This is a genomic window from Nocardia sp. NPDC046473 (assembly GCF_040645995.1).
Classification (GTDB): Bacteria; Actinomycetota; Actinomycetes; order Mycobacteriales; family Mycobacteriaceae; genus Nocardia.
Genome location: NZ_JBEYZJ010000010.1, coordinates 56,403 through 287,088, shown reverse-complemented (window position 1 = coordinate 287,088; position 230,686 = coordinate 56,403). Strand labels below are relative to the sequence as shown.

Genomic DNA, 230,686 nt, shown 5'->3' with positions numbered 1-230,686 from the left:
GCCATCTACCGCTCCGGTTTCGATATGCAGAGCCTGCGGGTGCGCATCGTCGAGATCGGCGACCAGCCGTGTCAACTGGTCGATCCGAGGGTGCCGCTCGGAGTTCTGCACGTGGATCTGCGGAGCGCCGAGAACCCGCGCGCGGCGGCGCTGCAATGGATCGAACGCGATGTGACGGTGCCGATGGATGTCGCCGGTACCCCGCTCGCGCGCAACGTCGTGCTGCAAACCGGTGTCGCCGAATACTTCTGGTACGGGAAGATGCACCACATCGCCATCGACGGGTATGGCGGCATGCTGCTGTTCCTGCGGATCGCGGAGCGGTACAACGCGCTGCGCAACGGCGTCGAGGCGAGCCGGACCATGGCCGAGTCGGTGCACACGATCTACCGGATGGAGCGGGACTACCGCGCGTCCGCGGACTTCATCGAGGACAAGCGGTTCTGGCAGGAGCAGGTGTCGCACCTGCCAGAGGTGTTCACGCTGAGTGGCCGGGCGGCGCCCGCGAACCGGCAGCGGCTGGTCGAGGAGGGCGTCCTCACCGACGACGCGGCCACCCTGCTCGACGCCGCGCGGACGGCGCTGCGGGTGTCGCGGCCCGCGTTGTTCGTTGCCGGGCTGGCCGGGTATCTGGCCGCCGCCAGCGGGAATCGCGATGTCGTGCTGAGTCTTCCGGTGACGGCACGCACCACCGTCGGGCTGCGCTGTTCCGCGGGTTTCGTCTCGAATGTGGTGCCGCTGTACATCCCGGTCGCCGAGGGCGTGCGGATCGACGAGCTTGCCGAGCAGACCCATCGGCAGATCACGGCCGTGCTTGCGCATCAGCGTTATCGCCATGAGGACATCCGGCGCGACCATGACGCTACCCGTGGCTCGCGTGGCCTGTTCGGACCGAGTATCAACATCATGTTGTTCCATAACGAGATTCGACTCGGCGATACCGCGGGATCGGTTCATGTGGTGTCCACCGGGCCCGTCGAGGATCTGTCGATCAACATCTACAACGGGCCGCGTAATGCCGGTCTGCATGTCGACTTCGTCGCCAATCCGGACCGGTATGCGGTCGATGAGCTCCGCGATCATCATCGGCGTTTTCTCGACTATCTCGCCGAATTCCTCGCCGCGGCACCGGAAACCGCGGTGTCCGAGCTGGCCTTGATGAGTGCGACCGAACGCAGCTTGGTCGAGGCGGAAGATGCCGCGATCGGAGTCGCGGCGCCCGAGGTGACCTTGGTCGAGCTGTTCGAAGCTGCCGCGAAGGCGCATGCCGGGGCGACGGCGGTGAAGTTTCTCGACGAGTCGCTCAGCTATGGCCAGCTCGATGCTCGCGCGAATCAGCTGGGGCGCAGGCTGATCGAGGCCGGGGTGGGGCCGGAATCGCTGGTGGCCGTTGTCGTGCCGAGGTCGCTCGATCTTGTTGTCGCGTTGCTCGCGGTGCTCAAGGCGGGCGGTGGGTATCTGCCGATCGATCCGAGCTCTCCGGCGGATCGGGTCCAGTACCTGCTCGGCGATGCGCGTCCGGTGTGTGTCGTTGTTTCCGCTACTGACGGTGTCGAACTGCCTGCCGGATTGCCCGTCATCGAGGTGGATTGGGAAGCGCTGTCCCGGTTCGGCACCGCGGCGATCACCGACACCGATCGACGTGCCCGGTTGGTGCCACGCAATGTCGCGTACGTGATCTATACGTCCGGCTCGACGGGGCGGCCGAAGGGCGTGCAGATCCCGCATTGCAATGTGGCACAGCTGTTTACCCGAACCGAGGAGTTCTTCGGATTCGACGAGCGCGACGTGTGGACGATGTTCCATTCGGCGGCCTTCGACTTCTCGGTGTGGGAGTTGTGGGGCGCGCTGCTGCACGGCGGTTCGCTGGTGGTGGTCGACTATTACACCTCGCGTTCGCCTGCCCAGTTCCTGGACCTGCTGCGGCGCGAGCGGGTCACCGTGCTTAATCAGACGCCGTCGGCGTTCTATCAACTGGCCGAGGCGGATCGGGTCGAGAGCGTCGGTGTGCCGCCGCTGGCGTTGCGGTATCTGGTGTTCGGTGGCGAGGCGCTCGAACTGCGTCGGCTGACGGACTGGTATGCACGGCATGATGATTCACTGCCACGGCTGGTGAATATGTACGGCATCACCGAGACCACGGTGCATGTGACGTTCGGCGGGTTGGACCGGGCCGCCGTTGCCGCACCGAACGCCGGTGGCGTCGGCCGGGCGATCCCCGGGCTGCGGATTCTGTTGCTGGACAGCAGGTTGCGGCTGGTACCGCCCGGTGTGGCGGGTGAGATCTATGTGGCGGGCGATCAACTCGCCCGCGGCTATCTCGGTCGGCCCGCGTTGACGGCGAGCCGGTTCGTGGCGAATCGGTTCGGCGGTCCGGGGGCACGGTTGTATCGGTCCGGTGATCTCGGCCGGTGGCGTCCCGATCGGGGGCTCGAATATCTGGGTCGCGCCGACCACCAGGTGAAGATCCGCGGTTTCCGGATCGAACTCGGTGAGATCGAGGCGGCGCTGCTCGAGCACGATGCGGTGCGGCAGGCGGCCGTGATCGTGCGTGAGGATGAACCGGGTGATCGGCGGATAGTGGCGTATGTGGTCGGGCATCCCGATATCGCGGCGCTGCGGGACCACGTCGGATCGGGGTTGCCCGAATACATGATTCCGTCGGCCTTCGTGGTGATCGAGGCAATTCCGTTGACCGCCAACGGTAAGTTGGATCGCCGCGCATTGCCTGCGCCCGTGCCGGAGGTGACGGCGTACCGCGCGCCACGGACGCCGATCGAGCAGGGCGTGGCGCGCGTTTTCGCCGAGGTGCTCGGGGTGGACCGAATCGGCTTGGACGACAGCTTCTTTGCGCTCGGCGGGAATTCGCTGGCGGCGACCCGGGTCGCGTCCCGGCTCGGCGCCGCGTTGAACACCAAGGTGCCGGTTCGGTTGCTGCTCGAGCAGGCGACCGTCGCAACGCTGGCCGCGCGGCTGGCCGAGCAGACGGGGGCTGGTGCACGGATCGCGTTGCACGTTCGGCCTAGACCGGCCCGGATTCCGCTGTCACCACAGCAGCGACGGCTGTGGTTCATCAACCGATTCGATCCCGGATCCGGTACGTACAATATTCCGTTCGCCTTGCGGATGCGAGGCGAGCTCGATATCGAGGCGCTGCGCATGGCATTGGCGGATGTCATCGATCGGCACGAGGCCCTGCGGACGATCTTTCCCGACGGTCCGGACGGCCCGAGTCAGGTGATCCTGCCTGCGGCAGGTGTTGCGCCCGCGATGCCGCTCATCGACCTGTCCCCCGCCGAGGTCGAGGACCAGCTGCGGGCCTTGGCTCGGCGCGGATTCGACTTGACGATCGACACCGCGTTGCGGGTCGAGCTGCTGCGCACCGGCGATCACGATTATGTTCTTGCGGTCGTCATTCAACACATCGCGGCCGACGGCTGGTCACTGACGCCGCTGTGTGCCGATCTGGTGACGGCCTATCGCGCGCGTCGGGTCGGGGAGGCACCGCATTGGGCGCCTTTGCCGGTTCAGTACGCGGATTACAGTCTCTGGCAGCGGGATACGATCGGCGACGAGTCGGTGCCCGGCAGCACGGCGGCGATTCAATTGGCCTACTGGCGGTCTCAGCTGGCCGAGCTGCCTGACGAACTCTGCCTGCCTTACGACCGGCCGCGACCCGCGGTGCAGTCTTACCGTGGCGGTCGGGTCGGGTTCGCCATCGATGCCGAAACCCATCACGCCCTTGTCGAATTGGCGCGTTCGCACAATGCCACCTTGTTCATGGCGGTGCATGCTGCCCTGATGGTCTTGCTGGCTCGAATTTCGGGGGTACCGGATGTGGCGGTCGGTACGCCGATCGCCGGACGCGGCGAGGCCGAGTTGGACGAGGTGATCGGGATGTTCGTGAACACGGTGGTGTTGCGGACTCGGATCGATCCGAGCAAGTCGTTCGCGGATCTGCTTGCGCGGCAGCGTGATATCGATGTCGATGCGTTCGCCCATGCGGAGGTGCCGTTCGAGCGGCTGGTGGAGGTGCTCAACCCGGTTCGCTCGACGGCACGGCATCCGCTGTTCCAGATCATGCTGTCGGTGGACAGTTCGGTGCCGGTACACGTGGAACTGCCGGGCGTCGAGGTGGTCGCCGGAGAGATCGATGCCGGTATCGCCAAGTGGGACTTGCAGTTCGCACTGACCGAGTCCTATACCGCCGACCGTCGCGCGGGTGGGCTCGAGGTGAGTCTGACCTATGCGACGGACTTGTTCGACGACGCGACGGCCGAGCTGATCGGTCACCGGTTCGCCAGGGTGCTGTCGGCGGTGGCCGCGAGCCCGGCGGTCATCGTCGGGGATATCGAAATTCTCAGCGCGGCGGAGCGGGCAGCGTTGGCGGCTGTGCGCGGTCGGCCTGCGACTGCCCCGGTCACGTTGGCCGACTACTTCGCGGCGGTTGTCGAACAGTCGCCGAACCACGTTGCGGTGCAGGCCGGTTCGGTGCAGCTGACCTATCGCGAACTCGACGCGCGGGCGAACAGGCTCGCCCGGATGTTGATCGGCCGTGGTATCGGCGCGAATGATGTTGTCGCGCTGGGATACGCACGATCGGTGGACAATGTGATCGGCTGGCTCGGCGTCGCCAAGGCGGGCGCGGCGTTCCTGCCGATCGATCGCGGTCATCCTGCCGATCGGATTCGGTCGGTGCTGTCGGACTCCGGGGCCATGGTCGGTCTCACCACGGCGGACGGCGCGGCGAGCCTGCCCGATACCGTGCCGTGGCTGGCGCCTTCGGATCTGGACGCGTTCGACGCGGCACCCGTCACCGATGCGGATCGGGTGCGGGCGGTGCGCGTCGACGACCTCGCCTACGTCATCTACACCTCCGGCTCCACCGGGACACCCAAGGGTGTCGCGGTAACCCATCGTGGGCTGGCCAGTTTCGCGGCCGAGCAACGCGATCGGTATCGGGTGCACCAGGATTCGCGGACGCTGCACATCGGGTCGCCGAGCTTCGACATCTCGGTGCTGGAGCTGCTGATGGCGTTGTGTGCGGGCGCGACGATGGTGATCGCGCCGACCGACATCTTCGGCGGCGACGCGCTGGCCGAATTCCTGGCGCGGGAGCGAATCACGCACGCCGCCATCACGCCCGCGGCGCTGGCGAGCATCGACGCGATGCGCTGGCCGTTGCCGCGGTTGCGGCTGCTGGTGGTCGGCGGTGACGCGTGCGGCACGGAACTGGTCGAGCGCTGGGCGCCCGATCGGGACCTGCTCAACGCCTACGGGCCGACCGAAGCGACTGTCGCGGTGACCATTTCCGAGCCGATGCGGCCGGGTGGGCCGGTAGTGCTCGGCCGACCGATCCGTGGCGCCGGGGTCGCCGTGCTCGACGCGCGGTTGCATCCGGCGCCGCCCGGCGTGGCGGGTGAGCTCTATCTCGCCGGGGTCGGGCTGGCGCGCGGCTATCACCGGCGGCCGGGTCTGACCGCGGGGAGATTCATCGCGAATCCGCATGGCGGCGTGGGTGAACGGATGTATCGCACCGGCGATCTGGCGCGTTGGACGGCCGCCGGTGAGCTCGTGCTGCTCGGTCGGGCCGACCATCAGGTGAAGATCCGTGGGTTCCGGATCGAGCTCGGTGAGATCGACTCGGCGCTGGTGAGTCATCCCGAGGTCGCGTATGCCACCACCGCCGGGTACGAGATGCCGAACGGGACAACGATTCTGGCGTCCTACGTGCAGCTGACGTCCGCTGCCGCATGCGGGGCGAGCGAGCTGGCGGGTTATCTGTCGAACCGGGTGCCGAATTACATGGTGCCACAGTCGATCACCGTCTTGGACACGTTGCCGCGCACCGCCGCCGGGAAATTGGACCGGGCGGCGCTGCCGAAACCGGTGCTGCGAGCGGGTGCGGGTTATCGGGCGCCGCGATCGGCGGCGGAGTCGGCACTGTGTGAGGCCTTCGCCGAGGTCCTCGGTGTGGATGCGGTGGGCGCGGACGACAGTTTCTTCGAGCTCGGCGGAAGTTCGCTGCTGGCAACACGAGTGGTGTCGGTGGTGCGTGCGCGGCACGGGTTCGACGTGCCGGTGCAGGCGCTGTTCCTCGATCCCACGCCGGCCGGTGTCGCCGCTCGGCTCGAGCCGGGGGCTCATGACGTCGCGGGCACGATCGACGCGGCCTTCCAGACGATGCTGCCGATTCGGGCGCAGGGCACGGCGGCGCCGCTGTTCTGCGTGCATTCGGTGAGCGGCGAATCCTGGAGTTACGCAGGGCTACTCGCTCATCTCGGGCCCGAGCGGCCGGTGTACGGGTTGCAGATCACCGACCTGGTCGAGGCCGGCGCCGAGGTCGACACGGTCGAGCTGCTCGCCGAACACTATGTCGCGGAGATCAAGAAGGTACAGCCGCGCGGGCCCTACCATCTGCTCGGCTGGTCGCTGGGTGGTGTGATCGCCTATGAGATCGCCGGGTGCCTCGACGAGGCCGGTGATCGAGTGGCGCTGCTGTCCATGCTGGACACCCGACTCATCGAGGGTGACCTCGAGGTCGCCGATCCCACCGCCGGTGAGCTGCTCAGCGCGCTGCTCGGCGATGCGGCCCGGGTGCGGGACGAGGTCACCGCCGAGCAGGCCGCCGCGCTGCTGCGGGCGCATCAGGGGCGATTCGCGTCGCTGACCGCCGCGCACGTCGAGCGGCTGTATGCCAGCTATCTCGTGTGCTCGCGCATGGGGTTCCGGTTCAAGCCGCGCGGGTACAGCGGAGACCTGTTGTATTTCACCGCGGAGACGGATTCCGCGCCCGTCGACGAACACGGCCGGATCGTTTCGGCCAGGGGTGCGGCAGCCTGGTATCCCTTTGTCGACGGAGCGGTGCACGAGCACTTCGTCGCCTGCGCACACGGCGAGATGACCTCGCCCGAGGCGCTCGCGGAGATCGGGCCGGTGCTGAGCCGCTACCTCGAAGAGGGCGCGTCGGAGTTCCGGGCCGACGGGCAGGCCGCGTGCTGTTGCGAGCACTCGCCGCACTGTGCGAAATGCGCGAGTTGAACACGTGACATGCTGGGTCACATGAGCATTGATGGAACGGTGGCGCCCGGGTTCGAGGCGGTCCGGGCGGCCTTCGCCGCGAATTTCGCAGATCAGGGCGATATCGGGGCGGCCGTGTGCGTGTATCGGAACGGGCAGCCGGTGGTGGATCTGTGGGGTGGTCTGGCCGATCCCGACAGTGGGCGGCCGTGGGAGCGCGACACACTGCAGCTGGTCTACTCGGCGACCAAAGGTGTGGTCGCGGCGGCGACCCACCTGCTGGTCCAGCGCGGTCAGCTCGACCTCGACGCACCGGTCGCGCAGTACTGGCCGGAATTCGCGGCGGCCGGGAAAGCCGAGATTCCGGTGCGCTGGTTACTGACCCATCAGGCCGGTCTCGCGGCGATCGACAAGCCGGTACCGCTGGCCGAGGCATTGGCCTGGACACCGATGGTCGACGCGCTGGCCGCGCAGACGCCGAACTGGACGCCGGGCACCGATCACGGCTACCACGGACGGACCTACGGCTATCTGGTCGGTGAGGTGATCCGCCGCATCACCGGACGTACCGTCGGGCAGTTCCTGGCCGAGGAGATCGCCGGACCTTACGGCATCGATTTCTTCATCGGTTTGCCTGCCGCCGAACAGAATCGGGTCAGCCGGTTGGTGTTCGCACCGAAGCCCGACCTCGATTCGGTGCCGGACGAAATGATCCCCGAGGAGATCCGTCCGATGGTCGCGGCGATGCGCGATCCGGAATCGTTGACGAACCGGGCTTTCCAGATCACCGACCCGCCGGACATCGACTTCAACTCCCCCGCCGTGCAGGCCGCGGAGATGCCCGCCAGCAACGGCATCGGCACCGCCCGCGGCTTGGCCCGGCTGTATGCGTCGCTGGTCAGCGAAGTCGACGGCACACGGCTGCTCACCGCGGAGACCCTCACCGCCGCCATCCACGAGCAGACCAGCGGCATCGACCGAGTCATCATGCTGCCGGACCGCTACGCCACCGGCTTCATGCTCCCCATCGCCGACCTCGCCCTCGGCGGCCCGAACTCCTTCGGCCACCCCGGCCGCGGCGGCTCCCTCGGCTACGCCGACCCGAGCCGAGGCATAGCCTTCGCCTACGTCACCAACCACATCGTCGAAGGCGCCATCGACCTCCGCGCTCGCAGCCTGGTCGACGCATTGGAAACCACCCTCGGATAGCACCGCCGCGCACACCTCCTCATCCCGCACATCCCTTCGCCAGCAATGTCGTACACAGGCTCACAGAATGTGCGCGACACAAACCACACGCGCCGCAAACCAAGACACACTCGGCGCCACCACACACGCCACGACGCGCACGGTCTCGCGCCCCGCCCACGAATTAGCCCCCCGCGCACCAATTCGCCAGCAATATCGCCCGCGGGCGGCCAAGGCAGACGCAGCCCACCAAAGCAGACGCAGGCCGACACAACGTACGCGGCCGAACAAGACTCGCGCGGCACACCTCACGATTGGCCCCGCACACAAACCCGCACCCCGCGCACAAACCCGCACCCCGCGCACAAACTCGCATACCGCGCACAAACTCGCATGCCGCGCACAAACTCGCATGCCGCGCACGAGTTGGCGTGCTGCGCAGCGATTTGCTGGCAATATCGCGCGCGGGGTGACAACGCGTGCGCGGCACAACAGAGAACGCGCGGTCGGGCGAGACGTGCGCGGCGCAACAGCGTGCTTGCCGACGCGCACAGTGTTGAGTGCCGCGCGCGAATTGGCTTCCTGCGCAATGATTTGCCAGCGATACTGTGCGCGCGCTGATGAAACGTGCGCGGCATGGCGCTGCTGACGGGGCGTGCGCGGTGGGGTCAGCGGAGGGTGCGGATCCAGCGGCGGGTGTCGGCGGGGTCGATTACGTCGTCCAGTTCCAGCAAGGTGGCGGCGGTCAGGGCTTTGCCGGTGGTGTAGGCGAGGGTGACCAGGTTGTCGAAGGCTTCCTGGCGTTCGGTGGGGTCTTCGATGGCGGCGAGTTCCTTCGCGAAGCCGAGGCGGACAGCGCCTTCCAGGCCCATGCCGCCGATTTCGCCGGTGGGCCAGGCGATGACGAAGCGGGGGGCGACGAAGGAGCCTGCGGCCATGGCTTGGGCGCCTAGGCCGTAGCCCTTGCGCAGGATGATGGTGCCCCAGGGGACGGAGAGGGCGGCCGCATCGATGAAGAGGCGGCTGAATTTGGTGACGGTGGCGTCTTTCTCGGCGTCGGGGCCGACCATGAAACCTGGTGTGTCGCAGAGGGAGACGATCGGCAGGTGATGTGCTCCGCACAGGCGCAGGAAGGCGCTGAGTTTATCCGCGGCGGGGGCGTCGATGGCGCCGCCGAGGTGGTGGCAGTTGTTGGCGATGAGGCCGTAGGGGTGCCCCTCGACACGGATCAGCGCGGTGACGATGCCGACGGCCCAGTCGGCGCGTAACTCCAGGACGGAGTCGAGGTCGGCGACGGCGTCGATCGCGGCGCGGATATCGAACGCGTGCAGCCGGTTCTCCGGGATCACATGGCGGGCCAGGCGTGGGTCCGGCGCGGTCCAATCGTCCACTGGCCCTTGGAAATAGGCGAGGTAGCGCTTGGCGATGCGAACGGCCTCGGCTTCGTCGGCGGCGACGATGTGCACGACACCGTTGCGGCGCTGGACCTCGATGGGGCCGATGTCCTCGGGGGCGTAGACGCCGAGACCGCCACCTTCGATCATGGCGGGACCGCCCATGCCGATGTTCGCGTCGGGGGTGGCGATCACGACGTCGCACATGCCGAGCAGGGCGGCGTTGCCTGCGAAGCAGCGGCCGGACACGATGCCGATCAGCGGGACTCGGCCGGACAGCGCACCCATGGCGCGGAAGGTGGTGAAGTCGAGGCCGGAGATGCCGCCGGTGTCGGTGTCGCCGGGGCGACCGCCGCCGCCTTCGGTGAAAAAGACCACCGGAAGGCGTTGGGTGCTGGCCATTTCCAGCATGCGGTCGGATTTGGCGTGACCGCGGTAACCCTGGGTGCCCGCCAAAACGGTGTAGTCGTAGGACATCACGACCACCCGGGTGTGTTCGGTGCCGAAACGGTCGGCGTTGATGGTGGCGACTCCGCCGATCAAGCCGTCGGCGGGGGTGTTCGCGATCAGGTCTTCGGGACTGCGGCGCAGTCGTTGAGCGGCAACGGCGAGAGCACCGTATTCGACGAAACTGTCGTCGTCGACGAGGTCGGCGATGTTCTCGCGGGCGGTGCGCCTGCCGAGTCGGTGGCGTTTGGCGACGGCGGCGGGCCGGGCCTCGTCGAGGCCGACGCGGTGCCGTTCACGTACTTCGGCGAGGTCCGGGCGGACCGTGTCGAGGTCGATCGCCGCGATATCGGCGACGGTCCCGTCGTGCTCGGCCTCGGTCCAGATCAGCAGGGGCTCATGTGGATCCACCGTCGAACCGGGTGCAGCCACGTGCCGTCGAACGCGCAGTGGTTGCTCGGCGCGCAGCACGTGCTGCATCTTCATGGCTTCCAGGACGGCGACCTCCGCACCAGTCGCGACGACAGTGCCGGGCTCGACCAGGCTGACCACCGTGCCGCCCATGGGTGAGCGCAGTGTCTGTTCATCGTCTTGCAGGTCGATGGAACCCTGGACGACGGTGACGGTCGGCTCGAGGTGCGGCGCGGGCGCGTAATCGATTGCCCGAGCGACGAGTTCAGGCAGATTCCGCTCGAACCACTCGGTCGAGACGGTCGCTCCCTCGGACAGCTGATCCAGCACCGACCGCAACAGCGCCGCATTCGTATCGACGCCGACCACGACGGTTTCGGCCAATGCGTCCGAACAACGGCGCAACGCTGCGGAATACGACGGGCCGCGAGCGATCACCTTGGCCAGCAGCGAATCGAACTGCGCCCCTTGCCGCATACCGGCATATGCGGCCGTATCGACCCGCACACCGACGCCGGTCGGCGCGGCGAATTGTGCCACCGCGCCGGTGCTGGGCAGCACATCGCCACCGGCAGTGACGATTTCGGCGTTCACCCGCGCCTGCACGGCGTAGCCACGCGGCGCACCAGTGGATAGTTCGAGGTCCGCGAGGGTGCGCCCCTGCGCCAGATCCAGTTGTATCGCGACAAGATCGACCCCCATTACCTCCTCGGTCACGGTGTGCTCGACCTGCAGTCGCGGATTCACCTCGAGGAACCACGCCTCATCACCACGCACGAGGAACTCGACGGTGATCACCCCGCGACAGCCCACCGACTCGGCGAGCCGCACCGCATCGCCATGCAGCCTTTCCCTCAGCGCCACAGCGAGATTCGGCGCGGGCGCCACTTCGATCACCTTCTGCTGCCGCCGCTGCACACTGCAATCCCGGTCGCCGACGGCAACGGCACGCACACCGTCCGCCGCCACCTGAACTTCGATATGCCGGGCATCGGCCACCAGCGCTTCCGCGTACACCGCGTCATCTCCGAACCCCGCCAGCGCCTCCGCCCGACACCGCTCATACGCCTCCCCCAGCGACTCCAGCTCCCGCACAACCCGCATCCCGCGCCCGCCGCCCCCAGCCGCGGCCTTGACCATCACCCCATCCGGATGCCCAGCGAGCAGCGCGGCCATCTCACCGACTCCCGCAGCCGCCGACGTCGCCGCAAGCACCGGCACCCCGGCCTGCTCCGCCGCCGCCCGCGCGGCGACCTTGTCACCGAACGTGCGCAACACCTCAGGCCCCGGACCCACGAAGACCAGCTCGGCTGCCGCACAGGCGGAGGCGAGATCCGCACTCTCACTGAGGAATCCGTAACCCGGATGCACGAGCGCGCCCGGCCCCGCCTTACGGGCCGCCGCCACCACGGCATGCACATCCAGATAGGCGGCGGCACCCGTCCCGGGCAGCTGCACCGCATCATCCGCCAACCGGACATGCAGCGCGTCCCGCTCGTCGGCGGTATACACCGCCAACGTCGCGCACCCACGCTCCCGAGCGGCTCGCAAGACCCGAACCGCCACCTCACCCCGGTTGACCACCACAACGCGCATGCCGCCAGTCTCCCGCACGCCGATGGCACGGCGAACGGGACCTGGCCGAGTCGAATCGAGAGAGCGGTGCGGGCAGTACTTACACCCCGATCTCACCGGATGTACCGCGGCTGATCGGCCGCGCCGGCTAGCGATCTGATCACCCTGGTCGATCTACGCAACACATATCAACGCGTCAACGCTGCACACGAGCCGCCCGAAACTGTCAACACTGCAGGCGATGTCAGGTAGCGGGCGGCTACGGGTGAAGGTCAGGCGGCGTTGTGTTCGATCAGGCTGTTGGCGCAGTCGAGTACGGCCCGGTTGGCGGGGCGCGGTTGCCAGCCGAGGAGCCGCTTCGCCTTGTCGGTGCTGTGCCGGTTGCGCCGGCCGAGGGCGGGGATGACTTCGCCGAGCGGCGCGTCGCTGAGGCGGGCGGCGAGACGGACGGCGAAGTCGGGCAGCTGACGGGTCGAGACCTGCTTGCCGCGCGAGCCGAGGCCGTCGTGCAGGGTGCGGGCCATATCGCGCATCCACATGAATTCGCCGGTGGCGAGGAAGCGTTCGCCCGCGGCGGCAGGGTCGGTCATCGCCCTGAGGTGGATGTCGGCGAGGTCGCGGACGTCCACGATTTCCAGTCCGATCCGCGGGACGCCGGGCAGCTTGCCGGAGACCATGCGGGCCACGATGTCGACGGATCCGGTGGCGCCCGTGGTGAGGATGGGTCCGAAGACCGCGCCGGGCAGGATGGTGGTGAGCTCGGTCGGTCCGTCGTAGTCGGCCATGAAGTCCCAGGCCGCGCGCTCGGCGAGGGTCTTGGATCGGCGGTACGGGATCAGCGTCGGATCGTCGGGATCGGTCCACAACGTCTCGTCGGTGATGCCGTCGGTGGCGTAGGACGAGGGGCTCGACGCGTTCGCCGCGGAGGTGAGCACCACTCGTTTCACCCCGGCGGCGGTGGCCGCGCGCAGCACTCGTAGCGCGCCGCCGCGGGCCGCGTCGATCAGCGCGTCCACGTCGTCGGAGTTGCGGCCGAGCGGCGAGGCGACGTGCAGCACGTAGTCGACATCCTTGACCGCGGCCTCCCAGCCCTCGTCGTCGGTGAGGTCGGCGACGGCGAAGCTCAGCCGCCCGGCCGGGTCGACGGCGGTGGACACGGCCGCGCGGACGGCCTCCTCCTTGTCCTTGCCACGCACGGTGGTGCGCACGTCGAAGCCCCGTTCGAGCAGCTCGACGATGCACCACCCCGCGACGTAGCCACTACCCCCGGTAACCAGAACCAACTCACCCATCATCGTCCTCCATGTGTTCGGAACGCTGTGCGAGAATGAAACGGAGACCCCTCCACCTATGTTCATTACCATAACGGAGGGCCCTCCGTTTAGCAAAAGTCTGATGGATAGCACAGTGTGATGGATACGGAGCGCGAACATTGGTGAACACGCCGAAGCAGGCCAGAGCTGATGCCCGCACCAACCGCGAACGCGTCCTCGTCGCCGCCAGGGACGCGTTCTCTGTTTCCGGTGGCACGTCGCTGACGGCGATCGCCAAGCAGGCCGGCGTCGGCATCGGCACGCTGTATCGGCACTTCCCGAATAGGGAATCGCTCATCGTCGCGCTCTACCGCCATGACATCCAGGAACTCATCGACCTGGCTCCGGCCTTGCTCGCCGCGCATCCGCCGCTGACCGCGCTGCGACTGTGGTTCGACGAGGTCGCTCGCTACGGACAGCTCAAATACGGTGTCGCCGAGGTCATTCACGCGGCGACCAACGGCGGACTCGACGACGAGTACTACCGGCCCTTCGTCGGTGCGATCGCGCTGCTCCTCGAACCCGGCGTCGCGGAAGGCTCACTCAAGCCCGATCTCGACCCCGAGGATGTTCTGCTGCAGCTGAGCGTGCTGTGGCGGATCAATCCCGACAACGGGAGCGCCGAGCGGGCCTCGCGCATCCTCGACCTCATCGTCGACGGGCTCCGGGTGAACCCCCAGTCCGGCTAGCCGACTCCGCTGAATATCAAGTGGCAGTTCTTTTTTCACCGTGCCACGAGTGCCATAGGGCGGCGTAGGTGCCCTCGCGTGCGATCAAATCGTCGTGGGTGCCCAGTTCGATGATCCGACCGGCTGCCATCACGGCGACTCGATCCGCGTCGTGAGCCGTCTGCAGCCGGTGGGCGATCGCGATGACCGTGCGTCCTTCGAGCACTACGGCGAGTGCTCGCTCGGTGTTTCGTGCCGACGTCGGGTCCATTTGCGCGGTCGCCTCATCGAGGACCACGGTGTGCGGGTCGGCGAGGACCACGCGCGCCAGCGAAAGCTGTTGCGCCTGTGCGGCATCGAGACGGTGACCGGTGCCGTCCAGGTGGGTATCGAGGTCGTCTGGCAAATCGTCGACCCAGTCGGCACCGACGGCGGCCAGTGCGCTGCGGATCTGCGCGTCGGTGGCGTCCGGTCTGGCGATGAGTAGATTTCCGCGGACGGTGTCGTGAAATACGTGCTGGTCTTGGGTGACCAGAGCGACATGGTGGCGTAACCGGTCCGCGTCGAGTCCCGAGATCGGCACGCCGCCAACATGTATCGAGCCGGTACGCGGGGTGTCGATCCCCGCGAGGAGCCGGGCGAGGGTGGACTTGCCCGCGCCGGAGGTGCCGACGACGGCGAGGCGCTCCCCCGGTTCGATGTCGAGCTCGACGCCGTGCAGCACGTCGCGGCCGTGGTCGTAGGCGTAGCTCACATCGATGATGCGGATCCGGTTGTCCGCCGGTTCCGCCGAAATGGCCTGGCGCACTGTGGGCGTGGACGAGAGTCCCTCTAACCTCGCGTAGGACGCGATTGCGCTCTGCACCCCGTCGACCCACAACATGACCGTGTCCAGCGGCCCGACCAGTTGTCGCAAGTACACGGCCGCCGCGACGACGGTGCCGAGGCTGACGGCGTCGCGGTTGTGCAGCACACCGCCGATCAGTAGGACGGCGACCAGCGGTAGCACATACGAGACGTCCAGAGCCGGGAACAGCACTGAGCGCAGGCGCAAGGTCGCCAATCGGGCGCGGCGCGCGGTGTCGATCGAGGAAGCGGTTGTCATAGAATGCATTTCGGCCAGGCCGAGCGCCTCGATCGTCCGTGCTCCGGCCACGCTGGTCGCCAGGGCCTCGGCCAGCTGGGAACCGCTGGCCGCCTCGGTGCGATATGCGGCGCTGGATCGGCGTAGATACCACCGCACGGCGATAGTGGCGACGAGTAGACAGCTCAGACTCGATAGCCCGAGGACCGGATTGAGCACCACCACTGCGCCGATGATGAAGGTGGCCTGGATGACAGCGACGAAAACATCCGGCGCGGCGGTCCGCAGTGCGAAGGCGATGGTGGGTGCGTCGGTGGTGCCCCGAGCGATCAGGTCACCGGCGGAGGTGCGTTCGGCCACTGCCGCGGGCAGCGCGAGGACCCGATCGAGGAAACGTTCTCGAATGCGAGCCGCGGTGCGCTCGCCGAAGCGGTAGCCCACGTATCGAGCGCATCGGGTGAGCACGATTTGCGCGACCGTGCAGACCAGGATAACCAGGGCCAGTCGATCGACGGTGCCGACCGCGTCCCGCGCCGGTGACTTGCCGACCGCGTCCACGATCTTGCCGAGTAGCCAGGGACCGACCAGCCCGACACCCACCGCGAGCGCGTTGAGCACCAGCACCGCAGCGAATGCTTTTCTGTCCGTGCGGATCTCGTTCACCGCGGCCTGCCGGATCTGGGCCGCACCCGCGACCGGGAGCAGGGTTGTCATCGGGGCCCTTCCTCCTCGCCACGGGTTACCAGGGCACGGTAGCCGGGCTCGGTCGCCAGCAGGTCGTGGTGCGTGCCTGTCGCCGCGACGATGCCGTCGACCAGGTAGACCACGGTTTCCGCGTGGGCCAACAGGAGTGGGGAGGTCGTGGTCACCGCGGTTGTTCGGCCGCGTCGCGCGGCAAGCAACCGGTTCGCGATCGTGGCCTCGGTGTGCGCGTCCACGGCCGAGGTCGGTTCGACGGCCAGCAATACTTCCGGATCGGCGTAGACGGCGCGCGCGAGCCGGAGCCGTTGGCGTTGTCCGCCGGACAGATTGGCGCCGCGGGGATCGATCGTCGAGGCCAGACCGTCGGGCAGGGCGTCCACGATGTCCGCGGCCACCGCGATGTGCAGTGCGCGGTGCAGTCGATCGTCGTCGGCCTCGTGGCGGCCGCGGACAACCTCTCGGACGCTGCCGGTGAAGAGATAGGCGTCGTTGTCCGCCACCAGGATTCGCTGCCTGAGCTGGTCGGTGGCGACGACATCCAGGTCGATGCCTGCCCAGGTGACGTCGGATTTGGTGAACCCGCCGAGTCGATCGATGATCGCCGCGCTCTCCGCCGGGCGGTTGCTGACGATCGCGGTCGACATCCCCGACCGCAGTTCGACGCCGGAGGCAGGATCCCGCAGTGTCGACGGCACCGCAGGTGCGGCCACCTGGTCGGCGGGCAGATCCGGTGGCAGTGACAGCAACCGGGTCACGCGCCCGGCAGCGACCCGAGCGCGGGTCAGATCACCCGCACCCTCGATGAAGAACTCCACCGGAACGACGAGCATCGCGGTGTACCCGTACACCGCGACGAGACCGCCGACACTGATCGACCCCTCGGCCACCATCCGGGCACCCAGCCACGTGACGACCGCGAGGAAGGCCGCGGGCAGCCCCTTGGACAGCGCGTCGACCCAACTCGCGGCCACTCCGACGCGGTAGCCCTGCGCTACGAGATCATGCGAATCACGTTGATAGCGAGCGGCATACACTGATTTGCCGCCGAGGGCGTTCAGCACCCGAAGCCCGTTCAGCACATCCACCAACCGAGTGGTCAGTGCGCCCTGCCTCTCGCGATAACCGGCACTGGTCCGCTCGATCCGATGTAGCAGCGGCCCAACGGTCAGCACCAGCAACGGCACCCCCGCCAGCACCACCACCGCGAGCAGCGGTGAGATCGAAAACAGCACCACGGCAACAACGATGTAGGCGACCGCAGCGCCGAACCCGGGGCCGGTAACGGTCAACGACTGCGCGATCACCTGAACGTCGCCGCTGCCGATCGCCACCACCTCCCCCGCGGTCGTTCGACGAGAAAGACCGGCGCCCAGGCGAACACAATGCTCGACGGTCGCCGACACCGTCCGGAAAGCCGCCTCCATCCGTATTTTCGACATAGTTCGATGACGTGCAATGCCCAACGCCGCGTTGACAACCCCGACACCGAACAGCGCCACTACCCAACCGGTAAGCGACGCAAGGTTATCGGTGGCCAGACCATCATCGATCGCGCGAGACAACAAATACGGCGGCACCGCAAGCGTCACCATCCACGCACTCCCCAACGTCGCCCCGAGCGCGACCCGGCGCCGTTGACCGACCACCAACCACAACAGGAATCGACCAGGACTCGACCGCGCACCTGGACCAGGGCCATCGGGGAAGAGGGTCACACCACCCACGATAGTGAAACCCCCTTGCCATGCACCCGCGTTCATGAGCAGGCAAATGATCAAAAAATGAGGTCCGCGGGTAACGGGTCGGGCGAAGCTGTCGAGAGACCACGCGGGCCGTACGAGCGGACCGAAGACCCGTATTCGATGACGTTAGGCCGTGATGACAGAGCAAATGCGGTGGCCGGCGATCGTTCTGGTGGTGGTGTCGACCGTTGTTTGGGGGATGCTGTTCGGCCCCTTCCTGTGGACCGAACCGCTCGACCTACCGATGGGACTAGCCGTGTGCGGGCCCGCGCCACTGCTGATTCGAGAGGTCGTCCGCAGGCGTGGCGGTGGTTGGCCGGCCCTGATGATGTTCGGCGCCGGTTTCGGGGCGGCCCAGTACGCACTGGTGGGCGTGATCTCGCTGGCGGGACTGCAGAACGTTCCCGGCGGTCTCCACTACGGTGAGCCATTCTGCCTGACCTGGGTTTCCGCGCTCGGGTACATCGCGATGTACGCGGTTTGGGCGATCACCCTGCCGATTCTGTTGACCGAGTTGGTGTTCGGTGACCGACGCAGCCAACCATGGTTGCGGCGGACGGGCATAGTTGCCGCTGCGGCGGTACTGGTGGTGGTGGATTCCCTTGTGATCTGCGCGATTTGGGCACTCCCCTGGGCCATCGACCGTCAGCCACCAGCCTTCCCGCTACCCGTGCGTTCCCTCGGTGTGGCCGTGATGGCCGCAGTGCTGCTGGCGGCGGGCTGGTGGAGCACAACGGCGCTGCGCGGGCGCGGCGAATCGGTCACCGCGCCCGCGCCCGCCGCGGCGATGGTGGGACTGGTCGCACTGGCCGGTTCCTCGGCATGGTTGGGTATCAACCGGGTCGCGGACGGTGAGCTGCCGATTCCGGCGGTGTTGCTCTGCTATCTCTTGCTGCTCATGGGCGGTGCGCTGCTGATTCGAAGATGGCTGAGCCGCACCGGATTCGACGATCGCCATCGCCTCGCCTGTTATGCGGGCGCATTGGCAGGCTATGTCATCGACCAATCCCTGATGTTCCGGCCGACCGGTGTCGATCTGGCGTTCGACGTGGCCGTGTGTGTTGTCGCGGTCGTCCTGTTATGGCGGCTGGGCAAGATAGTCAGGTAGTGCCGTTGCTGATGTGCAGGATCGTGTCGGCGGTATCGAAGGTTGCGTGATCGAGGGGGAAGTAGCCCTTCTCGGGGGTGCTCCCGGTACGCGCGCGACCTGTGGCGATCGTGGTCGCCGGTGCCAGACCCCAGGTGCCTATTCGGCTCTGCAGCATGCCCTCGTAGGTATCCGGTTCCGGCGCAGGCAGTCCGAGACCTGCACTGCGCCCCAGGCTGCCTGCAATGAAGGTGTATTGCTCACCCCAGAGCGCCCCGACGATGGCGCCGACGCCGACCCAGTCGAGGACCATGCCCGCCACGCGCATGGTGCCTGGATGCCTGCGCAGATGGAGGTTGTGCGCGTGGGCCAAGGTCGCGCCGCGACCGGCCTCGATGCCGCGGATATCGAGCAGGTTCTGTGCCATGAGCGCATCCCGGGTGGACGACAGCAGGGATATCCGTGCGTCCAGTTCGATGGGCCGCGCTGCCTGCCGGTGGTAGCGGAGCAGACCGATTCCGGCGGTGAGATAGGTTCTGGCCCTCCGCCATTCGGCGAGCGACGTGGTCGCGATCAGTTCTGGTGCGCGTGCCTCCAGCGCGATGAGCATGTCGTTGGCAATCGATCGCAGCCGCTCGGCCTCGGGCGTGGCGCCGATCGACTTGGTCGCGTCGAGGATTGCCTCCTCACGATTCCACAGCTCGTCGGCACCAAGGAGATTCGCGAGGTCGAGGTCCAATTGCAGGTAGTCGCGGGCATATTCGAGGTAGGAGCGAGGGCTGGGTGCGGTGGTGTTCTCGGTTTGAGTGTCGAAGCCGTGGAAGGTGATTCGTTCTTCGGGTGGCCGGTGCTGGTTGTAGTCGTGCATCCAGCTGACCAATTGCCTGTTGCCGTCGAGCTTTCCGAAGTTGTGGGTGAAGCCCTCGCTCAGCGCGGTGTCGAGGCTGCCGATGCCCTCGTGGACGTAGTCGTTCACGGTGAGTGCGGCGATGCGGTCGGTTTCGAGGGCGATCGAGCGGAAGCCGAGGGTGACCAGTTGTGCGAAGAGTTCGTTGCGGACCAGCTGGAAGGCCGGTTCCTGGTGGGTCGGCTCGCCGAGTGCTACCAGGTCACAGGGCGTGGGTACGAAGTCTCGAATGTTCTGACTCATGTGTCTCAATCGTATCGTTGAAAGGTCGGTTGAGACTTTTCCGCGATCTACCGCTCAGACCTTCGGTAAAGTCTCAAATCGGTGATCACCTTGCGACCAGCCGACCTAGCCCGTGAGCACGGCCTGTCGACCCAGGCCGTGCGCAACTACGAGCGGGACGGGTGCATCCCGCCCGCCGAACGCACAGCGAGCGGCTACCGGATCTACACCGAGGTGCATGCGGCGGCGCTGCGCACTTACCTCGCGCTCATTCCGGCATACGGACACGCGGCCAGCGGCCAGATCATGAACGCACTCCACAATGCTGGACTCGACGGTGTCCTGGTGACCATCGACCGCGGCCACAGTCAGTTACTCCAGGACAGGGAGACGCTCGATTCAGTGCGGAAAGCGGTAGCACATCTGACTGCGGAGTCCGACGCAGTCATAAACCAATCCACAGACGCCCGAACCATCGGCGAACTCGCCCATCAACTCCGAGTAACCCCTGCGACCCTGCGCAATTGGGAAAACGCAGGCATCCTCGCCCCGACCCGTGACCCCGCCACCGGCTACCGCCACTACGACGCAACCGATATCCGCGACGCCCACCTCACCGATCTACTCCGCCGCGGCGGCTACCCACTGGACCACATCCGCACCGTGATCCAACAGCTCCGAACCGCAGGCAGCACAAACGCATTGACCGCCGCCTTGGCCGACTGGCAACAAAACCTCACCACCCAAGGCCGCGCCATGCTCCACGCCGCCACCCACCTCGACCACTACCTGCGCGTGCTCGAACAGCAGCGCTGATCAGGCGGTGCGGGTGGCCGCTAGCGGGCGGTCCTCGGTGTCCGCCGCGGCGCGGGTGAAGGTGAGAACGCCGTCCTCGATCGGTTCCTTGCGGAGCATCTTGCGATCACGGAAGTAGTTGTTGATGACCTGCCACGGCCCGCGAGTGCCCTGCCGGGGCATCACCGCATCGCCGCGCTGGATGTAGCCGGAGCTCAGCGCGCCGCCCATGACCGAGTCGGCGGAACGGTCCCCTTCTTCGGCCACAGCAACCATTTTCGTGTAACCGTGCGACTTCATGTGATTGAGGACGCGGCAGAAGTACTCGGCGGCGAGGTCGGCCTTGAGCGTCCACGAGGCGTTGGTGTAGCCGAGCACCATCACCGCGTTGGGAACGCTGTCGAGCATCGCGCCCTTGTAGACGACCCGGTCGCGGGTGACCACCGGCTGGCCGTCCAGTTCGAGGGTGGCGCCGCCGAGCATCTGCACGCGCAGGCCGGTCGCGCTGATCACGATGTCGGCGGCCAGTTCCTCGCCCGAGGCGAGCCGGATGCCGGTCTCGGTGAAGGTCTCGATGCGGTCGGTGACGATGGACGCCTTGCCGCTGCGCAGCACCTTGAACAGGTCACCGTTCGGCACGACGCACAGCCGCTGGTCCCACGGGTCGTAGGACGGGGTGAAATGCCGCATGTCGATGTTCGGGCCCAGCCACATCCGCACAGCGCTGAGCAGCACCTTGCGTGACGCGCCGGGATTGGTGCGGGACAGCTGAAAGCTGGCGCGCTGCAACGCGATATTGCGGGCGCGTCCCACGCGGTAGGCCACCTTCGCCGGTATCCGGGCCGCCTTCATGCCGACGGCGACCGGGTCGTCGGCGGGCAAGGCGGTGATGTAGGTGGGCGAGCGCTGCAGCATGGTGACGTGCGCGGCGTCTTTACTCATCGCCGGGATCAGGGTGATGGCGGTGGCGCCGCTGCCGATCACCACGACCCGCTTGCCGCGGTAGTCGAGGTCCTCGGGCCAGTGCTGCGGGTGCACGATCTGCCCACCGAAGTCCGCCTCGCCGGGGAATTCCGGCCGGTAGCCGTTGTCGTAGTCGTAGTAGCCGGTGCAGCCGGCGAGGAAGTTGCTGGTGAAGGTCTCGGTGGCGCCGGTCTGCTCGTCGAGTGCCTCGACGGTCCAGATGCCCGCCTCGCTGGACCAGCGGGCAGTGGTGACCTTGCGGCCGAAGTGGATGTGTTCCTTGACCCCGTACTCGATGGCGGTGTCCTCGACGTACTGGCGAATGTGCGGCCCATCGGCCAGCACCTTGGTGCCGGTCCACGGGCGGAAGCCGTAGCCGAAGGTGAACATGTCCGAGTCGGAGCGGATGCCGGGGTACCGGAACAGATCCCAGGTGCCGCCGATCGCCGTTCGGCGCTCCAGGATCGCGTAGCTGCGCCCGGTTTGCTCGCGGGTGAGGTGGCAGGCCATGCCGATACCGGAGAGGCCGGCGCCGATGATCAGTACGTCGACATGCCGCGTCATTGAGGAACTCGTTTCGTCTGGTCACGCCTCGATCACCAGCGACCGAGGGTTTCCGCCGAGGGTACGTGTTATTTGAGGTTACGTCTAGTGAGGGTAGCTGAAAACATGCCGGCGACGGCGCGTCAATTAAAACCTCGCTGGTTTCAACCGGTGACTCCGCCGCGCCGCGCGCACAGCATGGATGACTGCGGCGCGCTCAGCAGCGCTGCGCGGATCTTGTCCCCTACCCGAGGTGTCGCGTGTCATCAATTGTCTTGGAGCCGACACCGATTCGGGTTCGGTCGGCGGCACGGTGGCGGCCGCGCAAGACCTGGTTGCGGGTGGTCAGCCCGCTGGTCATCGTGGTCGCGTGGCAGCTGGCCAGCGTCACCGAGGTGCTGCCGGAACGCCTATTGGCCTCGCCCATAACGATTCTGCGGACCACCGGAGAGCTACTGCGCGCCGGGACGCTGCAGGAGGCGATCACCGTGTCGCTCGGGCGGGCGGCGACCGGATTCGTGATCGGTGCGGTACTCGGGATCGGCCTGGCGGTTGTCGCCGGACTGAGCACGGTCGGCGAGTACGTGGTCGATCCGCCGATGCAGATGCTGCGGACGGTGCCGTTCTACGGGCTGATTCCGCTGCTGATCCTGTGGTTCGGGATCGGCGAGCTGCCGAAGGTGGTGCTCGTCGCGTTCGGCGCGGCGATCCCGTTGTACCTCAACACGTTCGCCGGAATCCGTGGCGTCGACGGCAAACTGGCCGAACTGGCGCAGGTGCAGCAACTCGGCCGGATCGCGATCATCGGGCACATCGTGCTGCCGGGCGCACTGCCGCAGATCTTGGTCGGGCTACGCCAATCACTCGGTATCGCCTGGCTGGCGTTGATCGTCGCCGAGCAGGTCAATGCCGATGCGGGACTGGGGTTTCTGATCAATGACGCCCGCGAGTTCTTGCGTACCGACGTCATCGTCGTCGGGCTGCTCGTCTACTGCGTGCTCGGTCTGCTGACCGACGCGTTCGTCCGATTGATCGAGAGGAAGGCGCTGGCATGGCGACGCGGATTCCTGGGACAGTGATCACCGAAGAACTGATCGAAAACGCAAGCGCGGAAACGACATCGGCTCACCCGGTGGCGAAGTCGAACAGCGTCGCTGTGCCGACCGCTGTGGACAGGGCCGGAAATGATTCGGCCGCAACGACTTCTGCGGACGAGACACCGGTTGCCCAGGTGCGCGGCCTGATCCGCGATTTCGACGGACGCCGCGTACTCGACGGACTCGACCTCGACATCGCCCCAGGCGAATTCGTCGCTCTGCTCGGTCGCAGCGGCTCGGGTAAATCCACCCTGCTGCGTGCACTCGCGGGCCTCGACCGCGGCGTACAAGGCGAGCTCACCACGCACGGCACCATCGCCGTCGCCTTCCAGGAACCACGCCTCGTGCCATGGAAACGCGTGCTGGCCAACGTATTCCTCGGCCTGCGCCACAGCGACCCCAAGGCCGCCGCTCGCGCCGCGCTCGCCGAGGTCGGCCTCAGCGAACGCGCGAACGCCTGGCCGCTCACCCTCTCCGGCGGCGAAGCCCAACGCGCCAGCCTGGCCAGGGCCCTGGTTCGCGAACCGGACCTGCTGCTGCTCGACGAGCCCTTCAGCGCCCTCGATGCGCTGACCCGCATCACCATCCACCGCCTGGTGATCGACCTGTGGCAGCGCCGCAAGCCCGGCGTCCTGCTGGTCACCCACGACGTCGACGAGGCGCTGCGGCTGGCCGACCGCGTGCTGGTGCTCGGCGACGGCCGGATCGCCCACGAATCCCGCATCGACCTGCCGCGTCCGCGCCGCGGCGACCATCCGCACCTGCTCTCCCTGCGCGAAACCCTGCTCGCCGAACTCGGCGTTGCCCCGGAAGGAACCGAATGAAAGCCAGAAGGCTGCTGCTCGCAACGACTCTCGCACTGGTCGTGGCGGTCGGCACGGCCTGCGGGTCCGACAAGGCCGACGATGCGGCGGTCCGCCCCGACGGTTCGATCGACCTGTCCCAGGTGACGTTGCACGCCGGCGATCAGAAGGGCACCGGGCTGCAGGCGCTGCTCACGGCCGCGGGTGAGCTGGACAAGACGCCGTACAAGATCACGTGGTCGCAGTATCAGTCCGGGCCGCCGATGCTGGAGGCGATCAACTCCGGTGCCGTCGATATCGGCTGCGTCGGCAATGCCCCGCCGGTGTTCGCGGCCGCGGCCAAGTCGGCGATCAAGATCGTCAGCAGCTACCGGGGCGGCACCGAGGGCCAGGCCGTCGTGGTGCCCAAGGATTCGCCGCTGCGCACGCCGGAAGACTTGCGCGGCAAGAAGATCGCGGTCGCCAAGGGCAGTTCGGCGCACCACCACCTGCTCGCGGTACTGAGCAAGGCGGGCATCAAGTGGGATCAGATCGAGCCGCAGTACCTGCAGCCGCCGGACGCGCTCGCCGCGCTGACCACCGGCCGGGTGGACGCCTGGGCCATCTGGGACCCGTACACCGCGCAGGCCGAGCAGCAGTCGAACGCGCGAATCCTGGTGAGCGGCAACGGGTATGTCACCGGCGATGCCTTCTACGTCGCCGGTACCAAGTCGCTGGAAAGCAAGGCGACCTCCGCCGCCCTGCGTGATCTGCTCGCCCGCATCGGGCGCGCCCACGCCTGGGTCAACGGACACCCCGAGCAGTGGGCGAAGACCTACGCCGAGCTGACCGGGCTCCCCTATGACGTCATCCTGACCGTCGTCAAACGTGGCCCGTACCAAGACCATCCGCTCGATCCCGGCACCATCGCCGCCGAGCAGGGCGTCGCGGACGCCTTCGCCGACGCCGGGATCATCCCCGGCAAGGTGAACATCACCGGCTTCACCGACACCCGTTTCAATGACCTGTTCCCCGCTTCCTGAGGAGTTGGCGCACCATGACTTTGTCCTTCCATTGGTTCCTGCCCACCTACGGTGATTCGCGCGGCCTGGTCGCGGGCGGGCACGGCACCTTCATGTCCGGTGACCGTCCCGCGACGCTGCGCTACCTTAATCAGATCGGCGCCGCCGCCGAGGACAACGGCTTCGAGGCCGTGCTCACCCCCACCGGAACCTGGTGCGAGGACGCCTGGCTCACCACGGCGATGATGGTGGACACCACCGAGACGCTGAAGTTCCTGGTCGCGCTGCGCCCCGGCCTGATCAGCCCGACGCTGGCCGCGCAGATGGCGGGCACCTTCCAGCGGCATTCACGGGGCAGGCTGCTGCTGAACGTGGTGACCGGCGGCGAACCGCACGAGCAGCAGGCCTACGGCGACTTCCTGGACAAGGAACAGCGCTACGCCCGCACCGGCGAATTCCTGCACGTGGTGCGGGAGCTCTGGCACTCGCCCGAGCCGATCACCTTCGAGGGCAAGCACATTCACGTCCGCGACGGGCAGCTGAGCAACCGGCCCGACCCGATCCCGCCGGTGTTCTTCGGCGGTTCCTCCGCACCGGCCGGACCGGTCGCGGCCCGCTACGCCGACACCTACCTCACCTGGGGTGAGCCGCTGCTCGCGGTGAGCAGGAAGCTGGAGTGGATCCGGCGCCTGGCCAACGACCAGGGCCGCGTCCTCGACTACGGCCTGCGCATCCACGTGATCAGCCGCGACACCGCCGAGGAGGCGTGGGCCGAGGCCGATCGGCTGCTGCAGGGCATCGATCCCGCCGACATCGAGCGGGTGCAGGCGAGCCTCGCGCGCAGCGAGTCGGAGGGGCAGCGGCGGATGTCCGAGCTGCACGGCGGCAGCACCGATCGACTGGAGATCGCGCCCAACCTGTGGGCAGGGGTGGGTCTCGTCCGTGGTGGCGCGGGCACCGCGCTGGTCGGCTCGCACGCCGAGGTCGCCGAACGGCTGGTCGAATACTCGAAGCTGGGCATCAGCCACTTCATCCTGTCCGGGTATCCGCACCTGGAGGAGGCGTACTGGTTCGGTGAGGGCGTGCTGCCGATCCTGGAGCGCAAGGGACTGTGGCGCCACCCCTCTCGTCCGGCTGCCGTGCCGGTCGCGACTCCCTTCGCGGCGTCGTCCAGCAGCTGACCCAGATAGGCCTGTTCGAGTTCCCGACCTCGGTTCACCTGCGGCTTCGGGTGCGGGAACTCGAACAGGGCGCCCTACCCAGTTGCACCCAGTTAACGGTGACTGACTCACTTCAACGAGAATGATCTCTTGATCCGGCTCCCAGGCCGGACGTCTAGACGAGCTCATAAGGGAGTCATGACCACCTCCGCCGCCCAGCGCTGGCGTCGCCGCCTGCCCGACACCGCGACGACCGACGGAGCGCCCACGCTGGCGCGCAGACTCGGACGCATCGACCTCACGGCGATGGGCGTCGGCACCATCGTCGGCGCGGGCATCTTCGTGATCACCGGGGTGGCCGCGGCGGAGAAGGCCGGGCCGTCGATCGTGCTGTCGTTCCTGCTGGCCGGGACGGTGTGCGTGCTGGTCGCGCTCTGCTACAGCGAGCTGGCGGCGATGGTGCCGGTGTCCGGCAGCGCCTACACCTATACCTACGCGACGCTCGGCGAGGGGCCCGCGTTCCTGGTGGGGTGGAATCTGTTGCTGGAGTTCGTGATCGCGGGCGCCGCGGTCGCGATCGGCTGGTCGGGGACCACGGTGTCGGCACTGGATTCGATCTTCGGGATCACCGTGCCGAAGGCCATCGCGGCGGGGCCGGGCGAGGGCGGGATCGTGAATCTGCCCGCCGTGCTGATCATCGGGGTGATCGTCGCGGTGCTGGTCGGCGAGGTGTCGCTGACCGCGCGAATCACCAAGGCGCTGGTCGGGGTGACGATCGGCGTGCTGGTGCTGGTGGTCGCCGTCGGTGCGCCGCATATCGACGTGAACAACTGGACGCCGTTCGCGCCCTTCGGCATCAGCGGCATCGTCGGCGGGGCGGCCATCGCATTCTTCGCGTTCCTCGGCTTCGATGTCGTGGCGGCCTCGGCGGAGGAGGCACGCAATCCGCGCCGGGACGTGCCGTTCGCCATCATCGGCACGGTGCTCATCGCGACCGTGCTCTACGCCCTGGTCAGCGCCGTGCTCACCGGTATCGCGCCGTTCGCGACGCTGAACAACGGGGCGCCGATCGCGACCGCCTTCGGTGGGTTGAAGATCGGCTGGATCGGCAATGTCATCGTGATCGCCTCGATCATCGCGTTGACCAAGGGTCTGCTGTTGATCGTCTACGCACAGGTGCGACTGGGGTTCGCGATGTGCCGAGATCGCTTGCTGCCCTATGGTTTCGCGCAGACCGGCAAGCGGTCCACACCCGTCCGGCTGACCCTGCTGCTCGGGGCGGTGTGTGCCACGATCGCCGGATTGCTGCCGATCGACATCGTGGTGGAGCTGGTGAATATCGGTGCGTTGTCCGCGTTCGCGGTGGTGTGCGTCGGCGTGCTGGTGTTGCGCAGGGCCGAGCCGGAGCGGGAACGGCCGTTCCGCACGCCGTTCGTGCCGGTGGTTCCGGTGCTCGCGCTCGTCGGATGCGTGTTGCTCGCGACGACGCTGGACGGACTGACCTGGGTGCGGTTCGCGGTGTGGGTGGTGATCGGCCTCGCCGTCTACCTCGGATACGGCCGCAAGCGCTCGACTCTCGCCCCGGCCGCAGTGGAATAGCAGGCGAAACTCGGCCGTTGCGGCCGGGATATCTCACATATGCCGTGGATTCCATTGCGCCCCATGCCTGTTTTCGGCAGGCTCACTAGATGCCGAACGCACTGGTGCGGCGCCGCATGAAGGGACGATGAACGATGTCGGACGACGAGAAGACGATCCGGGTTCTGATCGAGCGGTGGGCCGCCGCCGTACACGCCGGTGACCTGGCCGCCGTCCTCGCCGACCACGCGCCCGACATCGTCATGTTCGACGTCCCGCCGCCGAACGAGGGCCTGCGCGGCATCGACGCCTACCAGGCGGCCTGGCCGGGCTTTTTCGAGTGGCAGGCGCAGGGCGCGACGTTCGAGATCGTCTCGTTGGACGTCACCGCCGGCGCCGACGTCGCGTTCGCACACGCGCTGCTGCTGTGTGGGACCGCCGAGGACTTCGCCAAGGACCCGGGACGGCGTCTGCGCCTCACCCTCGGCCTGCGCAAGGAAAACGGGCGCTGGATCGTGGCGCACGAGCACCACTCGTTCCCGGACGACAGCCTGCCCGCCATCTGATCCCATCGCGGCCGGCGTGCAACAGCCCGGCCGCCGAATGCCGCGCAAAGGGCAGCCCTGTCGTCCAAATACCTCCGGCAGGTCCGCCGGGACAGGCGAGGTCGAGGCGTCGGCTGAGTTCGTCCGTGGTCCAGTACCCCGGCGCTAGGTGCGACAGGGCTGACGAGTTCGCGGGGCAGCCGGTTCGGGTGGCGGTGTCGTTGCGGCAGGACGTATTCCGAGGGTGCCGGTTCCTACAGTGGGTCTCTGGCCCCCAACACACTTCGCCGCCGGGATGAGCGAGGGCGAGGCGTCGGCTCAGTTCGTCGCCGGATCAGTACCCAGGTACTAGATGCAAATAGTGCTGCGGCGGGACGTGGTCCAGGGGTGTTGATTTCTACCTTCGGTGCATGCCAACAACACATTTCGCCGCTTCGCTGGATAGTCGGTCGTCGGCGCGGCATCGCCGCAGTGGTGCGCTCGCCGACGCCGCTGCCCGGCTGCATCGTCCCCTGACGTGGATGACGCTCACGATGACCGCGTTGGTCGTGTTCTCTCTGGTAGCGATGTTCGTCGACGATCGGATGCTGCTCGGTGAGTCGGTCTGGTTGAAGCCGACGAAGTTCGGGCTGTCGTTCGCGCTCTACGGGCTCACGCTGGCGTGGCTATTGTCGTTGCCGCACAAGGGAAGTCGCGCGACCTGGTGGTTGGGCACCGTGTTCGCGGTGACCGGGTTCATCGATGTCGGCTTCATCGCACTACAGGCCGCACGCGGCACGTTCAGCCATTTCAATACCGAGACCGACGCGGTGAACCAGATCGGGCAGCAGGTGTTCCAGTCAGGCGTGCTGGGACTTTTCGCGGCGAACCTGATCATCGCGCTGATCCTGTGCTGGCAGCGACTGGTGGATCGGCCGACAGCACGGGCGATCCATGCCGGATTGTTCCTGGCCATCGTCGGGATGATGCTCGGGTACCTGATGGGTTTCACCGGCAAACAGCTGGTCCGCGACGCCGACGGCAACGTCGTCAAGCTGGTCGCCGGGCACACCGTCATCGATCCCGCAAGCCGTGACCTGTCGCCTCGCGACGCCGCTGCGGGCATGCCGCTCACGCACTGGAGCACCATCGGCGGCGACCTCCGCGTCCCCCACTTCCTCGGCCTGCACGCCATCCAGGTCCTGCTACTCGCCGTCGTCATCCTGTCTTGGCTGGCCCCGCGCTACCCCTGGCTACGCGCCGAACGCACCCGCACCGCGGTCATCGGCGTCCTCGCCCTCGGCTACACCGGCCTACTGGCCATCGTATTCACCCAGGCAATGCGCGCTCAGTCCTTGATCCACCCGGACACCACCACCCTGACCGCCCTCGCCGGACTCACCACTGGCGTCGCCGTACTACTCGGTGCCATCTACCTACGAGCCCGTGCGAACCTCGACGCCGGAGACAGGTCCCCCCTGCAACTGGTGACCGACCCAACACCGACCGCCGCCCGAACCCTGGTGTAGCTCTCCCCCCAAACCCACTTGACGTAGGAAACGTCTTCTCGACTGATGCCGCAGCATGGGTCAGGAGGACGGAACCTACGTCAAGTGCGTTGTCTACCAGTGCTACTCGGTGGTCAGCGTAGGCGTTCCGCGTCTCGGGTCAGTTCGAGCAAGGTTTTGCCCAGCATCGCGAGTTCGTTGGGGGTGGCGCCTTCTTCGATGGCGATGGCGACGTCTTCGGCGGCGCAGCGGGCGGCGAACCAGCGGTCGGCCAGGTCGGCGGCTTCCTGGGCGCTGAGGACGACGGAGTCGTCGGGGATTCCGGTCCCCTTCAGACTGTTGCGGTTCTCGTAGGCGCGTTGGCGACAGGACTGGCGGCAGTACCGGCGGCGACGGCCTGCCTCGGACTCCACGATTTCCCGCCCACACCACAGGCAGGACAGCTGGCGAGAGTGACGACGATCAGAGATGGAACACACCCCCTAGCGGGACAGCGAGCGGCGCGACATGACGCAGAACCTTAATCGCTCGACGGCGCGAACCCGCTCAGCGACCCCCGAGAACCGCCGGACGGCGGGCGTGGCGAGGTGGGCGCGCCGTTGGCACTACAATGGAACGGTTCCGCGGCCCGTCGGGAACTATCGGCGCAGGCCCGTTCGTTGCACATAAGGTCCAGCGAGCACCAAACGCTCGTACGGTCGCAGCAACAAGACTCGAGCACACAGGGAGAGGCACACCATGGCAGATCGCGTACTCCGGGGCAGTCGGCTCGGAGCGGTGAGCTACGAGACCGATCGCGACCACGACCTGGCTCCGCGTCGGATCGCCCGGTACCGCACCGACAACGGTGAAGAATTCGACGTCCCGTTCGCCGACGACGCCGAGATCCCCCCGACGTGGCTTTGCCGCAACGGTCAGGAAGGCATGCTGATCGAGGGCACCACCGTCGAGACCAAGAAGGTCAAGCCGCCGCGCACCCACTGGGACATGCTCCTGGAACGCCGCAGCAAGGAAGAGCTCGAGGAGCTGCTCAAGGAGCGCCTCGACCTCCTCAAGACCCGCCGCCGCGTCTAACGCGCCCGAAAGGCCGCCTACATCCCCCGATGCAGGCGGCCTTTCGCCTGCCTCCGCACCCGCCACCAAAATCCGCACCCACACTCGGGACTTGCACTCGAAATAGGGCCCTAAAGCCAGTGCAGGTCCCGAGTGAGAGTGCGGATTTCCAGCAGCGACCGAGCGGGGCGGTGGAATGCGGACGTTCACTGGGTAGAGGCTGCGTGCTGACAGCCGAAACGGACGGCACAGATCGAAGAAGTCAGCCCGCGCCTGTCCGCCAATCCCACAGAGCGCGTCCATACCTCTCACAGACCTGAGCCCCTGTGGAACGGTATACGCGCCCTGTGGAACCCCCTACGGACCAAAGCCCGACCACCCATCTCTGTCCAAAGCGCTTGGGACGCAACCCCAAGCCAGACAACCACGCTGAAACCGCCCCTGCCCCATGCCCAAAGCGCTTGGAACGCAACCACAAGCCAGACGACCACGCCGGAACCGCCACCCCTGCCCCACATCCAAAGCGCTTGGAACGCAACCACAGCCAGATGACCACCTCGGGAACGCGACATCGCGCGCCTGACCGTTAACTAAAGCCGGGTACGGCAGGCGACGCGCCCAGCACTGCTTCACAGGAAAACGTGGATAGGTCTTCAGCTCACTGAACTGTTCACCTCTGGAGTCCTGAGCAGCACTTGCCCGGATAGGTCCACCTTTTCGGGGGTTCTGGGTGTACTGGTTCGGGTTGGTGTGCTGAGAGATTCTCCGGTGGTGTGCTGTTCCAGGGGTTTTCGACTGGTTCATCGGATGACCGGAGTAGTGCTGGGCGCGCCAGGTGGGGTCCCCGGCCTCAGTTATCGGTCAGGTGCGTGGTGTCGTGTTCCGGAGGTGGTCATCTTGCTGTGGTGCTGTTCTCGAGCACTTTGAAGCAGTGAGTGTGTCGGGTGGGTGTTTTCGGGGCTGCTGGGGCTCCGATGTGCACCCTTTGTTCTGGCCGAGCACCGTTTCTGGAAGCCGCTCACTCGGTGTAGTCGGTGTCCGGGTCACCGAAACGGTGCTCGCCTGACCGGGAGGGGGCAGTCGAGGTGGGGGTGGGCTAGTGGCTGGCTACCTTGCGGTATTGGGCGAGGGCGAGGGGGACGGCTAGGGCGAGGATGGTCAGGGAGCAGGCTATGGCGTATTCGACGCAGTGGTCGGCGGGCCAGCCGGTGGCGTGGGCGAAGGTGGGTGGGGCGTTGTTTTCGAAGAGTTTGCGGCCTGCTCCGGCTACTGCGGTGATGGGGTTCCATTCGGCGATGGTGCGCAGGGGGCCCGGGAGGGTTGAGCCGGGGATGAAGGCCGAGGAGATGAAGGACAGGGGGAACAGCCAGATGAGGCCTGCGCTCTGGGCCACTTCGACGTTCGGTGACATCAGGCCGGTGAGCGCGCCGACCCAGGACATGGCGAAGGCGAAGAGCAGGATCACGCCGAAAGCCAGTGCGGCGTCGGCGATTCCGCCGTTGATCCGCCAGCCGACGACGTAACCGCAGCCGACCATGACCGCGACACTGAGGATATTGACCACCAGGTCGGACAGCGTGCGACCCATCAGCACCGCGAGCCGTGACATCGGCAGCGTGCGCATCCGGTCGATGATCCCCTTCTGCAGGTCGCTGGCCAGGCCGACGGTGGTGAACGCGGCATTGAAAGCGACTGTCTGCGTGAAGATTCCGGCCAGCAGGAATTCACGGTACTGGCTGCCGCCCAGCGATCCGCCGAAGATGTAGGCGAACAGGAACACGAACATCAGCGGCTGAATCGTCGCGGTAACCAATAGGGTCGGCACCCGCAGAATGGTCAGCAGATTGCGGTGCGCGACGATCGCGCTGTCCCGGAAGATCCGCAACCGCGGACCCGAATCGAATTGAACAGCTTGCATTTTCGGGACTTCGACGACAGCAGTCACGACCGCACCTCGCGGCCACTCGGCTCCGTCGCGCCCGCAGGGGCGGCTGTGACGTTACGCGCTCTCACGACAGGATCTCCTCTTGTACGTCATCGGTTTCTGGCTGGCGCTCGGCCGAATCACGGGCCGCAGTGCCGGTGAGCGAAAGGAATACGTCGTCGAGGCTGGGGCGGTGGACCTCGGCGTCCACCACGCACACGCCTGCGTCATCGAGCCGACGCAACGCCTCGACCATGGTGCGTGAGCCGTCGCCGACCACGATCGACACCGCGTCGGTGCCGTCGTCGTGGCTTGGCTCGCCGACGCCGACCTGGGCGAGCACCCGCAGCGCGGGCGTGACGTCCTGGCCGGCGGCGAGGGTGACGGTGAGCCGATCACCGCCGATGGACAACTTCAGCTCGTCCGCGGAGCCACGCGCGATCACCCGGCCCCGGTCGATGACGGTGATCCGGTCCGCGAGCTGGTCGGCTTCTTCCAGATACTGCGTGGTGAGCAAAACGGTGGTGCCGTCGTCGACGAGATCGCCGATGACGCGCCACATGTCGAGCCGCCCGCGCGGATCGAGCCCGGTGGTCGGCTCGTCCAGCACCACCACCGCGGGCCGGGCGACGAGCGCCCCGGCCAGGTCGAGCCGCCGCGCCATGCCACCGGAGTAGGTGCCCGCCCTGCGGTCGGCCGCCTGCTCCAATCCGAACGCGCTCAACAGTTCCGCTGCCCGTGCGGTGGATTGCCGCTGCGACATCCCGTACAGCCGGGCCACCATCCGCAGGTTCTCGTACCCGGACAGGTTCGCGTCGACCGCGGCGTACTGACCGGACAGACCGATCCGCCGCCGCGCCGCACCAGGATTACGCAGCACGTCCACCCCGGCCACCCGAACCGACCCGGCGTCCGGACGCAGCAGCGTGGTGACGATGCGAACCGTCGTCGTCTTGCCCGCCCCGTTCGGCCCGAGCAGACCCATCACCGTGCCGGTCGGGATCTGCAGGTCGATGTTGTCCAGCACCCGGATCTTGCCGTAGCTCTTCACCAGGCCGACGACTTCTACTGCCAAGCTCACTGGTTTACCTCCATGAGCGACTCCCCCGCCTTCGCGATCGGTCTGCCGGTGGACCCCTGCACTTCTCGCCCACTCACCTTTGCTTCTCCTTCTTTCTGATCCCGATGGCAGGCTTGTCGGATCGCGAGCCGTTCTTGGCTCTTTTCGGGTCTCCGTTGACCGAATGCGACCCGTTGGTCGACTGGCGTGCCGGCGTACCGTCCAGCTGCCTGCGCAGTACCGGGCCGATCGCGGCGAGCGATTCGGGTGCGGTCATCGCCGAGTGCCTGCACGGCAGTTCATGATCATGGATGGCGCCGGTGACGAACGGTTGCCACGCGGCCGCGCGGCGTTCCGGATCGGCCCGGTTGATCTCGTCCGCGGCGGCGGTGAAGAACAGCAGGTCGCCGTCGAAGACGCGGGGCCGGAAACTGTGCGCGAGCAGGGTGCCGTTGGTGTAGCCGGCGTAGAGCCGTTCGAGGTGCTCGACGGTGAGCGCCGCGAACGGCCCCGGCCGCGCGCGCAGCAGCTCTGCCGCGTCGCGCAGGTTCATTGCCGGGTCGATCGGGGTGTCGAGCTGGTCGCTGCCGAATTCCTCGATGATCTCGGCCACGCTCGGGATCGCGTGCTCGAGCCAGGCATCGGAGAGCCGGTAGCTGTCCATCATCGACAGCAGCGCGACCTCGTCGCCCGCCTCCTGCAGCCGCACCGCCACCTCGTGCGCGATCAGCCCGCCGAGCGACCAGCCGAGCAGGTGGTAGGGCCCGGTCGGCTGGATCGACTTGATATGCGCCACATACTGTCCGGCGGCTTCGGCGATCGAGGCGAAGCCGTCCTCGCCCGCGACGTGCGGTGCCTGCAGCCCGTACACCGGACGGTCCGGTGCGAGATGCGCGAGCAGGCCCGAGTAGCACCAGGCCAGCCCGATCGCGGGATGGATGCAGAACAGTGGCGCCCCGGTGCCGTTCGGGCGGATCGGCAGCACCGGCCCCAACGCCGCCGCGATGCCCGCGCCCGAGCCGTCGAGGCGGGCGGCGATGGCCGCCGGGGTCGCCTCGCCGAACATCAACTGCACCGGCAGGTCGAGACCGTTGGCCCGTACCTGCGCAACAACTTTCGTGGCCAGCAGCGAGTTGCCGCCGAGTTCGAAGAACCCGTCGTCGGCGCCCACCGATTCCATGCCGAGCACCGTGGCGAAGGCCGCGCACAGTGCTACCTCGGTCGGGGTGGTCGGCGCACGATAGCCCTCGGCGGACGCGAACACCGGTTCCGGCAGCGCTTTTCGATCAAGCTTGCCGACCGGGCTGAGCGGCACCCGGTCGAGCATCATGATCGATTGCGGCACCATGTAATTCGGCACCAGCCCGGCCACGTGGTCGGTGAGCTCGGCCGCGGACACTCCGTTGCGCGCCTTCACATAAGACACCAGCGCCGTGGTTCCCGCCGGCGTGCGATGCCCGATGGTGGTGGCGAATTCCACCGCGCTGTGCCGCGCCAGCGCCGCGTCGATCTCGCCGAGTTCGATACGGAAGCCACGGATCTTGACCTGATGATCGGTGCGCCCGACGTACTCGATCTCACGACCCGCGCCCGTGCTGCGACCCGCCGACAGCGAACCCGGCCCGGACCACCAGCGCACCAGGTCGCCGGTCCGATACATCCGCTCCCCCGGCTTGCCGTACGGGTTCGCGACGAATCGCTGCGCCGTGAGGCCCGGCCGATTGAGGTAACCGCGAGCCAACGCGGCACCGGACAGATGCAATTCGCCGGTGACACCGACCGGTGCCGGGTGCAGGCGCAGGTCCAGGATGGTCGCGCTGACGCCGCGGATCGGCCCGCCGATGGTGATCGGACCGCCCGGTGTCAGCGGCTGGCCGATCACCGTGACGATGGTTGTCTCGGTGGGCCCGTACACGTTGTACAGGTTGCGGTTCGGCGCCCATCGGGTGACCAGATCCGGCGGCAGCGCCTCGCCGCCGACCAGCACGTGCTGCAGTTCGGTGACACCGGTCGGGTCGACGGTGCCGAGCGCCGAGGTGGTGATGAACGCGTGCGTGATCGCCTCGTCGATGAACACCCGCGCGAGGTCTTCGCCACCGACCACACCGGGCGGCGTGATCACCAGGGTGGCCGCGCCGCCGAGCGCCAGCAGCAGGTCCAGCATTGCCGCGTCGAAGCTCGGTGTCGCGAAATGCAGGACGCGGCAACCGGGTCGGACGTCGAACCGCTGCGCGGTCTCGGCCGCGAAGTTGGACAGACCGCCGTGCGTGACCACCACGCCCTTCGGTGTCCCGGTCGAACCGGACGTGTAGATCACATATGCCGGGTTGTCCATCCGCAGCGGAGCGGTGCGCTCCGCGGCGGTGATCGGCGCGTCCGACGAGTCGAGCACGAGCCCGCGGAAGTGCGCGTCGTCCAGCACGATCCACTCCGCGCCGTCGGGCAGTTCGGCGCGATAGTCGCCGAGCGTGATGCCCAGAGCCGCACCGGAATCCGAGAGCATGTGTTCGATCCGGTGGGCCGGATACAGCGGGTCGACGGGCACGAACGCGGCACCGGCCTTGGCCACCGCGAGCACCGTCGCCACCGATTCGACCGATCGCGGAATACCAAGCGCCACCAGCGTTTCCGGACCGACGCCCTGCCGGATCAGCACCCGCGCCAACCGGTTCGTCCACCGGTCGAGCGCGTCGTAGCTGACCTGAGTCTCCTCGGTGCGCAACGCGATCGCCTTGCGGTCGACGTTCGCCGCCGCCGCGAACACCTCCGGGAAGGTGACCGGCCGGTCCGCCTCCGCACCGCGCACCGGGGCGAGCCCGGACCATTCGGCGGGATCGAGCAGCTCCAGATCACCCACGGCCGTAGTGGGATTGGCTGCGATGGCGGCGAGCAGCCGGACCAGTCGCTTGCCCAGCCGCAGCGCGGTCTGCTCGTCGAACAGATCGCTCGCGTAGTTCACCGACAGCGTGATGCCCGCCGGATCCCGTTCCGGTGTCTGCGATTCGGTCAGCGTGAACTGCAGATCGAATTTGGCGATGCCGGTGTCGATATCGGCCGCCTCGATCCGCAGCTCGGGCAGGTCGAGGCCGCGCACCGGCTGGTTCTGCACCGAGAGCATCACCTGGAACATCGGATGATGGGCTTGTGAGCGGGCCGGATTCAGCACCTCGACGAGCCGCTCGAACGGCACGTCGGCGTGCGCGAACGCGTCGAGATCGGTGTCGCGGACCGTATGCAGCAGGTCGGTGAACCTGGCATCCGGATCGATCCGAGTACGCAGCACCAGGGTGTTGACGAACATGCCGATCAACCGGTCCAGCGCGGGGTGGCCGCGTCCGGCGATGGGCGTGCCGACGGTGATGTCGTCGGTCGCGCTCATCCGGTGCAGCAGTACCGCGAGCGCGGCGTGCAGCACCATGAACATGCTGACGTTGTTGCTGGTCGCGATCGTGCGCAGTTCCCGGTGGGTGCACGCGTCGACCGTGCATTCGACCAGCCCGCCCCGGTAGGACGGTACCGGCGGCCGCCGCCGGTCCGCGGGCACGGTGAGCAGCTCGGGGCTGCCGTCGAGGGTGCGCCGCCAGTAGGCGAGCTGACGGCTCAGCACCGAGTCGGCGTCGTTCTCGGCGCCGAGCGTCTCCTGTTGCCACAGTGTGTAATCCGCGTACTGCACGCTGAGATCGGTCCACTGCGGTGTCTGTCCCGCGCAGGCCGCCCGGTAGGCGGTGGCCACGTCGAGCGCCATCGGCTCGAGCGACCAGCCGTCCATGGCGATGTGGTGCACCACCAGAACGAGGACGTGTTCGTCGGACACCTCGGCCGGATTCTGCACGCCGGTGTCGCCGTCGGGCGACACCGAGATCAGCGCGGCCCGGATCGGCACCATGCCCGCGAGGTCGAATCCCGGCGCGGCGAAGCGCCGTACGGCGTCGTCGACCTCGTCGGGGGTGACCGTCGCGACGAACAGTGTGAGCGCGGCGGCGGCCAGATCCAAGACCTGCTGGGCCGGTTCACCATTGGTCTCGGGGAACACGGTCCGCAGCGTCTCGTGCCTGGCCTGCACCGCGTGCAGCGCCATCACCAGCGCGTCGACGTCGAGCTTGCCGTTCATCCGCAGCACGACCGGCACGTTGTAGGCGCCTGCGGTCTGGTCGGCCGATTCGCCGGATCCGTTGAACCGGTTGAGGAACCACAGCCGACGCTGCGCCGCCGACAGCGGAATCCGCTCCGGCCGGTGCCGCCGCGCCAACGGCGGACGCGCGTCCGAGCCCGCGGGCCCCGAGTCGAGCAGCGCGGCAAGCGCGGCCACCCGCGGCGCGGCGAACACGGTGCGCACTTCCAGGCGGATGTTCGTCGCCGCCGCGAGCCGGGCGACGAGTTGCGTTGCCAGCAGCGAGTTTCCGCCGATATCGAAGAAACTGTCGTCGGCCCGCACCTCGTCGACGCCGACCAGGTCCGCCATCACCCTGGCGACCAGCAGCTCCGACTCGGTCTCCGGCGCCCGCGCCGCGGCGTCGGCGATGAGCTGTGGTTCGGGCAGCGCGGCGGTATCCAACTTGCCCACCGGTGTCAGCGGAATGTGTTCCAGCACAGTGATACTCGTCGGCACCATGTGCGTCGGCAACTGCGCGCCCAGATGGGCGCGCACCGCCTCCACATCCACACCTGCGTGCTCGTCGGCGGCCTGCACAAACGACACGATCCGATCCGCGCCGGCGATCTGGCGAACCTCGGTGTGCGCGAACCGCACTCCGGGATGTTCGCCGAGCGCGGCGGTGATCTCGCCGAGCTCGATGCGGAAGCCACGCACCTTCACCTGATGGTCGCTGCGGCCGAGGTAGCACAGCTCGCCCGCGCCGTTCCAGCGCACCACGTCACCGGTGCGGTAGAGCCGCGCACCGGCGGGCCCGTACGGATCGGCCACGAAACGCAGTGCGGTGAGCCCGAATCGGTCGAAGTAGCCGCGCGCCACGCCGTATCCGCCGAGGTACAGATCGCCGGGCACGCCGACCGGCACCGGACGCAGCCGTTCGTCCAGCACCAGCGCCCGCGCGCCGCGAACCAGCGTGCCGATGGTGACGGGCCGGTCGGCGGTCAGCGTCGCGATGGTCGCGACGACGGTCGTCTCGGTCGGCCCGTACCCGTTGAACATGGCCCGGCCCGGCGCCCAGCGGGCCACCAGATCCGGTCCACAGGCTTCGCCGCCGACCATCAGCGCCCGCAGGTGCGGCAGCGGCCAGCGCTGGTGATCGATGGTGGACAGCGCGGCCGGGGTCAGGAAGGTGTGGGTGATCCGCTCTCGCTCCAGCAGCGCCGCCAGCTCGTCGCCGCCGTAGACCTCCGGCGGGCAGATCACCATGGCCGCGCCGGAACCCACCGCGAGCAGCAGGTCCAGCATCGCCGCGTCGAAGCTCGGCGAGGAGAAGTGCAGTGTGCGCGATTCGCGGTCGACTCGCATGCGGTCGCGCAGCTCGTCGGCGAAGTTGGACAGTCCGGCGTGGGTGACCGCGACGCCCTTGGGTTTTCCGGTGGAGCCGGAGGTGTAGATCAGGTACGCGAGGTCGGACGCCTCGATGGTGCACAGCCGGTCGAGGTCGTCGACCAGTGCGTCGTCGTAGGTGTCGAGTTCGGTGCCGAAGTCGGGATCGTCCAGCAGCAACCATTCGGTCGCCGGGCCGTCGACCGCGTGCAGCCGGTCGGCGTGTGCGGCGACGGTGACGCCGACCCAGCAGCCCGCGTCGGTGAGCATGTGCTGGATCCGATCGGCCGGGTAGTTCGGGTCGACCGGCACGAACGCGGCGCCGGACTTGACGACGGCGAGCTGGGTGACGATGGATTCGACCGATCGGGTGAGCCCGAGCGCGACCCGGTCCCCGATCCCGATGTCCCGCGCGAGCAGGGCCCGCGCCAAGCGGTTCGAGCGGCGATCCACCTCGGCGTAGGTCAGCGTGGTGCTGCCCGACTGCAGGGCGGTGCGCTGCGGATGCATGTGCGCGGTCGCGGTGAAGTACGCGGACAACGTGCACTGCGGCATCGTCGCCCCGCCGGTCGCCGGCGCGAACAGGCGTCGCTCGCGTTCGGTGCGAGCGTCGATGTCGCGCACCAGGACTCGCGGATCAGCGGTGACCGCCGCGAGCACCCGCAGGAACCGGTCGGCCAATGTGTGGATCGTCGACTCGTCGAAAAGCTCAGCGGCGTAGACGAATTCGAAAGCCTGACCGGGCTCGCCCGGACCGGCGTCGCAGCCGATGTGGGCGACCCGCAGTTCCAGGTCGAACTTGGCCAGCGCGATGTCGAGTTCCTCGGCACGCAACGCCAGACCCGGCAACTCCAGCATCGGGACCGGCCCGTCCTGCACGCTCAGCGCCACCTGGAACAGCGGATGGCGACCGGAACTCCTTGCGTCGCCGCCCAATTCCTCCACGATGCGCTCGAACGGTATGTCGGCGTGCGCCATCGCGGCCAGTTCGGTGTCCCGATCGGCGCGCAGCAGCCCCGCGAAGGTGCGGTCGGGATCGACATCGGAACGCAGCACCAGCGTGTTGACGAACATGCCGACCAGCTCGTCGAGCTTGGTGTCGGTGCGACCCGCGACCGGGGTGCCGATGACGATGTCGCGACCGCCGGTCACCGAGCGCAGCAGCACCGCCAGCGCCGAGCGCAGCACCATGAACATGCTGACGCCCTGTTCCTTGCCGAGGTCGGCGAGGGCATGCTGCACCGGCTCGGGCACCGTGAATTTCACCGTGCCCGCCCGCAGCGTCGGTTCCGCGGGCCGCGGCCGGTCGTAGGGCAGCGGGAGTTCGCCGGGCAACTCGGCCAGCGCGGTCCGCCAGTACGCCAGCTGGTTGCCCGCGAGGCTGTCCTTGTCGTTCTCGTCGCCGAGGCAGGCGCGCTGCCACAGCCCGAAGTCCGCGTACTGCACCGGAAGTGGCGCCCACGCGGGCGCGGCGCCCTCGTGCCTCGCCACATACGCGGCGGCCAGGTCCCTGGTCAGCGGGCCGAGCGACCAGCCGTCGGCGGCGATGTGGTGCACCACGATGCCGAGCAGGTAGCGCTCGGCGCTGGTGCGCAGCAACGTCGTTCGCAGCGGGGTGTCGCGCACCAGATCGAAGCCGGTGTGCGCGAGGGTGCGCAAGGCCGCCGCCGCGCCCGTGTCGTCGGTGTCGATCGGATCGATCGTCGGCAGCGCGCGGGCGGTCGGCAGCACGGACTGCTGTGCCCCGGCGTTGTCCTCCGGGAAAACCGTCCGCAACACCTCGTGCCGCTCGACGACGTCGGTGAGTGCCGCGCGCAGGGCCGCCACATCCAGATCACCGGCGATTCGGATAACGAAAGCGATGTTATATGCGCTCGATTCGGGAGAATATCGGTTGAGGAACCACAGTCGCTGCTGCGGCAGCGACAATGGAATGCGTCCCGGACGCGTGGTCTGCACAGCCAGCGCCAACCGCTGCGTCCGGGGCGCTTCCGTCAGCCGCTCGGCGACACCCGCCACGGTGGGCGCCTCGAAGATCACCCGCACCGGCAGGTCGACCCCGAACTCCGCGTGCAGTGCCGCGGCGAGCCTGGTGGCCAGCAGCGAGTTACCGCCGACATCGAAGAAACTGTCCTCCGCCCCGGTGACGGGGCGGGCGAGGATGTCGCCGAACACACCGGCGACCCGCAATTCCAGCTCGGTGCTCGGCGCGCGTGACGAACCGATGGCGGCGAAAACGGGTTCCGGGAACGCCTTTCGATCCAGCTTGCCCGCCGGGGTGACCGGCAGCTCGTCCAGCACGATGACCGACGCGGGCACCATGTATCCGGGCAGCCGCTGCCGCGCGGTCTCGACGATCGCCGCGGCCTCCACCGGCCCGTCCGCCGTGACGTACGACGCGAGCCGCGGCTGCCCCTGCTCGTCGGTGTGCACGACGGTGAGCGCGAAACTCACCCCGGGGTAGCTGCGCAGCACGTGGTCGACCTCGCGCAACTCGATCCGGAAGCCGCGGATCTTGATCTGATCGTCGGCCCGGCCGAGGAAGCGCAGCTGCCCTGCATCCACCCACCCCGCCGACTCCGCCGGCTGCCGCCCCCCAGTCGATTCGACGACCACCAGATCGCCGGTCCGGTACATGCGCTCACCGCGCCTGCCGTGCGGATTGGCCGGAAACCGTTGCGCGGTAAGGCCGAACCGGCCGTGATAGCCGCGCGCCAGCCCGGGTCCGGACAGGTACAGCTCACCGGGAGTCCCCGGCGGCACCGGGTGCAGCCGTCCGTCCAGCACGAACAACCGCATGCCACGGATCGGCCTGCCCAGCGGCACCGGGCGACCCGGCACCATCGGCCCCGTCGCGGTGGCCGCGACGGTCGCCTCGGACGGCCCGTACATGTTGTGCATGCGGTGCTCGACCGACCAGGTTTCGACGAGCTCCTCCGAGCACGCCTCACCGCCGACGATGACCGCCTCGAGCTCGTCGAGCCCCTCGGGCGGCACGGTCGCCAGCGCGGCGGGCGTGACGAAGGCATGGGTGACCCGTTCGTCGCGCAGGAACCGGGCGAGTTCGGTGCCGCCGTACAGACCCGCGGGCGCGACGACGATGGTGGCGCCCGCCGCGAATCCGAGCAGCAGCTCGAGCACCGACGCGTCGAAGCTCGGCGACGAGAAGTGCAGTGTCCGTGCCGAATCCGAGACGCCGAACAGGTGCATCTGCTCGTGCGCGAGGGACGCGAGCCCGGCGTGGGTGACGACCACGGCCTTCGGCGTGCCGGTCGAGCCGGAGGTGTAGATGAGGTATGCCGGATGCACCGTGCACAGCGGCAGGTGCCGGTCCACATCGGTGATGGGACCCGTCGAGTAGTTCACGGATTCGGCGGCCAGCTCGTCGGACCCGAGCACCAGCCAGTCGACGTAGGTCTTGCGATGCTTGCCGCGGGGCGCGGGCCATTCCGGCATGGCCGCAAGGCATTCCGCGTCGGTCAGGCCGAGCAGCGCGCCGGAGTCGCCGATCATGTGCGTGATCCGCTCGCCCGGGTAGCCGGGATCGATCGGCACGTAGGCGGCACCGGTTTTCGCGACGGCCCACACGGCGGTGATGGCGTCCAGTCCGCGCGGCAGCGCGATCGCGACGACCACCTCGGGGCCCGCGCCGTGCTCGATCAGCGCGCGGGCCAGCTTGTTCGAGGTCTCGTCGAGCTCGCGGTAGGTGGTGTCGATGCCGAGGTAGCGCACCGCCACCGCGTCGGGCAGCCGCTCGGCGGTGTCGGTGAGCAGCCGGGCCAAGGTGTTGAACGGCTCTGCGGGCGAGCCCGCGATCGGCACCAGGTTGGCGAGTTCGCGGCGGTCCAGGATGGTCAGGTCACCGATCGGCATGCTCGGCGCGGCGACCACCGCGTTGAGCACGGCGACGAACCGGCGGGCGAACGACTCGACCGTCGAGGCGTCGAAAATGTCGGTGGCGTAGCCGAATTCGGCGGTCAGCGGTCCGTCGGAGATGTCGTCGTGCACCACCAGCTGCAGATCGAACTTGGCGATATCGGAGACGATCGGCAGCACCTCGGCCCGCACGCCGGACAGTTCGACGCGCAGATCGGGCGCGCGGTCGTAGGACAGCATCACCTGGAACAGCGGGTGCCTGGCGGCGGAGCGTTCCGGATTGACCACCTCGACCAGCCGCTCGAACGGCACGTCGGCGTTGGCGAAGGCGTTGAGGTCGGTCTCGCGCACCACGTCGAGCATCCGGTCGAAGCCGGCGGCGTGGTCGACCTCGGTGCGCAGCACCAGCGTGTTGACGAACATGCCGACCAGCTCGTCCAGCGCCGGATCGGAGCGGCCCGCGATCGGCGTGCCGATGGCGATGTCGGTGCTCGCGCACAGCCGTGACAGCAGGGTGGCCAGCGCGGCGTGCAGCACCATGAACATGCTCACGCCCCGGGTGGCCGCCAGTTCGCCTGCGGCACGACGGATTTCGGGGGCGATGGTGAATTCGACCCGGCTGCCGGTGGTGGACCGGCGCAGCGGGCGCGGGCGGTCGAGCGGCAGGTCGAGCTGGTCGGGCAGCCCGGCCAGCGCCGAACGCCAGTGTGTCAGTTGGCCACTGAGCGCGCTGGCCGGATCGGATTCGTTACCGAGCAGTTCGCGCTGCCACAGCGCGAAATCGGCGTACTGCACGGGCAGCGGTGTCCACTGCGGCGCGGCACCGTCGGCTCGTGCCGAGACCGCGGTCATCAGATCCCTGGCCAGCGGCGCGATCGACCAGCCGTCACCGCAGATGTGGTGCAGGACAAGGAGGAACACCCAGCTGTCGGGTCCGGTGGTGTAGAGCGCGACCCGGATCGGGGCCTGGATGCGCAGATCGAAGCCGTATCCGGCGAATTCGGTGGCCAGCGCCGCGACGTCGGCGCCGGTGGCGTCGATCGGGTCGAGGGTGAGCGGGATCTCGGCGGCCGGGTGGATCAGCTGGCACGGCCCGTCGGCCGACTCCGGGAACGTGGTGCGCAGGCTCTCGTGCCGTTCGATCACGTCGACCAGTCCGGCGCGCAGGGCCTCGACGTCGAGCGCGCCTTCGATCCGAACGGCAAGCGGCATGTTGTAGGCCGCGGCGTGTTCGGCGAACCGGTTGAGGATCCACAGCCGCTGCTGGGCCAGCGACAGCGGAATCCGCTCCGGCCGTTCACCCGCAACGAGTTTCGGCGAGGCGACGTCGGTGGTGTGCGTGGCGAAGCACTGGGTGAGTGCGGCGATGGTGGCCGCCTCGAACAGGTCGCGGATGGTCAGACCGGTGCCGAGGGCGGCGTTGATCCTGGCCACGGCGCGGGCGGCGATCAGCGAGTTGCCGCCGAGGTCGAAGAAGCTGTCCTCGACGCCGATGTCGTCGGTGCCGAGCACCTCGGCGAAGATGCCCGCGAGCACGCGCTCCACCTCGGTGCGCGGCTCGGCGGTCGATCTGTTGGCCGAGCGGGCACCCACCGCGGGCGCGGGCAGCGCCTTGCGGTCGATCTTGCCGTTGGCGCTGAGTGGCAGCTCGTCGAGCTCCATCAGCGCGGACGGCACCATGTACGCGGGCAGGGTGCGCCGCAGTGCGGTCAGCAGTGCGGCCGTGTCGATCCGGGACGCCGGATGCGGCGGGCCTGCGCTGGGCACGGCGGGCCGATATTCCGCAGCGTCGAGGGCGGCGACAACGTAGGCAACCAGCTCGTCACCATTACGGCCGGTGTGCGCCACGCACACCGCTCGCGCCACCCGGTCGTCGGACAGCAAGGCCGCCTCGATCTCGCCGAGTTCGATGCGCAGGCCGCGGATCTTGACCTGGAAGTCGCTGCGGCCCATGTATTCCAGGACGCCGGGGCGGCCGGTCGAGAGCTGCCAGCGCGCCAGGTCACCGGTGCGGTACATCCGGACGCCGGGGCTGAATGGATTGGCCACGAAGCGATCCGCGGTGAGCCGGGGCTGACCGAGGTAACCGCGGGCCAGCTGCACACCGGCCAGATACAGCTCACCCACCACACCGGGCGGCACCGGTCGCAGGCGCGAATCCAGCACGTAGGTCTGGGTATTCCAGACCGGCGAGCCGATCGGCACGCTCGACGGATCGGCCGGGCACGGCCAGTAGGTGACGTCGACCGCGGCCTCGGTCGGGCCGTACAGGTTGTGCAACGCCGGGTGATGCAATGCGGCGTGGAAGTCACGGACCGTCGCGGCGGGCAGCGCCTCCCCGCTGCAGAACACCTGACGCAGCGCCGTGCAGCCGCGCACGTCGGTGTCGGTGACGAAGACCGACAGCATGGACGGCACGAAATGCGCTGTGGTGATTTTCTTTTCGGTGATCAGCCGGGCCAGGTAGCCGGGATCGCGGTGGCCGTCGTGCTCGGCGACGACGAGTCGCGCGCCGATCTGCAAGGGCCAGAAGAACTCCCACACCGACACATCGAAGGTGGCCGGTGTCTTCTGCAGGACGGCGTCGGTCTGGTCGAGCGGATACTCGTGCTGCATCCAGCGCAGCCGGTTGACGATCGCGGCGTGCGTGACGCCGACGCCCTTCGGCTTTCCGGTCGAGCCGGAGGTGAAGATGACGTAGGCGAGGTGGCCGGGGCGCAGCGCGGCCGTGCGGTCGGCGTCGGTGATCGGGGTGCCGGCGAAGCCGGCCAGGTCGACGATGTCGAGGTCGAGCCGGTCCACGGGCAGGGTGAGCTCGTCGCGCTCGGCCGTCAGCACGCAGACCGGTGCCGCCTGAGCCACGATCTGTTCGATGCGCTCGGCCGGATGCTCGGGATCCAACGGCAGATAGGCCGCGCCCGTCTTGACGATCGCGTACATGCCGACGACGAGTTCGAGGCTGCGGCGCAGGCACAGCGCGACGACCCGCTCGGGACCCGCGCCGTGCGCGATGAGCAGCCGGGCGAGACGGTTCGCACGATCGTCGAGTTCGGCGTAGGTCATTGCCTCCTCGCCGAATTCGAGCGCAACGGTCTTGGGGCAGCTCGCGACGCGCTCGGCGAACAGGCTCGCGAGGGTGCCGGTGTGCGGCGGGGTCTCGGTGGCGTTCCAGTCGTGCAGGACTCGGTCGCGTTCGGTCGCCGTGATCGCGGTGAGCGACTCGGCGAGGGTGTCCGGTGCGGCGGTGAGGAAGCGGGTGAGGAAGTCGAGGTAGCGGTCGTGGTGGGTGCTCACCTCGGTCTCGCTGTAGAGCCGGGGGTTGGCCTCGAAGTCGACGTGGATGCGATTGCCGACGCCGTTGTACAGGTTGACCGACAGGTCCTCGACGGGGCCGGTGGCCAGCACGTTGAGCGAGCCGACCAGGGTGCCGAACTTCAACTCGTTGTGGAACAGCATGATGTTGACCATCGGGCCGAAGAAGCCGCGTGCGTCCCGGGAGTAGCCGCAGTCGCGGCGGATGTCGTCGTGCCGGTAGCGCTGATGGCGCAGCGCGCCGGTGATCTGCAGCTCGGTGGCCTTCACCACCTCGGCGACGGTGGTGGCGGCGGTGAACCGCAGCCGGATCGGCACCACGTTGGACACCACGCCGGCCGAGCGGCGCAGCGAGACCGTGGTGCGCGCGGACACCGGCAGGCTCAGCACCACATCCGAATTGCCGGTCACCGACCGCACATACGCGCCGAGCGCCGCGACGAACAGCGCGGAGTTGGCGGTGCCGAAGGCGGTGACCGCCGCGTCCATCGCGGACTGGGCGCGGTCGTCGAGCACCGCGGTGGCGGTGCGCCGGCCCACGTCGTGGCTGGCCGCGGTGACGGTGGCGCCGCTCAGGCTCATCGGCTCGCCCGCACCGGCCAGCTGCTCGAGCCAGTAGTCGCGGTCCGCGCGGAACCGGCTGGTGTCGCGGTAGCGCACCTCGTCGGCGTAGATCTCGGCCAACGGGGTCGCTCTGGACACCACCGGCTCGGTCTGGTTGTCCAGCGCGGTGTAGATCTCCGCGGTGCGGGTGAGCGCGTTCATCGCGCCGTAGCCGTCGATCACGATGTGGTGCGCGCGGGCGTACCAGATGTAGTCCGAATCACCGGTCCGCAGTACGACATTCGTGCTGAGCGGATCGCGTTCGAGATCGATCGGCGAGCTGGCGTGCTCGTTCATCCAGCGCATCGCCGCCGCGTGCGGGTCGGGCTCGGCGCGCAGATCGACCCGCGCCCAACCCGGCCGGCGCGTGGAATCGACCACCTGATGCGGGATTCCGTCGATTTCCCGCAGCCGCACCTGACCGACCTGGGTTTCGGCGCCGAAGCGCTCGATCGCGTAGAGCAGCCGACCGACGTCCAGGTCGCCCTGAATCTCCACATACTGGGCGATCGTCAATGGCACGTCCGGACGAATCCGTTGCGCGTACCAGAGAGCCGTTTGGGCCGGCGACAAGACGAATGGTTGTGCCGAGGATTCGCCCGATGAACATTGGTCGACGCTGTCCGTGGCCAATGAACTCATCAATCACTCCGTTCTGCCGCTGTTTGACGCAACTCTCTGAGCTACGCCCCACAGCAGGCACGCAAGGCCGACCGTGGAACGTGATCCACGCCCTATGATTCGGAGCGTCTGATCGGCCGGATTGCCAACGTGGCGGATTTGTTTCACATCGCACGCTAGCCACGACAGCCCTCGTTGGATAGCAAACTTTTGGCTAACTACCCAAACCGCCCAGATGGCTCAGCGGAAGTGCCAGGACATTTATGCGCTGACAAGCACTTACGGCCGCCCAATCGCACTCTTGCGAACGATTCGTTACATGACGAGTCACTCACAGCAACCACAGAAAAAACCGGGAGTCAGGTTATCTCCCCGAGACCTTCAGCCGAGAATTTCGGCGTTAAGTACCTTCCGGTCGGTCTCGTTCACGGCTCGTGACGACCTTCCCCGGAGCGCCGCAGCGATCATGGCGAGGACAGTCAATGCGACAAAAACCCGTTCCGGCGCGGGCCCCACATGGGTTGCTATAGTGTTGCTGGTGCGTAGCGGGAGGTCGGCCACCAACGCGGCGGGCACGAATTGCGGACTTTCTTGCCGCACACTGCCATCCGCGCCGATGATCGCGCTCACCCCCGAGGTTGCCGCGACAACCAGGGCACGACCGTGCTCGACCGCCCTGATCCGCGACATGGCCAGCTGCTGGTAGGTCATCTCGCTGTCGCCGAAGGTCGCGTTGTTGGTCGGCACGGTGAGCAGCTGGGCGCCCGCGCGCATCGCGTCCTCGAAGGCGCGGTCGAAAGCGACCTCGTAGCAGGTCGCGACACCGATCGGGATGCCGTCGGCGTGCACCACGCCGTCGCCGTGGCCGGGAACGAAATATCCGGCGCGGTCGGCGTATTCGGAGAACAGCCGGAAGAACGAGCGCATCGGCAGGTACTCGCCGAACGGCTGGATGATCTTCTTGTCGTGCCGCTCCCCCGGCCCCGCCGCGCCGTTCCACACGATCACCGAGTTGGTGGTGGTGCGGTCGCTGTTCACCAGCACCGCGCCGACCAGGATCGGCGCGCCGATCTGCTCGGACGCCTCGGTGATCAGCGTGGCGGCGTCGGCATTGCGCAGTGGGTCGATGTCGGACGAATTCTCCGGCCAGATCACCACATCCGGCTTCTTGGCCTGGCCCGCCTCGATCGCGCGGGCCAATTCCTTGGTGCGGCGGACGTGGTTGTCCAGTACGGCGCGGCGCTGGGCGTTGAAGTCGAGGCCGAGACGGGGGACGCTGCCCTGGATGGCGGCGACGGTGATGGTGCGGTCGCCTCGAGCCGGGTCCGGCAGGGTCGCGCCGAGGATCAGGCCCGCGATCGGCATGATGACCAAAGTCACTGCGGCGGTGACCAATGCGATTCGCGGGGCGGCGGGTGCACGATGCTGGTCCGCAGGGGTGCGAGGCTGGTCCGCCAGGGTGCGAGCCTGATCCGCAGGCGAGCGATCCGCCTTCTCGGCTGCGTGGTCTTTGACGCCGACGCCATGCCGCTGTCGGTCTTGGTCCGAAGCGTCTTCAGTCGTAGCGTCCGTATTCGACTTCTCGCGAACACCATCCGAGTCGGACTGACCCGCACGCATCGATCGCACGACCAGAACCAGTGCCGCAGCACCGGTTCCAGTGAGCGCCACCGCAAAGCTGACCAGCGGTGCGCCACCGATCGAGGCCAGCGAGAGAAACCAGCCATCGGCCTGCCCGAATGCCAAACGGCCCCACGGAAATCCACCGAACGGAAAACTCGACCGCACCCACTCGGCGGTCGCCCACGCCAAAGCCACCCACAGCGGCCAGCCAGGCAATCTGCCCACCAGCCGCGCCATCAGCCCGAACAGTCCGATATACACCGCGCACACCGTCGAAAGCGCCAGCCACGGCACCGGTCCTACGTAGATCCCGGTCCACGGCAACAACGGAACGAAAAACGCGAGCCCCGCCAGGAACCCATACCCGAACCCACCACGCAACCGCCCGCTGCCACGCACGACCAGCGTGAGCACCGTAATCCCCAGCGGCGCAAGGAACCACCACGGCCGCGGCGGAAAGCTGCCGAACAACAACAGCCCGGCCACAATCGCCGCCACCGATCGCCACAGCACCGGATACCTGGTCAATGCCGCCGACAGTCGTTCACGCACCACGAGTGGTCGCCTTCCCATGCGATACGGCAAGAGCCGCGATTCCCCGATGTTGCGATGTGGTGCCGAGCCGTCGGCGCGCACGCCGATCTCGACAGCCGCGCAGCGCGACTCGGCCTTCCGGCGCGCTGACGCGGAGGTGCTCGCCAGCGCTCGCCATGGTCGGTGCACTGCTCGCTGGAACGCCACCGATGGCGGCGGTTGTGGCGCTGCTGGATTCGACCGCGCCGACGCGACGAGGTGCCGCTGCAGGCAGCGCGCTCCACTGCACTGATCGGCGCAGCGATGAAGCGGGCCAGGTGGCGCGTTCACGCTTCATAGATGGCGGTTCCACGGTGCACGGTGCGCAGGCAGGTCGGCAGGGGCGAATCCGGTACCAGCGGGGGCAGTCCGGGGACGCGGGATCTCGGGTCGGTGGACCAGCGTTGGACGGTGTCGGCGGCTGCGGCGACCACGAGTTCGTCGGCGTCCCATACCGCGTACGAGGCTGGGGCTCCCGGGACCAGGGTGCCCGCGATGCCGTCGCGGACGCCGCCGGCGCGCCACGCTCCCCGGGTGGCGGCGGCGAAAGCGGCTCGCGGGGAAAGGGAGTGACCGGGGGTGTGGTGGTTGGCGGCGGCGCGGACGGCGGACCAGGGGTCGAGCGGGGTGACGGGCGCGTCGGAGCCGATCGCCAAGGAGATGCCCGCGGCGGCCATGGCGGCGAACGGGTTCAGTGTGGCGGCGCGTTCGGCGCCGAGGCGGGCGGCGTACATGCCGTCGGTGCCGCCCCATGCCGCGTCGAAACCTGGTTGCACGCTGGCGATTACGCCCCACGAGGCGAGTTCGGCGATCTGGTCGGCGTCGAGGAGTTCGGCGTGTTCGACGCGGTGGCCGAGGGCGGCCACGGCCGGGCCGCCGAATTCGGCGACGACGCGGCCGAATCCGATGCTGATCGCGTCCATGGCGGCGTCACCGATCACGTGGAAGCCCGCCTGAATCCCGGCTTCGGTGCAGGCGCGGACGTGCGCGGCGATGGTGTCGGCATCGAGGTAGGCGCGCCCGGTGCCCGGGTCGTCGGTGTAGCGGTCGCGCAGCCAGGCGGTGTGCGAGCCGATGGAACCGTCGACGAACAGGTCACCGCCGAGAGCGTGCACGCCGAGTTCGTCGACGAGTGCGCGGGCTTCGTCGGCGCTGCGCACCGCTTCGCCCCAGTACGCGCGCACCTCGACGCCGTGCCGGAAGTCGAGCAGTTCGCGAATGTCGGTGCGGCCGGAGATTTCTGGGCCCGCGCATTCGTGCACCGCGACGATGCCGTGCGCGGCGGCGTGGTCGAGGGCGGCGGTCCTGGCTCGATCTCGTTGTGCCCGATCCAGTTCCGCGAGCACGGCGGTCCGCACCAGGTGATGCGCGGTGGCCCGCACCGGCTCGCCGCGGGTGAAGCCGTCGGCGGCGCTCACCTGGGGCAGCGCGTCGAGCAGCGCCGACGACACCGCGGCCGAGTGCGCGTCCACCCTGGACAGGTACACGTGCCGAGGACCTGCGGCCTTGTCGATCTCCTCGACCGTGGGCGGGCGGCCCTCCGGCCAGGTGGTCTCGTCCCAGCCGTCGCCGAGGATGACACCCTCGGGACGTGCCGCGGCGAAGTCACCGAGCAGCGTCAGGCAATGTTCGAGCGAACGAGCCACCGACAGGTCGAGTCCGGTGAGCTTCAGCCCCAGCGCGGTGACGTGCACGTGCGGGTCGACGAAGGCGGGCGCCACGAACGCGCCGTCCAGATCGATGACCTCGGCATCCGGGTGCAGCGCGCGTCCCGGCTGTTCGGCGCCCAGCCACACCACGGTTCCGTCGGTCACCGCCATCGCTGTCGCGTCGGGGGAACTGGAACTGTAGAAACGACCGCCGATCAGCAACTGGGTACTCACGAGGCACCAGTCTGCCGTATGCCTGATTCAGGTGTTCAGGTCAGCCGTTCAGTACGGCGTGCGGCACCGTGTCCTCCGGGCACGCCAGCACCGTCATCACCTCCGCGAACTGCGACGGGCCTAGGTGCGACCCGGATCGACACCCTGCTTCGACGGCGATCAGCTCCAGCCGCAGCGCCGCTGCGGTGAACCCAGAAATCGACTGTCCGGCAGCTGCCGCGGCTTTCTTGACCGCTGCGGCTAGCTCCTCGCTCACCGTGATGGTGAGTTGCTCGGTGGCCATCGCGCCACCATAGTCCCGATTCGCGCGGATCCCTAGCGCGCCCGCGTGCCTTTACTACTCGTTGGTAATAGCGAAACTATGGCTTGGTAATCGCGCGGTGCGCGTTGCCCTGTCCGTCGTCGTACCACTGCTGTACCACGACGCCGTCGACCACTTCGTCGCCGTCGATCACGACACCCCGATACGGGACCGCGGCGGCCAGCTTGCCGAACCGGCGCGCGGCGAACGCGGTGACCACCGGCCGCACCAGCATCCGGGTCGGCGGCAACAGCAGGAGCAGGCCGAACAGCGAGGTGACCAGACCGGGCACGAACATGAGGAACCCGCCCGCAGCGACGAGTGCGCCATCCGCGACCGCGGTGCCCGGCGCGATCTCGCCGCGCCCGGCGCGCCGGAATTGCTCGAACACTCGCCGACCCTGCGAACCGATCAGCAGCATGCCCGCGGCGGATCCGGCGATCAGCAGCAGGATGGCGGGAATCACACCGAGCCACTGGCCGACGGCGACCAGTGCGATGATCTCGGTGATCACGTAGAGGACGAATACAAGGGCGGGCATGGCGATCCTTTCGGACGATCTACTGGTTGCAACGTCCGGCGGCGCCGATTTTCTCCCGAATCCGCCTGAGAGCCCGCTGAGATCCGACTCAGGCGACCGGTTCACGGTAGGAGGCCATCTGCGCGATCAGCTTCTCCAGACTGTCCGGGCCGAACATCAGGGCCTGATTTTCGGCGGAACCGGCGGCGAGTTCGGCGCTGCGCGGGAAGAGGGCTGCTTCGTAAGCGTGCAGTGCCCGCTCGATATCGGTGTGGGTGACGAGGGCCGTGGCGAGTTCCGCGCCGTCGAGCATGGCGAGGTTGGCGCCCTCGCCCGCGAATGGGGACATCAGGTGGGCGGCGTCGCCGAGCAGCGTGACGCCGGGGACACGGTCCCACCGATGGCCGATCGGCAGCGCGTTGATCCGGCGGGGAACGAGTGGGGCGGCGGCGTCGCCGATGAGGGCGCGGAGTCGGTCGTCCCAGTCCTGGAAGTGTTGCAGGGCTGCGGCTTTCGCCGCCGCGGTGTCGGTGAAGTCGATGCTGTCCAGCCAGTCCGCTGCCGCGGCGAAGGCGGCGTAGGTGTGCACGGAGCCGTCGGTTTCCCGGTGCGTCAGTAGGCCTTTGTGGTCGGCGAGGGCGAACATCATTCCGCCGCCGACCAATTCGGCGGTGGCGGGATGGCCAGTGGCGTCGGGTAGGTCGCATTCGATGAACGAGACGCCGGTGTAGTTCGGGGTGGCCGAGGACAGCAGCGGGCGGATCCTGGACCAGGCGCCGTCCGCGCCGATCAGCAGGTCGGTGGTGAAGGTGGCGCCGTCGGCGAGGGTCACCTCGTGCCTGCCGTCGCCGAGCGCACGCGCGGCGGTCACCTTGGCTCCCCAGCGAATGATGTTGTCGGGCAGCGAGTTCAACAGCAGGCGACGCAGGTCGTTGCGGTCGATCTCGGGCCGGCCGCCGCCCTCGCCCGACTCTGCCATGCGGACGGTGCCCCGCTTGTCGATGATGCGCATTTCCTCACCGCCCTGGTGCACGAGGGCGGTGAACTCGTCGAACAGTCCGGCTGCGTGCAGCGCGACTTGGCCCGATTCGACGTGGATGTCGAGCATGCCGCCCTGATTGCGGACGTCCGGTGAGGCATCGAGTTCGTATATGGCCGTTGCTATTCCGTGCGCGTGCAGGACGCGGGCGAGCACGAGGCCGCTGAGCCCCGCGCCGATTACGGCGATGGGATGGTGTTCGGACATGGCATTCCTAACGTTTCTTTTCGGTGGGGCGCGGTGTGTGTATCGCGCCGTTGATGAGTAGTCGGAAGCCCCAGTCGAGGCGGTCGGCGCCGGGGCCGGACACCAGGTCGTCGCCCAAAGTCGCGATCCTGGGGTGGGTTTCGGCCGAGGCATTGCGGATGGCCGCGACGAGCACGTCCATTTCCTGCTCGGCCTCGGCGTTGTCGTCTCGGGTGGCTTGTTCGGCGGCGGTCGCGGTGGCGAACTGCAGCAGGACGTCGCACAGCCAAGCCGCGCGTCCATCGGGGACGGCGCCCTCGTTCAGCAGTGCGAGCACCGCTTCGAGGAGGTTCAGGTAGCCGGGGCCGGATGGGCGCGCGACCAAAGCGGATTGCGCGAGGCCAGGGTTGTCGAACAGCAGCTTCGTGTACGAGGTGAGCACCTGCACGAGCCGGTCCTGCCAGTTGCCCGTTGCGGCGACCGGAGTGAGGTCGACCGCGCCGAGCATGTCGTCGAGGACCGCCGCGTGCAGTTCGGCGGTATTGCGGACGTAGACGTAGAGCGAGGCAGGTCCGGTATCCAACTCGGCCGCCAGGCGTCGCATGGTGACCCGCTCCAGACCTTCGGCCCGCATCAGTTCGACGGCCGTCGCGATGATGCCCGGCCGGGTCAGTGCGGGTTTCGCCGGCCGCTCGCGGCGGCTTCGCGGTCCATGTCGCTCGGTTGGCATGACTTCATCGTAACGAACATGTTCGTTACGAACAAGTTCGCTAATGAAGGCAATACGAAAAAGCCTGATCAGGACGCATAAAAGACACGCCGACGAAGAAGGAGACCGCCCCGGTTGGGTGCGACCTCCTTGATTTCCGGTCGGTAGTTACGCCAGCTGCCCGCCTCGGTGCAGCACCGGTTACGACGCCGGCGACGCACACGACTGGAGGGCGCCCCGTACGGTGCGGATGCTCAGCGCCGGCCAATTCGGTTGCAGCGCCGTAGGGTTCCTGATTCTCGATCCAGCGCAAGAAGAATCCGTCAGCCGCCGGGGCGGACCAGTCCGGTCTCGTAGGCCAACACCACAGCCTGAACCCGGTCGCGCAGACCGAGTTTCGTGAGCACGCGACCCACGTGGGTCTTCACCGTGGCCTCGGAAAGGAAGAGCTGCTCGGCGATTTCGGCATTGGAGCGACCCGCGGCGATCTGCTCCAGCACCTCACGCTCGCGAGCGGTGAGCACATCGAGCACACCCGGGTCGCGCATACGCGCCGGATCCTCGGCGATGAGCCGGTCCAGCAGTCGCTTGGTCACCTTCGGCGACACCACCGCATCCCCCGCGGCGACGCTGCGAATAGCGGAGATCAGGTCTTCCGGCGGCGTGTCCTTCAACAGGAACCCGCTCGCACCGGCCCGCAACGCACCGAGTGCGTGCTCGTCGAGATCGAAGGTCGTCATCACGAGCACCCGGCAACCATGCCCGGCCTCGACGATCCGCGCGGTCGCGGTCACCCCGTCCACCACGGGCATCCGCACATCCATCAACACCACATCGGGCCGCAACTCCGCCGCCCGGCTGACCGCGGCCGCCCCATTGGCCGCCTCCCCGATCACCTCGATATCCGGGTGCGCACCGAGCACCATCTTCAACCCCATACGCATGAGTTCCTGGTCATCCACAACGAGAACGGTGATCGGCACGCCCCCAATCTAACGTGCCCACCCCCGCACCCCACCCCGCGCACCTCCGCACCAACCGCCCCGCAAATCAGCTGGCAATTCCACAAGCAGCGCCCCGACACATGCGCGGCGAACCAGCATGCACGCGGCACGCAACCCCGAGCGCACCGCCCAACACGGTGACCGCCGCGCACCATTTCGCCTGCCGCGCGCAGATCCGTTGGCAATTTCATACGCGGCGAGCGGATTCACGCGCGGCGGACAAACACGCGTGCAGCGGGACGAATTCGCGTGCCACCCAGTGCAGTGGCGGCCACGTGCGCCGTTTCGCCTGCTGCGCACGAATCAGCTGGCGATTTCGTGCGCGGGACGCCGGTGGCTGCGCGGCGGGCGGATTTGTCCGCGGGACGACTACTCCGGGAAGCCGGGTTCGAGGGGGATGGTGGCCTGGACGCGCCAGGCGCCGTCGGCGGCGCGGCCGGTTTCCAGGGTGCCGCCGAGGACGGCGATGCGTTCGCGCATACCGACCAGGCCCATGCCGCCGCCCTTGATGCGGACGGCGGGTTCGTCGAGGGGGACGCCGCCGGTGTCGGTGATGTCGATGGTGACGTCGGTGTCGCGGCGGCGCACCTGGACCCAGGCCTTCGGGTGCGGGCCGGCGTGGCGCAGGGTGTTGGTGAGGGATTCCTGAACGATGCGGTGCACGCCGAGGCTGACCTCGGGGGCGATGTCGTCGAGCTCGCCGGTCAGTTCGAGTTCGACGGCGAGGCCGGTACCGCGCATCATCTCGACCACCTTCGCCAAGCCTGCGGTCCCGTGTTGTGGCAACTGGTCGGGCGCGTGTTCGGTGCGCAGTAGCGCGACGGTCCTGCGGAGTTCGCGCAGCGCCTCGCGGCCGGTGCCCGCGATGGTGCCGAGGGCTTGTTCGGCGGCGTCGGGATCGCGGCGCAACGCGTACCTCGCGCCGTCGGCCTGCACGATGATCACGCTCACCGCGTGGGCGACCACGTCGTGCAACTCGCGTGCGATGCGGGTGCGCTCGGACGAGACCGCGTCGTGCGCGCGGCGTTCCTTGTCGTAGTCGGCGACCGCGAGCCGCGCCGCAACCTCGGTGTCGTAGGCATGCCGCGCGCCGATGAATTCGGCCAGAGTCCAGCACAGTGCGAAGAACATCGCGGTGAAGATGAGATCGCTGGGCGCGACGATGCCCGCCGACGCCGACAGACCACTGTCGGCGACCAGTCCGACCCCGAACCACAGTCCGTCCCGCCGCCCGACATACGCGACCAACGTGTACAGCATGATGCCGAGGCTGAACAGCGTGATGTGCTCGACCTTCTCGTCGCCGACCACGTACTGCACTGCCGTCGCCGTGAACGACAGCAACAACGAGACCGCCGCCATCGCCCGCGGATACACCCGCCGGAACGCCACGGGCAGCGGCAGGAACAACCCGATCGCGATCGCCGCGCCCTTGTTCTCCGCATTGGTCGCCCCGAGCACTTCGAGCACCAGCAGGACAAGCGCCAGCATCGAATCCGCAACGATGGGCTTCCCGCGAAGCCACAGACTGAACCGACGCACCGCTTCAGCCTAGGTCGACCGGACGGTATCGCCCGGCACCCGCCCACGCGACGCGATCACTTTCCACCGGATCCCGCACCGCACACACCAGGCCCGACCGCGACCGGTATCGCCGCACGGCTTCTGATTTCCGGCACCTGAAATCGGATGCGATTTCAGGTGCGGCGCACCAAGAGGCGTGCGGCGATACTGGACCGCTGACTGGTACTGGACACGTGGTCTGGTTGGCTGTCGAACGTGCAGATCGGTGATTGGGCGGTGTTGTTGACCGCGGCGACGGCCGCGGGCTGGGTGGACGCGGTCGTCGGTGGCGGCGGATTGATCATCCTGCCGACCCTGTTCCTCGTCGCACCGACCATCGCACCGCAGACCGCACTCGGCACCAACAAACTGGCCGCGGTCGCGGGCACCACCGCTTCCGTGGTGACCTTCGCCAAGAAGGTGCCGCTGCGCTGGCGGGTACTGCTGCCCGCAGCGGCGATCGCAGCGGTCACGGCCGGAATCGGCGCTGCCGCCGTGTCTTTGATCGATCGCGAACTGTTCATCCCGATCGTGATGGTGGTGCTGGTCGCCGTCGCGGTGTTCGTCACACTGCGTCCATCGATCGGCGTCACCTTCGCCACGCACGCGCCGACGCGGCGCAAGTTCATCCTCACGATCGCGCTGGCCGCAGGCCTCATCGGACTCTATGACGGCCTGCTCGGACCCGGCACCGGAACGTTCCTCATCATCACCTTCGCCACCCTGCTCGGCACCGAGTTCGTCCGCGCGGCAGCGATGGCGAAGGTGATCAACTGCGGCTCGAATGTCGGCGCGCTGATCTTCCTCGGCGCGACCGGCCACATCATCTGGGCGCTCGGCGCGGCCATGGCGGTCGGCAATGTGGCGGGCGCGATCGTCGGCTCGCACATGGCGTTGCGCAATGGCGCGAAGTTCGTCCGCGTCGTGCTGCTGGTCGTGGTGATCGGGATGGTGATCCGGTTGGGCTGGCAGCAGTTCGGCTGATCAGCCGCGCGTTTCCACCTGCGAGGCGAGCCACGGCTTCAGCACTCGCGAGGTGGTCTCGTGGATGCGCCGGTGTAGCCGCTCCCCGTCCTCCGCGCCGTTGAGCGGCTGCTGGAACAGCACGGTGAGCGCGCCGGACACGGCGCCGACGACCGCACCGACCAGCGCCGCGGCGCCGACCTCGTCCAGTTCGTTCGGAAACGCGATGTGCAACTGACGCGCGATCTCCCGCTGCGCGACCAGCTGCGCGTGCGCGGCCCGGCCACTCACCGACGGCACGGTGCGCGACACCTGCGCGCGCAGCGCGGCGATCCGCGCGTTCAGATCGTCGACGAGATGCTCGCCGGGATTGTCCCCGGCCGCGCGCAACGCCCGTAGCAACACTTCGACCGGCCGCTCCCCCGGTCGCCTGCTGCCGATCGCGGCGACCGCGGCCCGCACCCGCTCGTCCGTCTCCGGGAAGAGCAGTTCTTCCTTGCTGGCGAAGTAGTTGAAGAAGGTGCGGGTCCCGACATCGGCGACGGCGGCGATGTCGGCCACCGTCGTTTCTTCATAGCCTCTCGTTTCGAAAAGCTCTACGGCTGCCTGGAGCAGGGCTCGACGGGTACGTTCGCGTTTGCGGTCACGAAGGGCGGATGGCGGCACGGCGGGCACAGTACGGCATTTCGCGAGGCAGACGCGGTAGGCGGCGGTTTCGCGCGTGCCGTTCTCCCCGCTCATGCCCCTTCTTTCCTGGTGTGCCACTGCGCATTTCGTGCTTGTTTGCATCCACTGCAAACTCGCACGGCGTGTAATCGGGGCGGGCGCAAGTGCTCTCGGATGGAACCGACTAGGTTGGACCGGGTGAGCATCGCGACTTCCAAGGATGTGGACGCCGAGTTCCTCGACCTCCCACTGGCCGCGCTCGCCGAGGCCGCGTTGACCGCGGCAAAGGCGGCGGGCGCCGAACATGCCGACCTGCGGGTGCATCGACTGGTCACCCAGTCGATCCGGCTGCGCGACGGGCGGGTCGAGTCGATCACCGACAACGCGGAGCTCGGCCTCGCGGTCCGGGTGATCGTCGACGGCACGTGGGGCTTCGCCTCGCACGCCGCGCTGACGCCGGACACGGCGGCGGACGTGGCCCGGCGCGCGGTAACCGTAGCGACCACGTTGCGCGCGCTCAACCGCGAACGCGTGCTGCTCGCCGACGAGCCGATCTACGACAACGTGCACTGGGTCTCGGCCTACGACCTGGACCCGTTCACGGTGTCGACCACCGACAAGGTCGCACTGCTGCAGGACTATTCGGGCCGCCTGTCCGGCTCCGACGGCGTCGACCACGTCACCGCGTCGGTGCTGCAGGTCAAGGAGCAGACCTATTACGCCGACACCGCGGGTTCGTCCATCACCCAGCAGCGGGTCCGGCTGCACCCGCAGTTCGAGGCGACCACGGTCGACTCCTCGGCAGGCGTGTTCGAAACCATGCGCACGCTGGCGCCGCCGGTGGGTCGCGGCTGGGAGTACGTCACCGGCGCCGACGGAACCTGGGACTGGCAGGGCGAACTCGCGCGCATCCCCGAGTGGCTCGCCGAAAAGGTGAAGGCGCCGACCGTCACCCCCGGCCCGACCGATCTCGTGATCGATCCGACCAACCTGTGGCTGACCATCCACGAATCCATCGGCCACGCCACCGAATACGACCGCGCCATCGGCTACGAATCCGCCTACGCGGGCACCTCGTTCGCCACACCCGACAAGCTCGGCTCGCTGAAATACGGCACGCCGGTCATGCACGTCACCGGCGACCGCACCCAGGAGCACGGCCTGGCCAGCGTCGGCTACGACGACGAGGGTGTCGCCGGACAACGCTGGGACCTGGTGCGCGACGGCATCCTGGTCGGTTACCAACTCGACCGCGTCTTCGCGCCGCGCCTCGGCCTGGACCGCTCCAACGGCTGCTCCTACGCCGACTCCCCGCATCACGTGCCGATCCAGCGGATGGCGAACGTGTCGCTGCAACCCGACCCCGAGCGTGACACCAGCACCGAGGAGCTCATCTCCCGGGTCGACAACGGGATCTACATCGTCGGCGACAAATCCTGGTCGATCGACATGCAGCGCTACAACTTCCAGTTCACCGGGCAGCGGTTCTTCCGCATCCGGGACGGCAAGTTGGACGGGCAGCTGCGCGATGTCGCCTACCAGGCAACCACCACCGACTTCTGGGGCGCGATGGAGGCGGTCGGCGGGCCGTCCAGCTGGCAGCTCGGCGGCGCGTTCAATTGCGGCAAGGCGCAGCCCGGGCAGGTGGCGGCGGTCAGTCATGGATGTCCGTCGGTTCTGGTGCGCGGCATCAACATTCTCAACACCCGGACGGAGGCGGGCCAGTGACCGAGCGTAGCGAGGGCACCACCAACACAGCACCATCGGTCGCTGCGGAGCCGAGCGCCAGCGAGGCGGAGCAGTGACCGCGCAGACTGTTATCGCCGCCGGCGAGGTTGTCGAGCGGGCGCTCGCGTTGTCCCGCGCCGATGAGGCGATCGTGATCGTCACCGACGCGCATGACGCCTCGCTGCGCTGGGCCGGGAATTCGATGACGACCAATGGGTCGTCGGTGTCGCGGGATTGGGCCGTCGTATCGATCTTCCGCGACGGACCGCAGGCGGCGCGCGTCGGCACCATCGGCTCCACCAGCGTCGACCCCGGCGATATCGAAGCGGTGGTACGCAAGAGCGAGGAGGCGGCCCGCACCGCCGAACCGGCCAGGGACGCGATGCCGCTGCTGGCACCGGACGGGTCCGCCGACGACTGGGCGGCCGCGCCGGGCAGCACCGGGATCGAGGTGTTCACCTCGCTCGCCCGCGACCTGTCCACCGGTTTCGACGGCAGCGACCGGCTCTACGGTTTCGCCCACCACACGGTGCACACCACCTGGCTCGGCACCTCGACCGGACTGCGGCGTCGCTTCGTGCAGCCGACCGGTTCGGTGGAAATCAACGGAAAGCGTGGCGCGGGAACCGATCTCGCGAGCGCGTGGGTGGGTGTCGGCACCGCCGATTTCACCGATGTCGACGTGCCGGGCCTGCTCACCGAGCTGTCCCGGCGGCTGGACTGGGCCAAGCGCAAGGTCGAGCTGCCCGCGGGCCGCTACGAAACACTGATGCCGCCCTCCACCGTCGCCGATCTCATGATCTATATGAACTGGGAGATGGAAGGGCGCGGCGCGCACGAGGGACACACCGCGTTCTCCCGCGCGGGCGGCACTCGAATCGGCGAGCGGCTCACCGACATTCCGCTGACGCTGTACTCCGACCCGACCGCGCCCGGCCTCGAATATCGTCCGTTCGTCGCGACATTCTCATCGTCGCAAGCGATGTCGGTCTTCGACAACGGACTGTCCGCCGAACGGGTCGACTGGGTCCGCGACGGCGTCATCGAATCACTGGTCTACCCGCGCGCCACCGCCGCCGAATTCGACACCGCCGCTACGGTTCCCGGCGGCAACCTGCTCCTCACCGGCGGCTCCGACGCCACCCTCGACGAGATGATCGCCCGCACCGAACGCGGCCTGCTACTCACCACCCTCTGGTACATCCGCGAGGTCGACCCCGCCAGCCTGCTCCTCACCGGCCTGACCCGCGACGGCGTCTACCTCATCGAAAACGGCCAAGTCACCGCCGCAGTAAACAACTTCCGCTTCAACGAGAGCCCCCTGGACCTACTCCGCCGAGCCACCGAAGCAGGCGCCACCGAGATCACCCTCCCCCGCGAGTGGAAGGACTGGTTCACCCGAACCGCCATGCCCCCCTTACGAATCCCGGACTTCCACATGTCATCGGTCAGCCAAGCAACGTGACCTATATCGAGTCGAGTCAAATGGTCGTTAGTTGATCTCCAAGTTCAACCATTTGACTCGACTCGATTGCGCCAACAACCATTTGACTCGTCTCGATCACGATAAATCTCGAGAACAGCACCACAGCCAGTCTTCACGCTGGAACTCACACGCTGCCCATCACAGGCTGCGGAAGAGAAGGTCGGGTACCCCACCTGACGTGCCCAGCACCACTCCGGTCATCCGATGAGCTGTCGAAAACCTCTGGGGCAGCAGACTATCGGAGGTCTCTCTGTACACGGACCCGAATCAGTACAGTTGAGAGACCCCGCAAAGGTGCACCTATCCGGGCAAGTGCTGCTTAGGACTCCATGCGGTGAGCAGTCCATTGAGCTGAAGACCTATCCACGTTTTCCTGTGAGTAGTGCTGGGCGCGTCGGGTGGGGTACCCGGCTTTAGGTGTGCGTCAGGTGCGTGGTGTCACGTTTCCGAGGTGGTCATCTGGCTGTGGTTGCGTTGCGGGAGTTCGATATTGAGTGAATCTCGGCTTCCGGGGTGGTGAAGAAACCTCCGGGCACCGTTTGTGTCGGCCGCTCACTCAGTACAGCGGGGGTGGGGCTGACACGGTGGGTGTCCGGATGGGTTCTCGCGTGGCGATCCGGCTTGTGGCTGCACCTCACGGGCTTCGGCGTGGCGAAACCCGTTGGCGGGAAGGGCGTTCACAGGGGGTGCATACCCTTCACAGCAGCTCAGCACCCTGTGAAAGGTGTGGACGCTCTGTGAGTTCGGCAGTTACCGACGAGGAGGTGCCGGTCGCCACCGGCCGTTGCGGGTTGCGGGCCGGATTGCCTCGGATCTGCACTCTGTCTTGGGATCGGCACTCGGAATAGGGCCCTAGAGTCGGTGCTGATCCCGAGAGAGAGTGCGGATTCTGGGGTCAACTAGGCGATTTCGGGGCTGGACACCAGGTGTCTCACGACCATCCTGGCAGCGGACGTACGCCGAGTGTCTGGCTGGCACAGCGGGTTTGGGGGGACCGGTGTGGTGGTTTGTTACGGGGTTAGGGTGATTTCGATGGCGATGGTGCCTTTTTTGCCGCGGCGGAGGTTGCTGCCGAGGATGGTGAGGGGGCCCATAAGCCAGTACTTGCGCATGAGGAGTTTGCGGACGCGGTCGGTGCCGGGTTGGTCGAGGATGCGGGCGGTGCCTGCGATCGCCTCACCGCGGGTTTTGCCTGCGACGTTGCATGGCTGGACGGTGACGTCGGTGTTGCGGCGCAGGCGCTTCACCTTCCAGCTGTCGGTGACGGTCCAGACGTAGAGTTTGTCGCCGTCGGCGACCGCCCATACCGCTGTGCCGACGGGTGTGCCGTCCTTGCGGAACGTGGTCAGCAGAACGTAATCGGCCTTGCCGACGGCCCCCAGCGTGTTCGTCATGAGGGCAGCGTATCGGGGTGTCGGCTATTCGGACATTCGGTACTCGCCGGCTTCCAGCCGTGCCAGCACGCCGTCGGTCCAGTCGGTGAGGTTGCCGAAGACGCTGCTCCACAGTTCCAGGAGGTCCGTCGTGTGCGGCGGCTCGTGGCGGCCGCCGGGGAAGGTCGGGATCATCTCCAGCAGGCCGGCGCGGACCTCGTCACTGCGCCTGCGCTGTTCGCGCAGCTTCTCGATGACGTGCGCGCGAGGCAGCGCGTCCATAAACGCGATGCCCGCGCCGAGTTCCTCCATGTCGATGCTGACCAGGGCCTCGTCCATCAGCTTGCGGAATTCGGCCTCGCCCGCATCGGTGAGGTTGAACAGCGTGCGACCAGGGCCCTCACTGCTGCCTTCCGTGCCGAAGGCGCTCAACTTTCCTTCTTGCGTCAGCTGTTTCAGCGCGTGATAGATCGACCCCGGCTTGACGTTCGTCCATGTTTCGGCACGCCAGGACAGCAATTCGCGACGCACCGCGTAGCCGTAGGTGGGCTGACGCAAGCGCATGACCCCCAGCACCAACAGGCGCACAGCCGACATGGACGAGCCTCCTTCAGATAGGAAAATTCCATAGTAGTCAAACTTGACTTCTGGGTCGCGACCGCCCTAATCTTCGGTAGTCAAAATTGATTACCGCAGGTATGGGGAGGTTTTATGGGCGACGTATCGGTGCCGATGATGTGGAGCGGCGACCTGCCCGAAACACTCGACTTCTACAGAACCCTCGGCTACGAGGTGACCGCCGAGCAGACTCGGCCCTACAACTACGGTGCTGTGGCCCGCAATGGTTACTCCTTGCATTTCGGCCCCACCCCGAAAGACAAGGGCACTGCCGAGGAGTGCTACGTGTCGTGCGTGGTCTTCGTCGACGAAGTAGCCGAGCTGCATAAACAGTTCAGTGCCGCGTTGCGGGAACGCTTCGGGCGCGTGCCCGCCAGCGGCCTGCCGCGCATCACCAGGTTCCGACCGGGCCAGACCAGGTTCACCGTGGTCGACCCGGTCGGCAACACGGTCGTCTACGTGGTGCGCGACGAACCCGACCCGGACTATGGCGGATCGCGCGAACTCCAAGGGCTGCAACGGACTTTGGACAATGCCCGGATCCTGCGCTACTCCAAGCTCGACGACACGGCGGCCCGCAGGGCGCTGGAGTCCGGGCTGCGTCGCTTCGGCGCCACGGCGGCTCCGGTGGACAAAGCGCACGCGCTGGCCGAACTCATCGAGCTGGCGGTAGCGGCGAATGAACGGCAGCGCGTTACCGAGTTACGCGCCGAGATCGCCGAACTCGACCTGTCGGATGAGGATCGCGTGGCGATCGACAAGCACCTCCGGATCGCGACCGATCTAGAGCAGTGGTTGGGCGAAACCGACTGAGCCGCAGCGACTGCGACCGGAGGGGTGAGCGAACACCGCTCCGGTAGCGCGAATCACGGTGGCCGGTCACGCCTTACTGTCCGGGCCCGTCAGCCGTGACCAACAGTCGCGCGTCAGCCGCACTCGGTAGGACCGACGCGAAAAGTGGCGATCCCGAGACCCGATCACAACGGCCGATCGCCCGACACAGGCCGGGCCCGTCGGCCGCGACCAACAGCCGCACGCCTTCCCAGGATCCGCAGCGGCCGGAGGGTACAGATCCCGAGAGCGGGTGCGGCTGTGCGCAGGTGGCGAGGTTCGCTTGCTTACGAATGGTGTTGCATACCTTGGGCTTTCACCGGGGCCAGGGTCAGTACGTCGGGCCCGTTCTCGGTGATGGCGATGGTGTGTTCGGAATGGGCGGTGCGGGAGCCGTCGGCGGAGCGGATGGTCCAGCCGTCGGGATCGGTGACGATCCGGTCGGTGGTGCGGGCGAACCAGGGCTCGATGGCGATGGTCAGGCCGGGGCGCAGGCGGAAGCCGCGGCCCGGTCGGCCGACGTTGGCGACATGTGGATCCTCGTGCATGGTGCGCCCCAGTCCGTGACCACCGAATTCGGAGTTCACCGGGTAGCCGTAGTCACGGGCGACCGCCGAGATCGCGGCGGAGATGTCGCCGATGTGGTTGCCGGGCAAGGAGACTGCGATCGCGGCGGCGAGCGCCTCTTCGGTCGCCCGGACCAGGCGCAGATCCTCCTCCGCGGCAGTACCGACCACGAAGGTGGTCGCGGCATCCGCCACCCAACCGTCGATACCGACGGCCAGGTCGGTGGTCAGCACGTCGCCGTCGCGCAAGGCGTAGTCGAACGGAAGTCCGTGCAGGACAGCGTCGTTGACCGAGAGGCAGACGGTATTACGGAATGGGCCGCGCCCGAAGGACGGCGAGTAGTCCCAGTAGCACGATTCCGCGCCGCGCTGCTTGATCCGTTCGCGCACATGAGCTTCCAGCTCCAGCAGGTTGACCCCGACGCGCGCAAGCTCCCGCAACTCCCCCAGCACCTCGGCCACGAACTGGCCGGTCACCCGCATCCGCTCGATCTCGTCCGGCGACTTCAGCTCCACCATAAGCATCCCTTTCCTTGGTATTTTTATACCAACGTAGCCCATTTGGTATTTTAATACCAACCCTTCCCTGTCCAGAGCGGTATGTGCAGGCACCGACGGGCTGCGACGCAACCTTGGGCGTCAAAAATTCAGCAACTAATGCGCATATCTACGTAAGAACATGACTAATTTACCAACGCTCTTACCGAGCCGGATTGCCATGCCAGCAGAGCCGCCGATCACGACTACGCCCCCGACCGCTCACCCAGCGCACACTTGCGGTATTTAAATACCACCAATACCCTGAGCCCATGGTCCGCCTCCCGTTGACTCCGGCTCAAATCGACGCAGGTCGCCGCCTCGGCACCGCCCTGCGCGCCGCCCGCGCCGACCGCGACCTCATCGAAGTCGCCCGCTCAGCAGGCATCTCCCCGGAAACCCTGCGCAAGATCGAAACCGGCCGCCTCCCCTCCCCTGCCTTCGGCACCGTCGTCGCCCTGAGCCTCACCCTCGACCTCCCCCTCCAGGACCTCGCCGACACCTGGCGCGCCGCAGGCCTGGCCGAATCCGCCTGACCGCTACTCGCCGACGGCCGATCGCCGGGTGACAGCGAGGCCAATGGACCCGTCCGCGCCACGAAACAGCTTGTGCAGCTTGATAACCAGCGTGCCGACGATCCCGTACTTGCGCGAAACCAGGTCGCGCACCCGCTGAGTACCGTCGGCATCGAGGACCGTGGCGGTACCCACGAACACCTCGTCAGCTTTCGGGCGGCCGCGGGCATCGGACTCCTGCAACGTCACGTCCGAGTTGCGGCGGATCCGCTTGACCTTCCACGTCGTCGGATTGGTCCATACGACGATCCGATCCCCGTCCGGCGCGACCCACACCGGCGTCCCCACCGGTGTCCCGTCCTTCTTGTACGTCGTCAGCAGCACGAATCTGCTCGCGCCCAGCTCATTCCATGTCATAGCGAAACGGTAGGCCGCCGAGCGCGCCCGGACATCCGTCCGTAGACACAAATCCGCACTACGCGCTGTGACGTATCCCTGGCGGGTAGGGATCGGCGTGCGCCGATCCCTGTTGCGGCCCAACCTCGATGGCCGCGGAAGAACGTCCGCACGTCCTCGAGAAACAGCCGCGGCTGCTCCAATGCCGCGAGGACAGCGACCCCGACACCTAACGCGCCGATGATCTCGCCCTCGGCGCGGATGAGTACACCCCCTGTCTGACACCAGCGCGTGCGGGCCGGCGAGGCGCGATGCTTCGATTCACGAACTCGCACGCCGCGTGTTCGTGAAATACACCGCCGGTTCCCGTGTGATCAGCCCGTACCCGCCGTCCGGCGTCGCCGCGAACGGAGCGGGCAGATACAGCACCGGCAGCACCTCACCGATCAACGGCCGCTTCTCTCGCGCGATCCGATAACCGATCTCGACCACCTCGGGCACATCATCATCCGCAACCACACCGCCGTCGCGCCGGACGCACCGATACGGTTCGAGCCGCACTGCCCGTATCGCGGTCCGCGCCCAACGGAACAGCACACACTCATTCGCCCCCGGCCGCGCGTACTCCACCAACCCCACACCGTCATCCCAGAAGACGAACTGCTCGTCCTCCATCGAGCTGTGATACCCGGCCTCCACACTCCACTGACCGATGATCTCGTCACCACGCATCGAGCGATTGAACCACCGCGGACGCCAAGGGCCCAGCATCGGCGCAGTGGCCCGCCTTCGGCCACCTCACAAACAGCGGTTCGATCAGCAGATATCGCTTTCTGCTGCAACAGATTCGCCGTCCGTCACAGATGTCGATCCGCGCCCAGCGACGGAAAGCACGACGGCTGTCCACAGTGGGCGATCTCGAGCGATCGCATTCGCCATCAATTAGCCGCTTGTGACCAGTCAGTGTCGACGATGGCGCACTCTGCTGGTCACTCCCGCCACCGCCAGGCGCCACTTTGCCCCGAACACTAGCAAGAACGCCATCATTCACATATGGTAATCCTTCTTACCAAATAGCTGGAAGTTCTCTAGAGGAGGCGGACCATGCACTTCGGTGGAGTGACCCTGATGGTGGACAACGTGGACGCGACGGCGGCGTTCTACGAAAAGGCGTTCGGGCTGGGCACGGTGTTCGCGGACCCCGATGGCACCTTCGTGGTGCTCGGGCGGGGCGTGTGGACGCCGGGTCCGTCGGCCCCGAGCCTCACTATCGAACACTGGAAGAAGATCGAGGATTTCGCGGAACCTGGGCCTGCCAACGCTTTTCGGGTATTTCTCGAGACCACTGAGGTAGACGAGGCCTACCTCAGCGCACTCGCGGCAGGCGCAGACAGCGCGCTGATGCCGACCACACGGCCGTGGGGGCAGCGAGTCGCCGTGGTCCGCGACCCCAATGGCGTCATCGTCGAGATCGGAGCTCCCGTCGAGTACGGCTGAACACCCGCCGATCGCCTGAACGAGGATCTCTATCGAAGGAAGTAAGCAGTAATGCGTCGACTAATGCTCATCACGGCCACCCTCCTCCCGCTGACTCTCGGCAATGCGTCCGCCGACCCACTACCGGTGCCATATTCCTTGTCCGCCATGGTTTCCGCGAGCGTGACCACCGCCCCACCCGGCGCACCGCCGGGCGCCAACAACTGGGGATGCGTCCCGTCGGCGGCCCATCCGCGGCCCGTCGTCTTGGTACACGGCCTCAGCGGCAACGGCGAAAACAGTTGGCAGACATTCGCTCCGCTACTGGCGAACGAGGGGTACTGCGTCTACGCGCTCACCTACGGCGTCTATCCGACCGATCGCGGCATCGCGGCGGGCGTGGGCGGCCGGGCGCCGATCGACGAATCCAGTTCGGAACTACAGCAATTCGTCGATCAGGTGCGGGCCGCCACGCGAACCGATCGGGTGGATCTGCTCAGCTGGTCCGAGGGCACCCTGGTCAGCGCCGGATATCTACAGTTCCTGGGCGGGGCGGCAGCCGTCGACCAGGCAATCAACCTGGCCCCGATCTGGGCGGGTACCGCCATCACCGATCCACTCGATTCTCCGCTGTCGATCCTCGGTCTGCACGGCGACCTCTACGCGTCACTGGACCCCACCTGCGCCGCCTGCGCGGAGCTGCGGACCGGATCCGACTTCATCAATCGATTGCAGGCCAGCGGCGTTTACGCGCCGAACGTGCACTACACCAACATCGTTACCACCACCGACATCCAGGTTCAGCCCTACACCAGCGGCGTCCGAACCGCCCCGAACGCGACAAACATTGTGCTGCAAGACATCTGCCCGGTGAACCTGGCCGGTCACCTCTCCGTCTCGGTCGACCCGACCGTCGCCGCACTCGCTCTACAGGCCCTCGATCCTGGCACGCCGCGTCAGATCCCTTGTGCTTCATCGCAAGCGCCGCCCGGCGTCTGATCGATCCGCTACGCCCGTTTCTCGACGTCACCCGCCGCGAAGTCCTTACCCTCGAAGGAAGGGATCCCTCGACGCACGCGGAGGACACCGATGATCGAGACCGCCGTCCTCATGCTCGACTTGCAGAACACCTATATCGCCGACGACGGCGTCCGCGACGCACTGGGCTGGCCGCCGATCTGGCGCCTCGACGAGGTCGTGCGCGAATGCGCCGACCTCGCGGCGCACGCCCGCAGTAGTGACCTCCCGCTCATCTACTCCCGCATGATGGCCGGCCAGACCGGGCTGGTCGGCACCGGCCCGCGCCCGCGCCGCCACCTGCAGCAGCACAGGCACCTGGTGCCGAAGCTGTCGACCGAGCATCGGGAGTGGAAGGCGCAGATCATGGACGCGGTCGCGCCGCACCAGGGCGACCTGGTCCTGGTCAAGACCCGGCACAGCTTCTTCGCGTACACCGAACTCGAGCCACTGCTACGCAACCTGGGCGTCCATCGCCTGGTCGTCGCGGGGCTGCAGACCAATGTCTGCGTCGAGGCGACCGTGCGCGCCGCCCTCGAGCGCAATTTCGAGGTCGCCGTGCCGGACGACGCCGTCACCACCGACGGCCCGGCGCTGCATTACGGCTCACTGAACGCCATGCGCGTCCTGTACGTGGAAGTCGCCCCGTGGCGGGAACTGCTGGCCCCAGACGCTCCGTGGGACCGCGCGTACACCACTCCCGACTACGGGCGTGACCCCGAATATTGGACCGGCCCGGCATTCGGGCCCTGATGCACTGCGGGGGCCTCAGCTGACAGCTGAGGCCCCGCGGGTCGTGCCGACCGGTGTCCGAGTGATTTCCTCTGGGCCCCTGCCTCGATACATGAGGCTTTCATACTTCCGCGCATTCGGCTCACCGAGCGACGCCGCAACCGGTGAGCTCGGGCGCTCTTGCATCTGTACGAGCACCACGGGAACGATCTTCCTCTCGAATCGCCGTCCGAAAGCCGTTCGCAGATAACGAATTAGCAACACCGCCGCCGAACCGTGCCCAAACTGTTCCGCTCGCCGTCACCTGCCGCGCACCAAGAATTCGCCCGCGGGCCGCCACCCGGCAACGGTCCGCCCGCTACTGCCGATTTGCTCCTCGGATAACCTGTCCCGATGTTCTTGGCCCAGATCGTCGCCGCTCGCGTGCCGAGCCGGATGCTGTCCATGTTCGTGCGGAACGCGGAGTTGCTGAAATTCCTGACCGTCGGAGCGATCGCCTTCGTCACCACCATGGTGCTCTTCTTCGGGTTGAAATGGACTGTGCTGGAAGGCAAGCCGGTGACCGCGAACGTGGTCGCCGTGCTGATCGCCACCGTGGTCTCCTACGTGCTGAACCGCGAGTGGGCGTTCACCGCGCGCGGCGGACGTGAGCGCCGTCATGAAGCGGCCCTGTTCTTCCTGGTCGCGAGCGTCGGCATGGTGATCAACCAGCTGCCGCTCGCCGTGTCGAGCTACCTTTTCCAGCTGCGCACCCCGCATGTCTCGGTGCTGACGGAAAACATCGCCGACTTCATCAGCGCGACCGTGATCGGCACCCTGCTCGCCACGGTTTTCCGCTGGTGGGCCATGCGCAAATTCGTGTTCCCCGATCCGGTGCGGCCCGCCATGGAACGCGACGAGCCGGTTTCCGAGACGCGAGCCTGACCGTGCTGGTCACCATCCCGGCGGGAACGGTGACGCTGTCGGATCGGCGGACCCAGCGCAGTTGGTCGGTGACCGTCGCACCATTCCAGCTGGCGGCAGTCCCGGTCACCCAGGAACAGTACGAGCAGGTCACCGGACAGCGGCCGAGCAGCAGCCGAGGCGACCGACTGCCGGTCGACAGCGTCTCCTGGTGGGAAACGCTGCGATTCTGCAATGCCCTGTCGGCACAGCAGGGGCTGACACCGGCGTATCGCCTCGATGACGAGAACGCCGTGTGGGACAACACCGCCGACGGCTATCGACTCCCCACCGAGGCCGAGTGGGAGCACGCCTGCCGGGCAAGCAGCACCGGCCCGCGCTACGGCGAGCTCGACGAAATCGCCTGGTACCGGGGTAATTCGGCCGAGCACATGCACGAGGTGGGCGGCAAGCGGCCCAATGCCTGGGGCCTGTACGACATGCTCGGCAACACCTGGGACTGGTGCTGGGACATCTACGACGCCGAAATCTACGGCTCCTACCGGGTATTGCGCGGTGGCGGCTGGTTCGACGAACACTGGAGCTGCCGCGCGTCGGTGCGCCGCCGCAGCCATCCGACGCTGCGGCTGGACGACGTGGGCTTCCGGGTCGCGCGTTCGCCGGGTTCCTGAACCAACACTTCCGTTGCGGCCGTTCGGCTTTCGCAGCACTTGCGGTCCGGTAGGGTGTCGATCGGGCCGGTGTGGCATCGGTCCCGGTCGCCGAGTAGTCGGCTTGCGCCGGAACCGGTTTCGCTGCGCCGACGCGGAGTGACGCTGTCTCGATAGTGGATTCGCCCCTGCTGCAGGACGGTGGTGCACGATGAGGAATACCAGCGACATCGTCGTAATGACCGACCACAGTTCCACCGAAGGTAGCTCCGCGCAGCTCGCGCGCGCGGTCGAGTTGGTCACCGGCGCTACGCCATTGATTGTCGATGCGAGACATTTCTACGATGGCGGCGATGGGGTGCTGCGACTCGGCGTTCAGCCGACGCTTGTGGTGCCGTCCGAGAACATCGAGGTGCAACCCTCCGCCCTCGTCATTTATGAAATACCGCCGGGTGATCGGCACAGATTCACCCGCTTTCAAGCAGCTGTCGCGCAGAGCGACATCCCCTGTCTGGGTGCCGATGCGCGAGGTTGGCGAAACGCCACCGACAAACAGTGCACGGTCGATCGATTCCGGGCCGAAGGCATTCCACAAGCCGAATCGCTCGCAGTGGACCGCCCCACCTGGCCCGCGGCGCTGGCTGCCTTCGAGCAGCTCGGCCGCGACGTGTGGACCCGGCCGATCATCGGCTTCGGCGGGCGCGACGTCTGGCACGTGACCACCGAGGCGCAACTGCTCGTAGTGCTCGAGCGCTACCAAAAGACCGGCAGCAGTTGGCTGCTCACTCGCGACGCACACAACTTCGACGAGCACGGCCGCCGCCACCAATACCGCGTCGTCGTGCTCGGCGAGCGGGTGTTGCGGGTGTGTGAGCATGTGCAGGGCAACCCGGACGCCCCCTGCAACGAGGCGCAGGGCGCGGTCTCCACCGTGCTCGCACCCGACGCCCTGCCCCAGCACCTCCGCGAGCTCGCCATCCGGGCCACAGCATCGGTCGGGCTACCGTTCGGCGGCGTCGATCTGGTACCCGAGCGAGGAGGCGCGGTGTTCGAGGTGAATGTGCACCCGGTGCTGGACGTTCCACAAGGATTGGAAACGGTGGCGGTTCCCTTCGTGCTCGCGCACCTCAGCGACACCGCTGCGGCAGCGGCGACGCGGCACGAAACCTTGCGCCCCCACCGCTGATCGGACATTCCCGACAGGTTCTTCCGTACGCTCCACGAAATCGTCGGCGCCGCACATACTGTCCGGTACAAGCATGGCTATCACCCAGACAACGCGCCAGTGGCACCGCTCGCAGGTGTCACATCGACCCCGAAGCGAGCGTATTCATGGTCATCTTCGCTGTGCACGACGCCCTGCTCGCGCAGATCGGCAATCCGACGCCGGAAGCGCCGCCGGTCTCGGACAAGATCCTGCAGATGGTCCGCTACCTCACCTGGCTGGTGCTGCTCTCCGGGGTCTGCGGAATCACCTACGCCGGTGGACGATTCGCGTGGGAAAAGTGGCAAGGTGGTCCGCTCGACTCGCCGAAGATGATCGCCGGGGCGATGATCGGCGGTGTCGTCGCCACCAGCGCGGGCACGATCATGAACGCCGTCGTCGGCTGAGCCGTCATCCCGGCGGGTGCCGGGACCTGGTGCACGGAACCAATCGCGGAAGGCTGTCTTCCGCGATTGCGCACGTGCTATCTCGGTGTGGCCGATGTCGATTTCGAGGTGGTGGACGCCCCCGAGCTCGCCGCGCAACTGCTGGCGACCGCCGAGCGATTTCGCCGCGCGGCCGGCCGGCAATGAAACCTCGGCCCACCGGAATTCGGCGATAAAGTGAAGCCCGGCCGGATCGATGGAATTCGCCGATCACGGCCGGGTCGCTACTATCCGGAATTACCTGTCAGGGCTGGTTGGCACCCGCGATGCCGCCGATGATTCCACCGATGATGCAGCCGGGGATAGCGCCGACAATGGCGAAGATCAGCCCGATCAAGAACCCGATCGCGCAGCCGATCAACACTCCGGCCACGGTGGTACCCGCGTCACCGATGAACTGCGGCGCCCCCATTTCCGGGGTCGCGGCACCGACCGGCGTCAGCGTCAAAGTGGTTGCGCTGGCGTTGACTTCCGGCGCCACCCGCACCTGCTGGCCGGACACCGACTGCATCGTGGTCGGCACGTTGGCGACCAGCGATCCGTCCGGCGCCACCACGGAGATGCCCTGATCGGGCGTCAGCACGAACTTGCCTGCGGCGAGGGTGAGCGTGGCGCTCGAGTGGTCGGGCGCGACCGCCGCCGTGTACGCGACGCCCTGATCGACACCGCTGAACGCGGCATCGGCCACCTGCGCCTCACCGTGTGCGGTAGCGGCGGCGACACCTGTTGCGGCGATGGTGAGAACTGCTGTTGCTACGAACTTTCTGATATTCATAAGGCTTTCCAATCAGCTAGCCGAATCGATTGGCGTTTCCCCGAGAACGGCCATGGCACACCATCGATCATGCGCTCTCGGCAACAGCGTTGTCGAGAGTTGCGCGAAGATTGAATTGCCTTGCAAGATCGCACAATTCATCAAATCCCCCAACAATTGGGGGGTTGATTTTCCGGCTATTCCAATTCCCCTTCGGTCTCCAAGTAGACCTGCCGCAATCGATCCAGTGTCGCCTGCTCCGGGTGCTCCCACAAGTCCCGCTCGGCGGCCTCCAGCAGCCGCTCGGCAATGCCGTGCAGCGCCCACGGGTTGGACTGCTCCATGAACTTGCGGTTCACGTCATCGAAAACGTAGCTCTCCGCGAGCTTCTCGTACATCCAGTCAGCGACGACATTGGTGGTGGCGTCGTAGCCGAACAGGTAGTCGACCGTCGCGGCCATCTCGAACGCGCCCTTGTAGCCGTGCCGGCGCATCGCCTCCAGCCAGCGCGGGTTCACCACGCGGGCCCGGAAGACCCGGGCGGTCTCCTCGGAGAGCGTGCGGGTGCGCACCGCGTCGGGCCGGGTGCTGTCGCCGATATAGGCCTCGGGGTTCTTGCCGGTGAGCGCGCGCACGGTGGCGACCATGCCGCCGTGGAACTGGAAGTAGTCGTCGGAGTCGGCGATGTCGTGCTCGCGGGTGTCGGTGTTCTTGGCCGCCACCGCGATTCGGCGGTACGCGGTGCGCATGTCGTCGGCGGCCGGTGCCCCGTCCAGGTCACGGCCGTAGGCGTAGCCGCCCCAGGTGGTGTAGACCTGCGCGAGATCATCGTCGGTGCGCCAGCTCTTGGCATCAATGAGCTGCAGCAGGCCCGCGCCGTAGGTGCCCGGCTTGGAACCGAAGATGCGGGTGGTGGCGCGGCGGGCGTCGCCGTGCTCGGCCCGGTCGGCCTCGGCATGCGCGCGAACGTAATTCGACTCGGCGGGCTCGTCGAGTTCGGCGACCATGCGCACAGCGTCGTCTAGCAGAGCGAGCACGTGCGGGAACGCGTCGCGGAAGAAACCGCTGATGCGCACCGTGACATCGATACGGGGACGGGACAATTCATCGAGCGAGATCACCTCGAGGGTGGTGACGCGGCGGCTCGCCTCGTCCCACACCGGCCGGACACCGAGCAGGGCAAGGACTTCGGCGATATCGTCGCCGGAGGTGCGCATCGCCGAGGTGCCCCACACCGAGAGACCCACCGAGCGCGGGTATTCGCCGTGGTCGGCGAGATAACGCTCCAGCAGCGAATCCGCCATGGCCTGACCGGTTTCCCAGGCCAGGCGCGACGGGACGGCCTTCGGGTCGACCGAGTAGAAATTGCGGCCGGTCGGCAGGACGTTGATCAGGCCGCGCAGCGGTGAGCCGCTGGGCCCCGCCGGGATGAAGCCGCCGTTGAGAGCGTGTAGGACCCGGTCGATCTCGATGCCGGTTTGACGGAGACGGGGGACGACTTCGGTTGCGGCGAAACGGAGTACGTCGCGGACGGCGGTGAGGCGGGGATCGGCGGACAGGACAGCGCCCGCCTCGGCGAGGTCTGGGTGTGCGGCGGCAGACGGCTCGGCGGCGGAGGTCTCGGCCTGCGCCGTCGATTGTGCAGTGGGCCGGGAGCCATCCGCTGTCGCGAGGAGCGAGTCGGCGAACTCGTCGACGAGCCGGTCGACCGCGTCCGCCGACCAGTCGGCCGATTGCAGTGCGGCGACCAGTCCGCGAGCTTGGCTCTCCACCACGTCCACTCGGCCGCGGACCTCGGTACCGGATTCGTCCAGCCCCAATGCCTCGCGCAGACCGGGTACGTTCCGCTCGCCACCCCACAGCTGGCGGGCGCGCAGCATAGCGAGGACCAGGTCGACCTCGCTCTCCCCCGCCGGCGCCTGGCCCAGGATGTGCAGGCCGTCGCGGATCTGCACGTCCTTGATCTCGCACAGCCAGCCGTCGACGTGCAGCAGCATGTCGTCGAAGACGTCCTCGTCCGGGCGCTCGGCAAGGCCGAGGTCGTGGTCCATTTTGGCCGCGCGCATCAGCGTCCAGATCTGCTGGCGGATAGCGGGCAGCTTGGCCGGGTCGAGGGTGGAGATGTTGGCGTGCTCGTCGAGCAGTTGCTCCAAACGTGAGATGTCGCCGTAGCTTTCGGCGCGGGCCATCGGCGGGATCAGGTGGTCGACCAGGGTCGCGTGCGCGCGGCGCTTGGCCTGGGTGCCCTCGCCCGGGTCATTCACCAGGAACGGGTAGATCAGCGGCAGGTCGCCCAGGGCGGCATCGGTGCCGCAGGAGGCGGACATGCCGAGCGTCTTGCCGGGCAGCCATTCCAGATTGCCGTGCTTGCCGAGGTGCACCATCGCGTCGGCGCCGAAACCCTCAGCGGACCTGACCCATTGGTAGGCCGCGAGGTAGTGATGACTCGGCGGCAGGTCGGGGTCGTGGTAAATCGCGACCGGATTCTCACCGAAACCGCGGGGCGGCTGCACCATCAGCACCACATTGCCGAAACGCAAAGCGGCGATGACGATCTCGCCCTTCGGGTCGGCGGAACGGTCGACGTAGAGCTCGCCGGGCGGCGGACCCCACGCCTCGATGATGGCTTCGCGCAGGTCCTCGGGCAGCGTGTCGAACCACGCGGTGTAGGCGGCCGCGCCGATCCGAATCGGATTGCCCTCCAGCTGTTCCGCGGTCAACCAGTCCGGATCCTGGCCACCCGCCGCGATCAGCGCGTGGATGAGGGCATCGCCGTTCTGCTCGTCCAGGCCGGGGATCTCCCCTGGCTCGCCGAGGTGGTAACCGGCGGCGCGCATTTCGGTGAGCAGGCGGATGGCGCTCGCGGGAGTGTCGAGGCCGACGGCGTTGCCGATGCGGGCGTGCTTGGTCGGGTAGGCGGACAGCATCAAAACGACGCGCTTGCGGTCGGCCGGGATGTGCCGCAACCGCACGTAGCGCACCGCGATGCCCGCGACCCTGGCCGCGCGCTCGGCGTCGGGGACATAGGTGGACAGACCGTCGGCGTCGAACTCCTTGAAGGAGAACGGGACCGTGATGATCCGGCCGTCGAACTCGGGGACGGCGACCTGGGTGGCGACGTCGAGCGGCGACATGCCGTCGTCGTTGGCGGCCCACTGTTCGCGGCCGCTGGTCAGGCACAAGCCTTGCAGGATGGGCACATCCAGGTCGGCGAGCGCGCCGACATCCCAGGCCTCGTCCTCGCCGCCCGCCGAGGCGGTCGCCGGCTTGGTGCCGCCCGCGGCGAGGACCGTCACCACCAGGGTGTCCGCCTGGCGCAGTGTCGCAAGCAGTTCCGGCTCGGCGGTGCGCAGCGAGGCGCAGTACAGCGGCAGTGCGCGCGCACCCGCGTCTTCGATCGCGCGGCAGAGGGCGTCGATGTAACCGGTGTTCCCGGCGAGATGCTGTGCGCGGTAATAGATCACCGCGACGGTGGGCTGATCGGCGCGCGGCTCGGCCGAAACCCGTTCCAGCACACCCCAACTCGGCAGCTGCACCGGCGGCTCGAAGCCGTGGCCGGTCAGCAGGACCGTGTCGGAGAGGAAGTTGTGCAGCTGCAGCAGGTTGTCCGAACCGCCCGCGGCCAGGTAGTTGTGTGCGTCGGCGGCGACACCGCCGGGCACGGTCGAGCACTCCATCAGCTCCGCGTCCGGCGCGATCTCGCCGCCGAGCGCCACCATCGGCACGCCGCTGGCGCGGATCGCGTCGAGGCCGTCTTCCCAGGCGCGCTTGCCGCCGAGGATGCGCACGACCACCAGATCGGCGCCGTCGAGCAGCGCGGGCAGGTCGTCCACCAGCAGCCGTGCGGGGTTGCCCCACCGGTACGCGGCGCCGCTCGCGCGGGCGCTCAGCAGATCGGTGTCGGACGTGGACAGCAGCAGAATCACAGGTGACGGCCTTCCTCGGGTTACGCGCCCATCGGGGTTTGCTGCTCGCCGGAGAGGGTCTGGCTTTTCACAGTGGCGCGACCGCACCGGATTTCCACCGGTTTCCTCGTCGCCCGTCGAGCATGCAGATGCTACCTGCCGTGCCGTCGGGTTCCACTCAGGCGGTCGCCGCGCGGGCCGCGAGGAAGTCGTCCACGATGCGGGCGCAGTCGGCGGGGGTGGCGTGCTCGATGCCGATCAGTTTGGCGAAGACGATCGGTCCGACGAGTTGGGTCAGCGCGAGTTCGAGGTCGAATTCACCGAGCTGGGCACGGACTTCGGGAGTGTCGAGCAGCTCATCGAACGGCTGGCGGTACTGCAGCAGCAGCCGATGCCGCAGCGACGACAGGGCGGGCCCGTCCTCGCCGTGCTCGGTGCCGGTGGCCAGCCAGGCGAGCGTGGACAGTTGCAGCGGCGCCTCGTTGACGACTTCGGCTTGCCTGCTGAGCAATTCGATCAGCCGGTCACGCAGCTCCCCGGCCGGCGGCGCCTCGATGACCGGCGGCAGCAGGCGCTCGAGGGTGGCGGCGCGCAGGTGCATGGCGCTGTCGAAATGCCGGTACAGCGTGGTCCTGGCGACCTTGGACATGCGGGTGACCGCCTCGACCGTGACCGCCTCGACGCCACCGGATTTCAGCAGTGCGGCCGCGGCGTCGAGCAAGCGCGCGCGGGAGCGCACTTTGCGGGGGTCGACGTCATCTGTCATGGGTCGAAGCATTCCTTCTTCGTCGGGGGTATCGCCACCCAGCAGACTTATGCTACTGATAGTAGCGTAGCGATACTGATAGTTCTATTTCATCAGGAGGCTCGATGGATTCCACGCGGTTGTCCGCTACTCAGCGGTGGATGTTGGTGCTCTCCTGTGCCGCGGTGGCGTTGGTCGTCGGGTCGATGGCGGCGTTGTATACGGCGTTGCCCGAGCTCGCCACGGCCACCGGCGCCACCCAGCAACAGCTGACCTGGATCGTCGACGGGTACACGTTGGCGTTGGCCTGCCTGGTGCTGCCCGCGGGCGCGCTCGGAGATCGGTATGGGCGCCGGATTGTTCTGGTCGTCGGGTTGTCCGTGTTCGCGCTGGCCTCCGCGACGCCACTGCTGTTCGACAGTCCGACCTGGTTGATCGGCGCGCGTGCCGTCGCGGGGGTCGGCGCCGCGCTGGTGATGCCGTCGACGCTGTCGCTGCTGACCGCTGGGTTTCCGGAAGCTCGGCGCGGCAATGCGGTGGGGTTGTGGGCAGGCGTCGCGGGGGCGGGGGCGGTGCTCGGAATTCTCGGTTCCGGGTTGTTGCTGGAGCGTTGGTCGTGGCTGTCGGTTTTCCTCGCGATGGCGGTGGCCGGAGCGCTGCTCATGCTCGCCGGGTGCACGATTCCCGAATCGGTTGATCAGGAGCGGCCCGCGATGGATCCGTGGGGCGCGGTCACGTCGGCGGCAGCGGTCGGGTTGATCGTGGTGGCGGCGATCGAGGCGCCAGCCCGGGGTTGGTTGGATCCGCTGGTGGTCGCGATGTTCGTCGGTGGCTTGCTGGCCGCAGCGATCTTCACCGTTGTCGAATTGCGGGTCGCGCAACCACTGTTGGATGTGCGGCTGTTCGCCAGGCGCGGGTTCGCCGCGGGCACGATGTCGGTGACGATCCAATTCCTGGTCACCTTCGGCGTTTTCATGTTGCTGGTGCAGTTTCTGCAGTTGATTCTCGGGTATCGGCCGTTGACGTCGGCGCTGGCGATGGCGCCGATGGTCGTTCCGATGGTGGCGATTTCGGCGGTCGCGCCGTGGGTCGCCGACCGGATCGGGTTGCGGTGGCCGACGTTTGCCGGGCTGGTTGTCCTCGGCGTCGGATTGGTTGCCGTGTCCCGGTTGACCGTCGACAGCACCTATCTCGACCTGCTCTGGCCGCTGCTGGTCATGAGCACCGGACTCGGATTGTGTACTGCCCCAGCGACTGCCGCCATCATCGCCGGCACACCCATCGAAAAGCACGGCGTGGCAGCGGCTGTCAACGATGCCGCCCGCGAGGTCGGGGCCGCGATCGGCATCGCGGTCGCCGGCAGCATGCTCGCCGCGGGATATAGCGATCGCATCGCGCCCGCACTCCCCCGGCTTCCCGAAGTAGCCCGTGGTCCGGTCGCCGACTCGCTCGCCGCCGCCCTGCAGGTTGCCGACCGGGCGGGACCGCAGGCCCAGCCGCTGGCCGAATTCGCCAAGGCAGCCTTCATCCACGGCGCCCAGCAATCCTGCCTTGCCCTTGGCTATCTGGCGTTCGCCGCGGCGGTCGTCGTGGGCGTGTGGGCGCCGGGCCGGCCGCGGACAAGCGCGGGTGACGCCGTCGCCGCGGAGCTGGCGTCAACCCGTCACTGATCGGGCGAGTCAGGTCAGATCGGCGTTTCCGTCGATGACTTTGAGGAGGTAGTGGAACTTGTTGACGCGCCAGCCGTTCGGGGTTCGCTCGGCGCCGATGGCGTAACTGCCGACGAAGGTGCGGGTCTTGCCGTTGGTGGCGGAGTTCTTCACGTGTACCGCGATCGCGTCCGCGTGGACGTCGGCGGTGTCATCCGCCAGATCGATCAGGTGATTTCCGGACTGGTGATGGAGCTCGTCCAGGTCGGCGAGCCCTACCCGCCAGTCCTCGACGATATCGGCCGCGGCCCGCTCGCCGACCGGGCCGCCGAATCCGCCGTCGAAATCGACCTTCGGCGTGAAAACGGCCTCAACCAGGTCATTCCAGCGGCGCTGATCGGTGTAGACAAACATCCTGGTGATCACGTCGATGATCGCGAGTCGATCTGCCAGGGTAGAGATTTCAGACATATGTCTCACCTTAGCGACAGTGTCGTCCGGCCGCCTCTCGCTCACCCCGAGCCGGGGTGGTTGGCTGGTCGGCAGGGGTACGTACGCTGGATGGACTATGACTCGACGTGTTCCGGATTCCTGTCCCGGCGTGCTGCGGCTGCATGACGCAGCCGATGGGCCGCTGGCGCGGATAAGGGTGCCCGGCGGGCGGGTGACGCCGGAGCAGTTGCAGGTGCTGGCGGAGGCGGCGCGGGAGCTCGGGGACGGGAATATCGAGCTGACGTCGCGGGGGAACGTTCAGTTGCGGCAGGTGCGGGATGCGGGGGCGCTGACCGATCGGCTCGATGCGGCCGGGTTGTTGCCGAGTCACAGTCATGAGCGGGTGCGCAATATCGTCGCCTCGCCGTTGTCCGGTCGGATCGGTGGTTCGGCGGATGTGCATACGCTGGTTCCGGCGCTCGATGCCGGACTGTTGGCCGCGCCGCGCCTGGCCGAGTTGCCCGGGCGGGTGCTGTTCACGCTCGATGACGGGCGTGGCGACGTCAGCGGGCTGAGTGGCGATATCGGCGTACATGCCACGGGCGCAGCGGAATTCGCGCTACTGCTCGCGGGACGGGACACCGGCATTCGGATCTCGGCCGCCGACGCAGTGAATGTGATGCTCGCCGCCGCACACGGGTTTCTCGACCTGCGTGGCGATGACGCGAGCCAGTGGCGTCTCCACGACATCGAGGGCGGCGCCGAGCGGGTGGCCGAGATGCTTGCCCGCACCCGCGGTGCTGATCGAGTGGAAATCGTTGCAGCCCAGGATATTCCGATCGGCTGGCTGGATCAGGACAACGGATTGGTCAGCCTCGGCGCCGGAGTTCGTCTCGGCTCCCTGCCCGCGCGTACCGCCGAATTCATCGCCGCCATCGAACGTCCCGTATTCATCACTCCGTGGCGCAGCCTGGTCATCACCGATATGGACGAATGGACCGCCGAGCAGGTCGTCCGCGTGCTCGCCCCGATGGACCTCATCTTCGACGCCAACTCCCCCTGGCTACAGGTCAGCGCCTGCGCGGGACGTCCCGGTTGCGCGAAGTCGCTCACCGATGTCCGCGCCGACGTGACGGCAGCCGTCGAATCGGGACGCGTGCTTCCGGCGGAACCGAATCCGCCTACGCACCAGGACATCCCGATCCTCGCCGCAGACAAGGTGACGGTCGCCGGTCGCCAACACTGGTCCGGCTGCGACCGCCGCTGCGGCCGCCCCCGCGGCACGGTCACCGACGTTGTCGCCACCAACACCGGCTACCGCCAATCCCCGACGCCGACAGCCTGACCGCCACCGCTCCCGACTGCCCGCCATTCGCCAAAATCCGCACTCTCTCTCGGGATTTGCACTCGCAATAGGGCCAAATTCTGGGTGCTGATCCCGAGAGGGAGTGCAGATTTGCGGTAATGGAGCGGTTACTCGTGGACTTCCAGGGTGCAGCATTTGACGCTGCCGCCGGCCTTGAGGAGTTCTGACATGTCTATGCCGATGGGGTTGTAGTCGCGGGCGCGTAGGGCTTCGGTGAGCGCGGTGGCCTTGTTGCTGAGGAAGACGTTCAATCCGTCGGAGACACCGTTCAATCCGAGGACCTCGGCGTCCGCGTCGGTGGCGACGATGGCGTTCGGGAACAGCTCGGTGAGCACCGCCTGGCTCGCCGCGCTGAAGGCGGGCGGGAAGTAGGCGATGGTGGTGTCGTCGAGGGGCAGCAGGACGGTGTCGAGGTGGTAGAAGCGCGGGTCGACCAGCTCCAGCGACACCACCTCGCGTGAAAAGTGCTGTGCCACTTCCTGATGCGCGGCGAGCGAGCTGCGGAAGCCCATGCCGGCCAGCATCCGCGCACCGACCAGGAGGAAGTCGCCCTCGCCCTCGTTGATCTCCGTGGCCTCGACCAGTCCGGCGAGGCCGTGCTGGGCGAACCAGTTGTGGTAGGCCGGGCCCTCGGCGGCCCGCTGCACATGGGTGAACCTGGCCGACATCGCGCGGTCGCCGACGATGAGGCCGCCGTTGGCGGCGAACACCATGTCGGGCAGGCCGGGCACGCCGGGCACCACGTCGACCTTGTGCCCGTACTCCTCGTAGGTGGCGCGCAGGGTTTCCCACTGCAGCAGGGCGAGGGCGCGGTCGACCGGCGCATCGGGATCCATCCAGGGATTGATGCAGTAGGTGACCTCGAAGTAGTCCGGACGGCACATGACGAACCGTCGCGGCAACGACTTACGAGCGATGGACTCGGCGCGGAGGGTGGCTACAGACGTCAACGTGTCTCCCGTAGGTCGGCGCGATTTTGCGGCTCACACGACCGTAATTCGCCTACTATTGCGCCAGGAACAACGAATCGTTGCGCATATTGGCCCTGAAACACCGAATCGTTGTGCAATGAGGAAGCGAGTGTGACGTGGACGACATCGATCGGCGGATTTTGGAGTATCTCCTCAGACAGGCACGGGCCTCGTTTCAGGAAATCGGCAGCGCGGTCGGCCTCACCGCACCCGCGGTGAAACGGCGCGTCGACAAGATGGTCGCGAGCAAACAGATCACCGGTTTCACCGCGATGGTGAATCCGGCGGCGATGGGTTGGAAGACCGAGGCGTACGTCGAGGTGTACTACCGCGACAACATCTCCCCGGCCGAACTGCGCCGCACACTCGAACCGATCCCGCAGGTCGTCGGCGTGTGGACGATCGCGGGCGAGGCCGACGCCCTGATCCACGTGATGGCCACCGACATGGCCGAAATCGAGGTGACCGTCGAGCGAATCCGCGAGAACGCCCGCGTGGGCCGCACCCGCAGTTCGATCGTGATGTCCCGCATCCTCGAACGCCCCCGCACCTGACGGCCGTCCGACTCAGCGGGCGGTCGAACTCGACGGTTCACACGCCACTGATGGGCCGCGCCCAACCTGCCCGGGGTTCACGGAACTGGTTCCGTGCGGGCACACCACTGCCGCGCCGAACCGGTTGCACCAGCTACCCGCGCCGACCTGGCCGGGAGCCGACCTCCTAGGGTGGACCGCATGTCCGACGTGCGTGCCAGCTACCTCACCGATGGGGCCGAGATCTATCGGCGCTCGTTCGCGATGATCCGCGCGGAGGCGGATCTCGGTGGGTTCCCGCCGGATGTAGCGCAGGTGGTGGTGCGAATGATCCACGGGTGCGGTCAGGTGGATTTGGCCGGGGATGTGGCGTTTTCGCCGGGCGTGGTGGCTTCGGCGCGGGCGGCGTTGCGGGCGGGGGCGCCGATTCTGTGTGACGCGAACATGGTGGCCTCCGGTGTCACGCGTAAGCGGCTGCCCGCCGACAATCCGGTGATCTGCACGCTCGCCGATCCGCGCGTGCCGGAACTCGCTGCGGGCATGGGTAATACGCGCTCCGCAGCGGCGCTCGAGCTCTGGCGCGAGCACCTCGACGGCGCGGTCGTCGCCATCGGGAACGCGCCGACCGCACTGTTCCACCTGCTCGACATGCTCGACGCGGGTGCGCCACGACCGGCCGCCATCCTCGGCATCCCCGTCGGCTTCATCGGTGCCGCGGAATCCAAGGACGCACTGATCGATTTCGGCGGTGTCGAGTTCCTGACCGTCCGCGGCCGACGCGGCGGTAGCGCCATCACCGCCTCTGCGCTGAATGCGATTGCGAGCGAACAGGAATGACGGATCGGACGCACAGCGACCAGTCGGCGCGGACCGATGCGGACAGCGCAGAAAACTTGGGAGGCAGGCAGCTCGGCGGCACGAGCTCGGCAATGGCGAGGCACGACGCGCAAGCCACGGATGCCCCTGCGCGCGGTCCCTTCTCGGAGGCGGCAACCTTCGAATCCGGCAGTGCGGCGTCGAGCGGCACGCAGCTCGACGGCAATGCCCACGACTCTGGCAGGCAGTCCATCGACGGCACAATGCGCGGCGCACCGGCGATAGACGCCCCTATGTCGGCGGAGGCCGAATTGCGAACGGTGCCAGGCAAATTGTGGGGTGTGGGGCTTGGGCCCGGCGATCCTGAGCTGGTCACGGTCAAGGCGGCGCGGGTCATCGCCGAGGCCGATGTGATCGCGTTCCACAGTGCGCGGCATGGGCGGAGTATCTCCAAAGGGATTGCCGCGCCGTATATGCGGCCGGGACAGCTGGAGGAGCATCTCGTCTACCCGGTGACCACCGAGACTACCGACCATCCCGGCGGCTACCAGGGTGCGATCGACGAGTTCTACGAGCAGGCCGCGCAGCGACTGGCGGGGCATCTGGCGGCGGGGCGGTCGGTCGCGCTGCTCGCCGCGGGTGACCCGCTGTTCTACAGCTCCTACATGCACATGCACCGACGGTTGGCCGATCGGTTCGAGGCCGAGATCATTCCGGGCATCACCTCGGTGAGCGCGGCGTCGGCGGCGCTCGGCACCCCGCTGGTCGAGGGCGAGCAGGTGCTGACCATCCTGCCCGGCACCATGCCGGTCGACGAGCTCACCCGTCGGCTCCGCGACACCGAGGCCGCCGCCATCATGAAGCTCGGCCGCACCTACCCCGGTGTGCGCCAAGCCCTTTCGGATTCCGGTCGCCTCGCCGACGCCTACTACGTCGAACGCGCCAGCAGCACCCGCCAACGCGTGCTGCGCGCCGCCGACGTCGACGACGCGGACGTCCCTTACTTCGCCATCACCCTCGTCCCCGGCCCGACCCCGACCACCCGACTCCCCCGCGTGGACACGGAACCTGCGGTGAAGCAGCACGAGTCGACGAACAACCACGCCGAGCACGCGAATCCGCATGCAGCGGAACCCCACCCGAAGCACCGCGACTCAGCGACGATCAGCTCTCGTGCACCAGGCGGTCAGCAGCGGGCCGCCTCGCATGTCGATGCGTCCACGACCGAACGGCGCGGGGCCGCCCAGGATTCCGCGCTGCTCACGAGTTCTGCCGAATCCGGCTCGCCTATCCCTCATTTCGCCGAAAATGCCGCCCCGGAACGCAGCGCGGATCAACCTGGTCGAGTTGTCGTCGTCGGCCTCGGTCCCGGCGCGGCCGAGTGGACGACCATCGAGGTGCACGAAGCACTCGCCGCCGCAACGGATCTCGTCGGTTACACCACCTATCTGAACCGGGTGCCGTCGCGCCCCGGCCAGCGCAGGCATGCCAGCGACAATCGCGTCGAGTCCGAGCGCGCCGCCATGGCGCTGGATCTGGCCAGGCGGGGCGCGCGGGTCGCGGTGGTGTCGTCGGGTGATCCGGGGGTGTTCGCGATGGCGGCGGCGGTGCTGGAGGAGGCCGCCGATCCCCAGTGGCGTGGTGTGCCGGTGCAAGTGTTGCCGGGTCTGACCGCAGCCAATGCGGTGGCCAGCCGGGTCGGCGCGCCGCTCGGTCACGATTACGCGATGATCTCCCTCTCGGATCGCCTCAAGCCGTGGGAGGTTGTCGCCCAACGCCTTTCCGCGGTGGCCGCCGCGGATATGGCGATCGCCGTCTACAACCCCGCCTCGTCGCAGCGCACCTGGCAGGTCGGTGCCATGCGTGACCTGCTGCTGGAGCATCGCAAGCCCGACACGCCCGTGGTGCTCGGCCGCGATGTCGGCGGGCCGACGGAGTCGGTGCGCGTGGTGCCGCTCGGCGAACTCGACCCGGCCGACGTCGACATGCGCACCCTGGTGATCATCGGCGCCTCCACCACCGCGACGCTGGAAACCGACCAGGGAGTCCGCGTTTACACCTCGCGGCGCTACGCACGCACAGGCGACGCGACCTCGCCCGACGCGTAAGATCTCCTGACGCACTGACGATTGGAGGGATCTTGGCCGCGACACTGTCGGAGCTGACGCTGCGCGCCCGAGCCCTGGAGGCCCGAGCGACTGCCGGCGAACAAGCACTCGACGAGCAGGGTGACGTTCTCAGCGAACTCGCGGCTCTCACCAGAAAGGCGCTCGACGGCATCGACCGGATCGAGGAGCGCACCGAGAAAATCGAGGAGGACCTCGCCGAACTGCGCCTCGGGCAAGCGCGGTTGGCAGAGGGCATGGCGCTGGTGCTTGCCCGTCTCGATCAGCTGGCCAGTACGTAGGCCAGGCGGCAGGATCCGGCGCACGTTCGTATAACATTCCATTATGGAAGGTTGAGAGCGAAGGGAGCAGTCGGTTGACGAACACCGCGACCAGCCGCAAGCCGTTGAACTCCACGGCCGCGTCGCTGCTCGGATTTCTGCACGAAGGACCGATGTCCGGCTGGGACCTGGTAGCCCAGGCCCAACAACGCATCGGCGACTTCTGGACGATCACGCAAAGCCAGGTCTACCGGGAACTCGGCGCCATGGATGCAGCAGGCTTGGTCGAGAAGGGCGTGCCGGGCGCTCGTGAACGCACTCCCTATCTGATCACCGACGCGGGGCGGGAAGCCTTCCTGGAATGGATCGCTCGCGACCCCGGCGGCGAAAACATCCGCATCCCACTGCTGTTGACACTTGCGTTCGGCGACCACCTCGACCGACCGCATCTCGATCAAATCATCGCCGCCAACAAAGAGATTCACCAGGAGCGACTCACCAGGTACCTCGCCGAGGACCCCAGCTGCATGCCCGCCTTCGCCCGCGCGACGCTGGATTTCGGCATCGGATACGAACGCGCGGTACTCGATTGGTTCGACCGGCTACCCGAGCTACTGGGCAACTGAGCGGAGCCAATCCCAGGCCTGGGCAACACTTTCCATGACCACGGCGCCCTCGGGCAGCGGCGGCCGGTCGATCATGACGACCGGCAGGCCCGCCGAACGAGCGGCGCTCAGCTTGGCATCGGTCTGATCGCCGCCGCTGTTCTTGGTGACGAGGAGGTCGATGCGCCGGTCGGTCAGCAGCCGGGTTTCGTCGTCGACCGCGAAAGGCCCACGGGCGAGCAGTAATTCGTGCTGCGGTGGTAACGCGCCCTCGGGTGGATCGATGGCGCGGATCAGAAACCAGGGGCGAGTGAGTTCGGCAAAAGCGCCGACACCCTGACGGCCGATCGTCAAGAAGACGCGATCACCCTGCTCATCAACGGTTTTCGCGGCGGTTATGAGATCGGGTACCCGAATCCACTGGTCACCTGATTGTTCGGACCAGCCGGGTCGGCGAAGATGGACGAGCGGCAGATCCGCCGCAGCGGCAGCGGCATTCGCGCTGATGACGCCCGCGAACGGATGGGTGGCGTCGACCACGGCCTCGATCTCGTTGGCCACCAACCATTCCCGCAGACCCTCGACCCCGCCGAAACCGCCGACGCGGACCGCGCCGACCGGCAACAGAGGGTCACGAACGCGACCGGCGAGCGAGGAGACGATGTCGAATCCTTGCTCGCCGGCAGCGATGGCGGCGAGTTCCCGGGCTTCCCGGGTACCGCCCAGAATCAGGGTTTTCAGGGCTGGCCGCTGAAGTAGGCGATGCCCGCGTTCAGCAGCGACGGCCCGCCGGCGACGGCGAGGCCGATGATCGCGCCGAGCACGGCACCGGGCAGGATCCCGACACCGAAGAACAGGATTCCGATTGCGGCGCCGATCAATCCGCCGACCAGCGCGCCCAGCGAACTGCGCTGCAACTCGGCGAAGAACCAGTCCTGCGCGCCGATGAACTCGGCGGCGACCGGGGCATTCGCGGTCGGCGCGACCTGCGGGGTCAGCGTCAGCTGCCTGGCGTCGTCGGCGATGGTGGCGGCGATCGCCACCGGCTCGCCCTTGGCCGTCTGGGTGAGCGGAATGGTGGTGACGGTCTCACCCGCGGCATTCGTCAAGGTGACCGACTGCTTGTCGGTGGCCAGGCTGAACGCACCGCCGGTAACGTTGGTGACGACGGACTTGCCCGCGTCGGCCAGCTGCAGGGCGTAGCTGATGCCCTGGTCCTGGCCCTTGACAGTCGGTGCGGCGGCTTGATCCTGCGCGGCGGGCGGCGCGGGAACGGGCGCGGCATACGCGGTACCGGCGCTGACGCCGGTCGCGGCGATGGCCAAAAGTGCGGTAACGGCAAACTTCTTGTATTTCATCTATCTCCCCATCAGGAACCGGATTTCCGATCATGACCGGATCTCGGCCCCGACCCTACCTGCCGGGGTGCAGTCATCTCATCCGTGGACCTCATTTTGCGATCATGCACTGTGCAGTTTCACAACTGACCATTGCGTGACCGGCAGTTGCGGGCGCCACGTCGTGAAAGATCCCAGCGGCTCGGCCCGGTAGATCTGAAACTTCCGCAACGTGCCGCCGTAGCCGGCTGCCCAGCTGAGCAGCAGCGATTCGGATTCCGCGGTCACCGCGTTGGCGACGAGCCTGCCGCCCTGTCGCAGCTGCGACCAGCATGTCTCGAACAGGCCAGGCTGGGTGAGGCCGCCGCCGAGGAAAATGGCGTCCGGCGAAGGGAATTCGGCGGTGCTGTGCAATTCCGCGAGCACTTCGCCGTACACAGTGATGTGCGGGACGCCCAAAGTGGCGGCGTTGTCCGCGATCTGGCGTCGCCGACGTTCGAGTTGTTCGAAAGTGAGTGCGCGGCAACTGGGATGCGTACGGCACCATTCGATGGCGATGCTGCCCGAGCCGCCGCCGATGTCCCACAGCAGTTCCCCGGGTGCGGGTGCCAATGCGGCCAGGGTCAGCGCACGTACCTCGTTCTTGGTGAGTTGACCGTCGCCGCTGAACAATTCGTCGGGCAGGCCGGGCAATCGGGTCGCCCGAACACGTTTCGGGTCGGCGACGCATTCGATCGCCACGATGTTCAGCGGATCCCCCGCGGGCCGCTGCCACTGCTTCGCGATCCCCGCCTCGATCCGTTCCGCCGGACCACCCAACTGTTCCAACACCGTCACCGATGAATCACCGAACCCAGTGCGCCCCAACAACTCCGCCAGCCGACCCGGCGTTTGCTCGTCAGCACTGAGTACCAACACCCGCCGCCCATCACCCAGCTCCGGCAGCACCGTCTCCAATGCCCGCCCCACCACACTGACCACCGGCGTCTCCGCCAACCCCCACCCCAACCGCGCACACGCCAACGACGCCGACGACGGCTGCGGCAGAACCTTCAGCGCCGCTGCCCCCAGCAACCGCGCCAACGTCACCCCGATCCCATAAAACATCGGATCCCCGCTGGCCAGCACACACACCCGCGCCCCGGCATAACGCTCGAACAACCCAGCCAACGCAGGCACCAACGGCGACGGCCACACCACCCGCTCCCCCACCGAATCCCCTTCCGGCACAAGACCGAGCTGCCGCACCGACCCGAAGATCACCTCGGCGGACGTAATCGCCTCCCGTGCCGACCGACTCAGCCCATCCCATCCGTCAGCACCGATCCCTGCCACCACCACCGGCGGCCCCGACCACACCACCGTCATCCGCATTCACCTGTCAGCGCGTGCGCCATGCGGCGATCAGCCGCCACCTCGAGCGCACGCGTCGCCCCGCTGGTCGTCGAAATTGCTTCGACACCAGCCATATTCGACAGGACACCCAGTTCGCGAGGTCGGGCGGCCCACACGTCGGCTATTGCCCTGCCGCCCGCCGCACGGGCAACCCGAGCCGGCGACTGCCGGCCGATCCGTCGAACTCGAGATTGCGACGACAGTGTCCGATCGACTGAAGCTGCTCGCTGGGCACCAGCCCGCACTCGGCCGACTGCGCTCTGGGCGTCAGATCGCAGGTGACATGCCACAGTGCTCAGCACATCAGCACGTACGTCTCCGGTGGCAGGGTCCGCGGGAGCCACGGCGCGACATGGCGTCGCCGCCCGGATCGTGTTGCGCCGCCGAGCGCTCACCGTGGCATCCGGCGCCAGATCGCTTGGGGCATCAGGCGCATCGCGAAAAAGACGACGCGAAGGATGGCCGGCGTCACGACGACTCCCGCACGTTTGTGCAGTCCCTTGACCACCGCGGCGGCTACCTGGTCGGGAGTGCTGGAGAACGGCGCCGGGTCCATGCCCTCGGTCATCCGGCCGATGACGAAGCCCGAGCGCACCAGCAGGAGGTGAACGCCGGTGCCGTGCAACGCATCCGCGAGTCCGCTGGCGAAGCCGTCGAGGCCCGCCTTAGCCGATCCGTACACATAGTTTGCCCGGCGGACCCGCACACCTGCGATCGAACTGAACACGACGAGCTGTCCTTCACCCTGCGCGCGAAGCAGATTCGCGAGCGTGGTGAGCACGCTGACCTGGGCGACGTAGTCGGTGTGCACGACGGCGATCGCGTGGGCCGGATCCTGTTCGGCCCGAGCCTGATCGCCGAGCACGCCGAAGGCGAGCACCGCCACCCCGATCTGCCCGTACTCGGCCGCGATCTTCTCGAAGAACGCCGGATGGTTCGCCATGTCGTCGGCATCGAACTCCACGCAGTGCACGGCCGCCGCCCCGCCGTCCGTGAGCGCAGCGGTCTGCGCCGCCAGATCACCGCTGCGCCGCGCCGCGAGAATCACCACCTGCCCCGGTGCCAGCCGCCGCGCGACCTCGAGCCCGATCTCGCTGCGCCCGCCGAGCAGCAGCACCGTCCCCTCGGCAATCCCTCGCAATCCCATGCGCTAAGTCTGTCATTCCACCCCCACTCAGCCGCCGCACCCCACCGGCCAAGCCCCTGCGGACTCTCCCTGGGCCTGCCGCTACGGTCGGGGGATGCCGACGCAGACCGTAGAGCTTTCTCCCGCCGCGCTCGAGTTCGTCATCGAGCGGCACCTCGCGACGTTGACCACGTTGCGTGCCAATGGGACACCACATGTCGTCGCGGTGGGATTCACCTGGGACCCGGAGGCCGGGATCGCCAGGGTGATCACCGATGGCGGGTCAGCGAAGGTGCGCAATGTACGCCGGGGCGGTTACGCGGCCGTGAGCCAGGTCGAGGGACGACGCTGGCTCACCCTGGAGGGCCCGGCCACCGTGCTCGATGCCCCGGACGCCGTCGCCGAGGCAGAAACGCGCTACGCGGGCCGCTACCGAGTTCCTCGCGAAAACCCGACCCGAGTGGTCATCGCGATCGGAGTCCAACGCGTCCTGTCCAGTTCCACCCTCGTCACCCCATCCGCCGACGCCCCGCAGTAACACCACTGCATACTGCGGATCCTGGCAGCGGATTTCGATGCCGCACAAGGGGCGAGGATCGCACCTGACGCCGCCGTCTCTCATCACCGCACACGCATCCGAGCCGCCATGCCGCAGGACCCCGCTGAGCCATCAAGCAGCTCGCTCGAGGTGTATTACAGGTGCGGATTCGCGGACGGCCGAACACCTTCCGCTGCCTGACGCAGGGGTAGGTCCGGTTCCAAAGGCTCTGAGCCGCCAAATGAATCGCGCTCGCTCTGGGCTGCCAGAGCGAGCGCGTTCCTGGGTGCGGGCGGGGATTGACCGACTACAGGACAGTGAGCCCGTGCGGCCGCAGGTTCATGGACTCGCAGCCGTCTTCGGTGACCACGACGATGTCTTCGATGCGGGCGCCCCAGTTGCCGCGGAAGTAGATGCCGGGTTCGATGCTGAAGGCCATGCCCTGTTGCAGGATCAGGTCGTTGCCCTCGACGATGTAGGGCTCCTCGTGCACCGAGAGACCGATGCCGTGGCCGGTGCGGTGCACGAAGGCAGGACCGAAACCGGCTTCGGTCAACGGATTTCGGGCGGCGGCGTCGATGGACTCGGCGGTGACGCCGGGACGGACGGCGGCAACGGCGGCGGCCTGGGCCTGTTCGAGGGCGGCGAAGTCGGCGGCGATCTTCGGGTCGGGTTCACCGAGGACGTAGGTGCGGGTCGAGTCGGAGTAGTAGCCGGGGTCGACCGGGCCACCGATGTCGATGACCACGACGTCACCGGACTCGATGCGACGCTCGGAGTCGTGGTGGTGCGGATCGGCGCCGTGCGGGCCGCTGCCGACGATGACGAACGCGGCCTCGGTGTGGCCCTCCTCGACAATGGCGGCGGCGATATCGGCGCCGACCTCGGCCTCGGTACGTCCGACCTGCAGGAAATCGCTCATCCGCGCGTGCACCCGGTCGATGGCGGCACCGGCGCGGCGCAGCGCGTCGATCTCGGCGGCGTCCTTGATCATGCGCAGTTCGCGCAGCACCGGCGTGGCGGAGGCGGGCAGGCCGGTGAACGATTTGGCCAGCGGGATCAGGTGCAATGCGGGCATCGCGTCGGCGACGGCCACCCGGGAGCCGACGTGCAGTGCGGACTGCACCAGGCCGTACGGATCGACGCCGTCGACCCAGTCCAGGACCTGCAGGCCGAGTTCGCCGGCCGCGGATCCTTCCAGCGAGGCCAGTTCCAGTTTCGGGATCACGACCGAGGGGGTCGCGCCGTCGGCGGGGATCACCAGGCAGGTCAGGCGTTCGAAGGAATCGGCCGCGGACCCGATCAGGTACCGCAAATCCGGGCCCGGCGTGATCAACAAAGCGTCCTGATGAGCGGCCCGCATCAGCTCCACCGCCCGCTCCAACCGCTTACCGTAAACGTCCGCCGCGAACCTGGAATCCGTATGCGAGCTCATTCATCCGACGTTACCTGTTTGACCCGCTCACGCGAACCCGAGCACCCCAACTCCGCTGCGCAGATCCGCACCTTCTTCACACACCCGCCTGGTACCTCGGGCAGCCCCTGACCGGTTGCACGATGCGCGATGGGCCAACCGGGTCCGCGACGGCGAAGTCGTCGAGTGGGGACCCGATCGGCTCGAGTGAGGATGCCGGGTGGCGCGCTCACGGCGGGGCCGGATCATCGGGAGTTTGTCAGGAGTGGGAGGTAGCCTCAGCGCGTGACTTCTGCTGCGACCTCCGGTGGACCGCTGTTGCTCCTGGACGGGGCGAGCCTGTGGTTCCGTGCCTTCCACGCGATTCCCGAGAAGATCACCGCGCCGGACGGGCGATCGGTGAATGCGGTGCGCGGGTTCACCGATATGGTCGCGTCGCTCATCACAAAGCATGCGCCGAGTCGGTTGGTGGTATGCCTCGATCTGAACTGGCGGCCCACGTTCCGTGTCGAACTGGTGCCGTCGTACAAGGCGCACCGGCTCGATACCTCCGCCGACGCGGGTCCGGGCGCCGAGACGGTGCCGGACACGCTGACCCCGCAGGTCGACATGATCCTGGAGGTGCTCGCGGCGGCCGGGATCGCGACCGGCGGCGCCGAGGGGCTGGAAGCCGACGACGTGCTCGGCACCTTGGCCACCCGCGAGACCACCGACGATGTGGTGGTCGTCAGCGGCGACCGCGACCTGCTGCAACTCGTCCGCGATACTCCGAAGCCGCCCGTGCGGGTGCTCTACGCGGGACGCGGCCTGGCCAAGGCCGAGCTGTTCGGCCCGGCCGAGGTCTCCACCAAATACGGTGTGCCACTGGAGAATGCGGGCCGCGCCTACGCGGATCTCGCCACTCTGCGCGGTGATGCCTCGGACGGCCTGCCCGGCGTAGCAGGCATCGGCGAGAAGTCCGCGTCGCTGCTGATCACCCGATTCGGTTCCCTGGAAGCATTGGTCGCCGCCGTCGAGGACCCCGACGCCGACCTCGCCCAGGGCATCCGCGCCAAACTCCGTGCGGCAGAAGACTATTTGAAGGCAGCAGCCCCCGTAGTCCGCGTCGTCTGCGACGCCGAAGTCGAACTCTCCCGCCCCGACACCCTCCCCACCACCCCCGCCGCCCCCGACCGCCTCCACGAATTGGCCACCGCCTACAACGCCGAAAGCCCCATCACTCGCCTAATCAAGGCCCTCGCCACCCGCACAAGCTAGCCAACAGAAAGCCCGCCGCCCACGCTTCCCCCGCCTTCCACGCGATGAAGGTAGGGTCACGATCAACGGCACCGTGGTTGGCCACGCCGCACCCTCTTCGCCCGCTGCGCACGACCTTGCTAGCAGGTCGGCGTGAGGAACACCCACCGCCCGACACTGCAATTCCGTACGCGGCTGCACAATTCACGCACGGCAAGGCCCAACGTTCAACCGACGATCCATAGGGTGCCATCCCCCAAAGCGCCCAAAACACCACAGCCAGATCACTCGAAGGCACACCCACCGACAACTTCGCTCTTACCCAAAGCACGTGGGACACAACCAAAGCCAGATGACCACCCCGGAACCGCCACCCCTGCCCCACATCCAAAGCGCTTGGAACACAACCCCAAGCCAGACAACCACGCCGGAACCGCCACCACCCCCCTTCCTCCAAAGCGCTTGGAACGCAACCACAGCCAGATGACCACCTCCGGAACGCGACATCGCGCGCCTGACCGATAACTAAAGCCGGGTACGGCAGGCGACGCGCCCAGCACTGCTTCACAGGAAAACGTGGACAGGTCTTCAGCTTTCTCTGAACTGTCCACCTCTGGAGTCCTAAGCAGCACTTGCCCGAATAGGTCCACCTTCACAGGGTCTCTGGGTGTACTGGTTCGAGGTGGTGTACTGAGAGATTCTCCGGTGGTGCGCTGTTCCAGGGGTTTTCGACTGGTTCATCGGATGACCGGAGTAGTGCTGGGCGCGCCAGGTGGGGTCCCCGACCTTAGTTATCAGTCAGGTGCACGGTGTCACGTTGCGGAGGTGGTCACCTGGCTGTGGTGCTGTTCTCGAGCGCTTTCGAAGCAGCGAGCCTGTCGCGCGGACATTTCGAGGCTGCTGGGGCTCCGATGTGCACTCTTTGTTCAGAACGCTCACCGTTTCTGCAAGCCGCTCACCCGGTATAGCCGGTGTCCGGGTCACCGAAACGGTGCTCGGCTGACCGAGGGGGTGTCGGGGTGCACGACCAACGGGACCCGGGTCGTGCTGTTTTCGAGCGCTTTCGAAGCAGCGAACCTGCCGCGCGGACATTTTCAGGGCCGCAAAGGGCTCCGATGTGCACCCTTTGTTCAGACCGAGCATCCTTTCGGTGACCCGCTCACCCGGTGTAGCCGGTGTCCGGGTCACAGAAACAGTGCTCGGCTGACAGAGGGGGTGTGGGGTGCACGACCAACGACACCCCGGGGTGGTGCTGGCGGCGAAATCTGCACTCTCTCTCGGGATCTGCACTCGGAATAGGGCCCTAGAGCGAGTGCAGATCCCGAGTGAGAGTGCAGATCTTGATGTGGTGGGGCTCGTGGGGCGCGACCAAGATCATCGGGGCTGTCGGGGGGCTACTGTCACGCGTCTTTTGCCCGCCGCGCACGAGACGGCCGCGCACGATACGGTGCGGATCTCGGGTAAGGGTGTGTACAGACGCTGACGGTCGGCCCATTGGGATGGGCCGACCGGAGCGATGGGCGAGAGAGACCTAGTTGGGGCGGCCGACCTCGTATGTTCCGTCTTCCTTGGTGATCTTGATGGTCACCTTTTTGGCTTCGCCGCTGACCTTCAGGTTGCAGTCGAAGGTGGCGTCGACCTTTACTTCCTGGCCGGAGGGGCAGGAGACGTCGGCGACGTCCTGGATGCCGTAGGAGTCGGTGAGGACCTTTTTGACACCGTCTTGGACGGCGGACTGGTCCAGTTTGTCCTTGGAGGTCAGCACGAGGACGAGGGCGATGATGGCGCCGATGACGACGACACCGAGCACGACCAGCCCGATGACCAGGCCTTTCCCCTTGCCGCCGGACTGCGGCGGTTGCTGCTGCTGGCCCCACTGCGGTTGCTGTTGCCCCCACTGCGGCTGCGGCTGACCCTGCTGCCAATCCTGCGGCTGTGCCTGCCCCCACTGTGGCTGGCTCGGCTGACCGGGCTGACTCCACTGCGGACTGGGCTGCTGCCCCCACTGCGGCTGGGCAGGCTGCTGCGGCTGCGGAGCCCACGGCTGCTGCGGCGGCTGCTGATCACCCCACTGCTGGGTCGGCTGTGCCGACGCAGGCGTCTGCGGCTGACCCCACTGGGGCGTCCCGCCGGGTGCCTGCTGTCCACCCCACTGCTGGGTGGGATCGTTGCGTCCCTCCCCGGGTTCGCTGGGTCCAAACGGGCCGCTCATCTGGTTGCCTCCACTCGCATCGTTGTACACACGGTAGCCCCCCGCGTGGGAACGGTCCGATATCTCGATTCCTCCGCCACGGTCGGTACGCGAAAGAAATCAAATCACAATCGAATCCGCTACGCGGCGTCCACCGCGACGACACCCCGCCGGATCGCTCGCACGGCCTTCGCTGCGGTCGAGGCGACCTCCGGGTCGTCGGCGCTGCCGTGGATCTGATCGAGCAGGTCGATCACCTGCCTGCACCAGCGCACGAAATCGCCTGCGGACAGCGGCGCGGCCTGGTCACCGCTGGCGAGCAAAGACTCGGCCAACCCGTCGCCGCGCGCCCATTTGTGCACGCCGGTGACGAAACCCAGGTCCGGTTCCCTGGTCGGCGGCAGCTTGTGCCGCGACTCGTCGGAACGCAATTCGCTCCACACCCGTATGGTCTCGCCGATCGCCCGCCGGATCGGCTCCGTCGGACCCGTCACGCCGAGATACCCACCGTCCTGGCGGGATTCGAACACGAGAATCGAGACGACACCGGCCAATTCGGCCGGACCGAGCCCACGCCACAGCCCCTGCCGCAGGCATTCGGCCACGAGCAGGTCGCTCTCGGAGTAGATCCGCGCGAGCCTGCGACCGTCCGCGGTCACCTCGGACTCGTGCACGAAGCCGCGCTCCTCCAGCAGCCCGACGATCCGATCGAAGGTGCGAGCCAGCGAGTTCGTGGTGGCGGCAACCTTCTGGCGCATGGTCTCGGTTTCCCGGGCCAGCCGGTTGTAGCGCTCGCCGATGCGGGCCATCTGCTCCCGATCTGCGCGGGTGTGCGCCGGATGGGAGCGCAGGCTGCGGCGCAGGGTGGCCAATTCGCGATCGTCGGCGGCCGAACCGCGTTTGCCACGCCGCGACCGGCCCGGCGCGGAAATTCCGGTGCTGCGCAGCGCCGAGGCCAGATCGCGCCGGGTCTGCGCGGTGCGGTGGTCGATCCGCCGCGGCAACCGCATGTGCCCCAATGTCTCTGCGGGCACCGGGAAATCGGCGACCGACACCCGGCCGGCCCATTTGTCCTCGGTGAGCACCAGCGGCCGCGGATCGCCCGGCGTCGCGTCGGGTTCGAGAATGACCGCGAGACCGGCGCGTCGCCCGGACGGGATCGCCACCACGTCACCGCGGCGCAACGCGGTCAGCGCGGCGACCGCGATCCCGCGCCGATCGGAGCGGCCCTGCTGTTCGATCTGCCGTTCCCGCTGCTTGATCCGCTCGCGCAGCGAAATGTATTCCAGGAAGTCACCATCGGCACCGCCGAGCTGATCGCGCAATTTGCGCAGCTGAGCCTCGTTGCGTTCGATGCCGCGCACCAGCCCGACCACCGAGCGGTCGGCCTGGAACTGCGCGAACGAACGCTCCAGCAGCAGCCGCGATTCGGCGGAACCCATCCGATCGATCAGATTGATCGACATGTTGTAACCGGGCTTGAACGAACTGCGCAGCGGATAGGTCCTGGTGGAGGCCAGACCGGCCACCGCGCTCGTGTCGACCTCCGGCTGCCACAGCACCACCGCGTGCCCCTCGACGTCGATGCCACGACGTCCGGCACGACCGGTCAGCTGCGTGTACTCGCCGGGGGTGAGCTCGGCATGCGACTCACCGTTATACTTGACCAGCCGCTCCAGCACCACCGTGCGCGCGGGCATGTTGATGCCGAGAGCCAGTGTCTCCGTAGCGAATACGGCCCGCACCAGACCCTTGACGAACAGTTCCTCGACGGTATGCCGGAACGCGGGCAGCATGCCGGCGTGGTGCGCGGCCAATCCGCGATGCACCGCCTCGCGCCACTGCCAGTAGCCGAGCACCTCCAGATCCGCCTTCGGCAGATCACCGGTGTGCTTCTCGATGATGGCGTCGACCTCTTCGCGGTCTTCCGGACGGCTCAAATCCAGCCGTGCGCGCAGGCACTGGGCCAGCGCGCCATCGCACCCCGCGCGACTGAAGATGAACGTGATCGCGGGCAGCAGGCCCTCTTCGTCCAGCTTGGCCAGCACCTCGGGCCGCGGCAACGGCCGGAAGTCGCGCCGCGGACCGCCACGTCCATGCCGCGGCCGATCCCAGCTGTTCGCCCGATCAGCGGCCTCACGCTGGCGGATGAACCGCACCAGATCCTCGTCGACCAGCACCTTCTGATCGGTGGAATCGGTGTCGAACAGATCGAACATCCGTCGCCCGACCATCACGTGCTGCCACAGTGGCACCGGCCTGGTCTCGTCCACCACCACCGCGGTATCACCGCGTACGGTCTCCATCCAGGCGCCGAACTCCTCGGCGTTGCTGACCGTCGCCGACAGGCTGACCAGCTTCACGTCCGGCGGCAGGTGCAGGATCACTTCCTCCCACACCGCGCCGCGGAACCGGTCGGCGAGGTAGTGCACCTCATCCATCACCACGAACGACAGCCCGCGCAACGCATCCGAGGACGCATACAGCATGTTGCGCAGCACCTCGGTGGTCATCACCACGACGGACGCGCCGGGGTTGATCGACTGGTCGCCGGTGAGCAGGCCGACGCTGTCGCGCCCGTAACGCTCGGTCAGGTCGGCGAACTTCTGGTTCGACAGCGCCTTGATCGGCGTGGTGTAGAAGCATTTACCGCCCGCGGCGAGCGCCAGATGCACGGCGAACTCGCCGACCACGGTCTTACCTGCACCGGTCGGCGCGCAAACCAGGACGCTGTGCCCGTCTTCGAGTGCCGCACAGGCGGTGCGCTGGAACGGATCCAGGCTGAACTTCAGCTCGGTGGAAAACTTCGCTAGCTCGCCCGTATGCGACCGGTGATGTGTCACCGTCAGAGGGTATCGGAGTAGTCCGACATCGAGCGCCCGGTTTTATCCGGGGGCGTCACCAGCGAGTCGGCGGGGTCGATCGGGTCGGGGCCGGTGATCGAGGACGCCTCCTCGTCGGACAGCGCGGCCAGGCTCTCCGCTTCCCTGCGGGCCCTGCGGATGTCGTTCAACCGGGAGAACTGGATCGCGACCTCGAACAGCACGGTCAGCGCGATCGCCAGCGCGAGCATGGAGAACGGGTCCTGCGGGGTGACGATGGCCGCGAAGACGAAGAGCCCGAACGTGATTCCGCGCCGCCACGCCTTGAGTCGCGCGTAGGTGAGCACCCCGATCAGGTTCAATCCGATGATCAGCAGCGGTGTTTCGAAGCTGACGCCGAAGATGACGAGTAGCTGGATGATGAAGCCGAAGTACTGCGAGCCGCTCAGCGCGGTGATCTGAACGTTGTTGCCGATCGAGAGCAGGAAGCTCAAGGCATGGGCGACAACGACATACGCCAGCGCGGCGCCGGTGGCGAACAACACCGATCCCGCCGACACGAAGCCGACCGCGTACTTGCGTTCCTTCGCGTACAGGCCGGGTGTGATGAACGCCCACAACTGGTAGAGCCAGACCGGCGCGGCGAGCACGATGCCTGCGGTCATACCGACCTTCAAGCGCAGGGTGAACTGCTCGAACGGCGCGGTGGCCAGCAGCTTGCACGAGCCGTCCGGGCTGATCGCGGCGCGTGACGAATCCGGCAGCGAGCAGTAGGGCCCGCGCAGAATATCTCCGAGGCTCTCGACGCCGAGGAACCCGTACTCGTACCAGATGAACCCGAGCACGGTGGTGACGATGACTGCGGCGATCGAGACCAGCAACCGATAGCGCAGTTCCTGCAGATGCTCGACCAACGACATGGTGCCGTCGGGGTTGGTCCGGCGCTTACTCTGCCGGGGATCGAACGGGATTCGCATGGCTGGTGATTGCCCCTGGGTCGGAAGCTCGGCTACTGAGCGCTTGGCGAGTGCTGAATGCAACAGCACAATGCCCGGAGTGAGTTCCTGCTCACTCCGGGACGAGCATTACGCTCAGAGCGTCTTCGGCTCGGCCTGGGGTTGCGGCTGCTGGGTGACCGACGGGGTCACCGGCTGTGCGGCAGGCAGTTGCTGCGCGGGCTGCTGCACCGGAGCGGCCGACGCGCTGTCGGACTCCTTGCCCTCGTTCTGCATCTGACTGACCTCGCTCTTGAAGATGCGCAGCGACCGACCCAGGCTGCGGGCCGCGTCGGGCATCCGCTTGGCACCGAAGAACATCACGAAAACGACCGCAATGATCAGCCAGTGCCAGATGCTCAGACTGCCCATGATTATTACCTCCCAAGACTGGTGATGGTTCTGATGCTACCGGAGGGTGACGTGCGTGAACGCACCGTCCGGCCCGCGTTGGCCCGGCGTTCAGCCGAGCCGTGCGCACTCTCTCAACGGGCGCTCGCGTGCGCGGCCCGCAGTTGTTCGTACAGTTCCGCACCGGTCCAGGTGCGCCGGTCGCCCTGCTCGGCCGCGACGATCAGTTCGATCAGCCGCTGATTCACCGGTGTCGGCAGGCCGACCATCGCACCGAGGCCGACGATTTCGCCACAGAGCCAAGAGATTTCGGTTTTACGGCCGAGTGCGAGATCGTCCGCCATGGACGAGCGCGCCATCGGATCGACGGCGAGTAACCGCCCGAAAACGCGCCGGAAAACGGCGTCGGGGACGGTCAGCAGCCTGGCTATCGCCCCCGGCGGCAGTGGCGTCAGCCGGGCTGGCGCAATTCGCGCCCTGTTCATCACCGTAAGCGCTTCCCGCTGAGCCAGCGCGAGGCAGCGCCGATAGTTGCGGTCGGCGAGTTCCTCGCGCAGCGGGCGCCCGGACAGCGCGTTGATCGGGTTGTTCAGGTTCAGCAACAGCTTCGCCCACTGCACGGGGCGCAGGTCGGGGTAGCGGTCCAGCGCGAGCCCGGCCTGCTCGAAGACGCCGAGAAACGGGGTGAGCCCCGGATCGTCCTGGACGGCGAGCCCGCCCTCGGTGCCGCGGTGGAACCGGCCGCCCTCGTGATGCACCACGTTGAACATCACCATTCCGGCCAGCACCACGCAGCTGGGCAGGATCTCCCTGATCACGGTGTCGTTGCCGATGCCGTTCTGCAGGCTCAGCACCACCGTGCCCGGTCGGATCTTGCCGGTGAGGTCGCGCACGGCGTCCGCGGTCGCCGCCGATTTCACCGCGACCAGCACCAGATCGGCCGAGCCGACGTCGTCCGGCTCGGTGGCCACGTGGAATCGCCCGGCAGGCAGCGAGTCGTCGCCGCCGTCGAGGTCGGTGAGCCGGAGACCGGACGCGGTGATCTCGTCGAGCATCCGCCGCCTGCCGACGAACGTGACGTCGGCCCCCGCCACGGCCAGTTTGCCGCCGACGAACAGGCCGATGCTGCCCGCACCGATCACCATGATCCGGCTCTTCACCCGGCCGCCTCGAATCCGGCCGCCGCATAGGCGGCCAGTGCGGCGTTGGAGCGCTCGCGCACCGCGGCGACCAGTTCCGGTGGGCCGAGCACCGTTACGCCCGAACCGAAGCCGAGTAGCAGGCGGGCCATCCAGTCCAGGGTGGCGAACCGCATGGTCGCCTCCAGGCTGCCGTCCGGATGTACCGCAAGCCGGTTCATCGGATACTGGTCGAGCACCCAGGCGTAGTCGCCGCGAATTCGCAAGCGCGCCAACGGAACCGCGGGATCGTCCTGGAACAGGTCGAGCGCCGCGGACTCCTCGGTGGCGTGGCTCGGCGGCCTGGCCGGTTCGTCGAGATCGGCGGCGGCCTCGATCCGGTCGAACCGGAACAGGCGCACGCCTTCGGCCTGCCGACACCAGGCCTGCAGGTAACTGTTGTTGTCCACCAAGACAATTCGGATCGGATCGACGACCCGTTCGGTGACGACGTCGCGGCTCGCCGAGTAGTAGACCAGGCTCAACGCGCGCTGCCTGGCCAACGCCGAACGCACCGTCGCGACGGCGGGCGCCTCGGTCGGCGGGATGCGATGGCCGTCGGGTTCGGCGCCGGAACCGCCGACGATGGCCGATTCGATCTTCGCGATGGCCGCGTGCGCCGCGGTCGGGTCGACCATGCCGGGCATGTCCACGATCGAGCGCAGCGCCACCAGCAGCGCGGTCGCCTCGGTGGAGGTGAGGCGCAGCGGGCGGTCGATGCCCGCGGAGAAGGTGACCTCGACGCTCTCCTCGGAGAACGACAGGTCGATCAGGTCACCGGGGCCGTAGCCGGGCAGGCCGCACATCCACAGCTGGTTCAGGTCGCTCATCAGCTGCTTGGTGGTGACGCCGAGGTCGGCGGCGGCCTCCGCGGCGCTGATGCCCGGGTGGGCGATGAAGTACGGGATCATGTTCAGCAGCCGCGAAAGTCGAACGGAAAGCCTGGAATTCACGCCTGCACCTCGCTGACGCTCGGTTCCGGCGCAAATTCCGGTGCTGCGTTGCTGGTTCGTTCGCTCACGCGGTGACCTCCGTGCGATCGAAGACCGAACGCAGGCGCGCGACCACATCCGCGCGCAGTTCCTCGGGCGCGAGCACCACCGCGTCCGGGCCGAGTCCGGTGATCAGGCGGGCAATCCAGTCGCGGGAGCGCACCGGCAGCTCGACCACGGCGCCGACTCGGCCGCCGATGGTGCGTTCGCCGGTCACCTGGCCGATCCGGCGCAGCTCGCGGCCGCGTCCGTCGGCCACCCACACCGTTGCGGTGCCGCTGACCGGTGCCGAACTGGTGACCGTGTCGACGATCTTGCGCAGGTCGATACCGTCCGGTTTGCTGACGGCGTTTTCCGGCCCGTAGGCGGTCACGTCGTCACCGATCCGGGACAACCGGAAGCTGCGTACCGCATCGCGGGCCCGGTCGTGTCCGACGAGGTACCAGCGGCCGTGCCGGGTCACCACGCCCCACGGTTCGACGTCACGCATCAGATACGGGGCGTTGATCGCGCCGCGATGCTCGAACCGGACCGCTTGGCCAGCGTCGATCGCGGCGAGCAATTTGCCGAGTACCGGTTCCGAACCGCGAGTCCGCGCGGGCACCGCGGGTACCGAAGCCACGGCGGCGTCGGTCTCCACATGAATGCCCGCGGCGCGCAGTTTGAGCAGCGCGCCGTCGGCGGCGGCGGCCAGTTCCGGTGATTCCCACATCTGCACGGCGACCGCGACGGCGGCGGCTTCCTCGTCGGACAGGTCGATCTCGGGCAGCTCGTAGGCGTCCCGGTTGATCCGGTAGCCCTCGACCGACGAGTACCGGCCGACCGGCCCGATCTCCAGGGGTATGCCCAGGTCACGCAGCTCGTTCTTGTCCCGCTCGAACATTCGGCTGAACGCCTCGTCGCTGGCCGAATCCTCGTATCCCGCGACGCTGTCCCGGATCCGCTCCGCGGTCAGGAACTGCCGGGTCGACAGCAGCGCGATGACCAGATTCATCAGCCGCTCGACCTTGGATATCGCCACCCGATAGAGGGTAATCGGCCGGACTCCGCACGTGCGCGTCGGCGCGCGATTCACTCGATCACATGTGCCGGGGCGGCAGTATTGATCTCATGATCATCGCTTTCTCCGTGACCCCACTCGGCACCGGCGTCGACGTCGGCCGCGCGGTAGCCGAGGCCGTCCGCGTCGTGCGCGCCAGCGGCCTGCCGAACCGCACCGACGCCATGTTCACCACCATCGAGGGCGAATGGGATGAGGTGATGTCCGTCGTCAAACAGGCGACCGACGCCGTCCTCGCCGCCGCGCCCCGCTGCAGTTTGGTCCTCAAGGCCGACATCCGCCCCGGCGTCACCGACGGCATGACCTCGAAGGTCGAAACCGTCGAGCGCTACCTCGCCGAGGGCTAGACAGCCGCACGCTATCTGATGTCCCGCACCACAACTCGCCGCACCAACACGCGTGCGTATGTCAAAAGCCGTGCGGCGGCAGGCTAGTCCGGGATCGACGTCTGCTGATAGGGCGCTAGTTCCTCTCGCCGGTGTAGACGAGCATCTTGCTGTCTACACCGGCGTGCACCAGCCGTGGACCGAGGAGCTCGTAAGCCCGCCACGGCGGTGAACCTTTGAGCGCGGCAACAACTTCGACTCGATCCAGCACAACCCCAGGTGCCGGCACCAGCGCCGCATCACCGGTCATCAGAGAACCGTAGAAATCCGCCGCCGTGCCATCACACAGCGAATCCCAGCCTCTACGCTCAACCTCGAGCAGCTCGTTCAGAGGTTCCGTGTCGGCCAAACGTCCACGGTACGGACAGTTGCCACATCCGACACCCGAACAAGCCAGGTAGGTACTTACTCGCCGCGAACTTCCCTCAGCGCCTCCAGTGTGCCGCCGGCATCGGCACCCGGCCCCGGATCACGTTCCAGCGCCTCGCGGATCCGCGCCATCGCCTCAGCCTTGGTGAGCCGCCGCGCGAGCTCGATAAAGTGCTGTCGTAGGTATGCGTCCAGCGACAGACCCGCGACGGCAGCGCACTGACTCAGCACTTCTACGTCTTCGTCGGGCACGTCAAGAATCTGGATGGTCACCATAGCGCTAATCTATGACGCCCGATCAGCGCTTTACATCGACGCGATCAGGCGATCCACGCGTTCGTCGACCGAACGGAACGGGTCCTTGCACAGGACGGTGCGTTGGGCCTGGTCGTTGAGCTTGAGGTGGACCCAGTCGACGGTGAAGTCGCGGCCGGCTTCCTGGGCGGCGGTGATGAAGTCGCCGCGGAGTTTGGCCCTGGTGGTTTGGGGTGGGGTGTCGACGGCGGCGTCTACCGCCTCGTCCTCGGTGATGCGCTTGGCCAGGCCCTTGCGCTGGAGCAGGTCGAAGACGCCGCGGCCGCGCTTGATGTCGTGGTAGGCGAGGTCGAGCTGGGCGATCTTCGGGTCGGACAGTTCCATGCTGTAGCGGTCCTGGTAGCGCTGGAACAGCTTGCGCTTGATCACCCAGTCGATCTCGGTGTCGACCTTGGCGAAGTCCTGCGCCTCGACGGCGTCCAGGGTGCGACCCCAGAGGTCGACGACCTGGTCGATCTGCGGGTCCCGGTCGCGATTGCGCAGGTGCTCGACCGCGCGGGCGTAGTACTCGCGCTGGATGTCCAGGGCGCTGGCCTGGCGACCGCCGGCGAGACGTACCGGACGACGACCGGTGAGATCGTGACTAACCTCGCGAATCGCCCGAATCGGGTTGTCCAGGGCGAAGTCCCGGAACGAGACGCCCGCCTCGATCATCTCCAGCACCAGGGCGGCGGTGCCGACCTTGAGCATGGTGGTGGGCTCGGCCATGTTCGAGTCACCGACGATGACGTGCAGGCGGCGGTACTTCTCCGCGTCCGCATGCGGCTCGTCGCGGGTGTTGATGATCGGCCGCGAACGCGTGGTCGCCGACGACACACCCTCCCAGATGTGCTCGGCCCGCTGCGACAGGCAGAACGTGGCCGCCTTCGGCGTCTGCAGGATCTTGCCCGCACCGCAGATCAGCTGACGGGTCACCAAGAACGGCAACAGCACGTCGGAGATCCTGGAGAACTCGCCGGCCCGCACCACGAGGAAGTTCTCGTGGCAGCCGTAGGAGTTGCCCGCGGAATCGGTGTTGTTCTTGAACAGGTAGATGTCGCCGCCGATGCCTTCTTCGGCGAGCCGCTGCTCGGCGTCGATCAGCAACTCTTCGAGAACCCGCTCGCCCGCTCGGTCGTGGGTCACCAGTTGGTGCAGGCTGTCGCATTCGGCAGTCGCGTACTCCGGATGGGACCCGACATCAAGGTAGAGCCGAGCACCGTTGCGGAGGAACACGTTCGAGCTACGGCCCCAGGACACCACCCGGCGGAAAAGGTACCGGGCTACCTCGTCGGGGGACAGCCGACGGTGACCGTGGAAGGTGCATGTCACACCGAACTCGGTCTCGATCCCCATGATTCGTCGCTGCACACTATCGACATTACAGCCATGTGATGCGCTCGCGTGGGGCTGCGGACAACACGAACGCATACGTCTTCACAACGATTCGGTCCGGCTCACGGAACGAAGTGGGCAGTATCACCCCGCGAACAGCCACAGCGGACAGACTTCGGGCCCGGGCACGGGCACCCGCGATTGCGGTATGCCCCTACCCGGGCCCGAAGATCCAGCTGGTGGTTACTCCGTTTCCGGAGTCTCCGCAGGCGCCGGTTCCGCCGCCTTGGCCTTGCCCTTCTTGGCCGGGTTCAGCAGCTGCTCCAGCGCGGAGTTGGTGACCCGGCGGAAGGCCCGCCGCGGCCGGGCCTGCTCCAGCGCCGCGACCTCGAGCGAGTTCACGTCGAGCACCCGCTTTTCCTTCTCGGTGCCCTCCGGGACGCCTGCCTGCAGCGCCGCGACCGCGACCTTGACCGCGCCGGCCAGGTCGAGACCCGGCTTGTAGGACGCCTTCAACGCGGTGAGGATCGGCTCGGTCGTGCCGCCCATCACCACGTATTCGCGCTCGTCCACGATCGAGCCGTCGAAGGTGATCCGATACAGCACCGAGGTCGGCTGCTGCTCCGGATACCCCACCTCCGCCACACAGATCTCCACCTCGTAGGGCTTGAGCTGATCGGTGAAGATCGATCCGAGCACCTGCGCGTAGGCGTTGGCCAGCGCACGGCCGGTCACGTCGCGGCGGTCGTACTGATAACCGCGAATGTCGGCCTGCAGGATTCCACTGCGGCGCAGATTCTCGAACTCGTTGTACTTGCCGACCGCGGCGAAACCCACCCGGTCGTAGAGCTCACTCACCTTGTGCAGCGTCGCGGACGGGTTCTCCGCGACGAACAGCACACCCTTGTCGTACACCAGGACCACCACGCTGCGACCCCGACCGATGCCCTTGCGGGCGAGCTCGGTCTTGTCGCGCATGATCTGCTCGGCAGACGCGTAATAAGGCAGTGTCATGCGCGGGCACTCCCCTCTTCGGCAGCCTCACGATCGGCGACGATCCCACGGGCGATCACCTCGAGGCGGTCCTCGGTCACCTCGACCGCGCCCTCCTCGTCGATGACGATCGCCGTCGGATAGATCCCGCGCATCAGATCGGGACCGCCCGTCGCGGTGTCGTCGTCGGCCGCGTCGAACAACGCCTCGACGGCGATGCGCAGCGCGCGCTCCTGATCAATTCCCTTGGCGTACAGCTTCTTCAGCGACCCCTTGGCGAAGACCGAACCCGATCCCACCGCGGCGTAGCCGAACCGCTCCTCGCTGCGTCCACCCACCACGTCGTACGACACGATGCGACCGACCTTGTCCGGATCTGTCGCATTGACGTCGTAACCAACCAACATCGGCACCACCGCCAGCCCCTGCAGGGCCGCGGGCAAATTCTCGCGCACCATCTTCGACAGCTTGTTGGACTTGCCGTCGAAGGTCAGGGATACGCCCTCGAGCTTCTCGTAGTGCTCCAGCTCCACCGCGAAGATCCGCACCATCTCGACGGCCATGCCCGCGGTGCCGGCGATGCCGGCCGCGGAGAAGCTGTCGGTGATGTAGACCTTCTCGATGTCCCTGCTGGCCAACAGGTTTCCCTGGGTGGCCCGCCGGTCGCCGGCGATGAGCACGCCACCGCGGTAGCTGATCGCGACGATGGTGGTGCCATGCGGCGCGATGTCCTTCGCACTGGTGGCGCTCAACGCGGCGCCATCGATCGGTCCGAACTTGTTGCCTGGCAACATTTCCGGAGCGTGCATGCGGAGGTACTCGGAGAAGGACGAGAGGGCGTACCCCAGGTGGAGACGCGAGGGGTCACCTACTGTCACTGGCCGCCTTTCTGAACGTACGCACGGACGAAGTCTTCGGCGTTCTCCTCGAGCACATCATCGATCTCGTCGAGCAGGTCGTCGGTGTCCTCCGCCAGCTTTTCGCGGCGCTCCTGACCGGCGGCGTCCGCACCCTCCGGACCGTCATCCTCGTCGCCGCCCCCGGCGCGCTTGGTCTGCTCTTGTGCCATGACAGCCGACCTCCTCTGTCCTCATCATGACCGGAGCTCCATTCTGAGCACGGCCCCGGTCATGAGCAATGTCCGTGCTCGTTCTTCAACACTACCCAGCCGAACCGACACGATGTCGTATTCCGTGCCGATGCGGGCCGAGTCGATAGCGGTCTTGTGATCAGGTTGTGAGCTGTTCCACAAGATCGGCGGCGGAGGTCACGCCGTCCAGCAGCTTGCCTACGTGCGCCTTTGTGCCGCGGCGCGGTTCCAGGGTCGGGATGCGGACCAGCGAATCGCCGCCGAGGTCGAAGATCACCGAATCCCAGCTCGCCGCCGCGATGTCGGCGCCGAAGCGGCGCAGGCATTCGCCGCGGAAATAAGCGCGAGTGTCCGTGGGCGGGTTGGTCATCGCGTCCAGCACCTGCTGCTCGGTGACGAGCCGTTTCATCGAGCCACGGGCCACCAGGCGGTTGTAAAGGCCCTTGTCCAGGCGCACGTCGGAGTACTGCAGATCCATCAGGTGCAGCTTCGGCGCGGCCCAGCCGAGGCCCTCACGCTGGCGCATGCCCTCGAGCAGGCGCAGCTTGGCGGGCCAGTCGAGCAGGCTCGCGCACTCCATCGGATCGCGCTCGAGCAGATCGAGCACCATGGCCCAGTTCTCGATGATGTCCTGCACGCGCTTGTCGTCGTTGCCGGTGCGATCCATGAACTTGATCACCCGGTCCAGGTACATCCGCTGCAGCGCAAGGCCAGTCAGCTCGCGGCCGTCGGTGAGCGCGACGGTGGCGCGCAGCGTCGGGTCGTGGCTGATGGTGTGCACGGCGGTGACCGGGCGGGCCAGCTGGAATTCGGACAGGTCCTCGCCGGCCTCGATCAGGTCGAGCACCAGCGCGGTGGTGCCGACCTTGAGATAGGTGGACATCTCGGCCAGGTTGGCGTCGCCGATGATCACGTGCAGCCTGCGGTACTTGTCCGCGTCGGCGTGCGGCTCGTCGCGGGTGTTGATGATGCCGCGCTTGAGTGTGGTCTCCAGGCCGACCTCGACCTCGATGTAGTCGGCGCGCTGGGACAGCTGGAAGCCGGCGTGGTCGCCGGACTGCCCGATGCCGACCCGGCCGGAGCCGGTGATCACCTGGCGCGAGACGAAGAACGGGGTGAGCCCGAGGATGATCTGGTTGAACGGGGTGTCGCGGCTCATCAGGTAGTTCTCGTGGGTGCCGTAGGAGGCGCCCTTGCCGTCGACGTTGTTCTTGTACAGCTGCAGGCGCGGTGCGCCGGGCACGCTCGACGCGTGCCGCGCGGCGGCCTCCATCACCCGCTCGCCCGCTTTGTCCCAAATGACCGCGTCCAGTGGGTCGGTGACCTCGGGCGCGGAGTATTCGGGGTGGGCGTGGTCGACATAGAGCCGGGCGCCGTTGGTGAGGATCATGTTCGCCGCGCCGACCTCGTCGGCGTCGATCACCGGCGCCGGTCCGTTCATCCGACTCAGGTCGAAGCCGCGCGCGTCGCGCAGCGGCGACTCCACCTCGTAGTCCCAGCGGGTGCGTTTCGCGCGCGGCACACCCTCGGCGGCGGCGTACGCGAGCACGGCCTGGGTTGAGGTGAGGATCGGGTTGGCCGACGGCTCGGTTGGGGTCGAAATGCCGTACTCGACCTCGATTCCGATGATGCGCTGCATAGGGTCGAGCCTAACGGGCATCGTCCGGCGGAGTCCGTCCGCTGCCTGCACGGGGCCGGGTGCGGACGCGTCAGATGCTGGTCGCGGTCAATCTCATACCGCGCTACCTCGACGAGTTGAAGCAGCCCGCGACCGGTCGGATGTGGGCCGAGCGGGTGTTGCAGGAGTTGGCGCAGGGCAAGTTCCTCGGGCTGCTCACCATCTTGTTCGGCATCGGGCCTGGAATCGCAGTTACCAGGCGCTGGTCGGAAAGGCCTGATCGCCGCCGGGCGCCCGATCCGCAAGGGTCGGGCGCTTTGATCCTCAAAGCGAGTTGGCCGACTGCGTTTTCGTCTCCGACGGCAACTCGATGCGATCCATGACCACGCCCACGTCGAGGTTCGCGACGCCACCGGCCTCATCGAATTCGATGGACCCCGCCAAACCGGAGCCGCTGAATTCGAGCACGCGATAGTCCTCGAGGAAACCGGTGGCCAGGCCGCGCCTGCTCAGGTAACTCTGGGTGGCGCGCCGATGATCGGCCAGCGGCAATGCGCCTATGCCATGGGCGAGTACGCGCGCGATCACCGCTGCGCTGGGCGGCGGCAGCTCGAACGCCGGGTGCTCGACGAGAAACGCCACGCAGGTGCCGTCGGTGACGCCGCAGTACGAACTCCAATGCCCGGAAATCACTTTCGCCGCGTCGGCCAGCAGCTCCGCCACCTGGTGCGGCTCCGGTGCCGCCCGGCCGAGCGCGACCGGCATTTCCGCGGCACACAATTCGGCGACGCCATAGCGAAAGCCGAACTCGCGCACCATCCGCGCCACCGCGAGCAGCGGCTTGGGGAAACCCCATGGATTCGCCCACGCCCACAGCCACGTCTCGGCGTCGGCGGTGCCGAGCAGATGAACGTCGGTACACACGAATGTCTGCTCTTCACCGATGAATTCGAGCCGCCCCGCCTCCATATCGGCCTGCCACCGATGCGAACCCAGCAATTCTTCGACGTGTAGTCGGTGCTCGAGCGACAGTAACCCCGCGTCGTCGAGCAGCCTCGTCAAGGGCACAGGTTCGGACACCGGCATGAGCGTAGTCAAAACATTCCCCCTCGTAGGTATCGTCGCCTGCCAGTAGTTTCATGAGGTGACCTTGGCCGACCGTTATCCGTTGTTGCACACCCCGACTCACTGGGCGTGGGGTGATATGAACGTCCGGTTCTCGACCGAAGCCCCACCCGACGAACTGGTCACCAACATCCACGTCGTCTGCTTCGTCGGCGACAATATCGTGCTCTGCCGCGACGACCGCGATATCTGGCTACTTCCCGGCGGCACGCGCGAGCGAGACGAGTCCATCGACGACTGCCTGCGCCGCGAGCTCCGCGAAGAAGCAGGCGCCCACCCTACCGGCCCGGTCCGCTGGCTCGGCGCGCACTACGCCACCAGCAATCTGGCTGCACCCTTTCGGGATTGGCAGCCGCATCCCCACAAAGCGTGGCTCTGGTGTGCCGCCGATGTCGTCCTCGACTCCGTGCCGACCAATCCCGACGACGCCGAGCAGATCCTGGAGGTGCGCGCCCTCCCGTTGCCCGAAGCGCTGCGGCTGGCCCGCACCGACGGCGACTACGTGACCGAATTGATCGCCCTGGCAGTCGAATTGCACCGACCGACCCGCAGGGCCGACGGAACTACTTGACGCGCAGCGCTTCCGGCCTGGCGAGCAGATCGCCGACGATCACGTCTCGCTCCAGCGGAATACCGAGACTGCGCGCGTTGCCCTCGAACAGCGCCAGCACCGATTCGGTGAGAATGCCTTCCACCTGATCGGAGGAGAGGGTGGTGGCCGGGTCGGCGCGCCAGCTGTTCACCATGCCGTCGACGAAGCCGATGATGCCGAAGGCCATCGGCCGGGCCCGGCCCGGGTCGATGCCGAAGCCGGAGAGCCAGATGGCGAACAGATCGGCCAGCCGCCCGCCGATCCGGTCGCGAGCACCGGCCAGCGACGAATCCCCCTGGGGCGCCGCGCCACCGATGAAGCGGTGCAGGTTCGGGTGGCGTTCCACCCAGCGCACATAGGTGCCGATGACACCGCGGACGGCATCGCGCACCGTGCCCTCCGGGTCGAGCTTCGGCATGATCTGTGCCAGTAGCGATTCCAGGATCTGGCGGCGGATCTGCTCGTCCAGGTCGGTGCGGCCGTCGAAATGGCGATAGACCACCGGGCGCGGCAGCTCGAGCCGGTCGGCGATCTGCTGCACCGACACCTCGACGCCGTGCTCCTCGATGACGGTGATCGCGGCGTCGATCACGTCGGCCCGCCGCTGAGCCTTGTGCCCGTTCCAGCGGGTAGCGCGGCCGTCTGCGACGGGAGGCTCGACGTTTCCGCTGGTCGTGGTCACAGAATCACAATACTCGCACAACGGTTGACCGCGACAGTGCGTCTCACTAATCTAAATGTGACAGCTTGTATCGGATAGTCGACATGTTGGAGAGCAGTCATGGGCAACGAGGCCGCACTGATCCCGCAAGAGTCCTTCGCGCAGCGCCTACTGACCGGATCGGTCAAGAAGTCCTACGACCCGGTGGTCGACATGGACTGGGACGCGCCGCTCGATCCGGACAAACTCTTCCTCCCCGCGCCGGTCGTCTCGCTGTACGGCACCGAGCTGTGGGAATCGATGACGCCGCAGCAGCAGCGCGAACTGTCCCGCCAGGAACTGGCCAACGTGCTCTCGGTCGGCATCTGGTTCGAGAACCTGCTGAACCGACTCCTGTTGCGCGAGTTGATGGCCGACGACCCGACCACCCGGCATTCGCATTACACGCTCGTCGAGATGGGTGACGAGTGCAGGCACATGATGATGTTCGGCAAGCTGATCGACCGCATCGAGGCGCGTCCGTACTGGCCGCATCGCGCGGGCCGAATGGCGATCGGCCTGCTGCCGATCTTCTTGCGCGGCTCCATGACCTGGGTCGGCGCGCTGGTCGGCGAGGAGATCTTCGACGCGATCCAGCGGCGCACCCTGGACGATCCGGAGTTGCAGCCCTTGGTTTCTCGCGCGATGCGCATCCACGTCACCGAGGAGGCGCGCCACATCGGTTTCGCCCGGGACGCGCTGGCCCGGATGGTGCCCAACATGTCGCGCGCCGAACTCGCCTACACCAGGCTGTGTGTCGCGGTCGCCGCGCCGCTGTTCGTCTACCTGCTGACCAATCGGCACATGTACACCCGCGCCGGCTTGGACGGGCGCGCGGCGCGGCGGATCGCGACCAACAACCCGGACGCCAAGAAGGCGCTCGGCATCGGCGCCGCGAATCTCGGTGTGTTCCTGCAGAAGCAGGGCCTCATCGGGCCGGTCGGCGAGTGGATCTGGCGGCGGCGGGGGTTGCTCGCATGAGTAAGAACCCCGAAATCGTTATTGTCGGTGCGGGTTTCGGCGGTCTCGGCATGGCCATCGAGCTGCGCAAGGCGGGCATCGACGACTTCGTCGTGCTGGAGAAGGCCGACGAGATCGGCGGCACCTGGCGGGAGAACACCTACCCCGGGGCCGGCTGCGACGTGATGTCGCTGATGTATTCGTACTCGTTCGAGCCGAACAAGCGGTGGACGCGAATGTTCGCCCGGCAGCCGGAGATCTTGGACTACCTGCGCGGTGTCGTGGACAAGTACGACCTGCGCAGGCACATTCGGTTGCACTCCGAGGTGGTGACCCTCGACTTCGACGACGCCGCCGACCGCTGGGATATCGGCCTCGCGGACGGGCGGCACTTCCATCCGCGCCTGGTCGTGATGGCGCCCGGTCCACTGCACGAACCGTCGGTACCGGAGTTTCCCGGCCGGGACGCGTTCCGCGGCAAGAGTTTCCACTCGGCGCAGTGGGACCACGACTTCGACATCCGCGGCAAACGGATCGCGGTGATCGGAACAGGCGCCAGTGCAGTGCAGTTCGTACCGCAGATCGCCAAAGAGGCCGCGCAGGTGACGGTCTACCAGCGCACCCCGCACTGGATCGTGCCGAAGCCGGATCGCCCGCTGACGTCGGTGGAGCACGGGATGTTCCGGTATCTGCCTGGCGCGCAACGGCTTTACCGATGGGCCGTCTATTGGGGCTATGAGGCCATGATCCCCGCTTTCATGAACCCGGAACTGATGCGCCGGGTGGAGACCGTCGCCCGCGGACACCTGCGCCGCCAAGTGCGCGATCCGGAACTGCGCGATCGGCTCACCCCGGACTACCGGCTCGGCTGTAAGCGAATCCTGGTGTCCAACAACTTCTATCCCGCACTACAGCGCGACAATGTGGAGCTGGAGACCACGCCCATCGCGAGTCTCACCGAGTCCGGCGTCGCCACCGTCGACGGCGCCGAGACGTCGTTCGACGCCATCGTCTACGGCACCGGATTCAAGATCTCCGACCGGTTCGCCGATCAGCACATCGTCGGCGCCAACGGCCTTGCCCTGCAAGAGGCTTGGCGTGACGGCGTGGCGGGCTTCCTCGGCGTCGCCGTGCACGGTTTCCCCAACATGTTCCTCATCGTCGGCCCGAACTCCGGCGGCGGACATCAGTCGATCATCTTCATGATCGAGGCGCAGGCCCGCTACATTCGTCAGTGCGTCGAGCTGCTGCGCAAGACTTCCAGCACCCGGATGGAGGTGCGCGCGGCGACCCAGCACGAGTTCAATCGCCGCACCCAGCAGAAACTGGCAGGCACCGTGTGGAATGCGGGCGGCTGCAACAGCTGGTACCTGGACGAGCACGGCGTCAACCGCGCCGCCTGGCCCGGCTCCAGCGTCTCCTATTGGCGCACCATGCGGCACCCGGATTCCGGACACTACGACCTCACCGTGGCCGCCGATCGCGAACCGGCACACGAGTATTCGGGCCCCGCCACGCTCGACTCCCCCGGCTCGATGCTCCCGGTGACCGTCACCCTCAGCGGCCACGCCGACCCCATCGACGGCAGCTACCACTGGTACGGCCGTATCTCCGGCGCCGACCTGCCCGATCCCGGCCGCGCCGAGGTCTTCCTCACCCTTCCCGGCCGCTTCCCCACCGCGGGCCGCCTCCAGGAGCGTGACCCGTGGGGCAACCTGCGCATCGTCGGTATCGGCGACCCGCCCTACCCGCTGGAGCCCGCCGAGGTGCATTAATCACTGGGACCACTCCGGCGGCTCCGGCAGAATCGAAGACATGGCAACGGCAACTTGGCAGGGACATGTCCTCGCGAGCAGCGACGACACGATCATCGTCGAAGGCAACCACTACTTCCCACCCGATTCCGTGCACCGCGAGTTCTTCCAGCCGTCGCAGACCGATTCGTTCTGCCCGTGGAAGGGCACGGCCAGCTACTACACCGTCGTCGTCGACGGCCGAACCAACACCGACGCGGCCTGGTACTACCCCGATCCGAAACCCGAGGCCGCCCAGATCAAGGACTACGTGGCCTTCTGGCGGGGCGTCGACGTCGCCTGACGGGCCGCCGCACACCTTCGGACATCCGCACGCGTGTCAGAGCGCGATTCGGTGTGCGGGAAGTCGGTAGGTGTGCGGGTGGATGCGGGACTTGGCGTTCGCACAAAGAATCGGCGACAGGTTCGGCATTCTGTCAATACCACGCGGTCGGGTCATGGGGTGGGCTGGAGTTCACGGCGGTGCGCGGCATCGTCGAGAACTCTGGAAGGCCCCTATGACACTGTTGTCACCGCGGTTCGCCGCGGCGAGCGTGCTCTGCTGCGCGCTCGCCGTCGGCACGGCTCCGCTGCACGCGAACGCCGATCCCGGCCAGACCTGGTACGTGAGCGCAACGGCCGCGGCAGGTGGAAACGGTACGGAAGCAACGCCTTTCACTACCTTGCAGGCCGTTCAGCAGGCATCGGGTGACGGCGACACGATCATCGTGCTGGCGGCCCCAGTCGGCACCCCACCGCTCGACGGTGGCATCGCACTCAAACCGGGCCAGCACTTCCTCGGTCGTGAAGCCCCCGGAAGTGTTGCGGCCGTGGCCAATACGACCGCCGCCAACGACGGTGACGCGATCCGCCTGGCACCGAACACGGAGGTCCGCGACCTCACCATCACCAGCGCCCAGCGCGGCGGCATCTACGGCCGCAACATCGGCACGACGGTCCTCGCGGGCAACACGGTCGCCGCCACCAATCGCGCCTGCCACGACGGATTCCTGGTGCAGCCCTTCCCGCCGATGGTCGGCGTCCCGTTCGGCATGTCGCTCCCGGCCGCCCCGAACGTCGTCGCGCTGAACAACGGCTGGGCGGGCATCATGGTCGACTCCGATACCGGCCCGAGCGCCCTTACCATCGAGCGAAACACCGTGCACGACACCGCATGTGGCGACGGCATCGACGTCCGCACCACCGGCTCCGCCCAGGTCACCGCCACCATCACCGACAACCTGACCGAGAACATCAACGAGGGCCTCGCCAAACTCTCCGTTCTGGCCGTGGGCATGCAGAGCACCGGAACCTCCTCACTCACCGCCGCATTGCGCGGCAACACCCAGCGCGGCATCGCACTGCCCGCGAACGATCCGCTCAACGCCGCCGCCGACAGCGAGGGCATCTTCGTCAACGCCGCCGACCGCGCCCGCATGCGAATCACCATCGACCGCAACAGCTATCGCCACGGCGGCGGCCACCTCTCCGCCAACGGCATCGAATTCGTCACCAGCAACGGCACCCCGGACAGCGAAGTGACGCTGACCAACAGCGAATTCCTCGATGTACCAGGCGATATCGTGCAGAACCTGAACCTCAGCGCGGAGGGCGCCAGGCACGTCATGACCATCGACGGCCTCACCGCCTCGGGCTCCAATTTCCCCGGCGCCGTCCTCAATCCGCTGGTCCCCGGCAATCTCGGAAGCTGCCTGTTCTCCGCCAGCTTCGGCCGCGACAACACCACCGCCCTCACTCTGCGCAACGCACAGCTCAGCCGATGCAGCGCCGACGGCATCGGCATATACGCCTACTCCCCCGCCGGGCCCGCCCCGGCTACGGCGACCATGCGTTTCGAGATCGCCGACACCACCGTCGCGGACAGCACCGTGGCCGACCTGCATGTCCGCACCGTCGGCGACCTAGAGCTGACCGGCAAGATCGAACGATCACGCTTCGCGGGCCCGGTCGTCCTTGGTCAAAGCGACAGCACCCTGGGCGCGGGCTCGGTGCTCGATTTCGGCGGCGGCCGCCTCGGCAGCGCCGGAAACAACTGCTTCGCACCGACCACCGCCGCCGCCATGGCGACCCCTGGCCTGCCGCTGGACCAGCCGGGATCCTGGCCGACCTGCGGCTGATACTGCCGTCCCACTGACCGGCCCCATCCCGACCGAAGGGCACCTTCAGCACGCCAGACCGACCGAAAGTGCCCCTCACTCGATTCGGGCTTGCCGACCGAAGGGGGCCTTCATCCGTTCAGACGGGCTGGAGGTCGCCTTCGGTCTCACCGGATCCGGATCTGGCCGGGGCCTAGTTTGGTCAAGTGCACAATGTCGCGCGCCACACTCTGCGCGTTTGTCGCTAGCGCACACACTCGCTCATGCGTTCTGCTGATAGATGACGATGAGGTCATCCCCGTCCCCACCAGACCGGGGCATGACCTCAGCCCTTCGCTAGCAGAGGTTAGGTTCTTGGTTTCATCGACAGTCCCGGCGGTCGCCCGCCCGGACACGCTATGTGCGGCGTTCCAATCAAACGTTGCGAAGTACCCGGACGCGGTCGCGCTGCGCACCCTCGGCGGCGCCATCTCGATCACCTGGCGGGAGTACGGCGAACGCGTGCGGGCCATCGCGACGGGCCTCGCCGCACTCGGCATCGAACCGGGCGACACGGTCGCGATCATGCTGACCAACCGCCCCGAGTTCCACCTCTGCGACACTGCCGTCCTGCACACCGGCGCGACGCCGTTCTCGGTGTACAACACCAACCCGGTCGACCTGCTGGTCTACCAGTTCAGCAACGCACGCAACAAGGCCGTCGTCTGCGAGAGCCAGTTCGCGCCGAAGATCCTGGAGGCGGTCGCCAAGGCCGCCGCGCAGGGCGTGCACGTCGAGCACGTGATCTGCGTGGACGAGGCGCCCGAGGGCACCATCGCGCTCACCGACGTGGAGCGGTCCACCGCGGGCGCCTTCGATTTCGAGGCCACCTGGCGCAAGGTCAAGCCCGACGACTTGCTCACCATCGTCTACACCTCCGGCACCACCGGACCGCCGAAGGGCGTCGAGCTCACCCACACCAACTTCATCGAAAACGCCCGCGTACTGGACACATTCGGCGGTGGCGGCCCGGACGACCGGGTGATCTCCTACCTGCCCGACGCGCACGCCGCCAACCGCTGGTTCGCGCACTACCTCACCTTGCTCGAGGGCTGCCAGATCACCACGGTGGCCGACTTCAAGCAGGTGGCAACGGCTTTGGCGGAGGTGCACCCGAGTGTGTTCCTCGGCGTGCCCCGGGTGTGGGTGAAAGTCAAAGGCGCACTGGAGGAACGGTTCGCCACCGAGTCACCGGTCAAGCGCCGCCTGATCGACTGGGCGATCGGCGTCGGTCGCAAGAAGGCCCGCGCCACCTCCGACGGCCGCGCCCTCGGCGCCCTCGACAAAGTCCAGTACGCGCTCGCGGATCGGCTGGTGCTCGCCTCGATCCGCACCGGGCTCGGCCTCGACCGGGTCCGCATCGCGGTCACCGGCTCGAACGCCATCCCGCCGGAGGTGCACGAGTTCTTCCTCGGACTCGGCATCCCGCTGTGCGAGGGCTACGGCATGAGCGAATGCACCGCGGGCGCCACGCTCAACCCGCCGGAGCGGGTCAAGATCGGCACGGTCGGCACCGTGCTGCCCGGCGCCGAGGTCAGGCTCGCCGACGACGGCGAGGTGCTGATCCGCGGCAAGATGGTGATGCGCGGCTACCGGGACGACCCGGCCAAGACCGCGGAGGCGATCGACGCCGACGGCTGGCTGCACTCCGGCGACATCGGCACCATCGACAGCGACGGCTACCTGTCGATCATCGACCGCAAAAAAGAGCTCATCATCAACGCGTCGGGCAAGAACATGTCCCCCGCCAACATCGAGAACACGGTCACCGACAACTGCTCGCTGATCGGCACCGTGGTCGTCATCGGCGAGCAGCGGCCGTTCAACACCGCACTGCTGATCCTCGACCCCGATCTGGCCGCCGCCTACGCGCAGCGGCACAACCTGGCGGGCAAGACCGTCGCGGAGCTGTCGAAGGATCCGGAGATCTTGACCGCCATCGAGCAGGGCATCGCCGCGGCGAACAGCAAACTGTCCAGGGTCGAGCAGATCAGGAAGTACATCGTGCTCCCCGAGGTCTGGGAGAACGGCAGTGACTACCTGACCGCGACTGGCAAACTCAAGCGCAAGCCCATCTCCAACGGCTACACAGATACCATCGAAACCTTGTACTCGACCTAAGTCCGGGAAGAAGAACCAGCATGATGCCATCGCGGACTCGGGTGTTCGACGATCTCCAGCGGCGGACCGCGTCGATGCTCGAAGCGTTCTACGCCGCGCTGCCGCCCTACCAGCGGCTGCCGCAGTCGTTGGTGGAGACCGACTTCGCCCGGGGCACCAAGCTCAACGTCGACCTGTTCTTCGAGTACCTGCGCCGCGGCGAGGAGCCGACGGAGGAGGACACCAGGGAACTCGTCGAGCTGGCGATGGACCGGCTGCGCGACGGCACCCCGCTGCCGGAGGTGCTGGAGCGTTATCGGTTCGGCGCGGCGTTCATCTGGGAACGGCTGCGCGCCTCGGCCACCCCGGCCGAGCGCGAGCTGCTCTTCGACGCGTCGCTCATGCTGCTGCAATACGTCACGCTGGTCGTCTCGCGGATCGCCACCGCGGCCACCCAGCGGGTGCACGACCCGCGCTGGGAACTCCTGGAGCGCAGGCGCGGCATCGCCGACGCGCTGCTCACCGGCCGCGACCCGGTGGAATGGGCGAACGATCCGGTGATCCCGGTGGCCGACGCCTTCCTCGTCGCGGTGTTCCGCCTGTGCGGCACCCGCGGCGGACCGGCCTCGGCGCTGCGGCACCGGGTGGAGGCGATTCCCGGGGTGTTCCTGCGGCTGGACGCGGGCGGCTGGACCGCCCTGATCCCGCTGCAGTCGGGCGACGACGGATCGGCCACGCTGTCCGCGCTCACCTCTCGGCTGCCCGCGCAGGAACCGGCCGAGCCGCCGCCCTACTGGGTCGGTGTCGGCGCGGCCCGCAGCAAGGACGCCATCCCCACGATGTACGCCGAGGCGCGGGTGCTCGCCGAACTGGGCCGGTGCCTCACCCGGCGCGACATCCTGTGCCGCAGACAGGATTTGCAGTTCGAGTACACGGTCGCGGTGAGCGACGCGGCCCGGCCGGGATTGGCCTCGGTGCTCGCACCGCTCGACGCGCAGCCGATGCTGGCCGAAACGCTGGAGGTGTTCGTCGACAGCGGTTTCAATCAGCTGGCGACGGCGCGACAGCTCAACGTGCACCGAAACACGGTGACCTACCGGCTTTCTCGGGTACACGAGCTGACCGGGCTGGACCCACATCGGCCCGCGGACGCGATGACCCTGTCCGCCGCACGGCTGGCCAGGCGACTCGAATCCGCCTCGTTCGCCCCGTAATCGACCGCGTTCGCCCTGTAATCGGCTGCGGCCGAACAACTTTAGGCATTTTTCCAAAGACACGGCGAATCCCCTTGGGAATTGCCGGTGTTGGAGCACCCCGCTTATGCGTTGTGCTGTGTAACGACGATGAGGTCAGGCGTGGCCGCCGACCATCCGGACACAATCCGGGATCGGGCGGCCCAAGTTTTCGGCACTCGAACCGCGGTATCGGCCGGCGGACGGGTAGCCAGCCGCCCGGCCTCGACCATAGCCAGCAAAGGTTCAGGTAGTTGAGAATTGCATTCCGGGCGCGCCGCGCCGTGCCGATCGCCGCCGCCGTCACCGCCGTCGGTTTGATCCTGCAGCTCGCGCCCGCAGCCAGCGCGGTGCCCACCGCAGGCCCGGTCCCCAACGCGCCGGCCAACTTCGGCCTGCCCGCCGACTACCAGCCGACGCCCGAGCGCTACGGCATCGCCTACGAACTGGGACATATCGTTCCGCTCTCCGACGGCACCCAGCTGCAGACCGAGGTGCGCTACCCGACCGACCCCGCCACCGGCCAGCGCGCCGCGGGTGACTTCCCGGTCGTCGTCAACTTCACCACCTACGGCGCGGTCTCCAGCGCCCTCGCCGCCGCGGTGACCAGCGTGATCGACACGTTGCACATCCCGCTGCCGGACCAGTTGAAAGACGCACGCCGAATCATCAACCAGGCCACCAGCGCTCAGGACATGCTGGTGCGGCGCGGCTACATCGAGGTGATCGCCGACGTGCGCGGCACCGGCGGGTCGACCGGCGCGTGGAACCCGGCGTCCCAGCAGGACGGCCTGGACGGCGCCCAGCTGGTCGACTGGGCCGCGAAGCTGCCGGGCTCGAACGGCAAGGTCGGCATGTACGGGTACTCGTTCCCCGCGCTGTCCGCGTTGCGCACGGCCGAATCCGTGTCGCCCGGTTCGCCGTTGAAGGCGATCGTGCCGATGGCCATGCCGAACAACATCTTCAACGAGGTGCTCGGCCACGACGGCATGATGAGCCCGATCCTGCTCACCGCCATCTCGGTGCTGGTGCCGTACCTGAGCCTGCTGGGTCCGTTCATCACAGCCGTGGTCTCGCCGCAGATGTTCATCAAGACGCTGGTCGACCATCTGCAGGCGGCGGTCTCCTCCGACAGCACGATCAAGCTGTTGATCGAGGCGTACGGCGGCGGACCGCTGGCCTACGACGGTCAGTTCTGGCAGGACCGCCGGTTCGAGACCGACCTGAACAAGGTCGTCGCGAACGACATCGCCATGTACCAGGTCGGCGGCCTGTGGGATCTGTATCAGGAAGGCCCGTGGCGCAACTACTCCCAGCTGCAGAACCTCGCCAAGGGCAGGGATCAGTTCGCGCCGATGGCGCCGGGCCAGGCCACCGACGGCCGGTTCCAGCTGCTGATGGGCCCGTGGTACCACGTCGGCCTCGGCTTCGGGCCCGGCTCGCGGCTGGACACCGACATGATCACGCTGGCCTGGTTCGACCGCTGGCTCAAGGACATTCCCAACGGCATCGACAAGACCGACACCCCGTTGCACGTCATCGACCCGAACAACATGGCGGTCGCCACCGCCCGATACCCGTTCGAGCAGGCCGCGATTCAGCAGCGGTACTTCGACGGTGATCGCTTGGTCGCGCAGCCGCCCACGGTCGCGGACGCGTCGGATCGCTTGGACTACACCGGCGTCGACACCCTCTGCAACCGGCAGAGCCTCGGCCAGTACAGCGCCGGGCTGTTCGATTTCCTGTTCCGCCTGTTCAACGCCTACAACCCGTGCACCGAGTGGGTGCAGGAGCCGACTGCGGGCCGCCGCTACACGATGGACCCGGTCACCGAGCCGACCGTGCTGGCCGGGCCCAGCAGCGTCACCCTGTACGCGTCCTCGACCAGCAACGACGCCGCCTTCCAGGTCTGGCTCGACGATGTCGCGCCGGACGGCTCGGCGGTGAACATCACCGGCGGCTCGCAGCTGGCCAGCCAGCGTAAGCTGAACGACGAAAAGACTTGGCGCACAGCGGATGGCACCATCTACGCGCCGGAACACGTGGTCCGCAAGGATGTCGAACAGTTGCTGACGCCCGGCGAGGTGACCGAGCTGGAGGTCAAGATTCGCCCGACCTTCTACCGGCTGGAGCGTGGACACGCGCTGCGCCTTCGGATTACCAGCGGCACCTTCCCGTCCACCATGCCCGTTCCGACCGATTTGCCGCGTTTGCTCGGTTCGTCCCAACAGCTGCACCGGGACGCGGCGCGGCCGTCCAGCCTGGTGGTGCCGCTGGCGCCGGCGTCGTCCTTCGGCGGCTGAGCCGGAGCGGCAGACGTCACGTTTAGCCCGGCTTCAGGCCCGGGAGCTGTAAAGATCTTGCAAACCTGGGATGAATTCCAGGTGCATTGAGACACCTTGTCCAGCAATCTATCAGCTACCTGAACACTAAGCGTTTCACATCCACGCTGGCAGCGGCGTTGCACTCGGCTATTGCGCCGCCCGCAACGCCGTTGTCCGTGTTTCTCCGGCAAATACCGGTGATCAGGCTCACCCACACATTCACCAAGAATTTCTTCTACAGTTTGTCTCGTTCCGGTCCGACGATGACGTCCCGGAACCGTTCGGACAAAGTTCTCGGATGCAGGCCGAAATTCTTGTCACTATTCGGATCGGTAATTCCCGTACCGCGCACGGGGATCGCCGATGGGCAGCTGAAGGTGTGTCATGGAATTCATCGAACTGGCCGATTATCCGTTGCCTAGCGGCCGTGTGATCGAGTGGCGCCCGACAGCCACTTCGCACTGGGCCGACTGGCCGCGGGATACTCGCGCCGTTTCCTACAATCACGAGCATCATCTTCGAGATGCGGTGGAACACAGTCGAATACGGGACCGGCGCCACTACTGGCTCGGGCACGCATTCCAGATCGACGGACCGCTCGACCCGCAAGCCTGGCGTACCGCCTTCGATGCCTGGATCGACCGGCACGAGGGCCTGCGCTCGCATGTCGCCATCGAGGGCGGCCAGCCGGCCAGGTACACCCTGCCGCCCGGTGGGATCCGGGTACAACCGGTCGACGTGGGCGCGCCGACCTCGACGATGGCGACATATCGCCTGGTCAACGGCTTACTCGATGACGGAACGTCACCGCTGCGGTGGCCGTCCTACGTCTGCGTGACCATCGCCGGTCGCAACGGCGTCACCGTCATCTTCGCCGCCGACCACTCGATCATGGACGGCTACTCCAGCGTCTCGACCAGCGGCGAACTGCTCGCGCTCTACCACGCCGCCCGCGCCGGTGAACCCGCACAGCTGCGCGACACCGGGAGTTACGTCGACTTCAGCCAGGACGAACGCATCCGCGCCGCGGCGACCACCGCCGACCATCCCGCGGTCGACACCTGGCGGACGTTCTTCCTGGAAGAGACCGACAACGATAGTCCGGCAGGCACCCTCAGCAGGGTCGCGGCGGCGCCGATCGATCTCGTCGACACCGCCGAGGCACCGCGCCGAGGGGCACAACGCACCCTGTCCGTCGAGGTGCTCGACGCCGATGCCGCCGATGCCGCCGCGCGGATAGCGCGCGAGCACGGTCAGGGTTTGTTCGCGCTGTTGCTCGCCGCGTTCGCGGTGACCACCACCGAACTCGGTGCGGGCCGCGATTTCCGCACCGTGATCCCGCTGCATACCCGTTCCGACCCGCAGTGGGCCGAGACCCTCGGCTGGTTCGTCGGGCTCGCCCCGTTCCAACTCGATTGCGGAACGGCTCGCACGCTTGCCGAGTTGATCGCGCCGGCGGGCGAGGAACTGCGCCGCACCAACGGCGCCGCGACGGTGCCGTTCGCCAGGGTGTGCGAACTGCTCGGCACCCAGCCGAGCATCTCGTTCATGGTGTCCTACATGGATATTCGCTCCGCACCCTGCGCGGCGACCTGGACCGAGACCGGCACCTGCTGCCTGCGCAGCAGCAACGTGTCGACCAACGAGTTCTACTTCTGGATCGCCCGCACCCCCTTGGGCGTGACGCTCAACATGCGTTATCCGGGCACCACCAAGGCAACCCGCGACGTCCACCGCCATGTGCTGCGCATGCGCGATCTCCTCGCCGAGCTCACCCGCTACGGCGACGCCCGAATCCGTCCGATCGAAGGAGCGCCGCTGTCGTGGTAGAGATGACCCTCACCGAGCACTGGCAGCCGAAACCCGGCGTGCTACTCGAGTTCACCACCACCGCGGCGAGCCAGGCGGCCACCGCAACCACCGCGCCCTCCGACATTCCCCCGACCTATCTGCAGGAATCGCACATCCGCCGCTGGTCGGCGCGCAGGCAGACCAACGACCCGCTCGCCTCCGAGCTCTCGTTCTGCTTCTCGGTCGCGCGCCCGCTCGACGCGGAGGCACTACGCCGGACCTACATCGCGTTCCTGCAGCGCCACGAGACCTTGCGCTCGTGGTTCCGAATCGACGAGTCCGACGGCGGGTTCGCGCTGACCAGATACCTGCTGGACCCGGCAGCGGTCGACCTGGAAACCCATACCCTGGCCACCTTCACCGACAGCGGCGAGCTCCGCGACACCCTGGTCGCGAAGTTCAAGGCCAACGCCGATCCGACGCGCTGGCCCGCGATCGTCTGCTGCGCGATCGACCACGGTGCGGACGGATTCACTGTCGTCTACAGCGCCGACCACGCGTTCACCGACGGCATGTCGGTGCTCACCTCCACCTACGAATTCCACGCGCTCTACACGGCGTTCAGCACCGGTAAGGAGCCGGTGCTGCCGCCGGTCGGCAGCTTCGTCGAGTTCGCGCGGACCGAGCGCGCCGCCGTCGCGGCACAACCGCCGGAATTGGAGCAGCTGGCCGGCCTGCTCGCCGAGAAGGGGCATGGGGTCCGCCCGCTGCCGATCGAGCTCGGCCTCGCGCCGGGTGAGGTGGCCGACAGCTTCGGCACCAAGGTCGACATGCTCGATGCGGCCGAGATCGACGCGTTCGCCGCAGCATGCAAGAACGCAGGCGGTTCGTTCTCCGCGGGGCTGTACGCCGCGGTCGCCCTCGCCGAGCTCGAATTCGCGGGCCGGACAAGCTACCTGGGCATGAATGTGGTCGGCACCCGCAGCGAGCCGCAGTATCAACTCGCGCAGGGTTGGTTCATCAACCTGATGCCGATCGCGTTCGATCTCGACGGGGTGCAGCGGTTCACCGAGCTGATCGGTCGAGCCGGTGTCGCGCTGGACTGGACCAAGCCGCTGGCGAATGTCCCGATCCATGCCGCGCTGGACCGGGCGGCCGCGCTCACTGGATCACCGCTGCCGGTCACGACGGACTGGCCGTGGGTGTCCTACCTGGACATGCGCGCGGTGTCCGGTCCGGCGCTGGAGGCCGCGATGCCCGGCGTCTCCGGGATCAACGGTCTCGGCTCCCGCAGCAAGATCGGGCAGACCTCGCCGATCTGGTTCAACCGCGAGGTGGAGCGGCTGCACGTCACGATGATGTACCCGGACACACCGGTCGCGCACAAGTCGGCCGCCGACTATCTGGGGCAGATCCGCACCATCTTGCGCGCCATCGCCGCCACCGGCGATTTCGCGGTCACCGCCCCAGCTCTCGCGAGGTCATGATGCAGTTGCTTTTTCTCGACCAACTGAATGCACCACCGGGCACCCTGCTCGAATGGACCGCGCTCGCCGAGCCCGGTCCGACGCCGGACGCGACACCGCCCTCCGCCAACCAAGCGATCCACCTGTCCTCGGGCGGGCCGACCACCTGGCTCGCCGCCACCTTCGACGTGGCGGGCCCGATCGACGAATCCGCACTGCAGACGGCGTTCTCGGTGTGGTTGCCGCGCCACGACGCGCTGCACTGCAGTTTCGAGCCGCCGCAGGACGGCAAGCCGCCGTCGGTACACGTGGTGGTGGACAGCGATATTCAGCTCGTCGCCCAGCCCGCCGTCGAGACCGCGACCACCGAGGACCTGCGCACCGCCCTCGGCGGCCGGCTCGACCAGGCGTGCTCACCGTTCACCTTCGCGCCGTATTTCTTCGGCGCGATCAGCAGGCCCGAAACCTCCACCGTGGTGTGCGGATTCGATCACGCGGTCTGCGATGCCTGGTCGATCTCCATCGCGGTGGCCGAACTGGACGAGCTGTACCGGGCCGCCTGCGAGGATGGCAACGACGGTGCCGTCGCGGCCGCCGACCGGCTGCCCGAGCCGGGCAGTTTCCTGTCCTACTCGGCCAGGGAAGCCGCCATTCCGGCGGCGGTCACCGGTCCGCTGATCCGCTCGTGGCGCGACTTCCTGCACGCCGCGGGCAATGACCTGCCGCACTTCCCGCTCGATCTCGGCCTACCCGCCGGGTCGGTCGCGCCGTTCGGCAGCGATGTGCGGCTGCTGCTCGGCGCCATGGCCACCGATGCGCTGCATCGCAAGTCGCGGGCCGACGGGTATTCGATGTTCGCCGCACTGCTGGCCGCGGTCGCGATGGCCGCGGCCGAGCTCGGCGGGCGCAGCGGGACCGACCTGGTCTTTCCGGTGCACACGCGGCGTGAGCCGAGGCACCACAACACCTTCGGCTGGCTGGTGTCGAACGCGCCCGCGCACGTGCCGGTGGCGCACGACTTCTGCGCGACCGCACAGGGCGCCGACGACGCGGTCCGGTCTGGGCAGCGGCTGGCCCAGGTTCCGGCGAACCGGGTGCTGGCCGCGATGGGCAACGATCTGCGCCGGACCAGGCGGGATCTGTTCAGCGTCTCCTACACCGACTACCGGCGACTACCGGGCGGTTCGCGCAGCGACACCACCCGAACGGTCCCCCGAAATCCGGCCCAGCTCAGCCGCAGCGCGCCGTTGGACGACGTCCAGCTGTGGTTCACCCGCACCGACGACGGGCTCGCATTGCGCACCCGTTTCCCCGCGACCCCTACTGCGGGACCGCTGATCGGTGAGTTCCTCGACAAGGTCGCCGGAACCCTGTCCGCAGCGATCTCGGTGCGGGTATGAAGGGCGGTTACTCGCCGAGCGCGCACCCGTCTCGACTCGCCGACGCAACGCCCTCAAGGACGAGGGTGTCGCGTGGCGAACAGGCGGACTCGTTTGGGCCCCAACGATTGACAAAGCACGACTGCCGGGTAGCCGAACCCGATAGTCTCAGCACAGGATCCAGCGAGAATTTTCTCGTGAAAGCCGGGAGCGTCCGATGATGAAGGCTCTGCTCAGCAACGACTTTTCGACGTCATCGGGCGCCGAAGACACCGCCGCGGCACAGTGGCAGGGCAGCGCCCTGCTCCGGCCGGGCATTCTGGCCTTCGAAGGCGAGATCCTACCGACCGAACTACACGCCCATCACGCCGTGCAGGTGATGGCCGCGTGCACACCCATCTCCGTCGTGGACGGCAGCGGGGTGCGGCGGCAGGGCACGCACATCGTGGTGCCGACCGACGCGCCACATCGAGTGTGCGGCGGTGCCAGTCACGGCATCGCGATCTATCTGGATCCGGAAACCATCGCCGGTGCGGCGGCCGATCGGCGCGCGCACCTGCACGGATGGGTGCACACGCTCAGTGTCGATCCCGCGCACGGCAAGCTGGCCGAGCACGTCGCGGACGTCCTCGCGGATCTGCTGCGGGACAACGCGGCAGCGGGCCCGGACGATCGGCACGGCGTGGTGACCGCGGCGCTGCAGTTGCTGCCCGACATGGTCAAGGGCGGGTCGGTCCGCGGCTCGGATGTGGCGCGGCAACTGGGGATTTCAGCGACTCGGCTGACCCATCTGTTCACCGAACAGGTCGGTATTCCGTTGCGCCGGTACATCCTCTGGCTGCGGCTGCACATCGCGATGAACGGCGTGATGGCCGGTGACGATGTGACGACCGCGTCGGCGTCGGCCGGGTTCGCGGACAGCTCACATCTCACCCGGACCTGTCGGCGGACCTTCGGGCTGCCGCCGTCGATGATGAGCCGCGACGTCGACTGGGACATCAGCCTCTGAGCTGACAGTTCCCGCCTGGCCTCCCGGCAGGCCGGCGAACGCCGGAATCGAGCAGTGACCTCATCTCACGACTCGATCCGGCGTTCGTCCGGGGTGACGGGAGGTCGGCACCGACGTGTCCGGCGGGCCGGGCAGTATGCTCGGAGCATGATCTCGCGGGCTCAGCTGATGGCGTATGCGGTTGTCGCATTCGTGCTGCCCGCGCTCGTCCTCTTCGCGATCCCGGCGGGTGAGCCCGGTTCGGTCGCCGTTGTCGGCATGGTCGCGGCGTCACTGTTCGTCGCGCTGGCCACACTGCACCCGGCCGCCGCACTGCCGCTCGCACTCGTCGGCTCCGGCCCGCCGCCGTCCGCGCAACGGCGCCGACGTGGCTCTTTCCTGCGCCAGAGCAATCCGGACACCCCGGGGCGTCCCCGCCCACGAGCACCAGGGTTCCCGACCGCCTGACGTCCACTTCGCACCTGCTGCGGGGTGTCGTCGGCGTTGTCTGTCGAACCCTTCCGTTCTCGTGCGCATACGCACGCCCACAGTCAGGTGCTGTCCATGCTCGACTTCGTCTACTACCCGGTGTCCGCCATTCTCTGGGTCTGGCACTACGTCTTCGCCGCCGCCTTCGGACCCGCGAGCGGTCTCGCCTGGGTTCTTTCGGTGATTTTTCTCGTGCTCACGCTCCGCGCCGCCCTTTTTGTGCCATTCCTGAAACAGGCGCGCACTCAAGCAATTGTCAAAAAATTGCAACCCGATGTTTCCAGGCTGAAACAAAAATACAAAAACGATCGCAGGGCCCAGGCGACCGAACTACAGAAACTGTATAAAGACAACGGCATCAATAGCTTCGCGACACTGATTCCGATGATCGGTCAGGTCTTTGTCTTCATCGGCCTGTATCACGTGCTGCGCTCGTTCGATCGCACCGCCGGACTCGGCCACCTCCCCTTCCAAGCCGTCGCGACCCCGATGACCCCGGAGCAAAACGCCGCGACACCCAATTACGTCTTCAGCGCCACCGACGTGCAGTCGTTCCTGCACGCCAAGATCTTCGGCGCCCCGCTGTCGACCATCCTGGCCGGCTCAGGCGACCTGCTGGCAACGGTCGCCGTCGTCGCCATCCCGCTGATGCTGATCGCCGCTGTCGCAACACATTTCACCGCCCGCGCATCGATGGCCCGCCAGGAAACCCCCGCCCAGCTCGCCCTGATGCGCCCACTCACCCTGTGGGCCTTCCCCGCGTTCACCCTGATCGGCGGCGCATTCGTCCCGGTGGCGATCCTGCTCTACTTCGTCACCAACAACGCATGGACGTTGGCCCAACAACACTTCGTCTACCGCCGCCTCGACGCCGAAGCCGCCATCGAGGACGAACAGACCGCGACGGCCCGCGCCCAGCTGGCACCCAAGCCCGGCGCCAAACCCATCCGCACCCCGTCGGTCCCGAAGGTGGGCGCCAAACCCGTCCGTACCCCATCGACGCCGAAGGTCGGCGCCAAACCCGACCGTGCCTCGTCGACGCCGAAAGTGAGCGCCGAACCCGACCGCACCCCATCGACCCCAAGAGTCGGTGCCAAACCCATCCGCCGGAGATGACACGCGGGGTGGGCGCCCTCTCCCGCGCCCACCTCTGTCAGATCGCGTCGCTACTCGGCTGCGGGGCGGGCTTCGACGTAGTACTCGGCCGACAACGCTTTCAGCCACGGGCGCACCGCTACCGGCGCCCACTGCACCGACGGATCGTGCAGCACAGCAGGATCGGTCAACTCGATGGTCTTGCCGCGGGTGTGCAAGGTGAAACTGCCTGCGGCACTGATGTTTTTGGCCCAGTCGACATTGCGGCCGTAGGTCAGCGCGATGCGGTAGACGCCGTCGCGATGGAACACCGAAACCGGAGTTCGGTACTCGCGCCCGGACTTTCGGCCTTTGTGCTGCAGGAGGGCGAAGCCGGGCGCGCGGCCGGCGAACAGTCCTGCGGCGGGGTTGGTGGCATACCGGTTGAATTTCGCCAGTGCGCGTGGAAGCACCATCGGCGCTGTCCTCTCTCGAGTCGGCGGGCGCGCCTAAGGCTACTCTCGACCGGTGTCAGCGCAGCCGGAACGAGTCCAGCAGAAGTCCGAGATGATCGCCGTCTACGACGCGGCGGGCCGGGTGGTCGGGGCCGCCGATCGGGCTGCGGTGTACCGCGACGGCAGGTGGCACGCGAGCGCCGGTGTGCTGGTTCGTTCCGGCGACGGCGAGCGGATCTACGTGCATCGCCGCACGGACACCAAGATGGTGTTCGCGAGCATGCACGACTGCCTGGCGGGCGGCGTGGTCGACCCGGGTGAATCGCCCGAGGAGACGGCGGTTCGGGAACTGGCCGAGGAACTCGGCATCACGGTGCCCGGCGCCGAAGCGCTCCGACCTGCGGCCAAGGCGGCTTGGGACGGCGAGTGGCTGGGAAAACCCATGCGCTGCCACGTCTTCGCCTACGAACTGCGCTACGACGGACCGATCCGTCACCAGAAAGAGGAGATCGCCGACGGCTGGTGGTGGACGGACGCGGAACTGCGTGCCCACCTGGCCGACCCGGATTGGCCGTTCGTGCCGGACACCCGGGTACTCGTCGGCGATCTACTCAACTGAGCGCTAGGGCGCTCGTCTTACTCAGCGACGCTGATCAGGCCGCGCTGCCGCTACCCAGCGACAGGATGGAGGTAACGAGATTGGCGACAACTTCGAGCAATTCCATGATTCTCCGTTTGTTGGCTTTATCGATGAGCACCGGAGCCTTGACGACCGACCTGGCCGAGGCTTGAACACCGCGTGAACGCCGATGGTCGCCGCGCCGGTTTACCCGGAGGAGGCTACCGAACTTGCCCACGCAGCGAAAGCGCCAGGGTTGCGCGTCTGCAGCAGCACCCGGCCGGGCCCGACGAAGTCGAAGACGAAACCCTCACCGGACTTGAGCGACTGGATGGACCGGCCGACCACCGCCCGGCGGATGGTGAAGTTCATCGCCAGGTCGTAGGCGACCACATGCCCGGTGTCGATGGTGATCGGCTCTCCCGGTTGCAGATCGATCACATCGATCGCGCCGAACACACCGACCACGATCTCGCCCTCGCCGTGCGCGCGCAGACCGAAGCCGCCCTCGCCGCCGAACAGGTTCGCGAAGCCACCCCACTTGCTTTCCACCTGCACCCCATGGGAATTCGCGATCCAGCCGCCGCGGCTGATGAAGAACGGGCGATCCTGGGTGATCTGCAGATTCAGCATGTCGCCGGGCAGCGCGGGCGCCACATCCACCCAGCCGCCCTGCTGCGGCGCGGTGAACGTCGAGACGAAGAACGATTCACCGGCGAGCACCGAGCGCTTCAGTCCGGCCAGGATGCCGCCTTCGGCCTTGGCCGCCAACGTGACTCCCGCCGAATGGGCGACCATGGCGCCGCTCTCGACCCGCAACGGCTCGCCGCCCGCGAGGAAGCACCGCGCGATGGTCGAGGCGGGGTTGTGGCGCAGTTGTACCTTCATATTCTGCGACCCTACCGGCTGATTCGCGGCGGCAGGGACACCACTATCGGGGCTTTGACGGTCTATTCCAGCGACCGCAATGCGGCGTCGTCGCGCGCGACCACCGCGCCGCCGTCCGCAGTCAACACGATGGGCCGCTGGATCAGCCGCGGATGCTCGGCCAGCGCCTCGATCCACCGGTCCCGATCGGCGGCCGTGCGACCCCACTCGGCTATGCCGAGATCCTTCGCGATCTGCTCGCCGGTGCGAGTGATGTCCCACGGTTCGGCGCCGAGCCGCTGCAGCACGGACCGCAGTTCGGCCGCGGTGGGCGGCGAGTCGAGGTAGCGCCGCACCGAGTATTCGACGCCTGCCTCGTCCAGGAACTTGGTGGCATTGCGGCTCTTGGAGCACTGCGGGTTGTGCCAGATCTCCGTCATGCATGCAGGGTACCGAGCTGTTCGGACACCGCTGCCGACATAGGTGCGGCGGCACCGTTTGACGGGCGTTTTGCTGGATAAGCTCGACTCGATGCGTAAACGACTGAACCGGATCAATGCCTCGGATCGCCGCCTCGTGCAGCGCACCGCGCGCCTGCGACCGACGCCCGCCGACCATGCCCTGCGCTCACTCAGCATGAGCGCCAACCACAGTCGCCTCTGGATGGCGATCGCCGCCGGGCTCTTCGTCGCGGGCGGCCGGGCCCAGCGGCGCGGCGCGGTGCGCGGTCTCGCGGCGGTGAGCCTGGCGAGTGGCCTGGCGAACGGTGTCGCGAAGCCGTTGTTCCCGCGGCGGCGGCCGCCGGTGGAGGCGGTGCCGCTACTGCGACGGCTGGTGAAACCGCCGGTGTCCTCCTCGTTCCCGTCCGGCCACGCCGCCTCCGCCGCGGCGTTCACGACGGCGGTGGCGCTGGAGGCCCCTGGCACGGCCGCGGTGATCGCGCCCCTTGCGGTGGCTGTCGCCTACTCGCGGGTGCATATCGGCGTGCACTGGCCCTCCGATGTGGTGGTCGGTGCGGCGCTGGGTTCCGGTGTCGCGCTGGCGACCCGGCGCTGGTGGGCGGTGCGTGACGACGAGCCCGCGACGCTGGGGTCCGCGAAGCGGATCGAACCGCTCCCCGAGGGACGCGGGATGCTGTTCGTGGTCAACCCGTCCTCGGGCACCGACGACGGCGGCGAGCTGGCGGATCTGTTGCGCCAGCGGTTGTCTGCGGCACAGATCCTCGAGCTTCAAGGCGACGTCGATCTCGAGGCCGAGATCGATGCGCGGGTGCGGCGTGACGATATCGCGGCGCTCGGCGTGCTCGGCGGTGACGGGACGGTGTCGACGGTGGCGGAAGCCGCTGTGCGGCACAACCTTCCGTTGGCCGTGTTCGCCGGCGGGACGCTCAATCACTTCGCGCGCGACATCGGCGTGGAGAACCCGGTGACGACGCTCGCCGCGCTCGATTCGGGTCAACTCGTCCTGGTCGACACCGCCCGGGTGCGATTGGACGACGACGAAGAACGCACCTTCGTCAACACCGCAAGTCTCGGCGGCTACCCCGACTTCGTCCGGTTGCGCGAACGGTGGGAACGCCGAGTGGGCAAGTGGCCCGCGGCCGGATTCGCCATGCTGTGCGTACTGTTTCGCGCGCAACCACTGCACGCCACGATCGACGGAAAGCACAGCGCCCTCTGGATGCTGTTCCTCGGCAACGGCGCGTACCACCCGGCCGACCAGATCCCGATGTCGCGGCCCCGCATGCACGACGGCACCCTCGACGTCCGGTATCTCCGTGCCGACCTTCGCTTTTCACGCCTGCGGTTGATCTTCGCAACCTTCACCGGGACGCTGAATCGCTCCGACACCTACGTCCACCGACGCGTCGGCCACCTCGACGTCAAGGTCGACGGCAACCCGATCTCGCTGGCCACCGACGGCGAGGTCAATCACAAGGCCAAGCGCTTGGATTTCGCCAGCCAACCGGCCGCGCTGGCCGTGTTCCGGGAACTGCAGGCCGACGACGAGTAGCGGTCGAATCACTTACCCCCTTCGGTCAGCGTGACCTGCTGCGGCGCGTAGCGCGCACCGGTCACATCGATGCCGCCGGACATCAGCAGTTCCAGTGCCTTCATGACGTAGTCGCTCGTGTAAGCGCTCGCGTCGGGATCCTTCTTGAGAACCGTTGCGCCCTCTTGGTTCTTGGTGTCTTTGGCGATCTGTACGGTCCGGGCCCAGGCCGCGCTGTCGACCATGCCGATGCCAGCGGGCGACGGCCAGATCAGCTTGTTCACCTCGTTGATCTGCCACTGCTGATGGGACGCGCCGAGCGTGCTGCCCGCGGCGACGGTGATGTCGCGGCACTTGTCCACGTTGTCGCGGCAGAAGATCCAGCCCTTCAGCGAGGCCGCGATGAACTTCACCGTCTGGTCCTGATATTTGGCGTCCTTCAGCTTCTCGGCGTTGGCCCAGATGGCGTCCTGCAACATGGCGACGCCTTCGCTGTTCCAGTCGATGGTGGCGAAATCATCTGCGGTGTAAAGCTTTCCGGTGGCCGGATTCTTGGTCTCCAGCAGCTGGGCGTACTCGTTGTACGACATGGCCTGCGCGGCGGCGATGTCCTTGCCGAGGAAGGCGTTCATGTCGAACTGCTGCTGCACCAGCTTGACGTCCTTGGCCGGGTCGATGCCCGCCTTGGTCATGCCGGCGAACAGCTCGAATTCATTGCCGTAGCCCCAGTTTCCGACCGTCTTGCCGCGCAGCGCGGCAACATTGGGGATGTTCTCCGATTTGAACGACACCTGCTTGGTGCCGGAGCGCTGGAAGATCTGCGCCACGTCGGTGATGCCCGCGCCCGCCTCGCGGGAGGCCAGCGCCTTCGGCACCCAGGCGATGGCGTAGTCGGCCTGGCCCTGCGCGAGCACCGTCTGTGGAACGATATCCGTTCCGCCGTCGAGGATTTCGACGGACAAGCCCTGTTCCTTGTAGAAGCCCTGGTCTACTGCGGCCAGATAGCCCGCGAACTGTCCCTGTTTGAACCACTGCAGCTGCAGGCGCACCTTGGTGAGTCCGTCGGCCGTGGTGCCGGAGGAGTTGTCGGTGGTGCTGCAACCGGTGAGCGCGGCCGCGACCAGCGCGGCGAGCGCCACACAGGTGCGGAATCGCTTGGTGGACTTCGTCATCTAGATCTCCAGAGGGTGGTGCGGGGTCTACGGGTGAGTTGTTCGAGTAAGAGGACGGCGGCCAGGAACAGCAGGCCGACGAGCACGGCGCCCGCCACGTAAGCCCACGCCCTGGGGTAGGCGGTGTTGGCGGCGGCGGAGGTGATGCGGCTGCCGAGGCCGTTCTGCAGCCCGCCGAAGTATTCGGCGATGATGGCCGCGATCACCGCGCCCGGTGCCGCGATGCGCAGGCCGGTGAACAGGTACGGCAGCGCCGCGGGTAGCCGGACGGTGCGGGTGATCTGCCAGCCGCCCGCCGCGTACGAGGTCATCAGGTCGGTGTGGACCTGCGGGACCTGCCGCAGGCCGCGGGCCGTGCTGACGAACATCGGGAAGAACACGACGATGGTGACGACCATCCGGCGCGGGGCGTCCGTGGTGGTCGAATACATCGAATTCAGCAGGGGCGCAAGGGCAACGATCGGCACGGCGGCCGCGGCGGCCGACAGTGGCGTCAGCAGTCCCTCGACCAGATGGAACCGGACGGCCAGCATCGCGGCGACGATGCCGAGCACCGCGCCGACCAGCAGGCCGATCAGCGCATTGGTCCCGGTGGCGGTCGCCGCGTCGGCGATGCGGCCGAAGTTCTCGGTGAACTCGCTCGCGATCGCGGTGGGCGCGGGCAGCAGAAACGACGGCACCCCGGCGACGACGGTCAGCACCTGCCACAGCGCGAGCCCACCGATGCCGAACACCAACGGCGGCACCACTGTTCGCCACGGCAGTGCCGTTCTCCATGATGTCATCACACCGACCCGCCGGTATCGCCGTGACCACCGCGCAGCGCCTCGCGCACCGCGGCCACCGCCTCGAAAAACGCTGGGCTGGACCGCACATCGTCGCCCGCCTCGGCGGCGTCGCGTCTGCCCCAACCACCGGTCGGCACGATCTCGGTGATCCGCCCCGGTCGCGGCGACATGACCACCACCCGGTCGGACAGGAACACCGCCTCCGGAATCGAGTGCGTCACGAAGACCACGGCGGCCTCGGTCTCCCCCGCGATCCGCAGCAGCTCACCCTGCATCCGCTCGCGGGTCATCTCGTCCAGCGCACCGAACGGTTCGTCCATCAGCAGCAGCGACGGCTTCGGTGCCAGCGCCCGCACGATCGCGACGCGCTGCTGCATGCCGCCGGACAGTTCGGCGGGATAGCGCTTGGCGAAGTCGGCCAGCCCGGCCATCTCGAGCAATTCCGCACTGCGCGCGCGGCGTTCGCTCTTCGGCACCTTGTGCAGCTCCAGAGGCAGTTCGACATTCGCCTGCACCGTGCGCCAGTCCAGCAGTCCGGACTGCTGGAAGGCGATGCCGTAGTCCTGGTCGATCCGCGCGCGCCGCGCGGTCTTGCCGTGCACCGTGACGGTGCCGCCGGTCGGCTGCTCCAGGTCGGCGATGATGCGCAGCAGGGTCGACTTACCGCAGCCGGAAGGTCCGATGAGCGAGACGAATTCACCGGCGGCGACGGTCAGCGAGACATCCGACAATGCGGTGACCGAGCCTGCGGCGTAGATCTTGCCCACCCCCGCGAGTTCCACCGCGGCGATGCGTTCGGCGGTCGGCTCGGCGAGTTCGACAGCACCCACCTGCTCCGCCGAATCCGGGCCCGATGTCGCCGTGGCGACGGCCGGTCGTGCTTTGGCGGTCAACGGATACCTCCTGGAAAGCAGCCCGCCGCACGCGGCGGACGGTCGTAGCAGTGCGCGGACGCAGCTGCGGCCCCGCGTACCCGAGCCGCGATCAGCCGGCGGCCCGCATCGAACGAACAGAACCATCTGGGCGGACGGTCGTCACGATGCGCCGGTCCGGGACCCGCCGTAGCGGCACGGTGGTTCATGAGGCTCCGCCCGGCGAGCGCGCCGCGCCCGCTGGCCGGCTGTAGCGGCGCAGGGCCAGTTCGGCGAGGCCGACGACGGCGGTGACCGCGACACCGAGCAGGGCGGCGGCCAGCACTGCCGCGTAGAGCCGCGAGGCGTCGCCGGTGGCTTGCTGGGCGAAAACGATGATCTGGCGGCCGATGCCACCCGCGGTGCCGGTGGAGATCTCCGCGACCACCGCACCGATCACCGAGGCGGCGGCCGCCAAGCGCAAGGCGGGCAAAAGATGTGGGACAGCCGAGGGAAAACGCAAGTGCACCAATGTTTCCCACCAGCTGGCCGAATAGCTGTGCAGCAGTTCGACCGACGCCTTCGACGGCGCCTGCAGGCCGCGCAGCATGCCGACCGCCACCGGGAAGAACGCCAGGTACGACGCGATCACCGCGATGCTCATCCACGGCCGCCACGGCTCGCCCGCGATCACGATCTTGCCGCCCCATCCGGCCACCAGCGGAGCCAGCGCGATCAGCGGAACCGTTTGCGAGACAATGATGTAGGGCAACAGTCCGCGTTCGACCCAGGCGAAGCGCTGCATGAGAATCGCCAGCGCGACCCCGACAACGGTGCCGATGAATAGCGCGAGCATGGCCAGTCCGAAGGTGAATCCCGCTGTCCTGAGCAAGGTTTGGCCGACAGTGCCGGAACTGTCCCGCTCGCCGAGCACCGTGACGACCGACCACACATGCGGCAGCGCGCCATCTCCGGTGCGCGGCAGGATTCGCTGCTCACCGATGCTCACACCGCGTTCCGGGACAACGAGTTTCACCAACTCCCAGAGCGCGAGCACCAGCACCAGAACAGCGACCGCGTAACCGACGCGGGCCGTTCCAGGCCCTATCCTCATTCGTCCTCCACATACACCGCAGCCACCTGGTCATCGACGGGGCGCGGACCGAACTCGATCAGCACCAACGCCACCGCCGCGACGACACCCACGATCAACGCCGTCATCAGGCGCCTTCCGTCGCGGTGACCGGGTGCGCCAGCCGGGGCAGCACCGACTCGCCGTACGCCTCCAACGTGGCGGTCTTCGCGTCGTGTTGCAGGTAGACCGCGAACTGGTCGACGCCGAGCTTCTCCAGCTCACGCAGCCGGGTCAGCTGGTCGTCGGGCGTGCCGAGCAGGCAGAAACGGTCCACGATAGTGTCGGGGACGAAGTCGGCATGCGTGTTGCCCGCGCGGCCGTGCTGGTTGTAGTCGTAACCCTTTCTGCCCGCGATGTACTCGGTGAGCGCGGCCGGAACATCACTGCCCGCACCATATTTCGCGACGATATCGGCCACGTGGTTGCCGACCATGCCGCCGAACCAGCGGCACTGTTCGCGGGCGTGGGCCAGCGCGGCATCCGACCCGTCGGTCACGTAAGCCGGTGCGGCGACACAGATCTTCACCGAACCGGGGTCGCGGCCCGCCCGCTCGGCGGCGGCCCGCACCCGGGCGATGGTCCATGCGGTGATGTCCGGGTCGGCCAGCTGCAGGATGAACCCGTCGGCCACCTCGCCGGTGAGATCCAGTGCGCGCGGGCCATATCCGGCCATCCACACCTCCAGCCGGGAGGCGGCGGCCCACGGGAATCGCACGATGGTGTCGTCGACCCTGGCGCTACGGCCGTTGCCGAGTTCCCGGATCACCTCGATGGATTCGCGCAGGGTGGCCAGGGTGGTCGGCTTGCCGCCGAGGGTGCGCACCGCCGAATCGCCGCGGCCGATGCCGCACACGGTGCGATTGCCGAACATGTCGTTCAGCGTGGCGAAGGTGGACGCGGTCACGGTCCAGTCCCTGGTGGCCGGATTGGTCACCATCGGGCCGACCACGACCTTCCTGGTGGCGGCGAGGATCTGGCTGTAGATGACGTACGGCTCCTGCCACAGCAGGTGCGAGTCGAATGTCCAGACGTGCGAGAACCCGTGGGTCTCGGCCTGTCTGGCCAGTTCGACCACCCGGGAGGCGGGGGGTGTGCATTGCAGCACCACACCGATGTCCATGCGGCACTCTCCGTTTCGAGGTCGGCGACAGCTGGGCTGTCAGATCAGGTTCTGCGACAGTTCGCGTTTGACGAACCGGCCGTGCCCGGCGCTGCCGAGGTACGCGCCGTTGTCGATGACCACCCGGCCGCGGGAGAGCACGGTGTCGACGTGGCCGTCGATCTCGAAGCCCTCGTAGGCCGAGTAGTCCATGTTCATGTGGTGGGTCTTGCCCAGGCCGATGCTGGTGTGCCCGTTGGGGTCGTAGATCACGATGTCGGCATCGGCGCCGGGACTGATCACGCCCTTGCGCGGGTACATGCCGAACATCCTGGCCGGCGTGGTGCAGCAGACCTCGACCCAGCGCTCGAGAGAGATCTGACCGCTCTTGACGCCCTGGAACATCAGGTCCATCCGGTGCTCGACGCCGCCGATCCCGTTCGGGATCTTGCTGAAATCGCCGATGCCCATTTCCTTCTGGTCCTTCATGCAGAACGGGCAGTGGTCGGTGCTGACCGTCGTCACGTCGCCGGTGCGCAGGTAGCGCCACAGCTCGTCCTGATGCCCCTCGGCCCTGGACCGCAGCGGCGTCGAGCACACCCACTTGGCACCCTCGAAACCCGGTGCGCCCAACTGCTCTTCGAGCGAGAGGTACAGATACTGCGGGCAGGTTTCACCGAAGACGTTCTGGCCGTTGCCCCGTGCGGTCGCGATCTGTTCCAACGCCTGCTTCGCCGATACATGCACCACGTAGAGCGGCGCACCGGTCAACTGCGCCAACATAATTGCGCGATGAGTGGCTTCCTCCTCCATCTGCCACGGGCGACTGGTGCCGTGGAAGTACGGAGCGGTGTCACCGCGCGCGATAGATTGCTCGACGAGCACGTCGATGGCGATCCCGTTCTCCGCGTGCATCATCAGCAGCGCGCCCAGATCGCCCGCCGACTGCATGGCGCGCAGGATCTGGCCGTCGGTGGAGTAGAAGACACCGGGGTAGGCCATGAACAGCTTGAAGCTGGTGACGCCCTCGGACACCAGTTCGCTCATGCCCTTGAGGGATTCGTCGTTGACCTCACCGATGATCTGGTGGAAGCCGTAGTCGATCGCGCACTTGCCCGCCGCCTTCTGATGCCAGGCGCCGAGCGTGTCCTGTAACCGCTCTCCCGGCGTCTGGACCACGAAGTCGACGATCGTCGTGGTGCCGCCCCAGGCGGCGGCGCGGGTGCCGGTCTCGAAGGTGTCGGACGCCTCGGTGCCGCCGAACGGCATCTGCATGTGCGTATGTCCGTCCACGCCACCGGGAATCACGTATTTGCCGGTCGCGTCGATGACCACCTCGGCAGTCGCGGTGAGGTCCGCGCCGAGGGCGGTCGAGCCGGGTTGTAGTACGGCGACAATGGTTTCGCCGTCCACCAGCACGTCGAGCAGTTGCGATCCGGTGGCCGAGACCACCGTGCCGCCATGGATGAAGGTCAGTGTCATGTGATCGCCCGGCCTCAGGGAGCCACCAGCGGACCATAGGCGTCCGGGCGGCGGTCGCGATAGAAGGCCCACCGGTCGCGCACCGTCTTGATCAGGTCCAGGTCCAGGTCGCGGATCACCAGCTCGGGGTCGGTGTCCGAGGCGACCTCGCCGACGAACTTGCCCTCGGGGTCGACGAAGTAGCTGGTGCCATAGAAGTCGTCGTCGCCGTACTCCTCGATGCCGACCCGGTTGATCGCGCCGATGTAGTACTCGTTGGCCACAGCCGAGGCGGGCTGCTCCAGCTTCCACAGGTAGCCGGACAGGCCGCGCGAGGTCGCGGACGGGTTGAATACGATTTCCGCGCCGGCCAGGCCGAGCGCGCGCCAGCCCTCCGGGAAATGCCGGTCGTAGCAGATATAGACGCCGACCTTGCCGACCGCGGTGTCGAACACCGGCCAGCCCAGATTGCCCGGCCGGAAGTAGAACTTCTCCCAGAAGCCGTTGACGTGCGGAATGTGGTGCTTACGGTATTTGCCGAGGTAGCTGCCGTCGGCGTCGATCACCGCCGCGGTGTTGTAGAGCAGGCCCGGCTGCTCCTGTTCGTACACCGGCAGGACCATCACCATGCCCAATTCCCTTGCCAGCGCGGCGAATCGCTCCGTCGTCGGGCCCGGCACCGACTCCGCGTACTCGTAGAACTTCGCGTCCTGCAACTGGCAGAAATACGGGCCGTAGAACAGCTCCTGGAAGCAGATCACCTTCGCGCCCTGCGCGGCCGCCTGACGGGCGTAATCCTCGTGCGCTTTGATCATGGACTCTTTGTCGCCGGTCCAGTTCGTCTGGACGAGCGCGGCTCGAACGATTCCCATGCTTTGTTATACTTCACTCCGAACCAATTCGGTTGTGTTACAAGATTGCGGAAACAGTTTCGTAGCCGTAAACCTTGATTCTGGTCGTAGTTCCGGCGCCACACCCGACGCAGAATGACGGTGTGAGCGAGCGAATCGGAGGCACAGCGGCCATGCGTACGACGCCTGCGCGCGCCGACCGGCGGTCGCGGGTGAGCAGCGGCGCGGCCGCCCGGGGCGGGGTCCACTACTCGCACGACGCAGTCCTCCGCGAGCACACCAGGCGCACGCCGCGTGTCGATGCCCGACCCTCGCACCCCTTCTTGAGATCTGCACCCCTTGTAAGCGCCCAGAGCAAGCGCAAATCCCCGGACTGGGTACGGCTGCCGTCGAGTCGGATCGCCGCAGCCGAGCACCCGCGAGGCACGGCCCCAGCCGACTGCACACCGCGCGCTGGAACAGAATTCCTGCACTCTCTCTTGGGATCTGCACTCGCAATAGGGCCCTATTGCGAGTGCAGATCCCAAGAGAGGGTGCAGATCGTGTGGGTGAGGGGGGTGGGGTTGTGACGGTTGAGCGGACGACGGAGGCGGTGAACGGGGTGGGGCAGTTCGTTGCGGAGGTGGATGATCGGACACCGGCGGGGATTGCGGCGGCGGTGAGTCGGCAGATTCGTTCGGGGGCGTTGGCGCCAGGGGCCAGGCTGCCGACCGTTCGCGAGGTTGCTCGTGAATTGAAGGTATCGCCCGCTACGGTGAATCAGGCTTGGCGGGCGCTTGCGGCGGCAGGGGTGATCGTCGCGCGCGGACGGGCGGGGACCTTTGTCGGTGCGCCCGTTGCCACCAGGGCCGCTACTGCCGTAGGTCGTTATCAGCGGCTACATCCGCCCTCCTACAGCGCTTTTCGGATCGATCTGTCCCGTGGCACACCCGATCCCGAGCTGCTGCCCGATCTCGGTGCCGCACTACGCGATCTAACCCGCGATGGGGCCAGCGACCTTGCCGCCGACTACCTCGGCGAGGCGGTATTGCCGGAACTGGCCGCGAAAGTCCGGGCCGACTGGCCGTTTCGTGCGGAACGGATCGCCGTCCTCGACGGCGCTCTGGACGCCGTCGACCGGCTCCTGTCGGCACACGTCCGGCTCGGTGACGCGGTGGCGGTCGAAGATCCCTGTTTCCCACCGTTTCTCGACCTGCTCGCCGGTCTCGGCGCCCGGCCAATCCCCGTCCGGATGGACGAATCAGGTTTGCTACCAGACGAACTCGCTCGCGCCATCACCGACTACAACGCCAGCGCGCTCATCGTGCAACCGCGCGGCCAGAACCCCACCGGCGTCTCCCTCACCGCGCGCCGCATCCGCGAACTGTCCGACATCCTGCTCGACGCAGGCACTCTCGTCATCGAGGACGACCACTCCGCCGGAATCGCCGCCGCCCCACTCCGTTCCCTCGGCAGCCGCCTCCCCCGCCGCACCGTCCACATCCGCTCCTACTCCAAATCTCACGGCGCGGACCTCCGCCTAGCCGTCGCGGGCGGCCCCGCCGACCTGCTCGACCCGGTCATCGAACGCCGCATGCTCGGCGCCGGCTGGACCAGCCGACTCCTCCAACGCGTGCTGCTGAGCATGCTCGACGACGAAACCGCCGGCCACGCCGTCACCACCGCCCGCGCCGAATACCGCAGGCGCTCAGCCGAACTCCGGCGCGCCCTGGCCCGCCGCGGCATCACCGTCCTGCGCGGCGACGGCATCAACCTGTGGCTCCCCGTCGCCGACGAAAACGCCGCCATGATCTCCCTCGCCGCCGCAGGCATCAAAGCCGCCCCCGGCGGCCCCTTCATCGTCGGCGATCCCCCACCCACCGACCACCTCCGCATCACCATCTCCTCCCTCACCGACAACGACCTCGACTGGCTCGCCACCGAACTCGCCGCCGCCACCACCGCCGTCCCCACCTACCGCCGCATCCGCCGCGCCTGAGCTTGTTCGGGCACCGCCCTGCACAGTGCTGTCCGGGCGACCGGACTGAAACCCGCCGGCTTGCCCCGAACCATCTGCTGACGCTGCGGCAACCCGATCCGGCCGCGGAACTGCTTGCGCACCTTGGCGTCGCCCCAGCTGCGAGTCGGCATCGCCGCGCGAATTCGAAGCGTGAACTCACACACGTCGCGCCCGCCACTACATAGCCCAGAGACATCTGTCGTCGAGGTGTCAGCGCTGTTCCGCCGGATCCGATAGCCCACGGACATCTATCGATGGGGCAAAGAACCCGTGAGTTATGCGAAGTACCCCGATTTACCTGCCGATGTGTGGAATTCGCAGAGATCGAGGCCGTCCCGGCACGCTGACGGCGGGGAGATGGAATGATTCGGCACGGCATCAGCCGGTGCGCAATCCGATCGAAGGAGATTCCTAGCGGTGAGCAGCGAAGTGCAGGGGCGGCAGTTCGGGTACGGCAAGCGAGGGTGGCGGTTCGGGGTGCCGCGCGGAGTGCTACGCGTGGTCGGTGTCGCGGCGGTTGCCGCGGCGCTCGCGGCGTTCGCGTCCGGCGGTGTTTCGGCGAATACCTTCGATCTGCGCACCCAGCAGCAGGCCGCACAGTGCAATGCGCCCGCCGAAGGCGCGGTGACATCCCGCAACGACTACCCGGCTCCCGGCCCGGCCACCGAGCCCGGCGCCACCTACTCCGCGAAGCTCGACACCACCTGCGGGGCAATCGATATCGCGCTGGACCCGAGGGCGCCGCAGACGGTCAACTCGTTCGCGTTCCTGTCCAACGAGCAGTACTTCAACCACACCAAATGCCACCGGATCACCACCAACGGCATCTTCGTCCTGCAGTGTGGCGACCCGACGGCCACCGGCACCGGCGGCCCCGGCTACCAGATCGCCGACGAGAACCTCGCCGGCGCCACCTATCCGGCGGGCACCGTCGCGATGGCGAACGCGGGCCCGAACACCAACGGCAGCCAGTTCTTCCTGGTCTACAAGGACAGCCCGCTGCCGCCGAGCTACACCCCGTTCGGGCGGATCACCGGCGGCCTGGACGTGCTCCAGTCCGTCGCCGCCGCGGGCACCAGGGACGGTGGCCCGGACGGCGCGCCGCGTGACGACGTCGTCCTCAACAAGGTCGAAACCTTCAAGAACTAGCCCCTCCCCTCGAGACAATGGCGGCGTCCTCGACGCCGCCATTGTCGTATCACTTGTGCGGGGTGAGGTCGAACGTGGTGGAGCCGTTGTTGCCAGAAGGGATTACGGGGATGGTCACCGAGGACGGGTGTTCGGGGTCCTTGTAGATGGTTTGGGTGGCCTGTTCGGTGCGGGTGCTTTCGCCGAAGGGTTCGCCGGTGTTGGGGTTCGGCGCATATTGCGGATAGTCGCTGCTGGACACCGAGATTCGGATGCGATCGCCCTTTTTGAACTGGTAGCTGGTCGGCCAGATCTTGATGGTGAACTGGTAGGGCTGGCCGGGCACGATCGGCGTGGGGTCGGTGAGCGAGTCACGGAATGCGGCGCGAATGATGCCGTTGTTGAGGTTGACCGAAGAACCATCCGGCGCAAGCACTTCCAGGCGGGCGACGAAGTCGGTATCGGGTGCGGTCGAGGAGGCCCAGAGTTTCACCGTGGTCGGGCCGGTGAGTTCGGTGTCGGCGCTGAGCGGTTCGGTATCGTAAGTCAGTACGTCCGAGCGCTGTTCGACGGCGGCCTGATCGAACGGTCCCTGCGGTCCGGTGCCGACGCCACAGCAGGAATGGCCGCCGACGCTGGGCGCCGGGTCGGTCGGGTCGTAGAGATAGTGGTCGGCGTCGGCCGGTCCGGTCGGCGCCTGCTCGACCAGTTTGCCGGTGCGCCCCGCAGTGCTGTTCGCGCCGCCGCCGTTGAAATAGTAAGTCTCCCACTGAGTTTGCGGCAGCGGCCAGCTCGGTGCCGACTTCCACCTGTTCGCGCCCATCACGTAGTAGTCGACCCGTGGGGTGCCCGCGACGCCGTTGTCCACGCCCTTGAGGAAGTGGTCGTACCAGGCCAGCATCAGCTCGTTGATCGGGCTGTTGCCGACCGGTCCGAGTTGGTCGAGCCGGGGCGCGATGGTCGAGGTCGGCCGACCCCAGCCGAGGTGGTCCCACGGGCCGATCACCAATCGCTGATTCTGCCGAGCTTCCGGCGTGCCGCCTTTGTCGACCATGCCGGTGAAGTTCTCGATGCCGCCGGACAGGAACGCGTCGTACCAGCCCTCCATGTCGAGCACCGGCACCTTCACGTTCTGGTACCGCTCGCGGATGCTCCGGTTCTTCCACGAGTCGTTGTAGGTCGAGTTGTGGATCCAGTCGAAGTACCACGGCGCGACCGCGGGATTGCCCGGCTGCATCGGCGGAAAGTCTTTGTACGGACGGAAATTCATCCACTGGGTGACGTTCTGCATGGCGGCTCGGATCTGGTTCACCGCGGCGGTGTCGTGGCGCTGCTCGGCCGCTTCCAGCCCGATCGTGCCCATCGCCCACGGCTCGACGAAACCGAGCCGGAATTGGCCGCCCTCGTAGGTCCAGCCGTCGTAGTAGTCGGACGCGGTGTTGGCCGGGACGATGGCGGCCAGATGCGGCGGGGTCTCGACCGCGGCGAGCCACTGGGTCGCGCCGATGTAGGACGAGCCGTACATGCCCACTTTGCCGTTGGTGCCGGGCAATTGGGCCGCCCACTCGACGCTGTCGTAGCCGTCGCGCATGTCGTTGTCGAACTCGGTGAAGACGCCGTCCGACTTGCCGAGGCCCCGAATGTCTTGAATCACAACCAGATAGCATTGCGAGGCGAACCAGTCCGGAGTCTGATAGCGCGAAGGTTGAATCTGCGCAGAGGTTTTCCCGTACTGGGTGCGCATCAGGACGACGGGGACCGGATCAGTGGTCTTGGGGCGGTACACATCCGCCCGCAGCACCGTCCCGTCCCGCATGGCCGCGGGAACGTCGGTCTGTTTGTCGACCTCGCATTTTCCCCGCCCCTCGGACGGCGGCCAGGCCCCCGCCTGTCCCGGCGCCGGCGTCTGCGTACTCGACGCGCTATTCGTATCGGAGCTCGACGTACACCCGCCGACCAACACCCCCACGCACAACACCGCGGTGAGCAAGCGACCGATGCCAATTCCGTGACCAGACAAGCTGACACACCTCCCAGGAGAGGCGCTACCGGACACTCGACGCGTTGCTGTTCGAACGCCTCTGTCGAGCAAATGTTATCAAGATCCAGTAGCAAACGTCCCATGAATGCGTACAGCGGTTGGTCTTGAACGAATCGGACACCGGAGCGCCGTCATTCACCTCGCCGGGCGACGGTGATGATCTCCGGACTGGTGGCCGTCACCGGGCTGCGATCCCAATCCCCGAATTGCTCCACGACAACCAATCCCGCATCGGACAGGAACGCGCCCAATGCATCCTGGTCGAGAAACCGCAGCGTGCTGTGACTCACCTCGGCCTGCTCCCACCGGTCACAGGTGAACGTGTGCGTGAACGACACCAGGTCACCTTCGACCGGCTCCATAACGCGGCACACGCAACGCACCACCGCCCCCTCCGCATCCGACACCACATCGGAATACCGCTGATCCCACGTCTCCCATTCCCGCACAAGCGGATTGCGCGTCTCGAACGCAAAGCACCCGCCATCGGCCAACACCGACGCGATCACCGCCAACGTCGACGACAATTCCGCATCACCGACCAGTACCTGAAACGCATGCCCAGTCATCACCACCAACTCGAACTGCTGCCCCCGGCCGCGCAGCGCACTGGCGTCACCGAGTACCCACTCGATATCCTCTTGCGCCCGTGCAACTTCCAGCATCCCGACTGCCGGATCCACCCCACACAACCACCCGCAATGTCCCGCTCCCCGAGCCCGCCGCAGCAGTTCGCCAGTCCCACAACCGATGTCGAGCACCGACCGCGCGTCCATGATCAGCGGCAGATAGAACGTGAAGTCCCCCCGCGCTTCCCAGGGATTGAACCGGTCATACACCGCCGCCAACCGTGTCTCGCCGAAAGCTCTGTCGACCATGGTCGAACAGTGTCAAAGACTCGGCGTCTCCGCCACCTCATTTCCGGCTCAGCCCCTGACCCAACCCTGCGGCATGAGCCCAGGCTCACGACTCCACCTCGCGGATGCTTCCTCACAGCTTCAGCAGACCTGGCCAGGTTTGGGACCAGGGGGCGCGGGGGTTGTCGCAGCGCCAGATGGTGACGTCGCGGGTGGAGCCGGGGAAGCCCAGGCGGGCGTCTGCGCGGCCGACGGGGGTTACCGAAGCGAACAGTGGGCTGAGGTCGGATTCGTTGTTGCCTATCCAGAGGATGGTGGTTGCGGTGTCGGGTGGGGTGCCGAAGTAGCCGAAGCCGCGGTTGGGGCTGTAGACGGCGGGGAGGTTGGTGCCGAGGACGTCGAGTGCGCTTGCCTGCCAGTAGGAGTCGGTGATGATGGCGACGTTGGCGCGGTCGGCCGCAGGGAGGGATTGGTAGGCGGTTGCCGCGGCGGCGGCGAGTTCGGGCCAGCCGAATTTGCCGTAGACGCCGATCGCCAGGCCCGCGTCGGCCTCGCTGGTCGCGGGCTCGATACTGGACTCGGGCTGCCAGGGCATCGTAAATGCCGCGAGGGCAACGGATATGACGATCAGCGTGCTGGTGACGATGGTGCGCAGGCGACCCGTTTTCTCGGTCCAGCGCACCGCGCCCGCGGCGAAGATCGCGGCGTAGCAGCCTGCGGCGTAGTACGGCCTGCCGTCGGTGACGATGAAGGCGACGGTGAGCAGCAGTGGCAGCAAGGCGAGGAATCGGTACTGGCGCAACGGTTCCCAGCGGAAGAGGACCACGATTCCGTAGACCAGCAGCAGCCCGCCGAGCACTCCGGCGGCGGCGATGGCCAGCGGCAGCCAGGTGTAGCGGCCGCCGATGGTGGCTTGTTCCTCGGCGACCACCGCGCCGAGCCGCAGCTGCGGCCAATCATGGGAGGCCTGCCAGATCAGGCTCGGCAGCGTCACGAGAACAACCAGGCCCGCGCCCAACCACAGTGCGGGACGGCGGAACAGGTCGCGCGGGCCGTAGCACGCGACGCCGATTGCGATCGCTATCCAGAAGAACGGGATCAACCACTTGACCTGCATATCCAGGGCGGTGGCCAGCGACGCCCACAGCAGCAGCGCGTCGCGGCGAGTGCGCACCCAGCGGATGAGCAGCCAGCTGATCAACACCCACAGCGCGGTGTCGACGGTGTTGGTGGCCAACTGAGTTCCCTGCACCAGCAGGAAAGGCGAAGTGGCGTAAGCGGTTGCCGTCAGCAGCTGCGCGTTTCGTGCTCCGCCGAATTCCCTGGCGATCTGCGCACTGATCAGCACTGCGGCGACCGTGACCAGCAGCGCCGGAATACGCTGTGCCACAAGCGATTCCGGCGCGATGAGATCCATCAGCCGGGCGATCGCGGGCAGCAGCGGGCCCTGATCGGCGTAACTGACCGCGAGCCTGCGACCCGCGGAGATGAAATACAGTTCGTCGCCGAAGAATCCGTAGCGGCCCGCCGAAGCCAGTAGCGCGATCGCGGACACGATCGCGATGGCGCCTACTCCGGCGAGCGCGAACGGCGGCTGCCCCTCGGCCGTATCTGGTTGCCGCACTTGGGTTGTCGCAGTGTCAGTCATTTTCCCCCACCTTTCGCGTAGCCAAATCGAATAACCGGCACATGTGCGCCGCGTATCCGTCCATGTCGAAATCCGGTTCCCTGATCGCCCGCCCGGCCGTGCCATCGATCGCATCGCGGATGGACTTCGCCATCACCAAAGCATCGAACTCGCCGAAGTCCCCGGTGCGCTGACCTTCCTGCATGATGTCGACCAGCGGCACGATGATTTCCCGCTCCCCGTCGGCCGAGGCGAACTTCGGCCTGCCGTCCGTATCGCGCAGATTCAGCACCACATCCATCAGCGCCGCGACGTAGTTCGTGTTCGCGGCGATGAACGCGAGATTCGATTCGATGTAGGCCAGCAACATGTTTCGCGGCCCGACCGCCGCAGCGACCTTCGGCCCGATGTGTTCGGCGCCCGACACATACAACTGAACGACCAGCTGTGTCATCAGATCGTCTTTGCCGGCGAAGTGGTAGGAGATGACCCCTTTGGAGATCCCGGCATGCTTGGCGATCCGCGCCAGCGACGCGTTCCCGTACCCGACCTCGGAGATCACCTCCACTGCGGACGCGATGATCTGCCGCCGCCGCGCCTCTTCGATAAACGACCGTTGCTGGCCGCCCGTACCATTTTCTGACCGCACGGCCAAATATTAGCACGATCAGCCAGTGAGCCTCGACCACGTGCGGGTGCGCCGGCACGTCCCGGATCTGTTGCTGGCCCACTCCGACGGCGCGATCACGGTCGTGGATGTGAAGTCGGCTTCTCGCCTCACCGATCCGAAGGTTGCCGCTCAGTTCGCGTGGACACGACGGGTCTGCGAGGCACACGGTCTCGTGTTCGAGGTCTGGTCTGGTTGCGATCCGGTGCCGCGGGCCAACGTGCGGCTCCTGGCCGGTTATCGGCGCGCGGTGACGGTCGCTGCGGAACTGGCCGAAGCGGTGATGGCGGCCGCGAGCGAGCCTGTCGAATTCGGTGTATTGGTGCGGAGTTTGGCGCGATCGGCGCCACGGTGGGTGATCCGCCCGGTGATCTTGCATCTGTTGTGGCGGTCGTGGCTGTCAGCTGATTTGACGCGGAGTCTGAGCGCCTCGACCGTCGTGTCGACGGATGCGCGGTCGGCGGAGGTGCTGGCATGAGCGCGCGGACAGTGACAGTCGCGGTGGGCGCGGCCCTGCTGATCGATGGCGAAGCGGCGCGGGTTGTCGAATTCGACGGCCGGAAGGTGCTCGTGTCCTACGCCGACGGGCGTTATGAGAGTTTCACTGTCGCCGAAGTTGTCGCGCGGGCACGGAGTTTGGTTCCTGTCGAGCGCGATGACGACCCAGCTCTGGTGCTCGAAGGGCTCACACCCGCGGAGCGGGAACAGGCCGCCGAACGGGGCGGGCATATCCGGGAGGTGCTCAGCGGCTATCGGTCCGGCTACGCCCAGGCCGCAGCTGAAGGTGAACCGCGGCCGCAGTATTCGGCGGGTGAGTCGTTGACGGCGCGGTGCACGGCCAAGGCTGGCGAGTTAACGGCCACACCCGATGGCGGGAGGTGACCGTGCTGGGCAACCTGCATGATGGCGTGACGGCGTGCACGGAGACCGTCGCCGGTGCGACGTTGCTGATCGAAAGTGATGGCGCGTGGGTTCGCGAGTTTGACGGCCCCAAGGTGGTTGTCTGCTATGCCAACGGTTGTGTTTCTCCTATCAGTGGATCGAAGCGCGCGACGCCCGCCTCGTCAAGCCAATACGGTGCGGCTACAACTCGAAGCCAATCCAGTCTGTCGGTTCTGGACAACGATCCCCACTTCGGATGTGTCACAAGATATTTCGAGATCTGTTCGTCGCGGCTCTTGACATGCGACAAGGCGTACCAGTCGCGCCAGCCCGTGGCTTTTCCGGCATACCCGGCGGCGTTCCAGCCGTCGACAATAGCCGCGAGCATAGATTCCAAGGCGCTCGCCATGACCGGGCTCCCCAGAAAGATCTCTGCCTCGCCGCTGCCGCTGAACTTGAACATCACCATCGCCCGGAACGCAGTCTCGATCTCCAAGAGTGAGTCAAATCGGACTGTTTCCATCGTCAGGCCACCTCCTCTGGCTGCGAGCATCTCGACCTGCGGATACAGAACGACAGCAGTCAATCACGCCAACCGAGCCCTAGGTCAATGCGCACTCGGGCGGGGCACGGAGTCGACGGGCAGGTTCCGCTCCACCCGGATCGTCATCAGGTCGCTGCAGGACCACTCCAGCGCTAGGAAAGCGACAAACCAATGGGAACAAGTCGCCGACATGTCCATGGGAAACCCATGGTTCACGCAAGTAGAAACCAACAAGGACGCCAACTATGGCCGAAACCTACAGTGCCGAGAAGTGCGGCCGATGAGGGACAACGCGGTCCTGGGCCGGGGTGTCGCGGCCGACTGCTACCCGGTCTTTCCGCTTACGGTTTCGCGAGAGGTGATCCGGTTCGTGCGACCGACCGCGCGGCCCACCGTGTTGCGTAGCGCGAGGCCTGGTCGGGTGCTGGGCACCATGAGTCTGGCGAGCAGGGCGACGCGTCGCTGCCGCGGTCGCACTTCGCGGCGCAGGCGCGACTCGTAGGCGGCGAAGGCGCGAGCGTGATCGCCGTGGTGGGCGGCGAGTTCGTCCGCGAGGGCATACGCTCCCGCCATCGCCATGCTGGACCCGTCGCCCAGTAGGGCGGTGGCCGCCGCCGCGTCCCCGAGCAGTACGACCCGTCCGCGGGACCACGAGGGCATCCGGACGGTCGTCAGGGGGTCGAAGAACGGGGCCGGGTGGTCGAGGTACGCCGCCACGAGTTCCGGTGCCCGCCACCGCACGTCGGCGTACGCGTCGGCCACGGCTTGCTTGTGGAGAGCGATGTTTTTGCGGTCGTGGGGCGCCGGCTGTGCGGCCCGGAAGGTGAAGATCGCGAGCGGCGTGGTGCGCGAGGGGTGGACGACCAGCATCCGGTTCGGCACGGTCAGCATCGTCAGGTCGCTCGGGTCGTCGATGGCGTCGGGTTCCAGCGGGACGGTCGCGCCGTATAGACCCAGGTCGCGCACGAACTGCCGCTCGGGCCCGAACACCAGACGCCGTACGGTGGAGTGCATCCCATCGGTACCGACCACCAAGTCGAAACGCCGTGGCGCGGACCGCCGAAAGGTGACGTCGACTCCGCCTTCGTCCTGATCGAGCCCGGTGACCGTGTCGTCGAACACGAACTCGGCATCGCCCCGCGCCGAGCGGTGGAGTACCTCGGACAGGTCGGCCCGGGTCACCTCGACCGTCGGCGACCCTGCCGAGGAGGAGGGAAGTCGCAGGACTCGTTTGCCGTCCGGGTCGAGCAGGGTCAGCGACCGATTGCGGGTGGCGAGCTCGCGCAGCTGCGGCAGGATGCCCATACGCTCGGCGACCGGTATCGCGGGCCCCTTCACGACGATCGCGCTGCCACCGGAGCGCAGCTGCCGGGCATGCTCGACGACGGTCGGCCGGTAGCCATTCCGGGCGAGCCAGTACGCGAGCGCGGGCCCGGCGATTCCGGCACCGACTATCAGCACCTGGGGCTTCTTCATGACAAGACCTCTCGGAGCGCCGACGACCACATTCCCGGCCGTCTAGGTACGATCAATTTCGTACTCGAGTAGAACATGCCACTAAGGTACGATGCAAGACGTACCTGAAGGAGGTGTCCGTGGCCGGAACGAACCTGGTCGGTCCAGCGGTCGATGCGCTCGAGCTGGGCGTGGTGCTGCGCGCTCTCGCGGACGAGCACCGTCGTTCGGTGATGACGAAGTTGGCCGCCGACCGCACCGACAGCGAGCGAGGCTGTAACTCGTTCGATCTCCCGATCTCGAAGCAGACCCAGACCCACCACTTCCGGGTCCTGCGCGAAGCAGGCCTCATCGACGAGATCGACTACGGCAACCGCAAGGGCATCTGCCTACGACGCACGGACGTGGAGAGCAGGTTTCCCGGACTGCTCGCACTCCTGGAAGCCGAACATCAGGACGGTACTGACCCTCGCTGAACAGCCAGTCGCCGAGATCCAGCCCAGCCGTCCTCCACCGGCTCTGGCCCGACGAGTTCCGCCCAGCTGCGCCCGATGCGACCACTCACTCGAATACATGAACCCGATCAGCCCGGGCCGCCGGTGACAAATAACGTGCTTCGGCACGCCACCCCGGATCCCCGTCCTTGACGAAACCGATCCAGCTGCGGCGCATCTCATCGACCAGCCGCTGTGGACGCTCACCTCGCAGCATCGGCGCGTCCCGCCAGGCTTCCGCATTGCCGAGCAAGAACGGCAGCTCGAGGCAGTGGCACGCCCCGAATGGGCTGCCATCCGGCTGCCAGTCGAACCGATACAGCCACGGCGCGACACCGCGCTCGCTGAGCTCCGCCCCGAGCCGCCGGGTCGGTCCGCCGAACCCCTGCTCGGTGGCCTGCTCCATGGCGTTCCAGTCGTCGGAGAAGAACGCCGCCGCCTCATCCCTGGTCGTACCCAGCAGAATCGGCATGGTGCTGCGCCGGCCCACCGTGCCCGCCAGGTCGGCGGCGACCAGCGTCCCGTCACCCGTGAACTGGAACGGTGGGATGATCCCGGACTGCGCTCGACTCGCGACCGCGGACTGCGCGGCCAGCAGCTCGGCAACCGGTACCGCCGCGAGCTGTTCGGCTTGGATGCCCAACTCCTGCAACAACTTTCCCCCGGTCTGCGCCGCATCTTCCGGAGTGTCAGGCACCATGCCGAGCGGCGTGCTCTGCAGAATGGCCTGCTGGAACAGCCCGCTCCCCTGCTCACCCGACAGCATCGCCACCAGCGATATCGCACCCGCCGACTGGCCGGCGGCCGTCACCCGGCCGGGGTCACCACCGAACGCCGCGATGTTCTCGCGCACCCAGGTGAACGCGGCGATCTGATCGAGCAGCCCCAAGTTCCCGTCGCTCACGCCGGGCAGCCGCAGGTACCCGAACACGCCGAGGCGATAGTTCACGGTCACCACCACCACGTCCCCCAGCGCCGCGAACTCCGCCCCGTCGTACCACCCGAGACTGCCTGCGCCACTGGAGAATCCACCGCCGTGCAGAAACACCAGCACCGGATGCCCGTCCCCCGGCGGCGCCCACACATTCAGCGACAGACAATCCTCCCCCTGCGGAATCTCGAAGTCCCCCATCACCCGCGCCAGCCGGGACGCCAATTGCGGTGCCGCCGGACCGAATTCGGTCGCCTCCCGAACGCCGGTCCACGCCGGAACCGGCTCCGGCTTACCGAACCGCGCGGCCCGCGCGTACGGAATACCCCGATAGGCCGTCACCGCCCCCTCGACAACACCACGCACCTTCCCCACACCGGTCTCGACTACGGCCGACTGCTCAATCTCACTGGTCATGCGTCCGAGTCTGCCCCGCCCCGGCCCACCGAGCCACCAACCACACAAAAAGGCCACGCCCCCAGCGGAAGCGCGGCCTTTCGTACTGAAACTAACCAACCACACGAGAAAGCCGCGCCCCCAATGGAAGCGCGGCCCCTCGTACTGAAACCTACAGGTACTGACCCGTGCTGGACTCGGTGTCGATCGCCCTGCTCGCACTGGCGTTCTTGCCGGTGACCAGCGTGCGGATGTAGACGATCCGCTCGCCCTTCTTGCCCGAGATGCGGGCCCAGTCATCTGGATTCGTCGTGTTGGGCAGGTCCTCGTTCTCGGAGAACTCGTCCTGGATCGAATCGTAGAGATGCTGCAGCCGCAGGCCGGGGTTGCCGGTGTCGAGGACGGACTTGATGGCGTACTTCTTGGAGCGGTCCACGATGTTCTGGATCATGGCGCCGGAGTTGAAGTCCTTGAAGTACAGGACTTCCTTGTCACCGTTGGCGTAGGTGACCTCCAGGAAGCGGTTGTCCTCACTTTCGGCGTACATCCGGTCGACGACCCGCTCGATCATCGCCTGGACGCACAGCAGCTTGTCGCCGCCGAACTCGGCGAGGTCGTCGGCGTGCAGGGGCAGCGTCTCCGTGAGGTACTTGGAGAAGATGTCCTGTGCCGATTCCGCATCCGGCCGCTCGATCTTGATCTTCACGTCCAGGCGGCCGGGCCGCAGGATCGCGGGGTCGATCATGTCCTCGCGGTTGGAGGCACCGATCACGATGACGTTCTCGAGGCCCTCGACGCCGTCGATCTCCGACAGCAGCTGCGGCACGACCGTGGTCTCCACATCGGAGGACACGCCCGAACCACGGGTGCGGAAGATGGAATCCATCTCGTCGAAGAACACGATCACCGGCGTACCTTCGGACGCCTTCTCGCGAGCCCGCTGGAAGATGATCCGAATGTGACGCTCGGTCTCGCCGACGAACTTGTTGAGCAGTTCGGGGCCCTTGATGTTCAGGAAGAACGACTTGGCTTCCTTGGCATCCTCACCGCGCGCCTCGGCGATCTTCTTGGCCAGCGAGTTGGCCACCGCCTTGGCGATGAGCGTCTTACCGCACCCGGGCGGACCGTAGAGCAGCACACCCTTGGGCGGGCGCAGCGCGTACTCGCGGAACAGGTCCTTGTGCAGGAAGGGCAGCTCCACCGCGTCCCGGATCTGCTCGATCTGCCGACCGAGACCGCCGATGTCGGTGTAGTCGACGTCCGGAACCTCTTCCAGCACAAGGTCTTCGACCTCGGCCTTGGGAATGCGCTCGAACGCGAACCCGGCCTTGGTGTCCACCAGCAGCGAATCACCTGGGCGCAGTTTACGAATCGGGGAGTCCGGGTCGTCCATGTCGTCGTACTCGGCGACCTTGGCCAGCGGACCCGCCAGCCAGACCACGCGTTCCTCGTCGGCATGACCGACGACGAGGGCACGACGGCCGTCATCGAGGATCTCCCGCAGGGTGCCGATCTCGCCGATCGCGTCGAACACTCCGGCCTCGACGACCGTGAGTGCCTCGTTGAGCCGGACGGTCTGACCGTATTCGAGGGTCGAGGTCTCGATGTTCGGTGAACACGTCAATCTCATCTTGCGACCCGAAGTGAACACGTCGACGGTCTGATCGTCGTACACGCCGATCAGGATCCCGTATCCGCTCGGCGGCTGACCGAGCCGATCGACTTCCTCACGCAAGGCGACGAGCTGCTGGCGCGCTTCCTTGAGTGTGTCCATCAGCTTGGTGTTGCGAATCGTCAGCGAATCGATGCGGGCTTCCAATTCCCGTGCACGATCCGGCGAATCGGCGAGTTGCCTGCGGAGTGCAGCCGCTTCGGCGCGTACCGCCTCGAGCTCTCTCCAGGCCGCCGAATCCGAATTCTCGATGGGGCTCATGTGCTGCTCCTCCCAGTCCCGGTCTATCAACGCTACCGGGCGCGAACCGTTCTCGCTTTCCGACATGGTTTCGTCGTGATCACATCTGGGCTGCGATCGACCGCCGGATGACCATGTTAGCCTGCCCTAACCCGCACTCGGTGAGCCCGCTCGCCGACCGAGCCGAAAGGTTGCTGAAGATGCTCCTTCCCGCCAGAACCCTCCGTGTTTCTCTTGCTACCGCTGCCGCCGCCCTCGCCGTTACCGCCGGGCTGGTCGGCTGTAGCTCTGATGACAACAAATCGGATGCCAAAGTCTCTTCCTCCAGCACAGCGGCCTCGACCAGCGCCGCGCCGACCGCCACCGCGGGCGCGCCGACCCCGGAGACGCTGCAGGCGGTGCTGGTCACATTGTCCGATCCGGCGGTACCCACGGCGGACAAGGCCAAGCTGATCGTCGATGGCGAAAAGCGCACGGCGAACATCGATCAGATGAACAAGGGGCTGACGGGTTACGCGCTGACCTACACAGTGGCGGATGTCACAACACAAGGCAACACCGCGACCGCACAGGTGACCATCAACTCCCCACACGGCGCCGCCCCCGCAGTGCCCATCAGCTGGGAGAACGTCAACGGCACCTGGAAACTGTCCGACGTCAGCGGCTGCCTCCTCCTCGGCTTCGCGCAAGCCCCCTGCGTCCCCGCCTGACCACCGAAGGCGACCTTCCGCCCGTCCAGCCTGCTGAAGGGCGCCTTCGGTCGGTGCGCTCGGCTGGCGGGATGCCGAGCGAAGGGGGCCTTCGGTCGGGCTGACGGGCTGACGGGCGCCTTCGGTGGGTTTGCTTGTCAGCCCTTCGAAGGCCTGCGCTGCGGCTTGGGGGTCACCGTGCCCTCGGCGAGCCTGCGTGCGCTCACCAGGAACGCCGTGTGGCCCTGCATGCGATGTTCGGGGCGCACCGCGAGGCCGACCACGTGCCAGCCGCGCACGATCGATTCCCAGGAGCGCGGTTCGGTCCAGCACTCCTGTTCGCGCAGCGCCTCCACCACCTTGGACAGCTGGGTGACGGTTGCCACGTAGATGATCAGCACGCCGCCGGGGACCAGCGCCTTGGCCACTGCGGGTAGCGCGTCCCACGGCGCGAGCATGTCCAGCACGGCGCGATCGACCGGTTCGCCCTCGTAATCGGCTACGTCCCCGACGGTAAGCGACCAGTTAGCCGGACGTTCGCCATAGAAGGTTTCGACGTTGCGGATCGCGTGATCGGCGTGATCCTGGCGGATTTCGTACGAGACCACCTCGCCCTGCGGCCCGACGGCACGCAACAGCGAACATGTCAGCGCGCCGGAGCCCGCGCCGGCCTCCAGCACCCGCGCGCCGGGGAACATGTCGCCCTCGTGCACGATCTGCGCGGCGTCTTTCGGGTAGATCACGGCGGCGCCGCGCGGCATCGACAGCACATAGTCGACCAGCAACGGGCGCAAGGCCAGATACGGGGTGCCGTTGGTGGAGTTCACCACGGTGCCCTCGTCGGCACCGATCAAGCTGTCGTGCTTGATCCCGCCCCGATGGGTGTGGAACTCCTTGCCCTCCTCCAAGACCACCGTGTACAGGCGACCTTTGGCATCGGTCAGCTGTACCCGGTCACCGAGGGTGAATGGCCCGGTCCGTCTGGCCGTCATGAATCTCCGTTCGCTGGCAGAGCAGTGCTCTGAATAGTCGAACACCGGCGTGTCGGTGCCGCCGGATAGCCTGCCAGGTATGAGCTCGCCCGTGTCCACGCCCCCTACCGACGGCGCGCAAGCGTCCGATGCCGGTGCGGCGGCGAGTCGGTCGCGCCCGGCGCTGTCGCCTTCGCGGGCAATGGATTTCAAGCAGTGCCCGCTGAAGTACCGGCTCCGGGCCATCGATCGGATCCCCGAGCCGCCGAATCGCAACGCGCTGCGCGGCACGGTGGTGCACGCGGTGCTGGAGGACCTGTACGGGCTGCCCGCGGTGCAGCGGGAGCCGCAGCGGGCAGCGGGGCTGATCGTGCCGGCCTGGGCTCGGGTGGCGGCCGAGTGGCCCGAGGTGACCGAGCTGATCACCGAGGCCGAGCTGGACGGTTTCCTCGGCGAGGTGGGCGCGCTGGTGCAGGCGTACTACCGGCTGGAGGATCCGACAGGCTTCGATCCGGAGTCGCGCGAGGCGCGAGTGGAGGTGGAGCTCGACGACGGAGTTCTGTTGCGCGGCTTCGTCGATCGGATCGATGTGGCGCCGACCGGACAGTTACGGGTGGTCGATTACAAGACCGGCCGCGCCCCCGGACCCACCCAGGAGACCCGGGCGCTGTTCCAGCTGAAGTTCTACGCGCTGGTGGTGCTGCGCACCCGTGGCATCGTGCCGACCCAGCTGCGGCTGATCTACCTGGCCGACGAGCAGATACTCACCTATGCCCCCGACGAGGAGGAGCTGGTCCGCTTCGAACGCACGCTGTCCGCGCTGTGGGCGGCCATCCTGGAGGCGGGTCGCACCGGCGACTTCCAGCCGAACACCAGTTGGCTCTGCTCCTATTGCGACTACAAACCGCTCTGCCCCGAATTCGGTGGCACGCCACCGCCTTACCCGGGCTGGCCGGTCGGCGGGACCGGCGAGTCGCCGGACGAGACCCTGGCGGACGCGGTCGGGGACTGATCGAGCCCTATCGACCGGTTCCCAGGATGAAATCCAGTGACGTGCCATGGGATCCGATGATCGCCACCGCGGCGATCAGCACCACAACCCCCACCACGTCACCGGCCACGATCAGTACGTTCCGAATGCGCAGCCATCGGCTGACCTGTTCGGCCTCCGTCGTCATCGACGTCCTTCCCTGCGTCCGTCCGGGGGCCCGTAGCGGCGCCCCGACGTTCTCCGTGTGTATATCGCCCGACACATCGCACAGTGTCACCGACACACCATGAAGTTTTCGTGAAGACTCGCGGAATACACCGCCGAGCCCCACCGCCGCGCACAATTCCTCGTGCTGCGCACGGAGTCGCCAACAATTTCGTGCGCAGCAGACTACAACGCGCGCGGCGGCAATGTGAGCACTGCGCTCAGAGGGTGAAGTTGTGGAACAGCAGGATGGAAAGGCCCAGTCCGACAGCGAGGTTGACCACCACCGCCGAACCGAAGACGACGATCGGCCGCCATCCGGCTTCACGCAGGCCGCGCAGCGAGAACTCCAGCCCGATGGAGACGAACGCGAAGATCAGGAACCAGGTGCGCAGGTCATTGATGATGAGAATGTGCGCGGCGCCGGACTTCTTGTCGGCGGACTGCAGGTAGAGCGTGCCGATCACCGAGGCGGCGACGAAGCCGAGCACGAACTTCGGGAACCGCTCCCAGAACTGCCGCGCCGAGGGCCGAACCGCACCCGCGCCGCGTTCCACCTTCAGGGTGAAGTACGCCGTCAACGCGATCGCGACGATGCCGATCAGCGCGTTCTGCGTGGTCTTCACGATGGTGGCGATCTGCAGCGCCTTCTCCCCCGCGATGGCGCCCGAGGCCGCGACCGCCGCCGTGGTATCGATATTGCCGCCGATCCAAGCGCCGGCGACCGCGTCGGACAGCCCGAAAACGTCGGCGAGCCAGGGCAGTACGAAGATCGACGGCAGCGCGAAGATGATCACCAGCGAGGCCGCGTAGGCGATCTGCTCGCGCTTGGCCTGCACCGCGCCTGCCGCCGCGATGGCCGCGCTGACGCCGCAGATGGACACCGCCGAGGACAGCAGCGCGCGCAGCTTGTCGTCGAGCCCGAGCCGCCCGCCCAGCCACCAGGTGAACCCGAACACCGCGGTGATCAGCAGCAGCGCCTGCAGGATCGACGGACCCGCCGCGGTCACCAGGATCTTCAGATTGATCGAGGCGCCGAGCAGTACCACGCCGGTCTTGATGAAGAACTCGGTGCGGAACCCGGCCGAAAGCCGGTCGCGCAGGGCGAGTTTGGACAGGATGACGTTGCCGACGAGGCCGATCGCGATGGCGTACACCGGGAATTCGATCGACTTGGCCACCCGCTTGAACGGCGTGTCCGCCGCCCACTGCGGGACGTGGGTGTCGAAGAAACGGGTCAGCGCGCCGAGCGCGATGACGACCACGATTCCGGCCACGATCGCGCCCACCGTCGGCCGTGAGACCGCCTGCAGTGCCGCCGTTTCCGACTTGACCTGATCCGAAGTGTCGGCGTTCGTACCGGTTTCGGTGGCAACGCTGCCCTCCGGCGAATCACCTTCGTGCGCTTCGGTATCCGGCATCACGGCACCAGCGAATCCGGAATCGCGCCGACCAGGACCAGCGCGATCAGCGCCAGCCCGGCGACCGCCGCCAGCCAGTCCTCACTCCAGGCGAATGTGCTGCTCCCCGAACGTTGCTCGGGTGATGTCTGTGACACGGGTGTGCTCCTTGCGTTCCTCATCGAGAGGCCGCACGGTAGCAACACCCGGTCACCAGGCACACCTGTTGCGTTCAGCGTGAATTATTCACGCATATAAGACAAAACAGACGGCGATAATCCGCTCAGAAGGCGCGGCAGGAGCGGATGTCGAAGGCCAGGATGGCCTTGGCGCCGAGCTCGGCGAGCTGGTCCATCACCTCGTTGCCCTGCTTGCGCGGCACCATGGCGCGGATCGCCACCCAGCCGTCGTCGGCCAGCGGCGACACCGTCGGCGACTCCAGGCCCGGCGTGATCTTGACCGCCGCCTCGAGCAGCTCCTTCGGGCAGTCGTAGTCGAGCATGATGTATTGCTGACCGAACACGACACCCTGCACGCGCGCGATGAGCTGATTGCGCGCACGCTCCTGCTGATCGGAGCCGGTGCGTTCGATCAGCACGCCCTCCGAGTCGCACAGCGATTCACCGAACGCGACCAGGTTGTGCTGACGCAGCGTGCGGCCGGAGCCGACCACGTCCGCGATGGCGTCGGCGACGCCGAGCTGGATGGAGATCTCCACCGCGCCGTCGAGGCGGATCACCTCGGCCTGGATCCCGCGCCGTTGCAGATCGCTGAGCACCAGGTTCGGGTAGGAGGTGGCGATCCGCTTGTCGTAGAGGTCCTCGACCTGCCAGGCCTGCCCGGCCGGTGCGGCGTAGCGGAAGCTGGAGCGGCCGAAGCCGAGGCCGAGCCGTTCGCTGACCGGCGCACCGGAATCGAGCGCGAGGTCGCGGCCGGTGATGCCGAGGTCGAGTTCGCCGGACCCGACGTAGATGGCGATGTCCTTGGGCCGCAGGAAGAAGAATTCCACCTGGTTGGCCGGGTCGAGCACGGTCAGATCGCGCGAATCGGTGCGCCTGCGGTAACCGGCCTCGACCAGGATGGCGGTGGCGGCTTCGGACAGGGCGCCTTTATTGGGGACTGCGACGCGCAGCATGGGATGGGGTCCTTTCGGGAACAGAAACTACGGAGTAAGACGCGGCCATCACAGATGTCGGTACACGTCTTCGAGCTTCAATCCACGACCCACCATCAGCACCTGCACCCAGTAGAGCAGCTGCGAGATCTCCTCGGCGAGCGACTCGTCGCTCTCGTGCTCGGCGGCCAGCCAGACCTCGCCTGCCTCCTCGAGCACCTTCTTACCCTGGCTATGCACGCCCGCGTCCAGCGCGGCAACGGTTCCGGACCCCTCGGGGCGGGTAACCGCACGATCCTGCAGCTCGGCGAACAGGGTTTCGAAGTTCTTCACGATGAGCCATTGTTTCAGACCGGTGTGCGGGACCGTTGCTCCGGCCCGTGCCAGCCCGAACTCACCGCCGCCGCGACGCACTGGCGACCGGGAAACGGGCGGGCATGATGGTTCCATGCCCTTTCGCACCGCGCTGACCGAACTGTTCGCTCTGCGTCATCCCATCGTGTCGGCCCCCATGGGCGGCGTGGCAGGCGGAGCGTTGGCGGCCGCCGTATCGAATGCCGGCGGGCTCGGCCTGGTCGGCAGCGGGGATCGAGACTGGCTGACCCGCGAGCTGTCGATTGTCGCGGGCACCGTGCGTTCGGCCTGGGGCGTCGGATTCCTGAGCTGGGCGGTCGACCTCGACACGGTCCGATGGGTGCTCGATGAGTACCGACCGCGCGCGGTGATGCTGTCGTTCGGCGATCCCGCACCGTTCGTGGAGGCGGTGCGTGCCGCAGGCGCGGCGCTCATGGTCCAGGTCACCGACCACGAGGAGGCACGCCGCGCGGTCGAGGTCGGCGCGGACGTCATCGTCGCGCAGGGCGGCGAGGCAGGCGGGCACGGTGCGGGGCGTTCCACGATGACGATGGTTCCCACTGTCGCCGATCTCGCGCATCCGACGCCGGTGCTCGCCGCGGGCGGTATCGCGGACGGCCGCGGGCTGGCGGCCGCGTTGGCGCTCGGCGCTGCGGGGGTCATGGTCGGCACCCGGTTCGAGGCGACGCACGAAGCGGTGCTCAGGCCCGAGCAGGCCAAGGCGATAGTGGCCGCCCGCGGCGACGACACCTCCCGCAACCGGGTGTTCGATATCGCGCGCCGATCACCGTGGCCGACGAAGTACACCGCGCGCATGCTGCGCAACGAGTTCTTCGATGACTGGCACAACCGTGAGGACGAGCTGCGCGCGGACACCGCCGCACAGGATCGCTACCTCGACACCGTGGCCGATGACGAGGCGGCAGCCCCCGTCTGGGCAGGCGAGGCCGTCGATCTCATCAGCACGATCGACTACGCCGCCGAGGTCTTGAGCAAGATCGCCGAGGAGGCCGAGGTCGCGCTCGGACGCGCGACGCGCCGACAGATCGACAACGGCTGACCCGACCGAGTCGAGTCCGGAAAACGCTTCCGTCGCCCAGCGAATGCCGAGGCGACGGAAGCGTTTTCGACTGGTCAGCGCTCGCTGAGCAGCGCCTCCAGATCGGCCACCGCGGTGCGCAGGTGGTCGGCGAAGGCGTGCATCTGATCTGCGACCGTGGTCGGCGTGGCCAGGTACAGATTCCAGCGGTCCGGCAGCAGGACGTAGGCGACGCCGATGCAGCGGGGGCTGGTGGAGCCGAAACCGAAGTAGCTGATGTTGACCGACGGTGCCGAGCTGGTGCTCAGGTAGTCGTCGCGCATGATCACCCAGCCGGGGCTGTCGTAGAGCGGAATCGGCTCGGTGACACCGAGTTCCGCGCCGCGACGGCGTTGGATCCACTGCAGTTCCCACAGGTGCTGCTCGGGCGCGGCAGCCGCCTGGCATTCCTTGGCGCGCGCGACATGCGCGGCGGCCGCGGTGCGTGCGGCGGCGAGCTTGCCCGCCTGATCGACCGCCGGGTCCTGCACGGCATCCACGAACGCCACCATCTCCGGCGTGATCACCCGCATGGCCTCGGTGCGGCCGTTGCGGTACTGCCGGGTGGCGATGGATTCGTAAGTGGCGCCGGTGATTCCCTTGCTGCGCCGATGCGCCAGCTGATAACTCAACTGCGCGAAGGCATCCGGGGAAATGCCGAGCTGCTTGGCGCGGGTGGTGCCGAAGTCGGCGAAAGAGACTGTCTGCGTGGCATTTTCGGCGGCGTACTGGGCGAACGCGGCACCGGCGGCGGCAATGTCGTTGCGCTGCGCCGCATCCAGCACGAACTCGATCGGCTCGACGGCGGGCAACCCCTGCGCCCGCGCGCCGGAACGCTCGGCGTGCTCCTGCGCAGGCGCCTCCAGCATCGCGTCCACGAAGGACAGGATGGTGGTGCCGTCCAGTCCGCAATGCTCGACATTGATGCCGGCCTGGCCGTCGCCGAAGACGATGAACGACACCGCCTTGTCGAACCACCGGTTCGCGCTGTCCCCGTGCAACAGTTGGTCACAGGCGTGCAGCTCGTCGCGCGGGGCGAAGTCTTCCAGACAAACGCAGAACAGCGCGGTCTCGATGGTGTCCAGCGCCGCGGCGTTGACCGGCTCGGCGAGCAACTGCTGCCTGCTCGCCGCCCACTCGGCGCGCGCCTTGGTGGTGAGATGCCCTACCGCGGAATCGGTTCGGGTCGACCGCGCGCCGGCCTTGAGCACCTCGCGCAGCCCGTCGGCCAGATCGTCGAGCGAGTACGGCGCGCCGTCCGGGCCGAGCACGTCCATCCGGAACATGCTGCCGCGGAAGAAGACCACCACATGCTTGGCGTCCGACGGGCCGGGCCATTGCTCGCTGTAGGGCACCCGGACGCTGTCCTGCGTTTCGCCGGGAATCCGGGTCTCGGAGAACAGGTACTTGTTCTGCCACATCGACAACGCCTGCCCGCGCTGCAGCACCGGCGCAATCGCCTCGACATCGAGGGAACGCTTGTAATCCACTGCGGCCGAGATGATTCCGGCGGCCCGATCCACCTGGGTGGCGGCGGTCGAGGCGGCCAGCGTGGTGTCGTCGCGGAAGAGGAAGAAGAAGTTGGCGTTCAACGCGATCCGATCGCGCCTGCCCAGGTAGCGCGACGGCCAGAACAGGTCCAGCCAGCTGCCGACGCCGGGGGTGGCGTCGTACTCGGCCAGTGCCGCGTGCAGGGTGCGGCCCGGGCCGTCCGCGCGCAGCAGGTCGTCGACCGCCGCCTCGGTGGTGGCGAGCTCGTCGGCGGTCAGCAGCGGTGCGCACCATTGTAGGAATCGGGCGCAGCTGTCCTCCAGCGTCGGCAGGGGTACCCGGGGCAGGGTGTCGTCGGCGGCGAAGGTGCGTTCGGTCAATGCTGGTCCTCGGTGTCGGCGTGGTGCTTCGGCAACGGTCGCGATAGGTACAGGCCGGCGTAGAGCCAGCCTTCGGTCTCTCGGTCGGTGGTGTCGATTCCCTTGGCGGACAGGGTGTTCAGCACCTGGGTCTGCTCGGCTTCGGAGGCGAACCGGCGCTGCTCGAACAGCCCGGGCGCCTGCTCGGTCCGGTAGCCGAGCGCGGCGAGTTCCGCGGCGATCGGTGCGAAGTCGAACATGCGCAGCACGAAGTGTGCCATCCATGGTCGCCGACGCGGATGCGCGGTGGCCACCCGGGCCAGGGTTTTCTCGGTGACGTACCCGATGCAGCCGGTGGAGATGATGATGTCGGCGGTGGCGAGCACCTCGCGCTGCTCATCGGTCGGTTCGCCGGACTCCAGGTCGGCGTGCACGGTGTCGTGCAGCAGACCCGTCTGCTGCGCGTAGGCGAGCGCGGGCGCGGAGGCGTCCATGCCGAGGAAGCGGACGTCGGCGAGACCGTCTCTGCCGCCGAGTATCTCGCGGTCACGGGCGATCAAGGCGGCCGAATCGCCGTCCGCGGTGCGGTAGTGCTCGGCGAGTTCCCGCATCGTGGTGTCGAAGCGCAGCAGTGCGGCGTTGACGCCGTAGGAGCAGCCGATGTCGAGCACGGTGGGCGTGCGCACGCGGGCCGAGGCGCGGTACTCCCGAATCTGCTGCTGGAAAACGGGTTTCGCCAGTTCCGGGATGCGATAGTCGAGGTCGGACATGCGGGCGTAGTAGTCGCGTGGATCGGGACGATCGTAGATGTCGTCGAAGGAGGCTTTCCCGGTCGTGTGTAACGGCACTGCCACAGTCGTTCCTCTCGGGTCGAGCGGTAACTCCCGATCAGTGGAATCGATCGGGCCGTTCGGCTCAGTCGAGCAAGCGGTCGCCGCGGACAGCGTCGGCCGCGGCGGCCAGATGGTCGGGTAGTACGCGGCCGAAGAGTTGACGGGTGCGCTCCACCGTGCCGATGACGCCCGGCCGGTCGGTGTAGGCGAAAATCGCCGAATGTCGTTGCGTGGCACCGGCGACGGGCGACACGCGGTGCAGCGAGAAGCGGCCCTGGAACAGCTGCAGGTCGCCGGGGCGCAGGTCGAGGCGCTGGATCAACCGCTCGCCGGCGCCGGTGAGCACGGCGCGCACGTCGTCGAGGTGTTCGGCCTGTGGCGTGCGAATGTTGGGGCAGTACTCGAAGATTCCGCCCGACTGCGCGGGCTGGGTCAGCATGCTGACGGTGAATTCGTTGGTGTCGAAGTGCCACGGGTGCGACATGCCGGGGGCAACCACGTTGAGGCACAGGCCCGCCAGCGGGTCGGCGAATTCGTGTAGCTCGGCCAGGCCGAAACAGTCCGCGACGAAACGCTGGAAGCGCGTGTCGGTGTATAGCTGATGGATCAGCGCGTCGCCGGGGATACGATCGCGCGGCACGAACGCGTTGCCGCGGTCCAGCACGATGCGCCCCGGATGGTCTGCTGGCAGTTCGGTATCCAGCGGAATGTTGTAGGCGTTGACCCGCTCGACCTCGTAGTACGCGTGCGGCGCCATCGCCTCGCCCTGCGCCCGCAGCGTTTCGGTCAATTCCGGCCGGATGAAACCGCGCAACACGGTGCAGCCGCTCGCGGCCAATTCCGCCCTGGCGAGTTCTACAGCGGCGCGCCGACCGGCGTCCGCGGAATTCGCGAGGGGATACCGTGCGGTATCAACGATCTCGCCGACGACACCCAACGCTGCCATGGCGACATTCTGGTAGAGCGGACCGCCGACACGCCCGGGATTGGACGAGATTGCCGGTGATCGCGGTCACACCTATCAGCTGCACGCACTCCCGTTGCGGCACAGTAACTCTCGATGGCGCGCGGTCGGGAGTGTCGAACGGCGACCGCTCAGCCGCGCTGCTTCAACGCTTGGACGAGGTCATCGACGGTAAGGCCGACCATGGTGTCGCGGAAGCTGCGCCCCGGCCCGTCCGGCACCGGAATCTCGCACGGGATCACGATCACCGCGCAGCCCGCCGCCTGCGCCGCGCGGGTGCCCGTCGGCGAATCCTCCACGGCCACACAGTCGCGCGGATCGACGCCGAGCAGCTCGGCGGCCCGCAGATACACGTCCGGCTCGGGCTTGCCGCGGGCCACCTCGTCGCCGCAGACCGACACGTCGAAGAAGTCGCGGCCCAGCGTGTCCAAGCCGAACTCGGTGAGCGACCGCTTGGTATTGGTGACGAGCGCCGAGGACAGCCCCGCCTCCCGCACCATCGCGAGCGCGTCCGCGGCACCGGGCCGCCACGGGATGGGACCGGTCATCAACTCGGTCACCCGCCACTCGAGGAACTCCCCCGCCGCGTGCAACGCCTCGGGCGTCGACTCGACGCCGAGCCCCTCGAACACCATCCGCAACGCGTCCGGCCCGGACGCGCCGATCAGCGCGTGCCGCAGCTCGTCGGTCATCTCATGGCCGTGCTCGCGCGCCAGCTCGCGGACGGCGACGTCCCAGAGCTTCTCCGAATCGAGCAGCGTGCCGTCCATGTCCCATAGGACGGCGGATAGTCGGGGGGTCGTGTCCATGGTTCGTTCGCTTCGCTCAGGCATTGACGCCGGAACCGGAGATCAACATCCGTCCATTCTCCGACACCACCTGAATCCAGCGGCTCTCGGACCTGGTCTCGCCGTTCTTCATGCGATAGGTCAGCGAAACGACCGCTCGATTGTCTCCTTGCGTCGTCACGTTGCCGATGCTGACCGAACTGACCGTGCCCCACCAGCTGGCGTACCCGTTGTAGCCACTGCTGCTGGCCTGCGACTGGTAGGACGGCGTCAGCTGGGACCACGCACCGGAGGTGTTGCCCGGCAGCATGCCGTAGTAGCCCTGCACGAACTGGGCGACATTGGCCGCGGTGGGTACGCCGAACGGCGTGGCGGTGATGGTCGTGGCCGGCGGCTTCGTCGACGGCGTAGGTGTCGGGGTCGGCGTGGGCTGCCCCGAGGACGGCGCAGGGGCCGAGCTCGGCGGCGCCGACGATGCGGGGGGCGGCACCTGTGCCGCGGGCTCCTGCTCGCCGGGACCCGCCGCGTTGGGGGCCGACGGCGCAACCTCGGCTACCGACGAGGTGATCGGGTTGGTCGCGGGCGGCGCCGCGGTCTCACCCTTGTCGCGATTGGTGGTGAGGAAGGCGATGAGCCCGATCACGGCCAGCACCGCGACGAACGCGGCGACCGCCATGGCGAGCGAACGGTTGCGCGACGGTCCGGGCCCCGAGCCACCGGGCAGCGTCGAGGACGCACCGCGTGGCGGGAGCGGCGGCTGGGCGGAAACAGACTCGGCGACAGGGGGATTCGTCAGCGCGGCGGTCGCAACCAGCGCCGTGGCGTCGTTCGCGTTCGCGGTGCTGCCCGCGGCGTCTGTGCCCGGCTGCGGGCTCGGTTGCGGCAGCACGGTGGTCGCGTTGTCGCCGCCGGGCGCGGGCAGCGCCTTGGTGAGCGCGGGCGTGCCGAGACTCGGAACCCGGCCCTCCGCAACGGCTTCCAGCGCCTTCTGTGCCTCCCGCATGGTCGGGCGCGCGTCGATGGTCGGGGCGAGCAGTCGCAGCAGGACGGGCCCGAGCGCACCGGCATGCTCGGGGTTCGGTACCTGTCCGCGCGCGACCGCGTGCAGCACGGCAAGGGGATTGTCACCTTCGCCGAACGGCGGCAGGCCCTCCACGGCGGCGTAAAGCGTTGAGCCGAGGGCGAATACGTCGGAGGCGGGTTCCGGGTTCTCGCCGCGCGCCACCTCGGGCGCGAGGTAGGCCGGAGTGCCCGCGAGGAAGCCGGTGGCGGTGACGGTGACGTCACCGACGGCGCGGGAGATGCCGAAGTCGGTGATCTTCACGGTGCCGTCGTCGCCGACGAGCAGGTTCGCCGGCTTCACGTCGCGGTGCATGATGCCCGCGTCGTGCGCGGCGGCCAGCGCGCCGGCCGCCTGCGCGCCGATGCGGGCGACCTCGACCGGCGGCAGGGTGCGCTTGCCGGAGAGCTTGGCCGCGAGGCTCGGGGCGTCCATGTATTCCATCACCAGCCACGGCTGGCCGTCTTCCTCGGCGACGTCGAAGACGGTGATCGCGTGCGGATGGTGCAGCCGGGCCGCGATGCGACCCTCGCGCATGGCGCGCAGCTTGGCCTCCAGTGCCGCGGTACGCGACAATCCGGGCCCGAGAATGAGCTGCTTCACCGCGACCGTGCGGCGCAGGCGGACGTCCGTGCCGCGCCAGACCACGCCCATAGCGCCTGTGCCGATCGGATCCGTGAGTCGATACCGTCCCGCGATCAATCGGTCCGCCGTCATGCTGTTGTGCCTTCCTGCTTACGCGCCGAGCTGGTACTGCAGTGGTGCGTAACGCCGGGAAATCCCCGAAAACGCTACGCGCCGTAGTCCTTTACACCCGTAAGCAGCGATGGCGACGCACCCGCCGACTGCTCCGGATGCAGTTGCAACGCTTCCGACAATGGCATACCCACCCGACACACATCCACCTCACCAAAAGTCCCCGGGTGATACCCCAGGTCAGCGCCCCGCCACGCCGAGACACGAAATCCGCTCGGCGCGTCGGGATTTGCCCAAATCATGGCATACGAGCAGGTAGCCAAGGTCCTTGCGGTACGCGAACAGTGTTCCGTCACACCGTGACCACGATCACTATCCACCGACCGGTCCGATAACCGATTCGGCGGCGACCGCCCGCGCGTTCGACCGCACACCCGCCGTAGCGAGCGCGCGGCTAACGCGACGGCGGTGCCGTCGGAAAAGGTCCGCCAGCGGAACTCAGGCGTTGAAGTACTTCGCCTCGGGATGCAGCAGGACGAAGGCATCGGTGGACTGTTCGGGATGCAGCTGGAGTTCCTCGGACAGCACGACGCCGATGCGGTCGGCCTCGAGCAGGTCGACCAGTTTGGCACGGTCGTCCAAGTCTGGGCAGGCGCCGTAACCGAATGAGTAGCGCGCACCGCGATAGCCGAGTTTGAAGTATTCGAGGACGTCGCTGGGGTCGTCGTCGGCGACCGCGTGCCCGTCCAGGGTCAGCTCCTCGCGGACCCGGCGGTGCCAGTATTCGGCCAGGGCCTCGGTGAGCTGGACGCCGATGCCGTGCACCTCGAGGTAGTCGCGGTAGTTGTCGGCCGCGAAGAGTTCGTTGGCGAAGTCGGCGATCGGCTGGCCCATGGTGACCAGCTGGAAGGGCAGCACGTCCACCTGACCGGTCTGCTCGGCCCGCTCGCGCGACCGGATGAAGTCGGCGATGCACAAGAAGCGATCGCGCTGCTGACGCGGGAAGGTGAACCGATAGCGTTCGGGCGCACCGGGATTCGGTTCGGTGAGCACGATCACGTCGTCGCCCTCGGACACGGCCGGGAAGTACCCGTACACCACCGCGGCATGCTGGAGCACGCCCTCGGTGCTCAGCCGATCGAGCCAGGCGCGGAAGCGCGGCTTGCCCTCGGTCTCCACCAGTTCCTCGTAGCTCGGGCCCTCGCCGCCGCGCTGGCCGCGCAGGCCCCACTGGCCGAGGAACAGCGCACGCTCGTCGAGCAGGCCCGAATACTCGTGCAGCGCCAGGCCTTTCACCACCCGGGTACCCCAGAACGGCGGCGTCGGCACCGGCACGTCGGCGGCCACGTCGGAACGCGCGGGCACCTCGATCGGCACCTCTTCGGCCTTGCGCTGCTCGGCGATGCGCTTGGACCGTTCGTGCCGCGCCTTGCGCTGGGCCGCCTTCTCCCGCTCGGCGATCGCCTCCGGACTGTCCGGGTCGATGCCGCCGCCGCGCTTGCGGGTCATGATGTCGTCCATCAACCGCAGGCCCTCGAAGGCGTCGCGGGCGTAGTGCACATCGCCCTCGTACACCTCGGTCAGGTCGTTCTCGACATAGCCTCGAGTGAGCGCCGCGCCACCGAGGAGCACCGGGAACTGCTCGGCCACGCCCTTGGTGTTGAGCTCCAGCAGGTTCTCCTTCATGATCACCGTCGACTTCACCAGCAGCCCGGACATGCCGATGACGTCGGCCTTCTTGTCCACGGCGGCGTCGAGGATGGTCGCGATGGGCTGCTTGATGCCGAGGTTGACCACCTCGTACCCGTTGTTCGACAGGATGATGTCGACCAGGTTCTTGCCGATGTCGTGCACGTCGCCCTTGACCGTGGCCAGCACGATGCGGCCCTTGCCGCTGTCGTCGGTGGCCTCCATGTGCGGTTCCAGGTAGGCGACCGCGGCCTTCATCACCTCCGCCGACTGCAGCACGAACGGCAGCTGCATCTGGCCGGAGCCGAACAGTTCGCCGACGGTCTTCATGCCGGACAGCAGCGTCTCGTTGATGATCTGCAGCGGCGGCACCTCTTGCATCGCCGCTTCCAGGTCGGCCTCCATGCCGTTGCGCTCGCCGTCGACGATCCGGCGCGCCAACCGCTCGAACAGCGGTAGTGCCGCCATCTCCTCGGCCCGCGAGGCCCGCGACGACGACGTCGACACACCCTCGAACAGGCCCATCAGTACCTGCAGCGGGTCGTAGTCCGCGCCGCGACGGTCGTACACCAGATCCAACGCGACCTTGCGCTGCTCGTCCGGGATGCGCGCCATCGGCAGGATCTTCGACGCGTGCACGATCGCGGAATCCAGTCCGGCCTGGACACATTCGTGCATGAACACCGAATTCAGCACCTGGCGGGCCGCCGGATTCAGGCCGAACGAGATGTTCGACAGGCCCAGGGTGGTCTGCACCGCCGGATGCCTGCTCTTGAGCAACCTGATGGCTTCGATGGTTTCGATGCCGTCCTTGCGCGACTCCTCCTGGCCGGTGCCGAGGGTGAAGGTCAGCGTGTCGATGATGATGTCGCTTTCCAGCACACCCCAGTTGCCGGTGATGTCCGCGATGAGCCGCTCGGCGATCTCCACCTTCTTCGCGGCGGTGCGGGCCTGCCCCTCCTCGTCGATGGTCAGCGCGACCACGGCGGCGCCGTGTTCGGCGACCAGCTGCATGGTCTGCTGGAAGCGGGACTCCGGGCCGTCGCCGTCCTCGTAGTTCACCGAGTTCACCGCGCAGCGGCCGCCGAGATGCTCCAGACCCGCCTTCAGCACGAGGGTTTCGGTGGAGTCGAGCATGATCGGCAGCGTCGAGGAGGTGGCCAGCCGGGCGGCCAGGGCCTCCATGTCCTTGGCGCCGTCGCGGCCGACGTAGTCGACGCACAGATCGAGCATGTGCGCGCCGTCGCGGGTCTGATCCTTGGCGATGTCCAGGCACTTCTGCCAGTCCTCGGCCAGCATCGCGTCGCGGAAAGCCTTGGAGCCGTTGGCATTCGTGCGCTCGCCGATCATCATGACCGACGCTTCCTGCTCGAACGGCACCGCCGTGTACATGCTGGACACGGCGGGCTCGTGCAGCGGGCTGCGGCGCTCGTCGAGCGGCGGCAGCTTCGGCTCGATCTCGCGGACCGCCTCGGTCACCTGCCGGATGTGCTCGGGGGTGGTGCCGCAGCAGCCGCCCACCAGCGCCAGCCCGAACTCGGAGACGAAGCCGCTCAGCGCGACCGCGAGCTCCTCCGGGGTGAGCGGGTATTCGGCGCCGTTCTTACCGAGCACCGGCAGGCCGGCGTTGGGCATCACCGACACCGGGATCTGCGCGTGCCTGGACAGGTGCCGCAGATGCTCGCTCATCTCGGCCGGGCCGGTGGCGCAGTTCAGCCCGATCATGTCGATACCCAGCGGCTCCAGCGCGGTGAGGGCCGCGCCGATCTCGCTGCCGACCAGCATGGTGCCGGTGGTCTCCACGGTCACGTGCGTGATGATCGGAATGCGACGGCCGAGCTTGCGCATCGCGGCGCGACTGCCGGTGACCGCCGCCTTGACCTGCAGCAGGTCCTGACAGGTCTCGATGAGAATCGCGTCGGCCCCACCCTCGAGCATGCCGAGCGCGGATTCGGTGTACGCGTCGCGCAACGCGGTATAAGGGGCATGGCCCAGCGTGGGCAGCTTGGTGCCGGGGCCCATCGAGCCGAGCACATAGCGTGGGGTCCCGTCGGCGGACGGCCCCATCTCGTCGGCCACCTCGCGGGCCAGCCGGGTGCCGCGCTCGGACAGGTCGCGGATGCGGTCCGCGATGTCGTAGTCGGCCAGGTTCGGCAGGTTGCAGCCGAAGGTGTTGGTTTCCACCGCGTCGGCGCCCGCCTCGAAATACGCGCGGTGAATGCTGCGCAGCACGTCGGGGCGGGTGTCGTTGAGGATTTCGTTGCAGCCCTCCAGGCCGAGGAAGTCGTCCAGGGTCAGGTCGGCCGCCTGCAACATCGTGCCCATCGCACCGTCACCGATCACGACGCGGCGGCGCAACGTGTCGAGTAGCGTGGTGTCGAACTCGGCGGGGACAGACGCAGACATGCGTTCAAGCGTAATGGTCGGGTGCGACAGTGCTGCTCGTCGCGTCGCGTGTGGAGGGACACACCTGGCCAACTCCGCTGTCGCCGAACACGCCGGGCCCGGCCCCGGCATACGACACGCCAGTTCCCCGCACACATTAGGCTGACCGAGTGAACCCCAGTGAAACTCCCGATCCGGAACTGCCTACATTGCGGGAACCGGTGCTGGTTGCGGCCTTCGAAGGCTGGAACGACGCGGGCGACGCCGCAAGCGGCGCCGTTGAGCATCTGGAATTGATCTGGGACGCCGAGCCGCTAGCCGAACTCGATTCCGAGGACTACTACGACTATCAGGTCAACCGGCCGACGGTCCGGCAGGTGGACGGCGTGACCAGGGAAATCCAGTGGCCATCCACCATGCTGTCGGTCTGCTCGCCCCCGGGCAGCGACCGCGACATCGTGTTACTGCGCGGCATCGAGCCCAATATGCGCTGGCGCTCGTTCTGCGAGGACCTGCTGGAATTCATCGAACAGCTCGGCGTGCAAACCGTCGTCATCCTCGGCGCACTGCTCGCCGACACCCCGCATACCCGTCCCGTTCCGGTCACCGGCTCCGCCTATAGCAAGGAAGCGGCCGAGCGCTTCAACCTCGAGCAGACCCGTTACGAGGGACCGACCGGCATCACCGGTGTGCTGCAGGACCAGTGTGTGAAGGCGGGCGTGCCCGCGGTGTCGTTCTGGGCCGCGGTGCCGCACTACGTTTCGCAGCCGCCGAACCCCAAGGCCACCATCGCGCTGCTGCACCGGGTCGAGGACGTGCTCGATATCGAAGTGCCGCTCGGCGAACTGCCCACGCAGGCCGAGGAATGGGAGACCGCGGTCAACGAGATGACCGCGGGCGACGACGAGGTCAGCGAGTACGTGCGCTCGCTGGAGGAGCGCGGTGACGCGGCGGTCGACGTGAACGAGGCGATGGCCAAGATCGACGGCGACGCCATCGCGGCCGAGTTCGAGAAGTACCTGCGCAGGCGAGGTCCCGGCAGCTTCGGACTCTGAGCCGCGACAGTTTGCTCGGCGTTCACCAGGGGGTCGCTTATCGGCCGGAAAGTGGCTGCCCCCTATCCTTTTTCCGGTGACCTTTCACCGGATCGTCGCGCACCTTCGTAGTTTCGACGACCGGATCGCCGTCCTCTGCTCGCTAGCTCCCTCGGCGAACGTCATGGCAGCGGACTCGGTGGCGGAAGATTTGCGGCGGGTCACCTACGCGCAGCTGGCGACGCTCGTCGAGGAGTTCGCGGCCGAGCTCGGACCGACCCGGCGACTCGTCGCGCTCGCGGCCCGCAACGACCTCGCCTCGCTCGTCGGGTATCTCGGCGCGCTCAGCGCGGGCTGTGTCGTGCTGCTCACCGCGGCGGTCACCGACGAGTTGGAGCGCACCTATGATCCGGACGTCGTCATCGCGGACGGCAGGCCGGACGTGCGGCGCGAAACTTCGGCACACACTTTGCATCCGGATCTCGCGCTGCTGTTGAGCACCTCGGGTTCCACCGGGTCGCCGAAGCTGGTCCGGTTGTCCTCGGCGAATCTGCTGGCCAATGCCGCCGCGATCGCCGAATACCTGGCCATCGGACCGGACGATCGGGCCTCGACCACGCTGCCGATGTTCTACTGCTACGGACTGTCGGTGGTGCACAGCTATCTGCTGCGCGGCGCAAGTCTGCTGCTCACCGAGCGGTCGGTACTGGACGACGCGTTCTGGGACGAGTTCCGCGCCTGCCGCGCAACATCTTTCGCGGCCGTCCCGTACACCATCGATCTGCTGGATCGAATCGGCTTCTCCGACATGGCGTTACCGGATCTGCGTTACGTCACCCAGGCGGGCGGCAGGCTCGCTCCGGAACGGGTCCGCGAATACGCCCGGCTCGGCGCGGATTCGGGCTGGGACTTCTTCGTCATGTACGGCCAGACCGAGGCCACCGCCCGAATGGCCTATCTGCCACCGGATTTGGCGGCAGAACATCCCGATTGCATCGGCGTGCCGGTCCCCGGCGGTGAGTTCAGTCTGGAACCGATCGAGGATACCGGCGGGCACGAGCGCGGCGTCGATCTCGGCGGGCACGGCAACACCGAAACACCGCACGAGCTCGTCTATCACGGCCCCAACGTCATGCTCGGTTACGCCACCTGCCCCGCCGATCTGGCACTCGGTCGCACGGTAACCGCCTTGCACACCGGCGATCTCGCGCGCCGCACCCCCGAGGGCCTGTATCAGGTGATCGGCAGGCGCAGCCGGTTCGCGAAGATCTTCGGCCTGCGCATCGACCTGCAGCGACTCGAAACCGGGCTCACCGCAGCGGGTTTCACCGTCTGTTGCACCGATGACGACGAGTTACTGGTTGTCGCAGTGGAAAGCCCCGCCACCGACCCGACCGACACCGCGGCCCAACTGGCCGGGCTGCCCATCGCGTCCGTACGGGTCTGTCCCGTCGAGGAATTGCCGCGACTGCCCAGCGGCAAGCCGGATTACCCGGCCGTCCGCACACTGTCCGCGCCCGCGCCGCAGACCCGAGACATCCGCGCGCTCTACGCGACCGCCCTCGGCCTCGACCCGGCGCTGATCCGCCCGGACAGCACCTTCGTCGACCTCGGCGGCAATTCGCTGACCTACGTGACCACCGCGGCCAGGGTGGAACGCGCGCTCGGCAAGCTGCCCACCGACTGGCCGACCATGACGATCGCCGAGCTGGACCGGATCCCGCACGGCGGCAGCCGGTTCGGCCGCACCCTCGACACCGGCACGCTGCTGCGCGCCGCCGCCATCGTGCTGATCGTGAGCTCGCACATCGGTCTGTATGTGCTGTGGGGCGCCGCGCACGTGCTACTCGGGGTCGCCGGATTCAACTTCGCCAGGTTCGCGGTGACCGCCGCGCCGCGTGCCGAACGGTTGCGACACGCGCTGCGCACGGTCGCGCTGATCGCCGTGCCGACCGCCGTCTGGGTAGCCGTCACGTTGCTGTTCACCGACTACTACCGCTGGCAGAACGTGTTGCTGCTCAACAAGATTCTGGGGCCGTTCGACAGCGACACCGCGGGGCACCTCTGGTTCATCGAGGTGCTCGTATATTTCATGGTCGCCGCGGCGCTGCTGACCCGGATTCCACCGGTGGACGCGCTCGAGCGGCGCGAACCGTTCTGGTTCGCCATGGGCCTGCTCGTCATCACTGCGCTGCTGCGCTTTCAGCCGTTCGGGCTCTATCCGGCACCGGACGTGCCGTTCTCGCCGCTGGCCGCCTGGTTCTTCGCCCTCGGCTGGGCCGCCGCGAAGGCGACATCGGGGTGGCAGCGGCTGCTGGTGAGCGCTGTCCTGTTGGCCTGTGTGCCAGGCTATTTCGACGCGCCGGACCGGGAACGACTGGTCATGGCCGGGCTACTGGTGCTGATCTGGCTGCCCGCGATCCGGGTGCCCGCCCTGGTGGCCATGGCCGCAGCGATTCTCGCCGACAGCTCGCTGTTCGCGTATCTCCTGCATTGGCAGGTATATCCGCTGTTCGGGCAACACCATGTTGCGGCGTTGCTCGCCTCGCTGCTGGCCGGTGTGGCCGCGACGAGGATGCTCGCGGAAGTGCGACGGCGGTGCGAAGTGCCTCAGCGCTGGGCGGTGTCCCTGCGGTCGGGGCTGCCGTCGTTTCGCTCAGGTCTCGATGGTCCAGATCTGCGCCGCCGCCTCGCGCGCCAGTTTCGCTAGCAGAATATCCCGCGGGATCGTCTGGCCGGCAAGGTGATCGAGCGACGGAACCACGACGTGGTGCGCGTCCGCTCGCTTGAGCTCCTGGGTCAGCTCGACAAATGCCGCGCCGTCACCGGAAGTCGATTCATGGAACGTTGCGGCGAAGCAGAGCCCCTCTTCGCGGGCGAGGGTGCTCATCGCATCCTCTAGCTCTGCACTGTGGCCGTCGGCCAAATCGTCACGCAAGTATCCATAGATCAACGCTTCCACCCGAACCTCCGTTGGATTGGGTACCGCTGTCCTCATGTGGATCTCCCCATTGTGGGGTACTGCGCCTTGCAAGGACAGATGCAATTGCATCCGGTTGAGACGATACGTGTCCGGCTAACTTTCCGCTCTCATGGTCCAGCATGTACAACGCCAACTTGCGAATGTAGATGTCAACCCAGTGACACCTATATGCCCTATCTCGGCCACCGGGCGTTAACTGGTGCGATACTACTGACGTGGCCGCTGGAGACGATCGACCCGTCTGGGCTGTCCGGATGCGCTCCGAACGCGATGCGCGGGGGTGGTCACAAGCCGATGCCGTCCGCGTGATGCGCGCCAAGTCATCCCACAACCTGCCGACAGACAGTACACTGCTGCGTAACTGGCGCCGCTGGGAATCGGGCGAGTCGCGGCCGGATGATTTTTACGCACCCATCATCTCCGCCGCCTTCGACACTGTCACCGCGGCGTTTTTCCCCAAGGCCAGGCCGAATCGCGACGACGAGGTGCTCTCGGCAACCGGCATGGACACGCTGGAATTCATCGGGCGACTGCGCATGTCGGACGTCTCCCCCGCCACCTTGGACGCCATCCGCATCACCGCGGAACGCCTGTGCTGCGAGTACTCCTACGCCGATCCGCACGAGCTGCACGCCGAGGGAACCGGGTGGTTGCGCCGGATTACCTCGTTGCTGGACGGCCGACTGACTTTGGCGCAGCACCGCGACATCCTGGTTCTCGCGGGATGGGTTGCGCTACTGGTGGGTTGCGTGGATTACGACCTCGGCCGCCAGACCGCCGCGGAAGCGACCCGGCGCGCGGCACTGTCACTGGGACAGGAGGCCGAGAACGCCGAAATCACCGGCTGGAGTGCGGAAATGGCGGCCTGGTTCGCGCTGACCCAGGGCAACTATCGCGGCGCGATCGACGCGGTCGACCAGGTGCTGTCGACCAGTCAAAACCTGGGCGTCGGTGTGCAACTCGCCGCGCAACGGGCCAAGGCCTGGGCGCGTCTCGGTGACCGACACGAGGTCGAAACGGCACTGGACGAGGGTCGAGCAATTTTGCAGCGACTTGATCATCCGATCAACCTGGACAACCATTTCGTGGTCGATCCGCAGAAATTCGACTTCTACGCGATGGACTGCTGTCGCGTCGCGGGCGAGGATCGGATGGCCGAGACCTACGCGAACGAGGTCATCCGCAACTCGACCAGAGCCGACGGCACCGTCCGCAATCCGATGCGGGTGTCCGAGGCGCATCTGACGCTCGCGGTCGTCGCGGTCCGCAATCGCGATCTGGAACTCGCGGTCGATGAGGGACTGCGCGCGTTCGCGGGTAAACGCCGTTCGCTGCCCTCGCTGATGTGGATCGCGGGCGAGACCGCGCGCGAAATCATCGCCCGCTACCCGGGCGATCCGCGCGCCCGCGTGTACCTCGACCAGCTGCGTTCGCTCTCCAGCGAGTGACCGGTACCGAACCGGCACAGCCCGATTCGGCGGCGAACACCCGGCAAACAGGACACGGCCACGCCGAACCGGGCATGTACCCGCTGTCGGCGACCGGCCCGCTACTACCCTGTTCCCGGTGACCGACTCCGTCGACGCCGCCGCGAGCGCCTCCGTCCTGTGGGACGACCGGCTGCGGCTGTTCTCCTTCGCCACCGCCGAGCGCCGCGCGGACTACCTCTGGGTGCTGCGCGCCTTCGACAGCGCGCGGGCCGCCTATGTGGTGTTGCTGCACGCCGATGATGTGGCGGAGTGGATCGAACGCAACGGACACAGCCTGCGCACACCCGACCTGCTCGACCTCGCCGAGTCCGACCCGGCACCTGACGTCGAGGGCCAGCAACATACAGAGGACAAGGAGACCAGTCAGTCTGCTGTGAAACCGCAGACCGATGCGGGTCCGGCCAGCGCGCAGGCTTGGTCGAGCGAACGCGGCACCCGACTGAACGCACCGCACCTCACCGCCGCCGAAATCGGTCCGCTACTCGATCAACTGCACCAATGGGGCGTGCTGGAGCGCAGTTACGACGGAACCCGCGCCGCGACGCTGGCCGAATATCGCAACCGGCACTTCGTCTACCAGTTCTCCCAAGCCGGGTTCCAGGCCTATCGCGCGGTGGCCGGTGTCCTGAATGCCCGGCTCGATGAAGCATCGCTCTCGCGCCTGGTGCTGCCGGAGTTGCTGGCCGACCTGCACACTCTCGCCGCGGCCAATCGCGAGGGCGACGCCGAACGGGTCTACCGCACGCTGCGCCGCCTCGACGCGGCGCTGACGGATATGGCGGCCCGCGCCGCCCATTTCTACCTCTCGCTCGGCGACCTGGTGCGGACCACCGAGATCACCCCGGAATCTTTTCTGGCGCACAAGGACGCGCTGCTCGCGCACATGCGCGAATTCAGCCTGGACCTGGCCAGATTCGTGCCGCGACTGGCGGGCGCGATCGCCGAGATCGAGGAGACCGGCGTCGACGAGCTGATCGAACGCGCCGCAGGCTGCGACGAACGGGTGCTGCTGAGTTTCGCGGAACGGCAGGCGGATTGGCAGGCGCGCTGGGACGGGCTGCGGACCTGGTTCGTCGCGGCGGGCACCGGCGAGCACGCGGGCACCACCGAGGCGGAACGGCTGCGCGAGGCGACCATGAGCGCCATCGCCGCGGTACTCTCGCTGCTGCGGCGCGTCACCGAGACTCGACGCGGCGGCGTGAGCCGCGAGTCGGCACTGCGGCATCTGGCGGGCTGGTTCACCGCCGCACCGACCGCGGACAGCGCGCACGCCCTCTTCGACGCCGTGTTCGGCCTCGGCAGGCCGCGACACCTCGCGATGGAACATCCCGACGCGGATCTCATCCCAGCGCAGCGATCCTGGTGGGAGGCACCGCCCTTGGAGATCTCGCGCACGCTGGCCGAAACCGGGCGGCCGCCCTCGGCCGGCGCGCCGGCCCGAATCCACCGCAACGACGCCGGCATTCGACGGCTGCGCGAGATACAGCTGGACGCGCAACGGGCCCGCGCCGACGCGGCCAAGTCTCTCGCGTCCGCCGACGTGCACAACCGGGTGCTCGACGAACGGGAGACCGAGGTGCTGTTGCGACTGCTCGACGCCGCATCCACCGCGTGGGTGCCGGTGAGCGGCCGCGTCGCCGGGACCACCGGATCCGACAGCGGGGTCACCCTGACCGTCTCGGAACACGACGGTTCGACAGCGGTGCAGACCGCGCACGGACTGCTGCATCTGAACAACCGCAGGCTCGAGGTACGGGAAACCACCAGGACCCGGCCGCGTGGGGGGCGCGCATGATGCACGGACGCAAGATCGATTCCCTTGCGCTGGACAACTATCAGCGCGCCGCCAGGGTCATCCTCGCCAATCACCTGGTGACCAGGACCTATCCGGATCGGATCGCGCTGCCGCTGATCCGTCGGTGGGCCACCGAGTTGCGGGAGGACCTGGCCGAGCTGTTCGGCTACCGGCTGGAGGTCACCGAGACCACCGCGCGGGTGTTCCCGATCATCGACCGGCTGGACGCGGGCAAGCCCGCGCGCACGCCCGCCGACCGGCTCTTCGATCGGCGCAGGTACGCGTACCTGGCGCTGTCGATCGCCGCGCTCGGCCGGGCCGGTGACCAGATCACGTTGTCGGAGTTGGCCGATCAGGTCGCCGCCTACGCGGGCCGGGTCGAGGGCCTGGAGCTGTCCACCGATCGCGCGGCGGACCGGGATGCCTTCGTCGACGCGGTCGGCTGGCTGACCCATCGCGGCGCGCTCACCCTGGCCGACGGCGACGCGGGCGGCTGGGCCAGCGATCCCGAGGCGGGCGAGGCGCTCTACGACATCGACCGGCCGGTGGTGTTCGCGCTGTTCCGGCCGCCGCGGGCGCTGCAGCATCTGCACAGCGTGCGTGGGCTGCTCACCGAAGACGCCGCGGGCGCAACCGGTCCCGCGCACGCGCCGTCCGCGGCCGACCTGGCGCGGCGGGTGCGCCGGACGCTGGTCGAGCGACCGGTGGTGTATCTCGACGACCTCACGCCGGCCGAACGACCGGTGCTCGGGCAGGACCGGATCGTCGCCGATGTCGAAATGTTCACCGGGCTCAAGGCCGAACGCAGGGCGGAAGGGGTCGCGTTGATAGACACCTCCGGGCGGCTGTCCGACATTCGATTCCCGAGCACCGGGACCTTGGCGCAGGTGGGGTTGTTGCTCGCCGGGGAGATCGCGGACCGGGTGCTCGATATCGACAGTCCGGTGGAACGGCGCACGGCCGCACCGGACGCGGGCGAGGCGCTCGCGGCGCAGTTGGACGGTGCGATCCCGGAGTCGACGGTGTTCGCGCCGCTGGCCGACCTGCGGGCGCTCGACGACCTTTCGGCACAGTCGGATTCGGCGTTCGAGGACGATCCGGAAGAATCGGTCGAGACGACGTATCCGTTGATCGACTCGGCGTGGGTGCGCGAGACCGTGCAGGCGCTCGCCGATCGGTACGGCGCCACCTTCGCCGCCCAGTGGCAGGCCGATGTGCCCGGCCTGACCGGCGAGGTGATCGCGCTGCTGGAGCGGCTGCGCCTGGTGCGGGCGGTCGAGGACGGGCTGCTGATCATGCCCGCGCTCGCTCGCTACCGCGGCGCGGTCGTCACGGTACGCACCAAGCGCACCGAGGAACTGTTCGTCACCGCGGCCGACACCTATGGATCGGACAGCACTGGCACGGAAGGGAACTGAGGCGATGTCGCTCATTCACGGCGGAGTGCGGTTCATCCCGACCCGCGCCGGAATCGTCAACCTGTGGGACTACCGCGACCAGGAATTCTGCTTCGCCGACGGCAGATTGGTGCTGCGCGGGCCCAACGGGTCCGGCAAGACCAAGGCACTCGAGGTGCTGTTCCCGTTCGTGCTGGACGGGCGGATCGAGCCACGCAGGCTCAACCCGTTCGCCGGTGAAGAGCGCACGATGAAGTCGAACCTGTTGTACCGCAAGCAGGAATCGGCCTACTCCTACGTCTGGATGGAGTTCGCGCGCGGCGACTGGGACGACGCCGAGGCGGTGACCGTCGGCATCGGCATGCGCGCCACCCGCTCCTCGGACAAGGTGACGCGCTGGTACTTCGTCGCCGACGGCCGAGTCGGCGTGGACTTCTCGCTCATCGGGCCCGACGACCGGCCGTTCACCCGCAAGCAGCTGGCCGAGCAGATCGGCACCGACGCCATCGTGGACCGTCCGGTGGAATACCGAAACGCCATCGACGCCAGGATGTTCGGGCTCGGCACCCAGCGCTACGACCAGCTGATCAACCTGATCCTCACGCTGCGCCGCCCCCAGCTGGCGAAAAACCTGGACCCACGCGGACTTTCGCAGGCGCTCACCGACGGCCTGCGGCCCCTCGACGAACAGCTGATCCTGGACGCGGCCCGCTCCTTCAGCGATATGGAGGAGGTCGGCCGCACCCTGGAGGGTCTGGTGCACGCCGACAGCGCCACCCGTACGTTCGTCGACGTCTACCGCAAATACCTTGCGGTGCAGGCGAAGACGGACGTCGACCAGCTGCGCACCCGGCTCGACGCGGTCACCCACGCCAGCACCGCACTGTTCGCCGCGACCGCGCTGCGCGAACGCCGCGAGGGCGAACGTGCCACCGCGGAAGCGCGCGCCGAGGATGCCGACCGCGCCTACGAGCACGCGCTCGGCGACCGGGAGAACCTGCAGCGCTCCAGCGCCTACGAGGGCAAGCAGCAGCTCGACGATCTCGCCGACGCGGTCCGTCGGCTGGAGACCTCGGCGGGCGTGCACGGCGACAAGGCGCTGAAGGCGCGGCAGACCCTCGATCAGCGGGCGCAGGAGGCCGAGCGCGCGCGCACCGCGGTCCGCACGGCGGCCGCCGCATTGGCCCGCGGCGAGGACGAATTGCGTTCCGCCGCTGAGGAAGCCGGGATCGACTGGACAGCGCTGTCCGAGGGGGCACGCGCCGAACAGCTCACCGCGACGGTGCGCGCGCATGCCGAGGAACGCGACGCCGACGTGCGCGCGGTCCGGCAGGCCATGGGCGTCATGGAGACCGCGGCGGCCGAACGCACCAGGGCCGAACGACTCGCCGAACGCGCCCGCGAGCTGAGCGAGGCGGCGGCCGCCGAGGTCGCGCACGCCGAGGCGGCGGTGGTGCTGGCCCGCACCGAAGCCGCTAGCGCGCTGCGCAGTTGGTGGGACGAGCACCGCGAGGTCTACTCCCCCCTCGGCAACGGACTGTTCGAGGCCCTGGATACCGCGCTCGCACAGGCGGGTTCGGAGGAGGCCACGGTCGCGGAGGTGCTCGCCGAGCGCACCGAGGCGCTGGTCGACGAGATCCGCAACGACCGGCAGGAGGCGCGTGGCCGCGCGGCGACGGCGGGCGAGCAGATCGCCGAGCTGACCGCCGAACGCGACCGCGTCGCCGCGCAAAGCGACGACGCGCCACCGGCTTTCGCCGCACGCGCCCGCGACACCGAGGACCGCCCCGGTGCCCCGCTGTGGCGGCTGGTCCGCTTCGCCGACAACGTGAAGCCACCGGTGGCCGCCGGTATCGAGGCCGCACTGCACGCCGCCGACCTGCTCGACGGGTGGATCTGCGCCGAGCCGCCCGCGAAGTACGATTCGGATCTGTTCCTCGTCCCGCTGCCGGAGAAGGAACGGCCGAAGGGCCGCACCCTCGCCGATATCCTTGTCGTCGAGGAGGATTCGGACGAGCTCACGGTGCCGCGGCAGGCGGTCGCCGACGTGCTCGCCTCCATCGCACTGCACGACGGTAAGGGCGACCCGGCGTCCGGGGTCAGCACGGCGGGCGGTTTCCGTCAGGGCGTGCAGGTCGGCAGGCATCACAAGGCCGACGCCGAATTCATCGGTGCCACCGCTCGGGCCCGCCGCCGTGAGCTGCGGCTGACCGAACTCGCCGCCGCGCTCGAAGCGGCAGGCGAAGCCCAGCGCGGGGCGCAGGACCAGGAGTCCGACGCCACCGCAGAACTCGCGCGAATCTCGGCCGCCGCCAAGGCCTTGCCGCGGGCCACCGCGGTCACCACCGCGCTGCGTGCCGTCGCGGAGACCGCAGGCATGATGCGCTCCCGCTCCGAGGCCGCCACCCAGGCCGAGCGCGACCTCGACCAGGCCGTCGCCGATACCACTGCGGTCGAGAAGAAGCTCCGCGCGGCCGCGACGAAGCACCGGACCCCGCGCGATCCGCGCGAACTCGACGCATTGGCCGCCGCCATCCGGCATTTCGAGAACACCGGCACCGGTCTGCTCCGGTTGCGTACCGAACACGAGCGGGAACGCGAACGCGAACGCGAGGGCACCGACCGGCACGACGAGGCCAAGGATCTGGCCGAGGCGTTCGCCGAGGAGGCCGAGGCGGCCAAGTCCGGCTATCAGGAGCAGCTGCGCAAGCTCGAAACCCTGCGCGAGGCACTGGGCGCCGGTGCCGCCGACATCGATCAGGAACTCGAGAAGGCCCGCGCGAAGATCGAGGCGACCAAGGCCGAGCAGAAGGCGGCGCGCAAGGCCGCCAACGAGGCCATCGAGGCGATCGGCGACGCCGAGGCGGCCTACCGAACCGCGCACGAATCACTGGGCACCGCACTGACCGAGGTGCTCGCCGACGTGAAAGCCCTTGCCCCGTACGCCCGCCCGGATCTGCTTCGCCTGCTCGGCGCGTCGGCCGAGGGCCGCTGGCCGAGCAGCGAGGCCGCCTGGTCCACGCCCGAGCAGCTGCTGTACCGGATCGCCCAGGCGGGACCGGAGGCCGAGCCGCAGGTGCTGCCGGACGAGGTCGCCGAACTCTTCGAAAGCCTCACCACCGCAACGTCTTCGGTGCGGGCCAGCGAGGCGAACCGCAAGTCCACCCGCAGCGCGGTGACCGCGGCACTACAGGAATTCGATGCCGCACTGTCCGGGTCCGGCCGCGACTACCGGCTGCAGTGGGACGCCGCCGACGGGCTGACCGTGGTGCAGGTGCAGGACGACGACGGCATGTCCGCGCTCGCCGACTTCGCGGCCCGCATCGACGGCGCCCGCAAGGATCAGGAGTTGCTGCTCACCGACGCCGAGCGGCGCATCCTGGAGGACGCGCTGCTGACCGGGCTGGCCCAGCAGATCTACGAACGCACCAGCGACGCACGCGATCTCATCGCCAGGATGGGCGCGGAGATGAAGCAGCGCCGGATGTCGTCCGGCAACACCATCGGCGTGCACTGGGTGCTGGCCGACACCCTCTCCGATCCGGCGCGGGCCATGTGCAAGCTACTCGACCGGGACGCCTCGGCCCTCGGCGCGGACGAACTCGCCACCATCCGTGCGCATTTCGCCTCCGAGATCCGCGCGGCCCGCGCCGCGCACCCGGAGCGCTCCTACCCCGAGATCCTCGCGGCCACCCTGGATTACCGCACCTGGCGGGTGTTCTCGTTCACCCTCATCTCCGCCGACGGCAGCGAGGACAAGCTCACCGTGGCCAGGCACAGCGCGCTCTCCGGCGGCGAGCAGTCGGTCTCGCTGCACCTGCCGCTGTTCGCCGCCGCGCACGTCATGCTGGACTCCGCCGACCCGCAGGCCCCGCGCCTGCTCGCGCTCGACGAGGCGTTCGCCGGTGTCGACGACAATGGCCGCAGCGAATTGCTCGGCCTCAGCGTGCAATTCGACCTCGACCTGTTCATGACCGGCTACGACCTCTGGATCACCTACGCCCACGTCCCCGGCTGCGCCCACTACGATCTCGCGCACTCCGCCGCCGAGAACACCGTCAGCGCAACGCTGCTGGTCTGGGACAGCGGCGACCTGCTCGCCGAACACGACGGCACCGACCTCACCGCCGCCCTCGGCTCCCCCAACCGCCGCCGCGTGCACAACACCATCGAAGGCGCCATCGAACTGACCCCCATCAGCTAAACGCGGATGCCGAGCAGGGCGTATCACTCAACCTCTTGGCCAACCAGCGCTTGGCCGTGCCACCTCCGACCGGGCTCGAGCGGCCACGCCCCGCCTTCGACCGTTGAGGTACCGGTTCGCCGGAAATAGCGACTGACCGGCGATGAATTGTTAGAGGGGGTTGTGCGTGTCCCCGCGTCGGTACAGTGACGTCTGCTCGGCGGAACCGTCCTGTTGGCGGTCGGTTCGGGTGTAGCCGTGGTAGCGGCTCGTCCAGCGATGGAACTGGAGGTTGCCGGAGATCATGTGCTCCAACTCCAGCAGGTACCGCCGCACATCGTGGTCGAGGTCGGCGGACAGTGCACCCCTGGCAGTGACGAATTTCTGTTCGGTCGCCATCGCCAGGGCTGCCGCGTGGTCGAGGCTTTCTTGCAGCGACAGGTTTTCGCGGTCCATGAGGAGGAAGATGCAGTTCATGTCTTCCCCGGCCTCGAGTTCCTTGGGGAACGAGAAGATGTCGTTGACCAGGATCCAGTGGTCGATGACCAGATCGTGGAGCTGCCGGAGATCGCCCGCTTCGGTCGCGCGTTCGTCGAGGTCGATGCCCAACCCCCACTCGGTCATCGGCTTCAGCCACTCCCCGTAGACGTTCGTGCGGCGGAACCGCAGGTAGCTGTCCATATCGGTGAAGCTGGCCGAAACCCCGCCCGTCAGTTCCCGCAGGCTCGATTCGATGACGTCGACCAGGGCTCGGAGCATGCGGTCGATCACTGCCGGAGAGGAGGGACCGCCGTAGTGCGACACCGCGGCGGCCAGTGCCCGGGTGCGCCGATTCTCCTCGTACGGTTCGCCCCGCAGCAGCGCGACGTAGGACCGCTTCAGCGCCTCCGCTTCGCCCGGCACCTGATGGATACGCGGGTCGGCGAACGAGTCGTCCACCAGGGACGTGGCCAGCATCCAGGTCATGAACCCGAAGAACCGCTCCTCGACGATGTGCGGGAAACACAAGGCTCCCCAGTAGGGGTGGCTCTGGCCGAGGAAGTTGTCGGTGCGGCGGCTGTCGCCCTCGCACTCCTCGAAGTAGTCCAGCAGGAACGGGCGGAACCGCGCGTTCACCGCAGCGACTGTGCTGTCGTAGCGAGGATGAACCTCGCTCCGAAAACCGCTGACAATCCTAGGGATTACGTAACGCACGTCAGCAGCGATGGCGCGGTGCGAGGCGGGAATGTCGGTCATGAGGTCCTCACTCGAGCAGGGACATGCCGGGTGGTGACACGCATACGCAGCGTTCTCGGGCGCAATATCGAGGACAGGGCTGCACTGGTGTCTTGGCCGGGTACGGCGTGCAGTTCCCATCTGGCAGCAATGGTGGCCAGCGCCAGGCAGGCTTCGGTGACGGCGAAGGTGTCACCGATGCATTTGCGGGCACCGTCGGCGAAGGGGATCAGGGCGCTGCGTTGCGCTGGGGTCGCGACGGCGGGGTCCCACCGGTCGGGGTCGAAACGATCGGGATCCGGGTAGAGATCGGCGCGATGATGCAAAAGATAGGGGCTGTAAGCCACGATCGTCCCCTTCGCCAGCCGATGCCCACCGAGCTCGGTGTCCTCGGTGACAGTGCGGGTGGCGAGCCAGAACGGTGACCGCACGCGCAAGGTTTCGGTAATGATTCGGCCGGTGAGCGGCAGGTGTGGCAGGTCGTCGTAGCGTGCGGGTCGCCCGGCCAGGACGGTATCGAGTTCGACGCGCAGCCGCGCGGCAAGGTCGGGATGTTCGTCGAGCAGGTACAGCGCCCACTGCAGGGCGCTGGCGGTGGTTTCGGTGCCTGCCACGAACAGGGTGAGGATTTGGTCGACGATCTCGTTGTCGCTCAGTCCGCCGCCGTCGGTGTCGCGAGCGTCGACCACTGCCGAGAGCAGGTCCGCGGGATGAACGTCCGCGGTGCGGCGCTCGGTGATGACCGCCCCGATGACGGCACGTAATCGGGTTATCGCCGGCCAGTACGCGCGGTTGCCCAGGATCGGCAAGCGCAGCAGCGAGGCAGGCATGATCGCCCGCCGCATCACGCCGTCGACGACCGTATCGACGTCGCGAAAGATCCGATGCAGACTCGACTCTGGCACCGAATGGGCGAACAACGTCGCGGTGGTCACCTGCAAGGTGAGCGTTTTCATCTGTGCTCGGACATCCACGATCTGCCCGTCGTGCCAGGATTCGGCGATCTCGATGATCCGCTGGCTCATAACCGACGCGTACTCCGCGATGCGAGACGGGTGAAACGCGGGCTGCATCAGGCGCCGCAACCGACGATGCCTCGAGTGCGGACAGGTCCCCAGGCCATCGCCTATCGCCTCCCTGGCGCGATCGAACACCGGCCCGCCTTTGTCGAAGACGCGATCGTGCCGCAGGACCTGCTGTGTCAGCTGCGGGTCACAGACCATGACCGCCGTGATCGGCCCCATGCCTATGCGAACCAGGTCACCGGAAGCCGGCAGCGATGCCACAAATCCAGCCGGATCACGCAGCATCGAAACAAGATGCCCCAGCAGTGGAAGTCTGTGCGGCGCGGTCGCAATTGATGAAGTCAAGACTCCTCCAGGCATCGTCGCACTCGAGACAACAGGATGTTGGGAACATCCAGGCACACAGCAGCTTTGGCATCGTAGCTCCGGGTCGGCCGAGTCACTGCCGGAATGAAAGATCAGCTACCGCGCCCGCACTGACCGCGACTGCTTACCGGGGCCCGTGACCGAGGCCGAGGAGGGCGGCGACTATCTGGCCGGTGGAGTCGAGCATGGCCGAGAAGATGTCCTGGGGGATGAGTTTTCCGTTGCACCAGAGGACGTTGCAATTCGATGGGGCGTATGGGCCTACGCCGAAGAGGATTTGGGCGGTGTGTTCCGGGTCTACCCAGAAGGCGAGGTCGTCGAGGTTGCTGATGACGGGGCCGAAGTTGTCGCCGTAGCGGTAGGGGTTGTCGAAGGGTTCGGCGGGGACGTCGGTGACCGCGGCGACGACGCGGCGCAGGAATTCCTTGTTGTCCGGGTTGGATTCGGCGGCCAGGGAGGTCTGGACGTTGCCGGTATCGATCCCGCCGGGCACGCCGAGGCGGACGATTACCATGTCGCGGCTGGGGATCACGACGTTGAACTGGCCGAGTGCGCCGACGAAGGCGTACAGGTCGCGGGGTGCGCCGGGGAACATCGGGTGGTCGAAGACCTTGGCGGTAGGCACGGTCGCGGTCTTGTAGGAGTTACCGGCGTTGAGCCAGAACAGGAATCCGTAGCCGCCGTTGGCGTCGGTGGGCTGACGCGCCTGCCTGAGGTAGTCGGGATCGATGAGTTGGTTGTCGCCCCAACGCCCTTCGTGCAGCATCAGCAGGCCGAACCGAGCCAGGTCATCGGCCCGCATCGCGAGACCACCGTTGACGGCGGTGTTTCCGCTGCGGTCGCGCAGCCAGACCCACTGGTCGCGGGCAATGCCCAACGGCTGCATGACTTCTCGCTGGACGAAATCCTGGAAGTCCATCCGCGTGGTGATTTCCACGATCTTCGGCAGCAGTGCCAGCACGGCCTGCGCGTACTGGAAGGTGGTCCCCGGATCGAAGGCCAGCGGGGTTTCCAGTGTCTGCAACACTTCGTCGGTGGCGATGCCCGCGATATCGGCGGCCCAGGTAAAGCGCAGGCCGGTGGTCTGATTCAGCACTTGGCGCACGGTGAGCGCGGCATGAGCGGCATCGGCCTGCGGGAAGAACTTGCCGAGCGGATCGTCCAGCCCGAAGTAGCCGAGGGTGATCGCGCGGCCCACCGCGATCGACGCGACGCCCTTCGACGAGCTGGCCAGCGGCATCGGCAGGTTGCCCGTGCCGGTGCGGTCACCGATCAGGCAGCCGTGCCGGTACACCTGAATCGCGTACGCGCCCTTGGCTGTTCCGAAATCGATCGCATCGGTCAGTGCGGCGGAATCGATTCCGGCGGCGGCCGGATCGGCGCGCTGAACCGCCTGGCCCGCAGCAGGTTCGGCACACTCGACGCCGGGTTCTGCAGCAGCATTGGGGCAGACCAACGAGAAAGTGACCAGGGCGGTGACACCGAGCCCACCTGCCCACGCACGACGGAATTTCATACTCGACCCATTTCTGTTCCTCGACTGGCGCGTTGGCGCTAGCTCAGTGCGTTGGCGAGGGCATTGCGCTCCACGCTGAAGTACGTCTTGTCGGCGGGCAGCCGCCAGTTCGGGCCGACGAAGTAGTCCTTGGCGACCTCGTCACCGAACGCCTGATAGCGCAGCCACGCCAGCGCGGTACCCGCGGACAAATAGTTGTCCAGCCCGTCGACCGGCGAGAAGTGGCTCACCCCACGGGCATTGGCGATCCAAGCCGGTGCCTGGAAGGACAGGTTGTACTGCCACCAGCGCACCCAGGCGAAGTCGGGCACCACGAAATCGTTGTAACCGGTGAGGAACAGCGTCGGCACCGAAACCAGCGCACCCACCGCGAGCGGGCCCGGCTCGATCGCCAGCACGCCGAGCACCCGCATCGCCGGATCGATCAGCGACGCGATGCCGGGGAACGCCGTGCCCGCCTGCAGCGCCGCCTGCCCGCCGCCGGAGTGACCGGCGAAGATGGTGCGACTCAGGTCGATCTTGTTGTACAGCGGCGAATTCGGGTCGCGATCGGCGGTGACCGCGGTGGCGACACCGAGCGCGGGCACGTACAGCAGCGAGTTGAAGAACTCGTACGGGATCACCACGACGAAGCCGTTGCCGGCCCACTGCCGGGCGAGCGCGTCGTACATGCCGGGATTGGCGCCGAACCCGGAGGTGAACACCAGCAGTGGCGCGTTCGGGAGCTCGGCGATGTTGGCCGGGTAGTAGGTGTTCACGCCGATCGGCGACTCGAGACCGTTGGGAAAAGCCTGGGTGCAGGTCATGTCGTCGTGGTTGCCGAGCATATGCACGGCGATGTGTTCGACCATGCCCCACACCGATTCCTGGCACGGATTGGTGCGCACCGGTGTCGCGACGGGATACGGGCCGGGCTTGTTGAACACGCTCTGCGCGGTGGCGGCGGGTTCATCCGCGGTGGCGGCGGGTGCCGCCACCGCGGCCAACACCGCCACCAAAATCGCGATCCCCGAGCGCATTCGAGCGGCATACCTCGGCATTGAGGGCTCCCTCATCCATCCGGCAGCATCGCCGGACCCACTTGTTTTCGGTAGTGAGACCATTCAGTCTCGCAATCCCAGAGGGTACGCGGGAGTGGGCTACGACACAATGGGTGACGAAAGTGGCCCGGGTTGCCTCAGTGCGCGGTGGTCAAGTCACGCCCTGCGATCCAGCCCCAGGTCAGCGCGGAGGCGACGGTCAGGCCGCCCGCGAAAGTGCCGGAACCGAAAACGGCGGCGGCGACATTGCCTGCGGCGTAGAGGCCGGGGATGGGTTCACCGGACCAGTCGAGCACGCGGGCGCGTTGATCGATGCGCGGGCCGCCCTTGGTGCCGACCGCACTCGGGTAGACGGGCACGGCGAAAAACGGTGGGGCGCTTACCGGTCCGAGATTGGGATGGGCGGCGGACGGGTCGCCGAAGGCGTGTTCGTAGCGGGTCTCTCCGCGATGGAAGTCGTCGTCACGACCGACCTCGGCCATGGCATTGAATCGGGTGACGGTTTGTTCGAGTGCCACCGCGTCGATGCCGGTGCGCTCGGCGAGTTCGGCGAGGCTGTCGGCCTGGATCAGCCAGTCCGGCGCGGGCGTACCCGCGGGAACACCCGCGACCGAGTACTTGGCGCGGAATTGCGCGTCGCCGACGGCCCACGCGGGCAGGTTCCGCAGGTGGTGGGTGTTGGGATCGAGCTCGGCGAAGGCGCTCGCACAGTTGTGGCTCGACTCGTTGACGAAGCGGCGGCCCGCGGCGTTCACCCACAACACATGGGGCAGTGTGCGTTCCGGCAATGTGAGTTGCGGTTGCGGGGTGGCGTCGGGCCAGGTCCGCCCGGGCACCTGGCAGGCAGGCCAGGACCAATATTCGCCGGTGTAGGCCATGGCCGCGCCGACCCGCCCGGCCATCCGCAGCCCGTCGCCGTGCTGGATCGGCGGCGTCACCGGGTGGGTCAGCGGCCCGGACAACAGTTGCGACCGCAGGGTTGGGTCGTGCTCGAAACCGCCGGAGGCCAGCACAACCCCGCGATCGGCGCGAACAGTGCGGCGCGCGTTGTCGGTGCGCACGCCGGTGACGCGCCCGTCTTCGGCACGGATCAGTTCGGTCGCCCGGCAGTCGCGAATCAGGTGCACACCCGCTTTTCGGCAGCCGTGCAGTAGGCCGACGATCAGCCCCGCACCCAACGTCACCGCTCCGGCGGACATGCGCTGACCGATCAGCTCCATCGGCGGCGCTCCCCCGGCGAACAGATTGTGTTCCATCGCCTCCTGATTGGTGAGAACCGGCGCGAAAAATGGTGCGGGCCAAACCAGTTCAGCAAGATCGCCGAGGTCGCCGAGATCTTGCGGAGCTACCTCGACATGCCGGGCGGTCTTGCCACCCGGCAGCTCGACGAACGTATCCGGGTAGGCCGGAACCGAAAGAAACCGGATCGGCGAATGCTCCTCGAGAAACCGCACCACCTCCGGCACCGTCCGCACGAACGTCTCCACCAAGGCGTCGTCGCGTCCGGGTGCCACCGTCCGGCAGTAGGTCAGCGCTTCCTCTGCCGTGTCCGCATAGCCCGCTTCCCGCATTCGATGGTTGGTCGGAGCCCAGACCTGTCCGCCGGAGACCGCGGTCGATCCGCCCCACCGCGACGACGCCTCCAGCACCACCACCTCGGCGCCACCGTCGGCCGCGGCCAGTGCCGCCGCCAAACCCGCCGCGCCCGAGCCGACCACGACCACCTCGGCTTCGATCATGACTGTCTCCTCGCTCTATTTGTTTATCAGTACACAAAATAGGCGAGAGGGTTGTCAAGAGCGCGGCATCAGCCCGTCGAGCAGCGCGTTGAGGCCGAGCTCATAGTTGTCCCAGGCATGCGGCCACTCGCCCGCGAGCGCGGCGATGGCCGGGGTCTGCCCGGGATCGACGGAGGCGATCATCACCGATTGAAAGCTCGGGCGATCCAGCTCGGCGGTGGTGCGCGCCATCGCGATTCGGATGGTCAGCACGCCGACGGTGTACTGCCACACCGCCCGATAGGCGGCACCCGCCTGCGCTGCGGTGAGTCCGCAGGCAAGAAACGCCTGCAGCATCTCCTCGACCAACCACAGGATCGAGGGACCGGCCAGGTCGCCGCCCGCCAGCACACCGACGACCCAGGGTTGCGCCGCCAACCGGTCATGCAGGAACCGCCACAACACCACCAGCCGCTGCCGCGGATCGGCGGGCGATTCGGGCCGCTCCAGGGTGGCAGCGACCCGATCGAGCAGCAACAACAACAGCTCGTCCTTGTCGCGGACGTGCCGGTAGATCGCCATCGGCGAGCTCGACAGTCGCTCCCCGACGGCCCGCATGGTCAGCGCGTCGATCCCGCCGGACTCCACGATCTCCTGTGCGACCAGAAGGATCGCGTCCTGCGAGAGCCTGGCCGGGCGCCCGCGGCGCCGCACCGAATCGTTCATCTTCGCAGTCTGACAGCTCGTACACCTAGGCTCGGTAGGGTGCCGGGATGGCGAAGATCGGTTTTCTCGGGGTGGGTCGAATGGGGTCGGGGATGGCGGCACGGATGCTGGCCGCCGGGCACGAGGTGGTGGTATTCAATCGATCGCCGGAGAAAGCCGCGGAACTGATTTCGGCCGGAGCCGGGACGGCGACGACGGCGCGCGAAGCGGCGGATGGGGCCGATGCGATCATCTCGATGGTGGCCGATGACGACGCCTCACGCGCGGTCTGGCTCGGCGAGGACGGCGCATTGGCCGCCGACCTCGCGCCCGGTGCGTTCGCCGTCGAATGCTCGACGATCTCCCAGCCATGGGTACTGCAACTGGCGAAACAAGCTGGCGCGCAGGGACTTCGGTATCTCGACTCCCCCGTGACCGGGCTGCCGGAGGTGGCCGCGGCGGGCGAGTTGACGCTGTTCGTCGGGGCCGACCCTGCCGATCTCGAAGCTGCCCGTCCCCTACTGGACCCGTTGTGCACCAACATTATTCGCTTCGGCGAGGTCGGCGCGGGGACCGCGTACAAGCTGCTGCAGAACCTGCACGGGTCCATCCAGATCGCCGCGACGGCGGAGGTGCTGCGGGTCGCCGAACTCGCCGGGCTGGAGCTGGCGACCGTCGTCGATACCCTCTCGCGGATCAGCCCCACGGTGGCGCGCGTCGGCCGAATCATGCTCGACGGCGTGCACGATCGGGATATCGCTTTCACGGCCGAGTTACGTCTGAAGGACACGCGTATCGGCGTCGAATTATCCGACAGCGTGGACGGTCCGGCCGCACTCGGCCATGCCGCCTATGACATTTTCAGCCGACTGGTCGAAGCCGGTTATGGCGCTCTCAACGAAACCAAGGTTCTCGATCTACTGCGCGAAAGAGACTGATTACCGGCTACTGGCGTCCGGCCGTATCGGCGGGCAAACTCCGCCGGGCGTGGTGGCCAATTCGAAATGCCACCATTCATTGTCGTACATCCGGCACAATCCCCAGCGAGTTCCGTTGGCCTCCAGCCACTGCGCGCCCGCCTGCGGCCCGACATCGACCGCGCGACCCGACACATGCGTCGATTCCTCCGGCGGCAGCACCCATCGGCGCGCCACCTCCGGGCTGCCGTAAGTCGCCACGCCGTTGTCCCACAACTGCTGCTGCTCGGCGGGCGTGCGATACCCCGAGGTGATCGACAACGGCACACCTTGCGCGTGCGCCTCGCTCTCCGCCAGCGAGTACGCCACAGCGAGCCCCGGCTGCAATCCCTCGGTCCCGGCCGCCGACCCCAGCGCCTCCCGCTGATCGATCGACGTCACCTGCCCTGCCGCCTGCGGTGCCAGCAAACCCGTCACCATCAGCGCAGGCAGCACCGCCACCGGTAGACCGAGCGCTAGTCGATTCCGCACACCACTCCGCAACACCATGCCGGCGATGGTAACGGTCGAGATCGGCGACGACCGAAGTCGCCGCCGACACTCACAGATCGAGTTCGATTCGGAGCTTCGATGACAGGCTCTCCATGGTCTCGGCACTGAGCTCGCCGAGCGGCCCGGCCAACCACGGCCGATAAGTGCTGGTGAGCAGGTCCACCCGGACCCACCCCTGCACGGGGTCCGCACTGCCGAGCAGGACCGCGACCATCGACTGCGGGTCCAAGCGCTCGACGGGTGCGGTCAGCACCCGAACGCGCTCGTCGGGCAAGCGATAGTCCGCCGAAACGATCACCCGATACGGCGTGCGGGGATCGTTCTCGCGGGAAGGTCGGTCGCGCTCGAACTCGTAAACCTCGCCCCGCCTCATGCGCGCGGGCCGCGACGCGTTTCAGCGTCGACATCCGCCGCGTGTAGCTCGGCGAGCTCTGCCTCGGCCAGTTCGACGTCGTGCATACCGAGGCTGCGGTCACGCGCCGCCGAACGGATGGCGTCCTGATACAGCATCCAACTGTGCGCGCAGCGCGCGAAATAAGGCGACAGTTGCATCCCGGCGGCGGCGGCACCCTGCTGCAGATCAGCGAGTACCGCCTCATCGACCGTGAGGGTGATCTTCCGCGTCGCCATATGCCTCACCATACCACCAGCCATACCGCGAATCGATGGCATCGGTTGCCACGGCTCAGCCACATTCGAGGCTGGCGCACGGCGTGCTGGATGGTTTGACGAGGGGTCATAGTCAATGGGCATGGCCCATGCCTACCCGAAATCCGTTGTCTGGCAAATGCTTCATCCACAGGGAACGGAGGTTATCCACAATCTATCCCAGTGCTGTGGATCACAATGTGCGGGCGAGTGCTACCAGTCCGATTCGCGAAAATTGCGGTGGTTTACCGAGTTTCACGACCGTACCGTTTTCCAGCAGGCGCCCCGCTAGGGCCGCACACCCCCGATCAGGCCGCGGACGGCACCCCGACGGACTCGAGGGGTGTTCGTCCGCAGGCCGAGCGGGTTTGTGCACAGGCGACAAAAGTGTTCACATTCGCTCCCCAGTGATGTGAACAACCACTACAACGGACAATTCGACTCCGACACCGGACAATTCGGCCGAATCACTCGCGCAGCGGAGTGACCAGCGTGAGATAGTCCCGTTCGACAGCGGATGTCCGCACCGGCGCCGGTCGGCGAATCGCTTCGGCCGCTTCACGATTGCGCCCGATCCGCTCGATGATCTCGCTGCCGTGGTCACGGGCGTAGGCGATGGCGATCTTGATCTTGCCGGCGTGCAGGCTCGACTTCGCGCTCAGCACTTCGATGCGCCGCTCGACCGGACCGTCCAATTCCTGTAGGCGGGCAACGACTTCCCAGACATCGGGACCCGCGACCAGCGCGGCACGGCGATCGTGCATCGGCCCGCGGAAGACAATGCCGGGATGATCGAGCTGGTCGACGCCCTCCCGGATGAGGCGGTCGAGTAGTGCGGTAGAAGTAGTACCCTCGCGTGCGGCACGTGCGGCCAACCGGCGGCTGGCGGATTGCGAGAGACGCAGTGTTGTCGTGATGACCCTGGACGTACTCATTGCCCTCCTCGACCTTCAATGGCATCTGCGATGAACGGCACTCTTGGCATCGATGATCTACATCGCTAAGGGTGCCTCGGGAAAGGGCGACGTCACCCCGGCGATCGGGGTGACATTTGCGTGTCCGCGCAAAAGCCTCCACGAAAATGGAACGCCCAGTTCAGACCCCATACTCGCCGCCGCACGACCGTAATTTCCCAGCGGCTCAGCCAAACCCACCGCGCTATTTTGCCGACGATATCGACAAAGCCCGGAAATTATCTGGCGCAGAAACTCGCCTTATCCGAGACCGGATCGCCGCTCGGCGTGTGCTTCGAGCGGGTGCGGCCCCAGCAAGCCCTTTGTTTAGCAAAACTCAGCTCACCGGGATTCGTGCCGGAAGCGGATCACCGCCGACCACGGATTGCGCAGCGGCTTGCGCGGATCAGGCTGCGGCAAGTAGGTGAACGGACGCAAAAACCACGGCGCGCGTCGAAACTTGCGCGCATGCACCAGGAGGTTCTCGCTCTCCATCGGCTGCCAGCCGAGTTCCTCGAAGAAGGCGAGGCCGTTGGGCGGATCGAATTTCCGCGGCGCGTTCTCGAACATCGATCCGGCGCGCACCCGGTCCATCCGGAAACTGATATCGGCCATCCACCAAGCGATTTCGGGCCGGACCAAGGTGCGAGCCAGCTCAGTGACAGTCGCCTGGTCGAGGTAGAACAGCAATCCCTCGGTGAGCACCAGCGCCTTGGTCGCGGGCGTGCCGACCGGACCGATCGCGCCGAGCGCCTCATCCAAGAACTTGTCGCGCGCTGCGGCATCGGCAAGATCGACTGCGCGGCGGATCAATACACCGTGCGGAGTCTCGCCCGCCAGCGCGTTCTCTTTCTCCGCGAGGATCTCGGGCAGATCCGCCTCGACCCAGACGAAGTCGGCAGGCAGTGTGAGACGGTACGGGCGGGTGTCCAACCCGGCCGCCAGATTCAGTACCCGATCACACCCCTCGGCGATGGACTTCGCGAGGAGATCATCGATGAGTTTGGTGCGGGTGACCACCGGCCAGCCGGTGCGCATGACCCGCGGTGCCAGCTCGACGATCGTGTGTCCCTGCGCGCCGGCCAGCCGGTCGGCCAGCGGGTCCTGGAACAGCGCGTCGGGGCGCGCGGACTCGCGCGCACGGTAGGCGGCCACCCAGCGAGCGGTGTCCGACACATTCGAGATCGGTATTTGCCCTCCAGCCATGCGGACCAGTCTGGCATGGTCTGACCACCGCCGATGCGACTGATTCGACACACCGTCCGGAGCGGACTGTCAGGATTCGGAACACTTTCGGTCCACATCGGTAACACGAGCTGGAGTCTCGGCGACTCTGCTATCACACGCAACAAACGCTCAGTGGATAATTCAGCAGTCACAACAGATCACGGTTGCCCGTGGCCGGAATCGCACGGAAAGAAGCAGGAAGATCAACCGTCGCCAGCCCCGAGGTCAGGACCGTAAACGCCCGCTGTGGATGCTCGGTCTGATCGCGCCGATGTGTGCGCTGCTCCCCTCGCAACTCGTGCTGCACACCGGCGCACCCGTCTTCTGGTGGATCGGCCCGATCATCGTGTTGCTGGTGATCCCGGTGCTGGACTGGGTGGTCGGCGAGGATGGCGCGAACCCGCGCGACGAGGACTACGAGCTGCTCTCCGGCGACCGCTACTACCGCTGGTGCACCTATCTGTTCCTGCCGATCCAGCTGTTCGGGCTCGGCATCGCGAGCTATCTGTGGGCGGGCGACGAGCTCACCGGCGTCGACAAGCTCGGCCTCGCCGCAACTCTCGGGTTCGTCAGCGGCATCGGCATCAACGCCGCGCACGAGCTCGGGCATCGGGTCGAGCAGCTGGAACGCTGGCTGGCCAAGATCGCGCTCGCCCAGTCGGCGTACGGGCACTTCTTCGTCGAACACAATCGCGGACACCACGTGCGGGTCGCCACGCCGGAGGACCCGGCCAGCGCCCGGCTCGGCGAATCGCTCTGGGAGTTCTTGCCGCGCAGCGTGTCCGGCGGTTTCCGTTCCGCGATCCTGCTGGAGCGCGAACGCCTCGCACGCAAGGAGCGGGGCTGGTGGGACGTGGACAATCACATCCTGCAGGCCTGGGCGATGAGCCTGGTCCTCTTCGGCACCCTGGTCGCCCTGTTCGGCTGGCACATCCTGCCCTGGCTCGCCCTGCAGGCCGTGATCGGCGTCGCGCTGCTGGAAACGGTGAACTACGTCGAGCACTACGGTCTGCTACGGGCCCGCCGCAGCAACGGCCGCTACGCCCGCTGTTCTCCCCGCGACAGCTGGAACAGCGACCGCCTGGTAACCAACATCTTCCTGTTCCACCTGCAGCGCCACAGCGACCACCACGCCAATCCTGGACGCCGGTACCAGACTTTGCGCAGTTCGACGGTGGCGCCGCAACTGCCCGCCGGTTACGCGACGATGGTCGTGCTCGCCGCCATCCCGCCACTGTGGCGCGCGGTGATGGACCATCGAGTACTCGCCCACTACGGCGGCGACATCACCCTCGCCAACGTCCAACCGCGCAAGCAGGGACGGTTGCGCGCCACCCTGGCGTACCGGCGCGCAACCGGCTGATCAGACCCGTTCGGCCGAGCGGGTGCGGACGCGCAGGGCGATGGGCTTCTGGGTTTCGGCGAAGAAGTCGTTGCCCTTGTCGTCCACCACGATGAAGGCAGGGAAGTCTTCGACTTCGATCTTCCAGACCGCTTCCATGCCCAGCTCGGGATATTCGAGTACCTCGACGGACTTGATGCAGTCCAGGGCGAGGCGGGCGGCGGGGCCGCCGATGGAGCCGAGGTAGAAACCGCCGTGCTCGTGGCACGCCTTGGTCACCTGGGCGGAGCGGTTGCCCTTGGCCAGCATGACGAAAGAGCCACCCGCGGCCTGGAATTGGTCGACATAGGAGTCCATCCGGCCGGCGGTGGTCGGACCGAACGAGCCGGACGCGTAGCCCTCGGGCGTCTTCGCGGGGCCCGCGTAGTAGACGGCCATGTCGCGCAGGTACTGCGGCATCGGTTCGCCCGCGTCGAGGCGCTCCTTGATCTTGGCGTGCGCGATATCGCGGGCCACCACCAGCGGACCGGTCAGCGAAAGCCGCGTCTTCACCGGGTATTTCGCCAGTTCGGCGCGGATCTCCGACATCGGCCGGTTCAGGTCGATCTGCACCACGTCGCCGCCGAGGATCGACTCGGTCTGCTCCGGCAGGTAGTGCGCGGGCTCGCGCTCGAGCTGCTCCAGGAACACGCCCTCGGGCGTGATCTTGGCCAGCGCCTGCCGGTCGGCCGAGCAGGACACCGCGATGGCCACCGGGCAACTGGCGCCGTGCCTGGGCAACCGGACGACGCGCACGTCGTGGCAGAAGTACTTGCCGCCGAATTGCGCACCGATGCCGAAGGATTGGGTGAGCTTGAAGACCTCCTCCTCCAGCTCCAGATCCCGGAACCCGTGCGCGGCAAGCGATCCCTCGGTGGGCAGGTGGTCGAGGTAGTGCGCCGAGGCGTATTTGGCCGTCTTCAACGCGAATTCGGCACTGGTGCCACCGATTACCACCGCGAGGTGGTACGGCGGGCAGGCCGCGGTGCCGAGCGAGCGGATCTTCTCGTCCAGGAACTCCAGCATCCGCGTCGGATTGAGCACGGCCTTGGTCTCCTGGTACAGGAACGACTTGTTCGCCGACCCGCCTCCCTTGGCCATGAACAGGAACTTGTACGACGGCTGCGCGGGATCGCCTGGCGTGGAATACAACTCGATCTGCGCGGGCAGGTTGGATCCGGTGTTCTTCTCGTCCCACATGGTGATCGGGGCGAGCTGGGAGTAGCGCAGGTTCAGCTTGGTGTAGGCGTCGAACACGCCGCGGCTGATCCATTCGGCGTCGTCCACGCCGGTCAGCACGCCCTCGGACTTCTTGCCCATGACAATCGCGGTGCCGGTGTCCTGGCACATCGGCAGGATGCCGCCCGCAGAGATGTTCACGTTCTTGAGCAGGTCCAGCGCGACGAAGCGGTCGTTGCCGCTGGACTCCGGGTCGTCGATGATCTTGCGCAGCTGCGCGAGGTGCGTCGGCCGCAGGTAGTGGCTGATGTCGTGCATCGCCTCGGCGGTCAGCAGGCGCAGCGCCTCCGGCTCCACCTGCAGGAAGGTCCGGCCGTTGGCCTCGAAGGTGTGCACGCCCTCGGTGGTGAGCAACCGGTACGAGGTGTCGTCGGCGCCGATCGGCAGCAGGTCTGAATAGCGGAAGTCCGGCGCGGTCACGGGACGCACTCCTTCGGGCAGGTCGGGGCCAAAACCGAGCACGGGTTTCAGTGCGCGCTCAGCGGGGCTGGTCACAGGCACAGCGAGCGTATCCACCGGGCTACGTCACACGATGGTTAGGCAAGGCTTATCCCGGGCAGTTGACACAAAAGGTTGCACGTTCAACCCCGGGAGTGCTACCTGTCGTTCCACACAAAAGCGTTCGGACGTCCAAGCGTCGGTTCGCCGCAACACCGTCGCGTGCCGCACAACGACGCGCGACACTGTATGACACGCCAGAGTTTGGAGCGCTATCGTGACCGATCCCCATTGGCTCGATGACGTCGAAATGCGCGCCTGGGTGGGCTTTGTGCGCACCCGCGACCTCATCGCCGCGGCGGTCGGGCGAGACTCGGCCCGCGAGTCGAACCTCACCTACGTCGAATACTCGGTGCTGGCCTTCCTGAGCAAAACCCCGGAACACCGCTGCACCTTCGCTGAGCTCGCCGCGCAACTCGAGTGGTCGCAGAGCAGGCTCTCGCATCAGATCACCCGGATGGAGAAGCGCGGACTCGTTGTCCGCGAACCGATCCCCGACGACGCGCGCCGCACCGCGGCCCGGCTCACCCCGCGCGGCGCCGAGGTGCTCACCGGCGCCGCACCCGCGCACGTGGTCAGCGTGCGCAAGCACATGATCGACGTGCTGGACCGGCAGCAGTTGGCCGCGCTCGCCGACATCTACGACACGCTGCTCGCGCATCATCGACAAACGGCGAGCGAGAACTGACCACTCAGGCGGACGTGCGCGCCGCCTCCGGCTGGGCCGCCGATTCGGCTTCCGCACTGCCCGACTCGACTGCCACACTGTCCGATTCGGTTGCTGCCGCGGTACCGGACTCGGCTGCCGCGCTTGCCGACTCGACACCTGCACCGTTCGTTCCGGCCACCACTTCGCTTGCCTCAGCACTCGATTCGCGGGAGCCGGTCGGCACCCCCAGCGCGCGCTCGAATCCCGCGGGCACCACGATGTCCCCGCGATCGAGCTCGACAACACTCGTCTTGCGCAGTCCGAGCAGCGCCGAGTCGATCCCGCCGCGCAGGATGTCGAGCACGTTCTCCACGCCCGCTTGCCCATTCGCGGCCAGGCCCCACAGATACCCGCGCCCGATCATCACCGCGCGGGCACCGAGCGCCACCGCCTTCACCACGTCGCTGCCGCGCCGGATACCACCATCGAGCACCACCTCGATCTGCGTGCCCACCGCGTCGGCCACCGCGGGCAGCGCCCGAATGGCCGCCGGTGTCCCGTCCAGGTTGTTACCACCGTGGTTGGACACCGAGATGGCCGCGACGCCCGCATCGACCGCACGCAGCGCGTCATCGACCCGGATGACGCCCTTCAGCATCACCGGCCCGTCCCACTGCTCGCAAACCCATTGCACGTCTGCCCAATCCGGCGGCGGCGTGCCCATCCATTCGCCGTACGCGCCGAAGAACCCGGGTGCCGCGCCGTCGCCGATCGCCATGTTCGGCGCGGTGAGATCGGGGATGTGCCCGGACTTCGCGTAGGTCGCCAGCCAGCGCGGCCGCGTCAGGGTCTGCGGCGCGAACTTCAGCATGGTGCGCAGGTCGAGCTTCTCCGGGATCACCGGGCTCCCCCAGTCCCGGCCGTGCGAGAACGACCAGTCCAGGGTCAGGATCAGCCCGACCGCACCCGCTGCCTTCGCCCGCGCCATCCGCTGCAGGATCTCGTCTTTGCTACCGCACCAATACATCTGGAAGAAGGTCGCCGGGTTGGCCGCGATCACCTCTTCGATCGGCTTGCTGGCAAAAGAGCTGAGCCCCATCGCGATGCCGCGCGCCGCCGCCGCGCGCGCCACGGCCACCTCACCGTCGGGGTGTACTGCCTGCACGCCGGTCGGCGAAATCATCACCGGCATCGAAAGGTGTTGGCCGAGTACGGTCGTCGACTGATCGCGGTCGCCGATAGTGCCTGCGACGTGTGGGGCGAAACCGAGTTCGGTGAACGCCTGCTGATTGTCCTCGATGGTCTGCCCGCGCTCGGACCCGGCGATCAGCGCGCCGTACACCGATTTCGGCAGTCTCTTCTTCGCACGTCGCTGCGCTTCGGCAACGGTTTCGAACCACGGATTCATGGTTGGACGGTCCTTTCCAGGGAAGCTGCCGGCCACCAGAGCCGGGTTCGGTCGAGCAAGTCGGTGGTCAGATGGTCGAGCAGTGCCACGCCCTCGTCGGCGCTCGCTTCGGTCGGATCGCCGAGTACGCCGTTGGCGCTGACCGAGCGCACACCGGCGCCGCGCAGCAGCGGCATGAGCTGCGCGAGCGGGCGGACGTCGCCCACTTCGGCGTGGTCGAGCCGCACCCGGTTCGGCGAAAGTGCCAGTTGAACGCCGGTTTCCGAGCGCCCCGCATGCAGATCACCTTGATAGCGCGGCAGATACACGCGCACGTCACGGGACTCGCTGCGCAACAACGTTTCCGCGCGCCGCAGCGGTTCGAGGTTGCCGCCGTGCCAGTTGACCAGCAGGATGCGGTCGAAGGTATCGGTGGCCGAGCGGCACAATTCGACGACGAGCAGTTCCAGCGCGGCCTGCCCGATGGACAGCGTGCCGGGGAACCCCGCGTGCTCACCGCTGGCGCCGTACGGGATCGCCGGTGCGACAAGCACATCCGGGCGCACCATGGCCAGCCGCGCGCACAGTGCCGAAGCGATATCGGTGTCGGTGGACAGCGGCAGATGCGGTCCGTGCTGTTCGGTCGCGCCGATCGCGATGGCCAGAATCGCGTCCGCGGCGGCCCGCTCTCCGGCCTCGGGCCAGGTGAGATCGGCCACCGCGCGGGCCGAATCAGCCGCCGCGCGGCTGTGGCCTGCGACACTTTCGAACATCTCGCCAGATTATCGTCAGTCACTGACATAATCAATCCTCGTGACAGCAAGGACCACCCGTGGCCGCCCGCGCGGGACCAGCAAACGCGAACTCGAGCTGATCGCCATGCGGCTGTTCAGCGAGCAGGGCTTCGAGGACACCACGGTCGAGCAGATCGCCGCCGCGGCGGGCGTCAGCGGCCGCACCTTCTTCCGCTACTTCCCCACCAAGGCCGAAGTGCTCTGGTACCAGTTCGATGACGAAGTCACCGCTCTGCGCACCGCGTTCGCCGAAGTGCCCGACGATGTTGCGATGATGACCGCGGTTCGTCGAGTTGTCGTGAACGCCAATCGGTATCGGGCCGAGGACGTGCCGGAGCTACGCACCCGCATGCAGCTGGTCGCCACCATCCCGGCCCTCGCCGCCACCGCAGGCGCACACTACGACGCCTGGGAACGCGCGGTCAGCGACTTCGCCGCCCGCAGGCTCGGCGAACCGGCCAACGCCCTGATCCCGCTGGCCGTCGGGCGCACCACGCTGGCCGCCGCGCGCGCCGCCTTCGACGCCTGGCTGGCCCGCGCCGACGCGGATCTCACCGTCTATCTGGAGGAGGCGCTGCGTGGGCTGGAACGCGGTTTCGCGCCCCCGCCGTGAATCGCAAGCGAACAACGGGCAGGTTTCATCCGCAACACGGTTGGGGTATGACTAGGCTCGGTGTCGGCCTCACGGCCGAACGCACGATGATCCGACTCAACAAACCGTCGAAAGGGGCAGGAGTTTCCATGTCCGAGGTGTCCATGAGCCTTTCGGCGGATTCGCTGACCGCGGGACCGGTCGACAACCTGCTTCCGCAGTTGGTCGAGCATCTGCGTCAGAACCGCACCGCGCTGCGTGAGGAGTGGGCTCGCCGCATCACCGACGCTCAGCTCCTGACCGCGATGACCCCGGAGGAAATCTTCTCCGAGGCGACCTCCGTCTACGACAACTACGTCGAGGTGCTCGAGACCGGTAGCGTCGAGGCGTTGCAGGCCTACGCCCGCGATCTGTCCGAGCGCATCATTCCGAGAGGCGTCGAGACCGACGAGGTCCTCGGCATCGTGCTGCTGCTGCGTGACGTGCTGGCCCGCTCGCTGTTCGAGAAGTACCAGGCCGACTTCCAGTTACTCAACGCCGTGCTCGACGCGTACGAGCCGGCCGCCAACCGCATCGCCAACACCGTGGGCGTCTCCTTCGTTCAGGAGCGCGAGCGCGTTATCCGGCAGCAGCAGGAGGCGATCCGCGAGCTGTCCACGCCTGTTCTGCAGGTGCGTGAACAGCTGCTCATCCTGCCGATCATCGGCGTGCTGGACAGCCAACGAGCCAGGCAGCTCACCGAACAGCTACTGCGCGCGATCCGGGCCAACCGCGCCAAGGTCGTCGTCATCGACATCACCGGTGTGCCGCAGATCGACTCGACCGTGGCCAACCACCTGGTGCAAACGGTCGACGCGTCCGGCCTGATGGGTGCCAACGTGATCATCACCGGGCTCTCCTCGGAGATCGCGCTGACGCTGGTCACCATCGGGCTCGATCTGTCCAAGATGAATGCGGTCGGTGACCTCCAAGGTGGTATCGAGGAAGCCGAACGTCTGCTGGGTTACGAGGTTTCCCGAGTCGCCGAACGGGTTACCGAACGCGACGGCCGCTAGATCAGGGCGGGCACATGCCGGTACCGATTCTCAAACAGGGCACCTATCTCATCGCGTCGGTTCAATCAGCGTTGACCGACGCCGATACCGAACGCCTGCAAGACGATCTGATGAAACAGGTCAGCAAATATCGAGCGCACGGGATCATCGTCGACGTCACCGCGATCGACATCATGGATTCCTTCGCGGCGAGATCGTTGCGCACCATCGCGCACATGACGCAGCTGCGCGGCGCCGAAACGGTGATCGTCGGGCTGCAGCCGGAAGTCGCGTTCGCCATGGTGCAACTCGGGCTCACCTTCGAGGACATGCACACGGCCCTCGACCTCGAAGAGGGCCTCGCCTGGCTCAACAAGAAGACCGCCTCACCACGCCAGCGGGATGGTCGTGACAGTGGCCGCTGAGAACCTGGTGATCGCGGTCAGAGTGTCGGGCGACATCGTGATCGCACGTCAGGCAGGGCGCGAACTGGCAGCGAAGCTCGGATTCACACTGACAGACCGCACCATGATCTCGACGGCGATCTCCGAAATCGCCCGCAACATCACCAGTTACGCGGGCAGCGGCGAGATCAGGCTGATGGTCGACGACCGGGAGGGTCGTCAGGCACTGGTGGTCCAAGCCGAGGATCAAGGACCCGGCATCATCGACATTCCCCGCGCGCTCGAGGACGGCTATTCGACCGGGCGCGGACTAGGACTCGGTCTCCCCGGCGCCCGCAGGCTGATGGATCGGCTACTCGTCGATTCGGCGCCGGGCAAGGGCACGTTGGTGGAGATGTGGAAGTGGGTACCCAACGGTGCATGACGACGGGTTCATCGGCCGAATCGAGTGGGCGGTGGCCGGTCGCGCCCTGCCCGGCCAACGCGTCTCCGGTGATCGCGGCCTCATCCTCGATACCGGCGGCGGCACCGTCCTTTTCGCCGTGCTGGACGGACTCGGCCATGGCGCCGCCGCGGCCGACGCCTCGGATCGAGCCGCGCAGGTGCTCTCGGAGAACCGCGCCGAACCGTTGGACGTGCTGATGGTGCTCTGTCATCGGGCCATGGCCGACACCCGAGGTGCCGCGGTATCGCTGGCGCTGTTCGATCCCAGCGACACGGTGCGCTGGCTCGGCGTCGGCAATGTCGAATCCCGGGTGCTCACCGTGAGTCCGGCGGGGCTGGCCGTCCGCGCGACCATCCTGCTCACCGCGGGGATCGTCGGCTACCGGCTGCCGCAGAACCTGCAACCACAGACCATCCACGTGCGCCCCGGCGATCTGCTGCTGATGTCCACCGACGGCATCGTCAGCGAATCCGCCGACGCGATCGACCTGTCGAAGTCCACCGCCGACATCACCGCGGACATCCTCGGCAAGCATGCCAAGGACACCGACGATGCGTTGGTGCTCGCCGCACGCCATCGCGGCGCGGCGCAAGGCCCGACGTCATGAGGGGCCGGGCCGTATGACAGCACTGGCCGACTTCCTCGACGAGTACGCGAAAGCGCTACGGCGACACCTGGATTCACCGACTCAAGCCACCCTCGCGGAAGGGTACGAGCTCGGCAGACGGGCCCTGGTCGAAGGCATCAGCCTGCTCGACCTCAACGAAAACCACTTCCGGGTGGTGCAGGCCGCCGAGCATGATGCCGGCATCGGCGAGCGGGACGTTCGCCTCGCCGAGTCCGCACTGGAGTTCCTGCTGCAAACCCTTGCCGCACTTGATATTGCGACCCGCGGCTATCTCGACGGCGTCGGCCGCTACGAGCAACAGCGCACGCGCGCGGACGATCTCGCCGGACGCGACGCCTTCCGCACCGCCCTGGTCGAATCACTGCAGGACGGCTTCTTCGTCGCCGACTCGCACGGCGCCATCGTCGAGGTCAACTCCGCGTTCGGCGCGCTGACCGGATACGGCGCCGCCGAGGTGCCCTACCCGCTGCCGCATCCGTGGTCGATGCCGGAGGGACCGCGCTACCCCGATCTCGGCACGGAGGCACTACGTTTCGTCATTCCGATCCGGCACCGCGACGGCCGCTCGCTGTGGTTGGCGGTGAGCACCAGCGCGCTGATCAAGCCGGAGAACAACGAACGCATCTTCGTCGGCACCATCCGCGATGTCACCGCCGAGCACGACGCGCAGGCCCGCGATCAGGCCGCCTCACGGCTGGCCACCGCGGTGGGCGCGGCGACCAGCGTGGTCGAGGTGCTCGCGGTCGGCCTCGACGAATTGCGGCGCACCGTCGGCGCGCAGACCGCGGTGGTGTCGGTGTGGCCGAGCAGGCACGTCGAGCCGGAGGTGTACGTCTCCGGCGCCGAGGGCACGCCGAACGGGCCGGAGAGCGCCGAATTGGACGCGCGCGCAAGGGCAATGCTGGATCGAGCCAGACGCAGACCGGGCCGCAGCCTGTTCGCGATCCCGGAGGGCGCCGACAGCTCCGAAGGCATTGTCGCTCCGCTCGGCGAAACCGGTGATGCCGCACTGTGGTTGCGCTTCGCCGCGCCGCGCGCGATCAGCGCCGCCGACTGGACGTTGTTCTCACTACTCATCGGGCACCTCAGCCTCGCGGTGCAGCGGGCGCGCAACTTCGATCAGGCCCGCTCGACCTCGCTGACATTGCAGCGGGCCATGCTCGGCCCGATCGAACTGCCGCCGCGGTTCTCGGTGCACTACGAACCCGCGCTGCCGCCGCTGGAGATCGGCGGCGACTGGTACGACGTAGTCCCGTTGCGCGACGGCACCATCGGAGTCGTGGTCGGCGACTGCGTGGGCCGTGGCCTGTCCGCCGCCGTGGTAATGGGCCAATTACGTACGGCCGCAAGAGCATTGCTGCTGCGCGGGGCCGGTCCGGCACAGTTGCTGGCCGAGCTCGACACCGTCGCGGGCCGGATCCCCGGCGCGATGTGCACGACCGTGTGCGCCGCGGTGCTCGATCCGGTGCGCGGGCTGGTCCGCTACAGCAGTGCCGGCCACATGCCGCCGATCCTGGCCGACGTCGACGCGACCGGCCGCCTGCTGGAGGGCGGGCGCTCGTTCCCGCTGGCCACCTTCGATCCACCGCGCCGCCCGGAGGCGACCACCGCGCTGACGCCGGGCTCGACGCTGGTGCTCTTCACCGACGGCCTGGTCGAACAACGCGGCGTCGACATCGACGACAGCTTCGCCAAGATCGCCGACGTGCTCGCCGACACCTCCGCCAAGCTGCCGCGCGAGGTGGCCGACGCGGTGCTCTCGCGCCTGCGGCCCGCCGCGGGCTACGACGACGACGTCGCCATGGTGGTGTACCGCCAACCGCCCGCAGCACTGCGGCTGGAGGTCCCCGCGCACGCGGATGAGCTTGCGGCACTGCGCCGTACGCTCAAGGCCTGGCTGGCCGCCGCCGCGGTGCCGCACGATCTGGCGTCCGATCTGGTGGCCGCGGCCAACGAGGCCTGCAGCAACAGCATCGAGCACGCCTACCGCAACGGCGCCGTGCCGACCGGCCGCCCCGAGAGCACCGATCGCTCGATGGGCCGCGTCGCCAGAGCCCTGCGCGACCCGGCCGCCGACACCAACCGCGTCGAACTGACCGCCACCTGCAACACCGAGACGGTGGTGATCACCGTCGCCGACGCGGGCAGCTGGAAACCGCGCTCGGCCGACCCCGGCTATCGCGGCCGCGGCATCGACATGATGCGCGCACTCACCGAGGAACTCGACATCGACCACACCGGACCGGGCACCCGCGTCCGCATGTCGGTCACCCTGCCCGCCATCGCCTTCCCGATTGCAAACCCGTTGCGCGGCACCAACCGCCGCGCCTCGGGCTGACGCCGCGTCGATTTACCGCCAGCACCGGACTGTCCGCGCACGGCATCGTTGGCATCATGCATAACGTTGTTGATCTGAAGGTTCTCTATTTCGGCACGCCGGTAGTGTTGATCGGCACCCGAAACCTAAACGGGACAGCCAATCTCGCGCCGATGTCGTCGGCGTGGTGGCTGGGCGATCAGTGCATGCTCGGGATGAATACGGCGTCGCAGACCACGCAGAACTTGGTTCGCGAGCGGGCGTGTGTGTTGAATCTGCCGTCCTCGGCCCTGGCGGCGGCGGTGGATCGGCTGGCGCTGCTGAGCGGTTCGCCGGTCATGACGCCACACAAGATCGAGAAGGGGTATCGGTACGAGCCGGACAAGTTCGCTGCGGCCGGTCTCACCCAGCTCCCGGCGGACCTCGTCGCGGCGCCGCGGGTGGCCGAATGTCCGATTCAGCTCGAATGTGAGGTGCTGGCCAGCGAACCGTTCGGCATCGGCACCGATGCCGTCGCACACACCGTGCGCGTGCTGCGCGCACATGTGGCCGACGAGCTGATCATTCCGGGCACTGCGCACGTCGATCCGGTCGGCTGGGACCCGCTGATCATGAAATTCTGCGAGTTCTTCGGCGACGGCACACAGGTGCACCCGTCTCGGCTGGCCACCGCGTGGCAGATACCGAGCCCCGCGACCAGCCATTGAGCAGACCCGCCGGTAACGCTCCTATTCTGAAGCGGCGCAACGGCAACTTCGATCAGCGTCCTACGGTAAGGTTTGTCCTTATGAACGCGCCTAGGTTGCGAATTCGCCGCTACTTGTGTGTGGTGGAGTTGTGACCAACACTTCCGGAGACGCGTATCCCCTCGCGGACACGATGACCACCACCGTCGCTTCCCAGGACGGTGCGACGGTTCTCACTGTGGCAGGCGAGGTCGACCTGGCAACGGCCCCCGCGCTCGAGAGCTCGATCGAGGCGATCCTGAACGGCAAGCCTGCGGCCTTGATCATCGATCTGACCGCGGTCAGCTTCCTCGCATCGGCGGGCATGGCGGTACTCGTCGCAACACATCAGCGTGCGGGCGACTCGACCGCGATCGCCGTGGTCGCAGACGGCCCCGCCACCAGCAGGCAGCTGCGGATGACCAACCTCGATCAGGTGTTCGCCGTGCATTCCACCCTGGAGGCGGCACTCGCGGGCTTCCGCGACCGCTGACCCGAACCCGTACCGACCGCGGCGTCTCCCCTCGTTCGAGGCGAGACGCCGCGGTCGTTCGCGCTCAGCAGAGTTCGCGCAGCTGCTCGATCAGCTTGACCCGCTCGGCGGGGGTGGCCGCCATCGGCAACACGTTCAGCACGGTGGCACCCGCCTCGGCGAAGGCCGCGACCCGCTCCTTGACGAAGCCTGCGGGACCGACCAGCGAGATGTCGCGGACCAGGGCGTCGGGCACGACCTTCGCGGCCTCCTCCTTCTTGCCCGCCAGGTAGAGCTCCTGGATGCGGTCGGCCTCGGCGCCGTAGCCGTACTTGGTGGCCAGCGTGTGATAGAAGTTCTTGCCCTTGGCGCCCATGCCGCCGATGTACAGCGCGAGGTGCGGCTTCACGAACTCCAGCAGCGGCTCGACGTTGTCGCCGATGGCCAGCGCCGGGCTCGCGTACACCTCGAGCGGGCCGAGCTGCGGGTCACGCTTGGCGAAGCCCGCCTCGAGCGAATCGCCCCAGATCAGCTTGGCCTGCTCCGGCAAGAAGAAGATCGGCTGCCAGCCCTCGGCGATCTCGGCGGTCAGCTCGACATTCTTCGGGCCGATCGCCGCGAGCAGCACCGGAATGCGTTCGCGCACCGGGTGATTGATCAGCTTCAGGGCCTTGCCCAGGCCGGTGCCCTTACCTTCGGGCAGCGGGATCTGGTAGTACTTGCCCTGGTATTCGAGCTTCTCGCGCCGCCACACCTTGCGGCAGATCTCCACCAGCTCCCTGGTACGCCCGATCGGCGCGTCGTAGGGCACGCCATGGAAGCCCTCGATCACCTGCGGGCCCGACGCGCCGAGGCCGAGGATGAACCGGCCGTCGGAGACGAAATCGAGGCCGGCCGCGGTCATCGCGGTCAGGCTCGGGGTGCGGGTGTAGATCTGCAGGATGCCCGAGGCCAGTTCGATCCGAGAGGTCTTGGCCGCCAGGTAGCCGAGCGCGCTCACCGCGTCGTACGAGTACGCCTCGGGGACGAACACGATGTCCAGGCCGGCCCGCTCCAGGTCGGCGACCTCGGCCGCCGCTTCTTTGAAACCGCCCGAGTAGTTGATGCCCAATCCGATCCGCATAGCACTCAACATAACGGCGGCTACGGGTCCGCGCCGCACCGGATGGGTTCCGCGGTGGCCGAACCGGTAGCGTTGAGCGCGCACTCCCCACCCGCGCCGCACGATGAAAGGCCATCAACCCGTGTCGCAGCCGAGCACTTCGTCCCAGGAAACTGCGTCCTCCTTCGGCGAGGCCACGCTCGCGCAGTACCTGTCCGATCTGGCCGCCAAGATTCCGGCGCCGGGCGGCGGGGCCGTCGCCGCGCTGCATGCCGCGCAGGCCGCCGCGCTCGTCGCGATGGTGGCGCGTTACACCACCCGCGCCAAGGATGCGGACAACCGGCCGGTGGTCGACCGGATCATCGAGGCCGCCGACGCCGCCCGCGCTCGTTCGCTGGCCCTGGCCGACGCCGATGCCGCCGCGTTCACCGCGGTCGGTGCCGCGTACAAGCTGCCGAAGGAGACGCCGGAGGAAGTCGCCCTGCGCACCGCGACGATCAATGCGGCGTTGGTCGAGGCCGCGCGAGTGCCCGCGGCGGTGGTCGACGAGGCCGACGAGGTGCTCTCGCTGGCCACCGAGCTGTTCCCGATCGGCAACCCGAACGTGGTCACCGATATCGGTGCCGCCGCCGACGCCTGCCGTGCCGCGGCCGCCAGCTCGCAGCTCAATATCGAGATCAACGTGACCTCGCTGCCCGCCGAGGAAGGCGACCGGTTCGCCCCCGTTTTGCTGCGCATCGAGGAACTCGTCGCGCGCGCCGACGGTCTGCACGCCGACGTGGTGCACGCGGTTCGCGGCTAGTTCGAGTTTCCGCACCGCACGGTCGGGTATGTCGGCGGCAGGTAGCCGACAACGCCGAGGAGGTGGCCGTGCAGATCGGATACAAGTTGGCGGCGGAGGCCTTCGGGCCGAAAGAGCTGATGCGCCAAGCGGTTCGGGCGGAATCCGCCGGTTTCGACTTCGTCGAGATGAGCGATCACTATCACCCGTGGCTCGACGTCCAGGGGCATTCGCCGTTCGCCTGGACGGTATTGGGTTCGATCGCCGCGCAGACCGAGCGGATCGGCTTGGCGACCGGGGTGACCTGCCCGACCGTCCGCTATCACCCGGCGATCATCGCGCAGGCCGCGGCGACGCTGGCGCTGGTGTCCGACGGACGGTTCACCCTCGGCGTCGGCTCGGGTGAGCGGCTCAACGAGCACGTGGTCGCGCGGGAGTTCCCGGAGGTGCGCAAGCGCCAGGAGATGTTGCGCGAGGCGCTGGAGATCATTCGATTGCTGTGGCGCGGTGGTTATCGCTCCTACGACGGCCGCTACCTGTCGCTCTCGGACGCGCGGGTCTTCGATCTGCCCGGCGAGCTCCCGGTGATCGCGGTGGCCGCCAGCGGGCCACCCTCGGCGCGGATCGCGGCCGAACTCGGGGACGGACTGTTCGCCACTGAACCGAAATCCGAGATCGTCGAGCGGTATCAGGCGGCCGGTGGTGCCGGGCCGCGCTATGCGGAGGTTCCGATGGCTTGGGCGCCCGACGAGGAGACCGCCGCCAAGGCCGTGCTCGAAACGACCCGCTGGGCCTTGACCGGCTGGAAGGTGATGAGCGAACTGCCGAATCCGGTCAATTTCGATGCCGCGTCCAAGACCGTGCGCATCGAGGACGTCGTGCAACAGTTCGCCTGCGGCCCGGATCCGACCCGTTACGTCGAGGTGGCCCAGCAGTTCGTCGACGCGGGCTTCGACCACCTGGTCATGCAGAATGCCGGGCCGGACCCGGACGGGTTCATCGACTTCTATCAGCAGGAACTCGAGCCGCGCTTCCGGCAGCTCACGCCGAGTTGATCCGCTAGACGGGCGAATTCCACGCTGTCAGTACGATTTTGCCGCGGACTCGGCCGGATTCGCTGAGCTGGTGGGCTTTTGCCACGTCGGCGAGAGGCAGGACCTGATCGATCGTGACGTGCAGGTATCCGCGGTCGACCATGGTCGTGATCTCACGCAGGGAGACGCCCGACGGTTCGACGTAGAAGCGTTCGTAGCGCGGATCGGTCTCGGCGCGCGGGTCGGCGACATCCGAGCCTTGCATGTCGAGGCAGGGTGGCGGCGGTCCCAGCCTGGTCATCTGGCCGTGGTTGCCTCCCAAGCACTTTCGACAAGTGCGACATTGTCAGTGGGCGTGCCTTCGAGTGATCTGTCGGGGGCATCGCGCGTGAATTGTGCAGCCGCGTGCGGTATTGCTAGCAATCTCAAGCGCGGCGGGCGAAATTGGGCGCGGCAGGCAATCTCGCGCACGGCGGGCGAACCTCAGCGCAGCAGGCAAACTCGTACACGCCGGGCGAACCTCAGCACGGCAGGCAAACTCGTACACGCCGGGCGAACCTCAGCACGGCAGGCAAACTCGTACACGCCGGGCGAACCTCAGCACGGCAGGCAAACTCGCGCACGCCGGGCGAACCTCAGCACGGCAGGCAAACTCGTACACGCCGGGCGAAACTCAGCACGGCAGGCAAACTCGTACACGGCAGACGAAACTCAGCACGGCAGGCAAACTCGTACACGGCAGACGAACCTCAGCACGGCAGGCAAACTCGTACACGGCAGACGAACCTCAGCGCAGCAGGCAAACTCGTACACGCCGGGCGAAACTCAGCACGGCAGGCAAACTCGTACACGCCGGGCGAAACCCAGCACAGCAGGCAAACTCGTACACGCCGGACGAAATTGGGCGCAATGGGCAACCTCAAGCGCGGTAGGCGAAATTGGGCGCGGCAGGGCGGCGGCGTCTCGTTGGGCTTGGGTAGGCGGGGCCGCTCGGGGCGGGGGGTGATCTGCACGAACGGTCGTGCGATAGGCGAAAGGTCGGGTTTGGGGGTGGAGGGGGCGGGTAGGCAACATAGTGAGGGGCATGGTGGTCGGTTACGACTGCGGCACGGCTGGGATCGATTCGTAGAAAGAGTTGATCATGCGGCCTAACATTTAGTTTGCTTGCCTACCCACCATCTCGAAGGGGTGGAGCTAATGAGAAATGTCATCCGATATCTGTTCCTAATGATCTTGATCGCGGTATTGGCCGTGTTCTGGTCGGGGACGGCGACAGCGACGCTGATCGGAACCACAACAACAACGAGTCCGGTCGAAGGGATCGGGCCCTCGGATGGGCAGGTGGTCGGTGTTGCCCACCCCGTCACCGTCCGATTCGCAGCGCAGGTCGCCGACCGCGCCAAAGCCGAGCAAAGTATCAGTATCCGGGCCACCGACCCGCTGACCGGGACGTTCGCGTGGACCAACGACCGGGAGGCGGTGTGGACGCCGACCGGCTTCCTGCCCGCCAATGCTCGCATCACCGTCGGCGTGGGTAACGCGCGCGCCGAATTCAACACCAACGCAGGTGTTTTCGGTGACGGCGACATGTCGAACCACACGTTCACGCTCACCGTCGGCGGCATCCCGAGGACGATGCCCGCGTCGATGGGCAAGCCGGGTCGCGAAACTCCGTCGGGCACCTTCCCCGTGCTGGAGAAGGCCCGCTCCGTGGTGTTCGACTCGCGCACCATCGGCATCCCGCTGAGCTCACCGGAGGGCTACCTCATCAACGGTGAATTCGCCGAACGCCTCACCTGGGGTGGCGTTTACATCCACTCCGCCCCGTGGTCGGTGGAGCAGCAGGGCAACTCGAATGTCAGCCACGGCTGCATCAACCTTGCCCCGGACGATGCCGAATGGGTTTACCACACAATCAATGTCGGTGATCCCGTCACGCTGCACTGGTAATCGACGGTTTCTCGCACCCGCGCACCGCTTCGGTGGTTCGCGGGTCCGGGTGGGATCGCCGATAGCTGCCGCTCATGACATGATCGAGCGAGTGAGACAGTAGATCTCGGTCGCTGGGACCTGGCAGGAGCTGACAGATGACGACCGCAACCCGCTCGGATATCGAATTCCAGTCGGACGGCAGCACGATTCGGGGCTGGCTATACCGCCCGGAGACCACCGCGGGGCCGGTTCCCGTCGTGGTCATGGCGCACGGGCTGGGCGCCGTCAAGGAAATGCGTTTGGACGCCTTTGCCGAGCGTTTCGCCGATGCCGGAATTGCCGCAGTTGTCTTCGACTATCGGCATTTCGGCGCGAGCGACGGCGCACCGAGACAATTGCTGAGCATCGGCCGCCAGCTCGCCGATTGGTCGGCGGCGATCGATTACGCCGCCACCCTCGACGGCATCGATCCGGCCCGAATCGCTGTGTTCGGAACATCTTTCAGCGGCGGCCACGTATTGCGCGTCGCCGCACAGGATCGCCGCATCGCCGCGGTAGTCTCCCAGTGCCCGTTCACCAGCGGCATCGCCTCGGCTCCGACAGTCGGACTCCGACCGCTGCTCGCCATCGCCACTCGCGCGGTCTTGGACCTCGGTGCCGCCGCATTGCGCAGGCCGCCGGTCACCGTCCCGCTCACCGGCCGGCCCGGCCAGACCGCCTTGATGAACGCCCCGGACGCGGCCCCCGGATACACCTCGCTGGTGCCCGCCGAATTCACCCACCCCAACGCCGTCGCCGCCCGGATCGGGCTGACCCTCCCGCTCTATCACCCCGGCCGCAGCCTGCGAAAGATCGAGGCCCCGGTGTTCCTCGGCGTCTGCCTGAACGACACCGTCGCCCCGCCTCGCCGCACCCTGCGTTACGCGGCGGCCGCCGGATCCAACGTCGAGGTGCACGAATACTCGGCGGGCCATTTCGACATCTACGTGTCCCCCGATTTCGACAAGGTAGTGGCCGACGAAACCACCTTCCTTGTGGAGCACCTACGCCCGAGCTGAAGTTACGCCGCTTCGATCAATGCATTGTCGCGGGACAGCAGCGCGGCATAACGACCGTCGAGTTCCATCAGCTCATCATGCGAGCCACGTTCGATAATGCGTCCCTGATCGAGCACGACGATCTGATCGGCATCGCGAATGGTCGACAGCCGGTGCGCGATGGTGATCGTGGTGCGATCGACCGACAGCGCGTCGATGGCCTGCTGCACCTCCTGCTCGGTACGGGTATCGAGTGCACTGGTCGCCTCGTCCAGCACCAGGATCGGCGGATTGCGCAGCACGGCGCGGGCAACGGCGAGCCGTTGCTTCTCACCGCCGGAGAACCGGTAGCCGCGCTCGCCCACCAGGGTGTCGTACCCGTCGGGCAGGCTCATGATGTGCTCGTGGATCTGCGCGGCGCGGGCCGCATCGTGCAATTCCTGTTCCGTCGCATCGGGTTTCGCGAACCGCAGATTATCGGCCACAGTGGCATGGAACAGGTAAGTCTCCTGGGAGACAACACCGACGGCAGTCGCGAGATCCGCAAAGGACAAGTCGCGCACGTCTTTCCCATCGATGGTGATCGCACCGGAGCTCACGTCATAGAGCCGCGCCACGAGGTAACCGAGAGTGGTCTTCCCCGAACCGGTTTCGCCGACGATCGCCAGGCTCGACCCGGCAGGCACGGTGATGTCGATGTCGCTCAGCACATCTCGATTCCCTGACCCGTACGAGAATCCGACATGATCGAACCGCACCGCACCCGTCACCTTGCCGAGCGCGACGGGCCGACCGGGCTCCTCGATATCGGGCTTCAGATCCAGGTACTCGAAGATCCTGCCGAACAACGCCATCGAGCTCTGCACCTCGACACCGGTGGACAGTAACTGCACCATCGGCCGCAGCAACGTGGTCTGCAGCGTGGTGAACGCGACCAGCGTGCCGATCGACACCAACGGCTTGCCGCCCGTCACGCTGAGCCCCGCCGCCCAGTAGATCACCGCGGGCATCGCCGACATGACGATGGTGATGGTCGACTGCCGCCACCGTCCCGCCATGCTCGCGCGCACCTCCAGATCGACCAGCCCACGCGACTCCCGCACGAAACTGTCGACCAGTGCCGGCGATCGCCCCATCGTGCGACCGAGCAGGATGCCGCTCACCGAGAGCGACTCCTCCACGATCGCCGACATGCCCGCCAGCTTCTCCTGCCGCTGACCGGTGATCTTGCGGCGTTCGCTGCCGACACGGCGGCTGATCCACACGAAGAACGGCAGCATGACCAGGGAAACCAGGGTGAGCCGCCAGTCGAGCACGATCATCGCGGTGACCGCGGCGAGCACCGTGGTGAAGTTCGAGACCAGCGACGTCGCGGTGGACGTGACGGTCGATTGCATGCCGCCGATATCGTTGGCGATGCGCGACTGCACCTCGCCGGTGCGGGTTTTGGTGAAGAAGGACAACGGCATTCGCTGCAGTTGCGCGTAGACCGCGGACCGCAGGTCGTGCATCACGTCCTGGCCGACCGTGGTCGAGAGGTAGGTCTGCAGCACGCCGAACACACTGGTCAGCGCGGCGACCGCGATCATGCCCGCGGCGAGCAGGGTCAATAGGCCGGTGCGCCCGTGTGGGAGCGCGTCGTCGAGCACCGCGCGCAGCATGAACGGCGAGGCCAGCGCGACGACCGAGGACAGGCAGACGAGGGCGGCCACCAGGGCCAGCCGGGCCCGATAGGGCCGGAACAGCCGGACGATCCGGCGAAGTTGAGGTGGGGGCTGCAAAGGCGCCTCCTTCCGAGAGAACTACGTCATAAAACTGAGCATGACTCATAATTGTTCCCGAAACAATGAGTTAAGCTCAGAATCATGGAGTCCGCCGACACCGACCTGCCCGAACTGTTCCTGCGCGCCGCCAAACGGATCCGGCGCAACCAGGTGGGCCGGCTCGCCCCGCTCGGCCTCACCCCCGCCCAGGCGCGCGCGCTGCGCATCATCGCGCACCAGGAGGAGCCGCTGCGGATGACCGCACTGGCCGACCGCCTCGGCATCGTGCCCCGCTCGGCCACCACGGTCGTCGACGCCCTCGCCGCCGCGGATCTGGTCACTCGCGCCCCAGACCCCGCCAACCGCCGCGCCACCCTGGTCACCCTGACCGAATCCGGCCGCGCCACCCTCACCCGGATGGCCGAGGCCCGCCGCGAGGCCGCCGAAGAACTCTTCGCCACCCTCACCGCCGAGCAACGCGAAACCCTGCGAGAGCTGCTGGCAACTCTCGATTCCGCTACCGTGTAGCGCAATCCGGACTTACCGACCGGTATCCACCCGGCCTACCCCATGGTCAGCAACCGCGCAGTATTCTTCCTCGAGCGACAGCGCAGTCGGCTGGGCAGACCCGTCGCCGCGTTGCTGCATTTCCGGAACGGTGCGGATAACCTGGCGATATGACCTGACGAAGGTGGGGCGATGGATCGACCGGAGATGGGCGCACAGCCCGGATACGACTATGGGCGGGGGCCGCAGATGATGAATCGTGGTGTGCCGGAACAGCGGTACCCACCGGACGACCGGTATCAGGGCGAGTATGCCGACTGGGTCGACCGGCTGCCCGAGCACGACCCGGAACCGGACTACGAACCGGACCATTTCGAAGACGAGTTCAGCGGGCTGATCGACCGTTCCAAGCGGAACCGGTCGACCCGCCGCTGGGCGGTGCCGCTGCTGGGCGTGCTCGGTGTCGTCGCGATAGCAGCCGCAGCCTTCTTCATGTTCGTCGGCAACGACTCGCCACCGCCTTCGGCGTCGAACAATCCCGGTCGGATCGGTGATCCCGCCGCCTCCGCGGGCGCGCAGTGCACGGCCGAGCGGGTCGGGAACCGGATCAAGGGCAACGACCCCGGCGGTTTCGACTCCGGCCCCGGCGCGATCTTCGCCTTCCAGCACGCGTACTACGTCACGCGATCCGGCGAAGAGGCACGCGCCGCTACCACGCCCGACGCGGCGGTGGAACCGGCCGACGCCATCCAGCGCGGTATCGACACGGTTCCGGCGGGCACCACCTACTGCGTCGCGATCACCCCTGGCGCGTTCGCGGGCCAGTACATGGTGGTCGTCACCGAGAACCGCCCCGGCCGCACGCCGGTCACCTACAACCCGCAGCTCGTCACGACCACCAAGGACGACGGGCGCACCCTCATCAGCGCCATCACTCCCGGCCAATAGTCCGGTCGCTCAGGCGAACTCGTACTTGGCGACGATTTCCTCGTCGAGCTCGATGCCGAGCCCGGGGCGTTGCGGCACGAACACCTGGTTGGCCCCGTATTGCAGCCGTGTCTCCGGCGTGAGCAGCTGTTCGAAGTTGTAGATGCCCTTCTCCAGCGCGAAGTACTCGACGACCAGCGAGTTGCTGACCGCGCCGCACAGGTGGACGTGCAGGTTGTGGTGCCAGTGCGGCGCCATCTGCAGACCGAAGGCGTCGGCGGCGTGCGCCACCCGCAGCCACTCGGTGACGCCGCCCACCACACCGGCGTCGGCCTGCAGCACCGCGGCGGCGCCCGCCTCGATGAGTTGCCGGAATTCCCAACGGGACTGGTGAATTTCGCCGGTCGCGACCGGCGTGCGGATCTGCCTGGCGAGCTCGCCGTGCCCGGCGATCGCGTCCGGGGAGAGCGGCTCCTCGAACCACCACAGTTCCCGGTCGCCCGCCGCGCGCTCGAAAGCCTCGATGGCCCTGCGTGCTTCGTGGACGGAGCGGTAGGCGTTGTTGGCGTCGAGCGCGAGCCTGCCGGTGTCGCCGATCGCCTCGATCGCGGCCGCGACCCGGCGCGCGTCCTCGGCCACGCTCAGGCCGCCGACCTTGATCTTGTGATCGGTAAAGCCTTGGCCCGCATTGAATTCGATCTCCTTGCGGACGGCCTGGGTCCATTCGCCCTCGTCCGGCCGGTAGTAGCCGCCCGACGCGTACGAGGGCAGCGGGGCGGTCGAGCCGCCGAGCAGGCTGACCAGCGGGAGCCCGGCCCGTTTCGCGCGGAGGTCCCACAGCGCGATGTCGATCGCCGACAGTGCCCGCAGCACGGCGCCGCGGCGGCCGGCGAGCAGCGCCTCCTGGTATGCGAGGCTCCACAGTCCGTGCACGTCGTTGTGGTCGGCGCCGAGGTAGACCGGCGCGAGTACGTCGTCGACCGCGCATTTGGTCAGTGTGCCGCCGCTGGTTCCGGCGTAGGTGTAGCCGAGTCCGGTCGCACCGCTGTCGTCGGTGACCTCGACTAGGACGTAGTGCCGATCGGTCAAGTCGCGGTTGGACATTCGGGTCGGCTTGTCGACCGGGATGCCGACGACGCGGGCTGAGATTCGGGTGATGGTCATCGACTGCTCCTCGCGGATGGGGCGGTGCGGACCGCCTGGATGTTGGCGAATTCGGTGGCGCCGTAGCTGCTCAGCTCGCGGCCGTGCCCGCTGGCTTTGACCCCGCCGACCGGCAGGCGCGGGTCGGATTCGGAGATCCGGTTGACGAACACGGATCCGGCCGCGACATTGGCCGCGAGCTGCTCGACCCGGCCGAGGTCACGGCCCCAGATCGAGCAGCTCAGGCCGTACGCCGAGGCATTGGCGGCGGTCAGCGCCGCGGCCGCGGACCCGACCGGCAGCACCGCGCCGAGCGGACCGAAGGTTTCCTCTTGGAACGCAACGGAATACGTGTCGGGCACCGCGACGATGGTCGGCGTGAACCAGGCGCCGGGACCGGAATCGCCTGCGCCGCCGACCAATACCTCGGCCCCGGCGGCCACCGTCGCGGTCAGCTGCCTGCGCAGCTCGTCGCGCAGGTCGGCGCGGGCCATCGGGCCGATATCGGTGCTCGGCAAGGTGGGATCGCCGACGACGAGCTTGCCGAGCTCGGCAACCATCGCCGCGGTGAATTCGGGAAAGATGTTCTGCTCGACAATGATTCGCTTCGCGGCGATACAGCTCTGCCCGGCATTGAGGAAGCGGGAGCGCACCGCTGCCGCCGCCGCGTCGGTCACATCGGCGTCGGACAGTACGATGAACGGATCGGACCCGCCGAGTTCCAGCACCACCTTCTTCACCGCCCGGCCCGCCCTGGCACCGACGATGGCACCGACCCGATTGCTGCCGGTGAACGCCACCGCCGCGATGCGCGGATCGTCGATGAACGGACCGATCCGATCCGGCGGCAACACCACGCTGGTCAGCACCCCCGTGCCGCACACCTCGTCGAACAGCCGCTGCACGGCCAGCGCGCACCCGGTGACATTGTCGGCGTGCTTGAGCAGCACCGTATTACCGATCGCGACCGCGGGCAGCATCGACCGAAAGACCTGCCAGAACGGGTAATTCCACGGCATGATCGCCAGAATCACGCCGAGCGGCCTGGTGCGGATCTGCCCGCCGTCGGGGAACACGTCGACCGCTTGTGGCGCAACGAGATCGGCGGCGCGGTCGGCGTAGTAGTCGCAGGTGAGCGCGCACTTCTCGATCTCGGCGGCGGCCTGGCCGATCGGTTTGCCCATCTCGGTGGTGATCAGCGACGCCAGCGCCTGCGCGTCGGCTCGTAATCGGGCGGCCATCAGCCGGAGCCGATCGGCACGGTCGACGACCGGCTCGTCGACGGCCCGGCGTGCGGCGGCGACCGCTCGGTTCAGCAGCGCGGACAGCTGGTGGTCTGGCGTGAAAGAGTATGTCTCGATGGGGCTTCCGTCGACGGGGTTGATCGTGGTGATCATCGGCCCGCCTGCACGGTGTAGCGCGCGGCCAGCCAATCCTGGAAGCGCCGCCCGATGATCACCGGGTTCTCCAGCAACTTCGGCACGCCGGTGGCATTGCCCACCGCGATGCGCACATGCAGGAACACCGGGCCCGCCAGGGTCAGCGATTCCGCCAACTGCTCCCCCAGCTCCTCAGGATCGGCCGCGCGGCGCACGGTCCACCCGGCAGCAGTGGCCAACTCCCCCAGGTCGATTCGCGAACCATAGGTCGGCAGATTGGCCGTCGCGCCGTACACGCCGTTGTCCAGCAGCACCATCACCAGCTTCGACGGCCGCAGAAACCCCGCTGTCGGAAGCACATTCGGGTTCATCAGCAGCGATCCGTCACCCTCGATCGCCACCACCTTCGGCACATCGGTGTCCGCGATACCCAACGCGACCCCGGTGGCAACGGAACCCGCCAGCCCCATCGCGTCCAGCAGATACAGATGATTCGGACGATCGGCCACCGCCGCCAGCTCCCGACTGGAGGCGGCACAGGTCACCACCACCGGCAGTTCGCTCGTCTGCGCGGCGATAATCCGCAGTGCGTCAATACGTTTCACGATCAAGCCGCCTTACCGTCGGTGGCCCAGAAGTGCGCGAGCACCACCACGGGCCGAAAGGTCATCCGAGCGTGCACCCCCGCCTCGGTGACCACCGCCGCCCAGTCCTCCGGGCTACTGCGCCGGTCGATCTGGAAGGTCTGGATCCCGAACTGATCGAGCATCCGCGGCACGTGCTGGCTGAACGTGTGGATCATCGAGTTGTACTCACCGAGCCCACCGCGGGTGTTCGCCACGATCAGCATCGGCAGGTGGTAGGCCAGGTTGAACGTGGTCAGCGCGGTCAGCGCATTGCCGAAACCGTTGTCCTGCATGACGATCGCGCCGAGCTTGCCGGTCAGCGGCAACGCGCCGATCAGTCCGGCCGCCTCCTCTTCCCTGGAGAGCGGGAACACCCGCTCCGAGATGCCCGCTGCGCCACCGCTGCTGTCCACCAGCGCCGTGATGACGGGTGCCACGCTCACCGATGGCACGTACCCGACCAGATCGACCTCCGCCGCCCAGATGCCTCTGGCGACGGACGTCGCATACGAGTTGGAATTCACCGAATGTCCCTTCGCCGGACCGGCTGCGTGATCGCAGCCACTTGGTGTCTGCAACATACTACTCAAGATGAGTAGCATGCAACACTCTCGTATGCGTGACACCTATCCAGTTCAGAACAGAACAGTCAGTAGGTGACTTGGTCGCCCTCGGGCACCGACACCGAGACCCAGCGCCGCCATTCCGCGACCAGGCCGCGGTTGTCGTCACTGCTGTGCGCGACGAGCAGATCGCCGGATCGCACCAGATGCTTACGCATCGCGCGCTCGGCACCGACCCCATCGCGCTTGCGCAGCGCCTCGATGATGGCCCAGTGGTCTTTCAGCGCGGTATCGACCGGCTGATAGCGCGGCACGCTGTGCCTGCCGTCCAGGGCCAGCGTCTGCCGTAACTCGTTGACGAACTTGGCCAGTCGACGATTGCCGCTGGCCTGCAGGATCAGTTCGTGCAGCCGTTCGTCGGCCGCGAAGTATTCGGTGCCGCCGTCGGCCGTGCGCTCCATGATCCGGTATTCGGTGAGCATGGCTTCGTCGTCGCGGCTGGTCATCACGGCGGCGGCACTGCGGCAGGCCGGTGGTTCGAGCAGCACGCGCAGGCTGCACAGGTCGACGATGCCGCGCCCGTCCTGCCCGAGCACCCGCGCACCGCGATTGCGTTCGATCTTGACCAAGCCCAGATCGGCCAGCTTCAGCAGCGCCTCACGCACCGGCGTCCGGGAGGCGCCGAACAGCTCACCCAGCTCGCGGGAGGAGTAGAGGATGCCGCGCTCGAGCCGCCCTTGCCGGATCGCGTCCCGGATTTCGGCAGCGATCTGCTCGGACTTACTGTCTACCGCGTCCTGCGACAAGGCACCTCTTCATGGAGCGAGAGCTACGGGAAATCGCCCGTGGCACACCGACCTCGGACGATTCCCCAGCATAGCCGCTCAGGCAGCGGGTACCTCCGCGGCGCGACGGGCCCGCGCTCGCACGGCGATGGCGCCGACCACCAGCAGGGCGCCGACATTGGCCAAGATCATCACCGCGATGGCGAAGCTGGTGTGCCCGCCGGACGCGTCCTTGATCCAGCCGAACGCATACGGGCTGACGAATCCGGCCGCGTTGCCGAGCGAATTGATAAGGGCTATACCGCTGGCCGCGCCCGCCCCGGCCAGGTAGGCCGTCGGCACCGACCAGAACAGCGGTTTCGCCGTCTGCGCCGCCATGGTGGCGACCGTGATCGCGGTGAACGCGAGCAGCGGCGAGCCGAGCGCGAACGCCGTGACGGTGAACGCGACCACCGAGATGGCCAGCGCGATCAGCACCGGCCGCGACGACCGGTCGTTACGCACGAGCCGTCCGGTGATGTACATGCCGATCGCGGCCAGCAGGAACGGTATCGCCGACAGCCAGCCGATCTGGAAGCTACTCAACCCGTGCCCGACCTCCTTGACCACCGACGGCATCCAGTAGGCCAGCGGATACGCGCCACACAGCAGCAGGAAGTAGACCAGACACAGGGCGATTACTCGTTTGTCGCGCAGCGCGGCGAGGTGACCGGCCGGCGCCGTCTGCGCGCGTTCGGCGTTCTCCGCGTCGAGTGTTGCCTTCAGCCAGGCCCGTTCGGTGTCGTTGAGCCACTTCGCCTTTTCCGGCGACTCGGTGAGCACGCAGAAGAACACCACGCCGAGGAGCACCGCCGGAACGCCGCCGACGATGAAGATCCACCGCCAGCCGTCCATGCCGAGGGCGCCGTCGAAGGTGTCGAGAATCCACCCGTTCAGCGGACTGCCGAGCACGCTGGCCACCGGGATCGCCACCATCACGGTCGAAATCACCTTGGTGCGCTGGGCATTCGGGTACCACCGCGCGAGATACACGATGATGCCGGGGAAGAAACCGGCCTCCGCGACGCCGAGCAGGAAGCGCAGCACGTAGACCATCTCCACGCTCGTCGCGAACGCGGTCAGGGCGGCGATGATGCCCCAGGTCACCAGGATCCGGCTGAGCCAGATCCGGGCGCCGACCTTGGTCATGATGATGTTGCTCGGCACCTCGGCCAGCACGTATCCGACGAAGAAGATGCCGGCCACGAACCCGTACTGGGTCGCGCTCATGCCGAACGTCTCCTCCATGCCGAACTTGGCGAAGCTGACGTTGATCCGATCGATGTAGCTGACGATGTAGCCGATCACCAGCAACGGCACCACCCGGCGGGTGATCTTCCGTATCGCGTTCGCCTGCATAACTTCCCCCTCGGAACGGGGGATCGCACGGTCCATCTTCTTTCCTCCACAGCACAGAGCCAAAGCTGTGATGGCATGCCACCTTGATAAGTAACATGTCTCACTTGATGAGTGGCATGCTACTCACGCTGTGACCTGACGCACAAGAGTTTCGCAGAGGCGACGAACAGAGATGGCGGAAATGCGCTAGTGCAGCGGGCGCAGAAACGACAACGGCCGGTCCGGGGCTCGCAATGCCGGCCCGGACCGGCCGTAATCGAGTAACCCGCGGGGGAACTCGCCCCGCGGCGGATCGTCAGCTAGCGGCGTTCTCCGCGGCGATGACGACGTGACGCATGAGCAGCGCGGTGGTGACCGGGCCGATCCCGCCGGGGACCGGGCTCAGCGCCGCGGCCTTGCCGCGCACGGAATCGGCGTCGACATCGCCGACGATGCTGCCGTCGGCGGCCTCGTTGGTGCCGACGTCGACGACGACCGCACCCTCGCGCACGTGCTTGCCGGTGACCAGGCCTATGCGGCCCGCCGCTGCGACAACAACATCGGCAACAGAGGTGACGGCGGGCAGGTCGGTGGTCCGCGAATGACAGATGGTGACCGTGGCGTTTTCGGCGAGCAGCAGCTGGGCGAGCGGCTTGCCGACGACATTGGAGCGGCCGACGACCGCGACATGCCGACCGGACAGCGGGATCTGGTGCTGCTTCAGCAGCTCGACCACCGCCTCGGAGGTCGCGGCGACGAAGCCGCCCAGCCCGGAGGCTAGCAACCCGAGCGACAGCGGGCTCACGCCGTCGACGTCCTTGGTCGCGGCGATCGCGGAGCTGACGTCTTCGAGGGTGATGCCCGCGGGCAGCGGCGTCTGCAGCATGATCCCGTCGGTCGCGCTGTCCGCGCTGCGCGCCGCGAGTTCCGCGCGGATCGTGTCCGCACTCGCGTCGGCGCCGAGATCGACGGTGTCGCAAGCGATTCCGAGCCGCTCGGCGGCCTTGCGCAGCGAGTTCACGTACCAGGCGCTGGCCGGGTCGTCGTTCGCGACGATCAGCGCCAGGCGCGGCGCGGCGCCCGCCTCGGTGCGTGCGGCGGCGCGCTGCTTGGTGTCGGCGTTGATGGCGGCGGCGAGTTCCTTGCCGGTCAGCGAAACGGTATCCACGTTGTCACACTTTATCGGGACCACCGACGGTCGCGGCGACTGCGCCCGACAAGCCTCGCCCGGTTTGCCCCGAAGCTCGAAATAAGCCGCAGAATCCGCCCGGCAAATACGCGGTTTCCAGATCACGCCGCCGTATCGTGATCATGCTTGCCCACGGCTAACTGCCAGCACGTGCCCTACCCGATTTTTTTGCCGAGCACTCCAGCTTGCCAACAGCATTTCGCGGAAAGGTGTCGACTGAAGTGAAGATATCGAGGCACTGGAAACATCTAGCCGCGTCCCTGTTCGCGGCCATCATCGTCACCGGCCTGGCCGGCGTCCCGGCCCACGCCGGGGATACCGACGCCCTCTACAACTCCGCCCAGCGCAACTTCACCGACGGCAACGACGCCGCAGGCCGTGCCGACCTGCGCAACCTGATCGGCGCCGACCCCGGTGACGCCGACGCACTCTCCCTCCAGGCCATCTGGTCGCACTACGCAGGTGACCTGCCCGCCCTCGCCGACGCGATGGCCCGGCTCAACGTCGTCGATCCCGGCATGGCCGCGGGCACCACCAATGTGCTCAACGCCATCGGCGCGGCCGTCGGCACCCTGCCGAATCCGCTACCCGCACTCATCGGACCGCAGACCGGCATCGTCGTCCTCGGCTACGGCCTGCTGCCCGACGGCGCGCTGCGCCCCGAGCTGGTGAACCGGTTGACCGCGGCCTGGCTGCAGTCGATCGCCGCGCCGCTGTCCCCCATCGTGGTGACCGGCGGCAACCCGCAGAACGGCATCACCGAGGCGGACGCGATGGCAGGCTGGCTGATCGGCCACGGCGTGCCGCCGAACCGCATCCACGTGGAAGGCCAGGCCGGGTCGACCGTGCAGAACGCCCTGTTCAGCACCAAGCTGCTGCGTGACGTCGGCGCGACGAGCGCGGTGGTGGTCACCTCGCCCAACCACATTCGACGCGCCGTCGCCGACTTCATCGTGGCGGGCACCCAGGTGGTCGGCGCGACCACCTCGCTGGAACAGCTGGTCTCGCAGCTGCCGCCGCCGGCCCGGCAGTCCCAGCGCGGCATCTATCTCGACGCGACCCGCACGTTCGAGTTGGATATTTCGCGCTGAGGACAGCGCTGTCACCCGGGAACCGCCCGACACGGTGGCTCCCGGGTGCGCCGCCGAGAGCGACGTCACGGGAAATTCGGTGGCTCGCGCACGGCCACGCACGGCAGGATGTCCGGCGTGATGGCAGGTAGTACCGAGGTGGCGGCGGCCTTACGTGCGGCGGGTTGTGTCTTCGCCGAGGACGAGGCCCGCCTGCTCATCGCCGCCGCTGACACCGACGCCGACCTCGACGCACTCGTGGCGCAACGCGTCTCCGGCACGCCCCTCGAATATCTACTCGGCTGGGCCGAATTCCACGGACTGCGCGTCGCGGTAGCGCCCGGTGTTTTCGTGCCGCGTCAGCGTTCCGCGTTTCTCGTCGAGTCGGCGGCCGACTTGGCTCGCGCCCGCAGCCGTCACCTGATGGTTGTCGATTTATGTTGCGGCTCAGGCGCATTGGGCCTGGCGCTGGCCACCCTGCTGGCCGCCGAGCAGACCCGGGTGACCCTCGCCGCCGCCGACATCGACCCAGTCGCGGTCGACTGCGCCCGCCGCAACCTCACCCCGATCGGCGCCCCGGTCTATCAGGGCGACCTGTTCGAACCGCTGCCCGAGGAACTGCGCGGCTGCATCGACATCCTGCTCGCCAACACCCCGTATGTCCCGTCCGACAAGATCGCGCAGATGCCGCCGGAGGCCCGCGATCACGAACCGCGCACCGCCCTCGACGGTGGCCACGACGGCCTGGACATCTTCCGCCGCGTCGCCGAGCACGCCCGGACCTGGCTCGCCCCGGGCGGTCAGCTACTGATCGAATCCAGCGAGGCGCAGGCGCCCGTGGCCGTCGCGGTGCTGGCCGAGCACGGCCTCGCGGGCACGATCGCCGAATCGGCCGAGGACTACGCCACCGTCGTCATCGGCACCAGACCGGTCAGGTAGTGCCTACTTCTTGCGACCGGTGAATTCGTCCATCGAGTGGTAGACGCCAACCGTGTTGAGGAACAGGTCGCGCAGCTTGATGGGCAGGATGCCGGACAGGGCCTTGTTGAGGCGCGAGGTCCACGGCAGGATCACCAGTGGATTGCCTTGCTTCATCGCCCGCCACGAGGTGTCGACCACCTCGTCCTGCTCCAGGATCGGGGTGAACAGGAATCCCTTTGCCCCGTCGAACATTCCGGTGTTGATGTAGGTCGGGCAGACCGTGGTGACCTTGACGTGCTCGTGGCCCGCCTGCTCCAGCTCGATGCGCACCGAGTCGGACCAGCCGAGCGCCGCCCACTTGGAGGCCGCGTAGACGCTCATCCGCGGATTCGACACCAGCCCGGCCGAAGACGCGATGGTCAGCACGCGCGCCTCGGTCGAACCGGACACCATCGCGGGCAGGAATTCGAGGGTGACGTACATGGGCGCGTGCGCGTTGATCGCCATCGTCTTCTCGATGTCGGCGCGATTCTCGGTGTCCCAGAAGTAGTTGTTGCCCCGGACGATGCCCGCGTTGTTGACCAGGATGTCGATGGCGCCGACCTCGGCGTGCACCGATTCCGCCGCCTCGGCGATGGCGTCCGGCGCGGACACGTCGACCACGAAATGATGGATGGTGCCGCCGAGCCCGGTGAGCTCGTTGGCGGTCTCCTTCAGCGCGACCTCGTTGATGTCCCACAGCACCACCGCGGCCGCGCCCTCCCGCACCGCCCGCTCGGCGAACAGCTTGCCGAGGCCCATCGCGGCGCCTGTGACGAGCACCTTCTTGCCTGCGACCGTGTCGAGTTTCATCCGTCCCTATCCCTGTCGATTCCGCTGAAAGTTACTTCTGGCGCAGTGTTTTCATGACACCGAAGTAGCAGGTCATGGTCTTGGCCCACAGTTCCTCGGACATGCCGGGCAGCGGCGCGATCGGCAGCATCCGCTGCACCGCGATGGTCTGGGTGTCGATGTACTTCAGCAGTCCCTCCGCGCCGTGCCTGCGCCCGGTGCCGGAGATGCCGAGCCCGCCGGACGGCGCGTCGGCGCTACCCCAGGCCGCGATGAAGCCCTCGTTCACGTTCACCGAACCGGCGTTGATCCGCGCTGCGACCTCGCGACCACGGCCGATGTCCTTGGTCCAGACGCTCGCGTTGAGTCCGTACGCGGTGTCGTTGGCCTGCTCGACCGCCTCGTCGTCGCTGCCGACCCGGTATATCGAGACGACCGGGCCGAAGGTTTCCTCGCGATATACGGTCATGCCGGGTCGCACGCCGCTCAGCACCGTCGGCTCGTAGAAGTACGGACCGAGGTCGGGGCGGTGCTTGCCGCCGGCCAGCACCGTGGCGCCCTTGGCCACCGCGTCGTCGACATGCGAACGGACCGTGGCCAATTGGCGTGGGAAGGTCAGCGAACCCATGTCGTTGTCGTAGTTCAGCCCGCCGCCGAGCGCGATTCCCCTGACGTGCTCGATGAATTCGGCGACGAACTGGTCATACACCTTGTCGTGCACATAGATTCGCTCCATCGATTCGCACAGTTGCCCGGCCGAGGCGAAGCAAGCGCGGATGGCGATCTTGGCGGCCCTGGACACATCGGCGTCGGCGAGCACGACCAAGGGATTCTTGCCGCCGAGTTCGAGCGAGTAGCCGATGAGCCGCTCCCCCGCCTGTT

At 67.4% G+C, this 230,686-nt stretch carries 190 protein-coding genes and 2 pseudogenes (2 of these 192 only partly in view); 84 read left to right on the top strand and 108 right to left on the bottom strand.

The annotated features are described in order from the left end of the window. Both ABZ942_RS34380 and ABZ942_RS34375 read left to right on the top strand, forming a co-directional pair. Window positions 1-7,041 carry the 3' portion of an amino acid adenylation domain-containing protein gene (locus ABZ942_RS34380; protein ID WP_357389488.1) on the top strand. Its footprint begins 183 nt before the window's first position, so the window shows 7,041 of its 7,224 coding nt (coding positions 184-7,224); the start codon falls outside the window, past its left edge; the stop codon is at window positions 7,039-7,041. A gap of 21 nt (window positions 7,042-7,062) precedes the next feature. Continuing rightward, window positions 7,063-8,229 carry a serine hydrolase domain-containing protein gene (locus ABZ942_RS34375; RefSeq protein ID WP_357389486.1) on the top strand — a complete coding sequence of 389 codons (1,167 nt, stop codon included), beginning with the start codon at window positions 7,063-7,065 and terminating at the stop codon, window positions 8,227-8,229. A gap of 647 nt (window positions 8,230-8,876) precedes the next feature. Here the strand turns inward: ABZ942_RS34375 and ABZ942_RS34370 are convergent. Then, entirely contained in the window at window positions 8,877-12,056 is a 3,180-nt protein-coding gene (locus tag ABZ942_RS34370) for a carboxyl transferase domain-containing protein (protein ID WP_357389484.1), read from the bottom strand. 251 nt (window positions 12,057-12,307) lie between these two features. Further along, a complete protein-coding gene (locus ABZ942_RS34365) occupies window positions 12,308-13,327 on the bottom strand; it encodes an NAD-dependent epimerase/dehydratase family protein (protein ID WP_357389482.1) in 1,020 nt (339 codons plus the stop codon). A 143-nt stretch (window positions 13,328-13,470) separates the two neighbouring features. Here ABZ942_RS34365 and ABZ942_RS34360 point away from each other — a divergent pair, with 143 nt between their 5' ends. Next, entirely contained in the window at window positions 13,471-14,037 is a 567-nt protein-coding gene (locus tag ABZ942_RS34360) for a TetR/AcrR family transcriptional regulator (protein ID WP_357389480.1), read from the top strand. Between the two features lie 16 nt (window positions 14,038-14,053). Here ABZ942_RS34360 and ABZ942_RS34355 read toward each other — a convergent pair whose 3' ends face one another. Both ABZ942_RS34355 and ABZ942_RS34350 read right to left on the bottom strand, forming a co-directional pair. Then, window positions 14,054-15,814 carry an ABC transporter ATP-binding protein gene (locus ABZ942_RS34355; protein ID WP_357389478.1) on the bottom strand — a complete coding sequence of 587 codons (1,761 nt, stop codon included), beginning with the start codon at window positions 15,812-15,814 and terminating at the stop codon, window positions 14,054-14,056. Continuing rightward, the gene (locus ABZ942_RS34350; protein ID WP_357389476.1) at window positions 15,811-17,517 is read right to left on the bottom strand and encodes an ABC transporter ATP-binding protein; all 1,707 of its coding nucleotides are present in this window, start codon (window positions 17,515-17,517) and stop codon (window positions 15,811-15,813) included. The genes ABZ942_RS34355 and ABZ942_RS34350 overlap by 4 nt, the downstream gene beginning before the upstream one ends. Window positions 17,518-17,680: 163 nt before the next feature. On the opposite strand from ABZ942_RS34350, the gene ABZ942_RS34345 reads away from it, so the two are divergent. After that, on the top strand, window positions 17,681-18,652 hold the full coding sequence (locus ABZ942_RS34345; protein WP_357389474.1) for a hypothetical protein: 972 nt from the start codon (window positions 17,681-17,683) through the stop codon (window positions 18,650-18,652). Here the strand turns inward: ABZ942_RS34345 and ABZ942_RS34340 are convergent. After that, window positions 18,645-19,781, bottom strand: coding sequence for an erythromycin esterase family protein (locus ABZ942_RS34340; RefSeq protein ID WP_357389472.1), 1,137 nt, complete (start codon window positions 19,779-19,781; stop codon window positions 18,645-18,647). The two genes, ABZ942_RS34345 and ABZ942_RS34340, sit on opposite strands and share 8 nt — an antisense overlap. An 81-nt stretch (window positions 19,782-19,862) precedes the next feature. Here ABZ942_RS34340 and ABZ942_RS34335 point away from each other — a divergent pair, with 81 nt between their 5' ends. Beyond that, window positions 19,863-20,576, top strand: a complete 714-nt coding sequence (locus tag ABZ942_RS34335; RefSeq protein ID WP_357389470.1) for a TioE family transcriptional regulator — start codon at window positions 19,863-19,865, stop codon at window positions 20,574-20,576. Here ABZ942_RS34335 and ABZ942_RS34330 read toward each other — a convergent pair whose 3' ends face one another. After that, window positions 20,577-22,082 carry an NAD(P)/FAD-dependent oxidoreductase gene (locus ABZ942_RS34330; protein WP_357389468.1) on the bottom strand — a complete coding sequence of 502 codons (1,506 nt, stop codon included), beginning with the start codon at window positions 22,080-22,082 and terminating at the stop codon, window positions 20,577-20,579. 239 nt (window positions 22,083-22,321) lie between these two features. Between ABZ942_RS34330 and ABZ942_RS34325 the strand changes: the two genes are divergently transcribed. The 7 genes from ABZ942_RS34325 to ABZ942_RS34295 all read left to right on the top strand — a co-directional run bounded on the left by ABZ942_RS34325 (window position 22,322) and on the right by ABZ942_RS34295 (window position 29,753). Further along, on the top strand, window positions 22,322-23,140 hold the full coding sequence (locus ABZ942_RS34325; protein ID WP_357389466.1) for an ABC transporter permease: 819 nt from the start codon (window positions 22,322-22,324) through the stop codon (window positions 23,138-23,140). Next, on the top strand, window positions 23,113-23,982 hold the full coding sequence (locus ABZ942_RS34320; RefSeq protein ID WP_357389464.1) for an ABC transporter ATP-binding protein: 870 nt from the start codon (window positions 23,113-23,115) through the stop codon (window positions 23,980-23,982). The genes ABZ942_RS34325 and ABZ942_RS34320 overlap by 28 nt, the downstream gene beginning before the upstream one ends. Then, complete coding sequence (locus ABZ942_RS34315) at window positions 23,979-24,983, top strand: ABC transporter substrate-binding protein (RefSeq protein ID WP_357389462.1); 1,005 nt, start codon at window positions 23,979-23,981, stop codon at window positions 24,981-24,983. The genes ABZ942_RS34320 and ABZ942_RS34315 overlap by 4 nt, the downstream gene beginning before the upstream one ends. A 14-nt stretch (window positions 24,984-24,997) precedes the next feature. Further along, a complete protein-coding gene (locus ABZ942_RS34310) occupies window positions 24,998-26,143 on the top strand; it encodes an LLM class flavin-dependent oxidoreductase (RefSeq protein WP_357389460.1) in 1,146 nt (381 codons plus the stop codon). A gap of 177 nt (window positions 26,144-26,320) precedes the next feature. Then, window positions 26,321-27,721, top strand: a complete 1,401-nt coding sequence (locus ABZ942_RS34305) for an amino acid permease (RefSeq protein ID WP_357389458.1) — start codon at window positions 26,321-26,323, stop codon at window positions 27,719-27,721. Between the two features lie 134 nt (window positions 27,722-27,855). Then, window positions 27,856-28,266, top strand: a complete 411-nt coding sequence (locus ABZ942_RS34300; RefSeq protein ID WP_357389456.1) for an SgcJ/EcaC family oxidoreductase — start codon at window positions 27,856-27,858, stop codon at window positions 28,264-28,266. Between the two features lie 389 nt (window positions 28,267-28,655). Then, a complete protein-coding gene (locus tag ABZ942_RS34295; RefSeq protein ID WP_357389454.1) occupies window positions 28,656-29,753 on the top strand; it encodes a hypothetical protein in 1,098 nt (365 codons plus the stop codon). A gap of 113 nt (window positions 29,754-29,866) precedes the next feature. On the opposite strand, the gene ABZ942_RS34290 is transcribed toward ABZ942_RS34295, so the two are convergent. After that, window positions 29,867-30,202, bottom strand: a complete 336-nt coding sequence (locus ABZ942_RS34290) for a hypothetical protein (RefSeq protein WP_357389876.1) — start codon at window positions 30,200-30,202, stop codon at window positions 29,867-29,869. Between the two features lie 268 nt (window positions 30,203-30,470). On the opposite strand from ABZ942_RS34290, the gene ABZ942_RS34285 reads away from it, so the two are divergent. Next, window positions 30,471-30,806 (top strand): RNA polymerase-binding protein RbpA, encoded by a 336-nt coding sequence (locus ABZ942_RS34285; protein ID WP_040731279.1) that lies wholly within the window; start codon window positions 30,471-30,473, stop codon window positions 30,804-30,806. 1,075 nt (window positions 30,807-31,881) lie between these two features. Here ABZ942_RS34285 and ABZ942_RS34280 read toward each other — a convergent pair. The 11 genes from ABZ942_RS34280 to ABZ942_RS34230 form a co-directional block, all read right to left on the bottom strand. Beyond that, entirely contained in the window at window positions 31,882-32,664 is a 783-nt protein-coding gene (locus ABZ942_RS34280; RefSeq protein WP_357389874.1) for an ABC transporter permease, read from the bottom strand. A gap of 130 nt (window positions 32,665-32,794) precedes the next feature. Next, window positions 32,795-33,790, bottom strand: coding sequence for an ATP-binding cassette domain-containing protein (locus ABZ942_RS34275; RefSeq protein WP_357389451.1), 996 nt, complete (start codon window positions 33,788-33,790; stop codon window positions 32,795-32,797). 73 nt (window positions 33,791-33,863) lie between these two features. Continuing rightward, window positions 33,864-47,681, bottom strand: a complete 13,818-nt coding sequence (locus ABZ942_RS34270; protein WP_357389449.1) for an amino acid adenylation domain-containing protein — start codon at window positions 47,679-47,681, stop codon at window positions 33,864-33,866. Between the two features lie 360 nt (window positions 47,682-48,041). Next, complete coding sequence (gene lnt / locus ABZ942_RS34265) at window positions 48,042-49,838, bottom strand: apolipoprotein N-acyltransferase (protein ID WP_357389447.1); 1,797 nt, start codon at window positions 49,836-49,838, stop codon at window positions 48,042-48,044. Window positions 49,839-50,143: 305 nt separating this feature from the next. Continuing rightward, window positions 50,144-51,739 (bottom strand): amidohydrolase, encoded by a 1,596-nt coding sequence (locus ABZ942_RS34260; protein ID WP_357389445.1) that lies wholly within the window; start codon window positions 51,737-51,739, stop codon window positions 50,144-50,146. A 40-nt stretch (window positions 51,740-51,779) separates the two neighbouring features. Then, the gene (locus tag ABZ942_RS34255) at window positions 51,780-52,022 is read right to left on the bottom strand and encodes a hypothetical protein (protein WP_357389443.1); all 243 of its coding nucleotides are present in this window, start codon (window positions 52,020-52,022) and stop codon (window positions 51,780-51,782) included. A 76-nt stretch (window positions 52,023-52,098) separates the two neighbouring features. Beyond that, window positions 52,099-52,581 carry an FxsA family protein gene (locus ABZ942_RS34250; RefSeq protein WP_357389441.1) on the bottom strand — a complete coding sequence of 161 codons (483 nt, stop codon included), beginning with the start codon at window positions 52,579-52,581 and terminating at the stop codon, window positions 52,099-52,101. An 88-nt stretch (window positions 52,582-52,669) separates the two neighbouring features. Then, a complete protein-coding gene (locus ABZ942_RS34245) occupies window positions 52,670-53,806 on the bottom strand; it encodes an NAD(P)/FAD-dependent oxidoreductase (protein WP_357389439.1) in 1,137 nt (378 codons plus the stop codon). 7 nt (window positions 53,807-53,813) lie between these two features. Beyond that, window positions 53,814-54,515 carry a helix-turn-helix domain-containing protein gene (locus ABZ942_RS34240; protein ID WP_357389437.1) on the bottom strand — a complete coding sequence of 234 codons (702 nt, stop codon included), beginning with the start codon at window positions 54,513-54,515 and terminating at the stop codon, window positions 53,814-53,816. Window positions 54,516-54,817: 302 nt separating this feature from the next. Continuing rightward, on the bottom strand, window positions 54,818-55,477 hold the full coding sequence (locus tag ABZ942_RS34235) for a response regulator transcription factor (RefSeq protein ID WP_357389435.1): 660 nt from the start codon (window positions 55,475-55,477) through the stop codon (window positions 54,818-54,820). Window positions 55,478-55,867: 390 nt separating this feature from the next. Beyond that, window positions 55,868-57,040, bottom strand: coding sequence for a histidine kinase (locus ABZ942_RS34230; protein WP_357389433.1), 1,173 nt, complete (start codon window positions 57,038-57,040; stop codon window positions 55,868-55,870). 237 nt (window positions 57,041-57,277) lie between these two features. Between ABZ942_RS34230 and ABZ942_RS34225 the strand changes: the two genes are divergently transcribed. Beyond that, the gene (locus ABZ942_RS34225; protein ID WP_357389430.1) at window positions 57,278-58,045 is read left to right on the top strand and encodes a TSUP family transporter; all 768 of its coding nucleotides are present in this window, start codon (window positions 57,278-57,280) and stop codon (window positions 58,043-58,045) included. Here ABZ942_RS34225 and ABZ942_RS34220 read toward each other — a convergent pair whose 3' ends face one another. Next, window positions 58,046-58,765, bottom strand: coding sequence for a helix-turn-helix domain-containing protein (locus tag ABZ942_RS34220; protein WP_357389428.1), 720 nt, complete (start codon window positions 58,763-58,765; stop codon window positions 58,046-58,048). 129 nt (window positions 58,766-58,894) lie between these two features. Between ABZ942_RS34220 and ABZ942_RS34215 the strand changes: the two genes are divergently transcribed. Both ABZ942_RS34215 and ABZ942_RS34210 read left to right on the top strand, forming a co-directional pair. Further along, entirely contained in the window at window positions 58,895-60,418 is a 1,524-nt protein-coding gene (locus ABZ942_RS34215) for a TldD/PmbA family protein (RefSeq protein ID WP_357389872.1), read from the top strand. A gap of 73 nt (window positions 60,419-60,491) precedes the next feature. After that, the gene (locus ABZ942_RS34210; protein ID WP_357389426.1) at window positions 60,492-61,883 is read left to right on the top strand and encodes a metallopeptidase TldD-related protein; all 1,392 of its coding nucleotides are present in this window, start codon (window positions 60,492-60,494) and stop codon (window positions 61,881-61,883) included. 1,031 nt (window positions 61,884-62,914) lie between these two features. On the opposite strand, the gene ABZ942_RS34205 is transcribed toward ABZ942_RS34210, so the two are convergent. Both ABZ942_RS34205 and ABZ942_RS34200 read right to left on the bottom strand, forming a co-directional pair. Beyond that, window positions 62,915-63,298: a PPOX class F420-dependent oxidoreductase gene (locus ABZ942_RS34205; RefSeq protein ID WP_357389424.1), complete on the bottom strand. Its 384-nt coding sequence runs from the start codon at window positions 63,296-63,298 to the stop codon at window positions 62,915-62,917. A gap of 24 nt (window positions 63,299-63,322) precedes the next feature. Beyond that, window positions 63,323-63,874 carry a helix-turn-helix transcriptional regulator gene (locus ABZ942_RS34200; protein ID WP_357389422.1) on the bottom strand — a complete coding sequence of 184 codons (552 nt, stop codon included), beginning with the start codon at window positions 63,872-63,874 and terminating at the stop codon, window positions 63,323-63,325. A 114-nt stretch (window positions 63,875-63,988) separates the two neighbouring features. Here ABZ942_RS34200 and ABZ942_RS34195 point away from each other — a divergent pair, with 114 nt between their 5' ends. Then, window positions 63,989-64,708 carry a glyoxalase gene (locus ABZ942_RS34195; protein ID WP_357389420.1) on the top strand — a complete coding sequence of 240 codons (720 nt, stop codon included), beginning with the start codon at window positions 63,989-63,991 and terminating at the stop codon, window positions 64,706-64,708. A 305-nt stretch (window positions 64,709-65,013) separates the two neighbouring features. Here the strand turns inward: ABZ942_RS34195 and map are convergent, their stop codons facing one another. Further along, the gene (gene map / locus ABZ942_RS34190; protein ID WP_357389417.1) at window positions 65,014-65,811 is read right to left on the bottom strand and encodes a type I methionyl aminopeptidase; all 798 of its coding nucleotides are present in this window, start codon (window positions 65,809-65,811) and stop codon (window positions 65,014-65,016) included. 290 nt (window positions 65,812-66,101) lie between these two features. Between map and ABZ942_RS34185 the strand changes: the two genes are divergently transcribed. Further along, the gene (locus ABZ942_RS34185; RefSeq protein ID WP_357389415.1) at window positions 66,102-66,365 is read left to right on the top strand and encodes a helix-turn-helix transcriptional regulator; all 264 of its coding nucleotides are present in this window, start codon (window positions 66,102-66,104) and stop codon (window positions 66,363-66,365) included. Window positions 66,366-66,368: 3 nt separating this feature from the next. Here ABZ942_RS34185 and ABZ942_RS34180 read toward each other — a convergent pair whose 3' ends face one another. Next, entirely contained in the window at window positions 66,369-66,761 is a 393-nt protein-coding gene (locus ABZ942_RS34180) for a PPOX class F420-dependent oxidoreductase (protein ID WP_357389413.1), read from the bottom strand. Between the two features lie 300 nt (window positions 66,762-67,061). Then, a complete protein-coding gene (locus ABZ942_RS34175) occupies window positions 67,062-67,472 on the bottom strand; it encodes a hypothetical protein (RefSeq protein ID WP_357389411.1) in 411 nt (136 codons plus the stop codon). A gap of 372 nt (window positions 67,473-67,844) precedes the next feature. Between ABZ942_RS34175 and ABZ942_RS34170 the strand changes: the two genes are divergently transcribed. The 7 genes from ABZ942_RS34170 to ABZ942_RS34140 all read left to right on the top strand — a co-directional run bounded on the left by ABZ942_RS34170 (window position 67,845) and on the right by ABZ942_RS34140 (window position 73,129). Beyond that, window positions 67,845-68,237 (top strand): VOC family protein, encoded by a 393-nt coding sequence (locus ABZ942_RS34170; RefSeq protein ID WP_357389409.1) that lies wholly within the window; start codon window positions 67,845-67,847, stop codon window positions 68,235-68,237. A 51-nt stretch (window positions 68,238-68,288) separates the two neighbouring features. After that, a complete protein-coding gene (locus ABZ942_RS34165) occupies window positions 68,289-69,215 on the top strand; it encodes an alpha/beta fold hydrolase (protein WP_357389407.1) in 927 nt (308 codons plus the stop codon). Window positions 69,216-69,305: 90 nt separating this feature from the next. After that, window positions 69,306-69,986: a cysteine hydrolase gene (locus tag ABZ942_RS34160; RefSeq protein WP_357389405.1), complete on the top strand. Its 681-nt coding sequence runs from the start codon at window positions 69,306-69,308 to the stop codon at window positions 69,984-69,986. Window positions 69,987-70,358: 372 nt separating this feature from the next. Next, complete coding sequence (locus ABZ942_RS34155; protein ID WP_357389403.1) at window positions 70,359-70,889, top strand: GtrA family protein; 531 nt, start codon at window positions 70,359-70,361, stop codon at window positions 70,887-70,889. Window positions 70,890-70,894: 5 nt separating this feature from the next. Then, a complete protein-coding gene (locus tag ABZ942_RS34150) occupies window positions 70,895-71,539 on the top strand; it encodes a formylglycine-generating enzyme family protein (protein ID WP_357389870.1) in 645 nt (214 codons plus the stop codon). A 190-nt stretch (window positions 71,540-71,729) separates the two neighbouring features. Next, window positions 71,730-72,704, top strand: coding sequence for a hypothetical protein (locus ABZ942_RS34145; protein WP_357389401.1), 975 nt, complete (start codon window positions 71,730-71,732; stop codon window positions 72,702-72,704). A gap of 146 nt (window positions 72,705-72,850) precedes the next feature. Next, the gene (locus tag ABZ942_RS34140; RefSeq protein WP_150404621.1) at window positions 72,851-73,129 is read left to right on the top strand and encodes a hypothetical protein; all 279 of its coding nucleotides are present in this window, start codon (window positions 72,851-72,853) and stop codon (window positions 73,127-73,129) included. Between the two features lie 283 nt (window positions 73,130-73,412). Here the strand turns inward: ABZ942_RS34140 and ABZ942_RS34135 are convergent, their stop codons facing one another. The 3 genes from ABZ942_RS34135 to ABZ942_RS34125 all read right to left on the bottom strand — a co-directional run bounded on the left by ABZ942_RS34135 (window position 73,413) and on the right by ABZ942_RS34125 (window position 78,593). Next, on the bottom strand, window positions 73,413-73,943 hold the full coding sequence (locus tag ABZ942_RS34135; RefSeq protein ID WP_357389399.1) for a hypothetical protein: 531 nt from the start codon (window positions 73,941-73,943) through the stop codon (window positions 73,413-73,415). A gap of 176 nt (window positions 73,944-74,119) precedes the next feature. Further along, the gene (gene cobN / locus ABZ942_RS34130; RefSeq protein WP_357389397.1) at window positions 74,120-77,848 is read right to left on the bottom strand and encodes a cobaltochelatase subunit CobN; all 3,729 of its coding nucleotides are present in this window, start codon (window positions 77,846-77,848) and stop codon (window positions 74,120-74,122) included. 157 nt (window positions 77,849-78,005) lie between these two features. After that, the gene (locus ABZ942_RS34125) at window positions 78,006-78,593 is read right to left on the bottom strand and encodes a TetR/AcrR family transcriptional regulator (RefSeq protein ID WP_357389395.1); all 588 of its coding nucleotides are present in this window, start codon (window positions 78,591-78,593) and stop codon (window positions 78,006-78,008) included. 104 nt (window positions 78,594-78,697) lie between these two features. Between ABZ942_RS34125 and ABZ942_RS34120 the strand changes: the two genes are divergently transcribed. Further along, a complete protein-coding gene (locus ABZ942_RS34120) occupies window positions 78,698-80,242 on the top strand; it encodes an MFS transporter (RefSeq protein ID WP_357389393.1) in 1,545 nt (514 codons plus the stop codon). 9 nt (window positions 80,243-80,251) lie between these two features. Here the strand turns inward: ABZ942_RS34120 and ABZ942_RS34115 are convergent, their stop codons facing one another. Further along, on the bottom strand, window positions 80,252-80,692 hold the full coding sequence (locus tag ABZ942_RS34115) for a nuclear transport factor 2 family protein (protein ID WP_357389391.1): 441 nt from the start codon (window positions 80,690-80,692) through the stop codon (window positions 80,252-80,254). Window positions 80,693-80,789: 97 nt separating this feature from the next. On the opposite strand from ABZ942_RS34115, the gene ABZ942_RS34110 reads away from it, so the two are divergent. Next, a complete protein-coding gene (locus tag ABZ942_RS34110) occupies window positions 80,790-81,998 on the top strand; it encodes a precorrin-3B synthase (protein ID WP_357389389.1) in 1,209 nt (402 codons plus the stop codon). Between the two features lie 128 nt (window positions 81,999-82,126). On the opposite strand, the gene ddaH is transcribed toward ABZ942_RS34110, so the two are convergent. Then, complete coding sequence (gene ddaH, locus ABZ942_RS34105) at window positions 82,127-82,969, bottom strand: dimethylargininase (RefSeq protein ID WP_357389387.1); 843 nt, start codon at window positions 82,967-82,969, stop codon at window positions 82,127-82,129. A 137-nt stretch (window positions 82,970-83,106) separates the two neighbouring features. Here ddaH and ABZ942_RS34100 point away from each other — a divergent pair, with 137 nt between their 5' ends. From ABZ942_RS34100 to ABZ942_RS34080, 5 genes are all read left to right on the top strand, one after another. Beyond that, the gene (locus ABZ942_RS34100) at window positions 83,107-83,544 is read left to right on the top strand and encodes an Lrp/AsnC family transcriptional regulator (protein ID WP_357389385.1); all 438 of its coding nucleotides are present in this window, start codon (window positions 83,107-83,109) and stop codon (window positions 83,542-83,544) included. A 180-nt stretch (window positions 83,545-83,724) separates the two neighbouring features. Continuing rightward, window positions 83,725-84,360: a precorrin-8X methylmutase gene (locus ABZ942_RS34095; protein WP_357389383.1), complete on the top strand. Its 636-nt coding sequence runs from the start codon at window positions 83,725-83,727 to the stop codon at window positions 84,358-84,360. 272 nt (window positions 84,361-84,632) lie between these two features. After that, the gene (locus ABZ942_RS34090; RefSeq protein WP_357389868.1) at window positions 84,633-86,447 is read left to right on the top strand and encodes a precorrin-2 C(20)-methyltransferase; all 1,815 of its coding nucleotides are present in this window, start codon (window positions 84,633-84,635) and stop codon (window positions 86,445-86,447) included. A 32-nt stretch (window positions 86,448-86,479) separates the two neighbouring features. Further along, window positions 86,480-86,746, top strand: coding sequence for a hypothetical protein (locus tag ABZ942_RS34085; protein ID WP_357389381.1), 267 nt, complete (start codon window positions 86,480-86,482; stop codon window positions 86,744-86,746). 74 nt (window positions 86,747-86,820) lie between these two features. Beyond that, window positions 86,821-87,351 (top strand): PadR family transcriptional regulator, encoded by a 531-nt coding sequence (locus ABZ942_RS34080; RefSeq protein WP_357389379.1) that lies wholly within the window; start codon window positions 86,821-86,823, stop codon window positions 87,349-87,351. Here the strand turns inward: ABZ942_RS34080 and ABZ942_RS34075 are convergent. The 4 genes from ABZ942_RS34075 to ABZ942_RS34060 form a co-directional block, all read right to left on the bottom strand. Next, window positions 87,337-88,071 (bottom strand): cobalt-precorrin-6A reductase, encoded by a 735-nt coding sequence (locus ABZ942_RS34075; protein ID WP_357389866.1) that lies wholly within the window; start codon window positions 88,069-88,071, stop codon window positions 87,337-87,339. The genes ABZ942_RS34080 and ABZ942_RS34075 overlap by 15 nt on opposite strands. After that, window positions 88,068-88,688, bottom strand: a complete 621-nt coding sequence (locus ABZ942_RS34070) for a hypothetical protein (protein ID WP_357389377.1) — start codon at window positions 88,686-88,688, stop codon at window positions 88,068-88,070. The genes ABZ942_RS34075 and ABZ942_RS34070 overlap by 4 nt, the downstream gene beginning before the upstream one ends. Window positions 88,689-88,790: 102 nt before the next feature. Further along, entirely contained in the window at window positions 88,791-90,041 is a 1,251-nt protein-coding gene (cbiE, locus tag ABZ942_RS34065) for a precorrin-6y C5,15-methyltransferase (decarboxylating) subunit CbiE (protein ID WP_357389375.1), read from the bottom strand. A gap of 412 nt (window positions 90,042-90,453) precedes the next feature. Beyond that, window positions 90,454-91,209 carry an SDR family NAD(P)-dependent oxidoreductase gene (locus ABZ942_RS34060; protein ID WP_357389373.1) on the bottom strand — a complete coding sequence of 252 codons (756 nt, stop codon included), beginning with the start codon at window positions 91,207-91,209 and terminating at the stop codon, window positions 90,454-90,456. Between the two features lie 94 nt (window positions 91,210-91,303). Between ABZ942_RS34060 and ABZ942_RS34055 the strand changes: the two genes are divergently transcribed. Next, complete coding sequence (locus tag ABZ942_RS34055) at window positions 91,304-91,726, top strand: PPOX class F420-dependent oxidoreductase (RefSeq protein WP_357389370.1); 423 nt, start codon at window positions 91,304-91,306, stop codon at window positions 91,724-91,726. Between the two features lie 307 nt (window positions 91,727-92,033). On the opposite strand, the gene ABZ942_RS34050 is transcribed toward ABZ942_RS34055, so the two are convergent. Continuing rightward, the gene (locus ABZ942_RS34050; RefSeq protein ID WP_357389368.1) at window positions 92,034-93,161 is read right to left on the bottom strand and encodes a Xaa-Pro peptidase family protein; all 1,128 of its coding nucleotides are present in this window, start codon (window positions 93,159-93,161) and stop codon (window positions 92,034-92,036) included. A gap of 264 nt (window positions 93,162-93,425) precedes the next feature. Here ABZ942_RS34050 and ABZ942_RS34045 point away from each other — a divergent pair, with 264 nt between their 5' ends. Next, on the top strand, window positions 93,426-94,397 hold the full coding sequence (locus tag ABZ942_RS34045) for a 5'-3' exonuclease (protein WP_357389366.1): 972 nt from the start codon (window positions 93,426-93,428) through the stop codon (window positions 94,395-94,397). Window positions 94,398-95,907: 1,510 nt separating this feature from the next. Here ABZ942_RS34045 and ABZ942_RS34040 read toward each other — a convergent pair. The 7 genes from ABZ942_RS34040 to ABZ942_RS34010 form a co-directional block, all read right to left on the bottom strand. Further along, on the bottom strand, window positions 95,908-96,588 hold the full coding sequence (locus ABZ942_RS34040) for a DUF4333 domain-containing protein (protein ID WP_357389364.1): 681 nt from the start codon (window positions 96,586-96,588) through the stop codon (window positions 95,908-95,910). Window positions 96,589-96,707: 119 nt separating this feature from the next. Then, complete coding sequence (locus ABZ942_RS34035; RefSeq protein ID WP_357389362.1) at window positions 96,708-99,410, bottom strand: RNA helicase; 2,703 nt, start codon at window positions 99,408-99,410, stop codon at window positions 96,708-96,710. A 2-nt stretch (window positions 99,411-99,412) separates the two neighbouring features. Further along, on the bottom strand, window positions 99,413-100,366 hold the full coding sequence (gene tatC, locus ABZ942_RS34030; protein ID WP_357389360.1) for a twin-arginine translocase subunit TatC: 954 nt from the start codon (window positions 100,364-100,366) through the stop codon (window positions 99,413-99,415). 114 nt (window positions 100,367-100,480) lie between these two features. Continuing rightward, the gene (tatA, locus tag ABZ942_RS34025) at window positions 100,481-100,756 is read right to left on the bottom strand and encodes a Sec-independent protein translocase subunit TatA (protein WP_357389358.1); all 276 of its coding nucleotides are present in this window, start codon (window positions 100,754-100,756) and stop codon (window positions 100,481-100,483) included. Window positions 100,757-100,869: 113 nt separating this feature from the next. Next, complete coding sequence (locus ABZ942_RS34020; protein ID WP_357389356.1) at window positions 100,870-101,895, bottom strand: 2-dehydropantoate 2-reductase; 1,026 nt, start codon at window positions 101,893-101,895, stop codon at window positions 100,870-100,872. After that, window positions 101,892-102,866, bottom strand: a complete 975-nt coding sequence (locus tag ABZ942_RS34015) for a YafY family protein (RefSeq protein ID WP_357389354.1) — start codon at window positions 102,864-102,866, stop codon at window positions 101,892-101,894. Before ABZ942_RS34015 ends, ABZ942_RS34020 begins: the two co-directional genes overlap by 4 nt. Window positions 102,867-102,930: 64 nt before the next feature. Continuing rightward, window positions 102,931-103,926, bottom strand: a complete 996-nt coding sequence (locus tag ABZ942_RS34010; protein ID WP_357389352.1) for a YafY family protein — start codon at window positions 103,924-103,926, stop codon at window positions 102,931-102,933. A gap of 89 nt (window positions 103,927-104,015) precedes the next feature. On the opposite strand from ABZ942_RS34010, the gene ABZ942_RS34005 reads away from it, so the two are divergent. After that, complete coding sequence (locus tag ABZ942_RS34005) at window positions 104,016-104,312, top strand: MTH1187 family thiamine-binding protein (RefSeq protein WP_357389350.1); 297 nt, start codon at window positions 104,016-104,018, stop codon at window positions 104,310-104,312. A gap of 115 nt (window positions 104,313-104,427) precedes the next feature. Here the strand turns inward: ABZ942_RS34005 and ABZ942_RS34000 are convergent, their stop codons facing one another. The 8 genes from ABZ942_RS34000 to ABZ942_RS33965 all read right to left on the bottom strand — a co-directional run bounded on the left by ABZ942_RS34000 (window position 104,428) and on the right by ABZ942_RS33965 (window position 111,130). Further along, the gene (locus ABZ942_RS34000; protein WP_357389348.1) at window positions 104,428-104,700 is read right to left on the bottom strand and encodes a hypothetical protein; all 273 of its coding nucleotides are present in this window, start codon (window positions 104,698-104,700) and stop codon (window positions 104,428-104,430) included. Between the two features lie 56 nt (window positions 104,701-104,756). Further along, complete coding sequence (locus ABZ942_RS33995) at window positions 104,757-104,996, bottom strand: antitoxin (RefSeq protein ID WP_357389346.1); 240 nt, start codon at window positions 104,994-104,996, stop codon at window positions 104,757-104,759. A gap of 30 nt (window positions 104,997-105,026) precedes the next feature. Next, entirely contained in the window at window positions 105,027-106,385 is a 1,359-nt protein-coding gene (pafA, locus tag ABZ942_RS33990) for a Pup--protein ligase (protein ID WP_186818252.1), read from the bottom strand. Between the two features lie 207 nt (window positions 106,386-106,592). After that, window positions 106,593-107,363, bottom strand: a complete 771-nt coding sequence (gene prcA, locus ABZ942_RS33985; RefSeq protein WP_357389344.1) for a proteasome subunit alpha — start codon at window positions 107,361-107,363, stop codon at window positions 106,593-106,595. Then, complete coding sequence (gene prcB / locus ABZ942_RS33980; RefSeq protein WP_357389342.1) at window positions 107,360-108,220, bottom strand: proteasome subunit beta; 861 nt, start codon at window positions 108,218-108,220, stop codon at window positions 107,360-107,362. The genes prcA and prcB overlap by 4 nt, the downstream gene beginning before the upstream one ends. After that, entirely contained in the window at window positions 108,217-108,411 is a 195-nt protein-coding gene (locus ABZ942_RS33975; protein WP_150404595.1) for a ubiquitin-like protein Pup, read from the bottom strand. Before ABZ942_RS33975 ends, prcB begins: the two co-directional genes overlap by 4 nt. 160 nt (window positions 108,412-108,571) lie before the next feature. Beyond that, a complete protein-coding gene (dop, locus tag ABZ942_RS33970; RefSeq protein ID WP_357389339.1) occupies window positions 108,572-110,071 on the bottom strand; it encodes a depupylase/deamidase Dop in 1,500 nt (499 codons plus the stop codon). A 303-nt stretch (window positions 110,072-110,374) separates the two neighbouring features. Then, the gene (locus tag ABZ942_RS33965; RefSeq protein WP_357389337.1) at window positions 110,375-111,130 is read right to left on the bottom strand and encodes a DUF6882 domain-containing protein; all 756 of its coding nucleotides are present in this window, start codon (window positions 111,128-111,130) and stop codon (window positions 110,375-110,377) included. A 64-nt stretch (window positions 111,131-111,194) separates the two neighbouring features. On the opposite strand from ABZ942_RS33965, the gene ABZ942_RS33960 reads away from it, so the two are divergent. Then, window positions 111,195-111,746 carry an NUDIX domain-containing protein gene (locus ABZ942_RS33960; RefSeq protein ID WP_357389335.1) on the top strand — a complete coding sequence of 184 codons (552 nt, stop codon included), beginning with the start codon at window positions 111,195-111,197 and terminating at the stop codon, window positions 111,744-111,746. Here the strand turns inward: ABZ942_RS33960 and ABZ942_RS33955 are convergent. Beyond that, window positions 111,739-112,449, bottom strand: a complete 711-nt coding sequence (locus tag ABZ942_RS33955; protein WP_357389333.1) for a TetR/AcrR family transcriptional regulator — start codon at window positions 112,447-112,449, stop codon at window positions 111,739-111,741. The genes ABZ942_RS33960 and ABZ942_RS33955 overlap by 8 nt on opposite strands. Before the next feature lie 99 nt (window positions 112,450-112,548). Here ABZ942_RS33955 and ABZ942_RS33950 point away from each other — a divergent pair, with 99 nt between their 5' ends. The 13 genes from ABZ942_RS33950 to yidC all read left to right on the top strand — a co-directional run bounded on the left by ABZ942_RS33950 (window position 112,549) and on the right by yidC (window position 130,261). Continuing rightward, complete coding sequence (locus tag ABZ942_RS33950; RefSeq protein ID WP_357389331.1) at window positions 112,549-113,448, top strand: diiron oxygenase; 900 nt, start codon at window positions 112,549-112,551, stop codon at window positions 113,446-113,448. Beyond that, on the top strand, window positions 113,445-115,202 hold the full coding sequence (locus tag ABZ942_RS33945; protein ID WP_357389329.1) for a DUF4873 domain-containing protein: 1,758 nt from the start codon (window positions 113,445-113,447) through the stop codon (window positions 115,200-115,202). The genes ABZ942_RS33950 and ABZ942_RS33945 overlap by 4 nt, the downstream gene beginning before the upstream one ends. Window positions 115,203-115,242: 40 nt before the next feature. Continuing rightward, window positions 115,243-115,524 carry a DUF427 domain-containing protein gene (locus tag ABZ942_RS33940; RefSeq protein WP_357389327.1) on the top strand — a complete coding sequence of 94 codons (282 nt, stop codon included), beginning with the start codon at window positions 115,243-115,245 and terminating at the stop codon, window positions 115,522-115,524. Between the two features lie 214 nt (window positions 115,525-115,738). Continuing rightward, complete coding sequence (locus ABZ942_RS33935) at window positions 115,739-117,358, top strand: right-handed parallel beta-helix repeat-containing protein (protein ID WP_357389325.1); 1,620 nt, start codon at window positions 115,739-115,741, stop codon at window positions 117,356-117,358. Between the two features lie 333 nt (window positions 117,359-117,691). After that, window positions 117,692-119,497: an AMP-dependent synthetase/ligase gene (locus ABZ942_RS33930; RefSeq protein WP_357389323.1), complete on the top strand. Its 1,806-nt coding sequence runs from the start codon at window positions 117,692-117,694 to the stop codon at window positions 119,495-119,497. A gap of 20 nt (window positions 119,498-119,517) precedes the next feature. Further along, window positions 119,518-120,690, top strand: coding sequence for a helix-turn-helix domain-containing protein (locus tag ABZ942_RS33925; RefSeq protein WP_357389321.1), 1,173 nt, complete (start codon window positions 119,518-119,520; stop codon window positions 120,688-120,690). A 272-nt stretch (window positions 120,691-120,962) separates the two neighbouring features. Next, complete coding sequence (locus ABZ942_RS33920) at window positions 120,963-123,011, top strand: CocE/NonD family hydrolase (RefSeq protein WP_357389318.1); 2,049 nt, start codon at window positions 120,963-120,965, stop codon at window positions 123,009-123,011. Between the two features lie 405 nt (window positions 123,012-123,416). Next, entirely contained in the window at window positions 123,417-124,862 is a 1,446-nt protein-coding gene (locus ABZ942_RS33915) for a condensation domain-containing protein (RefSeq protein WP_357389316.1), read from the top strand. A gap of 2 nt (window positions 124,863-124,864) precedes the next feature. Further along, window positions 124,865-126,310 (top strand): condensation domain-containing protein, encoded by a 1,446-nt coding sequence (locus ABZ942_RS33910; RefSeq protein ID WP_357389864.1) that lies wholly within the window; start codon window positions 124,865-124,867, stop codon window positions 126,308-126,310. Further along, window positions 126,310-127,689, top strand: a complete 1,380-nt coding sequence (locus ABZ942_RS33905; protein ID WP_357389314.1) for a condensation domain-containing protein — start codon at window positions 126,310-126,312, stop codon at window positions 127,687-127,689. The genes ABZ942_RS33910 and ABZ942_RS33905 overlap by 1 nt, the downstream gene beginning before the upstream one ends. A 196-nt stretch (window positions 127,690-127,885) precedes the next feature. Further along, window positions 127,886-128,677, top strand: coding sequence for a helix-turn-helix transcriptional regulator (locus ABZ942_RS33900; protein WP_357389312.1), 792 nt, complete (start codon window positions 127,886-127,888; stop codon window positions 128,675-128,677). Between the two features lie 147 nt (window positions 128,678-128,824). Continuing rightward, the gene (locus ABZ942_RS33895; protein ID WP_357389310.1) at window positions 128,825-129,124 is read left to right on the top strand and encodes a DUF6412 domain-containing protein; all 300 of its coding nucleotides are present in this window, start codon (window positions 128,825-128,827) and stop codon (window positions 129,122-129,124) included. A gap of 96 nt (window positions 129,125-129,220) precedes the next feature. Continuing rightward, entirely contained in the window at window positions 129,221-130,261 is a 1,041-nt protein-coding gene (yidC, locus tag ABZ942_RS33890; RefSeq protein ID WP_357389308.1) for a membrane protein insertase YidC, read from the top strand. Between the two features lie 50 nt (window positions 130,262-130,311). Here the strand turns inward: yidC and ABZ942_RS33885 are convergent, their stop codons facing one another. Further along, window positions 130,312-130,695, bottom strand: coding sequence for a nitroreductase family deazaflavin-dependent oxidoreductase (locus ABZ942_RS33885; RefSeq protein WP_357389306.1), 384 nt, complete (start codon window positions 130,693-130,695; stop codon window positions 130,312-130,314). A 91-nt stretch (window positions 130,696-130,786) separates the two neighbouring features. Between ABZ942_RS33885 and ABZ942_RS33880 the strand changes: the two genes are divergently transcribed. Next, window positions 130,787-131,293, top strand: a complete 507-nt coding sequence (locus ABZ942_RS33880; protein ID WP_357389862.1) for an NUDIX domain-containing protein — start codon at window positions 130,787-130,789, stop codon at window positions 131,291-131,293. A gap of 207 nt (window positions 131,294-131,500) precedes the next feature. Here ABZ942_RS33880 and ABZ942_RS33875 read toward each other — a convergent pair whose 3' ends face one another. After that, window positions 131,501-132,181, bottom strand: a complete 681-nt coding sequence (locus tag ABZ942_RS33875) for a TIGR00266 family protein (protein ID WP_357389304.1) — start codon at window positions 132,179-132,181, stop codon at window positions 131,501-131,503. 62 nt (window positions 132,182-132,243) lie between these two features. After that, window positions 132,244-132,600 carry an arsenate reductase family protein gene (locus ABZ942_RS33870; RefSeq protein ID WP_357389302.1) on the bottom strand — a complete coding sequence of 119 codons (357 nt, stop codon included), beginning with the start codon at window positions 132,598-132,600 and terminating at the stop codon, window positions 132,244-132,246. Between the two features lie 91 nt (window positions 132,601-132,691). On the opposite strand from ABZ942_RS33870, the gene ABZ942_RS33865 reads away from it, so the two are divergent. Next, window positions 132,692-134,173, top strand: a complete 1,482-nt coding sequence (locus tag ABZ942_RS33865; protein ID WP_357389300.1) for a phosphatase PAP2 family protein — start codon at window positions 132,692-132,694, stop codon at window positions 134,171-134,173. A gap of 8 nt (window positions 134,174-134,181) precedes the next feature. On the opposite strand, the gene ABZ942_RS33860 is transcribed toward ABZ942_RS33865, so the two are convergent. The 7 genes from ABZ942_RS33860 to ABZ942_RS33830 form a co-directional block, all read right to left on the bottom strand. Further along, entirely contained in the window at window positions 134,182-135,324 is a 1,143-nt protein-coding gene (locus ABZ942_RS33860) for an ABC transporter substrate-binding protein (protein ID WP_357389298.1), read from the bottom strand. Continuing rightward, window positions 135,321-136,109, bottom strand: coding sequence for an ABC transporter permease subunit (locus ABZ942_RS33855; RefSeq protein ID WP_357389295.1), 789 nt, complete (start codon window positions 136,107-136,109; stop codon window positions 135,321-135,323). The genes ABZ942_RS33860 and ABZ942_RS33855 overlap by 4 nt, the downstream gene beginning before the upstream one ends. Continuing rightward, a complete protein-coding gene (locus ABZ942_RS33850; protein ID WP_357389293.1) occupies window positions 136,109-137,005 on the bottom strand; it encodes an ABC transporter ATP-binding protein in 897 nt (298 codons plus the stop codon). The genes ABZ942_RS33855 and ABZ942_RS33850 overlap by 1 nt, the downstream gene beginning before the upstream one ends. Before the next feature lie 184 nt (window positions 137,006-137,189). After that, a complete protein-coding gene (locus ABZ942_RS33845; protein WP_357389291.1) occupies window positions 137,190-138,077 on the bottom strand; it encodes an ABC transporter permease subunit in 888 nt (295 codons plus the stop codon). 106 nt (window positions 138,078-138,183) lie between these two features. Beyond that, window positions 138,184-139,218: a TIGR03842 family LLM class F420-dependent oxidoreductase gene (locus tag ABZ942_RS33840; protein ID WP_357389289.1), complete on the bottom strand. Its 1,035-nt coding sequence runs from the start codon at window positions 139,216-139,218 to the stop codon at window positions 138,184-138,186. A gap of 39 nt (window positions 139,219-139,257) precedes the next feature. Next, window positions 139,258-140,679 (bottom strand): dihydropyrimidinase, encoded by a 1,422-nt coding sequence (gene hydA, locus ABZ942_RS33835; protein WP_357389287.1) that lies wholly within the window; start codon window positions 140,677-140,679, stop codon window positions 139,258-139,260. Window positions 140,680-140,693: 14 nt separating this feature from the next. Continuing rightward, on the bottom strand, window positions 140,694-141,530 hold the full coding sequence (locus ABZ942_RS33830; protein WP_357389285.1) for a nitrilase-related carbon-nitrogen hydrolase: 837 nt from the start codon (window positions 141,528-141,530) through the stop codon (window positions 140,694-140,696). 544 nt (window positions 141,531-142,074) lie between these two features. Here ABZ942_RS33830 and ABZ942_RS33825 point away from each other — a divergent pair. Continuing rightward, window positions 142,075-143,487 carry an aminotransferase class I/II-fold pyridoxal phosphate-dependent enzyme gene (locus ABZ942_RS33825; RefSeq protein ID WP_357389283.1) on the top strand — a complete coding sequence of 471 codons (1,413 nt, stop codon included), beginning with the start codon at window positions 142,075-142,077 and terminating at the stop codon, window positions 143,485-143,487. Here ABZ942_RS33825 and ABZ942_RS33820 read toward each other — a convergent pair. Next, a complete protein-coding gene (locus ABZ942_RS33820) occupies window positions 143,463-143,639 on the bottom strand; it encodes a hypothetical protein (RefSeq protein ID WP_357389281.1) in 177 nt (58 codons plus the stop codon). The genes ABZ942_RS33825 and ABZ942_RS33820 overlap by 25 nt on opposite strands. 286 nt (window positions 143,640-143,925) lie before the next feature. On the opposite strand from ABZ942_RS33820, the gene ABZ942_RS33815 reads away from it, so the two are divergent. Beyond that, entirely contained in the window at window positions 143,926-144,657 is a 732-nt protein-coding gene (locus ABZ942_RS33815) for a peptidylprolyl isomerase (protein WP_357389279.1), read from the top strand. 49 nt (window positions 144,658-144,706) lie between these two features. Here ABZ942_RS33815 and ABZ942_RS33810 read toward each other — a convergent pair whose 3' ends face one another. The 4 genes from ABZ942_RS33810 to ABZ942_RS33795 form a co-directional block, all read right to left on the bottom strand. After that, window positions 144,707-146,452: a CocE/NonD family hydrolase gene (locus ABZ942_RS33810; RefSeq protein WP_357389277.1), complete on the bottom strand. Its 1,746-nt coding sequence runs from the start codon at window positions 146,450-146,452 to the stop codon at window positions 144,707-144,709. A gap of 356 nt (window positions 146,453-146,808) precedes the next feature. Then, window positions 146,809-147,555 (bottom strand): methyltransferase domain-containing protein, encoded by a 747-nt coding sequence (locus ABZ942_RS33805; RefSeq protein WP_357389275.1) that lies wholly within the window; start codon window positions 147,553-147,555, stop codon window positions 146,809-146,811. A 112-nt stretch (window positions 147,556-147,667) separates the two neighbouring features. Beyond that, a complete protein-coding gene (locus ABZ942_RS33800) occupies window positions 147,668-149,182 on the bottom strand; it encodes a glycosyltransferase family 39 protein (protein ID WP_357389273.1) in 1,515 nt (504 codons plus the stop codon). Further along, the gene (locus ABZ942_RS33795) at window positions 149,175-149,810 is read right to left on the bottom strand and encodes a TetR/AcrR family transcriptional regulator (RefSeq protein WP_357389271.1); all 636 of its coding nucleotides are present in this window, start codon (window positions 149,808-149,810) and stop codon (window positions 149,175-149,177) included. The genes ABZ942_RS33800 and ABZ942_RS33795 overlap by 8 nt, the downstream gene beginning before the upstream one ends. A 25-nt stretch (window positions 149,811-149,835) precedes the next feature. Here ABZ942_RS33795 and ABZ942_RS33790 point away from each other — a divergent pair, with 25 nt between their 5' ends. Then, entirely contained in the window at window positions 149,836-150,306 is a 471-nt protein-coding gene (locus ABZ942_RS33790) for a TnsA-like heteromeric transposase endonuclease subunit (protein WP_357389269.1), read from the top strand. Then, complete coding sequence (locus ABZ942_RS33785; protein WP_357389267.1) at window positions 150,303-150,710, top strand: hypothetical protein; 408 nt, start codon at window positions 150,303-150,305, stop codon at window positions 150,708-150,710. The genes ABZ942_RS33790 and ABZ942_RS33785 overlap by 4 nt, the downstream gene beginning before the upstream one ends. Window positions 150,711-150,834: 124 nt before the next feature. On the opposite strand, the gene ABZ942_RS33780 is transcribed toward ABZ942_RS33785, so the two are convergent. Then, window positions 150,835-151,296 carry a hypothetical protein gene (locus tag ABZ942_RS33780; RefSeq protein WP_357389265.1) on the bottom strand — a complete coding sequence of 154 codons (462 nt, stop codon included), beginning with the start codon at window positions 151,294-151,296 and terminating at the stop codon, window positions 150,835-150,837. Window positions 151,297-151,578: 282 nt separating this feature from the next. Next, window positions 151,579-152,730: an FAD-dependent monooxygenase gene (locus ABZ942_RS33775; RefSeq protein WP_357389263.1), complete on the bottom strand. Its 1,152-nt coding sequence runs from the start codon at window positions 152,728-152,730 to the stop codon at window positions 151,579-151,581. A 119-nt stretch (window positions 152,731-152,849) separates the two neighbouring features. On the opposite strand from ABZ942_RS33775, the gene ABZ942_RS33770 reads away from it, so the two are divergent. Next, on the top strand, window positions 152,850-153,185 hold the full coding sequence (locus tag ABZ942_RS33770; protein ID WP_357389261.1) for a winged helix-turn-helix domain-containing protein: 336 nt from the start codon (window positions 152,850-152,852) through the stop codon (window positions 153,183-153,185). 85 nt (window positions 153,186-153,270) lie between these two features. On the opposite strand, the gene ABZ942_RS33765 is transcribed toward ABZ942_RS33770, so the two are convergent. Then, on the bottom strand, window positions 153,271-154,551 hold the full coding sequence (locus ABZ942_RS33765; RefSeq protein ID WP_357389259.1) for a carboxylesterase family protein: 1,281 nt from the start codon (window positions 154,549-154,551) through the stop codon (window positions 153,271-153,273). 151 nt (window positions 154,552-154,702) lie between these two features. Beyond that, window positions 154,703-156,463, bottom strand: coding sequence for a proteasome ATPase (gene arc / locus ABZ942_RS33760; RefSeq protein ID WP_357389257.1), 1,761 nt, complete (start codon window positions 156,461-156,463; stop codon window positions 154,703-154,705). Window positions 156,464-156,642: 179 nt separating this feature from the next. Between arc and ABZ942_RS33755 the strand changes: the two genes are divergently transcribed. Continuing rightward, window positions 156,643-157,152, top strand: a complete 510-nt coding sequence (locus ABZ942_RS33755) for a hypothetical protein (RefSeq protein WP_357389255.1) — start codon at window positions 156,643-156,645, stop codon at window positions 157,150-157,152. A gap of 137 nt (window positions 157,153-157,289) precedes the next feature. Here ABZ942_RS33755 and ABZ942_RS33750 read toward each other — a convergent pair whose 3' ends face one another. Further along, window positions 157,290-158,123 (bottom strand): tRNA (adenine-N1)-methyltransferase, encoded by an 834-nt coding sequence (locus tag ABZ942_RS33750; protein ID WP_357389253.1) that lies wholly within the window; start codon window positions 158,121-158,123, stop codon window positions 157,290-157,292. 79 nt (window positions 158,124-158,202) lie between these two features. Here ABZ942_RS33750 and ABZ942_RS33745 point away from each other — a divergent pair, with 79 nt between their 5' ends. Then, window positions 158,203-159,114: a RecB family exonuclease gene (locus tag ABZ942_RS33745; RefSeq protein WP_357389251.1), complete on the top strand. Its 912-nt coding sequence runs from the start codon at window positions 158,203-158,205 to the stop codon at window positions 159,112-159,114. A gap of 7 nt (window positions 159,115-159,121) precedes the next feature. Here the strand turns inward: ABZ942_RS33745 and ABZ942_RS33740 are convergent, their stop codons facing one another. From ABZ942_RS33740 to ABZ942_RS33720, 5 genes are all read right to left on the bottom strand, one after another. Next, window positions 159,122-159,280 carry a hypothetical protein gene (locus tag ABZ942_RS33740; protein WP_357389249.1) on the bottom strand — a complete coding sequence of 53 codons (159 nt, stop codon included), beginning with the start codon at window positions 159,278-159,280 and terminating at the stop codon, window positions 159,122-159,124. 238 nt (window positions 159,281-159,518) lie between these two features. Then, window positions 159,519-160,718, bottom strand: a complete 1,200-nt coding sequence (locus ABZ942_RS33735; RefSeq protein WP_357389247.1) for a putative sulfate exporter family transporter — start codon at window positions 160,716-160,718, stop codon at window positions 159,519-159,521. Continuing rightward, complete coding sequence (locus ABZ942_RS33730) at window positions 160,718-160,855, bottom strand: hypothetical protein (RefSeq protein ID WP_357389245.1); 138 nt, start codon at window positions 160,853-160,855, stop codon at window positions 160,718-160,720. Before ABZ942_RS33730 ends, ABZ942_RS33735 begins: the two co-directional genes overlap by 1 nt. A 125-nt stretch (window positions 160,856-160,980) precedes the next feature. Further along, window positions 160,981-161,832 (bottom strand): ATP phosphoribosyltransferase, encoded by an 852-nt coding sequence (hisG, locus tag ABZ942_RS33725; protein WP_357389243.1) that lies wholly within the window; start codon window positions 161,830-161,832, stop codon window positions 160,981-160,983. A gap of 48 nt (window positions 161,833-161,880) precedes the next feature. Beyond that, window positions 161,881-162,162 (bottom strand): phosphoribosyl-ATP diphosphatase, encoded by a 282-nt coding sequence (locus tag ABZ942_RS33720; RefSeq protein ID WP_174412539.1) that lies wholly within the window; start codon window positions 162,160-162,162, stop codon window positions 161,881-161,883. Between the two features lie 97 nt (window positions 162,163-162,259). Between ABZ942_RS33720 and ABZ942_RS33715 the strand changes: the two genes are divergently transcribed. Further along, complete coding sequence (locus ABZ942_RS33715) at window positions 162,260-163,225, top strand: nitronate monooxygenase (RefSeq protein WP_357389241.1); 966 nt, start codon at window positions 162,260-162,262, stop codon at window positions 163,223-163,225. Between the two features lie 74 nt (window positions 163,226-163,299). Here the strand turns inward: ABZ942_RS33715 and ABZ942_RS33710 are convergent, their stop codons facing one another. The 6 genes from ABZ942_RS33710 to metH all read right to left on the bottom strand — a co-directional run bounded on the left by ABZ942_RS33710 (window position 163,300) and on the right by metH (window position 173,529). Beyond that, the gene (locus ABZ942_RS33710; protein ID WP_357389239.1) at window positions 163,300-165,114 is read right to left on the bottom strand and encodes a choline/carnitine O-acyltransferase; all 1,815 of its coding nucleotides are present in this window, start codon (window positions 165,112-165,114) and stop codon (window positions 163,300-163,302) included. Then, window positions 165,111-165,947, bottom strand: coding sequence for a class I SAM-dependent methyltransferase (locus tag ABZ942_RS33705; protein WP_357389237.1), 837 nt, complete (start codon window positions 165,945-165,947; stop codon window positions 165,111-165,113). The genes ABZ942_RS33710 and ABZ942_RS33705 overlap by 4 nt, the downstream gene beginning before the upstream one ends. 61 nt (window positions 165,948-166,008) lie before the next feature. Further along, window positions 166,009-166,872 (bottom strand): arpA protein, encoded by an 864-nt coding sequence (locus ABZ942_RS33700; RefSeq protein WP_357389235.1) that lies wholly within the window; start codon window positions 166,870-166,872, stop codon window positions 166,009-166,011. Window positions 166,873-167,021: 149 nt separating this feature from the next. Continuing rightward, window positions 167,022-167,699, bottom strand: coding sequence for an HAD family phosphatase (locus tag ABZ942_RS33695; RefSeq protein WP_357389233.1), 678 nt, complete (start codon window positions 167,697-167,699; stop codon window positions 167,022-167,024). Window positions 167,700-167,715: 16 nt separating this feature from the next. Then, window positions 167,716-169,455 (bottom strand): protein kinase, encoded by a 1,740-nt coding sequence (locus ABZ942_RS33690; RefSeq protein WP_357389231.1) that lies wholly within the window; start codon window positions 169,453-169,455, stop codon window positions 167,716-167,718. Between the two features lie 477 nt (window positions 169,456-169,932). Beyond that, the gene (gene metH, locus ABZ942_RS33685; protein ID WP_357389229.1) at window positions 169,933-173,529 is read right to left on the bottom strand and encodes a methionine synthase; all 3,597 of its coding nucleotides are present in this window, start codon (window positions 173,527-173,529) and stop codon (window positions 169,933-169,935) included. Between the two features lie 149 nt (window positions 173,530-173,678). On the opposite strand from metH, the gene ABZ942_RS33680 reads away from it, so the two are divergent. Together ABZ942_RS33680 and ABZ942_RS33675 are read left to right on the top strand one after the other, a co-directional pair. Then, the gene (locus ABZ942_RS33680; RefSeq protein ID WP_107657725.1) at window positions 173,679-174,563 is read left to right on the top strand and encodes a PAC2 family protein; all 885 of its coding nucleotides are present in this window, start codon (window positions 173,679-173,681) and stop codon (window positions 174,561-174,563) included. Between the two features lie 76 nt (window positions 174,564-174,639). Next, on the top strand, window positions 174,640-177,252 hold the full coding sequence (locus ABZ942_RS33675; protein ID WP_357389227.1) for an AMP-binding protein: 2,613 nt from the start codon (window positions 174,640-174,642) through the stop codon (window positions 177,250-177,252). On the opposite strand, the gene ABZ942_RS33670 is transcribed toward ABZ942_RS33675, so the two are convergent. Then, window positions 177,199-177,504, bottom strand: a complete 306-nt coding sequence (locus ABZ942_RS33670) for a hypothetical protein (RefSeq protein ID WP_357389225.1) — start codon at window positions 177,502-177,504, stop codon at window positions 177,199-177,201. The two genes, ABZ942_RS33675 and ABZ942_RS33670, sit on opposite strands and share 54 nt — an antisense overlap. A gap of 236 nt (window positions 177,505-177,740) precedes the next feature. Between ABZ942_RS33670 and ABZ942_RS33665 the strand changes: the two genes are divergently transcribed. From ABZ942_RS33665 to ABZ942_RS33650, 4 genes are all read left to right on the top strand, one after another. Continuing rightward, a complete protein-coding gene (locus tag ABZ942_RS33665; RefSeq protein ID WP_357389223.1) occupies window positions 177,741-178,973 on the top strand; it encodes an XRE family transcriptional regulator in 1,233 nt (410 codons plus the stop codon). Between the two features lie 118 nt (window positions 178,974-179,091). Continuing rightward, the gene (locus ABZ942_RS33660) at window positions 179,092-180,810 is read left to right on the top strand and encodes a TIGR02677 family protein (RefSeq protein ID WP_357389221.1); all 1,719 of its coding nucleotides are present in this window, start codon (window positions 179,092-179,094) and stop codon (window positions 180,808-180,810) included. Then, window positions 180,810-182,228 carry a TIGR02678 family protein gene (locus tag ABZ942_RS33655; RefSeq protein ID WP_357389860.1) on the top strand — a complete coding sequence of 473 codons (1,419 nt, stop codon included), beginning with the start codon at window positions 180,810-180,812 and terminating at the stop codon, window positions 182,226-182,228. Before ABZ942_RS33660 ends, ABZ942_RS33655 begins: the two co-directional genes overlap by 1 nt. Window positions 182,229-182,232: 4 nt before the next feature. Next, on the top strand, window positions 182,233-186,411 hold the full coding sequence (locus ABZ942_RS33650) for a TIGR02680 family protein (RefSeq protein WP_357389219.1): 4,179 nt from the start codon (window positions 182,233-182,235) through the stop codon (window positions 186,409-186,411). A gap of 150 nt (window positions 186,412-186,561) precedes the next feature. Here ABZ942_RS33650 and ABZ942_RS33645 read toward each other — a convergent pair whose 3' ends face one another. From ABZ942_RS33645 to ABZ942_RS33620, 6 genes are all read right to left on the bottom strand, one after another. Beyond that, window positions 186,562-187,506 carry a hypothetical protein gene (locus ABZ942_RS33645; protein WP_357389217.1) on the bottom strand — a complete coding sequence of 315 codons (945 nt, stop codon included), beginning with the start codon at window positions 187,504-187,506 and terminating at the stop codon, window positions 186,562-186,564. A 116-nt stretch (window positions 187,507-187,622) separates the two neighbouring features. Further along, complete coding sequence (locus ABZ942_RS33640) at window positions 187,623-188,990, bottom strand: cytochrome P450 (protein WP_357389216.1); 1,368 nt, start codon at window positions 188,988-188,990, stop codon at window positions 187,623-187,625. 130 nt (window positions 188,991-189,120) lie between these two features. Next, the gene (locus ABZ942_RS33635; RefSeq protein WP_357389214.1) at window positions 189,121-190,512 is read right to left on the bottom strand and encodes a serine hydrolase; all 1,392 of its coding nucleotides are present in this window, start codon (window positions 190,510-190,512) and stop codon (window positions 189,121-189,123) included. A gap of 38 nt (window positions 190,513-190,550) precedes the next feature. Further along, window positions 190,551-191,552 (bottom strand): alpha/beta hydrolase, encoded by a 1,002-nt coding sequence (locus tag ABZ942_RS33630; protein ID WP_357389212.1) that lies wholly within the window; start codon window positions 191,550-191,552, stop codon window positions 190,551-190,553. Between the two features lie 137 nt (window positions 191,553-191,689). Further along, entirely contained in the window at window positions 191,690-193,291 is a 1,602-nt protein-coding gene (locus ABZ942_RS33625) for an FAD-dependent oxidoreductase (RefSeq protein ID WP_357389210.1), read from the bottom strand. Between the two features lie 54 nt (window positions 193,292-193,345). Further along, window positions 193,346-193,996: a TetR/AcrR family transcriptional regulator gene (locus ABZ942_RS33620; RefSeq protein ID WP_357389208.1), complete on the bottom strand. Its 651-nt coding sequence runs from the start codon at window positions 193,994-193,996 to the stop codon at window positions 193,346-193,348. Between the two features lie 47 nt (window positions 193,997-194,043). Between ABZ942_RS33620 and ABZ942_RS33615 the strand changes: the two genes are divergently transcribed. Next, a complete protein-coding gene (locus tag ABZ942_RS33615) occupies window positions 194,044-194,913 on the top strand; it encodes an NAD(P)-dependent oxidoreductase (RefSeq protein WP_357389206.1) in 870 nt (289 codons plus the stop codon). On the opposite strand, the gene ABZ942_RS33610 is transcribed toward ABZ942_RS33615, so the two are convergent. From ABZ942_RS33610 to ABZ942_RS33590, 5 genes are all read right to left on the bottom strand, one after another. Next, a complete protein-coding gene (locus tag ABZ942_RS33610) occupies window positions 194,914-195,441 on the bottom strand; it encodes a M15 family metallopeptidase (RefSeq protein WP_357389204.1) in 528 nt (175 codons plus the stop codon). A gap of 52 nt (window positions 195,442-195,493) precedes the next feature. Next, a complete protein-coding gene (locus ABZ942_RS33605; RefSeq protein WP_357389202.1) occupies window positions 195,494-195,817 on the bottom strand; it encodes a hypothetical protein in 324 nt (107 codons plus the stop codon). After that, complete coding sequence (locus ABZ942_RS33600) at window positions 195,814-196,074, bottom strand: hypothetical protein (RefSeq protein WP_357389200.1); 261 nt, start codon at window positions 196,072-196,074, stop codon at window positions 195,814-195,816. The genes ABZ942_RS33605 and ABZ942_RS33600 overlap by 4 nt, the downstream gene beginning before the upstream one ends. Before the next feature lie 485 nt (window positions 196,075-196,559). Then, window positions 196,560-197,027 carry a hypothetical protein gene (locus tag ABZ942_RS33595; RefSeq protein WP_357389198.1) on the bottom strand — a complete coding sequence of 156 codons (468 nt, stop codon included), beginning with the start codon at window positions 197,025-197,027 and terminating at the stop codon, window positions 196,560-196,562. A 360-nt stretch (window positions 197,028-197,387) separates the two neighbouring features. Next, window positions 197,388-198,251, bottom strand: coding sequence for an SAM-dependent methyltransferase (locus ABZ942_RS33590; RefSeq protein WP_357389196.1), 864 nt, complete (start codon window positions 198,249-198,251; stop codon window positions 197,388-197,390). A gap of 292 nt (window positions 198,252-198,543) precedes the next feature. Between ABZ942_RS33590 and ABZ942_RS33585 the strand changes: the two genes are divergently transcribed. After that, the gene (locus tag ABZ942_RS33585) at window positions 198,544-199,635 is read left to right on the top strand and encodes an alkane 1-monooxygenase (RefSeq protein ID WP_357389194.1); all 1,092 of its coding nucleotides are present in this window, start codon (window positions 198,544-198,546) and stop codon (window positions 199,633-199,635) included. On the opposite strand, the gene ABZ942_RS33580 is transcribed toward ABZ942_RS33585, so the two are convergent. Continuing rightward, a complete protein-coding gene (locus ABZ942_RS33580; protein ID WP_357389192.1) occupies window positions 199,636-201,312 on the bottom strand; it encodes a fumarate hydratase in 1,677 nt (558 codons plus the stop codon). Between the two features lie 295 nt (window positions 201,313-201,607). On the opposite strand from ABZ942_RS33580, the gene ABZ942_RS33575 reads away from it, so the two are divergent. Then, window positions 201,608-202,078 carry a MarR family winged helix-turn-helix transcriptional regulator gene (locus ABZ942_RS33575; RefSeq protein WP_357389190.1) on the top strand — a complete coding sequence of 157 codons (471 nt, stop codon included), beginning with the start codon at window positions 201,608-201,610 and terminating at the stop codon, window positions 202,076-202,078. Window positions 202,079-202,280: 202 nt separating this feature from the next. Here the strand turns inward: ABZ942_RS33575 and mftD are convergent. Further along, window positions 202,281-203,447, bottom strand: a pseudogene (mftD, locus tag ABZ942_RS33570) (pre-mycofactocin synthase MftD); the annotation flags it as partial. Continuing rightward, on the bottom strand, window positions 203,444-204,199 hold the full coding sequence (mftE, locus tag ABZ942_RS33565) for a mycofactocin biosynthesis peptidyl-dipeptidase MftE (RefSeq protein WP_357389188.1): 756 nt from the start codon (window positions 204,197-204,199) through the stop codon (window positions 203,444-203,446). The pseudogene mftD and the gene mftE, both read right to left, overlap by 4 nt. A 40-nt stretch (window positions 204,200-204,239) precedes the next feature. Here mftE and mftR point away from each other — a divergent pair, with 40 nt between their 5' ends. The 8 genes from mftR to ABZ942_RS33525 all read left to right on the top strand — a co-directional run bounded on the left by mftR (window position 204,240) and on the right by ABZ942_RS33525 (window position 210,858). Beyond that, window positions 204,240-204,833, top strand: a complete 594-nt coding sequence (gene mftR, locus ABZ942_RS33560) for a mycofactocin system transcriptional regulator (RefSeq protein ID WP_357389186.1) — start codon at window positions 204,240-204,242, stop codon at window positions 204,831-204,833. 128 nt (window positions 204,834-204,961) lie between these two features. Beyond that, window positions 204,962-205,867, top strand: coding sequence for an STAS domain-containing protein (locus ABZ942_RS33555; RefSeq protein WP_040735778.1), 906 nt, complete (start codon window positions 204,962-204,964; stop codon window positions 205,865-205,867). Between the two features lie 14 nt (window positions 205,868-205,881). Then, window positions 205,882-206,271 carry an STAS domain-containing protein gene (locus tag ABZ942_RS33550; RefSeq protein ID WP_107660644.1) on the top strand — a complete coding sequence of 130 codons (390 nt, stop codon included), beginning with the start codon at window positions 205,882-205,884 and terminating at the stop codon, window positions 206,269-206,271. Continuing rightward, window positions 206,249-206,674, top strand: coding sequence for an ATP-binding protein (locus ABZ942_RS33545; protein WP_150404521.1), 426 nt, complete (start codon window positions 206,249-206,251; stop codon window positions 206,672-206,674). Before ABZ942_RS33550 ends, ABZ942_RS33545 begins: the two co-directional genes overlap by 23 nt. Further along, window positions 206,667-207,302: a SpoIIE family protein phosphatase gene (locus tag ABZ942_RS33540; protein ID WP_357389183.1), complete on the top strand. Its 636-nt coding sequence runs from the start codon at window positions 206,667-206,669 to the stop codon at window positions 207,300-207,302. The genes ABZ942_RS33545 and ABZ942_RS33540 overlap by 8 nt, the downstream gene beginning before the upstream one ends. Window positions 207,303-207,315: 13 nt before the next feature. Then, window positions 207,316-209,661, top strand: coding sequence for a SpoIIE family protein phosphatase (locus ABZ942_RS33535; RefSeq protein WP_357389182.1), 2,346 nt, complete (start codon window positions 207,316-207,318; stop codon window positions 209,659-209,661). Window positions 209,662-209,717: 56 nt separating this feature from the next. Then, window positions 209,718-210,347, top strand: coding sequence for a flavin reductase family protein (locus ABZ942_RS33530; RefSeq protein WP_357389180.1), 630 nt, complete (start codon window positions 209,718-209,720; stop codon window positions 210,345-210,347). A gap of 172 nt (window positions 210,348-210,519) precedes the next feature. Beyond that, window positions 210,520-210,858: an STAS domain-containing protein gene (locus ABZ942_RS33525; protein WP_357389858.1), complete on the top strand. Its 339-nt coding sequence runs from the start codon at window positions 210,520-210,522 to the stop codon at window positions 210,856-210,858. 64 nt (window positions 210,859-210,922) lie between these two features. Here ABZ942_RS33525 and ABZ942_RS33520 read toward each other — a convergent pair whose 3' ends face one another. Next, window positions 210,923-211,960: an LLM class F420-dependent oxidoreductase gene (locus tag ABZ942_RS33520; RefSeq protein ID WP_357389178.1), complete on the bottom strand. Its 1,038-nt coding sequence runs from the start codon at window positions 211,958-211,960 to the stop codon at window positions 210,923-210,925. Between the two features lie 121 nt (window positions 211,961-212,081). Here ABZ942_RS33520 and ABZ942_RS33515 point away from each other — a divergent pair, with 121 nt between their 5' ends. Then, window positions 212,082-212,741 (top strand): cyclodeaminase/cyclohydrolase family protein, encoded by a 660-nt coding sequence (locus ABZ942_RS33515; RefSeq protein WP_357389176.1) that lies wholly within the window; start codon window positions 212,082-212,084, stop codon window positions 212,739-212,741. 68 nt (window positions 212,742-212,809) lie between these two features. Next, on the top strand, window positions 212,810-213,775 hold the full coding sequence (locus ABZ942_RS33510) for a TIGR03557 family F420-dependent LLM class oxidoreductase (protein WP_357389174.1): 966 nt from the start codon (window positions 212,810-212,812) through the stop codon (window positions 213,773-213,775). A 4-nt stretch (window positions 213,776-213,779) separates the two neighbouring features. On the opposite strand, the pseudogene ABZ942_RS33505 reads toward ABZ942_RS33510, so the two are convergent. After that, window positions 213,780-214,082 (bottom strand): annotated as a pseudogene (locus ABZ942_RS33505) (zinc-binding dehydrogenase); the annotation flags it as partial. Window positions 214,083-214,951: 869 nt separating this feature from the next. On the opposite strand from ABZ942_RS33505, the gene ABZ942_RS33500 reads away from it, so the two are divergent. Both ABZ942_RS33500 and ABZ942_RS33495 read left to right on the top strand, forming a co-directional pair. Further along, window positions 214,952-215,704, top strand: coding sequence for a L,D-transpeptidase (locus ABZ942_RS33500; protein ID WP_357389172.1), 753 nt, complete (start codon window positions 214,952-214,954; stop codon window positions 215,702-215,704). Between the two features lie 137 nt (window positions 215,705-215,841). Beyond that, entirely contained in the window at window positions 215,842-216,744 is a 903-nt protein-coding gene (locus tag ABZ942_RS33495; protein WP_357389170.1) for an alpha/beta fold hydrolase, read from the top strand. 2 nt (window positions 216,745-216,746) lie between these two features. Here the strand turns inward: ABZ942_RS33495 and ABZ942_RS33490 are convergent, their stop codons facing one another. Next, window positions 216,747-218,504: an ABC transporter ATP-binding protein gene (locus ABZ942_RS33490; RefSeq protein WP_357389168.1), complete on the bottom strand. Its 1,758-nt coding sequence runs from the start codon at window positions 218,502-218,504 to the stop codon at window positions 216,747-216,749. An 84-nt stretch (window positions 218,505-218,588) separates the two neighbouring features. On the opposite strand from ABZ942_RS33490, the gene ABZ942_RS33485 reads away from it, so the two are divergent. Together ABZ942_RS33485 and ABZ942_RS33480 are read left to right on the top strand one after the other, a co-directional pair. Then, a complete protein-coding gene (locus tag ABZ942_RS33485; protein WP_357389166.1) occupies window positions 218,589-219,014 on the top strand; it encodes a MarR family transcriptional regulator in 426 nt (141 codons plus the stop codon). A 171-nt stretch (window positions 219,015-219,185) separates the two neighbouring features. After that, window positions 219,186-219,941 carry a hypothetical protein gene (locus tag ABZ942_RS33480; RefSeq protein WP_357389164.1) on the top strand — a complete coding sequence of 252 codons (756 nt, stop codon included), beginning with the start codon at window positions 219,186-219,188 and terminating at the stop codon, window positions 219,939-219,941. 9 nt (window positions 219,942-219,950) lie between these two features. On the opposite strand, the gene ABZ942_RS33475 is transcribed toward ABZ942_RS33480, so the two are convergent. The 7 genes from ABZ942_RS33475 to ABZ942_RS33445 all read right to left on the bottom strand — a co-directional run bounded on the left by ABZ942_RS33475 (window position 219,951) and on the right by ABZ942_RS33445 (window position 226,961). Beyond that, window positions 219,951-221,084, bottom strand: coding sequence for a mandelate racemase/muconate lactonizing enzyme family protein (locus ABZ942_RS33475; protein ID WP_357389162.1), 1,134 nt, complete (start codon window positions 221,082-221,084; stop codon window positions 219,951-219,953). After that, on the bottom strand, window positions 221,081-222,460 hold the full coding sequence (locus ABZ942_RS33470) for an aldehyde dehydrogenase family protein (RefSeq protein ID WP_357389160.1): 1,380 nt from the start codon (window positions 222,458-222,460) through the stop codon (window positions 221,081-221,083). Before ABZ942_RS33470 ends, ABZ942_RS33475 begins: the two co-directional genes overlap by 4 nt. After that, window positions 222,457-223,047 (bottom strand): thiamine pyrophosphate-dependent enzyme, encoded by a 591-nt coding sequence (locus ABZ942_RS33465; RefSeq protein WP_357389158.1) that lies wholly within the window; start codon window positions 223,045-223,047, stop codon window positions 222,457-222,459. The genes ABZ942_RS33470 and ABZ942_RS33465 overlap by 4 nt, the downstream gene beginning before the upstream one ends. Before the next feature lie 2 nt (window positions 223,048-223,049). After that, window positions 223,050-223,592 (bottom strand): thiamine pyrophosphate-binding protein, encoded by a 543-nt coding sequence (locus ABZ942_RS33460; protein ID WP_357389156.1) that lies wholly within the window; start codon window positions 223,590-223,592, stop codon window positions 223,050-223,052. A 125-nt stretch (window positions 223,593-223,717) separates the two neighbouring features. Next, window positions 223,718-224,437: a GntR family transcriptional regulator gene (locus ABZ942_RS33455; protein ID WP_357389154.1), complete on the bottom strand. Its 720-nt coding sequence runs from the start codon at window positions 224,435-224,437 to the stop codon at window positions 223,718-223,720. Between the two features lie 78 nt (window positions 224,438-224,515). Then, window positions 224,516-225,850, bottom strand: a complete 1,335-nt coding sequence (locus tag ABZ942_RS33450) for an MFS transporter (protein ID WP_357389152.1) — start codon at window positions 225,848-225,850, stop codon at window positions 224,516-224,518. A gap of 259 nt (window positions 225,851-226,109) precedes the next feature. Continuing rightward, a complete protein-coding gene (locus ABZ942_RS33445) occupies window positions 226,110-226,961 on the bottom strand; it encodes a bifunctional 5,10-methylenetetrahydrofolate dehydrogenase/5,10-methenyltetrahydrofolate cyclohydrolase (protein WP_357389150.1) in 852 nt (283 codons plus the stop codon). Between the two features lie 242 nt (window positions 226,962-227,203). On the opposite strand from ABZ942_RS33445, the gene ABZ942_RS33440 reads away from it, so the two are divergent. Next, window positions 227,204-228,073, top strand: coding sequence for a YdcF family protein (locus tag ABZ942_RS33440; RefSeq protein WP_357389148.1), 870 nt, complete (start codon window positions 227,204-227,206; stop codon window positions 228,071-228,073). Between the two features lie 120 nt (window positions 228,074-228,193). Continuing rightward, window positions 228,194-228,991: a putative protein N(5)-glutamine methyltransferase gene (locus ABZ942_RS33435; RefSeq protein ID WP_357389146.1), complete on the top strand. Its 798-nt coding sequence runs from the start codon at window positions 228,194-228,196 to the stop codon at window positions 228,989-228,991. A gap of 3 nt (window positions 228,992-228,994) precedes the next feature. Here the strand turns inward: ABZ942_RS33435 and ABZ942_RS33430 are convergent, their stop codons facing one another. Continuing rightward, a complete protein-coding gene (locus ABZ942_RS33430) occupies window positions 228,995-229,825 on the bottom strand; it encodes an SDR family oxidoreductase (RefSeq protein ID WP_357389144.1) in 831 nt (276 codons plus the stop codon). Window positions 229,826-229,856: 31 nt separating this feature from the next. Next, window positions 229,857-230,686, bottom strand: the 3' portion of a protein-coding gene (locus ABZ942_RS33425; protein WP_357389142.1) for a succinic semialdehyde dehydrogenase. It continues 742 nt past the right edge of the window; 830 of the gene's 1,572 nt are visible here — the last part of the coding sequence; its start codon lies beyond the right edge, outside the window; it ends in the stop codon at window positions 229,857-229,859.

Excerpts from the sequence above, each read along its gene's own strand:
- ABZ942_RS34375 (WP_357389486.1), top strand. The coding sequence starts at position 7,063 with ATGAGCATTGATGGAACGGTGGCGCCCGGGTTCGAGGCGGTCCGGGCG.
- ABZ942_RS34370 (WP_357389484.1), bottom strand. The coding sequence starts at position 12,056 with ATGCGCGTTGTGGTGGTCAACCGGGGTGAGGTGGCGGTTCGGGTCTTG.
- ABZ942_RS34365 (WP_357389482.1), bottom strand. The coding sequence starts at position 13,327 with ATGGGTGAGTTGGTTCTGGTTACCGGGGGTAGTGGCTACGTCGCGGGG.
- ABZ942_RS34355 (WP_357389478.1), bottom strand. The coding sequence starts at position 15,814 with ATGACAACCCTGCTCCCGGTCGCGGGTGCGGCCCAGATCCGGCAGGCC.
- ABZ942_RS34345 (WP_357389474.1), top strand. The coding sequence starts at position 17,681 with ATGACAGAGCAAATGCGGTGGCCGGCGATCGTTCTGGTGGTGGTGTCG.
- ABZ942_RS34340 (WP_357389472.1), bottom strand. The coding sequence starts at position 19,781 with ATGAGTCAGAACATTCGAGACTTCGTACCCACGCCCTGTGACCTGGTA.
- ABZ942_RS34330 (WP_357389468.1), bottom strand. The coding sequence starts at position 22,082 with ATGACGCGGCATGTCGACGTACTGATCATCGGCGCCGGCCTCTCCGGT.
- ABZ942_RS34320 (WP_357389464.1), top strand. The coding sequence starts at position 23,113 with ATGGCGACGCGGATTCCTGGGACAGTGATCACCGAAGAACTGATCGAA.
- ABZ942_RS34315 (WP_357389462.1), top strand. The coding sequence starts at position 23,979 with ATGAAAGCCAGAAGGCTGCTGCTCGCAACGACTCTCGCACTGGTCGTG.
- ABZ942_RS34310 (WP_357389460.1), top strand. The coding sequence starts at position 24,998 with ATGACTTTGTCCTTCCATTGGTTCCTGCCCACCTACGGTGATTCGCGC.
- ABZ942_RS34305 (WP_357389458.1), top strand. The coding sequence starts at position 26,321 with ATGACCACCTCCGCCGCCCAGCGCTGGCGTCGCCGCCTGCCCGACACC.
- ABZ942_RS34300 (WP_357389456.1), top strand. The coding sequence starts at position 27,856 with ATGTCGGACGACGAGAAGACGATCCGGGTTCTGATCGAGCGGTGGGCC.
- ABZ942_RS34295 (WP_357389454.1), top strand. The coding sequence starts at position 28,656 with ATGCCAACAACACATTTCGCCGCTTCGCTGGATAGTCGGTCGTCGGCG.
- ABZ942_RS34285 (WP_040731279.1), top strand. The coding sequence starts at position 30,471 with ATGGCAGATCGCGTACTCCGGGGCAGTCGGCTCGGAGCGGTGAGCTAC.
- ABZ942_RS34270 (WP_357389449.1), bottom strand. The coding sequence starts at position 47,681 with ATGAGTTCATTGGCCACGGACAGCGTCGACCAATGTTCATCGGGCGAA.
- ABZ942_RS34255 (WP_357389443.1), bottom strand. The coding sequence starts at position 52,022 with ATGGCCACCGAGCAACTCACCATCACGGTGAGCGAGGAGCTAGCCGCA.
- ABZ942_RS34250 (WP_357389441.1), bottom strand. The coding sequence starts at position 52,581 with ATGCCCGCCCTTGTATTCGTCCTCTACGTGATCACCGAGATCATCGCA.
- ABZ942_RS34245 (WP_357389439.1), bottom strand. The coding sequence starts at position 53,806 with ATGTCCGAACACCATCCCATCGCCGTAATCGGCGCGGGGCTCAGCGGC.
- ABZ942_RS34240 (WP_357389437.1), bottom strand. The coding sequence starts at position 54,515 with ATGCCAACCGAGCGACATGGACCGCGAAGCCGCCGCGAGCGGCCGGCG.
- ABZ942_RS34220 (WP_357389428.1), bottom strand. The coding sequence starts at position 58,765 with ATGAGCGGGGAGAACGGCACGCGCGAAACCGCCGCCTACCGCGTCTGC.
- ABZ942_RS34205 (WP_357389424.1), bottom strand. The coding sequence starts at position 63,298 with ATGACGAACACGCTGGGGGCCGTCGGCAAGGCCGATTACGTTCTGCTG.
- ABZ942_RS34200 (WP_357389422.1), bottom strand. The coding sequence starts at position 63,874 with ATGTCGGCTGTGCGCCTGTTGGTGCTGGGGGTCATGCGCTTGCGTCAG.
- ABZ942_RS34195 (WP_357389420.1), top strand. The coding sequence starts at position 63,989 with ATGGGCGACGTATCGGTGCCGATGATGTGGAGCGGCGACCTGCCCGAA.
- map (WP_357389417.1), bottom strand. The coding sequence starts at position 65,811 with ATGGTGGAGCTGAAGTCGCCGGACGAGATCGAGCGGATGCGGGTGACC.
- ABZ942_RS34185 (WP_357389415.1), top strand. The coding sequence starts at position 66,102 with ATGGTCCGCCTCCCGTTGACTCCGGCTCAAATCGACGCAGGTCGCCGC.
- ABZ942_RS34180 (WP_357389413.1), bottom strand. The coding sequence starts at position 66,761 with ATGACATGGAATGAGCTGGGCGCGAGCAGATTCGTGCTGCTGACGACG.
- ABZ942_RS34175 (WP_357389411.1), bottom strand. The coding sequence starts at position 67,472 with ATGCGTGGTGACGAGATCATCGGTCAGTGGAGTGTGGAGGCCGGGTAT.
- ABZ942_RS34170 (WP_357389409.1), top strand. The coding sequence starts at position 67,845 with ATGCACTTCGGTGGAGTGACCCTGATGGTGGACAACGTGGACGCGACG.
- ABZ942_RS34165 (WP_357389407.1), top strand. The coding sequence starts at position 68,289 with ATGCGTCGACTAATGCTCATCACGGCCACCCTCCTCCCGCTGACTCTC.
- ABZ942_RS34160 (WP_357389405.1), top strand. The coding sequence starts at position 69,306 with ATGATCGAGACCGCCGTCCTCATGCTCGACTTGCAGAACACCTATATC.
- ABZ942_RS34155 (WP_357389403.1), top strand. The coding sequence starts at position 70,359 with ATGTTCTTGGCCCAGATCGTCGCCGCTCGCGTGCCGAGCCGGATGCTG.
- ABZ942_RS34145 (WP_357389401.1), top strand. The coding sequence starts at position 71,730 with ATGAGGAATACCAGCGACATCGTCGTAATGACCGACCACAGTTCCACC.
- ABZ942_RS34140 (WP_150404621.1), top strand. The coding sequence starts at position 72,851 with ATGGTCATCTTCGCTGTGCACGACGCCCTGCTCGCGCAGATCGGCAAT.
- ABZ942_RS34135 (WP_357389399.1), bottom strand. The coding sequence starts at position 73,943 with ATGAATATCAGAAAGTTCGTAGCAACAGCAGTTCTCACCATCGCCGCA.
- ABZ942_RS34125 (WP_357389395.1), bottom strand. The coding sequence starts at position 78,593 with ATGACAGATGACGTCGACCCCCGCAAAGTGCGCTCCCGCGCGCGCTTG.
- ABZ942_RS34120 (WP_357389393.1), top strand. The coding sequence starts at position 78,698 with ATGGATTCCACGCGGTTGTCCGCTACTCAGCGGTGGATGTTGGTGCTC.
- ABZ942_RS34115 (WP_357389391.1), bottom strand. The coding sequence starts at position 80,692 with ATGTCTGAAATCTCTACCCTGGCAGATCGACTCGCGATCATCGACGTG.
- ABZ942_RS34110 (WP_357389389.1), top strand. The coding sequence starts at position 80,790 with ATGACTCGACGTGTTCCGGATTCCTGTCCCGGCGTGCTGCGGCTGCAT.
- ABZ942_RS34095 (WP_357389383.1), top strand. The coding sequence starts at position 83,725 with ATGTCCGACGTGCGTGCCAGCTACCTCACCGATGGGGCCGAGATCTAT.
- ABZ942_RS34090 (WP_357389868.1), top strand. The coding sequence starts at position 84,633 with ATGTCGGCGGAGGCCGAATTGCGAACGGTGCCAGGCAAATTGTGGGGT.
- ABZ942_RS34070 (WP_357389377.1), bottom strand. The coding sequence starts at position 88,688 with ATGAAATACAAGAAGTTTGCCGTTACCGCACTTTTGGCCATCGCCGCG.
- cbiE (WP_357389375.1), bottom strand. The coding sequence starts at position 90,041 with ATGCGGATGACGGTGGTGTGGTCGGGGCCGCCGGTGGTGGTGGCAGGG.
- ABZ942_RS34060 (WP_357389373.1), bottom strand. The coding sequence starts at position 91,209 with ATGGGATTGCGAGGGATTGCCGAGGGGACGGTGCTGCTGCTCGGCGGG.
- ABZ942_RS34055 (WP_357389370.1), top strand. The coding sequence starts at position 91,304 with ATGCCGACGCAGACCGTAGAGCTTTCTCCCGCCGCGCTCGAGTTCGTC.
- ABZ942_RS34050 (WP_357389368.1), bottom strand. The coding sequence starts at position 93,161 with ATGAGCTCGCATACGGATTCCAGGTTCGCGGCGGACGTTTACGGTAAG.
- ABZ942_RS34040 (WP_357389364.1), bottom strand. The coding sequence starts at position 96,588 with ATGAGCGGCCCGTTTGGACCCAGCGAACCCGGGGAGGGACGCAACGAT.
- tatC (WP_357389360.1), bottom strand. The coding sequence starts at position 100,366 with ATGCGAATCCCGTTCGATCCCCGGCAGAGTAAGCGCCGGACCAACCCC.
- tatA (WP_357389358.1), bottom strand. The coding sequence starts at position 100,756 with ATGGGCAGTCTGAGCATCTGGCACTGGCTGATCATTGCGGTCGTTTTC.
- ABZ942_RS34005 (WP_357389350.1), top strand. The coding sequence starts at position 104,016 with ATGATCATCGCTTTCTCCGTGACCCCACTCGGCACCGGCGTCGACGTC.
- ABZ942_RS33995 (WP_357389346.1), bottom strand. The coding sequence starts at position 104,996 with ATGGTGACCATCCAGATTCTTGACGTGCCCGACGAAGACGTAGAAGTG.
- prcA (WP_357389344.1), bottom strand. The coding sequence starts at position 107,363 with ATGACACTGCCTTATTACGCGTCTGCCGAGCAGATCATGCGCGACAAG.
- ABZ942_RS33975 (WP_150404595.1), bottom strand. The coding sequence starts at position 108,411 with ATGGCACAAGAGCAGACCAAGCGCGCCGGGGGCGGCGACGAGGATGAC.
- dop (WP_357389339.1), bottom strand. The coding sequence starts at position 110,071 with ATGCAGCGCATCATCGGAATCGAGGTCGAGTACGGCATTTCGACCCCA.
- ABZ942_RS33950 (WP_357389331.1), top strand. The coding sequence starts at position 112,549 with ATGGGCAACGAGGCCGCACTGATCCCGCAAGAGTCCTTCGCGCAGCGC.
- ABZ942_RS33945 (WP_357389329.1), top strand. The coding sequence starts at position 113,445 with ATGAGTAAGAACCCCGAAATCGTTATTGTCGGTGCGGGTTTCGGCGGT.
- ABZ942_RS33940 (WP_357389327.1), top strand. The coding sequence starts at position 115,243 with ATGGCAACGGCAACTTGGCAGGGACATGTCCTCGCGAGCAGCGACGAC.
- ABZ942_RS33935 (WP_357389325.1), top strand. The coding sequence starts at position 115,739 with ATGACACTGTTGTCACCGCGGTTCGCCGCGGCGAGCGTGCTCTGCTGC.
- ABZ942_RS33925 (WP_357389321.1), top strand. The coding sequence starts at position 119,518 with ATGATGCCATCGCGGACTCGGGTGTTCGACGATCTCCAGCGGCGGACC.
- ABZ942_RS33915 (WP_357389316.1), top strand. The coding sequence starts at position 123,417 with ATGGAATTCATCGAACTGGCCGATTATCCGTTGCCTAGCGGCCGTGTG.
- ABZ942_RS33910 (WP_357389864.1), top strand. The coding sequence starts at position 124,865 with ATGACCCTCACCGAGCACTGGCAGCCGAAACCCGGCGTGCTACTCGAG.
- ABZ942_RS33905 (WP_357389314.1), top strand. The coding sequence starts at position 126,310 with ATGCAGTTGCTTTTTCTCGACCAACTGAATGCACCACCGGGCACCCTG.
- ABZ942_RS33900 (WP_357389312.1), top strand. The coding sequence starts at position 127,886 with ATGATGAAGGCTCTGCTCAGCAACGACTTTTCGACGTCATCGGGCGCC.
- ABZ942_RS33895 (WP_357389310.1), top strand. The coding sequence starts at position 128,825 with ATGATCTCGCGGGCTCAGCTGATGGCGTATGCGGTTGTCGCATTCGTG.
- yidC (WP_357389308.1), top strand. The coding sequence starts at position 129,221 with ATGCTCGACTTCGTCTACTACCCGGTGTCCGCCATTCTCTGGGTCTGG.
- ABZ942_RS33885 (WP_357389306.1), bottom strand. The coding sequence starts at position 130,695 with ATGGTGCTTCCACGCGCACTGGCGAAATTCAACCGGTATGCCACCAAC.
- ABZ942_RS33880 (WP_357389862.1), top strand. The coding sequence starts at position 130,787 with ATGATCGCCGTCTACGACGCGGCGGGCCGGGTGGTCGGGGCCGCCGAT.
- ABZ942_RS33875 (WP_357389304.1), bottom strand. The coding sequence starts at position 132,181 with ATGAAGGTACAACTGCGCCACAACCCCGCCTCGACCATCGCGCGGTGC.
- ABZ942_RS33870 (WP_357389302.1), bottom strand. The coding sequence starts at position 132,600 with ATGACGGAGATCTGGCACAACCCGCAGTGCTCCAAGAGCCGCAATGCC.
- ABZ942_RS33865 (WP_357389300.1), top strand. The coding sequence starts at position 132,692 with ATGCGTAAACGACTGAACCGGATCAATGCCTCGGATCGCCGCCTCGTG.
- ABZ942_RS33860 (WP_357389298.1), bottom strand. The coding sequence starts at position 135,324 with ATGACGAAGTCCACCAAGCGATTCCGCACCTGTGTGGCGCTCGCCGCG.
- ABZ942_RS33855 (WP_357389295.1), bottom strand. The coding sequence starts at position 136,109 with ATGACATCATGGAGAACGGCACTGCCGTGGCGAACAGTGGTGCCGCCG.
- ABZ942_RS33845 (WP_357389291.1), bottom strand. The coding sequence starts at position 138,077 with ATGAGGATAGGGCCTGGAACGGCCCGCGTCGGTTACGCGGTCGCTGTT.
- ABZ942_RS33840 (WP_357389289.1), bottom strand. The coding sequence starts at position 139,218 with ATGGACATCGGTGTGGTGCTGCAATGCACACCCCCCGCCTCCCGGGTG.
- hydA (WP_357389287.1), bottom strand. The coding sequence starts at position 140,679 with ATGACACTGACCTTCATCCATGGCGGCACGGTGGTCTCGGCCACCGGA.
- ABZ942_RS33830 (WP_357389285.1), bottom strand. The coding sequence starts at position 141,530 with ATGGGAATCGTTCGAGCCGCGCTCGTCCAGACGAACTGGACCGGCGAC.
- ABZ942_RS33820 (WP_357389281.1), bottom strand. The coding sequence starts at position 143,639 with ATGCCGACTCGCAGCTGGGGCGACGCCAAGGTGCGCAAGCAGTTCCGC.
- ABZ942_RS33810 (WP_357389277.1), bottom strand. The coding sequence starts at position 146,452 with ATGCGGGACGGGACGGTGCTGCGGGCGGATGTGTACCGCCCCAAGACC.
- ABZ942_RS33805 (WP_357389275.1), bottom strand. The coding sequence starts at position 147,555 with ATGGTCGACAGAGCTTTCGGCGAGACACGGTTGGCGGCGGTGTATGAC.
- ABZ942_RS33800 (WP_357389273.1), bottom strand. The coding sequence starts at position 149,182 with ATGACTGACACTGCGACAACCCAAGTGCGGCAACCAGATACGGCCGAG.
- ABZ942_RS33785 (WP_357389267.1), top strand. The coding sequence starts at position 150,303 with ATGAGCGCGCGGACAGTGACAGTCGCGGTGGGCGCGGCCCTGCTGATC.
- ABZ942_RS33775 (WP_357389263.1), bottom strand. The coding sequence starts at position 152,730 with ATGAAGAAGCCCCAGGTGCTGATAGTCGGTGCCGGAATCGCCGGGCCC.
- ABZ942_RS33765 (WP_357389259.1), bottom strand. The coding sequence starts at position 154,551 with ATGACCAGTGAGATTGAGCAGTCGGCCGTAGTCGAGACCGGTGTGGGG.
- arc (WP_357389257.1), bottom strand. The coding sequence starts at position 156,463 with ATGAGCCCCATCGAGAATTCGGATTCGGCGGCCTGGAGAGAGCTCGAG.
- ABZ942_RS33755 (WP_357389255.1), top strand. The coding sequence starts at position 156,643 with ATGCTCCTTCCCGCCAGAACCCTCCGTGTTTCTCTTGCTACCGCTGCC.
- ABZ942_RS33750 (WP_357389253.1), bottom strand. The coding sequence starts at position 158,123 with ATGACGGCCAGACGGACCGGGCCATTCACCCTCGGTGACCGGGTACAG.
- ABZ942_RS33745 (WP_357389251.1), top strand. The coding sequence starts at position 158,203 with ATGAGCTCGCCCGTGTCCACGCCCCCTACCGACGGCGCGCAAGCGTCC.
- ABZ942_RS33740 (WP_357389249.1), bottom strand. The coding sequence starts at position 159,280 with ATGACGACGGAGGCCGAACAGGTCAGCCGATGGCTGCGCATTCGGAAC.
- ABZ942_RS33735 (WP_357389247.1), bottom strand. The coding sequence starts at position 160,718 with ATGCCGGATACCGAAGCGCACGAAGGTGATTCGCCGGAGGGCAGCGTT.
- hisG (WP_357389243.1), bottom strand. The coding sequence starts at position 161,832 with ATGCTGCGCGTCGCAGTCCCCAATAAAGGCGCCCTGTCCGAAGCCGCC.
- ABZ942_RS33715 (WP_357389241.1), top strand. The coding sequence starts at position 162,260 with ATGCCCTTTCGCACCGCGCTGACCGAACTGTTCGCTCTGCGTCATCCC.
- ABZ942_RS33700 (WP_357389235.1), bottom strand. The coding sequence starts at position 166,872 with ATGGCAGCGTTGGGTGTCGTCGGCGAGATCGTTGATACCGCACGGTAT.
- ABZ942_RS33695 (WP_357389233.1), bottom strand. The coding sequence starts at position 167,699 with ATGGACACGACCCCCCGACTATCCGCCGTCCTATGGGACATGGACGGC.
- ABZ942_RS33690 (WP_357389231.1), bottom strand. The coding sequence starts at position 169,455 with ATGACGGCGGACCGATTGATCGCGGGACGGTATCGACTCACGGATCCG.
- metH (WP_357389229.1), bottom strand. The coding sequence starts at position 173,529 with ATGTCTGCGTCTGTCCCCGCCGAGTTCGACACCACGCTACTCGACACG.
- ABZ942_RS33655 (WP_357389860.1), top strand. The coding sequence starts at position 180,810 with ATGCACGGACGCAAGATCGATTCCCTTGCGCTGGACAACTATCAGCGC.
- ABZ942_RS33650 (WP_357389219.1), top strand. The coding sequence starts at position 182,233 with ATGTCGCTCATTCACGGCGGAGTGCGGTTCATCCCGACCCGCGCCGGA.
- ABZ942_RS33640 (WP_357389216.1), bottom strand. The coding sequence starts at position 188,990 with ATGCCTGGAGGAGTCTTGACTTCATCAATTGCGACCGCGCCGCACAGA.
- ABZ942_RS33635 (WP_357389214.1), bottom strand. The coding sequence starts at position 190,512 with ATGAAATTCCGTCGTGCGTGGGCAGGTGGGCTCGGTGTCACCGCCCTG.
- ABZ942_RS33630 (WP_357389212.1), bottom strand. The coding sequence starts at position 191,552 with ATGCCGAGGTATGCCGCTCGAATGCGCTCGGGGATCGCGATTTTGGTG.
- ABZ942_RS33625 (WP_357389210.1), bottom strand. The coding sequence starts at position 193,291 with ATGATCGAAGCCGAGGTGGTCGTGGTCGGCTCGGGCGCGGCGGGTTTG.
- ABZ942_RS33620 (WP_357389208.1), bottom strand. The coding sequence starts at position 193,996 with ATGAACGATTCGGTGCGGCGCCGCGGGCGCCCGGCCAGGCTCTCGCAG.
- ABZ942_RS33615 (WP_357389206.1), top strand. The coding sequence starts at position 194,044 with ATGGCGAAGATCGGTTTTCTCGGGGTGGGTCGAATGGGGTCGGGGATG.
- ABZ942_RS33610 (WP_357389204.1), bottom strand. The coding sequence starts at position 195,441 with ATGGTGTTGCGGAGTGGTGTGCGGAATCGACTAGCGCTCGGTCTACCG.
- ABZ942_RS33605 (WP_357389202.1), bottom strand. The coding sequence starts at position 195,817 with ATGAGGCGGGGCGAGGTTTACGAGTTCGAGCGCGACCGACCTTCCCGC.
- ABZ942_RS33600 (WP_357389200.1), bottom strand. The coding sequence starts at position 196,074 with ATGGCGACGCGGAAGATCACCCTCACGGTCGATGAGGCGGTACTCGCT.
- ABZ942_RS33595 (WP_357389198.1), bottom strand. The coding sequence starts at position 197,027 with ATGAGTACGTCCAGGGTCATCACGACAACACTGCGTCTCTCGCAATCC.
- ABZ942_RS33590 (WP_357389196.1), bottom strand. The coding sequence starts at position 198,251 with ATGGCTGGAGGGCAAATACCGATCTCGAATGTGTCGGACACCGCTCGC.
- ABZ942_RS33585 (WP_357389194.1), top strand. The coding sequence starts at position 198,544 with ATGTGTGCGCTGCTCCCCTCGCAACTCGTGCTGCACACCGGCGCACCC.
- mftE (WP_357389188.1), bottom strand. The coding sequence starts at position 204,199 with ATGTTCGAAAGTGTCGCAGGCCACAGCCGCGCGGCGGCTGATTCGGCC.
- ABZ942_RS33555 (WP_040735778.1), top strand. The coding sequence starts at position 204,962 with ATGTCCGAGGTGTCCATGAGCCTTTCGGCGGATTCGCTGACCGCGGGA.
- ABZ942_RS33550 (WP_107660644.1), top strand. The coding sequence starts at position 205,882 with ATGCCGGTACCGATTCTCAAACAGGGCACCTATCTCATCGCGTCGGTT.
- ABZ942_RS33545 (WP_150404521.1), top strand. The coding sequence starts at position 206,249 with ATGGTCGTGACAGTGGCCGCTGAGAACCTGGTGATCGCGGTCAGAGTG.
- ABZ942_RS33535 (WP_357389182.1), top strand. The coding sequence starts at position 207,316 with ATGACAGCACTGGCCGACTTCCTCGACGAGTACGCGAAAGCGCTACGG.
- ABZ942_RS33530 (WP_357389180.1), top strand. The coding sequence starts at position 209,718 with ATGCATAACGTTGTTGATCTGAAGGTTCTCTATTTCGGCACGCCGGTA.
- ABZ942_RS33525 (WP_357389858.1), top strand. The coding sequence starts at position 210,520 with ATGACCACCACCGTCGCTTCCCAGGACGGTGCGACGGTTCTCACTGTG.
- ABZ942_RS33520 (WP_357389178.1), bottom strand. The coding sequence starts at position 211,960 with ATGCGGATCGGATTGGGCATCAACTACTCGGGCGGTTTCAAAGAAGCG.
- ABZ942_RS33500 (WP_357389172.1), top strand. The coding sequence starts at position 214,952 with ATGAGAAATGTCATCCGATATCTGTTCCTAATGATCTTGATCGCGGTA.
- ABZ942_RS33495 (WP_357389170.1), top strand. The coding sequence starts at position 215,842 with ATGACGACCGCAACCCGCTCGGATATCGAATTCCAGTCGGACGGCAGC.
- ABZ942_RS33485 (WP_357389166.1), top strand. The coding sequence starts at position 218,589 with ATGGAGTCCGCCGACACCGACCTGCCCGAACTGTTCCTGCGCGCCGCC.
- ABZ942_RS33480 (WP_357389164.1), top strand. The coding sequence starts at position 219,186 with ATGGATCGACCGGAGATGGGCGCACAGCCCGGATACGACTATGGGCGG.
- ABZ942_RS33475 (WP_357389162.1), bottom strand. The coding sequence starts at position 221,084 with ATGACCATCACCCGAATCTCAGCCCGCGTCGTCGGCATCCCGGTCGAC.
- ABZ942_RS33470 (WP_357389160.1), bottom strand. The coding sequence starts at position 222,460 with ATGATCACCACGATCAACCCCGTCGACGGAAGCCCCATCGAGACATAC.
- ABZ942_RS33450 (WP_357389152.1), bottom strand. The coding sequence starts at position 225,850 with ATGGACCGTGCGATCCCCCGTTCCGAGGGGGAAGTTATGCAGGCGAAC.
- ABZ942_RS33435 (WP_357389146.1), top strand. The coding sequence starts at position 228,194 with ATGGCAGGTAGTACCGAGGTGGCGGCGGCCTTACGTGCGGCGGGTTGT.
- ABZ942_RS33430 (WP_357389144.1), bottom strand. The coding sequence starts at position 229,825 with ATGAAACTCGACACGGTCGCAGGCAAGAAGGTGCTCGTCACAGGCGCC.